The sequence below is a fragment of the Desulfocurvibacter africanus subsp. africanus DSM 2603 genome, from assembly GCF_000422545.1.
GTDB classification, from domain to species: Bacteria; Desulfobacterota; Desulfovibrionia; order Desulfovibrionales; family Desulfovibrionaceae; genus Desulfocurvibacter; species Desulfocurvibacter africanus.
The window spans coordinates 1-162260 of sequence record NZ_AULZ01000012.1; the positions used below are offsets into that span (position 1 = coordinate 1).

Below are 162260 nucleotides of genomic sequence, written 5' to 3' on the forward strand. Positions count from 1 at the left end.
CGTCGGCTGGCCGTACTCGATGCTCGAGAGCCCCGCGTCCACGGCACACCCCGCGACCTCCACCGTGGTCAGGTCCGCAGGCTCGTCGTATACGGACGAAGCCACATGGCCGTAGCCGTTTTGGATCTGCTCCAGTCGTATGGCCCGCCGGGGCGTGTAGATGCCCCGCTTGTCGCCGGCCACGCTGAAATGCGTCTCGTCCAGCATGGCCAGGGCGTCGGCCTCGGCCGTCCACCAGTCGCCTGCCGGGGCATCACCCTTGAGCGTGCCGTCGTCATTGAGCGCCACGTTCAGCCGGGCCTTCAGGCTCGGGGCGCTGCCCCGGGCCTCGCCCAGCTCGTGCTTGAGATTCGAGAGGGCCAGCGAGGCCAGGGCGTAGTCCACCCAGCCGGCCTCGCCAAACTCCGGGTTGCCCGTGTACACGTATAGCACGCCGGATCCGCGGTCCGTGCGATAGCACGGCTGCCCGACCAGCGGGCTGTCCGGAAAGCTCGCGCCCGAGAACTGCGAGCGCAGCGCGTCCAGGCTGGCGCCCAGCAGCCCGTACAGTTGGCCCATGGCGGTCTGCCCGGGAATCGGTTTTTGAAAGTCTCGGCTCATGGATTGCTCCTATTCGCTGTAGGCGGATAAGGCGATGTCGCTAGACTGAAAGCTGCGGTTCCAAAGGCCATGGTGTGGCGGGATCATCCGGCCCGTTCCAGGGAAAACCCTCCTGCGCCGGCACATCCCGCAGCGCCTGCCGATACTCTTGCCAACTTCGGCGCATGGCCTCGTTCGCATGGGGGTAGTCCGGCAAGGCGTGGCAGTCCGAGGCCATGAGCCGTCTGTTGCGTTCGACGCGCACGGCGTCGGCGTCTTGGGCCAAGCGCACGTCCGCAGGCATCTCGGGCCGGCTCAGCCTTGCCCCTGCCGGCAGCGGGCCCAGCTCAGCCATCACCCGCCCTGCATGGCTCCAGTCGTCCTCAGGCAGCCAGTAATGCTCTCCCCTCCGGTCTTCCACGATCTCCCAGACGGAGCCTGTCCAAAGAGCAACCTGACCGGCGAAAACTGCAGGTGGCTCATCAAATACGCAGAATGCAGGCAGTGACGGAGTATTCGGCCTCCGTGGATTAGGCACCAGGGGACATCTACCCTGATATTCACCAGTGAATTGATCATATCTATGTCCATACATGGCGTATTCCTATGCGTATTTAATCCATGCTGGGTATGCAATATTGCGAGGACGATTTTCATTTGCGGTTGGGACTACAAGAGCAGCATTAAAGCTAATCGTACTTACACCGCTCCCACTTGTTCCCACACCCCATGTTGAACCCTGCCTGGGGTTCTGAAAGGCACCTGATGCATAGTGGTTCTGATCTCTGGTAACAAATGCACCGAAAGAGCCTACAATATTGCGTATGGCGTCGGACTGCAGACTGCCATGTCCACGTCCGGCATCCACCCCACGGCCTCGATCCAGCGCGCGGACAAATTCCGCATTGATGAGCGGCACGCGAAACGTGGACACACCGTCGCCGACACTGAAGCAACCCTGCCCTGCATTTTGCCAATTGTACTCGGACACCGCAGAGGACTCGACCTTCGCCCATAATTCCGGGTAGTCGGTGCGCGGCAGGAGCTGGCCACTCGTAGCAATGCATAATGGCGGCGCATAACCGGGGATCACGTTGTAAAACAATGTGCCGATGGGAGCGCCGCCCGTGTCGTCGGCATCCATGTAGGATCGATGCCAGCGGCCAGGATATGCGCTGCCGTCTGCCGGCACGATCACGGTCCTTCCATCCGGATTGGCCATGCTGTCGGCATGGTACCGCCACATGGAAATCTGACCCTCGATCTCGACGATAGCCAGTTCGCTGTCGGCGATGCTCGCGTGTGGCATGGCATCGAGCGCGCCGGGCGCTCCACCCGTCAGGGCCGTGAGGCGCAGGAGGACTGCCTGGCCTTGCACGGCAGCTTCCAGCTGGGCTGGAGTGGCGGCTCCGACCTTCTCCGGGGAAGGCACGTTGTAAATGTCCTGCCCATACTCCACCACGCTGAGCCCGGAATCCACGGCGCACCCCGTGACCTCCACCGTGGTCAGATCTGCCGCCTCGTCGTAAGCAATACCCTCGGCTACATGGCCGTAGCCGTTCACGGCCTGCTCGAGGCGCACGGCCCGGCCAGGCATGTAGATGCCCCGCTTGTCTCCGGCCACGCTGAACGTGGACTCGGAGACGTAGGCCAGGGCGTCGGCCTCGGCCGTCCACCAGTCGCCTGCCGGGGCATCGCCCTTGAGCGTGCCGTCGTCGTTAAGCGCTACGTTCAAGCGGGCCTTGAGGCTCGGGGCGCTGCCCCGGGCCTCGCCCAGCTCGTGCTTGAGATTCGAGAGGGCCAGCGAGGCCAGGGCGTAGTCCACCCAGCCGGCCTCGCCGAGCTCCGGGTTGCCCGTGTACACGTAGAGCACGCCGGTGCCGCGGTCCGTGCGAAAGCACGGCTGCCCGACCAGGGGGCTGTCCGGAAAGCTCGCGCCCGAGAACTGCGAGCGCAGCGTGTCCAGGCTGGCGCCCAAGAGCCCGTACAACTGGCCCATGGGAGTCTGCCCGGGAATCGGCTTTTGGTAATCTTGACTCATGCCAGCTCCTATCCTGTCAGCTCTTCACCATCACCTGCCAGGCGTGGAGAACGAGGCATGCGCCCCGCCCTCCTGCGCCTGGCGTTGCCCAGGCCTAGTATTTGATGCAGGCCAGCAGGGCCATGTTGCGCGGCCGGGTCTCGTCGCCGCCGGTGTAGCCGGTATACGTAGTGGCGGATGCGTAGCCACTCGCATTGTCGGTATACTTGGTGCTGTTTGTTTTAACCTGCGCGCCGCCCGTATGAGTGTGGCTTTGGATTTGCTGCGCCTGGGCCGAGCCGAAGACGCGGTTAGCGTCCACGCCAGGCCGGAGGCCTGACCAGCTGCGGATGAACTCGCCGCGCAGATCGGGCAGCACGAGATGCGCGCCCGTAGTGTCGCGCGAGGTGCTGGCATGCTCCGGGTCCGTGCAGCGATAGCCCCATAGGGCCGTGGCGTTGTTCGCGTCGCCGACGTAGATCGCGGCATCCAGGGCTGTGTACGTGCTCCGCTCCACAGCCTTGCCATCACACGACAGCCAGCCGATGGGCGCATTCTTGGAGGCGAAATGGGCGATCAGGCCGGGCGGGGGCGTATTGGCTGCCGGGAGGAGCAGCGCGCTCATCTGCTGCAGAATCCAGCGCCCAAGATTCATGCCCGCGTCGTCCGGCTTGATGATGGCTGGTTCACTCTCGGCGGCCGTGCTCGTGGCGTCAAAACGGTAGATGTGCAGCGCCCCGCCTGACACTGCCACGGCCAGGTCGTCCGCGGCGATGCCGGCCCGGGGAATGGCGTCCAGGGCGCCTGCGCTGCCGCCGATCAGCGTATTGCAGCGCAGGAAGCGGGCCTGGGCCTTGCTGTCCAGGCTGGCCTGCAAGCCGTCCACGGCCGCCACGGCGTGGCCGTGCGCGGGCATGTTGCCGGGCTCCTGCCCGAACTCCACGGCCGAGAGGTCCGTGTCCACGGTGATGCCGCCCACAACCACGCTGGTCCGGTCCGCGTCGGCGTCGTACGTGGCCGACTCGACATGCCCTGTCCCGCTTACGAACTGGGTGAGCTTGAGGGCCCTGCCGGGCAGGTAGATGGCTCGCTTGTCTCCCACGACCGTGAACATGGAGCCCGAGGCCCAGGCCACGGCATCCGGCTCGCTGTTCCACCAGTCCGAGGCCGGAGCATTGCCCTTGAGCGTGCCGTCGTCGTTCAGGGCCACGTCCAGGCGGGCCTCGAGGGATGCCGCCGTGCCCCGAGCGTCCGTCAACTCGGTGCGCGTGGAAGAAAACAGGGACGAGGCGGAGCTGACGTCGATCCAGCCACCTTCGCCCTGGGCTTGACTGTCGGTGAACAGGTAGAGCCCGCCGCGGTCGGTGCGATAGCAGAGCTGACCGGCCGAAGGGCTGGCCGGGAAGGCCGTGCCCGAGAAGTGCGAACGCACGGCGTCGAGGCTGTCGCCGAGCAGCCCGTACAGCTGTCCGAATTTCGTTTCGCCGGAAACCGGCTTCCTGAATGCCTGACTCATCTAGAAACCTCCTACGCGAATGTCGACGGTGCCGGTTGTCTTGGCCCCGCTGGGGTTGAAAAGGCGCACGGTGAACCTGTCGGACTGCTTCTCCACCACGGGGTAGATGCCGGCGGTCCCGAGCACGGTGACGTTGACGTGGTATGTGCTCAGGATGATCAGGCCCAGGTCGTCGTAGAGCCGGTACGTCCTACCCGCATTGGCGTCCGTGATCTGCACGCCCGGGAGCAGGGCGACCTGGTCCGGCGCATCGACCACCGGGCTGATGGCCATGTAGGCGAAGTAGTGCTGATACGATTCGAGCACGGTCCTGTAGCGGGCCTGGCAGGCGCGTATGCCCTTGAAATCCACGCCCGAGGTCCACAGCTCCCAGTCCGACCAGGCCAGTCCGTCCTCTGAGCAGCGGTATTCCGGCACATAGGTGCTCAGACCCGTCACGGAGGTGTCCGTGTCCAGTGGATGGGTCAGGTTGGTGCGCTCCGGGTAGCTCAGGTCCGTGGCTTCGCCGTTCACGGTCAGGCAGTCCGCCCCCATGCTCCACCGGAAGTCCGCCGGCCGTCCGAGGTCGAACACCCTGCTCGTGAAGATGCCTTCGCAGATGTCTCCGCGATAGGCCGCGATGTCCTGGTCCGTGATGCCTGGATCGAACTGGCTGTCCACGAGGCTCGGAATCCAGGCCACGCGTTCCTGCATTGGCAGCCAGACCAGCCCCTCCAGGCTCGCCTGGCCCACGTAGTCCGGGATCTCGTTCCCGCCGAGCACGACGTTGACGGCCTGCTCCAGGCTGATCGTGGCCACGGATGTGGCCGCGTCCCGGCTGTAGTTGTCGCCGTTGTCCAGGGCCTTGATCAGGAAACTGTAGGTGCCCGAGCCGGGCGGCCGCCAGCGCGCGCTGTTCTCCTGCACGCCGTCCACGCAGACCTTGGCGCTCTCCCAGGTTTCGCCATAGCGGATCTCGTAGCCCCACAAGTCCATGTCCGGGATGTGCTCCCAGCGGAAGGCGATCTCCTCGCCGGCGACATAGGCCAGGAAGCCCTCCACGTCCGAGGGCGGCGCGAGCTTGCCGAGCACGGTCACCTTGGCGGTCTGGCCATCCTCGGCAGCGCTCGTGGCCGAGACGGCCACTTCGTAGGTCCGGCCGGCCTCTAAAGGCATGTCCACGCGGAAGCTGGGCAGAAGGCTCAGGCCCATGCGCGCCCAGTCCGTCACACCGGGCTCGCGCAAGAAGACTTGCCAGGCCATGGCCATGCCGCGCCAGGACAGGTCGAGGATCGAGCGGCCCGATCCGTCCGAGCCCATGGTCCAGACCTCCTTGGCGATAAGGCCCTCCACGGCCGGCAGACTGTTCACGGGATCCAGGGCTCCATCCGGCACGTTGCCCTCGTAGACCTCGGGCAGGTATTCCAGGGCCGTGATCCTGCGCCGCAGGTCGGACGAGCGGGTGATGGACAGCACGCGGAAGGCCTTGCTGACCCGTTTGCTTTCGCCGAAGGCGTACAGGTCCCCGGCCTGAGGCAGGCCGTGGGTCCAGTTGCCGGCCAGGCTGAGCACGGAAGTGCTTGTCTCCTGGGCCACGCCAGCTATGGCCACCTCCTCGCGCTTGTCGTCCTGGTTGCGCTTGAGCTGAAGCACGTAGCCCTTATCTCCAACCTTGCCGGGCAGGAGCGTGACCTCCCGGTCCAGCTCCACATAATCCGGCCCGGCCGAGAGGATGCGACCCGAAAAGCCCCATTGCGGCACGTCGTGCGACACGTCGATGACGTCGCCCGGCATGCAGGCGATGGCATCGGCGTCCGCGTCGAAGGAGACCGTCAGGCTCAGGTAGCGGTTGCGGTTCAGCAGGGCCTGGGCATGGGCCAGGGCCTGGCTGCGCGAGGTGCAGCCGAAGAGCGTCTCCGCGCGTTTCTTGATGCCCTGGCTGGAGGTGTCGAAGCCGTGCTGGTACAGCTCAACGGTCTGGCGACTGTAGCCGAACGCGGCGTCGAAGTAGGTGATCTCCACCGCATTGGCGCGCTCCTGGTAGGCCAGGAACTCCTCGCGGTAGGAGTCCGCGACCATGTTGCCCATGGTGAACAGGAAGCGCTGCATGGACATGGGTGCTGTCCACGGCCGGTCCACGATGCAGGTGAACAGCGAGCCCATCTGCACGATGGTGCCCCGTCCGAGTGTCGAGAGCATGTCCAGGGCCCGGCGCAGGCTGCTCGGCGAGTCGAAGTACAGGTTGCACTCGAGCCCCTTCTCCTCGCACCACTCAGCCCAGGACTTGAAGGCCGGGTAAAGGATACGCTCGACCGGCACGTTGCCCGCCAGCTCGCTACGCAAAAGGTCATAGCAGGCCCAGGCCGGATTGGTCGGCCGGTGCTCGGCCAGATCCTGCTCCGGATCGTACACGAGCACACTCGAGCGTTCCGCCAGGCAGGTGATGCGCGGCATGCCGCCGGAGAGCTGGTCCGTGGCCAGAGCGCGCACGGCGAGCAGGGCCGTGCCCGGGTAGCTGAAATCGTCGGTGATGGAGGTCTGCACGAACTCCAGGTAGGCGTCCGTGCCGTAGCTCTGTCCCGTGGGCGGCTGCTCGGCGAAGCGCACGCGCACCTCGTACTCGCCGGCCTCCAGGTTGTCGAACCAGAACACCTGGCGCAGGGCCGAAGGCTTGCTGCCGAGCATCTCCACGTAATCCAGCTCGATCTCGCCGGGAACGTAGATTGTCTCGCCGTAGATCCAGCGCCATATGTAGCGGGAACGGAAGATTCCGCCCACATGACACTGCTTATCCTTGGACGGGTTGTACCGCTCCCCCTCGACATGCGCCTGCCTGTCCTTGGAGCCGGCCTCCAGCTCCACCCATCTCGCTTCGTAGACCTGATACTCGCTATTATAGGAGTTGGCATAGCAGCCGCCGGACCAGTACCAGGTGGTGACCTTGCGCACGGTCAGGTTCCTGCCGTGCTTGCGCGTCCACTCGGTTTCGCCCTTACGGCGCATCTCGATGCACAGCCGGATGACCTGGCTTTCGAACTTGCCCTTCTTGCTGATCTTATACAGGCCGCCTGGGCACAGGATGCAGATGCCGAGCCCCTGGACCGTATTGCCGGGGATCTCCCGCGCGGCCCAATCCATGTCGATCTTGGCCTGCAGCGGGATGTCCGTTCTGAGGTCGTTGAAGTGCTGGATCGGGCTCTGGTTGGCAGCACCCAGGCGCGTCTCGACCTGCACGTCCCTGAACTTGCTCGCGGGCTGGCCGTTGATCTCCACGTCGCCGATGCTCTGCAGCTCGTGGTCGGCCACGGCCATGAGCACATGCAGGTACTGCTTGTCTCCGACTGTCTCCACGTACTTGGCGATGATGGGCGGCGCCACGCGTTGCCTGCCGTAGAGCACGGGCAGGGTCACGCCCTCGCTCGAGGCATTGGGGCTCGGGTCCCAGCCGTAAGTCGGGGAATTGCCTTGATTGCTATTGGGTCCGCCGAAATCCGGGGTCGTTGGCGGTATGAGCGCGTTCACGGCATAAGAGCCGGCAAGGCTGATCGCAGCACCAGCCATAGCACCGACCATTGCGCCTACCATTCCCGTACTGAGCCCTGTAGCAGCACTGACGCTACCAGCGAAAGCTGATCCAGCAACTACTCCACCGACCCCATAACTCACTACGGCTGCCACGATCGTCACCACGACCATGGCCACGATGCGCCAGGTGTTCTTGCTGTCGCCGCCGCCCATGGGCCGGGCCGTAACGACCACTGAGTCGTCCGCCAGGGGCACCAGGTCCAGGGCGCCCTCGGCCACCACCCGGCCGTTGATGCAGGCCACGATGTCGAAGCCCGCGGGCGCCAGGGGGTGCAGCTCGGCCATGTAGGCCCGCAGGGGCCTGCCCGGCTCGACCTCCACCAGCTCCGTGGAGCGCAGCGGGTCGAGCTGGTTGCGCACATAATGGATCTTCAAGCATTCCACGTGTAGTACCCCTTGATGCGTCCGGCCCAGAACTTGTCGCCGATATGCGACAGGATGGAGCCGGTCTTCTCCAGGCAGTGAATGAACAGGCCCTGGCCCACGTAGACCCCGAAGTGCTGCACGCTTCCGGGCGCGGCCGGGTCCAGGGCCATGCACACGGCGCAGCCCGGCTCCGGGCGCTCCACGCGCCGCCATTTGGCGGCCAGCTCGCGGGCCGCGGTCTCGCCGATGAGCTGCGTGGCAAAGGCCGACAGCGCATAGTCCGGCACCTCGTGGCCGAAACGCTGCATGGCCAGGCGGAACAGGCCCCAGCAGTCCAGGCCCTGGGCCGGGTCGCGGCCGCCGTCCACAAAGGGGATGCCGGCCAGGTCGCGCAGGTCAGGACGCAAGGTACACCCCCGGCGTGCCCACGCCCGGAAAGCCGCCGAAGCGCTCCGAGTTCTTCAGCGCGCGGCAGCGGCTCAGGGTCTTGTCGCAGCCGTCCGCCTCGCCCCGATAGCCGCAGCGCGCGTCCCTAAAGCGGAAGCGGCAGGCGTTCTTGCGCAGCATGGCCGTGGGAAAGCGCAGGTCGAAGGGATTGCTCGCCCCGAGCACGAAGGTGGCCCACTTGGCGTCGGTCTTGGGCTGCTTGAGTTCGAACAGGTGCTCCACCACGGGCACGCCGCTTCCCAGGTCCGCCGTGTTGAGCACGATGATGCTCACCGTGATGGGCGAGAAGCCGAAGCGCTTCACATAGGCATCGTAGTCGTGGATGTAGCGCTCCAGGGCCCGGCTCACGTTGGAAACCTTGAGTTCGATGCGCGGCACCTCGCCCTTGGAGGTGTCGCTCAGTTCGTCGATCTCGAAGGGGAAGGCGATCCACTCCACGCCGCGCCAGGTGACGTTCTCGGTGTTGCTCACCACGCGGATGGGCTCGTCCACACCCGGCACGCTGATCTCCAGCGCCAGGAGGAAGGCCTCGCTCGTGGCGAGCCTGTTCTTCTCCTCCAGCACCACGGATGAAAGAGGGATGGGCATGACCTAGACCTCCTCCATGAGACACTGCACGGAGCGGCGGCCGGGCTTGCTGATGGTTCCCGGCAGCTCGTCCCCGCTGAAGCGGCACACATGCAGCACATGCGTCCTGGGATGCTCCCACTCGAAGGCGCTGCCCTGGTTGTCCATGAAGAAGCCGGCCAGGATCTGGTATTCGATTTCCGGCAGCGAGCTCCAGCTGAGCGACCAGCGCCGCCTGGCCCGCGTGAACCTGGGCCGGGTCTGCACGTAGCCGGCCTCGAACTCCTGGCGCACCTGCGGCTTGTAGAGCCGCTCGTCCAGGCCGTAGTCGGGCGCGGTAATGGATGGAAAACGCGGCAGGGCCATATTCTATCCTCCCAGGGAGGTCCGCAGACCGCCCCTGTTGCGTTCAAAGGCGTCGAGCCACAGGGAGACCACCAATCCCTGGATGTCGTTGCTTGCCTCGGACTTGGAGACCTCGAGTTTCTCGCCGCTTTCGTTGTGGATCTCCACGCGCACGCTCTGCGGCGCGGAGTTGTCGGCCACCCGCACGCCCAGATCACCGGACGCGGTCCTGGACAGGGGCATGATGGCCTCGGGTCCGGCCTCGCCCATGAGCCCGACCCCGCGGGCAAAGGGGAAGACCGTGGGCCGGCTGACGATGCCGCCCTTGGCAAAGGCCATGACGCCCGACTGGTCGAAGGCCAGGCCATGGGCGGCATAGACCGGTTCTGCTATCGGGTAGCCGCCATAGGTTGTGCCCCCGGTCGTGCCTCCGCTTCCACTGCCCAGCCAGCCACTCAGGGCGCTGCCCAGGTAGGAGCCGACCGTCTTGGCCAGCCAGCCCGTGGCCATCTGGATGGCGATGCGCTTGAGGTCGTCGATGATCGAATCGGTCATGGACTTGAAGTTCGCCTTGCCGCCCGCTGCAACGGTCTGGATGACCTGGCCGAATTCCTCCATGGTGTTCTTGCCGAGCGCCTTGATCTCGTCCGAGACGTCCATGGCCTTTTCGCCCCACTCCTCCATTTCCTTGATGCCGACCTGGACTCTCTCCTTGGTCTTCTCCGTGGCCCAATCCCAAGCCTGGCCGCTTTTCTCCGACAACCAGCTCCTATTCATAGATGCCTGCTGGCTCTGGGCCTCCATGTCGGCCGCGGTCACGGGCCCGGACAAATCGGAGACGGAGCCAGCGGGATTGCCGAGGCGCAGACTGCTCAGAGCGGTGCCGCCCGCGGCCACGGTCTTTTTATGCGCTTCCGCCGTGCCGAGAGCGGCCGCGGACACCTGCTGCATTTCCTTGGTGGCCGTGCGCAGCTCGGCGCTCGCCTGAGTGAGCGTCCGGAGATCCTTTTCAGTGAACTTGTATTCATTCGTCGCGATGGCCATGCTTCACCGCCTGCTTGCGGCTAGGGGTTATGGCCGGCCGGGCGGGCTTTAACCCGTCCGGCCGGCGCGCTCCTCGCGCTCCTGGTACATCCGCCGCAGCGCTTCGGCCTCCAGGAGCCTGATCTTGCGCCACAGGGAGCGCGTGGGCTCGATGCCCAGCCAGTGGGCTGTCACCTCCACGGCCGGGTAGGAAAGGCCCACGGCGCCACCCGGGCCTACTCGCCACTGCGTCTGGAGCGCTGTCCACAAGGCCCAGGCCGCGCGGTTTTCGCGCGCAAGCTCGGGCGCTTTCCACTCGCACGTGGCGCATGGGGGCTGGCCTCCATGATCTGTGCGGCAGGTCTGGCAGTAGGACTGCCGCGTGGCGTCGGCCGCCCACTGCCAGACCGCTACGAGTTTTTTTCAGTGTCCGGGCTGCCGAAGGTCTCGGCCAGCACGGCCCGGTGCAGCGCGGCCACGTCCCTGTTGCTCTGTCTGGCCCTGGCCCAGGCCTCGGGGCAGGTCTGCTCCAGGGTCTCGCGCATGAGCTGCCGGCGGCCGGCGATGCGCTCATGGTCGCTCTTGTTCTCGTCCAAAAGCTCACTCTCGCGGGCCAGATAGGCGTCGGCCGCCTCAAAGGACAGGCCGCAGAATTCCACTTCGGCCCCGGACGGCAGGGTCAGCTTGGGCATGTGGACTCCTAATAGCCGGCCACGTCGTTGGTCAGCGTGACCACGACGGCGCTGTTGTTCACGGCGTCGTCGCCGAAGTAGGCCTTCCAGGGCAGCTGGATCTTCACGCCCTGCGGGCCCTCGATGGCCGGGGCCTGCTGTTCGAGCACGACCTCGGGGAACAGGAAGGACAGGCTGTGCGTGCCGCTGGTGAAAGACAGGCGCAGGCTCGTCTCGGCCATGTTCACGGCCTTGTTAAGCAGCGTCGCGTCCTCGAACAGGGCGCTCAGCGTGCCGCTGATGCTGGCCACGCCCTCGGGCAGGCTGTTGCGCGTGCCCTGGCCGCCGATGACGTAGTTGCCGGTGTCCAGGCCGAAATCCATCTCCAGGGAGAACTCGGTGCAATTGGCCAGCGCTACGCCGTTTTCCTCGATCGAGGCCTGGAAGTTCTGGAAACGGTCGAAGGCGATGGCCGCCGGGTCGAGCTGGTAAGGCGTGGCCGAAGGCGCGGACTCGGTGGCGCCGACGATGCCGATGCTGGCCACGAGTTCGGCGTCGCCGCCAACGGACATGGACAGCTTGGAGGCCTTGCAGCCCGAGCAGAAGATGTACTGGCCGATGTCCTCGAAGCGCTTCTCCAGGCCGAAGCTCGGCATGGCCTCGCCAAGCTTGAAGGTATGCGTGTAGGGGCCTGCGCCGGTGGTGGCCGGCGCGCCGAACATGGCTTTGAGCCAGTTGCCCATGGCGCGCACGTCCACGGGCACGCTCAGGTCGCCGGCCACGTCCATGTTGCCGGCAAAGGGCATGACCGGATCGCGGCGGCCGGTGATGGTCTGGGCGGCCTGCAGCGTGCGCGTGCCCTTAACGCTGCAGGTGTTGAAAGGCATGGCCTTGCCGGCCTTGACGGCCGGGGCGGTCTTGTAGCTCTGCTCGAAATCGAGGAGCAGCTTGGATTTGGAACCCTTGGCCTGCATGATGATTTCCTCCTATCAGCCTAGTGTTTTCGGTAACTTGGCGGTCACGAGCATGGTCAGCTCGAAATATCCGTCCTCGGGCGAAGTGCTCTGGGCTTCGATGGGCCCAAGCGTCTCCACGTCCACGGCGCCGCTGATGGCCGCCTGCACGCGCGGCAAAAGCTCGCTGCGCAGGCGCTTGAGGCCCCGGTACTCCGTACGGTTCGTGGTGCTCTCCACTTGGTCATCGGCCACGCCGAGCAGCACCGCGACCTGCAGTTCGTGCAGCTTGACCTCGCCCGTGACGCTCTTTTGCGGGTCGAAAGCGATGTACGGGCAGTCGAGCTTGCCGGGCTTGCTGCGCGGGTTCACGCCCACAAAGCGCGCAAGCGGCCGGCCGAAGGTGGCGCTGATCCAATCGTTCAGCTCCGTGTTGGCGGCCACGGCCGCTTCCCAGGCTGTACACAGGTCGTAGCTGTCCATGCCGTCTTTCCTCGTAAGGGCTCGTAAAGGTTGTGGCCCCATGGGCCGGCCCATGGAGCAGCCCATGGGTAGTCAGACAGGCGCAGGATAGTCGGGAGGACGAAAAGACGGGATGGCGTGGTGCAGGATATGCGCGCTATGACGGGGGCATGCGGAGCGGACTTGGCGGAAGAGGAAGGCAGAGGCCGCGGACAGCGGCCCCAGGGCTCGGGGCAGCCGCTTGACGAGCGGGATAATTCATTAGAATATTTGAAAACTTGTCTCACCCGGCCTGCGCAACGCGTGACGTTACCCTGCGTTCCCGCGCGCCTTGCGGCAATCCGCGCGAGCGGGTCAGCAGGCCAGGCAAGTGAGGCAGGTCAGGCAGGTCAGCCAAATCAGGCAGGCAGATACGGCGAAAAAGGCCTTCGCGCACAGGCTGGGCAAGATGCACGCCTGCGCGAAGCGCAGCCGTATCGGATGTCACTCGTACGCAAGGAGGCTGCGATGAAACGTTCCGAGCAGGCCCAGTCCCAGCACGACAGCATGGCCTTCACCCTGGCCGGCTACCTGGGCCGCACGCAGGGCTGCGCCCTGGTCAAGGCCGACGGCATCTGCGGCTATGAGCGGCCGGACCCGATCAAGAGCGATGGCCAAAGCCTTGTCCCGGATCTCATGGCCTGGCGTTCGAAGCCCTCCATCGCCAAATCCGTGTCCCCCAACTACATCTGCGAGGTCGAGACCGCCTGCAGCATCAGCTCCGAGCACGCAGCCGGCCAGCTCGGGGTTTTCGCCGCCGAGGCCAAGCGGGTCGGGGCGGAGTTCATCCTGCTGGTGCCCAAGGCCGTGGTGCCTGTCGCGCGCGATGTCCTCACCAAGCTCGGCATCCACAACGCCAAGATCATGTCCCTGTCGGAATAGAGCATTTTGCTTTTGAGAATGCTCTGCAAGCCCTGCGCAGGTGCAGGCGCAATTCACTTGCGCCGTCAACGCCGGAGCAGGCGTCTTCAAGCAAATTGCATTTGAAATGGGGGGTCCAGGGGAATCATTCCCCTGGTGGGAGGGTCTGGGAGGGCAAAGCCCTGCCCAGTTTCTGTCAGTTCTTGTGCAAAACGCTCAACAAGCAATCTGCCATACAAAGGCCCCGGTCGCCCGGGGCCTTTGTGTATCGATTGGTCGCAACAGCCGGCGGACCTGCCGGCAGCGTCACACCAGGGGCTGGCTAGGCGTCCTTCAGCTCCTCCACCAGGCGTTTGAGCACCTGGGCTTGGCCGGCCAGCTCCATGACGGCCTTGGCCGCCTCGCCCATGGCCTGGGCCGTCTCCGAGGAGATGGCGCTGACCTGCTCCACGGCGCGGCTGATCTCCTCGCTGGCCGTGGACTGCTGCTCCGAGGCCGTGGCGATGCCGCGCACCTGGTCCGAAGCCTTTTCCACCAGCTGCACGATCTCCCGCAGGGCCTCGCCGGATTCGCGGGCCAGCTGGGTGGCCTGCTCGATGGTCTGCACCGAGCGGTCCACGTTGTCCATGTTCTTGCGCGTGCCCTGCTGCACGCCGCGGATGGCGTTGCCGACCTCGGTGGTGGCCTGCATGGTCTTCTCGGCCAGCTTGCGCACCTCGTCGGCCACCACGGCGAAGCCGCGCCCGGCATCTCCGGCGCGGGCCGCCTCGATGGCCGCATTGAGGGCCAGCAGGTTGGTCTGGTCGGCGATGTCCGAGATGACGTTCATGATCCGGCCGATGGCCTCGGCCTGCCGTCCCAGATCCTCCATGTCCTTCTTGAGCGCCACGGACTGGTTCTGCACCTCGCCTATGCCGGCCAAAACCCGGCCCACGATGGCCGCGCCCGCCTCGGCCTTGGTGCGCGCCCTGTCCGAGACCGCGGCCGCGTCGCCGGCGTTCCTGGCCACCTCGAGCACCGAGGCGTTCATCTCCTCCATGGTCGTGGCCGTCTCGCCGATGCGCTTGGACTGCTCGTCCACGCCCTTGTCCGACTGCTCGATCTGCGCCGACAGCTCCTCCGAGGACGAAGACACGACCTCGACCACGCCCTCCAGCCTGGCCGCGGCCTGCAGCATGCCTTCGCGCTTGGCCGACTCGGCCTGGGCCTTGGCCTGCTGGGCCTCCTGCGTGGCCTTGCGGGCCTGCTCGGCCTGCGCCTCGGCCTCGCGGGTCTTGGCCTCGGCCTGGGCGAACATGCTGCGCAGGTTCTCGACCATGCGCCCGAGCGCCTGGGCCAGCATGCCGATCTCGTCGCGATTGGTGACCGTCAGGGTCTGGTCCAGCTGGCCGTCGGCCACCCTGGAGGCAAACTCGGCGGCGCGGATGATGGGTTTGGTCAGGGAGCGGGCAACGACCACGGAAAGGCCGAGCATGAGCAGGCCCACGAGCGCGGAAATCAGGATCACGGAGCTCGTGATGCTCTGCTGGGTGGTCTCGATGACGTCGCGCCGTATGCCGATGAAGAACATGCCCGCGGTCTTGCCGTTAGCGGCTATGATGGGCCAGTAGGCCGTGTCGTGGTCACTGCCCAGGATCTTGTTGCGGCCGATGAAGGGCTGCGCGCGCTGGATCACGGTCTCCAGGACCACGGGGTTGTCCATCTTCGTGCCCACGGCCCGCTTGCCGTTCACTTGGATGGTGGTGGAGGCCCGCGTGTCACCATCAAAGAGCGTACATTCCACTCCCAAGCGCTGCTTGATGGAGTCCACGAACTTCAGGGAGGCCAGGTCGATGCCGGGCGTGATCACGCCCACGATCCGGCCGTCCAGGCGCACGGGCTGGCCCGCGCGCAGGGACAATTTGACCACCCTGCCCGGCTCCATGCCCACCGAGGCCTGGCCGTTGAGCGCCTTTTGCACATTGGTCTGATTGAGGATGGAGTCCCCGGCCTTGTCCGAGTGGCCGCGCGCCAGGACCGAACCGCGGCTGTCGGCGATGGTGATGAATTCGACCCCCGAGGAGCCCATGACCTCCCGGGCGTAGCCGCGCAGGAAGGCGGCGTCGCCCTGGTCCAGGGCCCTGGCCACGTCAGGGTTCTCGGCCATGAGCTTGGCCACGGTCGACAGCATCAGCGCGTTGTCCCGGACCTCATGGTCCAGGCTGTTCATGTAGGTCCGGAGACGCTGCAGGGACTCGGCGTCGAATTCCTTGCTCACGTAATGGTTCACGCCGAACACGATACAGCTTGCCAATAGGACGATGGTGCTTAGGCAAACGCCCAGGATCTTCCAGAAAAATGATATGCGCACAGGTTCCCTCCGAATACCGCATCAGGTAGCAAGCACTCAGTACCGGTACATCCAATGCACCATACGTACTGTCCCAAACGCCCTCGAAGCACAGGCCTGCGACAGGCCAAACATTGCTCTGGAACGAGGCATCAACGCCTCGTGAATTTCGAATCACATATTGCAAATGGTGCCGCAGGCTCCTGCGGCCGGATGTTCAGCTTGCCCTTGCCGCACTGTTTCCGGCAGGAGATGCGGCAAGTACTTTGAGCGTAAATGCAATTTGTCCTGTATCACCAGCCAAAAGCTTACTCAGGCTTTGAAACTATCTATTGATTTCTTAAAAGCTGTTTATATAAGAGCACTTCCCAACAGAAAAGGCAACCTTCTGTCAAGTTGATAAAAAATAACAACAACCTGCGCTGTGGCCATAGATTTCCAGGCAGAAACACCCTTGTGGGATAAGTATTTACAGGGATCACCGCGCATGCCTTCATGGCCTGGCCGAGCAGACCGCCAGGTCATTATTTATTTGGCCTGCGCGCCAGGATGGCTTGCCGGGTCGCTCTGGCGGGGCTACCATGTTCGATTATGCGCGGCATTGCCCTGCTCATGCTCCAGATCGGGCTCCTGGCCATGTTCCTGATCGGGCCCCTGCCCTGGCCCGGGCTTTGCTATGCCCTGCCGGCCAAAGTCATCAAGGTCAGCGACGGCGACACCCTGACCGTGCTCACCGAGGATAAGCGCCAGGTACGCGTGCGGCTGTTCGGCATCGACTGCCCGGAGAAGAAGCAGGCCTACGGCAGCAGGGCCACGGAATTCACCAGAGAAATGGCCGCCCTGCAGGACGTGGACGTGCAGGAGCTGGACGTGGACCGCTACGGCCGCATCATCGGGCGCATCACCCTGGAGGACGGCCGCGTGCTCAACGCCGAGATCGTGGCCCATGGCTGGGCCTGGGTCTATCGGGCATACTGCAAGATGGCCGAATGCACGGCCTGGCTGCAGTTGGAGGCCCGCGCCAGGCAGCAGCGGATCGGGCTGTGGCAGGGCAAGGACCCCGTGCCGCCCTGGGAATGGCGCAAGGCTCGGCGCGAGGAGCGGCGCAAGAAAAAGTAAGGCCCCGGCTTCACGCCGAGGCCCTGTGATTTCCAGTCTCGCCTAGCCGCCCGCCGGCGGCTGCGCCGGCTGCTCGGGCCAGGGGCAGGCCGCATCATCCGGCCCGGCCCAGGGGAAGCCCTGCTGCTCGGGCATGTCCCGCAAGGCCTGCCGATAGTCTTGCCAGGCCTGCCGCGCGGCATCGCCCGCGTGGGGATAGTCGTTCAGGGCGTAGCGATCCGTGGCCGCCAGCCGGCGGTCGCGCTCGGCGCGGATGGCGGTGGCGAGCACATCCGTGGGCCACACCCAAGCGCCGTCCTGCCAATTCTGCCGGGCGTCTTGAGGCGCGCTTGGTACTATTAGGCCGCCGTCAGGCGCGTGCACGCCTGGCCCGAAGGCGCCGATGTAGTTGCCGCTTGCATCGATGTAATGCTTGGTCATGCGTACGCCCTCACAATCAATTTCCAGTTCGCCAGAGTTATATTCAACCGTGCGGTGGTGCTTTTGCTTAATATGGTTGGCACTCCATTTCCCACCTTCACGAAAAGATTTGTCGCTGTAGGAACTACAACCAAACCCCTGCCCGTCGAGCCATCATCATCAGGCGCCGGACCAATTATAACCTCGTCGCCTACACTGTAGCTGCCTTCCGCCACTACACACTTAATTCGGCATTGTACTACTTTAGGATCGACTGGGTTAAGAGCGGAATCCACTAGGCCATGCGCCAGAGTGATTGAGCCATTCAGCACCATTATCTGGGGTTCTGAAACGTATGCCGACTGAAATACAACCCCGCTCTTGTCCGCCTTCCCAGCCACCTCGCTGGCCAGGGCCAGCATGTCCACTGTGCCGGAGTAGACAGGCACGCTGGCCGCCTGGATGCAGGGTAGCCAGGAGACGGACTTGGGTTGGGTTTCGTCGTTGCCGAAGGCTGTGATGTAGCTGGTAGAAGTAACGCTTGGCGTCTCTGTATCGCTTGCAGGCAAGACAGTGGTTGAACCACCGACACCGACCGTACGGCTTACCCTAATAGGGTGATTATGCTGTTTAATCCCATCCGCCTGCCACGTACCCACGCCCCGCCCGTTGCTCGGATCAGCGCCGCGCACGAAATCGCGCAGCCTGGGCAGGCGGAATGTGTTCACGCCGTCGCCGTCCGAGAAGTAGCCGACCGACGTTTGCGCCGCCGCCTGGCCCTGCCATTCGGCTTCCGTAATCAGCAGTCCCGAGTTCTGCGCGTACTCCCAGAGCTGCGGCCAAGTGGTCCGGCTGACGCTCGCGCCGTCGTTGACGGCCAGCATGCCCGGCAAAGGCGTGGTGCCCGGCACCCAGATCATGGTGCCCACGGGCAGGCCGCTGCTCAAGCCCTCTCCGCCCGTCCCGCTGCTCAGCCTGGCCACCTCGGCTGCCAAGGCCAGCATGTCCACGGTGCCCGAGTTGACCGGCAGGCTGGCGGCCTGGATGCAGGGCAGCCAGTTGATGGACTTGGGGCGGGTTTCGAAGCCGCCAGAAGATCCGGTAGTAAGGCCTTGGGTTACAAGAGCGCCAGATAGTGTGGTTCCAGACCCTGCTGAACCTATGTTGAACCAAGAGGATGACAATTGATGGTTGTGTGCCTTGAACTCATCCCCCTGCCACAACCCCACCGGCCTGCCATTGCTCGGATCAGCGCCGCGCAGGTAGTCCACGAGCTTGGGCAATCTGAAGGTCGTCGAACCGTCGCCGTCCGAGAAATTGCCGACCGAGGAATGCACCGAGGCCTGGGCTTGCCACTCGGTATCCGTGACGAGCAGCCCGGAGGCTTGCGCGAACTCCCACAGCTCGGGCCAGGTAGAGCGGCCGATGACGTCGCCCGCGTTGACGGCCAGCATGCCGGGAGGCGGCGTGGTGCCCGGCACCCAGACCACCGTGCCCACGGGCAGGCCCATGGCCGCGCCCACCACGCTCCACTCGCCCCAGCCCCCATTCACGCGCCTGCGCCACCAGCCCGGATGGCCCGCGTCGTCCACGCTCCACACGAGCTGCGTGCGGCCGCTATCGGCCGGCTGGACCATGGTCTGCACAAAGCCCTGCACGCCTGCCGGCATGTCTGCGGGCAGGTGCGTGGCCTGGCCTTTCTGCACCGCATACAGGCTGTTGCGCTCGATGGCGTCCAGGTCGCCCGTATAAGCCGTGTGCCGGCCGTCGAGCCCGAAGCCCCGATAACTGTCGCTGTGCGCGGCCAGCCGGCCATCGCTGTAGGCCTTGGCCGCGATCTCGGCCTCGTCGGCCTGCGCTTCCGCGTAGCCCCGCGTGGCCAGCACCACGGCCGGGTCCACCTTGAGCGTGACCACGCTGGTGTTGCTCACCTGCACTATCAGCCGGATGTACAGGTCCTTGCCCGCGCCGTCGGCCAGCTGCGGCTTGTAGGTTTGCGGGTACTTGCCCACGGCGATCAGGTCGTTGTCCACGTCGAACAGGCCGGCCTCGCGCACCGTGAAGTTGCCCACGCTGGTCGGGATGACCAGCTCGGCCACCAGCCAGCTGGCGTTCTGCGGGTCCACGTTCAGCGCGTTGACCGGCCCGCGCCAGGCCTCGCTTTTCAGCGCTGTCTGCGTTTCCGTGGGCTCGTAGTAGCCGCCGCTCACACCCTGGCCCACGGCCATGTGCGTCAGGCTCACGCTCTGGCCCAGGGCCAGGGCGTTGGCCAGCTTGGCGTGGCCCACCTTGGTGAGGATCGTATAGAACTGCTCGGCCATGAATCGTCTCCTAGCTCAGGGGATAAATGGTTACGGTTTCCACGCACTGATATCCGGTGCCCAGGCGCAGCACGCCCGTGGACTGCACCTCCCGCGTGCTCCACGGGTAGACCGTGATAGCCTCGCCGCCGAGCATGGCCCCGGCCAGGCACAGCTGGGCCTTGCCCGTAAGGAATATCTTCAGCCCGGTCATGTGCGAGCGGGCCGCCTTGTACTCGTCCACGAGTTTTTCCAGCAGCTCGTACATGCCCTGGTCCAGGCCCTGGTTGCCGATCTCCAGCACCTCCACGCGGAAGGTGCCGGGCTCGCCGCCGTACTCGAACCAGCGCTCGATGAACGCGCGCATGCCCAGCAGCTCGAAGACCCGGCGCACGGCGAACAGCGTGCCCTTGGTGCGGTGGATCTCGGCGGCCTGCGCAATGAGCGCGCGCTGCTCCTCCTCGCCCGCGGCCAGCAGCCAGCCCTCGTGGCCGTCCAGGTGCTCCTCCCAGGCCAGCAGGGACAAGAGCGGCTCGTCCAGTTCGTCCAGCCTGGGCCGGATGAGCACCCTGGCCAGCTCGTCCTGCACGGCCAGGTACTCCTGCTGCAGGGCCCTGGTCGCGGCCTGCACGGCCGGATCGTGCCGGATGGACACGGGCACGAGGTCGAGCAGGTCCACCTCGCGCAGGCTCCTACTCATCTTCCAGGCCTCCGTAGTTGACGCCGGGCGTGCCCTCCTGGGCCACCTGCCAGCGCTCCAGGGTCCTGAAGGCCGGGCTGGCGATGTCCACGCGCTTGGCGCCCGCGGCCATGCACAGGGCGGACAGTTTGGAGGGGTTTATGTCGCGGCCGAGCCTGCCCCGCTGCCAGGAGCGGTAGTCGCTCACGGCCTGCTGCACGGCCTGCTGGATCTGCTTCACGAAGGGCGCGTTGGCCGAGTCGAGCCAGTAGGTCAGCTGCAGGTCGTAGGGCACTGCCTCGGGCGGCTGCACGACCACCTGGTCCGTGTCCGGCCGGCGCTCCTCCGGGTCGAGCATGGCCGCCACCGCGTCCAGGATCGGCTTGTCGGCAATGGGATCGGGCACCAGGCCGCCCTTGAGCAGCGGCCGCACGTTCACCACGCAGGGCTCGGGCGAATACACGGCCACGTCGATGATGTCCTGGTGCGCGCTCATGGCCCAGTAGCGGTAGGCCCCGCGCGGCCCGGCCAGGCTGTAGCCCTCGGGCGCCTGGCGGATGCGCTCGCGATAGGCCTCGTCCGTCTCCACGTCCGCGCCGCCCGTGGTCGTGGTCGTGTTGGCCACCTTGGCCACGTGGGCCAGCGGGTCCACCAGGCGGTTGACCTGGCTGGGCAGCAGGCCATTGCCCTGGCTGCCCGCCTCCAGGCAGACCGCCTCAACGTCGACCCACTCGTCTTTGGCCTTGATCTCGGAGTATCCGCTCGTGGCGAACATGAGTTGGCCGTCCGGTGTTGCGCGGGTGCCGGCCGGGATGGCCACGGGATAATCGAGCGGCGTGGTGAGCGAAAAACGCAGCGTGGTCATGGCTGGCGCGGCCGCCAGGCGCGCGGTCTGGCGCTCCGCGCCCTTGTGGTCCAGGAACGCGCCGCTTGCGTAGCGCAAGAGGTTCATCTTGCCCGTGTGGTCGATGATGACCCGCTGGCGCGTGATGACCTCGGCCACGAACTCCAGCCACAGCCGCTCCGGGTTGCCTGGATAGAGCGTGCGGCCGGTTATGGCCTGGTGCGTGGCCAGCAGCCACTCGCGCACCTTGGCCGCGTCGGTCTCGCAGAACGAGACCTCGGGCAGGCTGGCCAGGGACATGCGCTTTCCTCCTTTGGGCAGCCGCAAGCGGCCGCCACGTTGCACAGGTGCGTGGGGTGCCTGGGGTCCCGGCCCAGGTGGGCCGACCGGGTTGATCAGGCAGGCGCGAGACTACGCTGGAGGGCGGAAAGGCGGGATGGCGCGGTGCAGACTATGCGTGCAAATTGCGTGTAGGGGCGGGTAGGCACGGTCTCGGCGAGGCGCAACGGCGCCCCCGGCCCCCCCGCATTTTTTGCTCGCGGCCAGGACGGCCCGAGTCACAATCGTGCAGGACAGCACGATTGGACGTCGCCGCCTCGGGCGACGCCCGTAGAGCGAGGGCCGGGGCGGTGAAGATATTGGACCTGGTGCGATGAGTCGGATTCGCCCCGGGAACCCGCGCCCACGCGCAATGTGCAGGCGGCCGTGCCTGATGCGGCAGGGGCCTGCCGGCATGCGCGGTAGATAAATGACGGGCCGGGGGCCTGCTTGTAGACTGATCTATTCTGATGTAAGCTGGCTATATAATAGTCAATTGCTTCAGCGAACGAATTATAAGGAGACGCACATGCGCAGATGGCCTCTTCCCCTGCTCCTTTTGCTCGTCCTGACCCTGCTGGCCGCAGGCTGCGCCCAGCAGAAGATGATGCGCAACACGCCGGACGGCAAATTCGTGTACAACCGCTTCACCATCCATACCTTCCGCGACAGCAGCAAGGACCTGGTGGCCAGCTACGCGAACTACACCGACCCGGCCATCACCGTCCCGAACATCGAACACAAGACCTTCCCGCCCAACACGCACTTCCGCGTGGAGAAGTGGAATCGCGGCTTCAAGCTCATCCAGGCCGAGACCGGCGAGGTCATCTATTACGAATACAGCCCCAAGCGCACCCAGATGGATGTCCTGCCCTACATGGACCTGGTCTTCTCACCCACGCCCGTCAGCCTGGACGGCCTGACCGAGCTGGACAAGCAGGGCCTCAAGGCCGGCAAGGCCATGAAGGGCATGACCAAGCCCGGTGTCATGGCCGCCCTGGGCTACCCATCCCCGCATAGCACGCTGAGCCTCGACGCCGACAAGTGGGTCTACTGGACCAACCGCTTCGGCACGCGCGCCATCTTCTTCGAGAACGGCCTGGTCGTGTCCGTCAGCGGCCAGTAGCCCTTCGCAGACAAGCCGAGAGAGGGCCCGGCCTGCGTGTAGGGGCGGGTCTCAAACCCGCCCCTGCTTCTACCCGGACGCCCTGCCGGCCACGTCGCGCAGCACGGTATTGAACTCCTCGATCCTGATCGGCTTGGCCAGGTAGCCGTCCATGCCTGCCGCAAGGAAGCGCTTCCTGTCGCCATCCAGGGCGTAGGCTGTCAGGGCGATCACGGGGATGTCCGTTTTGCCGGCCTCGCCGGCCCGAATCCGTTGCACGGCCTGCAGGCCGTTCATGTCGGGCATGCGGATGTCCATGAGCACAAGGTCATACTCCGCCTGCCGCAGTGCCTGCAGGGCTTCAAGGCCGGTGCCGACGATGCTGGCCGTATGGCCCTGCATGCCGAGCAGCTCCCTGATGAGCACCTGGTTGATCTGATTGTCCTCGGCAACCAGGACCCGCAGGCGCCTGCCTTGCACGCCTGGTCCGCACGCGGGGGCAGCGTCGGGCAGGGTCGGCTGCTGTGGGACGCAGAACACCGCCGTGAAGCTGAACGTGCTGCCCTGGCCGGCAACGCTCTCGGCCCAGATTGTGCCCTGCATCATTTCCACCAGGCGCTTGGAAATGCACAGGCCCAGGCCCGTGCCGCCGAATTTGACATGCGCCGAGGTCAGGGCCTGGGTGAAAGACTCGAACAAATGGGGAAGCTTGTCCTGCGGAATTCCGATGCCCGTGTCGGCGATGGAGAAGATGAGCCCCAAGCCCGCAGGGCAGTAGGGGCGGGTTTCAAACCCGCCCGTGCTCAGGCCCAGATCGACCGAAACCGAGCCGCGCTCCGTGAACTTGAGGGCATTGCCCACCAGGTTGGCAAGCACCTGGCGCAGACGGCCCTGGTCGCCTGCGAGCCGGTCCGGAATCCGCGGGTCCATGCGCCAGGACACATCGAGGCCCTTGCGCCTGCCGAGCATGGCCAGCGGCTCGATGGTCGATTCCATGACCTCACGCAGGCTGAACGGCTCGTTCTTCAGCTCCGCCTTGCCTGCCTCGATCTTGGCCAGGTCCAGGATGTCGTTGATGATATCCAAAAGCGTATGGCCCGACTGCTTGGCCAGCTCAAGGTACTTGCATTGCTTTTTATCGGCGCAGGCCATGTGCGCCAGCTCGATCATGCCCAGGACGCCGTTGAGCGGAGTCCGCAGTTCGTGGGACATGTGCGCCAGGAACATGGATTTGGCCCGGCTCGCCGCCTCGGCCTCGGTTTGCGCCCGCCTGATCTCCTCCTCGGCCCGTTTGCGCGCCGTGACGTCGTGCATGATGCAGTGCGTCTGCCGGAAGCGGCCCTGCTCGTCGGTGCTGATCTTGCCGTAAAAGGCAGCAATGAAGCGGCTGCCATCCTTGCGGACCATCTCGAACTCGGCACCGGAGATCTCGCCGCATTGCTTGAATGCGGCGAAGGATTCCGCCAGGTATGCGGCGGATTCCGCCACGAACCTGCCGAACCGCTGGCCAATGACATCCTCGCGGCTGTAGCCCATGGCTTCGAGCCAGGCATGGTTGACCTCAAGGTAGCATCCGCGCGCGTCCAGGGATTGGTAGCCCAGCGGGACGCTCTCGTAGAGCAGCCGGTAGTGCTCCCTGCTGCTGCGCAGCTCCTGCTCGGTCTGCTTGAGTTCCGAAATGTCCCGACTGATGGCCAGCACGGTTTCGACTTCGCCTGTGCGGGAGAACTCCGGGACAAGACATACCTGCAGGGTCACTGGCCTGCCCTGTCCGGACGCAGCCAGCTCGAGCAGCCCCGGCTTTCCGCTGTCGAAGACAGTCTTGAGCGCACGCCTGGCCTTTGCCAGGTTTTCTACGCTGAAACCCCGCTCATGGAAGGCTTTGCCGACGATTTCCCTGGGCAGTAATCCGGTAGCCTTTGTCACGGCTTGATTTACATAGGTAAACCGGGAGTCGCGGCCGATCCGCGCGATGATGTCCGAGGTGTTCTCGACAATGGCCCGCCACTCCACCTCGCGCTTGCGAATTGCATCGTGGCGCCGCTGCTGCATGGTGAAATCGCTGGCTGCCGCCAGCACGCATTGCTGCCCCTCGACCTCCATGAGTTCGGCGGAGATGACCAAGGTCTTTATCTCGCCGGACTTGCACCTGTACCTCACCAGCCGGCTGCGCAGCGAGCCTCTTTCTTTCAGCTGTGCGGCAAGCAGGTTGCGCTGGGCCGGCTCTGCCCAGAGTTGAAACTCAAAGGCGCTCTTGCCGGTGGCTTCCTCCCTGCTGTAGCCGAGCAGCTTGCTGAAAGCCTCGTTCACGTCGAGGTAGACACCATCCTGCAGCGTCGAGATGGCCAGGATCGCCGGACTCAGGTGGAAGATCCTTCTGAACTTCTCGTCACTCTGCTCACGGGCCTTCTCCGCCCACCTGCGCTCGGTCAGGTCATAGGCCACGCCGATGAGGCCGCTGATGATGCCGCGCGCGTCGCGCCTCGGCTCGATGGTCACATCCCAGCACGTCTCCCTGCCCCTGAAGCGGATCACGACCTCCTGCCGGATAGCCCGGCCGGATTCGATCAGCTCCGAAACCAGGGCCTGCACTTCGCTGGCATCCTCGGGCTTGATGAGTTCCTGGAGTGTCTTGCCGATGATCTCCTCGGCCGTGAGCCCGAAGGGCGGATTGAAAACCCAGCTGAAACGCTGGTCCATGTCCGCGGCAAAAACCATCACCGGCGTATGGGCCAGGGCCACCTGGAAGCTCTCGTCGCTTTCGCGCAGGGCAGCCTCGGCCTTGCGGGTTTTTGTCACATCACGGGCAATGGCGACCACCCCGCTGACGGCTCCCTGCTCATCCCGGATGGGACTGGCCCTGTATTCCCTGTGCCGCACTTCGCCGCTCTCCGGGAGCAGTACGGCTTCATCGCCGTGCACCGTCTCTCCCGCCAGCGCGCGGCGCAAAGGGGACTCGGCTGGCGAAAGGAGTGCCGCCTGTGTCTTGAATATCGGCAGAGGTGAATCGGCTTCCGCCCGTTGGAGCGGGGGCAGGCCGGCCCTGGCGAGAGACAGGAAATCCCGCGCAGCCTTGTTCAGAGGCCGCGCGAAGCTTTCGTCGGGAGCGCAGAACCAGATCTCATCGCTGGCCGATTCAACCAGGCTGGCCAGAAGGTCGCGTTCCCTGCCGAGTTCACGCAGACGTTCTTTCAGCAGGGCTGCTTCCGCAAGCAGCTCCTGGCGGCTTTTCTCGATGCCCGGCATAACCTCTCCAAACCAGGGCGCGCAGCCCAGCTGCAGGTATTTTAGAGCAGATTGCCTTTAAGACGCCCGCTCCGGCGCTGACGGCACAAGTGAATTGCGCCTGCGACGAAGCTAGCGGCAAGCCATGCCGACGCACGGCTTGCAGAGCATTTTTAAAGCAAAATGCTCTAGTGTGCGAATATATGATATTATACTGCAAGTTTATCTTACGCGTGTCAACGCTATGACCGCATTGGGTCCCACCTGGATATACCGCAGCGAACAAGCCATTCATGACCTGGCAATTCCGTCTTGCAGGAACTCCACGCGGCTTTGTCCGTATTCGTCGGCATCCGTGCCCGGTGCTTCCAGCTGACCCAATAGGCTGTCCAGCTTGCCTTGATGCTGAGTGACAGTGCTGGCCCGCAAAAGACTTGGGTTGCATTGCTTCCCCCGCTGGCCATTTGCAATGCCCTGCGTGGTCCTGGCGGCGTTTGCAGCTGACCAGCTTGGCTCCCGGCCCTCCCGTCCCTCCGCTCCCCCGGCTCCTCCAGCTTCCTTTGCTGGTTGAACGCGGCAAGGTGTCAGGCCAGGCCCCGTGGTCCTGCGCCTTTCGTTCGAGCCAAGCCCTCGGTCCGCGAAAGCGGTCAGGGCCCGGTTTCAATCCAGAACGTGCCTGCCGGAGCCGACGCGTGCGCAACAGCTTGATCGCAGGCGCAGCTTGCGACTGCATAAGCAGGTTGGATGCATGTGCTGGCCCTCGCCCGGAGTTTATTATAATTGACATGATATCCGCCAGCCATGTGTTTCGACGCATATGCACGTGCAATTGTCTCAATTGACAGAGACTCTGTGCATGAGCTAATTTATTCACACGCACATACGATTTTTGCACATGCACAGCCAAAGATGAATAACCATCCTTGGGCGGCATGGTAATCAATGCCAATTGTCTACCGACATGGAGGACAATATGTTTTTTTGTTTCCAAGCAACTCTGCGCAGAGCGCATAAGTACTATAAAAATGAATTTCCGTGGCACATATTGGCTGCATGTATTCAAGTCGTCCTGCTGGCAGTCACTCTTACATGCCCTGCCCGGGCTGTCAGTCTGCCCGCCTGGTATCTGAATCCACCGCAAAGCGATGAACAGGCCTTGTATGGCGCGGGCGAGGGTTCAAACTTCCAGGAAGCGCGACATGCAGCCTTGAATGCCATTGCGGAGGAGATCTCAGTCACCATCACGTCCAAAATGGAGCGACGCGAAAACCTGTCCCAGAATAACAGCACATCGAGTTACGACAAGCAGGTCAACCAGAGACTCACCGCCGAAATACAGAAGATCCGTTTCAATAACGCAGAAGTCATTATGAATGAGGCCACGGGCGGCAAGGTCTATGTTCTCGTGTCAGTGGACAGGGCCGCCCTGGCCGAGAGCCAGAAGGCCGAGCTGGAGCGCAAGCTGGCAGCCACGGACGAGCTGTATAAAAGCAGCAAGAATGATCCGATTTACAGGAAATTCCAGAAGCTGAAGACGATAGACACCGGGAAAGCCGGCATACTGTCGCTGCTGGCGATCATGCAGGGCCTTGATGGTTCCTATGACCTGAATCCGATCCATGCAAAGCTGAAAACGTATGCGCGGGACTACCTTGCAATCAAGGACCAGCTGGTCGTTTATATCCAGCCCGACAAAACAATGCCGCAGATCAAGGATGTGCTTGAGGCCGCCTTTTCGGCTGCAGCCATAAAAGTCAGCTCGAATCCCCCGGGTAAGAATCCGAACGCCTTGGTCGTCCACTATGCGACGGAGCTGCAGAACAGGGAAGTCTACTCGTCCAAGATGACCAAGCTGGCGGTTACGGTCAAGACGCAGGCCAGCAGCGGGGATATCGTCGCCACGAGCAAAATAGAGAGCAGCGGAAGTTCCCTGGCGGATTTCGACAAGTCCGCCGCCGCGGCCCTGAACGGATTCGCCAAGCGAGTGGACGAGGTCGGCGTAATCAACATTATCGGACTCAATTGATCTCCTGAATCCCTATACCATGCTATAACAAACGAGAAGAGCAATGCGGCTGTTACTATTGATGACGCTTACTCTATGCCTCAGCTTTGCAGGATGCGCCCCGACAATCTCCAATCTCGGTGAATACCATGCCATCCAGATGTCGCAAGCCGACTTTATGCCCGCTCCCGAACAATTAAAGAGCGCAAAAACAAAGATAGTCGTATTCCCGCTTTCCGAAAGCAACATCGCCATAGCCCAAAAGTCCAACCTGGGTACCGTGACCGCAGGCGCAGTTGAGAATCAGCTCTCCGGTGGCGCGGTTGAGCTTGTCGACAGGCAGAGCGCGGAAAAGCTGCAGCAGGAAGTGATGCTCTCCGAGATCAACAACCATGGGACCTACAATGGCCCGCAAGTCGCGGATTTCGCCATCTCGGGAAATGTGGACAAGGCCACGTTTGGCTATAAATATTCCGAGGCGTATACAACGCGCGACAGCAAGGGCAACACCAGCTACCATCCAGCCCAATTCACCTACAGTGCGAATGTTTCCGGAAAAATAAAGATCATCCAGCTGCCCTCCTTGGAAGTGGTGAAGACCATCGCGTTCGCCGACTCCGTCGGCATGTCCGAGGACGCCCACGGCAGGGTGCCTACCCAGGACAGCGGCACCCCGCTTGTAGTCAAGGCGGCAACCGACGCCATCCACTCCGCCCGCATCGACCTGAAGAACTACTTTGCCAAGAAGGGCTATGTCCTCGAAAAGCGCACCAAGAAAGATGATGCCATCTACAAGATCAATCTTGGTTCCGAGGACGGCCTGATGACCGGCGATATCTGCCAGATCTACACGATCAACAGGACCGTCAATGCCATCACCCAGGAAGAGAGCACGGAAGAGCTCTTGCTGGGAGAAGGCACGGTATCCAACCAGATGGGAGCCAACTACAGCTGGCTCATTATCGATGATGCCGACCTGCAGGCGCCCATCCGGCTAGGCGATTACGTCAAGGCCAAGTACTCCAAGGGTTTTCTTGAAGGCTTCTCGCTTGACGCACTGAAATAACCAACAGGATCGAGGTAGCACATGAATCTTTGCAAGGCTTTTATCGCCCTGTTCACTTTGGCACTCATTGCCGGTTGCGCAGCAACTGAAGAGAAAGCCGCGGATGCCCCCATAGCAGGTGACGCCGGTGTCCTTGCAGGCGCGCCGCAATGGGTTTTCAATCCGGAGCGCGAGGGCCTGATCACTGAAATCGGCTCGGCCCCCAAGAGCCTGGGCGGCTTTCAGGCCCAGCGCACGGAAGCCCTCGGCAATGCCAGGGACGCCCTGGCCCGCCTGCTGAGCGTCAAGGTCCAGAACTCCCTGAAGAACTTCTCGCAGCAGACCGGCGTGGGCGATGACCAGACCATGGACAAGGTCGTCGTGAGCACCTCCAACCAGCTGGCCAAGGTCGAGCTGAACGGCGCGGGACAAAAGGAACTCTGGATCGGCAAAGACGGCACCATGTACGTCCTGGTCGCCCTGGAGTCCGACAAGGTTGCGGCTGCCATGAAAAAGCTCGCCGTGAGCAGCTTCAAGAACGAGAACGCCCTGTGGCAGCAGTTCCAGGCCCAGAAGGCCCAGGATCAGCTGAGCCTTGAAATCGAGAAAGAGTTCAACAAGCAGTAGACCGCTTGCAGGGGGCTGGACTTCCAGCCCCTTTTTCGTTGCCGGAAAGCCTCATACATTGCACGTGTTGGCGTGTCTGACTTGGCAACAGCAGTAGCTCCAGCCATTGTCAGCGGGGCCTGGAGATGTCGTAATGACACGGATCTTAACTAACGGGATGCACTACTAAGCGGAGGTCACGTATGTTGTTTGTGCAGTTCAAGAATCCAAGGACAGGGGAACTGAAGCAGGTCAAGATCGGCTGGAGCTGGACCCTTTTCTTTTTCAGTGGCTTTCTCGGCATTCCCTTGTTCATGCGCAAGCTGACCACCTGGGGTGCGCTCATGGCGGGCTTGTGGTTCCTCAATATGGTCACGAGCATCTACGAGCCTGATGCAGTGGCGATATTCACGCTTCTATTCATTGGCTTTGCTGGCTTCTTTGGCGCGAAGGGCAACGAAATGACGGCCAAGAACTATCTGGATAACGGCTGGGAGATAGTCGATCCCAGCAGCGACTTCGTGAAGATGGCCAAACTGAAGTGGAAGATGGCCAGCTGATCAGCCGTCGCACTGAAGAACTGCGGTCCACAGCCTGTTGATGACTCGGAACAAGGCACGGTTGTGAATACATAGTTGCTTCAGCCTCGGGGAGCGCGGCCTGACCATCACGCAAAAGCTTTTCACATGTTATTCCTGCGCGGCCGCGCTCTCTCCCATTCAAGGAATGGGCTTATATGCAAACAATGACCAACGTGTGAAACAGCAAACTAGATAATTAGTCCAACACACACGTAATACAAATTTATTTATTCTTGCAGCCTCTAGGTACACACCAAATAGACATACTTATCCATACAATACATTAAGCAGACTATCACAATGCAGAAATGCAAGAATAGGCCTGGAATCTGGTTCCAGGACCACATCTTCCAAAGGGGTCCATGCATGCGATTTCTGATCACTCTGGTTCTCTTGTGCGCCATGGCCTGCGTCTCTGGACTTGCCCAGGCCTTCGAGGAGGACGCCCCGGCATTTCCCAGCCTGAAGCCCATCCTGTCCCTGAGTCATTCCAAGCGGATAACCGACATCGACTTCAGCGACAGGCACATCGTCTCTGGATCCAAGGATGGCGAGGTCAAGCTGTTCGCCCGCGACGGCAGGCTCCTCTCAAGCTCCAAGATGCATTCCGATCCCGTTCTGGGCGTGGCCTTCCTGGGAGAGGATACCGTCGTCTCCGTCGACCGTTCCCGAGCCATACTCTGGAACCCGGCCCAGGAGGATCGCAGGGCGATCAGGTTCCGGGACAAGAACAAAGAGGACATCCGCATCGATGTCCTGGGCTTCTCGGACAGATTCAGTCTCCTGGCCGTGGCCAAGGCTGGCCTGCTGCAGGTCATGGATCTGAAAAACGGCTACCTCCTGCACGAATTCACGGACATAGCCATTCCGGTTTCCATCGACATTTCAGCCTCGGGCAGGTTCCTTTGCCTGGTGAGCAACGGCTACCCGCACGACTTCATCTATATCTTCGATCTGGAACGAGGCGCCTTGGCCAACAAGCTGCAGCATGATCGCACCGTGCGTCGCGCCTCCTTTTTCGACGACGGCCGCATCATCGTCCTGCAGAACCGAAGCGGCAAGCCTGATACCGATTTGCGGCTGGTGGACCTGCAGACGCAAGCCGATCTCCTTTCCTACAAGCCCGACCACGAGCAGATCCATTCCGCCATTCCGTTCTTCGGAGACCTGCTGGTCCATGCCGACGACGTATGCGAGCTGGTTTCGCTCGCGGAGCGGAAGACAACGCCCCTCTTCAAGCCCAACCTGCCCTCCACGTCAAATGCGAACAGCCTCAAACTGGACCAGGAGTCCGGCCTGCTCGCGCTGTTGACGGACAATGGCACAGCCTTCATCTACCGCCTTGAACATGGGCAGGCGAGCGCAACGCCCGCGCCAGCCACAAGCCCTGCGCAACCCAAGGCTAGCCTGCCCGAGCCCCAGACCGGCAGGCCTGCCGCCGAAGCGCCGCAAGCGTCTCCGGCCCTGATCCTGGGTGCCGATCAGCAGCAGGGTCCTGCCCCGCTTACGGTGAAGCTCGATATCCAGCTGAGCCGCTTCAGGGAGCCAGTGCGCAAGATGGCCATCGCCTTCGGTGACGGCACGTCGGAATCGCTGCCACCGGACACACGCAGCTGCAGCCATGTCTACGCAAAGCCCGGCACCTACAAGCTGCAAGTGGCGGTGCAGACCGAGGGCGGCGCAGTTGTCTCCAATGCCGTGACAATCTCGGTCAAACCGCTCACCTTTGACACGTTCTCCAAGGATATGGACAAGGAATTCCAGGAGTTCAAACAATAAAGCATCTTGCTTTTGAAAATGCTCTGCAAGCCATGCGTCGGCAAGCTGCTCCAAGCGCGGCCAAGCTGGCAGGCGGGGCAGGGCATGGCGATGGCTTGCTCCCTGTCATGGGATCATAACACCTTGACCGGACTGTGCTTCTATGACATCTGGACAATCTATATTCACCCAAGCTGTTGAATCCATAGCCGAAGGCAAGCAGAAGATCACGGGCACGAGCACGGAACAGCCTTGAGAAACGTGTCTTCAGGCCAGCACCGGGGATATCGTCGCCACAAGTAAGATCGAGAGCAGCGGAAGTTCCCTGGCGAATTTCGACAAGTCTGCCGCCGCAGTCCTGAATGGATTCGCCATCCCCCATTCCTCTATTTCCCGACAAGCGAGGGAGCGATGCGGTTGTCCTTGCTGATGATTATGGGGCTGTGTTTAAGCCTTGCAGGATGCGCCCCTACAATTTCAAACCTTGCTGAATATCGTGCAATTCCGCTATCGCAGGCTGATTACTTGCCCTCTGTTGAACAATTGAAGACCCAAAAGATAAAGATAGTCGTGTTTCCGCTCTCTGAAGGTGCTACCCACATGGCCAAACGATCCAACCTTGGCACTGTGACTGCTGAAACAATTGAGAGCAAACTGTCCGGTGGAACGGTTGAAATTGTAGACCGCCAGAGCGCTAAAAAGCTGCAACAGGAAGTCATGCTCTCCGAGATCACTAACCAGGGTACCTATAATGGCCCGGAAGTAGCAGATTTCGCCATCTCGGGAAATATAGACAAAGCCACTTTCGGCTATCAATATACGGCAGCATATACATACCGTGACAGCCAGGGCAAGACATACGATTATCCAGCCGCATACCACTTTAGTGCGATTGTTTCTGGAAAGATCAAGATCTTCCAGCTACCTTCGCTAAAAGTCGTGAAGACCATCACCTTTACCGACTCCGTCGGCATGTCCGAGGACGCACACGACAGGGTGATTACGGGGCGCACCGGCACCGCTCTTGTAATCCAGGCGGCTACTGATGCCATTCACTCTGCCCGTTTCGAGCTGAAGAACTTCTTTGCCAAAAAGGGTTATGTCCTCGAAAAGCGCGCCAAGAAGAATGATAAGGCCATATACAAGGTCAATCTGGGCACAGAGGACGGCCTGAAGACCGGCGACGTCTGCCAGATCTACACGCTCAGCAAGTCTGTTAATGCCCTTACCCGGGAAGAGAGCACAGAAGAGTTCTTGCTGGGAGAAGGTAAAGTGTCCAACCAAATGGGGGCTAATTATAGCTGGCTTGTCGTCAGGGATTCAGATCTGCAGTCACCCATCCGGCTTGGCGATTACGTCAAGGCCAAGTACTCCAAGAGTCTTTTAGAGGTCCTCGGACTCGACACTACGGATTAGGGCATTTTGCTTTGAAAATGCTCTGCAAGCCGTGCGTCGGCATGGCTTGCCGCCGCGCGTAGGCGCAGGCGCAATTCACTTGCGCCGCGGGCGCCGGAGCGGGCGTCTTAAAAGCAATCTGCTCTATTGCCCGAGGATTCCTCCCGTGTCTTGCCCTGACGGTCTCTGTCGAATCAGCCGGCCACATGGCGTGCATCCGGATTGCCGTGGAGCACGGCTCATCATCAATGCCCGCGCCATCCGCAAACCTCGCACAGCCCCAGGCGGGCCACCTTATCCCCCCTTCGATCCAGCAAGCCGATCCTTTAGTATCTGAAATATTATAACAGCTTGACCGAACTGGCCTTCCATGACATCTGCTTGCCTATATAACCCAAGTCGCTAAAACCATAGGCAAAGATCAGCGAAAGATCACTTGCGCCCCCGCTCCCCCTGAAGTGCGCTTTCCGGAGCCTTGTCGATGTCCCGTTTTTTTTTCGCTGCGGCTTGGCCGGTAAACAGATCGGACCACCGGCATTGCCGCCACGGCTTGGGAATGGCGGAGAACTGGGGGGAGCCATCCAGGGTCCTCGAAGGCTATGCACCATTCAAGCTCTCATGAGAGCTTCATGCATATCCATTGGCGCACGAACTTCAACGTTAAGGAAGTCCCGACATGTTCAGAACAATGCTTGCATTACTTATTGCCCTATTGATCCCAAGCCAATGCCTTGCCTGGGAGGAGTTGTTCATGTGCGTCAACATACGTGAACCCATGGATCGCTATGGAAATCGTCCGGCTCCAGTGCCATATCCACAGTGCAAAGTCGAAATGTGGCATTACGATGAGGACGACAAGAGGGTTTCGGATAAAATGCTTACCATGAACGAACATGGCTGCCTTACAATCAAGTGGTCCAGCATTCCCAGAAGCGCGCCCTTTACAGAGTATTGGCTGACGCCGGTTGTGGATGAGTCGAAGTATAGTCCTAATGGGTTTATTTTTTACCTTACTAAGGGGAAACCTGAGACCTTGCACGCCAGCCTTTCCGCCGACATACGCGAGCCCGAGCCGGCGCCGGTCGCCGCTGCGCAGCCCAAGGCCGCCGAGCCCAAGGCTGCGACGGCAAGCAGCGCACAGCCGAAGGCAGAATCAAAAACCGCCGCGCCCAAGGCTGCAACTAAAGGCAAGGCACAGCCGAAGGCCGCCAAGACTCAGGCTGCAAAGACCACCAGCATTCAGCCGGCCGCCGAGCCCAAGGCTGCAACGTCAAGCAGCCAACAGCCGGCAGCCGAAACCCAGGCTGCAGCGACAAGCAGCACGCAGCCGGCCGTCGAGCCACAGGTTACAACGACAAGTAGCGCAGAGCCGGCCGCCGAGCCCCAGGCCCAGGCGGAAAGCGAGGATTCGGGCATTGTGCCGACCATCAAAGAGCTGCCCGGCGTGGCCAAAAAGCTGGGCTCCTTTTTTTAAGCGTCCGGACTTCGAGCCGCGGACATGATCCGATTCATGGTGCACGTTTGTTCTCGGAGAATCGAAGGCCCGGAGGATGCATCCTCCGGGCCTCTCTTTTCATCATGTTCGTCAAGCTGGCCCGGGACGCTTCCGGCTGGCGCCTACACCGGCTCGCTCGGCCATGGGCAGGCCGCATCCTCCGGCCCGGCCCACGGAAACCCCGCCTGCTCGGGCAGGTCGCGCAGGGCCTGGATGTAGGTCATCAGCGCGCTGTAGCGGCCGATGTCGAGCGTGGCCGGCAAACCCAGCTCCTGCTCGTCGCGGTGCCGATCACGCATCCACAGCACAGCCGCCAGCCGCCTGTCCCGCTCGGCGCGGATGGCGGCGGACAGATGTTCGATGCTCGGCGCCGGCGGCTTCACGGCCACGGGCCGGCCGCCAGGGCCGGGCTGGATGCTGCAACCCTGGGACTGGGCGTCGAGCAGGGCGCGGTGCTCCTCGGTGGTGATCTCCACGGCGTCGGAGGGGATGGCATGGAGGCCAGCGACACCGAAACCAGACAGCGTCGCCGAGTAGAAGGTATTCATAGTCTCACTCCTTTAGCGACCGATAACAATATATTGTCCTCCAGACGCCTGCTGTGAACTGTTATGGAATGTTGCCTGTGACAGGGACGGGAATATTTTAAAATTCATTGCTACTGCCGCAGAAGTTGAGCTGGAATTCGCGCAACAAACAGCGACTAAGTTATTCGCTGGGAATGCGATCGGAAGAGTTATGGTGATAATCGAATTAGCGGCTATTATGGGAATTTGACCCCACTGCAGAATCAACCCGCTCGGCAACCGCTGCCAGCCGCTTGAGCCGAACGACTGCGTGAACTCCACATGATCCACCTTCCCCGCCATCTCGCCGGCCAGGGACAGCATGTCCACCGTGCCGGAGTAGACAGGCACGCTGGCCGCCTGGATGCAGGGCAGCCAGTTGACCTCGGGACTGTGGGTTTCGCCGCTGCCGGTGGGACGTGTCAAAATTCCATGTGTATCTGCAGTTGTATTCAAGGAGCCTTCCGCGTTCGAAAGGTCGTTCGTTGAAGGACCCCACGTAGGGACCTCGCTCAATATTGTCTCGCTATCACCGTTCATTGGCACATAGAGTTGTTCAGTGGCATGGGGGCGGAACAGACCCACGCCCCTGCCCCCCACCGGATCAGCGCCGCGCAGGTAGTCCACGATACGCGGCAGACGGAAGGTCGTGCTGCCGTCGCCGTCCGAGAAGTAGCCCACGGACGACTGCGCCGCGGCCTGGGCCTGCCACTCGGTTTCCGTGATGAGCAGCCCGGACGACTGCACGTAGGCCCACAGGTCCGGCCAGGTGGTACGGCTGACGCTCGCGCCGTCGTTGATGGCCAGCATGCCCGCCAAGGCCGTGGTGCCCGGAACCCAGAGCACCGTGCCCACGGGGATGCCGCTGCCCTGGCCCGAGCCGCTGCTCAGCCTGGCCACCTCGCTGGCCAAGGCGGCCATGTCCACGTACGAGGCGTTCAGGGCAGCGCCAAAGGCCTTGATGACGTAGGGGAAGGCCACGTTGCGCGGGCGGGTTTCGGTGCCGCCGGTTGCGCCTGTCGTATAAGTGTAGCTAGCACCAACACTGGCACGCCAGACACTAGAGGCACCATTGGCCAAATTTAGCGCCTCATGCATTGAAGTGTGTGTATGGCTCTGCAGTTCATCCTCCTGCGCACTGCCATGCTCCCTGCCCACATCCACCCAGCGCTCATCGTCCAAACCGCGCACGAACTCGCCGCGCAACTCGGGCAGGAGCATGTAGGCTCCGTCCGTGGCCCGCGAGCCGTCCGGGTTGGCCGTGTCCGTGAACCTGTAGCCGCAGGCGGCCGTGGGGTTCAGCTCGTCGCCGCAGTACAGGGCCTCGGTCAGCTGCGGGTACGTGTTGCACAGGAACGGCGCGCCGTTGCAGCGCAAATAGCCCGCCGGGGTCGCCCGGCCGGCCATGGGCATGATCGCGCCCACGGGCACGCCGTCGCCGCTGCCCACCACGCGCCACGCGCCCCACTCCCCGCTCAAACGCCTGCGCCACCAGCCCGGATGGTCCGCGTCGTCCACGCTCCAGATGAGCTGTGTGCGGCTCTCGCCGTCCGGCTGGACCATGCTGTGCACAAAGCCCTGCACGCCGGCCGGCATGTCTGCCGGCGCGTGCTGCACGCTCTCGCGGCTCACGGCATACAGGCTGTTGCGCGTAATCGCGTCCAGGTCGCCCGTGTACTGCTCGTGCCGACCGGAGAAAGCGAAGCCCCGGAAGGTGTCGGCGTGCTCGGCCAGGTCGGTCACGTGGGCAAAGACCAGGCTGCCGTCCATGATCGCCGTGACATTGGCGGCCGAGCTGGTGGCCACGAGCAGGTTCGTGGCCATCTCGATGTGCGTGGCCCCGCCGTCCGGGGGCAGGTAGTCGGGCTGCTCGGCATAGGCCACCTGGTAGAGGATCTCGCCCTCGTCCGGGTCATCGGCGAACACGCCGATCTCGCGCACCAGGAAGCCCTCGGCCAGCCCAGTGTTGGTCATCTGCACGCTGATCCTGTGCTGGCCGTCGCCCGTGTCCGCCACCCCCTGGATGGGCAGCGTCATCTTCTCGGACACTAGCCCGGTCAGGGCCGCCGGGTCCGTGCCCTGCGGCCACACGCCGTCGCCCACGGCCGCGCGCATGAACTGGAGCGCGATGCCACGCGTGGCGATCTTGTCCTGCAGGTTTGCGCCGGCCGTGGTCAGCACCAGCCCGTTGAAATTGGCCATAGTCCTTACTCCTCGTGCGAATATGTGGTGTTGCGCAGGGTCATGCTCATGGCCCGGCTGATGGTCTTGCGGATCGCTCCCCTACCCTTGCGTCGGCGTCAGGCTCGGCTGCTCGGGCCAGGGCGCCGTGTCCGGCCCATCCCACGGAAACCCGGCCTGCTCGGGCAGGTCGCGCAGAGCCTGGCGGTAATCGAGCCAGGCCTGGAGCAGGGCCGTGTCGGCATGCGGATAGTCTGGCAGGACAAAGCGGTCCGAGGCGGTCAGGCATCGGTCGCGCTCGGCGCGGATGGCAGCGACTGCCTGGGCTTTCACCTTAACTGAGTTGATGATGATCATGCCCCCTCCCCATATCCATCAGGATTGCTGAAATCCGCCTCCCAGGCGTCCCGGTTGGTTCGGTCTGTGGGAAGAGCCGATGTATCCACAAGAAGGTATGGTACGCTGGCCGGGACGAACCGATGCGCGTATTCCAACACGTCGCCACCAACTGGATGAATTATGCGCACGCCTCCCTGGCCATTTGGGATTATTACAACTTGCATATCAGCCTCCTACCTAAAAATGGCCAAAGCTACATTTTGAGAATCAAAGGCAATGCTGCCGGTGTAAACATACACATCGAACCCGCTGACAGTCTTATTGGCTACCTCAATCACTTGTTGCACTGTATTAGCCGTTCCATAGTTGTCTGAACCCACGACGGAATAGTCCGTGTCCGGCATATTCATTGCGAACTGCACCGTGTAATTGCCAGTCCCGTTATCAATGACACCGGCGATGTTCCCGCCAGCACGCACGACTGGAATGCCAGCTCCATTTATGCACGCCCAGGCCCGACAGGCGAACATGGGCAAGGAACTAACGTCAGGCAGCTCGTTGCGATTAATTTTCCCCGCCACCTCGCCGGCCAGCTCCAGCATGTTAACCGTGCCGGAGTCCACTGGCAGGCTGGCCGCCTGGATGCAGGGCAGCCAGTTGATGGTCTTGGGGCGGTTCTCGTCGGCGGTCGGGACGACGCGGGAAGCTCGAAAGTCAAAAGCAGCTCTATTGTTTCCTGCAGTGCCGCCCGAGAGGGAATCATTTGAGTTAAATGTGCGGGATAGAGCCCCCGACCAATTTTGCCCTTGCCCCCACAGAGCTCCTGTCATACTCCCAGTAATGTCCCTGATTGCATCTGCCTGCCACGCACCCACATCCCGCCCGTTGCTCGCATCAGCTCCGCGCAGATAATCCCGCAGCCTGGGCAGCCGGAAGCTCGTGGCGCCGTCGCCGCTCGAAAAACAGCCCACGCTCGACTGTGTCGCGGCCTGGGCCTGCCATTCGGCCTCGGTCAGCAGCAGCCCCGAGGCCTGGACGAACTTCCACAGCTCGGGCCAGCTCGTGCGGCTGACGCTCGCGCCGGTGTTCACGGCCAGCATGCCGGGCGGCGGGGTCGTGCCCGGCACCCACAGCACCGTGCCCACGGGCAGACCGCCTCCGCCCACTACGCGCCATGTGCCCCAGATCCCGGCCGCGCGCCTGCGCCACCAGCCCGGATGCTCGGGATCGTCCACGCTCCACAAAAGCTGCGTGCGCGCCGCGCCGTCCGGCTGGACCATGGTCTGCACAAAGCCCTGCACGCCTGCCGGCATGTCCGTGGGCGCGTGCTGCACAGTGTCGCGGCTGACCGCATACAGACTGTTGCGCTCGATGGCGTCCAGGTCGCCCGTGTAGGCCTCGTGCCTGCCGCTCAACGCAAAGCCCTTGAAGCTGTCGGCGTGCGCCGCCAAATCCGCCTTGGTCGCGTAGACCAGCCCCTGGTTGATGATCGCCGTGACGCTCGATGCCGAGCCCGTGACCACGTGCAGGTCCAGGCTCATCTCGATGTGCGTGGCCCCACCGTCCGGCGGCAAATAGTCCGGGTTGCTCGCGCTGCTGACCTGGTACAGGATCTCGCCCAGGTCCGGGTCGCTGGCGAACACGCCCAGCTCGCGCAGCATGAAGCCCGTGGCCAGGCTCGTGTTGTCCACGAGCAGGCTGAGCGTGTGCTGGCCTTGGCCCGTGTCGGCCAGGCCCTGGATGGGCAGGCTCTGCTTCTCGGATACGAGCGCCGTCAGGCTCGTGGGGTCCAGACCTTGCAGCCACATGCCGTCGCCCAGGGCCGCGCGCGTGAACGTAAGCGTCACGCCGCGCGTGGCGATCTTGTCCTGCAGGTCCGCGCCGGCCCTTGTCAGGACCAGCCCGCTGAAATTGGCCATTTGTCTGCCTCCTACTGCGAATGGATGGTGTAGCGCAGGCCCATGTGCACGGCCCCGCCGATGAAGGTCTTGCCCGACCTGGCCGACAGGCTCGGTACGGCCGGGCCGATGGTCTGGCGCAGGCCCATGTGCACGCCGCAGCCGATGTGCAGCGTGCCCTGGCTCACGCGCGGCACGCGGATGACCGTGAAGCGGCTGCGCAGGTTCTTGCCCAGGTTCACGGCCTGGCTGATCTTCTCGTAGGTCCGGCCTTCCGTGACCGTGGAGTGCACGAGCACGCGAAAGGTGTAGGGCAGGCCGCCATACTCGAACCACTCCTGCATCTCGACTTCGGCCAAGGGGGCCAGCAGCCGCTCCACGGCCCAGGGCGTGCCTTTGGTGCGGTGCACGGCCAGGGCGTCGCGGATGGCCTGGCGCTTCTGCGCCTCGCTCCACTTCGGGTCCCACAGGTCCGCGTGCAGCTCGGCCGCCAGATGGGCCAGCAGGGGCTCGCGCAGCTCGTCCAGGCGGGTGCGCACGTCGATGCTGCGCGCGGCCGTCGTCACGGCCTGCAGCTCCGCGTCCAAGGACTTGGCAGCGGCCTGATAGGTCGCGTCGCGCCGTAAAGGTTCAGGCAGCAGCTCGGCCAGGGAGATGTCCGCCAGGATTTTACTCATCTTCCGGGTCCCCCCAGGCCACATGCACGTGGTCCGCGCCGGGCACCACGGCCAGCTCAGAGGGCGCAAGGCTCGTGTACACCGGGCTGGTGACCTGGCAGCGCTTGGCTCCCGCGGCCTTGACCCGGTAGACGAGCTCCGAGGGGTCGATGTCGCGGCCGAGCCGGCCGCGCTGCCACAGGATGTAGTCATCCACGGCCTTATTCACGGCCGCGTGGATGGCTTCCTCGGCCAGGGCGTCCTCCTTGCGCAGCCAGTAGGTCAGCTCGATTGCGTACTGCACCTGCGAGGGCGGCAGGACCGCGACATGGTCCGTGAGCGGCCGCACCTGTTTGTTCGTGAGCACTTTGGCCACGTCAGCGCAGAAGCTCGGGCTGGGCACCTGCCCCCCGCTCAACAGGGGGTAGACCTCGACCCTTCCGTCGCTCGGGCTGAGCACGGCCACGTCCTCGATGAGCGCCGAGGCGCTCTTGGCCCAGAACACGTAGGCCCCCTCGGGCCCGGCCACGGAAAAGGACTCGGGCGCCAGGGCGATGCGCTCGCGCAAACGCTCGTCGTCCTCGACATCCGCCCCGCCGCTGCTCTCGGTCGTGTTGATAACGGCCGTGACCCGCTCGTGCGGGTCCACGAGCCTGGCGATCTGTCTGGCCACATAGCCGTTGCCGATCGCGCCCGCCTCCAGGCACTCGGCCTCCACCTCCACGCTCGTCTGGCCGATGGGGATGTCCTTGGCCTCGCGCGTGGCGAACATGAGCTGGCCGTCGGGCGTGGCTCGCGTGCCCTTGGGGATGCGCACCACGAAGGACTGCGACGTGGGCATGGAGAAGCACAGCCGGACCGTCGCCGGGCTGGCCGGCAAGCGTTCCACGAAGGGTGCGGCCTTGTGGTCCAGGGCCGCGCCGCGCGCATAGGCCAAGAGGCCCTGGCGGCCAGTGTCGTCGATGATGACCCGCTGCTGGCTGATGATCGCGGCCAGGGCCTCCAGGAACAGCCGTTCCGGCGCGCCTGGCGCCAGGCTGCGGCCGGTGATGCCCTGGTGCGTCAGCAGGATGGCGTCCCTGACCTTGGCCGCGTCGGTCTCGCAGAAGGAGACCTCGGGCAGGTTTGTGAGGTTCACGCTATGTTCTCCTTCGGACGGCTCCAGGCGGCAGCGCCTGCGGGCAGGCCCGCCAGCCGTAATGTGTGTATGATCCCGGCCCGGATGGACCGGTCAGGCAGGCGCGAGACTACGTGAGAGGGAAGAAAGGCGGGATGGCGCAATGCAGACTATGCGTGCAGATTACCTGTAGGGGCGGGTTGTAAGGGCGGGTTTGAAACCCGCCCCTACTATCCATGCGCCGCAAACAAGGATAACGTCCGTATCAATACTCGGGGCACGTCAGGGTTGGAGAGTGTTGGGGGTGGGGCTTGCTCAGCTACCAGGAGTTGCTGCGAAACAGCCTGCGGGGCGACAGTCAGGCCTTCTCTGAGGTGGTCAGGCGCTTTTCGGGGATGGCCCGGGCCTTGGCCGCGCGGCAGATGCGCAGCGACGCGGGGCTTGCCGAAGACGCCGTGCAGGAGGCCTTCCTGAAGGCCTACCTCAGCCTGCCGAGCCTGCGCTCGCTGGACGCGTTCCCTGCCTGGCTCCGCTCGATACTGACTACCTGCTGCGCGCAGATGCTGCGCTCCAGAGTGCGCGACGTTTCTCTCACGGACCTGGGAGAAGTCGAGGACCTGCCCTCGGATGAGCTGGACCCCATGGAGCATTACGCCAGGCTCCAGACCAGGGACATGGTGCTGACCACCCTGGCCTCCCTCGACGGAATCTATCGCGAGGCGGCCGTGCAGCGTTACGTCCATGGTCGGCCCTACGAGGAGATCTCGGCCGCCCTGGGCGTGCCGGTGGGAACCATCAAGCGCCGCCTGCATGAAGTCAGGGAGCAGCTCCTGCGCAAGCTTGCAGGAGAGGAGACCTCGACCATCCGGGTCGGCTACCTGCCCATCTCCGACCATCTTCTGGCCATGGTGGCGCACCAGCGCCACGACCAGGCGAACTTCGGCATCATGCTGCGCAAGTTCCTGTCCTGGACCAGCCTGGCCAAGGCACTGGTCAACGGCACGTTGGATGCGGCCATGATCATGGCCCCCTTGGCCATGGTCCTGCGCAACAGGGGCGCGCCCCTGCGCTATGTCCTGGACTGCCACCACGAAGGCAGCGCGATTACCGTGCGCAAGGCCCTGCTCGGCCGGAAAGCGGCGGGACAGGATTGGGCTCGGGTCCTGGACGGCGCGACCATCGGGCTGCCACACGCCAGATCCACCCATGGCGTGCTCCTCAAATCCGCTCTCGGCTTCGGCAAGGACGAGCCCGGAACCCCGCGCGCCAAATACCTCAGTCCGCCGTTCCTGCAGCAGCCGTTCAGGCGTGGCGAGATCGACGGTTTCTTCTGCGCAGAGCCCTGGAGCACGCTCTCCGAGTCGCGAGGCGAGGGAGCCGTGCTGGTGCGCTCGGGCACGATCGTGCCGGGGCATACCTGCTGTGTGCTCGTGGTTACCCAGGCTTTTGCCGGGCAAAGGCCGCAGCTGGTTTGCGAGTACCTCCGCCTGCTCAGGTCCGCCGGAGAGTACGTCCACGCCCGCCCCCGGGAGAGCGCGGACATCCAGTCCCGCTATACCGGCGTGGACGTGACCGCCGCAAGACATGTGCTCGAGAGCGGATTCATCTCCTACCGCGATCTTGATCCTGACCAGGCCAGGGCGGAACAGTCCATGCAGCTGGCAGTCCAGGCCGGGATTCTCGACCGGCCGTGCAGCCTGGCGGATTTCCTTGCCCCGGGTGTTGCATAGGCCCCTTTTTTTCCGCTCCGTACTCACCCGCACTGTTTTCCTTCCGCTTCAGCGAACCTTTTCCGCGCCGCCCGCATCTCTTGAATGGGAGCCATGGTCGGAGCGGATGCCGTTCCGGGCCATCCCACGGAATCATCCCGATCACCGGCAGGGAGCACCATGATCGAAGTCCGAGTCACCAGACCGAGGAGGAGGGAGTTCCTGCCCGACGTCTATCGGCCCGGAGTCATCTCCCTGTCCCGTATCCTGTGGGGCTCCTTGGGCGGCGGGCTGCTCTTGTCCCTCATTGCAATCCTGGCCGGCAGCTGCGGTATCGGCGTGCTTTACCCTCCCCTGGCCGCGACCTGCTTCATCAACGCGACATGCGCCTACCTGCGGGTGGCGCGTCCCAAGTCGGTCATCGTCGGCCATTTCATCGCCACGGTGGGCGGCCTGCTGGGCGTCCACGCGGGTGAATGGGCTCTGGGCGGCACGTCCCTGGCTGTCCCGGCCAAGCTCGGCCTGGCAGTGCTCCTGGCCTCGGCCCTCATGCAGATCCTCGATGCGGATCATCCTCCGGCAGCCGCAACGGCGGCGATCCCGGCCATCCTTCCCCTGCCCGCCCCGGATCTGCTCCTGCCCCTGCACATGGCCTGGGGCGGCGTCCTTGCGGTTGTTTTCTCGGTGGCCTGGAACCGGATCTGGTTCGAGTGCCCGGCTCCGGACGAATCCGGACGCAGAACATGGTTCAGGCTGGGCATGGACAAGCCCGATATCGCCGGGGCCGGAACATGCGTCCTGGCTTCAGTCCTCATGTGCGCCAGGCCATGGAGCGAAGGGCTGTACGCCGCCGGCCTCGCCTTCATGCTGGCCGGCCTGGCCGTCCTGTCGCTGCATCATTTCTTCAGCGTGAAGCTGGTCAGGAGCGCTGCAGCGGAACGTCCCTGCAGCGCGGGAGGATGCGCCGGGCCGGCTGCCGAGGAAACGGGTCCGGATTAGAGCCTGTCGAAGAGCGCGGGCAAAGCTTACGCCTTGCGGAGGAGAAAAAAGCCAGGACGGCATTTTTCACCAGTCTGTCAACAGATCAGGAGGATGGTATGCTCAGAGATGGTTGGGTCCCCACGATGTGCTACCAGTGCAAGGCCGAATGCGCCATCCTGGCGCGGGTGGAGGATGGCGTCCTCAAGGAGGTTCGCGGCAATCCCCGGGGCCGGGGCAAGGCGTGCGTCAAGGGCATGGCCGGAGTCTCGCTGCAGTACAATGCCGATCGCCTGACGCAGCCCCTGCGCCGGGTGGGCAGGCGCGGGGAGGGCCGCTTCGAGCCGTGCGGCTGGGATGAGGCGCTGGACGCCATCGCCGGCAAGCTCCAGGAGCTGCGCGATCGCGGCGAGGCCCACAAGCTCACGGCGAGCTTCTTCCCCCACTCGATCACCGACCCCAAGTGGCGGTTCCTGAACGCGTACGGCGGGTTCATCAATACCGCCCTGCCGCACTGCGATTCGGCCAAGATCGTGGCCTTCATCAAGGCCATGGGCGGAGTGCCGAACCATCACATCCCACCGGCCTTCTTCACCGTGCCCAAGGGCGGGATCATGATCATGGCCGGCCGCCACGCCTTCGGCTGCCTCGACGACGCCTCCGTGCCCCGGGACATCCTCGAGGCCAAGGCGCGGGGCGCCATCCTCGTGGTGCTGGATCCCCTGTTCACCGCGGATGCCGCCAAGGCGGACTGGTGGATTCCCATCAGGCCCTCGGGGGACACGGCCCTGTTCACCGGCATGACCCACCACATCGTCATGAACGGCCTGCACAACAAGTCCTTCGTCGAGAACTGGGTGCGCGAGGGCGATTTCGAGCGGCTCAAGGACTACCTCGCCGACAAGACCCCCGAGGCCATGTCGCGCATTTGCGACGTGCCGGCCAAGGACATCATCAAGCTGGCCGAGATGTGCGCCGCGGCGCCTTCCGTGGGCGTGGACAGTTTCAAGGGCATCATGCTCGGCCAGGCCATGGATTTCGGCCATGCCTGGACCAACTTCCTGGCCGTGACCGGCAACATCGACAACCCCGGCGGCCAGCCCCTGCCCGACCTGACTCCGCTCGCGCCCGTGGAGCCGGTCCCTCCCGCCCCGAACCTGCATGAGCGCGGCTGGCACCGCACCGGACCGGACAAGGACAAGTTCGCCAAGTACTCGTTCATCATGGAGCCGACCTGGTACCAGGCCCAGGCCATCAAGAACGGCGACCTGAAGGTGCTCGTCGTCGCGGAGTGCAATCCGGCCCTGACCGAGATGGGCCAGGAGGAATGGCGCAGCGCCGCGACCATGACCGACTCCAAGGGGAATTACCTCCTGGAGATGCTGGTCAGCTACGAGATCATGCTCTCTGAGACGTCCAGGTACGCGGACTATGTCCTCCCGGACAAGACCTACTTCGAGCGCTGGGAGCTCCTGTACATGCCCTGGTGGTACAACTTCGGCCAGGGCATCGGCCTGCGGCAGCCCGTGGTCGAGGCGCCCGAGGGTTGCCGCCACTCCAACGAGGTCTTCATCGAACTCGGCAAGCGGCTCTGCCCCGAGTACTTCGCCTTCAAGGACGACGTCGAGTTCTACGACAGGCAGCTGACGGGGCTCGGGCTTTCGGTCAAAAAGCTCCAGGACCTGGGCGGCTTGTGGTCTCCCGGCACCCTGGGCTTTCGCAAGTACGAGAAGGCGGGGGGATTCGGAACGCCCAGCGGGAAGGTGCACCTCTACTGGGAGGACCTGGAGGAGGTCGGCCAGGCCCTGCCACGGGTCGACCTGGCCCCCGAGTACAGGGTCGATGCCGAGCAGTACCCCTATGTCCTGCTCTCCTACCGGACCATATTCCATCAGGGCTCGGGACAGTGGACCCACAACAACCCGCAGCTGCGCGACCCTGTCGGCGGCTTCAGGGACAACCCGCTGCTCATCAACACCGCCACGGCCCGCAAGGAGGGCATCAAGGACGGCGACCTGGTCACCCTGCGCTCGCGTAGCGGGCAGGTCCGCGTGCGGGCCAAGTGCACCGAGCGCATCCGGCCGGACTGCCTGGGCCTGCACCACGGCTTCGGCTCCAGCATAGGCCGGGTGGCTGCCGGCGGCGGAGGCGTGAGCGACAATGCCCTTATCCCGGACTCCGGGACGACGCTGGATTGGCAAGACCTGGTCGGCGGCGAGTCGCATGTCTCGACCCGCGTACGCCTGGAGCATTAGAGCATTTGCTTTTGAAAATGCTCTGCAAGCCATGCGTCGGCATGGCTTGCCGCCGCGCGTAGGCGCAGGCGCAATCCACTTGCGCCGCGAGCGCCGGAGCGTGCTTCTTAAAAGCAGTCTGCTTTAGAGGAGGATCGCCATGAATCAGCTCAGCCTGGCCATAGACCTGTCACGGTGCATCGGCTGCAAGACGTGTGTGGCGGCTTGCCGCAATTACCACGGGCTCACGGACCACGCTTCGGACATGCCCGGGAAGATGCCGTACTACCTGCGTGTGGAGAGCAGGCGGGAGGGGAGCTTCCCCAACCTCAAACTGGAATCCTGGGTTGTGCCTTGCCAGCACTGCAACAACGCGCCCTGCGTCAAGGCCTGCAAGTCCGGCTCAATCAGCAAGGACGAGCAGACCGGCATCGTGCGCATCGACCAGGGCAAGTGCCAGGGCTCGGGGGACTGCCTCAAGGCCTGCCCCTACGGGGTAATCCAGTTCGATGCGGCGCGCAACAAGGCCCACAAGTGCGATATGTGCTGGGATCTTGTGCATGGCGGGCAGAAGCCAGTCTGTGCCCAGGTCTGCCTCACCGATGCCATCCGCTTCGGCGAGAAGCAGCTCCTGCGCATGGAGTTGAAGGCCGAGGGCAAGGAAATCCTCAAGCGCATGAGCGCTCAGTCCGTGCTCTATTACCGCGATTCGGTGTAGCAGTTGCTGTTGGAGGCGGCCCGCCTGGGCCGCCCTCGTCTGGTCCGATGTAGGGGCGGTTTTGTAAGGGCGGGTTTCAAACCCGCCCCTACGCGTGGTCGCCTCGTCATTTCCGGCTTCGAAAGATTCGGGCCGCGCTTACGCCGGCTCACCCGGCCCCTGCGGGCCGCATCACTCGGCCCGGCCCAGGGAAACCCAGCCTGCTGCGGCAGGTCGCGCAGGGCCTGGCGATAGGCTGCACCCTCCTTGACTGAGGCCTGTCTTCTTATTAAGGTTAATAAGCTTAATAAGCAGGAGGAAGGACTGTGCCGCAAATGCATTCCGTCCAGTTGCCAGACGATCTATCCAAGCGTCTGGCCGCCCTGGCCCAGGCCACCAAGAGGCCCAAGAGCTATTTCATGCGCGAGGCCCTGGAGCGCGCGCTCGGGGACCTGGAAGACGCCTACCTGGCCGAGACCGCCTACGAGAACTTCGTGAAGAGCGGCGAGAAGCCCATCCCGCTGGAGGTAGTGGAGCAAGACCTTGGCCTGGCGGATTAGCTTCACGCCGCAGGCGCACAAGGAGCTGAACAAACTGGGCGCACGGGAGGCCGGGCGCATCACGGAGTTTTTGCGCGAGCGGGTCGCGCCGAGCCCGCGAGCCCTGGGCGGTCCACTCAAAGGCCATTTGCGGGAATTCTGGAGATGGCGGCTGGGGGATTACCGCATCCTGGCCAGGCTCGAAGATGACGAGCTGCTCGTCCTGGTGGTGCGGGTAGGCAATCGCAACAAGATCTACGACAAGCCCTAATACTAACACCTGCGACAGCAGACTTTGCCTCCCGCTGAACCCCTTCAGCTCCGTAGACAGCCTACTTGACGGCCTTTTCAAACTCGGGGCATAGTCCGTTCTGTAGGTGTAGCGTGCCACGGTAAAACTACACGCGATCTCATGTTGGAGGTTGGTGTCCGCTTTCCGAAGACGACCCATGCCACAGACACCATGGCCAGCTCATATTCAGATGCCCAATCTGCGATGATGTTCATTATTATGGAGGCGGAGGTTCATTCCTTGTCGATGGGAATGGAAACAGATCTCCCCACTGCATAAAGAAAACTGACTACTCCTATTCATCTACGCTCCGCAAAGTTGATGATCCAGAACCCGCGGGAGGGTTCCCAAACAGCGCATGATGTCTGTCGCTTCAGGTAGTTTTACTACAAGATTTTTTTACGATCACGGCATCACACCAGGTCCTTGAATAAACTCGTTTTCTATCGCTGCCATAATACCAGCTGCAGACCCTAAAACCTGAAAGGTATCTCCATTATGATCCATGTCTCACTGACCTCGACATCCTTTCGGATGCCCATCGTCTACTACACGCTCATCTCCTTGCTGCGACAAAGGCAGGTTGAGTATCGGCTGTACCTATGGCTCTCGCGAGAGCCTTTTGCCTTGGACAAGGGGGTGGACGCGATACCGGATGAAATCGCGGAGCTTCAATCGGATATGTTCCACGTCGGGTTCGCACCAAACACCGGCTCCTACAGAAAGTTGCTCCCCCTTCTACAGATCGTCTCGGCCCCGGATGACTTGATCGTCATCGCTGACGACGATGTGATCTATAATCGGAATTGGCTGGACCGGCTGGGTAATGCCGCCGAGGCTCGTCCGCGCGACATTGTCTGTTGCCGCGCGCGGCAGCCCAGAAGGAACGCTCTGGGAGGGCTCCGGCCCTACAAGAAGTGGCCCTATGTAAACCGCGAACTTCGCGACAAGCGGCTCTTGCCCATAGGCGTGGGAGGTGTGGCCTACAGGCGCGGCTTCTTCCCAGACCTGTCCATATTTGATGGCTGCAACGAACTGGCCTTCTGCAAGGATGACCTTTTCCTCAAGTTCTGCACGCATGCACATATTGAGTCTGTCACGCGTATCGCCAACGGCGAGAGCCTCTTCTCCATTATCGAGACTGGAGAAACCTTGTTCAGCCTGAACAAGCGGTCCTACCCGCGCTTCGGCAAGTCGGACGGGCTGCTGGCAGGTCTGGTCCGCACGAAGCGCTCGGCCAGCGTACTGCGCTCCCTGGGATTGTTGACCACCGAGAACGATAAGACCAACCAGGTGCTCGCAGATCATTTTGGATTCAATCCCTACCAGTGAGCCCCGAAAATTCTATCCAAGGGCCTTAGGCTCGCCCGGCCACGGGCAAGCCGCATCGTCCGGCCCGGCCCACGGAAATCCCGCCTGCGCGGGCAGGTCGCGCAGGGCCTGGCGATAAGCTGCCCATGCGGCGCGCCCGGCCTCGGCAATAGTGTAGTCCGCCATCATGAGGTAGTCGCAGGCCGAGAGCCTGCGGTCGCGCTCGTCGCGCACGGCAACTGCCAGCCGCTCCAGGCGCATATCCTCGGGCATCTCGGGCCTGATCATCGTGGCACCCACGGGCAGCGCCCCCAGGTCCTCCATGCTGCGCCCCTCATGCTGCCAATCGTCCTCGGGCAGCCAGTAGCGCTCACCTCGATGGTCCTCGACAAGTTCCCAGCCCTGGCCTGTCCAGCAGGCCGCATGGCCGGCAGGAACCTCGGGCGGCGTCTGCTCCGTGGCCCGGGAGGGAATCAGGTAGCGCGGCTCGCCGGCTAGTTCGGTTTCCAGGGGGTCGAGGTCGGCTGGCGTGCTGCTCAGGTACTCATGCGTTTCTAAATGATAATGATATATATGCATAACCGACTCCTAGTATTTTATGCAGGCCAGCAGGGCCATGTTGCGGGGGCGAGTCTCAACTCCACCTACAGTGCTTGACGAGATTCCCTGCCAATTCGAGCTTTGATTATCTCTGTCGAGTGACCAGCCTCCTGGTCCACCTTCCCAGTGCGCATAGATCTGCGGATTGTGGTTGTGTGCTCTGAACGCATCCGCCTGTGCACTGCCAAAGACTCGCCCGATATCGGCCCCCCGTCCGTCATCCCACCCCCTGACGAACTCTCCGCGCAGATCCGGCAGTTTGAATGTCGTGCTCCCGTCTCCAGCTCCAAAAGATGTGCCGATGGCCGCGAACAAGCCGGCATAGGTTGCGCGGCCCACAGCCGCGCCGTTGCACTTGAGCCAGCCCTCGGGCGAGCTGCTGCGCGCGAAGAAGGCCACGGTCCCGGCCGGCGTAGCGGCATTGATATCTGCCTTGCGGGCTATGTCGTCATCGGCAAGCGGCGCGGCGACTTTGGCCCGGCCCGCGCTGTCGCGCAGCATATAAGCGCCGGCAGTGGCCGCGCTCGTGGCTCCCAGCACTGCCAGGGCCGTCTCGGGCCGCGCGAGCACCCAGCGGCCGGGGTTTGCCTCGGCGCTGTCCGGCGTGATGACTTCGGGCACTGCCTCGTCAGCCAGGCTGTCCTTGTCGAAGCGGTAGAAGGTGAGCACTCCGGGCGAAGTCTCCACCACGGCCAGCTCTTTGGCCTTGCACTCGCCCCAGGAGATGGCGTCCAAAGCCCCTGCCACGCCGCCGGTCAGGGCCGTGAGCCGAGCGAACCGGGCGTGGTTCTCCACGTCGCGCTTGGTGGCGATGACCAGCGTGTCTTCGAGCACAGCTCGAACCTGCACGCCGGCGGCCGAGCGCATCAGGAAGGTGAAATCGAGCTCCACCAGGTTGTTGCCGCCCTGGGCCGGGATGTAGTCGGCCTGCGCCGGGTCCTCGACGTGCGTGACCATGTACAGGATCTCGTCCGAGCTCTGGGGCAGGTCCGGGTCCCGGGCGAACACGCCGCACTCCTGCCAGTCAAAGCCCGCGGCCAGTCCGATGTTGCTCAGGACTCCGTGGACTTCGAACGAGCCGTCGCCGCGCGCCACGGGCTCGCCCACGGCCACGCGCGTCTGCTCGGCCAAAAGCGCCGTGAGCGTGGACGGGTCCGTGCCTTCGGGCCAGATCCCGGAGCCCGCGGCCAGGTTCGTGAGGTCGAGGACCGAGCCGGCGAAGGCCAGCTTGTTGTCCAGGGCCAGGCCCTGGAGGGTCTTGGTAAATGTAGCGAAATTCGGCATTGCTCTGCTCCTTTAGCTGACGTTGAACGAGTCCGTCCTGGACTCGTTCAACTCCGTAATGGTGTAGTAAAACTCCACCATTACGGACGATTGCTTCGCACCCGGTGGGCCGTCCTGGCCCTGACAGCCCGTTTTCAACGGGCTGTCAGGACAGTGTCAGGCGATAGCCCGCATGGAGGATGCCGACCATGCCGGCCTTGCCCGTGCTCTCGCGGGGCAGGCGGATGGCCTCGAAGTGGCTGCGCACGTTCTTGACCTCGTTCACGGCCTTGCGGATGTCCTGGTAGAGCGCTTCGCTTCCGACCTGTGTGTCCACGAGCACGCGAAAGGTGTACGGGGCTCCGCCGTACTCGAACCACTCCTCCATGCGCACGGCGGCAAACGGCGCCAGGGCCAGGCGCACGGCCTGGGCCGTGCCCTTGTAGCGGTGCACCTGCACCGCGTTGCGCACGGCCGTGCGTTTGCGCGCAAGGCTCCAGTCAGGGTCCCACACGTCCACGTGCAGCCTCGCGGCCAGGTGGGTCAGCACGGCCTCGTCCAGCTCGTCGATGCGCGCCCACAGGAGGCTATTGCGGCTGGAGGCGAGCACGCCGCGCAGCCTGGCGTCCAGGGCCAGGGCCGCGGCCCTGACGGCTTCGTCGCCGCTAAGAGATGGCGGCAGGAACTCCAGCAGGCCGACCTCGACAAGCTTCCTACTCATCCTCCAGGCCTCCATAGCTCACATTCTTGCTGCCGAGCCGGGCCACCTGGCTCAGGTCCAGGGCCGTGTAGGCCGGAGAGGCGACCTCCGCCCGCTTGGCCCCGGCAGCCCTGATGCGGCCGATCAGCTCGGACGGATTCAGGTCCCGGCCGAGCCTGGCCGACTGCCAGGCCACGTACTCGTCCACGGCCGCGTTCACCGCGGCCTGGATGGAGGCCAGGGCCAGCTTGTCCTCGGCATAGACCCAGTAGGTCACGTCCAGGTCGAAGGGCACGGGCGTCGGGGCCAGGACCTCCACGCTGTCCGTGAGCGGCCGGCGCTTCTCGGCCGTGAGCGCATCCTTGACAAGGTCGAGGATGTCCTGGCCCGGGATCTCGCCGCCGGCCAGCAGCAGCCGGACCTCGACCACGCCCGGAGCCGGCGAGTGCACGGACACGTCCGAGACCAGCGCGCTGGCGCTCTTGGCCCAGTACACGTAGGCCCCGGCCGGGCCGGCCGTGGAGAACGACTCGGGTGAGATGACCACGCGCTCGCGGAAGTGCTCGTCATCCTCCTCGTCGCAGCCGCCCGCGCTCTCGGTCGTGTTCGTCACGGCCGTGACGTCGAGCAGCGCGTCCATGAGACGGTTGATCTGGCCGGTCACGTAGCCGTTGCCGAGCGTGCCGGCTTCCCGGCATCGGGCCGTCACGTCCACGTGGAATTTGTTGGCCTCTATCTCGGCCGGGGCCGTGGTCTCGAAGACGAGCACATGGTCGGGCGTGGCCCGCGTGCCGGCCGGTATGGCCACGGGGTACTCCGGGGCCTGGGGCCTGGAGAAACGTAGCGTTACCTGAGCCGGGACAGCGGGCAGGCGCTGCACGTCCGAGAGCACCCCGATGTGGTCCAGGTACTCGCCGTCGGCCAGGGCCACGAGGTTGCGCTTGCCGGCCAGGTCGATGAGCACGTTCTGCTGCACGACGATCGCGGCCAGGGCCTCCAGGAACAGCCGCTCCGGCGCGCCGGGCGCCAGGCTGCGGCCCGTGAATCCCTGATGCGCGAGCAGGATTGCGTCCCTGACCTTGGCCGCGTCGGTCTCGCAAAAGGACACCGCGGGCAGGGTCTTGAGGTTCACAGCACGCCCTCCTTGACCCGGATGCGCAGCACTGGCTTAAGCCGCCCCTCGCCCGCGTCCGTGGCGTCGTTGCGCCAGTCGATGCGCGCCACGCTCACGCGCGGCTCGTAACGTTGCACGGCCTGCACCATGGACGCCGCGCAGCGGGCCTTGGCCTCGGGCGTGGGCGCGTCTAGCCAGCCCATGTCCACGCCGAAGGCGCGGTCCAGGACCACGCTGCCCTTGGGCGTGCCCAGGATGACGCGCACGTTCTGCAGAATTTCGGTCAGCCCGGTCGCCCCGATTACCAGCGGCACGGGCGTGGTCGTGACTTCGATTTCAGCGCTCATGCGTACTCCATGAATTTGGCCTGCAGCTCGACCACCATGGGCTTGCCCTTGCCGGTCGTCTGTTTCCAGGATTCCGAAAGCTCCACGAGCACGAAGGTGCCCAGGTTCACGCCGCCGATGATGAGCGGCTGCTCCTCAGCCTCGGACAGGCAATCCTCCAGAAGCTCCAGCTCCTCGGCCGGATCGGCCAGGAAGGCCGTGTCCAGGCGCATGCGCAGGCTCACCTCGGCCAGGTCCCGGCCCAGGGTCTGCAGGCGCGGCCTGCCGTCGAGCACCTCGTGCCGCGCGTGGCGCAGGCCCTGCCTGCGCTCCAGGTCGCGGAAGGTGCGCGTGCCCAGGCTGGACACTTCAAAGGCAATGGACCCGAAACTGCCTACCTGCATGGGGTTCTCCTATTTGTGCGCCGTGGCCGGCGGGACGGTCGGCGTGCCGCCGATGTCCTCCAGCTTCTGCAACTCGGCATAGATACCCTTGGCCACGCACTCGACGAAGAGTTGCAGCCCGGAATATGTGGTGTCGAACAGGTCATGGCCTTCCATTTCTCTCAGGATGGCATCCTTGATGGCCTGGGCGTTCGTCGCCATGCGCTCCTCCTTGTGCTGGGCGCTGTCGTCACACTGTCTTGGAGAGGGCTCTGCCCTCTCCATTCCCGACAGGGGCGGGTGGGGTCCGGGGAGGGCAAAGCCCTTTCCGGTTCATGGCCAGATGGCCCTAACTACATGCTCGCAAACACCACCGCGGACTTCTGCGGGTGCTTTATGCCGAGCACGGCGCAGATGCAGTTGCCGGTGACCACGCCGTCCAGCGGCGTCACGGACCCGCCCGGACTGACGAGCGAAATCTTCGGCGCGCTGACCGTGGCCTCGCCCGTGACCGTGATGTTCAGGGTCCCGCCCACGGTTCCGGTCTGGTTGCCCGTCACGCTCACGCTCTGGTCACCGCCCACCGTGGCCGTGAAGTTCTTGACCACATCGAGCTGCATGTTGCCGCCTTTGCCGGGTTCCTCGCTTTCGCTGACCGAGAGCCGCGCGTCGCCCAGGACCGAGCCCGTCAGCGTGTGCTCCTTGCGGTCGTACTCCAGGCTCGTGCCGTCACTGAACGTCACGTGCCATTTGTCCGCGCTGGCCACGGGCACGGTGTCCCGGCTGGAGTAGAAGCTGCCGAGCACGAAGCCCGTCTCCAGGCCCATGGGCAGGAACACGCACAGGACCTGCTCGCCCACGTCGGGCATGGCGTAGTCCTTGTCCGCATGGGTCTTGCGCACGAGCACGGGCAGGTCGTGCGTGATGAGGCCGTCCGCGTTGCCGGGCGTGGCCAGGCGCACCTGCGCCGTGCCCCTGGCCGCGTCCACGGACGTAACCTCGCCGACCTGCACGCTCTGGTTGAGCCTGGCCTCCAGGCTGCGGATCCTGCGTTCGATGTCCTTCAGCATGTCAGTACTCCAGTATCTTGCGGATGCTCAGGTCCGTGCGAAAGCCGCCGGATGCGTCCAGGCTGTGCACGCACTGCTCGATGAACCAGTTGGGTTTGTCGAACGACCCGAAACCCTTGAGCTTCACGACCATGCCCGCCGCCAGCCCCGGCTGGCCCATGAGCGGGATGTCGCCGCTTAAGGCGTCCTTGTTGGCCTCGCGCAGCTCGGCCCGGGCCCGCTCCTGGGCCCCGGCCAGGGACTCCACGCGGCCCTGCACGTGCAGGGTCTGGCCCACGGCCGGCGCGTCGGTCGGCGTGAATGTGTGCAGCTGGTTCTCGGCCTTGCTCACGTCCTTCCAGATGACCGCGCAGGCCCGGTACGTCCCGCTGGTCCTGTATGCCAGCGAGTAGCCGGACAGCGTGGCCACGCCGCGCTCGATGGTCATGGCCGGAGCCTGGGCCTCCTGGTCCTTGGGCGAGTAGACCACGAGCTTTCCGTCGTGGACCTTGAGCTCCAGGCTGCGCTCGCGGCACAGCCTGTCCAGGAAGGACAGGTCCGACTCGTCGCGCTGGTCCAACCGCTCGAAGGTGCAGGCCGTGGGGGCCTGCCAGTCGAGCGATATCTTGGCCTCCTTGGCGATCTGTCCGGCCACGGCCTTGAGGCTCGTGGACTTCCAGCCCCTGCTGCGCGACTCCTGGCGCAGGGCCTGGGTGAGGAAGGCGCTGGAGGCCTTGATCTCGACCACGTCCGGCGCGCCGCTGAAGCGCACCTCGTCCACCTCGAAGCTGCCCAGGCGCAGCTCGTGATTGTCCTTGGGCCCGTGCCAGTCCGTGGCGACGAGCACGGCCTCCACGCGCTCCGTGGGCTGCGGCAGCCAGTCGCCGCGCCACAGCCCCTCGTCGTCTCGCAGGCGGATGGTCAGGTCGTCGGCCATGCCGCCGGCATGGTCCGTGTAGCTGGCGCTTAGCAGGTACGCGGCCAGGTCCTTGCTGATGTCCTTGCCCTGGTAGGTAATGCGCATGACTGCCTGGCGCATCATCGCCTCCAGGGCGGCAGCGTGGCCGCGGGCGCGGCAGCCGGCAGTTCGGGGACGTTGAGAACCACGCCGGCCGAGAACACGGCCACCTCCTGCTGCTGCGGGTTGGCCGCCAGCAGCAGGTGCATGCGCGTCTCGTCATTCCACAGGCGATAGGCGATGAGATCCCAGGTGTCGCCCTGGGTCGTGGTGTATGGGTTAGGCAAAAGCACGGCTCTGTTCCTCGCGCATGATCTCGCGCATAGCCTCGCGGACCACGGTCTTTATCCCACGCGCGTCGGCCCGCAGGCCCTGGTCCACGGCCGCGCGGACCGCCTCCGGGTTCTGCGCGCCGGCCGCGATGCTGATGGTCGGGGAGTAGTTGAGCGCCACATAGCCGCCGGATTGGGGCGACAGGGCCGAAGCAGAGACAGGCAGGGCCTGGGGCGAGGCCTGGGCCATGTTGAACGACTGGTCCAGAGGCCGGTTGTTTATGCTTGTGCCGAGCTGCGACGCGGCAGGAGCAGGCTTGACCGCGCCGACTCCGGCCGAGCTCCGGGCGCCGGTCACCATTGTGATGCTTGGGGATTGCTTGAAATCCACTCCGCCCTGCCCTGCCCGCTTTGCCGGCCCGTTGCTGATGCTTGCACCCAGGTTCGCGCCGCGCGGCGCGGCAGGCACGATCGTGGTCACGCCCTGCGCATTCCCGATCGGCCTGCTTTTCATCCACGGGTCCGGGGGCGTCTTAAGGCCGCGTTGGATGGCAATCTCGATGTCTATTTTCCTGAGCGTCTTGTCGTGTTCCTCGCGGTCTTCTCGATAGAAACTGCCCGCCTTGGCCCGCGAGACCCGCCGCCTCTGCTCCATGAGCAGGGCTTCGTCGGTCTGCATCTTGGTCAGGTAGTCGGCGCCGGCATCCCGGTTCAGATAGAATTTGAGGGTTTGCCAGGAATTCAAGCGATCCTGGACTCCCAGCTTGCCTATGGGCGACTTCGTGTAATCCGACAGAAGCCCGATGAAAGTCCCGAGCCCTGCGCCCGCCAACAGCCCCTGCGGGCCGACGCGTGCTCCAAGCTCTGCGCCCTTGGTCCCGCCTTGCCAAGCGCTCGCCAGGGTCTCATCCCAGCCATGCCGCTTGGGCGGAGGGACTGTGTCGATCAAGGGCCTGCGGCGTGCGATCTCCGCCTCGGCCCTCTGCCTCCAGGGCTCCTTGTAATCGAGATCCAGTTTGTCCAGCGCCTTGCGCGTCTCCCGGATGTCCGCATCAATGAAATCCTTGTACGGAGTGCGCCCTCTCGCACGTTCGAGATTCTCCAGACGGCGCGTCAATCCTTGCCTGGTATGCATGTTTGCTTCGAATTCCTTCCGCCCATCCTCGTCGAACATGTACTTGAGGGATTCCATGGGCCGCAGCCAGCCCTGCTGCTCAAGGTTGGCCCAGGGCAGCAGCTCTGCTTCGAGCTGAACCAGGCCTCCCAGCGCCCCACCCTTGAAGGCGCCCACCGACTTGCTCAAGCCGCCGAGCTTAGCGCCGAGCTTGGCGGACTCCCGGATGCGCTTGAAGCTGTCGATCAGCTCGCTCTCGGGCAGTTCATCCAGAATCTGATCGAACAGGAGGCCGATACTGTCCCCAAGCTCCACTTTCAGAGCGGGACTGCCCTTCCCGGCTGCGCTGTCCTGCGTACTTTTATTCTCAGCCATGCTTCAGCTCCCCGCCGCTCGCCTCGCGGCGGCCATTGGACCTGGCGAAGTCGCTCGCCGGCTTGTGTGGGGCCTGGCGGCCCGGGCTGTGTGCCCAGGCCGCCAGGCGCATGCTCTCCGCTATCCTGGACTGCCGGGCCGGCCGTCGGTTGGAATCGCTTCCAGCCACTCGGCCAGCTCCCGCATGTCCAGCTCCAGGCACTCGCCTAATCCCCAGCCTGCGTAGCGGCAGAGGGCGAGGACGGCTCGCCGGAGTTCGAGCTCCGGGACAAAAAACCGTCCCCTGCGTAAGCCTCCTGCAGCTTGGCGTAGTCCGCGATCTCCAGCTCCTCGATGCTCTGCACGGGCACTCCGGCCAGCACGGCGAACAGGCAGATCTCGGTCTCCTCGTTGCCGTGCTCGCGGCCGTAGGACTCGCGGGCCAGCCTGGCCGCGGCCAGGCGGTCGCGCACCTTGCGGCTCACGCGCAGGCTGAGCTGGCTGGTCTTTTGGCCGTCCACGTCCACCGGGGTGTCCAGGGTGATGCTGCGTATGTCGCTCACGTGCGCCCCTTACATGCCCAGCTGGGTGCGGACCTCGGCGAGCTGATCCTCGCCGCCCACCTTGTGGATGTAGTTGAGCTTGTCGATCTCAAGCTCCTCCTTCCCGTTCAGTTCGACCTTCAAGTAGGTCGTCTCGAACACGTACTCGGCGTCCATGGGCTTGCCCACCTCGAGCTTGCCCAGGCCGCTCTTCTTGGGCAGGCCCTTGACGATCACGCGCAGGGGCATGGGCGTAAGGCGCCCGGAGCCGCCGTCATGGACCTGGATGGAGCCGCGCAGCTCCAGGTGCACGGCCGAAGCCTTGCCAAGGCGCAGGGCCGCGGCCGTGACCGTGCGGAACTTGATGGTCGTGGTCATGGACTTGAAGTGGCCCATGACCGGGCTTTCGTACTCGCCGGCGATGCCCGCGCCCGAGACCGTCTCGGTCATGAGCTCGGGCTCGGGGAGCTGGGCGTCCACGACGCCAAGCAGGACTTCGCCGTCCTGGTAGCAGCGGAAGCCGATGATCTTCTCGGGAATCTTGCTCATGGCTTTGGCCTCCTAGCCGAACAGGGCCTGCAGGTAGCTCGGGTCGTATTCGAGCACGAACTCGATGTCCCGGGCCGGCGCAGGCGGGTTGAGGTACACGTGGAAGCGCAGCACGCCGTCCATGATGTCGGTCACGGGGTTCTCGGCCTCCAGGAAGGTCACGCGGCCGCCGTTGATGATCTCGCGGCTGGTCAGCCCGTTCAGGTTCACGTTCTCGCTGTCCACGATGGTCTGGATGAGCCGGCGCCGGATGGGCCAGTCCACCTTCTGGAAGTAGGTCAGGATGAGCCGGTTGGCGTACCAGCCGAAGAAGCGGCGGATGGGAATCCAGGCGTCCTTGGGATCGGTCACGCTCGGGTAGGCCGCGGTGCGGTTGCCCCAGGCCTTCCAGCCGCCGTCCCAGTTGATGGCCGTGATGATGCCCTGGCCGTTCAGGTAGTTGGCCTGGTCCAGGCCCAGGTACACGTCCACGCCACCAGCCTTGGCGCCCTCGATCATGAGTCGATTGTTGCTCGGGCTGCGGTAGGGGATGTCGTCGTTGTCCGCGTCGATGGAGGCCATGAGCGCGGCCAGGTGCGTGGACAGGTGGTGCTGCACGCCGCTCACGCTGACCTTGGGCCAGCAGACTACCAGGTTCTCGGAGGTCAGGTTGTTGATCTCCTTGTTCTTGGTCGCGTCGGCGTACTTGCTCACCACGGTATCGTCGATGTCCACCAGGGCGATGGCCCGGAACAGGGAGTTGATGCCCTCGCACTTGGCGTCCATGGCAATGGCCACGCCAGCCTGCATGCTGAACCTGGGGGCCACGATCTGGCCGGGCACCAGGCGCAGGCGCGGGAAGACCTCGTGCACGAGCTCAAGGCCCGTGCGCTTGCCCGTCTCGGCGTCCACGCCGCCGATGACGTCGTTGCCCGTGACCTTGGAGGGGTCGCCGTACTCGTAGCTGACCTGCAGGCTGGCGCCCGTCGGGATGGCGGACTTAGGAGCCTCGGGGTCCACGGGGTCCTTGGGGCGTGTGATGGTGCCCAGGGCCAGGTCCACAGTGTAGTCCGGGCCCAGCACGTAGGTCGTCAGGCCGTCCTGGCTGCTGACCACGGGATTGGCCACCAGGCCGACGTGGGCCAGCTGGGCCGTGCCCGAACCGTTCAGGGTCACGGCCTCGGCCGCCACGGCGGTCTTGTGCGTGCTCGGGTCGAAGACGTTGATGCACACCAGCGGGCCCACGCCGTACAGGCCGAAGGCCACCTTGGCCACCTCGCACAGGGTGTAGGCGGACAGGTCATCGCTCCAGCCGAGCTGGTCCACGAACTCTGCGTAGGTGGAGCACAGCACGGGCTGGTTGACCGGCCTGGCCTTGCCCGCATCGAGCAGGTGCACCGGAGCGGAGCCGAAGGCCACGATGAGCCCGGCGCTCACGCTCCTGGGCGGCAAAAGGGATGTCGGGATCTCGGATGCATAGACGCCATGCTTGTAGCTCATGGGCTAGACCTCCATCCTGGCCACGGCGGCATGGGCCCGGGCCAGCTCGGATTTGGGGTTGCGCAGCATTTGCCTGGCCTCGCCGACTTTGCCGAGCGGCACGATGAGGCTGGCGAACTCGGCCGAGGCCTGGGCCAGGGCCTGGACTTGGGCGGGCAGGATTCCGCCGCTGAACACGGTGTTGCGCTGCAGGTGCAGCCGGCCCAGCCTGGCCGGGCCGATGTACATGACGGCCTCGGCAGGCGCGGGCGCGGCCCGGGTCACCGATCTGGACCTGGGCCTGGCCGCAGGCTTGCCCGAAGTCTCGGGACTAGCCTTGCTCCTGCTGGTCCTGGCCGTAGTCTTGGCCATAGAAATCCTCCTCTTGGGGTTGCTCCGGCGCAGGGGTGCGCCAGGTGGTCACGATGCTGGCCCGGCCAAAGGGGCAGGCAGCCTCCTCGTCCAGCAGGCTGTCCATGGGCAGCGTCAGCTCCCAGCCGTCGATCCGACGCGTCTCGCGCAGCACCAGGCGCACGCGCGCCAGGAGGTTGAGCACGTACGCTTGGACCTCCTGCACGTCCTGGCCGGCCTGGGCATTCGCGCCGTAAACGCCCACCTCGATGCGCACGGTCTCCAGGCTGGCCCCCTCCTCGTCCTGCCCCGCGCTCCAGCGCAGGAGAACATAGGGATAGGCCTCGGCTTCAGGGCCCGCATCGAGCGAGGGCGGCGGCAGCCAGCCCAGGTGCACCACGGGCGCGGCGCGCACGGTCTGGTTCACGGCCGGCAGGCGCACATCGGCCAGGCGCTCCTGCAGGAGCCCTTTCAGGCTGTCCATGAGCAAGGCGATCATGGCCGCGCCTCCCTTGATGCATCGGATGGCTGGGACGGCTGAGATGGACGGGACGGATACCGGCGCAGAAACTGGCGCAAACACCGGCCAAGCTGCTGGTGCAGGCGCCGAAATAGCCGGCTGGGCCAAATGGACCGGATGGGCCCAAGGAGCCCAAGGAGCATCACGGGCAGGACGCCCTGCTCCGAGATCGTGCGCAAAGCAAAGCTGTGCATGCGGTCTCCCTTGTGGCTTGGTGCGGCCCCGGATATGGGGCGGTCAGACAGACGGGAGACTAACCGGGAGGAGCAAAAGAGAGGATGGCGCGGTGCAGGATATGCGCGCTACTTCGGGGGGATAGGCGGGATAAGAGGAGGAGAAGAGGAGAAGGAAAATGAAAGAGGCGGCCCATGTAGGCCGCCTTCTTGATGGCTTGCATTCCAACCCCGGCCGCCGGGGTCGCGGCAGGCTTTCGAGCCCGCCCGCTCAATCCTTCCCTGCGCTGCGCTGATTCTGGTCCTGCCGCTGGTCCCTGTCCCAGCGGCGCTGGGCCAGGAGTTCCATGCGCAGCCGGTGGATGAGCCGCGCGTGCTGGTCCAGGGACTCCTGCTGGCGGACCACCATGCGTTCCAGGGCTTCCAGGCGCGGGGCGAACGCGGTGTCCCCTGGCGCGTCGTGTGCGTCAGGCAGGTCATGCGCGTCGGACGCATCGGGCGCCTCATGCGCGTCAGGCACATGAGGCGCGGCGGGCTCGGGGTGGGCAGGCATGCTGCTGACTCCTTGCGCGCAGGGCCGCGGGGCCCGTGCGGAGCGTGCTCCGTGCGCTGTTAGCGGTTCGCGGCATGCTCGGGTGCCGCATCGTCCGGCCGGGCTTCGTCCTTGGGCTTGTTGTCATCGCCGGCTATTCCAGCTGGCCCACCTGGCCCACCTGGCCCGCCCGACTTGGCCGGCCTGTCCGGCCTGTCCAAGTTGTCCAACCTTTCCAGCTTGGCCGGCCTGTCCGTTCTGTCCGTTCCGTCTGTTCTGTCAGGCCTGTCGGGCCTGGCCGGCGCCAGCAGCTCCTCGGGCACGCCCTGGGCCAGGAGCGCATCGCGCAGCCGCTTGGACGGCCTGGCGCCATGCTTGAGCACGAGCGTGATCCACGAGCGGTCGCAGCCGACCTTGCGGGCCAGCTTGTTGCGCGACGTCCTGTTCTCCACGAGGTAGCGCTCGATCATGAGGTGGCGCTCAAGCTCAGTCATTTCGCTTGCTTCCGGATGGTAAACATGTTTAGTTCGCGCGGCTAATGCCTTACTGTTATTGACAACATGTCTTGTCAATTTATCTTGCCGTCTATACGCTTGCGGCGCGATGTGTCAATGTGTTTTGAAATTTATGTCGCTTCTGGACGCAATGTCATACTTTTTGTCAATGTAGCAGGGTATGAAACAGACTTCCGATTTCGCCGTATTCATGCGCAGGGCCCTGGCCGAGACCGGCGCCAGGAGCGGACCGGACCTGGCGCGCTTCCTGGGCATATCGCGGCAGGCCTTCAACTCGGCCAAGCTGCGCAACAGCATCCCGGACAGCTGGCTGACCACGCTGCGCCATAAAGGCATCGACGCCGACAAGCTGCTGCGCCCGGAAGACGGGCATACCGCCGCGGCCGAGGCCGAGGGGCTGGCCAGGGCGGTCATCCACAGCGCCCAGGGCGGCTGTGCAAGCATGCTCCTGCCGCCCGGGGCCTCGCCGTTCGGCGTGGTGCACGGGTCCAGCGAGGCGGGCGGCAGGCACCAGGCCAGCTTCTGGTACTCGCCTCCGCTCATCCTGCCCTGGCTCACGGAAGGCAACGAAATCGCCTTCTCCCAGCCGCGCACCGCCCATGCCTTCGAGCGGGACTGGCTGGCCAGGCGCGGCGAGTGGACCAAGGTGGTCGCCCTGGAGGTGACCGGCGAGGACATGCTGCCGGAGATCGCGCCGGGCAACATGGTCTTCCTGGACACGAGCCAACGCCAGCCGGTCCACGGCGAGACCTACGCCATCGGCGTCGACCGCACGCTGCTCCTGCGCCGCCTGGGCATCCACCAGGGCAAGCCGATGTTCATGCCCGCACGCCAGGACGCGGCCGATCCGCTGCCCTTGGACACGGTGGTGGTCGTGGGCAAGATCCTGTTCTCCTGCCGCGGGGTCAGGTAGCGGGCCGCCCTGCTCGGCCGGGCGAGCATGCCGCCGCGCCACATTCGGCCATATTCGGCTATATTCGGAATGACTCCGCGGGATTAATGGCTGAATTGTGATCGCTTGGCGGCTGAATTTCAGCCAGCTGGTGGTTGAAATTCAGCCACTTGCCGGCCGACATCCACCACATTTCAAGGGTCTGCAAGCACTGCAGGCGGATGTTGGAGAGCCGTTCGTCAGAGGCATCCTGCTCTATAACGGCGCCCAGGGCGCACAGGTGGTCTCGTTCGGCCCCAGGCTGCTGGCTGTTCCGCTGGCACTGCTTGCCGTGGCCTGATTGAGGCCGGCCGGGTTGTGCGCCTGCAAATCCTTCGACTGCTCCTTCAACCGGGATTACGAGTGCACGGCTTCCTCCATCCAGGTCGGGATGAAGCAAAGCCAGCCGGATTGCCTAACGTTCCAGCGGCGTTAAAGGTTCTTCCCGAGTCCAGGGGGAGGCTCCCCCCCAATGCCAATCAGTGCCAATCGAAAGTGCAAATCTGCGGCGAGTTGCTGGCGATTTACTCGTGCGGAGCAAGCTCTCCGCGTGCTCCCTACATGCCACATGGGACCTCTGTCCGCTGTGCTGCCGAAGCCGATCCCCCGCCGCGATCTCCCTGACCTCGGCCAGGCTTGTGAAGAAATGGAAGTCCAGCACCTCGAAAAATAACAAGAATGATTGCGTCGCCCATGCCTTTGAGCGGGATGGCGGGCCTCCGAGCAGGTGGCCACATCGTGGGAGAGGAGGGGTTAAACGGCCAAGCCCTTGCGGAGCTTGTAGCGCGCAGGCTTTGTCAGAACGGTAGTGTCGAGACTGTCGAAGTTGTTCCTGTAGAAATCAGCGGAGATGCTCTGCAAATCCTCGCAGGCATCTTCCACCCTCTTGGCAGACTGAAGCACCAGCTTCCGGCCATCAAAGAGCATCTGCATGAATCGGTTGCTGGTGTTGCCGACAGTCATCAGCAGATCAAAGACCACTAGACCGATGTAGCTGACCCGGCTCAGTTCGTTTTCCACTTCCTGCAACTGATCCAGCGGGTTGATATGAGAAAGGGAGAAGATCAAGAAACCACAATCCGGGTTCGGAATCTTCTTCATCTCGTAGAGTTTCATGGCTTTTCCAACAATTCTCGGCTGTAGTAATCAATTAATGCGAGAGCTTTCTGAGATATATCTAATGCTTGGACTCGATTCTCAAGAATCCTTGTTCCCCCATCCAAACCGTCTGCATGGAATGTACCATGCCGATGTGCCCTATAATGAGGATAGCATGCCTCCAGGGCATCGCAAGTCTTTTGGCAAGAAAGCAGGCGTCGAGTATCGGATTGAAGTTTATACGTTAGGGGTGCCTGGGCGACTTTGTCAAACTTATCTGAAAAATCATTCCATCTCTCGTCACATGCCTTCAACACGATGGCCTTCATGAAGAGTTCAAGAGCCTTCAGGGCTGGGAAAGAAATGACGGAATAGTCTTCGACCATTATCGGCATGCCATGCATGCTGATGGCTGTACTTAGCAGCTTCTTCAGGTCACTGCCGGCAAAAGCATACGCACTGGCGCATTCCCGCACACACACTTCTTGAGCTTCTTGTGGCGTGGCCTTGGTGCCGAAAACATCGCCCAAGTAACCGAGCATTTCCGCTTCAGTGATTTTATCATCTTCAACCAAAAACGTGAGCAATTCCCACGCGAGTACAACTGGAGCTCCTTGCACCAAGAGGGTTCCATTAGCATAGAGGGTGCACATGAGCTTATCCCCCTGTCTGCCTTGCACCCTACGAGATATCTTACCATCATCCTCTCTATGGTCGATTATGGACGCTCCGCATTCCTCGACCAAATAATCTACAAGGAGAGAAAACTTGCCTGCAGTGTAGCCTTTAAGTGTGAGATTGAAATCCTTGATCTTTATACTATGGCAGCCATCAGCAATGAACTGGGCAGCTTGTTCAGCTGCCGGCATATCAGCCCCGGATGGTTGGAGCGTAACTTTGCCAGAGTTCTTGACGTGAACTATTAGCAGAACCTTTTTGCCATCTTTTAAGAAGGCATAATGAGTTGCTGTATTTTTCCGACTAATTGTAACCGCACCACCATCAGCATACTCTTTCAACTTTATAGGAATGAGCTCGCTATTGATCTGGAGATCTTTGTAATTCGCCATCAATTGCTCCGATGGAGGCTGGTTGATTCAGGAATTTGGACTGGTTATCAAACAGGCTATCAAGGAGTCAACGATTTGCACATTTGAATACATACAACCCAATCCCCCAACAACGCTCTCACCCATTTCCCGATCGCTTTTTGCCCATATCGATACATCACCCCTTTGTCCTGCACCGCAAATCAGGAAACCTCGATCATGAGAGACGTCGCTGACGTACGCCGCTGCCCCCTCACGCCGCCCTGCCCCGCAGGCACAGCCGCACGCTGTCGGCCGTGACGCGCAGCGGCGCGTCCGGATGGGCCGTGAGCTTGCCCTCATCCACGTAGTTGCGGATCTCCCGTTCGCTGATGTTCAGCACGAAGGCTGCCTCGTCCACGCGCAGCAGCAGCTTGGTGCGCAGAAGCTGATCGGCCGACACAAGCGGCAGGTTGGCGAAGCAGGACTTGGCCCGCTTGCGCGCGCTCACCGGCAGGACCAGCTGGAAGCCGCTCGGGTTCACCACTGCGCAGGCGCGGGAACAGCCAAGGCAGATGAACTGCAGTTCGCGGGCGAACCAGCGCGAGCGCTCCGGGTTCTGGCACGTAAGCCTCGTGTATGCGTCCGGCTCGATGTGCCCCTGGTAGGGCTGGTAGCCCGCCCCAAGCACCTTGAGCAGCATGTCGATGATCTGGCTCATACAAACTCTCCATTCTCTCTCGCAAGCGATCCCCAAAAGGCATCCGCCCCAACTGGCATCCGCGCTGATCACCCGCCCCGGAGGTGATTCAGTTCTCGACGCTCCCCGCCATGCCCGCTGACGGGTCAGCCGATTGGTCGGCCGGCAGGCGCGCGCAGGCGGCATCAGGCTTTTGCGCTTCGTGCGGCCTTGGGCTGCTCAGCCATGTTCGCCCGCACCCTGGCCATGATCGCCGCCACATTGCGCCGCACCTTGTCCAGGTACTCCGGCGACGGCCTGCCCATGGGCAGGGCCTGGCCGCTGCGCTGGGAGTCCTGCCGCGCTCTGGCCCTGCGCTCATCCCGCATGAGCCGCAGTTCGCGGCCAATGTCGTGCTCGGCGGGGAAGAACGGCGTCTTGAGCCTCGCGCGGCGCGCGGCGGCCGCGAAATCCACATCCGGCACATGGCCGAAGGTCACTGCCCACTCCTCCACGATGACGGCCCGCTCAGGCGCGCTCGGGGAGTTGCGCTGCAGTATCGAGAGCCGCTCCACCGTGTCCTCGATGATCTGCCAAGTTGCCATGCTGTCGGCTCCTTTCCAGGATGCGCAGCGCTGTCGCGCGCTTCTCCGCGTCCTGGGCTTGTGCGTAGGTTCCAGGTACGGGCTGCTTCGCCGCAAGCAGAGACCCGGGGCTCGCCCGGGCTTTGTTCTGCTCGCGGTCGAGCCAGGAGGTGACGAACTTCGCGATGCCGCGCCTGGTCTTGCGGTTCTTGGGATTCCCGATGAGCCAGCCCTTCATGCGCTTGAGCTCCTGGATCACATCCACGGCCGGATAGAGGCGCGCCATCTGCTCAACGAAATCGCGGCGTATCTCGTGCTCGGACCCGTCGTTCAAGGGCAGTGTGCAGACCATGGCCACAAGCCCGGTCCGCCCAGTCCGGCCAGTCAGCCCAGTCCGGGAGTCCTCCGGCCTGGGGTCCGCCGGGAGTTCCGCGCGGGAAGACGAACGAAGTGAGTCTTCCTCTTCCGTCTTTTCTTCTTCAGGAGAGGAAAGGAGAGGAAAGGGGCATTGCTGCGGGCCTGCCGAGAGCATGCCGCGCGCATGCCCTTCGCCTGCGCAGGGCCTGGGCCCGGCATCTTTCTCAGATTCTGGCTCAGATTCTGGCTCAGATTCCGGCTCAGATCCTGGCGCGTATCCCGGCGCGGCTTGCCGGACCTTTGCCCAGCGCGCATCAGCAGCTTTCCTGGCTTGGGCAGTGCGCTCTTCGGCCTTGGTCACCCACGGCTGATGCTCCTCCCAGTCGTGCAGCTTCCAGCCCTCTTCCGTCAGGTCCAGAAAGCCGGCCGTGCGCATGGCTTCCACGAACTGCCCGGGGTCGCCCTCCCAGCCGGCTTCAAGCGCGATGTCCACTTCATCCATTCCGCGCAGAACGCCGTCAGAATGGTTCATTGCCGTCTGGATCCAGAGGTCCAGCAGGCAATCCGTTGAGCCGACACCAAGCAGCATGCGCAGCTTCTTGCGCTTGCGATGGCCCAAAAAGGAGACGGCTATGCGAATATCCGTGTTCACGGCAGCTTACCCCAGCGGTTCATTCAAACAGAGCAGATTGCTTTAAAGACGCCCGCTCCGGCGTTGACGGCGCAAGTGAATTGCGCCTGCGCCTGCGCGGCGGCACGCCATGCCGACGCATGGTTTGCGGAGCATTTTCAAAAGCAAAATGCTCTAGATGGCCCTGGAACTCGAAAGGTGCGCTGCCGTTCATTCTATCCTCTCCTTCCGGCCAAGCACCACGGCCGATGGCTGACCGCATTGCCGGTAGAATCCTCTTGTGGTAGACGGGCCATGCACGCCGACTCACTGTTACGTTGAGGAGAAAAACCATGTCGCAAGGCTTCGATGCAGGGCTGCCGGATGCCGAGTTCGGCCTTACCGACGATCTTGAAATCGCCTGCGAGTACACATGCCCCGCATGCCGCACGCGCAGGGAACTAGTGCTTAAGGATCCCGGCGCCAACGGCCCATTCCCCTGCCCTTGCGGCGGCTTCGCTCTCCCCATGGAGCCTTTCTCCGCACAGGTTGCCGAGCTCACGAGAATCCTTAAAACTTACGGCAAGTAACGCCCAGCGAGACATTGCCAGGCCACCTCCCTTTTCTCCTCCGCCCTGCGCTCGTGCTCGCGGCGCTCCTGGGCTGCGCGCCGGTCCGCCCGAGAAGCCGCTTTATGCCGAACAGACGGTTGAAAAGTCCGTCCTGGACTTTTCCAAATCCGCAATACTTGAGCAAAGCTCAAGCATTGCTCACGGATGCTGCGCATCCGGCGGGCCTTCCTGGCCCGCACAGCCCTTTTTTCAACGGGCTGCTCACGTCCAGAACAGCCCTTGCTGCGCGCTCATGGATCTTGTATGGCATATCCATATTCGCATAGCGACAGAACCGACTCACGAATGACTGCGAACGGCCAATCCGTGTTCCAAATTCGGCCTGACTGAAATTATTGAGCTTGAGAAGCTCGCGGAGCCCGTTAAATTCTGACATGCAAACACTATAATCAAATATGCATACTATTTCAAGATTAATCATACGAATATGATTAAGACAAATTCGCATAAACCGGCTAAGCCTTTTAAGCATAAACAGGGGGGACCCAATGGGGCTCTATGATGAGATCAGGCGCGGCGTGGAGCGGATAGCCAAGAATCGTTACGGCAGCCCGACCGCAATGTGCCGCGAGCTTGGCATGGCCAGTCAGCAGCCAAAGATCTCCCGCCTGCTGGGCACCGGCTCCGTTCCGGCGGCGGACTTCGTTGCGGAGCTGCTGGACAAGCTTGGAGTGCGCTTGATCTGGCCGGACCAGGTCAAAGACACGGCGCAGGAAGTGGTTTTCATAGACTATGAAGTAGCGAGAACGGCTTCGGCTGCGCTCAGGGTAACGCCCAAGGCCGAGGACTACCGGGCCATCCCGCTCACCTCGGAAGACGTTGCCGCCGGGCCCGGCCTTGTGCCCGAGGACAGCATACAGGGCTGGGTGCTCCTGTGGAGACACATCCCAGCCCTGATGACCCGCAGAAACCTCGTGGCCAGCAAGATCGGCCACAACCAGCGAAGCATGACTCCCGTGCTGCACCCGGGCGATTACATCGTCATCGACAGGGATGACATCACCGTGCCCGATTCTCCGCACGGCAACGTCTTCCTGGTCCGTGATCCGCACGACGGCCTGGCCGTCAAGCGGGTGCGGGTCCAGTCCAGGGCCGGGCACACCATGCTGGTCCTGTACTCGGAAAACCCCGAGTACCCGCCGGACATCATAGACCTGACGGCTGACTACGATGGGGACTTCGGCCGCGCCATAGTCGGGCGCGTGGTCTACTCATGGAGTGATATGACAAAGAAGTGACGCGTACTGCGCTGCAATAAACAGCTTTCTCCCATCCTCCGACTCGTAGCATATGGATTCGTAAGCCAGTTCACTAAGCCCGCCCGCCGCCCTCGGCATGATCACCGTGCCTGAGGAATGCTCCAGCCGCATTCCGGGATTGTTGTCCTGCCTGTCATCCATGGCAAACCGATACTCCCTCAGGTCCATGCTGGCCAACTCTTCTCGCGACCACCCCATCAACGCGCAAAAAGTATCGTCTGATTCGGCCAGCTCCAGGCCGTTACTAGTGACATTGTAGATTGCCCTCCCAGCCCTCGGGTCGCATAGAATAGACACGTCGCTTCTCCTCCTTGAATGGGCCAACACTCCCTTACGCATAAGCTGGCGTGAATATGCACCGGCTGTTCCATATCGAGTAGGGTCTGCAAATTCGGGATGTCCGATTCGCGTTGCGAGTCGTTTTATTATATACAAATTTAGTTTTCAATTCTTGACTTTACCATTCGAATTTGAATAGAATGTGGCCACAAAGCGACGCACCCCACGCCCGAACATTCCGCGCCACGGCCGGCAAGTAGGGAGAGAGGGGCGGCGGCAATAGCCCGGTACCGCAGATAGCGCAAACCCCTCGGCCCAGTAGGGCGACCTGGACAAGGGTCTGATGATCCCCAGCAAGCCACGAACGGAGAAGTCGAAGCAAAGGGCGGGACCGGGTGGAGAAGCAGAGGTTCTTTGGCAGATCGGAGCTGATCCAGCCTCCAGGAGCGCCCCCGTTGCGCCGGCGGGTCCGCTACCCCCCCCACATTAGAGCATTTGCTTTTGAAAATGCTCTGCAAGCCATGCGTCGGCATGACTTGCCGCCCGCGTAGGCGTAGGCGCAATTCACTTGCGCCGTGAACGCCGGAGCGGGCGTCTTAAAAGCAATCTGCTCTATGAGGCCGGGCGAAGGTCCTTTCCTCGCCCGTGCCCTGGAGGCTGGATCGCCGATTTGCCCACGTGCCCGGAGCGCCCGGAGCGTAAGGAGCGGCAGGACCATACGCGGTTCATCATCGCAAGGCTCGGCTGGGCAAGGCTCGGCCGGCCGCTCCGTAAATGCCGACCAGCTGCTCGCCTCCACCCCCCGAGGCCAGCCAGGGGGCCGTAATGATGAAAGCTGGCAGGCCCGCCGCGGCAGAATCGAGTCCGCACATTCATTTCAACCGCCCCCGAGGGGTCGATAGGCTCCTCGGGGCCCCGCCAAAGCGCCGGACTGCGGCGTTTTCGGCGCAGACAACGCACGCTGCGCACAGGAGGACAGCCATGCGCAAAACAGACCCGGAATTGAACGTCGCGGCAGCCCTGTACGCCCTGGCCTTCGTGGCAGCCTTTGTTGCCGCGATCGTCCTCGCAACTTGTTGGAGGTAGCCATGCTCTACACAGGAAGCGCCCTGGAGCAGCAGGAACTGCAGGCCATGCCGCTGGCCGACGCCAACCCCAGGCCGAACCGCAGGATCAGGCGAATCCCCTGGGGGGCGATTGCCTGGGCCATGGTTCTGGCTGTCGTGACTTGGCTCATGGGCAGGAACTGGTAGGCCATGACCATCATCGTGCAGATACGCGGCCCCTACGGCGGATGGTTCGACGAGATCAACTGCCCCGACATGGCCCGGGCCGAGCGCGAGGCCGCTGACATCGTGGCCCACGGCGAACGGCCCGAGGACGTGCGCATCATCGCGGGAGAGATCAGGCAGGCCCCGGCCTGCTGCGAATGGGACCCCGAGCTGGCGGGAGTAGCGGCCTATGGGCAGGCTTCTGGACAGGCCTATGGACGAGAAGAAGCGGGAGACGAGGCCTATACGCGGGCCAAGGAAGCGGCCTGAGGCCAGCTCCGCGCGAACTCGGCCGGCGTGACCCCATTCAGGGCATCAGCAACGCCGACGACTACACCGCTCCTGGCACATCCAAAATCGGCCCGGACCGGCTGGCCAAGTGCCGGGTCGCCATCAGATGGTCGTGATCCCGCCGTCCTCGCAGCAGGACGAAGCTCTCCTCAGCCTGGACGCGGCAACTGGTGAAGGACTAACCTAGAACTGGTTTCATAATCTCCCAAAGTCACAAACTGACTAGGAATCCCTATCTCCTTTTTGTGTCTGACCGGCTCATGATATAATTTCAAGCTCTTCGGAAAACCTGATCTGCCGTTTCCTTGACTGAGTTGTTTGTATTCCATATGCATTAAGCACTCTAAGCTTATGAGCACACACAAAAATATTGAAACACGTTTTGTCGTTAAAATTCGTAGGATAAAAGGCGTTGGCTGCATTGCTCACGCCAGCGGATGGAGCTTTGAGAATATATACATATAACTTCACAGGCGATCGGGTCGCTTGCAATCGTCGATCGATACTCACCTTAGGCCCGATGCCCATTTAACTCCGTATACGCTCGCAAGATTTTCATTATGGATTTCATTAAAGGATAGTCAATAGATGGCACACTCAAACCGACGCCTAATACATTGGACACTCGTCATCGTAGAAGTGCTTCTCTTTGTTGCTGCAACAGCCTGCGCATACTTAAGCCAAAAGAACGAGTGGCCTTGGTTTATTGCCATCTCTATATTTGCGATAGCCCTATTTACCATCACAAAGGTCTTTGCAACCCTTCCCGGTGCTCGCGATCTCTTAGCCAGGGATGATATGGCATCAAAAATGGCATTATCTGCCGAGAAGTATGGAGTATGCGAGTACTTCAATATGCAGGATTCAGAGGATCAAGAATTAAGAAACAAAAAGACACAACACGATATTGAAAATGCTAGCATTCTTTGGCTCTGCGCAAACTCTGGCGCATCATTTTTAGATCCCTCGATATACCGTCACTGGTCATTTATCGAGAATAAATTGAATAATGGTGTTGAGTTCCGTGTCGTACTTTTGGATCCATATTCTAATGAGAAGCGCTTCAGAAATCAAATCAACGTTGCAGGTGAACTATTAGATTCCAAATTGAATCTAGCAAATATCATAAAATTACAAAATAAGTTTTCCTCACTTGAAATAAGATTTGTTCAAAACGGAATGAATGCTACAGTCTTTGCAACAAATGAATTTTTGTATTTTGATCCATATCACGTCGGCGTAATCGAAGATCGTATTGAAAATCGTTGCTTCTCGCTTCGCATTAAGCCGTCGAACCCAGAAAAAGGTGTGGGATTATATCGCCTTTTCAGGTCTCATTTCGAGACACTTTGGCGAGCAAGTATTACATTTGAAGAGTGGATTGCAAAATCTAAGAACTATCTTCCTCCAAACCTACCTATTCTCAAGTCAAGATAGTGGTTTCAAATGTGTCAATCTATAGCCTTCTGTAGATATGCGTCCATCTAGAGCAGTCTTAAACTTTACACATAAGTGTGCAATGTCCTGTGACTGGTGCTATGTACCATTCGGGACTCCCCCTCCAACTCTTGTAATGGTTAACCGGATCATCAGTAGAATTGCCGAACTTGGTTTCAATAGCATCACCATTGGAGGTGGAGATCCATTCCAATACCCGTTTATATCTGATGCACTTAGACACGCAAATTCATCGGGCTTATTCGTTCATGTGGATACAAACGGAAGAAATCTGCGTCAATCGGCGACCAACCTAAGTCTTATTGAAGAAGCAGTAGATTTAATTGGTCTCCCGCTGGAAGGTTCCAAATCACAAATCCATGGTCAAATGCGCAACTCTCCAAATCACTTTGATTTAGTCTGTCGGCGCGTTAAATGGCTTAGCAAATTACGAGATCGATTGAAGATCAATACAGTAGTCTCGGCACTGAATGCTAATAACATGCTTGAACTAGGCGAGCTCATGAAAATTATAGCACCAGCACGCTGGAGCCTATATCAATACTGGCCCCTCGGCCCAGCAATCCGCGCCGCAACGAAGCACTCAATTAACGATTCTGAATTCGCCGAATGCACATCTATTCTTACTGCAACCACAAAAAATTCTAATTTCACATTAGAAATCAATAATAGAGAATCACGGCGTGAAAGCTATCCTATTATTCATCATGATGGGAAGATCTTCGTCCATAGGGCCTTTCCTTTTAGTGAGTTTACTTCCCTTGGTAATATTTTTGATTCAAACGCATTGCATTTAATAAATTCTACCTGCTCTGGAGAAAGACCCCAGACCATCTCTCGTTATTCCACGAGAAAGCAAAACGCAATGATCTAGGGCCCGTTAACGCTACCTGAGCGCTTCTACAATCAGTGCCAAGGTGAGAAAGCCAAGGTATATGACATCGAGCTCTATCTCGTTGCGCTTTTTGTACAGCTCTTTGTCATATTCCCAGGGTTCCAAGCGATTGGGACTTGGAGGAACCACGGGAACAAAACCCAGATCCCGGCTCAAGGCTCTTGTTTCATTGCCCTCGTATGCTCCATCCATGAGCAAGGGGCATGAGTCAGTCGGCGGGCCGCCCAGCATTGTCAGTAGCCACCGGCCTTGCGGGGCATCGCCTGCATTGCCGGGGGACAAGCCAAAGATCAACGGCCACCGAGCAGTCGCGGCAACCATATGAATCTTGGTTGTCCATCCTCCTCTGGATTTGCCGATTGCCTGCGGTCCTGTTTTTTTAAAGCACCCGTGCCATCTGGATGCACCTTGACGCTTGTGCTGTCCAGGGATGCCGTAGTGACTTTGATTGAGATCATCTGCTCTTCCTGGAGCCGCGTAAATATTCTATCTAGAACACCGCTTTTGCTCCAACGATTCATGCGAGTATATATGGAGTGCCAGTTTCCAAAGTGCTTAGGCAATCCGCGCCACTTGCAACCCTGTTCTAGAGCATTTTGCTTTTGAAAATGCTCTGCAAGCCATGCGTCGGCATAGCTTGCAGCCGCGCAGGCGCAGGCGCAATTCACTTGCGCCGTCAACGCCGGAGCGGGCGTCTTAAAAGCAATCTGCTCTAGAACATACAAGATGGCGTTAATAACTTGCAGGTTGTCTAGAGAGACATTGCCCCGCTGCCGAGGGAAGCTATCCGCGATGCGTAGATACTGCTCTCTGGTTATTTGCATACCAACAAGCTAGCCAGAGATTAGACAATGACAAATAGAGTTAACAGGCTCCAGGCGGCCTACGCGGCGGGCGGAGGCCGCAGCTCGATTGCCATGTTGCTGCCTGCCCCCGCTGACCGCCACGCAGGCCGTCATTCCATTCCGATTCTTTCAAGGACCCTGTCCAATTCCTCCAAGGTAATTGGCTTGGCCAGGTAATCAGTCATCCCCGCAGCCAGGAAGCGCTCTCGGTCGCCCTCGAGGGCATAGGCGGTCAGGGCGATGATCGGGATGCCGGAGTCAACGCCAGCGATCTCGCCCGCGCGGATGCGCCGGGTGGCCTCCTCGCCTCCCATCTCGGGCATGCGCACGTCCATGAGCACGAGATCGAATGTCTTGAGGGAGAGCGCATCCAGAGCCGCCAGGCCGTTTTCGACAACCGTCACGCTGTGTCCGCGACTCTCCAACAGTTCCTGGGCCACGAGCTGATTGATGGGATTATCCTCGGCCAGAAGGATGCGCAGGCTCCGCGCCGCCTTGACCGCTACCTCGGCTCCAGCCTCCGCCTGCGGTTGGTCAGTGCTCACCGGCCCGAACAGGGCCGTGAATGTGAAGATCGAGCCATGCCCTGGTGTGCTCCGCACGCTTACCTCGCCGCCCATCAGCTCCACGAGCAGTTTGCTGATGGTCAGCCCAAGGCCTGTGCCGCCGTATTTGGTCTGCGTTTCGATGTTGGCCTGACTGAAACTCTCGAAAATGTCCCCTAAGCGCTCCTCTGGAATGCCGATGCCCGTGTCGCTCACGGTGAAACGCAGACAAATGCGACCTCCATCCGTCTGCCGCACGATCTCCACGTTAACCAGGATGCGTCCTTCATGGGTGAACTTCACGGCGTTGCCCACCAGATTCATGAGCACCTGCCGCAGGCGCACCTCGTCGCCCATGAGACGCTCAGGCACATCGGATTCGATGAAGTGGTGCATTGAAACACCTTTGCGGCTGGCAGCGAGGGAGAGCGTCCCGACCACATCCTCCACTACCCGCCGCAGGACCAGGGGGCGGGACTTCAGCTCCAGTTTGCCGGCCTCGACCTTTGAGAGATCGAGTATGTCGTTGATGATGTCGAGCAGATGGTGCGCTGACTTCTGGGCCAGCTCCAGATTGCCGCGGGCCGGGGATGAGGGGTCTTTCAAGAGCGCCAGCTCGATCATGCCCATGATGCCGTTCATGGGCGTTCTGATTTCGTGGCTCATGTTGGCCAGAAACTCGCTCTTGGCCTTGCTCGCCGTATCAGCCTCCTGCTTGGCCTGGCGAAGCGCTTCCTGGGCCTGCACAGCCTGCGTCACGTCTTCGGTGAAGATGATTATGCCGCCTATGACGCCCGGAGCCGTATACCAGGGACGCGTTTCCCAGCGAATCCATTGCAGCGAGCCGTCCGCCCGCTCGAAGCGCTCGGCATCGGCGCCTTCCACCGCGCCGGCCAGGCTCCTGCGGTGCACCTGTTTCCAATGCTCGGGCAGTTCGGGGAAGGTTTCGTAATGGCTGCGGCCACGCAGCCCCTGCCTGACGAGATTGAACTCGTTCAGCCACCTCTGGCTGGCCTCTATATAGCGCATCTGCGTGTCGAACATGGCGATGGCCACCGGAGCGTTTTCCACGAACAGGCGCAATTGCCCCTCGCTCCTGCGCAGGGCCTCTTCGGCTTGCCTGATGTCGCTGATATCCCGGAAAACCACGATGCCGCCGATGACGTTGCCCTGTCTGTCGCGGATGGGTCCGGCGTTGACGTGCATGGGCAGCCGCCTGCCGCTCTTGTCCTCCATGCAGTTACTGCCGCCCTCGACGACCCGGCCCTCGCGGACTGCCTTGGTAAGCGGGAGCTCCCGCGGATCCATGGGCATCTGGCAATCTGCGTCGAATATCTTCCAGCGCGAGGAGTGCAGCACCTCGGGAATGCCGATCAGCTTCGCCTGCTCACCGCCGGAAAACTCCAGGGCGTAGCGGCTGGCCATGCGGATGTGGACATCCGGGGCGTCGGCAATGACCAGGCCCTCGGGCAAGTATTCCATGATCGCCTCCAGCGTGCGACGCCCTTCCTCGGCTTCGGCCGCTCGCTTTTCGGCCTCATTCCTGGCCTGCTGGAGCTCGGCCTCGCGCTGCTGGATGCGCCTGGCGGCATTGCCGAAATGGCCCGCAAGCCTGCCGATCTCGTCACGCGCCGGACTTGGCTCCTCCAGGGCGACTCCTCGCTCAAGCCTGCCGGCGCTCTCCTCCAAGCCACGCAGCCGCCGCGTAAGCCCGCTGGTGAACAGGAACATGCCCAAGGCGCCGCCGCCCAGGCCCAGAACCAGGACAGCCAAGCTGAACGGACGCTCCCACTGGCGGATCCGCTCCAGGCGCATGCGGCGCAAGGTAAGCAGGGCCTGCTCCTCGCTACGCATGGTCTCGATTTGTCCGGTAACAGCGGCCATGGCCCGACTGCTCTTTTCCACGAGTTCCCACAGCCGCAAGTGCTCGGGGCGCTCCTCAAGCCGGGCCAGCAACCTGAGCCGCTCGGCCACAAGAGGCTTGAGTTCCGCCGCATGTCGGAGCTGAACCGGGTTATCGCTCACCAGCATGTGGATGTCGCGCAAGTGCAGGTCCATCATGCGTTTGATGTGCCGGTAGGTCTGCATGTGCTGCTGATCGCCACTCAGGGCGAAGGCTCGCAGGTCGCTCTCGGCCCGCAGAAGCGCGGTCTCTATACGGTTTATGCTGGACAGCACGTCATTCGTATGCACCACCAGCCGAAAGGCCTCGGATTCCCGGACCTGAGTTGCATGAAAGAGCCAAACGGCGAGAACCATGGCCAGGAGAGGCAGGAGGAGCACGACATAACCCTTCCTGCGCAGGGACCAGTTGGACCACCTGGGCAAGCCGAAACGGGCTCTGTGCAGTGGCGTTGCTACGAAAGAAGATTTCTTATCGGCCATAACGCTCCATGGAGAATTGAACAAACATTAAGCATAATTTTAATAAAGGCGAAGATGAAAATGAACCCTTCCATGCTGGCCGCTTACTACCACCTATAGCGCTGAGATTGAGCCGTAAGCAGCCTGATCTAAAGCAATTTGCATTTCAGACGCTCCCTTCGGCGTTGACGGCAGAATTGCATTCCGCCTACGCCTGCGGGGCGGCAAGCCATGCCGACGTATGGCTTGCAGAGCATTTTCAAAAGCAAAATGCTCTAAAACATTCCTTTCTATAGGCCATTGATCCATCGCAACTGGTGTCCACGGATTTATAACTAATTTGCAAGCCTGCTGATGCGGTGGGTATAAATAGAGTATACCTCGATCAAGCCCAGTAATATCCTTGTATTATACCAGCTTGAACAGGAGCGGCGTATCCCTTCCTGTTCTGTAATGGCTATCCCTGTATTCGCTCTCCAGCGACCTTGTCCTTTAATAATTTGACTGCAACCCTAGCTCCTGCTAGCAAAATAAAATGACTATAGGTTCTATATCACTTCAATATATCGAGAGATAATATGGAAACACGAGGGTTACTCGATAAGCTACTCAAATCCGGCCAGGATCTGATGCAAAAACAGGCTGGCGGGAAAGCCACTGCCAGAGCCGGTCAAGGCAGCCAGTTGGGCAACCTGATCTCCGGCGCTGGAGGAGGTGCATTGGCGGCCAGCACAATAGGTCTGCTGATGGGCAACAAAATGGCGCGCAAAATGGGGGGCAAGGTCATCACTTATGGCGGCTTGGCTGCCCTCGGCGTCATTGCCTACAAGGCTTTCAACAACTGGCAGCAGCAAAACAAAGCTGCAACTCCTCAAGTTCAACCACAAACGGCGGATCGCCTGCCTGCTCCGGAAGCCGAATTGCACAGCAAGGCTGTCCTTCGCGCCCTCATCGGAGCCGCCAAGGCGGATGGTCATATCGATGATCGTGAGCGTCAATTGATCCATGAGGAAGTAACCGGGCTGACCGGCGACCAGGAAGTTCAAAGCTGGTTCGACAAGGAACTGCACAAGCCGCTGGATCCCGCAGAAATCGCAAAGTCCGCCACTACCCCGGAAATCGCCGCCGAGATGTATCTGGCAAGCTTGCTGATGGTGGATGAGCAAAATTTCATGGAGCGCTCCTATCTGGATGAGCTTGCACGGCAGATGAAGCTTGAGCCATCCTTCAAGGCCGAGCTGGAAAAGCAGGCCATGGAGGCTGCTGGCTGATCCATTTTCCTGGAAAACAATACCCACTCGGATGCGGTCGCTCTGGCGAGGCTCGCGGCTCTGGTCAGCAAGGAGCCGCAGGCTCGCCGCACCGCGGAGGCCTTGCCCTCCTGGAATCAACCCGCCAGGGGGATAGCTCCCTGGGACGTTCATTCATTGGCAGTTGTTTTAAAGCGTTTTGCGCAAGAGCTGGCAAAAACTGGGCAGGGCTTTGCCCTCCCAGACCCTCCCACCAGGGAAATGATTCCCCTGGACCCCCCATTTCAAATGCAATCTGCTTTAGTGGACAATTCCTTGGAACATGTCCTTTTGCACTGGAACTTTTGCCACTTTCTTTCTTATCACCTGCTGTTCCGGATGCAAGACTACCTGTGCCGTGATTCAAAACAAACTCGGCAGCGCCTCTGCCTGTGTACTATCGCGGAAATTTCAGAGAAGATTATAGCTCCATCTAGAGCATTTTGCTTTTGAAAATGCTCTGCACGCCATGCGTGGGCATGGCGTGCCGCCCCGCAGGCGTAGGCGGAATGCAATTCCGCCGTCAACGCCGAAGGGAGCGTCTGAAATGCAAAATGCTTTAAAAGCAATCTGCTCTAGATGATGGAGGACCTTGACAAGATCTGCGGTCACTCATTTCTGTAGCGGTAGCCCCCCAAACCGCCATGACTATTTTAATCCTACCGTTTAAGTTCAGAATGATCTCCTTGGCCTGCATGACGATTTAATGCTAATGGCAACTTCTCCGCATGGTTTCTGGCAGCGCCGGCGAAGACTTTCTATGTGGAACTGAGCTGCCCACCAGGACATAACCGAGCAGGAGATCGATCATGATCAAGATAGCAGTTCCATCCCGTGGCGGGATGGTCGATGAGCACTTCGGCCACTGCGAGGCCTTCACCATCTTCAGCATCGATGACGGAAAGGCCATCACCGATGAGGAAAAGCTCACGCCTCCTCCCGGCTGCGGCTGCAAGTCGAACATCATCCCGGTGCTCGTGCAGATGGGCGTCACGATTCTCGTGGCCGGGAACATGGGCGAGGGCGCAGTCGTCCGGCTTCAGCAGAGCGGCATACAGGTCGTGCGCGGTGCTTCCGGACCTGTACGCAATGCGGTCCAGGCCTACCTCGACGGCAAGCTCCAGGATCGCCAGGAAGTCTGCCTCGAGCATGGCCACCACGGCTGCCACGGCGAATAGCGCATTGTACTAGCTAACCGGGAGAGGGCGCTGTCCTCTCCCGGATCCTCTCCCCCCAGGGCCCCTGTCCGCATAAAACTCCCCTGCCCCAATCCATTTGCTCCCAGCCTTGAGCTTGATGAGCCTGTCCACAACCCCCTCGGGCTGCGGGCCGACGAGGACGCAACACTGGCAATGCAAGTAGGGAGGAATGCACATTATGGTCGGAAGAGGAGACAAAACAAAGGAGATGATGCGAGATAAAAGCTATCCTAGAGCATTTTGCTTTTGAAAATGCTCTGCAAGCCATGCGTCGGCATGGCTTGCCGCCGCGTAGGCGTAGGCGCAATTCACTTGCGCCGTCGACGCCGGAGCGGACGTCTTAAAAGCAATCTGCTCTCGACAGTGGAGAAGAAATGCTTTTCGCATGGTTCCCTCAATGCTTACCCCCTGACCTCCAGCAACTGATCCCACCGCGTAGTGTACGCCGGCGACAGCTTCTCTCTCTTCATGCCCCACTCAGGCTCGATCCCTCCGGCCGCGTAGACTAGCGCACCCCGACCATACCTGCGGTTGGCCGCGTCGAGCACGGCCATGGCTTTGCCGCGCTTTGCCTCATCCTTGGGCTGCGGCGCAATGAGTGAGAGCTGCCGGCTGCCCTTGGGCTCAATGCCGGCCAGGAGCACGCCGGCTTTCTGGTAGGCGTGGCCCTCGCGGAACAGGCGCTCCAGGATGCCAAGGGCTGTCCGCAGCAGATCCGGCGTATAGTCCGAGGCAACGGGCAGCGTGGCCTGGGCCAGCTCCGCATGCTGACGATGCTCGGGCTTGAACGGGTTAGTGCGGATAAAGACCTGCACGATGCTGCACACCGAATCCTGGCCGCGCAGCTTCTCGGCCGCGCGTGTCGCGTAGCTGGCCACGGCCTCGCGCAGCCCCTCCAGGTTGCGCACGTAGGCCCCGAAGCTCCGCGAGCAGCAAATTGCCTTCTTTGGCGGTGGCGCCTGCTCCATGGGGATGCACGGCTGGCCGTTCAGCTCCAGGACTGTCTGCAGCCCCTGCACGGTCATGTGCTTGCGAATCCAGACGCGGTCAGCCTGCTTGAGGTCCAGGGCCGTGCGGATGCGCCTGCTTTGCAGCAGCTTGGCATACTGGGGCCCGACGCCCCACACGTCTCCCACGTCGAGACGGGCCAGCCACTCGTCCGCGTCCGGCCCGCGCAGATCGAACACGCCGCCTGTTCCGCCCTTCTTGGCCAGTTTGTTGGCGGCCTTGGCCAGCGTCTTGGTCTCGGCGATGCCAAAGGAGACCGGGATGCCGGTCCAGCGCAGCACCCGCTCACGGATCTTGCCGCAGAAGGCGGTCATGTCACCGCGCAGACCGTCCAGGCGCAGGAAGGACTCGTCGATGGAGTAGACCTCGCAGGCCGGCACCATGTCGGCCATGGTGCGCATGACCCGCGCCGACATGTCGCCGTAGAGCGCATAGTTCGAGGAAAACACGGCCACGTTGTTGGCCTTGAACAGCGCCTCGTGCTTGAAGGCCGGCGCACCCATGGGAATGCCCAGGGCTTTCGCCTCGGCCGAGCGAGCGACAACGCAGCCGTCGTTGTTGGAGAGCACGACCACGGGCCGGTTCTTGATCCGTGGGTTGAAGGCTTTTTCGCACGAGGCGTAGAACGAATTGCAATCAGCCAGGGCGTACACGGGCATGGCCAGCCTCCGGCAGGGTGCGGTGGATGACGTGCGTCACCACGCCCCAAATCTCCAGGTCCGAGTCCGGTGTGATCTCGATGGCCGCGTAGCGTGGATTGGCCGGTGCCAGCCACAGTCGGCCGGCTTGGCGCTCCAGGAGCTTGACCGTGTACTCGCCCTGCACCGAGGCGATGACGATGAGGCCTGGGCGCGGATCAATGGAGCGATCCACCACGAGCAGATCGCCCGCGCGGATGCCAGCCCCTTCCATGGAGTCTCCGGCCGCGCGCACAAAGTACGTGGCTGGCGGGTTGCGCACGAGATGTTCATTCAGGTCGAGCGTCTGCTCCACGTAGTCGTCCGCCGGCGAAGGGAATCCGGCTTGTACGCGGCACAGCATGAGCGGAAGAGGTAGATCGGTTGTCCGTTTGAAGCGTAACAGTGCGTACATACTTGACACCTCGTGCCAGAATGTACGCGGCAAGCGTGAAAAACGTCAAGCGTCGGTGTATTGACGGGCGAATTAGATCATCAGCTTCGAATTCTAAATCCACCCGGACCTTTTCGCGTCTAACGTGAGGGAAGTGAGAACCATACGCTAAGCTAATCAATATCAGCTCATTGAGTTAGTGCATGGTATTATATTACTTTTTACACTTTCTACTGTTATTCTGAGCGGCGGCTCCGGATGCGCCTCCAGCCTCCCCTCATCCACGTAATTCCTCACCTCACTCTCGCTGATATTCAGCACAAACGCGGCCTCATCGACCCGTAACAGCAGCTTGCTCTCCTCCCCCAATCCATGTGCGCGCAGCTTTTGCCTGGAGCGCCCGGCCTCGTTGCCACGGCGCCGAAAGACGGCGGTTGCCGGCCGCCTGCGCACGATGCATTCCGTGCATGGTATGATCCTGCCAACCAGACCGCCCGCCAGGGCTTGCCGCCAGCTTGCGGCAAGTCTGTTTTTGCTATAGCCACTTCTGAACCATACGCATTCATTCCACTATATTGCTTCAGGGTGAGCCATGATCTACCTGCACCTGCTCGGCTGGATGCTCGGCATTCTTGCCCTGCTCGGAATCATTCTCGGACTGCGCAAGCCTTCCGTGATCCTGTTCTGGTTGTCCCCAGGCCGTCGCACAAAGCCTCTGGCAGTGGCTTGCTGTGCTTGCCTGGGTCTGCTTGGAGTGCTGCTGGCCGTATCCAGCATGCCGCAAAAGCACCCGCACGAAGCTGTGGAGACACCCAAGGCAGCCATGCCGGCAGACACACACCTGGCGACCCCGGAACCCGCAGCGCCGGCCCCGCTTGCCCCGGCAGGCGCTCCTGCCTCGAAACCGGCTCAGGCCGCCCCAAAGCTTCCTGTCGCCAAGCCCGCCTCGACAACCCAGACAAAAACCGAACCCACTCCGCCACCCCTGACTCCGGCCCAGGAGCGAGCACAGGAAGCCATCATCTCCCAAAACAGATGTTTGACCGCATCCGGGTACATGATGGCTCAATCATATGAGCTTCTGGTTCAGGCCGAAGGCCTGCGGCAAGCCGGAAACAATGCCGCGCTTAAGGACCTGGAGTCCCGCGGAAGCGCGCGCAGGCTGCCCCCGGGCGTCGAGGTGCCTCTATGGGAGCAGGACCTGGCTCACGGCCTCGTCAAATTCCTGATACCCGGCGAAGAAATTCTTTACTGGACGAGACTCCAAGCCGTGGAATGCAACCTCTGAAGTCCGGCCAGATGGTCCGGCCGACCCGGCTTGCAGCCATGCTCGCGGGAACCCTCTTCAAGGCACTGAGGAAATATGCCTGGCGACGGGCGGCCTTACGTCCGGCCTATCTGCTCATATTCGCCCTAATCGTTATGGGCCTGCTGTTGGCTCGCGCCTTGACTCCTCAGCCGAAGCTATCGATGCTTCCCATGCCTTTGGCCAATCAGACTGCACAGCTCGACTCAAGCCCTGGAACCGTCCTGCAGGCTGCCCATGACGCGCAAGGCGCGCAAGACGCGCAGCCCGCAGGCCGAACAGTGGGGCCTGCCACAGCCGCCCAAGCCTCCGAGACTGGCGAGGCCGCCGGGATGGAGGACAGGAACGCGGAACCCCCTGTGAAGCAACAGGAGCAAGCCGCCATCGGGCCGGTGAGCGGCAACATCCAAAGCAAGATTTTTCATCTGCCTGGCTGCCGCAACTACGCATGCAAGTCCTGCACACAGGTATTTCAAAGCCGAGAAGAAGCTCTGGCGGCCGGATACCGGCCGTGCAAGCAGTGCGCGCAGTGACCGGGACCAGGCCGGGCCAGACGGGCTGACGGGCTGACGGGCCGATCATCCATCTCTTTAAAGCATTTTGCATTTCAGACGCTCCCTTCGGCGTTGACGGCGGAATTACATTCCGCCTACGCCTGCGGGGCGGCAAGCCATGCCGACGCATGGCTTGCAGAGCATTTTCAAAAGCAAAATGCTCTAAACAGATTGCTTTTAGAGCGATTTGCACAAGAGCTGGCAGAAACTGGGCAGGGCTTTGCCCTCCCAGACCCTCCCACCAGGGAAATGATTCCCCTGGACCCCCCATTTCAAATGCAAGGTGCTTTAAAATGGGGGTGCAGGGAGCGCCGCTCCCTGCCGGGAGAGAGTCTGAGAGAGGGCAGCGCCCTCTCTCAGTTCAAAAACAAAATGCCCTAATAGAGCATGTGGGCCACGGCCGCGCCGCCGATAAAAAAGCACGCAAGCGCCAGCCAGCTCGAAGTCGCGAGCTGCATGGTCCCGGAGATGCCGTGGCCGCTGGTGCAGCCGCCAGCCACACGCGCACCGAAGGCCATGATCGCTCCTCCAGCGAAAGCAGTGAGCAGCCGCGGCAAAAGCTCCGGACCGTGCGCGGCCAGCCACAGCGGCGGCACCCACTCGGGCCGGAAGTCCGTGGACAATTGGGCCGAAAGAAACGACCCCACAACCACGCCAAGCAGCAGCATAAAGCCCCAACCCACGCGCGGCGGGTTGCGCCGGTAGTATTCCCGCGCCTCGGGCTTGCCGCCCGGCACGGTCTTCTCGACCATGCCGGCGGCGGTTGCGTAGGCGCTCGATGCTCCCAGGGTGCGGTCCGAAATGACCAAAGCCAGACAGTTGAGCAGGCCGATGAGCAGGCCCACGATGTAAGGCGACCACAGACGCACGGTCCAGATAGACCTGTGCATCGGCTCGCCCGCCGGGTCGATTCCAGCGGCCCAGGCCTGCCCCACCAGGACGACGGCGGCCAACAGACAGGCCCAATATACGCGCGATTGCCTCATGCGGCCTCCTGCTTGTCGGGTTTGCCTGAAGTGCCCGGCTCGACAATAGGGCAACCGTACGATCGGCAGGCCGCCATGGAGCCCAGGTTGTCCTCCACGCGCTCGAAGCCGTGGCGCTTGAGAATGGAGGCGGCGATGACGGCCCGCTGGCCGCTGCCGCAGAAGGTCGTCACGGGCTTGTCCCTGGGAATCTCCGTCAGCCTGTTCGGCAGATCACCAAGGAAGATATGCCTGGCGCCGGGCAGCATGCCCGCTTCCACCTCTTCCTGCTTGCGCACGTCCAGCAATGTGAAGTCCTCGTCCGCCTGGATGCGCCGCACCAACTCACGCACATTGACGGCCGGAATGCTGTCGTATTGCCGCCCGGCTGTTTCCCAACCCGTCAGGCCGCCGGCGAGCCAGCCCTCCACTCGGTCATAGCCCATGCGCAGGAGCTGCGCACGCGCCGACTGCATCTCCTCCTGAGTCTCGGCCACGAGATAAATGGGCTGCCCGTAGTCCAGCAGGTAACCGGCATAGCCGGAAACGAGCTGCTCGGGAATGGCCAGGCTGCCGGGCACGAAAGCACCGGCAATTGCTTCGGGACTGCGCACGTCCACGACCTGCGCCCCGCCATTGGCCACGAGCTTCGCGAACTCTTCCGCGCCCAGGGGCTTCGGTTCCCGAATCTCGCATAAGGGCGCATCCGAGCCTTGGGCGTTGATTTCCTCCATCTTGCGGAAGTACGGCGGGTATTCGTGGCGTTCGCCTGCCTTGCGGCGCACGAATGCCTCGCGGCCCAGCTGCAGGGCCGGATTGTGCCTGCGTTCAAAGCCAAGCGTGGAGAACTCCCGTTGGGCCATCCCGCTGCCGCAGACCGAGCCCGCGCCGTGGGCCGGGTAAAGAATGACGTGATCCCCCAAGGGCAGGAGCTTGCCGAATATCGAATCGTACAGCAGCCCGGCAACCTCTTCGCGCCGGTCGGGATAGAAATCCGTGCGGCCCACGTCGCCGATGAACAAGGCGTCGCCCGTGAAGACGGCCACCGGATCCTCTCCGCTGGACATGTCGCGCAGCACCAGCGAGATGGAATCGAAAGTGTGGCCTGGCGTTTCCAGCACCGTGAGGCGCAGATCACCGATATCGAACCAATCGCCCTCGGAAACCGGAGCGCCGAAGTCGAAAGGAAAGCCCTTGCCGTGCATGATCTGGGCTCCAGTGCGGCGGGCCAGCTCTCGCGAGCCTGTGACATAGTCCTCATTGCGGTGCGTCTCGAAGATGCGCGAAATGCTCGCTCCGTGCTGCCTGGCCAAGTCGATATACGCTTGGCAGTCCCTGCGGGGATCGATGACCGCCGCCTTGCCCTTGTGGATCAGGATATATGACAGATGGGCCAGATAGTCGGAGCGTATCGTCTCAAGGATCATGGTGCTCATGGCTCCTCCTGGGTTTTGGTTCAGTCAGCCTCGCAAACCTGCAAGCGGTTTCATGGCGAGTCAGCCGGAAACAGCCCAACGATTCCAGCCGGTCCAGGGCTGCCGCTGAATCCATGAAATCGATTATCGCTGTTTCCAGGTTATCTCGAAATGCTCACCCGCGCACGTTAAAAGGTGTTTTGCTGATACTCGATCCTGGACTTTGCTCCGGCCTTCCTCAACCAACATTGACTTACAGAATTGCACACTCTAAGCTAATTTAATTCACTTCATGGAAGACGGATTCATGTCCTGGAAAAGCGCTTCAATCAGGGCCTTGCGCTTGTTGGTGCTGGGGCTCACCCTGGCCGGCCTGCTCGCGCTTGGCCTGCTCGGATGGGAGGCCCTGCGCACATGGCGCCAGGGACCCATCCTGATCGGTTTTTCCGGCCAGCTTACCGGCAGATACAGCGACCTGGGCGTGCAGGGGCGTAATGGAGCGCAACTGGCCGTGGAGCACATCAACGCGGCCGGCGGAGTCCTGGCCCGCCCCCTGGGGTTGCTGGCCCTGGACGACCTGAACACGCCCGAGGGCGCCCTGGTCGCGGACAAGGCTCTCATCGATGCCGGAGTGGTAGCCATCGTGGGGCATATGACCAGCTCACAGAGCATGGCTGCCCTGCCGCTGGTCAACCAAACCCGTACAGTGCTGTTCAGCCCCACGGCTTCGACTCCCCTGCTGGCCGGCCTCCCGGATCATTTTTTTCGCAACTCGCCGCTGAGCGACCAGGCGGCCGCATTGCTGGCCGAGCATGTCCTCGCTCTGGGGCTCGCGCGCGTCGCCGTGGTTTGCGACAAACGCAACACCGAGTACAGCCTGCCCTATGCCGAGGCTTTCACGGCGCATCTCCAGAAGCTTGGCGGGACGCTCGTCCAGCAGGTCGCACTGGATCCGGGCAGCCCGGACGCGAATGACGCAGGCCTGCGCGAACTTGCCGACCAGTCCGTCGAGGCCTTGCTCATCATCGCCTCGGCCCGCGATACCGCGAGCCTGGCCCAGCATGTCGCCACGCTGTTGCCCCGGACGCGCCTCCTGACCACCGAGTGGGCCTGCTCCGAGGCGCTGCTGCGTCATGGCGGCCAGCAGGTGGAAGACATGCTCGTCTCCGTGCCCTCCCTGATGGGCAAGACAACTCCTGCCCTGGACAGCTTCAGCGACAGCTTCTTCATACGCTTCGGCAACCGGCCGACCTTCGCGGCCGAGCGCTCCTACGCTGCGGTTTTCATCCTGGCCGAGGCGCTGCGGCACTGCCAAGGGACTCGGGATGGCCTGCCCAAGGCGCTCCTGGCCATCCGGAACTTCCACACGCTCTCCGGGCCCCTGAGCCTGGACGAGTACGGCGACGTGGTAAGCGAGGCCGTCATCATGCGCGTGCAAGACGGCCGTTTCGCACTGGTCGAATGACATATGCCATTGTCCGCCATCCTCTCCTTTCTGCGTCGGTTCCCTGCATTGCGCAAAGCCGACGAACGAGACGCCTTAAAGAAACTGAACACGTTGCACAGCAGGATCCGTAAAACGATCGCGACCATGAGCGAACGTGAGCAACTCCTCACGGAAAGGAACGCGGAACAAAAGCTCCTCCTCGACAATATCGACCTGCAGGTCTGGTTTCTGCGCGAGCCGGATCTCTATGGCGCGGTCAATCAAGCGCATGCCGAGTTCATGGGTCCGGACAAGGCCTTCCTTGAGCGCCACAGGCTCACGGACTTCCTGCCGTCGGAGGAGGCCAGGCGCTTCGCGCGCCATAACTCCACGGTCTTCAGGTTCCGCGAGCCCGTGAGCTTCAGCTCCTTCCAGCAGGATGCCCGGGGCCGCGCACGCATCCTGTCCATCCGCATGACTCCCCGGCTGAGCCCCGGCGGAGCGGTCGAATACGCCATCTGCACAGCCGAGGACATCACCAAGCGGATTGCCGCCGAACAACGCCTGCGCAGGAGTGAGGAGCGCTTCCGCGGCATGTTCGAATCCATCCGCGACGTGTACTACCGGACGGAACTCAACGGATTGATCACCCTGATCAGTCCGTCGGCGGAGGCCCTGCTCGGCTATGCGCCCGGCGAAATGACGGGGCACTTGTCCTCCGAATTTTGGGCCGACCCGCGCGAATTCGAGACCTTCCGCGAGCTGCTGCTCGCCCGGAGCGACATCCGCGACGCGACTATCCTCCTGCGCCACAAGAGCGGCCAGATTATCCCAACATCCATGAGCTGCCGCCTTGAGCTTGGGCCGGACGGCGAACCCTCCGGCACCTCGGGCGTACTGCGCGATATCTCCGAGCGCGTGAGCATCGAGGAGCGCCTGCGCGCGTCCCTCAAGGAAAAGGAAGTCATGCTCACGGAGATACACCACAGGGTGAAGAACAATCTGCAGGTCATCTCCAGTCTGCTGCAGCTGCAAAGCAGCCAGGCGGGCGACCCGAAGCTGGAGGCGCTCTTCGCCGAAAGCCAGAACCGCATTCTGTCCATGGCCTATGTGCACGAAGAGCTGTACAAGTCGGGCGATCTTGCGCACATCAATCTCAGGGATTACGTCCAGCGGCTGGCGCGCCGCCTGGTTCAGGCTCTGGCGCACACAAGACCCATCGGTCTGGAGCTGGCCCTGCAGGATATACAGGTCACTATCGACCAGGCCGTGCCCTGCGGCCTCATCCTCAACGAACTCATCTCCAACGCCCTGGAGCACGCTTTCGAGGGACGCGCCCAAGGCCGCATCATCGTGAGCATATCCCTTGACCATGGACTCGCACGACTTATGGTTTCGGATGACGGCAAGGGTGTCCCCGCGGATTTCGATCCCGCCTCGTCAACAAGCCTGGGGCTGCAGCTTGTCGTACGTCTGGCCAGGCAGCTCCGGGGGCGCGTGGAGCTTGACTCGCAAACCAAGCCTGGCGTGAGTTTCAGTGTCGAGTTCCCCCTGCAGGCAAAGCCCTGAACTCGACTTTGGCACGCCTTCGTCATCAGATTATCCGTTGACTTCCGGCCGAGACGTGGTATCCCACGCCTCGCCCTACGCCAGACTTATCCATTTACCTGCGCATCCTTTTTCATCCCAAGGATTCCCATGAAAGCTATCGCCACTAACGACAATATCCGCAATATCGCCATTATCGCCCACGTCGACCACGGCAAGACCACCCTGGTGGACGGCCTGTTCCGCCAAAGCGGCATGTACCGCGAGAACCAGTCGGTCAGTGATCGAGTCATGGACTCCATGGACCTTGAGCGCGAGAGGGGCATCACCATCGCGGCCAAGAACTGCTCCGTGCTGTGGAAGGACGTGAAGATCAACATCCTGGACACGCCGGGCCACGCCGACTTCGGCGGCGAAGTCGAGCGCGCCCTGTCCATGGTGGACGGCGCCATCCTGCTGGTGGACGCATCCGAGGGCCCGCTGCCCCAGACGCGCTTCGTGCTCAAGAAGGCCCTGGACCGCGGTCTGCCCGTCATTGTCGTGGTCAATAAGATCGACCGCAAGGACGCCCGCCCCCAGGAAGTGCTCAACGAGGTCTATGACCTGTTCATCGACCTGGATGCCCAGGAGGACCAGCTCGGATTCCCGGTCATCTACGCCATTGGCCGTGAAGGCAAAGCTTCCAGGGAACTGGAAAACATGGGCGAAAACCTGCACGTGCTCTTCGACGAAATTCTGGCCACCATGCCGGCCCCTCGCTACGATCCCGAGGCTCCCTTCCAGATGCTCGTCTCGGACCTGGGCTACTCCGATTACCTGGGCCGGCTGGCCGTGGGCAAGATCGTCAGCGGACGCGTGCACACATCCGACCAGCTCGTGCGCATCGGGCCCGACGAGGCCTTGCAGGCCCTGCGCGTGACCAAGCTGCAGTCCTATCAGGGCGTGACCTTCGCGGAGGTCGAGGAAGCCCTGGCCGGCGACATCATCGTGGTCTCCGGCCTGGAGGACGTGACGATCGGCGACACCATCTGCCACAAGGACGCGCCCAAGGCCCTGCCGCGCATCCGGGTGGACGAGCCCACGGTGTCCATGCGCTTCTCCATCAACACTTCCCCCCTGGCCGGACGCGAAGGCAAGCACGTGACCGGCAGCAAGATCCGCGAGCGCCTGATCAAGGAAACTCTGCGTAACGTGTCCATACGCGTGGAAGAGGCCGATGAGCGCGACAGCTTCATCGTCAAGGGACGCGGCGAGTTCCAGATGGCCATCCTCGTGGAAACCATGCGCCGTGAGGGCTTCGAGCTTAACGTCGGCCGCCCCGAGGTCATCTACCGCTACGAGGACGGCAAGCGGCTCGAACCCATGGAGCACCTCTACATCGACTGCGCGGAAAACTACATGGGCGTGGTCACCGAGAAGCTTTCCCAGCGCAAGGGCAAGATGCTCAACCTGGTCAACCATGGCACGGGCCGCGTGCGCATGGAGTTCACCGTGCCCGCGCGCTCGCTCATCGGCTACCGCGACGAGTTCCTGACCGACACCAAGGGTACGGGCATCATGAACTCGCTGTTCGACGGCTACGGTGAATACCGCGGCGATTTCCCGACCCGCCACTCGGGCTCCATCGTGGCCGACCGCAACGGCGTGGGAGTCGCCTACGGACTGTTCAACCTGGAGCCGCGCGGCGAGCTGTTCATCTCCCCTGGCGACCCGATCTACGAAGGCATGATCGTGGGCGAGCACAACCGGGATAATGACATCGACGTCAACCCCGCCAAGGAAAAGAAGCTCTCCAACATGCGCGCCTCGGGCCGCGACGAGAACATCATCGCCACGCCCGTGCGGCCCATGACCCTGGAGCGCGCCATCCATTTCATCCGCGAGGACGAAATGGTGGAAATCACGCCCCAGTCCATCCGCCTGCGCAAGGCCATTCTACCGGCCGCCAAGCGCCACTCGGTGCTCGGCCAGAAGAAGAAGGCCACCGAGGCCAAGTAGCCGCAGCCGCGCACAGCCAGGCTTGCGAAAATGCAGCGGCCCGCCGGCGTAAAGCCGGCGGGCCGCTTTTTCTCAGTAAAATAGAAAGGCCACCCAAAGGTGGCCTTTTTTCACTTCATCTTTGCTTTCAGCAAGGGCAAAGAGCCGACTCGTCTTTTTCAACATCCACAAATTCAAGACGCACGGTTTTGCCCAAGGCTTTAGCGGCCCTGTCAATGCACGCCAGTGTCGCTGCATTATTCTTAGGGTCCAGCAGGCGGTCCACAGAAGACCTTGAGGTCTTCATACGCCTCGCCAGCGCAGCCTTGGACACCTTTTGGGCCTTCATTTCCTGCTTAAGCTGCCAAGCCAGAACACGCTTGATGGCAGTCTCAGTAACTTCTTCATAGATTCCCTCCTCCTGGAGGAAATCATCAAAGGAGGACCCAACGCACTCTTGATTGATTTTCTTGAGTTCAGCGCTCATGGTCATTCTCCAAGCATATTTTTGCGTTTTCGTGCTAAAGTCAGAGCTTGCTTTGAAGTTGTCTGGCTTTTCTTGATTATTCCATGCAGCAAGTACATTTTACCTGCGCCTATACAGAAAAAAACCCGTGCGATTGTTCCATCCGGGAGGTCCGTCCTAACCTCATGGAGACCATCTCCCATGGGTCTGCATGTGGGCATCCCGATTGGCCAGCCGAACTCGCAAGTTCTAATATCATCACCGATCAGCTTGCGGTCGCTGGGGGGGAGAGACTTGAGCCAATCCCTTACCGGTTCATTGCCGGTCCCCGGCTGTTTAAAGAACGTCGCCTCAATCTTCTTGAGGCCATGTGCTGTAGCTATATGTACCAATTTTGGTACTCCCGTCAACTAGAGGTTCCATTCCAGGGTCGCGAGCGATGGGTTGGCAAAAGACCGCCGCTAACTACGCTCAGCCGCACAGAGTTTTTGTATTTCCTTGCCCTTTGCCAATCCTATGCCTCCTTAAGGAGGATGAGATGTCAGCAGACGAAGCTAGAAAACAATGGCATTCAATGCTGCGGCACATGCTTGAGGAGTTCCGTGCCAGCAACCCGAATGACCCTTGGACGGACATAGAACTTCTGCTCTCTATAATGGAGCGTCTTGCCGAAGAGGGGCTTGTTAAAAAGCAAAATGGCAAGTTTGTGGCAACTGAGTTAATGCCAAACGCCTGATAGCATCTGCCGGTACAAAAGGACAAGCCCATGCCCCCCAAGGGTTTTACTGAGGAGGCTGCTAGCAGCATTTTGCTTTTGAAAATGCTCTAGTAAGCGCTTACTGACCGAAAGACCTGGTTGACTTGATACTAAAAATAGTATCTTGGCCTCATGGATTGGACGGTCAAAGTTGCTAAAAAAGGCGGAGAAGGGGCTCCGGAAACTGCCCCTGCTGGTCCGCCGGAGCTTGGCCGCCTTGATGCTGGAAATTGAAAAAGAAGGGCCTGTTCGCGGGAACTGGCCAAACTACAGTAAGCTTGGGCCTGAGAAGCACCACTGTCACCTCAAGAAAGGCAATCCCACGTATGTGGCCGTCTGGGAGGTACGAGACAGGCAGGTGCGGCTTGTGGAGGTTACCTATGCTGGCACGCACGAAAAAGCTCCCTACTAGCACCATCGAACTTTGCTTCGTCGGCCCCAAGGCTCAGAGGCAGAAGGCCGTGGCCGTCCTGCGCTCTCTCGGATTTGTGGATGCTTCCGAGTCTACGGACTGGAGAAAGACTCTTGGTTTCACCGAAGCCGAGCTGCCGGGAGCCGTCCTGGTTGGGGCACGGGCCAAAGAGGGGATTACCCAGCGGGAATTGTCCGCGAAGACCGGCATCCCCCAGCGGCATATCTCCGAAATGGAGAACGCTAAGAGGCCCATTGGCAGGGAGAACGCCCGCAAGCTCGGTGAGGCGCTGAACGTCAGCTACCGCATTTTTCTTTAGAGCAGATCGCTTTTAAGACGCCCGCTCCGGCGTTGACGGCGCAAGTGAATTGCGCCTACGCCGAAGCTAGCGGCAAGCCATGCCGACGCATGGCTTGCAGAGCATTTTCAAAAGCAAAATGCTCTAGCAGTCCGTTTTTCAACGCGCTGCCAGGCTCATTTCCGCACGTCTGCTACAGTGCCGGCTCAGGTTGGATTGGGTTGTGGCGGATCGGACGCGGATTCGGTTCCCTGTTTCGGACGCGAGGCAGGGTCATTCTCCAGCGAATCAGATCCATCTTGACTGAATCTAAACTAATCATTACGATTCGTAATGATTATAGACTGATTTATCTGGAGGAATCAGCGATGGCCCAAACTGAAACCAAGGTGCTTACCGCGCATGTCCCGCTGCCTCTGGCAGAGAAGGTGGACCAGATGGCAGCCCGCCTGGAGCGTTCACGGGGCTGGATCGTGAAGCAGGCCCTGATGGCCTGGATCGACCAGGAAGAAGAGCGCAGGCGGCTGACGCTGGAGGCGTTGGCGGACGTGGATGCAGGACAGGTCATTGACCATCAGGCGGTGCAGGCCTGGGCCGACAGTCTCGATACGGACAAGCCACTGTCAGTTCCGGTGCCTCGCTGATGGAGCTGAAGTGGGCCAGCAAGGCGCTGTCCGATCTGGCGCGGCTCTATGACTTCCTGGCTCCCGTGAGCAGGGAGGCGGCGGCCCGCACCGTGCAGGCGCTGACCGTAGCGCCGTCCAGCCTCCTGAACAACCCGCGCATCGGGGAGAAGCTGGAGGAGTTCGAGCCGCGTGAGGTCCGCCGTATCCTGGTTGGCCGTTATGAGCTGCGCTACGAGATCAGGGAGTCCGTCATCTATGTGCTTCGGCTTTGGCACACCCGAGAGGATCGCTGACATGGCTTGCCGCCGACTTACTACGACTTCATACGTAATCTGCGCTCCTTCGTAGTGGACTTGGCTGAGCAGGATGCACTGGAGTTGCTGGCGCTCACGCATCCTCCAACGACGATCCACAGTGTTGATGACTATGATAGCCGCTTCGAGCAGTGCATTGCTCAGGTTGATCAGGAGGTCTTGGAGCATGTTGCCAAGATTACCGGCCTGGCTGTTGAACAACTCAGGCCTGCATTTGCCGATGCTCGCCCTCAAGCCGGAGCACAATTTGCCAGCCTGTCCGCACTTCCGGGACCGGATCGTGGCCCGGGAAAGCTCGGCCGGCCGGATGATCCATCTCCGCGCTCCGACACTCCAGTGATATCTACTTCGAGGCCTTGCCCATGGAGCTTATGCGCAAGACCTTGCCGTCGCCCTCGTCCGTGAGCACGTAGATCGAGCCGTCCGGAGCAATGGCCACGTCGCGGATGCGTCCGGGCATGGACAGGCGGTCCTCCTCCCTGGGCCGCGTGCCGTCGAAGCTCACGCGGACAAGCTCCTCGTGCGTCAGCCCGCCGATGATGGCGCTGCCCTTCCAGGCCGGGAACATGCCGCCCTGGTAGAAGGCCATGCCCGAGGGAGAGATGACCGGGGTCCAGGTGAGCGCGGCAGCCTTGAATTCCGGATGCGTCGCAGAGTCCGGGATCGTGCGTCCGTCATAGTGCTTGCCCGCGCTGACCACGGGCCAGCCGTAGTTGGCGCCCTTCTCGATCTGGTTCAGCTCGTCGCCGCCCAGGGGCCCCATCTCTCCGATCCACAGAGCGCCCGTGCCCGGCTGAAAGGCCATGGCCTCGATGTTGCGATGGCCGTACGACCAGATCTCGGCCCGCACGCCCTTGCGGCCCGTAAAGGGGTTGTCCTTGGGCACGCTGCCGTCAGGATGGATGCGGATCACCGTGCCGAGATGGTTGGAGAGATCCTGGGCCGGATCGAACTGAAACCGCTCGCCAAGCGCAAGGAACAGATACCTGCCGTCCGGAGAGAAGGCGATGCGGTTGCCGAAGTGCTTGGAGTCGTCGATGTACGGCTCCTGGACGAAGATGTCCTGGAAGCCCTCGATGCGGCTGCCGCTGAGCTTGCCGCGGCCCAGGGCGGTGGTCGATTTCCCGTCCTGGCCAGGCTTGGCGTAGGACAGGTAGACGTATGCGTTCTTCTTGAAGTCCGGGTCGAGCGCGACATCCATGAGCCCGCCCTGGCCGTCCGCCAGGACCTCGGGCACCCCTGCCAGCGGCTTGGACTTCGTGTGGTCGGCATTCAAAATGTACAGCCTGCCGCTGTTGCGCTCCGTGACCAGCAGGCGGCCGTCGGGCAGGAACTCCATGCCCCAGGGATGATCCAGCCCGCCCGCGAGCTGCTCGATTCTCACCGCGATGCCTTGCTGCGTCCGCGCCGTTTCCGCTTTCGCCAGCACCATGGCAGGAGCGGAAAGCAGCAGGAATGACAGGGCCCCGAACAAGACTGATGCCGGCTGGAGTACTCTCATGTCGGTCTCCTGGAGTTTGTGCCTTTTCCATCCCCGCTTCATCACCCATGCGTGCCTGCGCATATGGAGCAGCATGAAGGATATCCATTTTACCCTCCTCGTGTAACCCTCCCGTGGAATTAGCATCGGTCAAATGTCGAGATTTCCGGCAAGTCAGTTCCAGGGAGAGGCGCGCTACGGAAGTCTCGATCCTCCCCAAGCCGGATCGTCAGGATCCGCAAGAAAACCGAAGCGGGGCGCGCAGTGGCGGCCGGGGGAGCAAGCGCTCCCCCGGACCCCTCGCGCCTTTTTCGGCGCTAGCGCCATGCCGCCTCGGCCGGCCAGCCACACCCTCTTCTTCATCCGTCTGTCTCCAGAGTGCAGCCCGCGCGCAGCGAACATCTCTTCCCGCAGGAGCCCGCTGTTACTGAATCAATAAGCCCGCCAGGTCTTGAGACCCGGCGGGCTTTTTCATGCCTTGGCGGCAGCCGTGGTTTCCGGCCTGCCCGTTCAGCGGGCGTAGCGGGCCGTGAACGAGGCCTTGCCGATGGAGTGCTGGTGCAGCATGAAGCCCACCAGCGCGGGCATGGCCTTGGCGTCGAGCCCCAGGCTCGGCACGTCCAGGGCATGCACTGTGAACACGTAGCGGTGCGGCTTGTCGCCCTGCGGCGGGCAGGCCCCGCCGAAGCCGGGTGCCCCGAAGTCCGTCAGGGACTGGATGCTCCCGGCGGGAAGGCCGGCCCCTTCGGCGCTGCCTGCGTCCGCCGGCAGTCCGGCCGCCGTGGCCGGGATGTCGAAGACCAGCCAGTGCCACCAGCCGCTCCCGGTGGGAGCATCGGGGTCGTACACCGTTACGGCGAAGCTTTGTGTCCCGGCTGGGGGATCGCGCCATTCGAGCGCGGGCGAACGGTTGCCACCAAGGCAGCCGAAGCTGTTCAGGACCTGCGCGTCGTGCAGCATCGCCCCGTCGGCCACGTCCTGGCTGACGAGCTTGAAGGACCCGGCCAGGGCGCCTGTTGTGGGACAAAGAGTGAGGCAAAGTATGAGGCACAGCAGGACAAGGACGAAAAAGGAATTCATTTTCATGGGATACCTCCTGTTTGGTTGCAGGGGTATCGCACGTTTGGCGAGCGGGAGTCTGTCCCGATTCGGTCAATCCTTGTCCCGAGACGCCCGCGCGCGGATGATATCGCTGGGCCGCAGGCCAAACTTTTCGCGGAAGCGCTGCGTGAAGCGGGACGCGGAATCATAGCCGCAACGCTGGGCCACCTCGCCGACACAGAGATTGCTCTGCTGTAGCAGGGCCAGGGCAGCATGAAGTCGGGTTTCGCGCATGATGTCGCGCAACGAAGCCCCGGCCTTTTCCAGGCGGCGGCGCAGGGTGCGCTCACCCAAGCTCAGGGCCTGGGCTATTTCGGCCGTGTCCCAGCGCCTGGCTGCGTCCGCCAGGACAAGCGAGCTTATCCGATCCAGCAGCGGCAGTTCGCTTTGCAGCAGCAGGCCCCCGCCCTCCGCGGCGAGCAGCAGCAGGAGCTGTTCAAGCCCAACTTCCGTGAGCCGCGGCGTGCCGGGATGCGCCTTGGCGACCACGAGCAAGTGCAGGAGCGCGTCCAGGAGCAAACCGCTCGGCGTAAGCCGCATACCGCGCGGCTGACCGGTGATCGTATCCGCCGGCGAGGCCGCCGCAACGCGAGCCACGATGTCTGGGTCGAAGGAGAGGCATAGCGCGCGGTACCGCCCGCTTCTGACAGCGGGAACGTTCTCGATGGTGATGGGCCAGCGCGCGGGAAGCAACAGAAGCTGTCCCGCCTGCACGACCTCGCGCACGTCGTCCCTGTGCACGGCCTTGCTCCCTTCGAGGATGAGCACGCAGGCCGCACGCGGCAGGGCCATATTCTTGATCACATGGCGGCGGGTGCAGTGCAGGTAGCCCAGGCTGCCCAGCAGGAAGCTCCCCGCCGCCATGGGCCCAAGCACGCGGTCGATGCGCTTGTAGCCTTCAGGTGCGGGCGCGGGCGCGTCCACGGAGTCGGCGGGGATGGCTGGATCGACGCCGGGCTTGAGCGGCTTCGGGCACCCCAAGGAGATTTCGGCGTTCTTCATGATTTGTGGGCTGAGGTTTCCGGGCGTATGAGCACGCTCCCGCGCCTCCGATTAGCCCTTACAGCATTTAGCGTCGTTACAAAAGGCAGTCATTACGCACTCATCCTGCGCGCGTCGGCTGCCGCTTGTACGGCTGTCCGACCTCTTTCAGCGCGCTTGCTTTTCAACACGTTACTCGACGGCCTGCCTGATGCTCCCCGGTCTGGTTGTGTCGCTCATCCTTGGCGCTTTAGGGCATTTTGCTTTTGAAAATGCCATGCAAGCCATGCGTCGGCATGGCTTGCCGCTAGCTTCGGCGTAGGCGCAATTCACTTGCGCCGTCAACGCCGGAGCGAGCGTCTTAAAAGCAATCTGCTCTAAAAGAGCATCACGGTTCCCGTCGCTAGAAACCCGATCCTCTTATGACGGTGCGACCCAAAGCCCTCGGGGACAATCTCAAGGGCTTTTGTGTTCTCAAGGCATACTGCATCCGCCAATCAACGTCCGGCCTCGCCCACAGGGTTCTCGAAGCAGCAAAGGGCGCGCTCCCCACCGGAGCGCGCCCTTTGCCTGGAGTAGGTATGCAGGGAGGCTATTTATGCATCAGCAGAATCACTGGCGAGCACTTCTTCAGCCATGGGCACGCGATTCATGCCGTACTTGAGCATGAACGCAAGCATGGTCGCAATGGCGGCCACGATGCCGGCGATGACCGATACGTTGTAGGGCAGGTTGAAGCCGATCTGTGCATTCAGGATGAAGGTCACGACCACGGCGGTCATGAAGGTCGCCGGCAGGCTGGCGATCCAGTGCAGCTTGGCGTGGCGGGCAAGGTACACGGCCGCGGTCCACAGCATCATGGCGGACAGGCACTGGTTGGCGAAGCCGAAGTAGCGCCAGATCATCGAGAAGTTCTGGGTCGAGATGATGTAGCCGATGATGAAGAGCGGCACGGCTACGTACAGCCGCTTGGCCACCGGGCGCTGGTTCAGCTTGAGGGCGTCGGCCACGATGAGGCGTGCGCTGCGGAAGGCCGTGTCGCCGCTGGTGATGGGCAGGATGACCACGGCAATGATGGACAGTGCGCCGCCCAGGGTGCCCAGCAGGGCGCGGGAGGCCTCGGAGACCACGGCCGAGGGGCTGCCGGAAGCGATGACGGCCTGGAGCGCCTCGGGGTTGTCGTAGAAGGACATGCCCACGGTGGCCCAGACGAGAGCGATGATGCTCTCGATGATCATGGCGCCGTAGAAGACCGAGCGGCCTTCACACTCGTTCTTGCAGCAGCGGGCCATGAGCGGCGACTGGGTGCAGTGGAAGCCGCTGATGGCGCCGCAGGACAAGGTGATGAACAGGAGCGGCCAGATGGGCAGCGTCTTGGGGTGGACGTTGGCCAAGAAATCGGTGTTGGGCAGGATGGAATGGTCGCTGGCGAACAGGGCCACGGCCACGGAGATGGTCATGACCAGCAGAAGCATGCCGAACAGCGGATACAGGCGGCCGATGAGCTTGTCGATGGGCAGGATGGTGGCCAGGAAGTAGTAGCCGAAGATGGCCGCCACCAAGATGCCGGTCTGCACGCCGGTAAGCTCCGTCAGCAGCTTGGCCGGAGCGAGCACGAAGACCACGCCCACCAGGAGCAGCAAGACCATGGCGAACACGCGCATGAGATGGCGGGCCGGCATGCCCATGTACCGACCCACGACATCGGGCATGTTCTCGCCCCTGTTGCGGATGGACAGCATGCCGCTGAAGTAGTCGTGCACCGCGCCGGCGAAGATGCCGCCGATGACGATCCAAATCAGGGCAGCGGGGCCGTAGAGCGCGCCGAGAATGGGGCCGAAGATGGGCCCGATGCCGGCGATGTCCAGGACCTGGATGAAGATGAGCTTCCACTTGGCCATGGGCGTGAAATCCACGCCATCCTGCATGGTGTAGGCAGGCGTCTTCCGCTCCGAATCGATGCCGAAGATCCTCTCGATCACTTTGCCGTAAATGGCGTAGCCGATGATCAGCGAGGCTACGCACGCGAAAAATAGTGTCATGGGCGACCTCCTCTCCCCTTGATGGGACGAGCCTTGTATGTATTAGGTCGCCATGATCGCAGTTGAACGGAAAAAAGGGCAACAGATGGCGTGCGAAGCGTCATTTTTCGCGCGCCAAATGCACATGCGGCGCATGAGACGCACTGCCACACTGCTGTCACGCGTGCAACCTAGAGCATTTTGCTTTTGAAAATGCTCTGCAAGCCATGCGTCGGCATGGCTTGCCGCCCCGCAGGCGTAGGCGGAATGTAATTCCGCCGTCAACGCCGAAGGGAGCGTCTGAAATGCAAAATGCTTTAGTAGCGGGGCATCTACTGGCAGAGTTCCGGATGCATCAGGGCAGGACTGCTCCAGCCAACGGGAAAGGCGTGGAGATGAAGGAATCCGTCCGCCAGACCGCCAGCCTAATCGGACATCCCTATCCGGCCCAGCTGGGTGGGATGCGGAAAGTCGCGGTGGTTCCCTTGCCCAGGGCCGAGTCGATGCGCAGGCCGTAGTTTGGTCCGAACAGAGTGCGCAGGCGTGCATGGACATTGCACAGGCCAATGCCCTCGGAGCCGTTTCCATCATTTCCGACGAGCATCTTCTCGGCGCGGCCGGGCGGCATGCCCACACCACTGTCGGATATGCTCACGCTAAGTTCACGGCCATCGCGGCATATCTTGATGATGACCTCACCGCCCTCTTCCAGAGGTTGCAGGCCGTGCTTGACCGCGTTCTCCACGAGCGGCTGGATGGTCAAAGGAGGGACGGGCCATTGCCCAAAAGCGGGATCGGAGATGACCCGCGCTCGCAGGCGCTCGCCGAAGCGGGCCTCCTCGATGGCCAGATAGGCCGCAACCTGGGCCAGTTCATCGTCCAGGAGCACCCAAGAGCGCGCGTTGTCCAGGTTCTTGCGCATGTAGCTGGCCAGATCAAGGATGAGCTCGCGAGCCTTCTCCGGCTGCGAGCGCGTAAAGGATGCTATGGTATTGAGCGAGTTGAACAGAAAATGCGGATTGATCTGGGCCTGCAGCCTGCGGATCTCGGCCTGAGACAGAAGCTGGGCATTGATCTGGATGTCCTCCAGCTCGACCTGCGTCGAGAAGAGTCGCCCCAGCCCCCTGGCCAACGCCACGTGAAAGCGGTCCAGGCGGTGTTCGCGATCGCCATATAACTTGAGGCTGCCCACGACCTTACCGCCCTTTTCAAGGGGCACGATAATGGCCTGCGACAACGGACAGCCTTTAAGATAGCAGCCGATGCCCTGAGTCGTGTCCACGTACATGGCTTTGCCTTTCGCCACTACCGTGCGCGTTGCGCGGGTGAGCAACGGCTTACCTGCCTCGTGGTGATCCGAGCCTACCCCCACGTGAGCCAGAACGCGGCTCGCGTCCGTAAGGGCCACGGCGGCTACGGGCAGGTGGGCGAGGATGATGCGCGCGGTGGCCTCGGCGCTTTTGCGGTTCAACCCCGAGCGCAGGTGGCTCACGGTCTGATTGGCGATATCCAGGAGTTCCTTGGCGCGGAAGGAATCACGGCGATCCCCATACTCGTAGGCCGTGGAGATGGCCTTGATGAACAGCGCCGCGCCAATGGCGTTGATGAGGATCATGGGCAGGGCGATGAGTTCCACGAGAGCCAGGGCCTTGTCGAACGGCTTGGACATGACCAGCACAAGGAGCATGTGCACCGACTCGCCGGCGAGCGTGAGGAGCAAGGCCGCCCGCCAGTTGAGCCGATCCGTGAGACGTGTGGACAGCCAGCCGGCCAGGGCGCCTTCCATGAGCGTGGCCAAGGCGCAGGGAATTGCGCTGAACCCGCCGACATCGATGAGGATGCGATGCGTCGAGGCGATTAAAGCCGCGCCCGTGCCCACGATTGGTCCCCCGAAGAGTCCGGCGGTGATGACCGACATGGCGCGCAGGTTGGCGTAAGAATCGAGAACCGGGTTCGCGGCGTAGGTGCCGAGGATGCCCAGAGCGCCGAAAAGGACCGTCGATAAAACCCGGTTGGGCTGCGACAGGAATCCGAAGCCCAGGCGATGCATGGGCGTGATGAGCAGCAGGACAAAGGCGCTGGCCACGATGATGCCCACGCGCTGCAAGAGGGCAAGGAAGAGGACGTCCATGCTCATGACGAATCCCTTTCAGTTCAGTCCGAGCCGTTCCTTGAAGCTTCGCGCTCGGCTGCGGCTCACGGTGATCTCGGTGCCGATGCGATCGGCCATGATCAGGTTGTACTTGCCGTTGAACCAGGGCGAGAATTCACGGATGCGACCGAGATTGACCAGCACGGCTCGGTTGACGCGAAAAAAATTGCGTGGAGCCAAACGCTCCTCAAGCCGGTCCAAGGTTTGTGGCCCTGCGCAGGGCAAGACCGCGTCCTGCGTGTGAGCCATAACGCGGCGGGCATCGAGCCGCAGGAAAAAGACTTCCTTGGGGTTCAACAAGGCTATGCGCCCGGCGCGCTCCACGGCTATGGGGGCCGGACCCGCCTGCGGCTCCAGACCAAGGGTGGCGAGCAGCCTACGCAGATCTTCCCCAGGCCTGCCGTGTTCGCGCAGCTTATGACGCAGGCGTTCCACGGTCCTGATCAAACGCTCTTCCGAGACAGGCTTGAGCAGGTAGTCGGCGGCGTTTTCCTCGAAGGCCTTGACCGCATACTGGTCGTAAGCGGTGACAAAGACCACCAGCGGCGGTCGCTCCATGGTCGCGGCCTCGATGAGGACGTGAAAGCCGTCCTTGCCGGGCATGTGAATATCCACGAAGGCCACGTCGGGAGCGTGCGCATGGATGGACTCCATGGCCTTGGTCGCCGAGGCCACGCTATCCACGAGCTCGACGCCTTCCTGGCGCGACAGGAGCCAAGCCAGCTCGTCCCGCGCGGGCGGCTCGTCGTCTGCTATGATGCACCGCAATGTCATGGGCAAGGTGTATGGGCAGGTGCCGGATTTGTCCATAGCGCGTGCGCGGGCAGCGGACACGCCTGCCGACAATACCGCAGTCGGCCTGCGGCCTGCGGATGTCGTTCGCAGGTACTTCCATGGGCAAAGTCGTTGGGATCGACATCCACAGGCGAATTGAACTTCATCAGATGTGGAATATGGAGCCGAATTGCCTGCCGGGCTTCCCTCGAAATAACCTGTGCGCTAATTTGGAAGTCCGGCCAAGGGGGGCAGGAGCAAACACGGGGGAAAACAAAGGAGACATCATGTCCAAGACTCATGCCCTGAAACTCCCCTCGCCCAAGGGCATCGCGTCTGACTTCTCCCGTGGTTCCGTGCTCTTCGTGGGCACCGCCACGGTCGTTATCCGCTACGCCGGCTTCACCATCCTCACGGACCCGAACTTCCTCCATGCCGGCGACCACGCGCACCTGGGCTATGGCCTGACCTCCAGGCGTCTGACCAACCCGGCCCTGGAGATTGAGGAGTTGCCGCCCCTGGATCTATGCCTTCTCTCCCACTTCCATGGCGACCATTTCGATCACATTGCTGCCGAGCGCCTGGACAAGGACCTGCCCATCATCACCACACCCCACGCAACGCGGGCTTTGCGCGGCAAGGGCTTTCGCAACCTGCACAGCCTGGATACCTGGGATTCGATCGACGTGTTCAAAGGCGAATCCCGCCTGCGCGTAACCTCCATGCCCGGCAGGCACGCACCCGGGCCGCTGGCCGCCCTGCTCCCGCAGGTCATGGGCAGCATGCTTGAATTCGGAATGGAGGACGGCATGACCCTCTACAGCATGTACATCTCCGGCGACACGCTGCTCATCGACGAGCTCAAGGAGATACCGAGGCGCTACCCGGACATCTTCCTTGGGCTGTTCCACCTGGGCGGGACGAAGATCCTGGGGCTGCTCACGGTGACCATGGACGCCAAGCAGGGCGTGGAGGCCGTGCGCATCATCCACCCGCACACGGCCATCCCCATCCACTACAACGACTACACGGTCTTCAAGTCGCCCCTGGAGGACTTCCAACGCGCCGTGGAGGGGGCGAACCTGCCCGTGGAGATGGTCTATCTGGCTCACGGCGAGGCCTACGAGTTCGAGGTGCCGGCCATGCAGGCCAGGCTTCGGGCGGTGGGTGGAAGCTGACCACCCAGGGACCCACGAATTCGAGGTCCCGGCCATGCCGGCCGGGCTGCATGCAAAAACTGAGAGCTGGAGTGCACTGCGTACCTGACAGACTGTTGCCGCACCTGTAAACCGATGACATATTGGCCGTACTACAGGTCTGTGTGTCTTTATGTGCCAAGCCTGAACGTATGGGCGCAACACAGAGTCCGGGGAAATGACCGCACGGAGCACGGCCCTATAGCTCGCCTGCTGTAGCAGCGTGCAAGTCGATACCGAGAAGCCTTGCCGGAATCCAGGTCAAAACCGGACGCACTTGACTTGCGTATCCCAGGCGAGCATTGCCCTGAACAGGACAGCATGCTTGGATGATATCCTGTTCGATTTGCACTGGAAATGCGCCAGCACGTCAACACCATCATGCCTGATGCAGGCTCCAATAGAAAACCTTGATCGTCATGAATCTTCAAGGCGAAAAATTTTAATATATCCGATTATTAGCAGTAAAATTTGATTCAACCCAGCTGACTGCCCCGGATATTGATATCACTTCACATCTATAGTTTTCAGCAAAATGTACGAACAATATGGTTACATGCTTCCAGCACACACATGCGGCCTATGCGCCACACCTCAAGGGGACTGAGTTAATGCTACGCAATTTGTCGATCAAGCTCAGGCTGTTGCTCATTCTGGGCTCGATGCTTTTGTTCACTGTCGGCCTCCTGGCCTATTTCATCGATGACATACATGACGTCAGCGAAATGTGCATGACGGAATTGTCCGAGGTCATGGTCAAGGGCCAAAGGGAAAAGGTCCAGGTGGCCGTGCATTCCATGGCCATCTCGCTTGGCGCGGTGCTCTCCGGGATCGAGGACGAGGCGAGGCAGCTGGAGGCCATCAAGCGGATCACCAAGGACATCCGCTTCGAAGAAGACGATTCCGGATACTATTTTGCCTACAAGGGAACCACGGCGGTCTCGGTCCCTGCCAAGACCTCGGTTGAGGGCAAGGACCTCAAGGATGCAAAGGATGCAAACGGCGTTTATTATGTGAGCGAAATGGCCAGGGGCGCCAGGGAAGGCGGCCGCTTCGTCGAGTACATCTTCGACAAGCCCGGCAAGGGCCTGCAACCCAAGCTCGCCTACACTGAAATGATCCCCGGAACCGAGTTCATGATCGGCACGGGTGTCTATATCGACAATGTGCAGGAGACGAAATCCGCCCTCGCGCAACGCATCGCAGACTTGGTCAACTCGAACCTCCTCGTCTCGGTTTCGGCCATAGCCGCCATCTTCCTGCTCGTCCTCACGCCTCTGGCGCTGGTGGTCTCGCGGTCGATAATCAAGCCGATCATGGCCGCCAGGAATACCGCCCACAGGATATCGGACGGCGATTTCAGTGTGCGGCTTGCGGCCTCGGGCCGGGATGAGGTGACCGAGCTCGAGGCTTCCCTGAACGAGATGGCCGCGACATTGCAGAGCAACGCCAAGGAGATTCAGGACAAGACCCAGCTTGCCGAAATGATGGCCGACGATGCCCGCAAGGCGGCCGATGAGGCCATCGAGGCGAAGAGACAGGCGGATCTCGCCAGACGGCAGGGCATTGGCGAGGCCGTGGACGGGCTGACGGGCATCGTGTCCAGGCTTACGGTCGCATCCGAGGAGCTCGCCGCGCAGACTGCCGAGTCCGCCAAGAGCACGGATCTCCAGCGCGAGCGCATCGCGCAGACCGCCACCGCGACCGAGCAGATGAACGCTTCGGTGCTCGAGGTCGCCAGAAGCGCGTCCGAAGCCGCTCAGAATGCCGATCAGGCCAAGGGCCGGGCCCAGACCGGATCCGAGGTCGTGACCAGGACCATCGCGGCGATCGACAATGTCAAACGCCAGTCCGAGCGCATGAAGGCTTCCATCGACACGCTCGGCAAGCAGGCCGAGGGCATCGGCCGGATCATGAACGTGATCACCGACATCGCGGACCAGACCAACCTGCTGGCCCTCAACGCGGCCATCGAGGCGGCCCGGGCCGGGGAGGCCGGACGGGGTTTCGCCGTGGTTGCCGACGAGGTGCGCAAGCTGGCCGAGAAGACCATGACCGCGACCAAGGAAGTCGGCGCGGCCATTTCGGCCATTCAGGATGGTACCCGCAAGAACATCGAGGCCATGGAGAGTGCCGGGCAGGCAGTGCATGACAGCACCGCCCTGGCCGACGAAGCCGGCAGGGCCCTGCAGGAAATCCTCAAGCTCGTGGAATCCTCGGCCGACCAGGTGCGCAACATCGCCACCGCATCCGAGGAGCAGTCCGCCTCGAGCGAACAGATCTCGCGCTCCACGGATGAGATCAACGCCCTCTCGGACGAGGCCGCCGAGGCCATGGCCCAGGCCACAAGGGCAGTATCCGAACTCGCCAACCTGTCCAGCGACCTCATGCGCGTGATCGAATCCATGCGCGAGCAGGCCGCCGACTCGAGAGAAAGGTCATGACCACACTGGCAACGCGCACAGCAGAACACAGGGACGAGCTCCTGCAGCTCGTCACCTTCTCCATCGCCGAAGAGGAGTTCGGGGTCGAGATCCTCCTGGTGAAGGAGATCATCCGGCCCATGAGCGTCACCAAGGTGCCCAACGCACCCGTCTTCGTGGAGGGCGTAATCAACCTGCGCGGCCAGGTCATTCCGATCATCGACCTGCGCAAGCGGTTCGGCCTGGCCACTTCCAAGCTCGACAAGAACACGCGCATCATCGTCGTGGAGATGAGCCGTATGCGGGTCGGCTTCGTGGTCGATGCCGTGAGCGAGGTGCTGCGCATATCCGCCGGCACGGTCGAGCCGCCGCCGGCCATGGTTGCAGGAGTCGAATCCGAGTTCATCAAAGGCGTGGGCAAGCTGGACAGTCACCTGCTGATCCTGCTCGACCTCGAGAAGCTGTTCACGTCCATGGAGCAGCGGCAGCTGGCCCGGTTGTGACTCCTGGCTAGCCGAACCACCAGGACTGCCGCTGCAGGGCAGCCCTTTTTCGACCGGCGGGGAGGCGGAATCCCGAGCTGCCGGCCCGGCGGGCAGGGCAGAGGGATCGCGGGTATAATCCCCTGACGGTTGCCCGCGGGATACCGTTCAAGGCGTACCTGTTAGAGCAGCTTGCTTTTAAAGCATTTTGCATTTCAGACGCTCCCTTCGGCGTTGACGGCGGAATTGCATTCCGCCTACGCCTGCGGGGCGGCACGCCATGCCCACGCATGGCGTGCAGAGCATTTTCAAAAGCAAAATGCTCTAGTAATCGAACTGGGAGTTGCTTCCGTTCGGCTGCAATACCGTGGGGGCCAGGGGGATCATCCCCCGGCAAAAGAGGGCCAAGAGAGGGGCGATCCGCCCTGGCAGGCAGCGCCCTCTCTCGGTTCATGTGCACAATGCTTCAGAGATCCACGATCGTGACTTCCGCGGGATCGATGGCGCGCCTCAGGAAGATGCTGCCCACACGCGCGAACCGCTCGCGCCCGTCCGTGGCAAAGAAGTACGTCTTCGCGTCCGGCCGGTCCGGCTCCGGATGGCCCAGACCGTGACGCACGAGCAGCTCCCGCACCTCCTGGGCAGTGGTCACGGCCGAGTCGATGACCGTCACCCCCTCCCCCGCCACCTTGGCGATAGCCCCGGCCAGCATCGGAAAATGAGTGCAGCCCAGCACCAGGCTCGTAGGCGGCTGGTCTTCGAAGCGCGCGAACAAGGGATCCAGGTAGCGCTTCACGATGCCCTCCACCAGCGGCCCCTCGGTCCAGCCCTCCTCGGCCAGCGCCACGAAGAGCGAGCAGGCCGCCGCCTCGATGCGCATGTTCGGGCACAGCTCCCGGATCGCAGCCTGGTACGCCCCGCCCTGCACCGTGCTTTCCGTGGCCATGACCGCGATGCGGCCGTTGGTGTTGAGGGCGCAGCCTGCCCTGGCCCCCGGCCGCACCACGCCCACCACCGGAATGCCCGGATACGCTTCCGCCAGGTCCGGCAGCGCCGCCGCCGTGGCCGTGTTGCAGGCCACCACCAACAGCTTCACGCCCTGCGCCACCAGATGCCGCGAGCTTTGCAGCGCATAGCGCACCACCGATTCCCGGCTCTTGGTGCCGTACGGCAGCCGGGCCGTATCGCCCAAGTACCGGAAATCCTCGCCCGGCAGCAGTTCGCGCAACGCCCGCAATACCGTCAGCCCGCCCACACCGGAGTCGAACACCCCGATGGGCAGGCGGTTGTTGATCGTATTCATGGGCGTGGTCATTATGCCGGGCCCGCGGGGATGTCCAGTTGGGAGAGGAGGGAGAAGCCTTTATGCCTCGCCGCTTGAGGCACTTTCTTAGCCGAGCGGCAGAACCGTGAACACAGTTTTAAAAAATTCAAAATCAATTCAGAAGCTGCTCAAAGTAAGCTACGGCATCAAAGCCCTGCCCAGACAGGGCATACACAAAGATGAAGCAAGCAACCGACGCGACACCTAAAATTTTTTGTTTTTTGCCGGATGCACAAATTGCACAGGCAGCCAGATAAAAACCGGCAGCCACCGACACAAGCGTTATAATGTAGTTATAGTCCATGGTTACCCTCTATACTGGAGCCTTATGCAAAGCATTAAGGCGGTTATGAAGTAATTAGAGCATTTTGCTTTTGAAAATGCTCTGCAAGCCATGCGTCGGCATGGCTTGCCGCTAGCTTCGGCGTAGGCGCAATTCACTTGCGCCGTCAACGCCGGAGCGGGCGTCTTAAAAGCAATCTGCTTTAAGCTGACAATAACAAAGCAAGATGCACAATGCGCTCTGCATAGCCAGCTTGAGGCAAAATGCACAGTGGCGATATCGGGTACCGCGCGAAAATACTACGGCCTGAAGCGGCAAGCCTCGAATTCTGAATCGCCACCAACGGCGCAGGGGTTCGGTTGCCTACATGACCTTGATGCCGACGTCGTAGTACTTGCCAATCCCGGATTCGGCGCGGCGGAAGAACTTTTCGGCGCCGGGACTGTTCGTTCCCACCAAAAAGCTGCCCGTGTTCCTGAAGCCTGTGTCCTGCTTGCCGCCCTTGACCTGCAACGCAGACATTCTGCACGGAGCGTTAAACCTGCACGGAGCGTTCCACGGCGTGCAGCGCATGCCGTGAGTGAGGCTGGTGCCGCTGGACTGAATGGCTGGCAAGCCGGCCCATGGTCAGGGATGCACTTTTCCCTTGCTGAGCAGCTGCCTTCTTCACTACCCTGGCCTGGATCCGCAGCAAGGAGCCTTGACCATGATCGCGATGCACAATCTTGACATCTCGGGTCTTATTTCCAGGCCTGATCTCTCCAGGGAGGATCTCCTGGATTACATCGATACGTTCCCGGCCTTGCTCTGGCGTATCGAGATAGCCAGATCCAGAATCGAATTTCTCAACAGCCAGCACATCGCAGGTCTGGGCGACAGGACCGGCTTGTTCATGAAGAGTCCGGAATTCCGCACACTCATGGTCCTGCCCGAAGACCTCCACTTCCTGGAAGGCTTCATGGAGGCCATGAAAGAGGCCAAGGCCGCGGAATGCATCTTTCGCATCCGCGACCACGAAGGCGCGGTTCGCTGGCTCAAGCTGGTGGGATGGACTCATCCGAAGGATCTGCGCTACTACATGGGCCACCTTCTGGATGTCTCGGGCCGGGCCGAGGCCATCAAATCCATCATCGAGAAGGATGCCGAACTCCAGCTCATGATCGAGCTGGCCGACAACCCCGTCATCATCCTGGACTTCGACACGAAGCAGGTCGTGTCCCAGAACATGGCCGCCAGCCGCCTGTTCCTCTACAGCCCCGACGAATTTCGGAACCTGTTCCTCCAGGACCTCTACCATCGCGGCATGACCAACATGGTCCATCGGCTGCTCAACGAAATCATCTTTTCCAAGAAATGGGAAGGCAAGCTTCTCTTCGAGCGCAAGACGAACTCGGTCTTCACGGCCGAGACAAGCACGCGCTTCCTCATCTTCCGCGAGCGACGGCTGCTGCGTGTCTCCCTGACGAACATTACCGCATCCGAGCCACGACAGGAAAAGCGAAAGGGGCGTGGCAAAGACCAAGGCGGACACAAGGCGTTGCTTGGGCAAGACCTGCTCGCCAGGCTGGACGGTCTGAGCGATATGGACAGCATCCTGCGGGTCATGCTCGACCATCAGCTCCCGAACTTCAGCTTTGACGCCATCCTCTTCTCGGACATTCATGCCCGCAAAAACAGAGTCTATGTGTACGCTGCGGGACAACCCTTCGCGAGCATGGCCTGCGGTGAGATGTACTCGTACGAAGGAACCGTTGCTCAGGACATTGAGCGCTTCAAACTCGACTACCTGATTGTCGACGAGACCCTGGACAGCATCAAGGCCATAGACTGGGCCTTGTTCATCCCCAAGGGCATCCGCTCTTACTTTGCCAAACCCTTCTACCAGCGGGGAGTGCTCCGCTCGGTCATGATACTCTGCTCGCTGCACCCCAAGACCTTCCTCAACGAGGGCCTTTCCGAATACTCCATCCTGTTCGAGCCCTTCCAACGTGCTGTGCAGGCCTGGAGGTCTGCGCAGCGCTGCAGTCGCATGAAAGCCTGAGCCGTTCTCATCCTGCCTTCCCCCGATTGCTCGTAAGCGGCGTGATGCGCACAAGGGTTGCGATTGGTAGAACCACTTCGGCCTTACACATGGCCCTGTGGTTTGGGAAAGCCCATTTTGCGCCCATTAAAAATTTCTTCTTGCGATGCAAACTTTTATGGGCTTATTGGCTCATCCAAAGACTCTACCAGCGTTCCAGACATACTTTATGCGCTTAGCCATACAATTGGTAGAACCAATTTGGACGGAACATGGGCAAGGAAGACTTCATCCTTACGGATCTCGCAGGCAGAATTCGCAAGGGCAACTGGTTGATCGGCGACCGGCTCCCTCCCGAGCGCAGTCTTGCCTACATGCTCGGAACGAGCCGCAATACGGTCCGCGGTGTTCTGCGCACGCTCGCGGCAAAAGGTGTTCTGGACATCCGCAGGGGCAGCGGCTGCTACCTCCACTCAGTGCAAGGCCTAAGCACCATTACGGCCTGCGAGTCGCGCAACCAGGCCGAGGGCCAGCGTGAAGTCGTGGAAGCCTGCTTCACGCTCTATCCAGCCATCGCCGCGTTCTGTGCCGAACGCATCTCCGCCGCCGGCCTCACAGGCCTGGAAGAGTGCCTGTTCGCCTTGAGCAAGGCCATTTTTGCCGAGAACCCGGAAGCCGTCTGCGAGCAGATGGCGGTTTTCATGCGCAAGATCGCCGAAGGCACCGGCAACTCCGCCCTGATCCGCGCCGCAGAGAGCATCTGCCCAAGCCATCCAGTGCTGTTCGAATTCTTCTTCTCCAGCGAGGACTACGAGCGCGAGACCATCTTCGCGGGCCACGCCAAGATCCTGCAAAGCCTCAAACGCCACAAGGCGCAAGAGACCAGGCAGCGCATGGAGGAGCATATCCTGCGCATGTGCCTGCTCCTTGAGAAGCACGGACGCATCGAGTGCTCGGAAACCTTGCGTAAGGAGATCGAGGCGCGGGAGGTCTTCGCATGAGCGCCAGGCTGTCGCGCAAAGCCTTCATGCGCGGCCTGCTCTCCTGGGGCCTGTGTCAGCTCACGCCTGGCGCACAACCGGAGGAAGGACAGGTCGACGACCCTGAGCTGGCGGCACTGGCGGCCGACTTTCCGCAGGAGGCGCTGCGCGCGGAAGTGGTCCGCCTGGGCCTGGATCCAGGGACCATGGTGCGCGCTGAAATGCTCGCCGCAGTGCGCGCGGCCATGCGCGGCAACAACGTCCCCAGCGGGACGAAGGAATAGGAACCGACCCTCAAGGCCAGGAGGTGGCCATGCCGGCACGCTGATATCAACCGCTCTCTGTTGGAACGTTTTGCCTCAAACCTCAAGGAGACGCATATGAGCACACACGTGAACTACCTCGAGGCGCGCAAGCTCGAGAAGCGCTGGGCAGGCCCCTTGCCGGCGCTTGTGAACTTGCTGCTGAGTCTGATCGTCTTCTACGCCACCTGGTGGATATTCCAGGATCCCCGCGGCTGGATGCGGCTCTACACCCCCTACGTGGGCTATATGTACACCCGCTGGCTGCTCATCATCTTCATCTGGGTAGCCTACATCTTCGACTTCTGGCCTTTCAGGCGCGCATGGCTTGAGAAGGCCCATCCCCTGGTCAAGGGCACGCTGCTCACGCTCCTGTCCGTGGCGGTCATGCTCGCCCTCATCAAAGGCTTTTTCGAGGGCATGCTCGGCAATTATGCCATGGCCTACTTCAACCCCGAGCAGCTGACCAAGCTCCAGGGCGTGACTGAATTCTTCGCCGCCGAGTACGCGGCCCTGGCCTGCCTCATGTTCGCGGCAATCGCCTCCTGGCTCAGCCCGGCCTGGGTCGTGGCCATGGAGGAATCCCCCTGGCAGGATTTGCCCCAGCCGGCCAGAGGCTTCAGCATCTGGCTCATGACCTTCTTCCTGAGTGTCATAGTCTATTTCATGACCATGCATCCGCACATGGGCATCCTCTACTACCCATGGCAGTACTTCGCCTCCATCACACCGCCCTATTGGGAGCAATTCGCCAACACGGTCTCGGGCAACTTCCATATTGCCTGGATCATGTGCTGCACGGTCGTGGTCTGGCTCGTGGAGACCATCTGGGAGCGCTATCCGTTCACGGTCATAAGGAGCCCCTGGCTCAGGCGTTTTGCCCTGTTCTTCGGCATCATCGCCATCTCCCTGGCCCTGGCCGCGTTCCTCTACTTCGCACAGGAGCTTGCCTGGGGCGAGGCCATCCGCGGTCACAGGCGCGATGCCGCTCCGGACTGGCGCTGGCTGCACGTGGGCGAAACAGCCATTTTCTTCCTCATGCCAGCCCTCTTCCTTTACATGTATTGTGGCAACTGGCCGCGGAAGTACTCCGTGCCCGTGAACCTGCTCGCGCGCACCGCCATCGTCATCGTGGCCGGACTGGCCGTCTATGCGCTGTACTATCGGACCGCGCACCTCTTCCTGGGCACGCAGAAGGGCTTCTCGCACCCGCAGCAGTTCCCCATGATCCCGACCATCTGGCTCATCAACATCTGGCTCGTGAACCACTGGTTCATGGACAATTGGCCGGGCTGGACCGTGCGCATGAAGACCGCCGAGGAGATTGCCCGGGAGCGCGCCGCCCGCGCGGCCGAGCACACCTGGAGCCCGCGCATGGTGCCCGGCCTGGCCGTGGGCGCGGTCGTCGGCGTGGCGCTCTACTTCGTCGCCGTGTGGGTCCTGCCCGCCGCGTCGAAGATCGTAACGCTCATCCCGCAGTAGATCGAGGAGGGAAAGCATATGTCCGACAGCAATAATCCCATCAACCGCCGCGACTTCATCAAGGGCGCGGCCCTGGGCGTGGGCCTGGGCGCCTTTGGCGCCATGGGCGTGTACTCCTATTCACCCTGGCGCAAGGCGCACCTGGCGAAGGTCGAGCGCAAGCTGACCGACTTCGGCGTCTGCCGTGGGGTCAAGGCCACGGTCATCTCCGAGACGAGCTGGTTCGACAACGCCATGCTCATGGGCGACATCAAGGCTGCGGGCGGCCTGCTCGTGGACCAGTACACGTACAACTGGCCGCCCTTCGGCGACGGCACAGGCCTTGGCAAAGGCTCCTACGAGTCAGGCATTGCCCAGATCAAGAGCCTGCTGCCTGGCCGCCTCGAGGAAGCCTGGGAAATCACCCGCCAGAAAAGCGTCCATCCCGAGAACAGCGGCGGCTTCGCGGCGCTCATTGAGGTCGAGGACATGGACGGCAAGGTCCACAAGTACCTCCTCGACTCGGGCTGGTCCTACCAGTGGATGGACGAGTGCTTCAAGCGCGAGGGCATCGACAAGATGCTCGCCAGTGGCGAGATCGAGGCGCTCATCATCTCGCACGAGCACTTCGACCACTTCTGGGGCCTGCCCGTAACGCTCAAGTACGCACCTGGCATAAAAATCTACATCCCGGACACCTTCTACCCCTCCGGCCTGCAGTACATCGTCGACGCCGGCCACAAGGGCGAGCTCATCAAAGTCTCCAAGGGCCTGCGCCCGATCATGCCGGGCATGGCTTCCTACGTGTTCGACATCCCCATCATCTGCAAGGTTTTCGGCGAGCAGTCCCTGTACTTCAACGTGGCGGACCTTGGCCTGGTGAGCATCACCGGCTGCTGCCACCAGGGCATCATCCTCTTCGCCGACACGGCCTACAAGGAACTCAAGTACGAACGGGACCAGTTCCACGGCCTCTACGGCGGGCTGCACATCTCGCCTTTCGACGACTGGGATCCCAAGTACGACGACCTGGTCATCGGGCTCAAGAAGTGGAACATCGAGAAGGTCGGCTGCAACCACTGCACTGGCCTCGTCACGGCCAAGAAGTTCATCGATGTGGGCTACCCCGTGATCAAGGGCACGGCCCGCTTCCGCACCAAGGATGAAGCCTATCTCGGCAACGGTGACACGATCGAGTTCAGGAAAGCTTAGCTGCCCTGCGGGAGGCGGCCCAGGCCGCCTCCCGCATTGCGGGGAACCATGGACCTGCGCTGCGTTACGCCCATTACTCCCGGCCATGGCGAGCCGTGGCTGCCCGGCTTCCTGCGGGCTCTGCTCCTGCGTGCGCAGTTCAGCCGCGCCGATGCGCGCGCCCTTGGCTGGCGAGGCATCAGGCCATCACTGGCCCATGGCGAAAGCTGGACCTGCCGCGTTCAGGGCCTGCCCGGAGTCTTCGGGCTTCTGTTCGAGGGCGAGCGGGCAACCACTTCCAGCCTCAGCGGGAGCTTCTCCCTGCTCTATTTCCCCCACCCGGACGAACCGCGCGCCGAGCGCTATCCTTTGGCCGCGGCGGCCGCCACCCAGCGCCAGGACTACTGGGACCTGGTACGCGACTTTGCGGCCTTTCCCGAACCCCTGGGCCTGTTCCGCCTGGCCACGCTCACGCTCGGCGTCTCGCCAGCAGGCGATGCGCTCGGAGTGGAGCTTCAGGCCCTGAGCAGGCAATGCGTTGTCGCCCTGGACGGGGTACGTTTCCCGGGTGATCCGGCGCGCTTCGTTGTCCATCCAGGCGGCATGGAGAGCGATGTCCCGGCTTACGGGCCAGCCTTCATTTTCCTGCGCAGCCTGGCCTCGACGCTGACATACGGCCTGGGCGAGCCGCCTTCGGCCATGGCGCTGACCATCACTCCCGGTCATGTGCTCGCCTATACGGCTGCGGGCTACTGGGAAGCCCGCGCGCATGAATCTGTGCGCAGCCTCTCCTTGCGCCTGGACTACGGCGCTGCCGCTCCTGCCCCGACTGCCGGGCCAGGCGAGCCGGGCGAACCCGCCACACTGTTCGCCCAGGCCAGTACGGCCAGGCGCACTGCGCAACGCAGGAGCTGGACAAAGGGAGCGCCGCTAGGCCTTATGGGCAAGCAGCCGTGGCACTGCGCGCACATCCCCGAATGGCTGCGCGCAACCGGACGCCCTGTGGCCACGCTTCGGCCCGAGTTGCTCGTACTGACCGGCTTTCTCGGCTCCGGCAAAACGACCCTGCTGCGCCGGTTCATCGAGTACAACCTCCAGCGCAGCCGCTTCGTGGCCATCATCCAGAACGAGATCGGCGAGATCGGCCTCGACGGGAAGCTCCTGGACCATGACTTCAGCGTGGTCGAGATGGACGAGGGCTGCGTGTGCTGCTCCCTTTCCGGCCAGCTCGGCCGTGGCCTCGCGCAGGTCCTTGCGCGCTTCCGGCCCGACGTGGTCGTGCTGGAGACCAGCGGCATGGCCAACCCGAAAAACCTGCTCTCCGAACTCGACGAACTTGAAGCACTGGTCTGCCCGGGCCTCGTGTTGACGGTCGTGGATGGAGCGAACCTGGATATGCTCCTTAATAACGGCCTGGTCGCCCGTGACCAGATCGAGGTCGCCGACGTGCTCATTCTGAACAAGACCGACCTCGTCTCCCAGGCGGAGCGGGCGCGGGCACTCGACCGGATGCGGAGCCTGAATCCCGGGGCCATGCTCGTCGAGGCGACGCATGGCGACATCCCCTTCGGCCTGCTGGATGAGGCGCAACGCCAAACAAGACCTGGGCTGGCGCCGCACCTGCCTGCCAGCACCCTGCTGCCCACCTACGAGCGTGGCCAGACGCATGCCGATGCCGGCTTCGTGGCCCGCACAGTTCGCCTGGACAAACCCATTGGCATGGACCGGCTGCAAGCCTCGCTGCGCACCCTGAGTCGGGAAGCCTACAGGATCAAGGGCATCGTGGACATCGCGGGCGAAGCCACACCTCGGCTGGTGCAGTCCGTGGCAGGCACATTCTCGGTGACCCTTTTCCCCGAGCCGCCCACATCTGAGCGCTTCCTGGTCTTCATCGGCCGTGACTTTCCTCACAATGCCGAAGAGGCGTTCCGGGCAGAATTGCTCCCAGCTCACGAGGCGTGATCCGGCCTGATCTTGCGGACAGCATGTCTTGAGTTCCAGCCTCCCGTCCTCCAGCTTCTGAACCCGGGACGGATTGCCCGAAGACCTTGGTGGGGCGTCGCCCTCCCCCAAGCCCCACCCGCCAGGGCCTGCGGCCGTGTGCCCGGAGATCGCGGCAGGGCTGCGTGCATGAAAAAAGGGTCGCGACAGAAAAGCCGTGACCCTTTTGATTTTATCCTGACGTCCCAAGGGGACGTGCCCCCTGTCGTCTTTAAAGCAGATTGCTTTTAAGACGCCCGCTCCGGCGTTGACGGCGCAAGTGAATTGCGCCTACGCCGAAGCTAGCGGCAAGCCATGCCGACGCATGGCTTGCAGAGCATTTTCAAAAGCAAAATGCTCTAATATAGAGCGTTTTGCACAAGAGCTGGCAGAAACTGGGCAGGGCTTTGCCCTCCCAGACCCTCCCACCAGGGAAATGATTCCCCTGGACCCCCCATTTCAAATGCAATCTGCTCTACATGACCTTGATGCCGACGTCGTAGTACTTGCCAATCCCGTATTCGGCGCGGCGGAAGAACTTTTCGGCGCTGGGGCCGATGATCTGCAGTTCGGGATGGCGCTTCTGTGTTTCCAGGGCGATGCGCATCTCCTGGGTGCAGCCGGTGGAGAAGGTCGAATCCTTGCCTGACCACATGGGCGGCACCTTTTTGCCCATGAGCGCGAAGCTCGCCTCCACGTCCTCCACTGTCTGGAAACGCCAAACATCCAAGAGGCCGCTGCGCTGCACGCGTTCCCACATGAACATGAGGTCGTCGCCGTCCATGCCTTCCTCGAAGTGCTCGGCCGGATTGATGATGAAGGCGTTGTCCAGCTTGGAGCGCAAATGCTGGACAAAGGTGTCCACCACGCGGACAGCGGCCTTGGTCTGGCCTGGGATGGAGCCGATGACCGCGGAGTAGAACATGACGGTCCTGCCCTGCGCCTTGGCCTCGCGCATGTTCGAGATGATGCGGTCGGCCATGCCCGTGAGGTCAGCCTCGGTGAACTTGCGCACCGAGCGCGCCCTGGTCTTGCAGTGCAGGCGGAACTTGCCTTCCTTATCCCGGTGGAAGCTGGCGATATCGCGGGTGAATTCATGGCTGCACTGGATGAGGTTCTGGAAATTGCGACCGCCCTTGGCAAGCACCAGGTCGCACTCCTTCCAGGCCCGCGCGAAGGTCACGCTCGTCTTGTACAGGTTGAGCTGCTCGCGCGTGCCGTCGGAAATGATCAGGAAGCGGTGCTCGCGCAGCTGCTGCAGCAGGCCCTTCTTGGAGATGACCATATCCGGGAGCACATGCGCACCACTGATCAATTCCTTGAGCACCGGGTCGCTCGTGGTGTCCCACATGGTGGGCGTGGAGAAGAGGAAACCGGCCTTGAGGGCCAGCACCACCTGATGCCCCATGCGCAGCAGCCTTCGGATAATGATCAGGTCGAATACGAACCCGCCGCTCGTATCCGGCAGGTAAAGAACTTTCTTGGGCTCGTCGTCCTCGGTTCCGAGCAGCAGGCGCAGATGGGAGCATTCGCCGCATGGCTTCTGCAGTTCCTGCTCCACGTCGAGCTGCGAGGGCGAGGCGTCCTCCCACAGGGAATTCATGGTGGACAGGTACAAAAGCCGCTTGAGTTCCAGGAAATCCAGGTCGCCGCGCAGCTCGCGCGTGTCCGTGCACACGGCGCACTCCGGCGGGCATGAGTGAATGAGCTTGTCCGTGGAGGACTTGCGCAGGAAGTTCAAGGCTCGCTTGTTCTCCCGCTGTTTGCGCTCCTCATAAGGGTCTTCCAAGGCGAGCTGGGTCAGCGCGATGCTCGCAAGGCGCTTGACCAGGCGCGAAGGGATCATGATGCGCGAGGCCAAGTGGTGCTTGAAGCGGTGGCGGCAGTACTGGATGATGCGCTGCTCGTTGTATTTGTCCAGGCCGTGGTGGCGCACAAGTTTGATGATAAAGCGCCAGATGCGATTGTATTCGTGGATGAGCTCCTTGGGCGGAGTCTTCTGTATAAGCAGATGCAGGGTCTCATCCGAACAGGGGAAAAATGCTTGATCCTCGCCCAGAGCGACCATGAAGCGCAACTGCTCGTCCGAAGCGACCTTCTCGGGATTGAGCAGGTACTCCACATTGTTCTCAGTCTTGAAATGGTTGATCCAAGCGTCGAGCTTGGGATCCTTGCCCCAGCGCAGATCCTTGGCAATAGATATCTGTAACGGGCCGGTCATGCGGTAGGCTCCATAAATGGATTGAGCGAAGCCCTGGCCTCCCGAAGGGAAGCGGAAGATGCCTCGTATGATTTGATTAGAGCATTTTGCTTTTGAAAATGCTCTGCAAGCCATGCATCGGCATGGCTTGCCGCCGCGTAGGCGTAGGCGCAATTCACTTGCGCCGTCAACGCCGGAGCGGGCGTCTTAAAAGCAATCTGCTCTAAGTGAGAAAACCTAAAACTGGTTACCATAAAAGGTCGCAAGGCGGTAGTCGGGATTGCCGGCGCAATCGCGCCAGACACCGCCATATCCCGTCTTGGCCTCTGCCGCGCCGGACGTTACGAGCCAGCGACAATGACACCCGGAAAGCGAACTGATCCGGCTTGAGCGTAACGTCCTTCTCCTATCGCTGGTGTGGCCGACTTTAGCGCACCATTATTCGCATTGCGGCAAGATATCCTCCCCCAAAAAACAGCCTGCTGCTAGAATTACCATTTGCCGGTTATCCAAATAATCATGGAGAGAGGCATGAGGCAACCAATCGCAGTGCTCTTGTTCATTTTGACCGTGATGCCGATCTGGGCGACTCAAGCCTTGGCCGCGGACCTGGAAGTCACGCTCACGGGCATCCGCAATGACGCGGGCTCTATTCGGATAGCCGTCCTAAACCGCCTAACAGGATTTCCGGACGCCGATAACGCCGTGGCCCTGCACAAGGAGCCTGCCCGGCCCGGTTCCATGACCCTGCATTTTACCGGGCTGAAGCCTGGACGCTATGCCTTGGCCGTTTTCCATGACGAAGACGATGATGGTGAGCTGCAACGGCTGCTGGGCCTCATACCGCTTGAAGGCTACGCACTGAGCGGAAATGCCGGCCGCATGGGGCCACCGAGTTTTGGACGCATGGCCTTTGTCCTGACAGACGAAGGCGCGGCCATGACTCTGCCCATGCGCTATTGAAACGGAGCTCCGCCACTTGACGGAGAGGCAGGCAACCGTCTCCCTGCGGCGGTCACATTGACTTCCTTCCTGTGCGGGCATATCGGGAACTGACCAGTCAGTTCTGCACAAGGAAGTAACTGTGCCGCCTAGCAACAAACGCACCCTGATTATGGCCGCGGCGGAAAAGCTCTTCACCAGCCGCCGTTTCCATGAGATCACCTTGGACGATATCGCCCGTGAGGCCCATGTGGGCAAGGGAACCATCTATACCCATTTCCGCGACAAGAATGACCTGTTCTTCCAGGTGACGACTTCGGGCCTTGACGATTTGTGCGACCTTTTACGCCTCAGGGTTTCCAGCGCTGCCCCCTTTGCGCAACAGCTCCAGGAAGCCTGTGGAGAGGTTTGCTCTTTCTTTGCCAAGCGGCGCGAGCTGTTTCGCATGATCCAATCCGAAGAGGCGCGCATGGCCTTCAATCATGGGGAACTGCGCGAACGCTGGATGCACCGGCGTCTAAATCTGGTGGAAGCCATGGCCGATGTGCTGCGCAGGGGGGTGTCCACTGGGCTTGTGCGCGCCGACATCACCGCGGAATTCCAGGCCGAGCTCCTGCTCGGCATGTTGCGAGCCGTAACGCGCAGCGCTGGAAACGGCGTCGTCGATCCGCAACGTTATACGCTTATGCTCGACGTATTCATCAACGGAGCCGGACTCGGGCCCACGGGCGGCCCAGAGGCCCCTACCGGCGTCCTTGTGGAGTAGACTATGAAGAAGATGATAATCCTCGGGCTCGTGCTGGTTTGCGCGATCCTCATCGGTTGGAGGGTCCATGACAGGCTGACCGGTGAAGGTCCGGCCTCGGCCCGGGGACGCAAGCCCAATGCCGTTACCGTGGCCGTGCAGCCTGTGCGCACGACAACCATGCGCCACACGGCCGAATTCACTGGCACCCTGCTGCCCAAGGCGCAATTCGTGGTCGCTCCCAATGTGGCGGGCCGCCTGGAACGATTGCTGGTCAACATTGGCGACACGGTGCGCAAGGGCCAGCTCATCGCCGAACTGGACAACCGCGAGTACGCCGAGCAGGTGGAACAGGCGCGGGCCGAACTGGAAGTGGCCCAGGCCAATGTCATTGACTGCCTTAGCGCGCTGGATGTGGCGGAGCGCGACCTGAAGCGGTCTCGCCAACTGCGCGACAGCAACGTGGTCTCCCAGTCCGAACTGGATAAGACCGAGGCGAACTTCAATACCTGCCGGGCCAAGCACCTGGTTGCCCTGGCCCAAGTGCGCCAGAAGGAAGCCTCTCTGGAGGCGGCCAAGGTGCGCCTGGCCTACACGCGCATCCATGCTTCCTGGGAAGACAGCGACGTGGAGCGCATTGTGGGCGAGCGCTTCGCCGACGAGGGAGCCACGCTCAAGGTCGGCGATCCCATCGTCTCGGTGGTGACTCTCGATCCCCTGCTCGCCGTGATCAACGTCATCGAACGCGACTTTCCTTTGGTTAAAGTAGGCCAGACCGCCGAGATCCTGGCCGACGCCCTCCCCGGCAAGGTCTTTGCCGGCCAGGTGGCGCGACGCGCTCCCGTGCTCCAGGAATCCTCGCGTCAGGGGCGGGTCGAAGTGCTCGTGCCAAATGCCGATGGCTTGCTTGCACCGGGCATGTTCGCCCGCGTGCGCCTGAGTTTTGCAGAGCGGAGCGAGGTCACGGCCGTTCCGATATCCGCCCTGACAACGCGCGAAGGCCGGCAGGGAGTGTTCATGGCCGATCCCGAAAGCCTTCTCGCGCGCTTCGTGCCCATGTCCGTGGGCATTACGGAAGGTCAATGGGCCGAGGTCGTGGAACCGCGTATCGAAGGCCTGGTGATCACATTGGGCCAGCACCTGCTGGAGGACGGATCGGCCATCGCCCTGCCCAGCGACAAGAACGCGGGCGGCGGACAACAGAAATCCCCCGGCTCCAAGCCTAAAAAGAGCTGAGCGGGAAAAGAACATGCGCGATATAGCCAGATTCTCGGTGCGCCGGCCGGTCTTCACGGCCATGGCCACGCTCATCGTACTCATTCTGGGCGGCGTGTCCCTGAGCCGCCTGCCTATCGACCTGATGCCGGACATCACCTACCCGACCCTGAGCATCAGCACTGCCTATGAGAACGCCAGCCCCCAGGAGATCGAAACCCTGGTCACGCGGCCCGTGGAGCAGGCCCTGAGCGCCGTGCCGGGAGTGGAGGAGGTCACTTCGGTTTCTTCCGAAGGTCAGAGCAGCGTGCGCGTGACCTTCACCTGGGGCACGGACCTTGACGCCGCGGCCAACGACGTGCGCGACCGCCTGGACCGCATGCTGTCCAGCCTCCCGGAGGATGTCGATCGGCCCGTGCTGCGCAAGTTCGACCTGGCCAGCTTTCCCGTTCTTATCCTGGGCGCTTCCAGCCGCCTGGACCCCGTGCAGATGCGCCGCCTCCTGGATGACGACGTGCGCTACCGCATAGAGCGGGTGCCCGGCGTGGCGGCACTGGACATTTGGGGCGGCCTGGAGCGCGAGATCCACGTTGACCTGCTGCCCGAGCGGATCAAGGCCTTGGACATATCGTTGGACCAGATCGTCACCCGTATCAAGAATTCGAACCTGACGCTGCCCGCTGGCGTGGTCGAGAGCGGCAACCACGAGATCTCCATTCGCACGCCGGGCGAGTTCGCCAGCCTGGACGAACTGCGCGACACCGTGGTGGCCGAGCGGAGCGGCGTCACGGTGCGCCTGCGCGACGTGGCCGAGGTGCAGGACTCCTGGCAGCGCGTCACGCGCATCGTGCGCGTCAACGGCGAGCCGGGCGTGCGCCTGTCCGTAAGCAAGCAATCGGGCACCAACACCGTGGAAGTGGCCGAGCGCGTGCTCGCGGAACTTGAGCGCATCAACGAGGATATCCCTCAGGTGCGCATCGTGCCCATCGTGGACACCTCGCTCTACATCAAACGCTCCATCACCAACGTGGCCAGCTCCACCATTTACGGCGGCCTGTTCGCCGTGCTCGTGCTGCTGGCCTTCCTGCGCCATGTGCGCAGCACGCTTATCGTGGCCGCGGCCATCCCCATCTCCATCGTGGCCACCTTCATGCTCATCTACTTCGGCGGCTTCACCCTGAACCTCATGACTCTGGGCGGCCTGGCTCTCGGTGTGGGCATGCTCGTGGACAACGCCATCGTGGTCCTGGAGAACATCCACCGCCTGCACATGCAAGGCCGACCGCCCAAATCCGCGGCAGTGTACGGCGCGGGCGAAGTCGCGGCGGCCATCACAGCCAGCACTCTGACCACCCTGGTCGTGTTCCTGCCCCTGGTGTTCGTGCGCGGCATGGCCGGCGTCATGTTCAAGCAACTGGCCTACGTGGTGAGCTTTTCGCTTATCTGCTCCCTGGGCGTAGCCCTGACCCTGGTGCCCATGCTCGCTTCCACCATCATGGTTCCAGGCGTGCCGCGATCCGAGCGGCCGGGGTTGCTGCGCAAGCTGGCCAGCTTTCTCGGACGTGGATTCACGCGCATGGAGAACGAATACAAGGGCCTGCTGCACTCCTGCCTGGCGCACCGCTGGCTGACCATCGGCCTGGCCCTCGGGCTACTGGCGGGCAGCTTCGCCTTCGTCCCTCTCATAGGCGTGGAGATGATGCCGCAGACCGACGAGGGCGAGGTGCGCATCAACGTGGAAATGGAGGCCGGAACCAGGCTGTCCCTGCTCGACGAAACCTTTGCGCCCATCGAGGCCATCGTGAAGCGCGCCGTGCCCGAGGCCGAGAGCGTCATCACCTCCCTTGGCGGATCCGGCTGGCGCACCTCGGGCTCGCACCTGGGCGACATGCGCATAAGCCTCGTGCCTCAGAAGCAGCGCGAGCGCTCCAGCGAGGAGATCGCCCAGGCCTTGCGCAAGGAACTAGCGCACATTCCCGGTGCGACCATCCGCACGCGCGCGGGCCAAGGCTTGTTCATCCTGCGCATGGGCACGAGCGGTGGCGAGCAGCTCCAGGTTGAAATTCGCGGCTATGATTTGAAGATCGCCGACTCCCTGGCCGAACAGGTCAAGGCCATGGCCGAGCGCATCCCGGGCGTCACGGATACCCAGATCAGCCGTCAGAGCGGCAGTCCGGAGCGCATGATCGTGGTGGATCGCGCCAAGGCCGAGAGCCTTGGCGTGCGTGTGTCCGATGTGGCCAACGCGTTGCAGACCGCGCTTTCCGGCACCCGCGCCAGCGGGTATCGGGAGGCAGGCGACGAGTTCGACATACTTGTGCGGCTCAAGGATGCCGAATTCTCCGACCTGCGTGACATCCTGGACCTGACAGTGGCAAACGCCGCAGGCCAGGCCGTGGTCCTGCGCAACCTCGTCACCGTGCAACCCTCCTCTGGGCCCGTGAGCATCGAGCGTCAGGATCAGGAACGCATCGTGACCGTCTCCGGCAACCTGAGCGGCCGGGACATGGGTTCGGTCATCGCCGACATGCGCGCGGAGCTGGCCACGCTGCCGGTGCCACGCGGCTTCAACATCAGCTTCGGCGGCGATTTCGAGGAGCAGCAGGAGGTCTTCGGCGAACTGGCCATGGGTCTCATTCTCGCGCTGGTGCTCGTATACATGGTCATGGCCTGCCTCTACGAATCCCTGCGCGACCCCTTTGTGGTCATGTTCTCGGTGCCCCTGGCCATCGTCGGCGTGGTGCTCATGCTCTTTCTGACCCGCACGACCTTCAACGTGCAGTCATTCATCGGTTGCATCATGCTCGGCGGCATCATCGTCAACAACGCCATCCTGCTGGTTGATCAGACCAACCAGCTCCGTCGCGAAGAGGGCTTCGGCTTGCGCGAGGCCATCGAGGAAGCCGGCCGCAGAAGACTGCGGCCCATCCTCATGACTTCGCTGACGACCGTCTTCGGTTTGCTGCCCTTGGCCCTGGGCCTCGGCGAGGGCGGCGAGGCCCAGGCTCCCATGGCCCGAGCGGTCATCGGCGGCCTGACCAGCTCCACGCTCATCACCCTGGTCTTCGTGCCGGTCATGTATTCGTTAATTTCCGGTAACGAGCGGCACTCCCTGGTCGAGGACGAGTTAGAGAAAGGCGGGGCTGCAGCCGTACTTGTGCCCGAGGAAGTACGCGAGAATTAGAGCATTTTGCTTTTGAAAATGCTCTGCAAGCCAAGCGTCGGCATGGCTTGCCGCCCCGCAGGCGTAGGCGGAATGTAATTCCGCCGTCAACGCCGAAGGGAGCGCCTGAAATGCTAAATGTTTTAGGCGGCGACCCAAAGCCGCAAACAATGAGGCCGCTTCCGATAATATCGGAAGCGGCCTCGTTGTTTCAGGGTAACCCGTCGTTTAGAGCAATTTGCGTTTGAACTGAGAGAGGGCGCTGCCCTCTCTCAGACTCTCTCCCGGCAGGGAGCGGCGCTCCCTGCACCCCCATTTTTCATTTTATTTGCAAGGTGCTGTAACGACAAAGGCCGCTCCCGTTATATCGGAAGCGGCCTCGTTGTTTCAGGGTAACCCGTCGCTTGTGGGACTGATCGGCCGTTTCAAGCGTGTTTCATGGTCCTCACCAGGCTTTGCAGAGCCTGGGTCTGCTTGGAGAGGTCCACGATGGCCTGGGTTGACTGGGACATGATGGAGGACGTTTCGGTCGTGATGCGGTTAATGTCTTCCACGCTGTGGCTGATCTGCTCGCTGGCCGCGGATTGCTCCTCGGCCGAGGTGGCTATGGAACGAACCTGATCCGTGGCCGTGTCGACAAGTTGTACGATTTCGCGCAAGGCATGGCCCGACTTGTCGGCCAACGCCGTGGACTCTTCCACGGCTCCGGCTGCCTGGTCCATGTTGCGGATGTTCAGGCGCGTGCCGTCCTGGATGGACTTTATGGCCTGCCCCACTTCCTTCGTGGCGCTCATGGTCTTTTCGGCCAGCTTGCGCACTTCGTCGGCAACCACGGCGAAACCGCGGCCGGCCTCGCCTGCCCGAGCCGCCTCGATTGCCGCATTGAGGGCCAGCAGATTGGTCTGATCGGCGATATCCTCGATGACGTTCATGATCTTGCCGATGGCCTCGGCCTGCTGTCCGAGCTGTCCCAGGTCGTCCTTCAATGACAAGGCCTGGGTCCGCACGTGGGTTATGGAAGTGACCACCTGCTGCACGACCTCGGCGCCTGCCTGGGCCTTGTGCTTGGCCTGCTCCGCGCCCAGAGCCGCCTGGGAGGCGTTCTTGGCCACTTCCAGCACGCTGGCGTTCATCTGCTCCATGGCCGTGGCGGTTTCGGAGGCACGTTCGCTTTGCATATCAGCGCCGCGGGTTGCCTCGTCCACCTGGGAAGCCAACTGTTCGGAAGCCGCCGTGAGGCGCTCCACCACGGCCTCTATCTGGGTCGCCGCGTGATTCATGCCTTCGCTCTTGGCCTGCTCAGCCCTGGCCTTGGCCTGCTCAGCTTCTTCCGAGGCCTTGAGCGCGCGGTGGGATTCCTCCCAGGCCAGCTTGGTCTGCTCCTCGGCTTCGCGCATCTTGCCGATGAGCGTGTCGACCATGGAACCCAGAGCCTTGGACAGGACGCCGATCTCGTCCTTCTGGTTCAGATTCGGCTTGGCCTGCAAGTCGCCCTCGGCAATGGCCACGGCGGAGCGCATGAGCCGGCCCAAGGGATTGGTTATGCTCCAGCTGATGAGCAAGGCCAGCAGTATGCCCGCGAGCAAAAAGCCCAGCGTCACGAGAGCGATGGACATGCGCAGGCCGGTCAAGTGGGAGAAGACCTGGTCGTACTCCGCGCCAACGGCCAGGGACCATCCCGTATCCGCGACAGGCGCAAAGCCGAAAATCCGCCTGATGCCCAGGTACGGATAGTCGTCGAAGCCCACCTCGCCCTTGACCATGCGCTGCATCATGTTCGAGATAGGCTGGAGTTGCGGGTCCTTTTTGGCGTTCTCGATCATGTTGAGCTGTTCGAGCACGAACTTCCGGTTCTTGTGCGCGATGACCTCGCCCTTGGCGTTGAGGATATAGGCATAGCCGGTCTTGCCGAAGCTGAACGTGTCGGTGGTGTCGCTGAGCACGGTGCCGCTCAGCCTGCCGATGAGCACGGCGGCCACATCGCCGCGTGCATTGCGGATGGGCGCGGCGACCATGATCACCGGAGCATTGATGACCCGGCTGATGATCACGTCCGACATGTTGGCCTGTCCGGCGAAGGCTTTCTTGACGTAGTCGCGGTCGCCGAGCTTGGCGGTCTTTCCGTCCGGGTAACGCGCGGTGCCGTCCTTGCCGACGATGCCCATGCCCATGTAGCCGAGACGCTTGGTCTCGTGGTTCATGACCTCGACCTGGCGGTCCCAGTCGTCGCCGCGGATTTCGTTCCTGCCAGCCACGCCTTCCAGGGCGAGCACCTGCGCATCGATGCGGCTCTTGACCAGCTCAGCCATGTTGCTCGCCAGGAGGGGGAAACTCTCTTGGACCGTGCTCTCCATGGCGCTCTTGGAGTACTTGTAGGAGATGAATCCGACGCCGATGCTGACGACCATGATTATAAGGACGATGAACCCAGTAAGCTTGATGCCGATCCGGATGTTCCTCATCTCCGCACTCCTGTCTCTCTTTCTTGCCAAGAACCGGGAGTCGCTGTCGGCGGAAGATCAGCTCGCCGCCGATCCCGGACCTATCTTGGCAAGCGCACTAAGTACATAAGATTGCACGGATTGCCCGCCTTACTCGCCTTGCCCAAGCGCATACGGATGACAGTTGCCGGCCATGGCCAGTCAAGGAATATGGCCGGCACTCGCCAATTCAGTATCGGGTGGCCTTCGCCCGAGGCTGCTCGCCACGGCGACGTGCCTCCTTTCGCGTCACGTCTGAGAAGATGATCCTCGGTTGGTGCGTCCCGCAGTTGCCTCGGGTTGCCGGCCGAAACCCTGCTTTTCAAGGACAGTGGTTTCCCTCGCTTGCTCACAAAAAGCTGGACTGAACAAGCGCTCAAGCCACCTCACCGTTTGAGCAGGATCAAGAGCACAGGAAGCCGATACTTGCACTCCATGAACACGAGTCTCTTATCCCGTTTTGCTATATTTTTTTGATTATGCAATAAAATATAGCAAAAGAAAAGCTCGCTTTATGAGTCACTTAGATTGATCCGTGCATCAACAGCTCTCAAGGCGGAGCAGAACCGTTCTGCACCGATTCAAGGGTGCATGCCCAATCCCCTGTTCAGCTACTACGGGGGGCCGGAACGACGAGGCCGCTTCCGGATGAATCCGGAAGCGGCCTCGTGATATTTGATACGCAGGATCAGGATTGCTTGAGGGTGGCTACCAAGGCTTGCAGGTCTTGAGCCTGCTTGGCGAGCTCCACAATCGCCTGCGACGACTGCAACATGACAGTGGAGGTTTCGGAGGATATTCGATTGATATCATCGACACTGTGGTTGATCTGTTCGCTGGCCGCCGATTGCTCTTCAGCCGCGGTGGCTATGGAGCGAACCTGATCCGTGGCGGTTTCCACCAGTCGCACGATATCCTTGAGGGCCAAGCCTGATTTATCGGCCAAGGCCGTGGACTCTTCCACTGCTCCTGCCGCCTGCTCCATGCCACGGATGTTCAGGCGCGTGCCGTCCTGAATGGCCTTTATGGCCTGCCCTACTTCCTTGGTGGCGTTCATGGTCTTTTCGGCCAATTTGCGCACTTCATCGGCCACCACGGCGAACCCTCGGCCCGCCTCGCCGGCCCGGGCGGCCTCAATGGCCGCGTTGAGCGCCAGCAAGTTGGTCTGATCGGCAATGTCCTCGATGACGTTCATTATCTTGCCGATCTCCTCGGCTTGTTTACCGAGCTGGCCCATGTTCTCCTTGAGAGAAAGCGCCTGGTCGCGCACACGGCTCACGGATACCACGACCTGCTGCACCACTTCAGCGCCGACTTGCGCTTGTTTCTTTGCCTGGTCCGCGCCGTCCGCGGCCTGGGATGCGTTTTGAGCAACCTCAAGCACCGTGGCGTTCATCTGCTCCATGGCGGTCGCCGTTTCGGAGGTGCGATCACGTTGGATATCCGCACCCCGCGAGGCTTCTTCCACCTGCGATGCGAGCTCCTCCGAGGCGGCAGTCAAGCGTTCAACCACGGCCTCTATTTGCGTGGCTGCCTGATTCATGCCCTCGGTCTTGGCTTGCTCGGCCTTGGCCTTGGCCCGCTCGGCCTCCTCGGTGGCCAAATGCGCCCGGTGCGATTCCTCACGCGCCAAAGCAGTCTGTTCTTCCGCCTCACGCATTTTGCCCAACAAAGTTTCGACCATCTGACGCAGGGCCTTGGCAAGCACCCCAATCTCGTCTTTTTGCTCGATGTCCGGCTTGGCTTGCAGATTGCCCCCGGCAATGGCCGTGGCCGAACCAGCCAGCCGGCCAAGGGGCACCGTGATGCTGCGGCTGATATAGAGGGCCAGCAATCCACCAAACAGCAGAAAAGCCAGTGCGGCTATTGTGACGGACGTACGCAGTCTGGGCAGTTCGGCAAAGACTTCGTCATGCGCTGCGCCCACCGCCAAGGACCAGCCTAGCCCCGGGACAGGCGCAAAGCCGAAGGCAAGCTTCACTCCCTGGTACACGTACCCGTCGACCCCCTTTCCGCCCTTGATCATACGTTGCTGCACGATGGCGACGGGCTGGAGCTGCGCATCCTGCTTGGCTCCTTCGATCAGGTTGAGCTGATCGAGCACGTGCTGTCTGTTCCTGTGCGCGACTACTTCGCCCTTGGAATTTAGGATATAGGCATATCCGTTCTTGCCGTATGTAATGTCGTCGGTAATATCACTCAGGATCGTTGCGCTCTGCCTGGCGATAAGCACGGACGTCACCCGCCCGTCTTGTCCGCGTATGGGGGTGGCCAACATGATCACCGGCGCGTTGATGACTCGGCTGATGATCACATCGGACATGTTGGTTTCGCCGGCAAAGGCTTGCTTGACGTAGCTCCGATCGCCGAGTTTGGCAGTGCTGCCGTCCGTGTAGCGCGCCACGCCGTCATTGCCCACGATGCCCATGCCCAGGTATCCGAGACGGCGCATTTCGGAAGCCATGGCCTCCACTTGACTATCCCATTCCATGCCGCGGATGACATTGCGGCCAGCAACACCTTCCAGGGCCAGCAGTTGCGAGTCTATGCGGCTCTTGACCAGCTTGGCGCCGCTTTCTGCTATTAACGGGAGGGCCTGGTTGATGCTTTTCTCCAAGGCCCGATGGGAATAGGTGTAGGAGATGAAACCTACACCAGCACTGACAGCCATGATAATGGCGATGATGAACCCTGTCAGCTTGATTCCAATTCGTATGTTCCGCATGTCTCAACTCCTGCTCAAACGTATAGGCCAAGGCGTCACTGGACACCGATGACTACTGAGGAAGGTGCCTAAGGTAGCCTGCAGAGCGTGGTGAGCACGATTAAATGCGTGTTGCCACAACTCCAATCCACCATGTCAGACCTCCCCAAGAAGCCCCCATGCCAGTGGATCCCCCGACGCACCAGGCAGGCTTTGCTTCTTGTCGATTCACACTCCCCCGTTTTTCAGGCGTTACGTCTCCACAAGACGAATCGATTCCATGCGTATTCAGATACGAAACTCAAGAAGCGCACATACAAACTAGAGCAGATTGCTTTTAAGACGTCCGCTCCGGCGTTGACGGCGCAAGTGAATTGCGCCTACGCCTACGCGGCGGCAAGCCATGCCGACGCATGGCTTGCAGAGCATTTTCAAAAGCAAAATGCTCTAAAGGCAGGCTGCCATATCCGACCACTAGCGCTGTGCGCACAAGAGATCACTGACATGATTTGGCAACCACGGAGGCCAACTTTAAATTTATCTTTTATAATCAGTATAAGAAGTCGACAACAAACACGATCTGCACATTCTAAACGCTGCTTAAACTCAATTATAATGTTCAAATAGTAAAGTAAATCTGTTTTGCTGTTAAAAAAATCACATTCATTTAACTAACAATCAAGCCTAGATACAGGTATGTCATTCGCAGCATAACCAATGAACATTGAGCTGGCTGCTTTGGAAAGTAGTAAGAATTAAAGCGATACTCATTTTCATACCATAACGGTCTGGAACCTGCGCCAAGCCTGACAAGCCGCGCACCCGCTGAGACAGTCACTTCTTGTTTCTTTCGTTAGCCGGGACCTTGGTATATACGCACGGATCAACCCGTAGCGAGTGATCCATGAAGCATGAAGGAAAACAGCCGATCCCCTGGACAGGCTTTCTATGCGCCCTGGGCGCGACGATCATCTGGTCCGGCAATTTCATCGTGGCCCGCGGGCTCTTCGATTCAGTGCAGCCGGCCACGCTGGCCTTTCTGCGCTGGGGCACGGCCTTTGCCGCCCTGCTGCCCCTGGCCGCCATCCCGGCCTGGCGCGAGCGACGGGTCATCCGCCGCCATTTCATTTTTTTGCTGATCACGGCCCTGCTCGGCGTGACCCTGTTCAACACGCTCATCTATCTGGCCGCACGCTCCACGAGCGCCTTGAATCTGGCGCTCATTTCCACCACTTCGCCCATGTTCATGCTCCTGCTGGCTCGCATGTTCCTGGGCGAGGCCGTGACGCCCGCCCGACTCGCAGGAATGGCCGCCGCAGTATGCGGCGTAGCCCTGCTGGTCACGCGCGGTGAACTGTCCAGGCTGGCCTCGTTGCAGTTCGCGGTCGGCGATCTGCTGATGCTTTCGGCGGCCGTGCTCTTCGCGGCCTACTCCATTCTCGTGCGGCGCAAGCCACGGGAACTCGGCCAAGCCTCCTTCCTGTTGTCCACGTTCGGCCTTGGTGTGCTCTGTCTGGCACCCTGGGCGGCCTGGGAAGTCCTGCGCAGCGGTCTGCCCTCGCCTGAGCCGCATATCATCGGCGCGGTGCTCTATATCGGCCTCGGCGCTTCGCTGGCCGCCTTCTTTCTGTGGAACAAGGCCGTGGCCGCCATCGGTCCATCACGCGCGGGCATCATCTACTATTCCCTGCCGGCCTTCAGCGGACTGGAAGCCTTCCTGCTCCTGGGCGAGCCCGTGGGCTGGGCGCATCTCGCCAGCGGCCTGCTCATCCTGGGCGGCATCCTCGTGGCCACGCGCCGCTGATGCCCCCCTGATTGCCGGGCAGAGCTTCGCGGTTGCTCAGGATTCTGCTTCCCAAAGGCCTGGGTAACGGAGGATGAAGCCGACCGGGAGAACATCGAGGGATGCGGCATAGCCAAAGCGCGGAGCCTCATACCAGTACATTCCTGCATTGCGTCGCTCGTAGCGCTGCTGCAGCACATGGAGCGCGCTGTCGGCCACATCCAGCCACGCGACAGGAATGGCGGCGGACTGCCCCACCTGCAGCGCGGCTCGCCGCAATTGAAAGAGATTCGTGGCAGGAGTGAATCCGAGGTCCAGGTCGAAACAACCATCCAGGTGCGGCACAACCTCACCGTGCAGCGTCCATACGCCGGCGGGCGTGCGTTGAATAATAAGATCAACCGTGCGGGCTCCTACCCAGCCCTGAACCGTGCCCTTCGAAGTACGCCACTTTGCGTCGCACTCGACCTGATAGGCTAGGCACGCGGGCACGCCTTCGTGCCGGAAGGCCGCCGCACCAGCAAGCCGCCAGCCAGTGTCTGTCTGTTCCAGCCGGCAGGCATCGTGCCCAGGGGTATCCAGGCGACGCCAGAGTATTGTATCAATCTTCATGTCAGCCTCCTGTATTCCCGCCGACTCTCATGCCCCTGATCTTCACTATGCTCGCACCTGCAGGCACTAACGAATATGGACCCACTCGTAGCAGAGAGCCAGCCCAATAGGGACTCGCCCGGTTCGCCGGGGAACCCTGGCGCTCGACATGGTCGAGGCCGATGCGCCAGACACTGGTCGCGGGCTGTCGCTGTGGCTGTGGGCTGGAAAATCGTCTGTCCCGCCCTAGGAGTGGCGTAAATAAGCGGCGCAGCCTCCTGCGCCCAGCAGACCCGGCTGCTTACGATTGATTGCCGGTTACGTACGTGCAACGGAAATGACACATGCATTCTGGCGGCTTTTCTTGTAAGCAACGCCATCAAAACACCTTTAGATTTCCGACGGACGACAACATGGACTTTCTGCTTATCTGCCTGACTGCCCTGGCGGCTTCGGGCCTGACCCTGTTCTCCGGCTTCGGTCTGGGCACCCTGCTCATGCCGGTCTTCGCCCTGTTCTTCCCCGTGGAAGTGGCCGTGGCCCAGACAGCCCTGGTGCATCTGGCCAACAACCTCTTCAAGCTTGGGCTGTTCGGCCGCAACGCCAGCTGGCGCATGGTTTTGCTCTTCGGCGGCCCGGCCTTCCTGGCCAGCTTCCTGGGCGCGCGGACCCTGCTTTGGCTTGCGGATCTTGCGCCGCTTGCGACCTACACGGCCTTTGGCAGCCAGTTCGCTCTGCATCCCGTCAAACTCGCGGTGGCCGTGCTCATGGCCGGCTTCTCGATCCTGGAGCTCTGGCCCGCCTTTTCCAGGCTGTCCATCGACCGCAAGTATATCCCGGCCGGCGGCCTGCTGAGCGGCTTTTTCGGCGGGTTGTCGGGCAACCAAGGCGCCTTCCGCAGCGCCTTCCTGATCAAGAGCGGCCTGAGCAAGGAGGCCTTTATCGGCACCGGCGTGGTTATCGCCGTGCTGGTGGATTTCTCCAGACTCACCATCTACTCCGGCTTGCTTGGCTCTCCCGAAGTGCGCGGCAATCTGCCCCTCATCCTGGCCGCGACACTGGCCGCATTCCTCGGCGCGTTCCTTGGCAGCCGCCTGGTGCGCAAGGTGACCATCCGAGCGCTGCAAGTCACTGTGGCCATCATGCTCCTGTTTATCGCCTTACTGCTCGGTTTGGGGATCATCTAGAGCAGATTGCTTTTAAGACGCCCGCTCCGGCGTTGACGGCGCAAGTGAATTGCGCCTACGCCGAAGCTAGCGGCAAGCCATGCCGACGCATGGCTTGCAGAGCATTTTCAAAAGCAAAATGCTCTAGCACGAACAGGCATATCGCAGTCAGCGGGGGCGCATGTGATGGCATCCACAACGATCCACGAAGAGCCTGCGTGGCCATGGAACAAGCGCCATGGCCTGTACATGCTGCCCCATGTTTCATGGATTCAGCCAGGCCACTCGGGTTTGGCGGCCACAATCTGAAATAATGGACTATGACAATACGCTCGTGCGAAAAACCAGAAATCTCCTGAAGCATCGCATACTTCAGGGTCTGTACGTCTTAAAATTCAGTCAGATATCCCTTGCCCCTCCTCCAAAGCCGACCACGATTCACTCAGACCGTCCGCGCTTGCACTAGGCGATGGAGTGGTCTAAATAACTCTGAACCGAACGCAATGCCCTCGTCCGAACTCGCTCAGTTGTGCCTTCCTGCGGCATGTGCCCTCATACGGCACGGCACCGCGCGAGCGTCTACGAGGTAAATGCATGCCGCATGCAGGGCAGGCGAGCACTTAGAGCAGATTACTTTAAGACGCCCGCGCAGGCTTAGGCGCAAGTGAATTGCGCCTACGCCGAAGCTAGCGGCAAGCCATGCCGACGCATGGCTTGCAGAGCATTTTCAAAAGCAAAATGCTCTAGCGGCATTTTTTGCTCCATACGAAATCGGCCGGCCAGACATACGGATGGTGGCACCCTTCGTGCAAAGCGTGCGCGCTGGGCGAACGCAGATCAACGCGAGAAAGAGCGCCCAGATTCCGGACGGCAACGACTTCAAAGAACTACTCCGAACACGAATGCACATACACAACACATGCTTGGCATTGTTTCTTTCGCGGCCTTGCGGAGGGCAGGGGCTCAAGCACAATCTCTCCCTCAAGGACCCGCCCAAATCCTAATCGGCCTTTGTGGCTGAACGCCATGTTTGCACCAGCAGACTCACGGCCAAGCCGCCTTCCAGCGCGTATACACCATGCCCAGCCTGTCCGACTTCATCGACGGCCAGGCGATCGTAAACAAGGCTTCACGCAACCCGCACGGGAGAATGCCCGACATGAACCTGTTGCCCCATGTCTTGGACGACCGCAAAAGCGGACAGCCTCCAGCCCCCGAGATAAAGCATCCGCGACTTGACAAGGCCATATCCTTCGTCTTGCGCTTCGGGGCGATCTACACGCTCTGGATGCTGCTCTCCGGCTTTTTCGACCCGTTTCACCTGAGCCTCGGCGCAGCCTGCAGCGCCTTCGTGGTCCTCATCTCAGCCGATCTGTTTCCGCCCGAGGTGCGCCACTTCCGCCGCATCAAAGCCGTGTTGGGAATGTTGACCTATCTCGTCTGGTTCCTGGGCGAGATCGTCAAGGCCAACGTATGGGTTTTCTATCTGGTGGTGCATCCGCGCATGGGGCAGATGATCGATCCGGTCATCGTGCGTTTTAGATCAAAGCTGCGCTCCAAGCTGGCGCTCACGCTGTTCGCGAACTCCATCACGCTGACCCCCGGCACCATTACAGTAAGCGTGGACGAACGCGGATTCTTCGTGGTGCACGGTATTGACCGCAAGTCGGCCGAAGGTCTGCCCGGAGTCATGGAAGAGAAGATCGCCAGGATCTTTGGGGAGGGGTAATGGAACGTTTCCTGTTTTACTCGAGTCTTTTCGTGTTGCTGCTCATGGCGCTGTCCCTGTACCGGGCCATTGCCGGGCCCACGCCCTTGGACCGTATCCTGGGCGGCAACGCCATAGGCACCAAGACCACGGTGCTCATCATCTTCATCGGCATCATCTTCGAGCGAGTGGACATGTTCGTGGATATCGCCCTGGCCTATGCCATGCTCAACTTCATCGCGGTCATCGCAGCCTCGCGCTACTTCCACAAGAAGGGCCGGGAAGCTGATTTCTATTAGGAGAATGCCAGCATGATCATCGATATCGTGGTCATCACCTTTGTCGTGATGGGACTGGTGCTTTTCTCGGTCGGAACCCTGGGCATCCTGCGCCTGCCCGATGCGTACACGCGCATGCACGCCGCCGGCAAGCTGGACACCCTGGGCTCCATTTGCCTGCTGTTCGGGCTGGCCTTGTGGCAGGGCCGTCACTTCGACCTCGCCCACCTGATAGTGGCGGCCAAGATCCTTCTGATACTCGTATTCGTCTCCTTCGCCAGCCCCACGGCGACCCATGACATGGTCGACGCGGGCATGCGCGCGGGAATCATACCCTGGCGCAAAGGCGACAAGCGGAGGTAGCCATGATCTGGGAAATTCAATTTCTGGTGCTCGTGATGCTCATCGGCTGCGCCGTGGCCGCCATCACGATCAAGGACCTCCTGGGAGCGTCCATTGTCTTCGGCATCTACAGCTTCATGATGTGCCTGCTGTGGCTTTCCATGGGAGCCGTGGACGTGGCCTTCACCGAGGCGACCATCGGAGCGGGCATCAGTTCCGCGCTCATTTTCGCCGCCGTGTTCCGCACCACGAGGAGGACAAAGGATTGAAAGCCATATCCCTCATCGCCGTTCTCCTGGCGGGCATCGCCCTGGTCTACACCACCAGCGACTTCCCCGCCTGGGGTGATCCCGAGTCACCAGCCAGCCTGCACGTCTCGAATCTTTACATCGAGCAGAGCTACGAGAAGACGCACACACCCAACGTCGTCACTTCGGTCCTGGCCGACTTTCGCGGATTCGACACCATGTTCGAGACCATCGTGGTCTTCACCGCGGCCATGGCCTGCTTCTTCATCCTGCGCAGGTCGCGCGAGGAATGCGTCCTGGAGCACTACTACTACAGGCACATCGCCACGGGTCTCGTGGTGCGCATGCCCGGAGCCTGCGCCACACCGACTCAAGGAGCCTTCGAGCAGATCGACTCGGACTGGACGCCCCAGGACATCGTGGTCAGCACGGTCTGCCGGCTGCTTATCCCGTTCATGCAGATCTACGCCTTCTACGTGCTCGCCCATGGCCACTACAGCCCGGGCGGAGGATTCCAGGCCGGCGTGGTCATGGCAGCCAGTTACCTGCTGCTGGCCCTGTCGCACGACCTGCGTTTCGTCATCGCCCGCTTCAGCGAGCGACTCATGCACATCCTGGCCGCGGCGGGCGTGACCATCTATGTGGGCACGGGCTTTATCGCCCTGACCACGGGCGCCAACTTCCTGGATTACGGCGGGCTCGCCGGGCTCCTGCGCATGCCGCTGGCGTCCGGTCACTCCCTGGGAATCCTGCTGGTTGAAACCGGTGTGGCCCTGACCGTCTGTTCGGCCCTGATCATGATCTTCAAGCTCGTCTCCTCCCAGGGGACCATCAACGAGGGCCTGTAAGATGGATGAACTTCTGAATCAGTTAGCGGATAAATTCAATTATTGGGCTTACTTCGTGATCATGATGACCGGCATCTACGCCATGATCGCCAAGCGCAATATCATGAAGAAGCTCATCGGCTTGGGCATCTTCCAGACTTCGATCATGCTTTTCTACGTGGCCATGGGCTCCAAGAAGGGTGCGACGATTCCCATTCTGGCCAGCGGCCATGCTCCCATCTCGCCGGCCGATTACATCAACCCGCTGCCCCACGTGCTCATGCTCACGGCCATCGTCGTGTCCGTGGCCACGCTCGGAGTGGCGCTGTCGCTTTCACAGAGAATCTACCGCAAGCACGGTACTCTCGAAGAGAACGAAATCCTTGACCAGATCAGGCGGTCCTGAGCATGCACTACCAAATCCTAGTTCTCCTCCCGCTTCTCTTCGCGGCGTTCTTCGCGGCCATCAGCCCCTGGCTGGGCCGGCGCCTCGAATTCCCGGCGGCCGTGCTCGCCCTGGGCGTCTCGCTCTGGTCCGCAATCCAGGTCCTGCTGCAGACCCTTGCCCATGGCCCGGTCACCTACCTGCTGGGCGGCTGGTCTCCGCCCTGGGGCATCGCCTTCGTGGCCGACACCTTCTCCGCTGCCATGCTGTGCCTCATGTCCGGCATGGCCCTGCTCAACCTGTTGGCCAACCGCGAGCAGATCGAGCGCGAGTTTCCCGAGAAGACGCATGTCTTCTACACTTTGTACCTGCTGACCACGGCCGGGCATCTGGGCATCCTGTCCACGGGCGACATCTTCAACCTTTACGTGCTCATCGAGGTGGCGGCGCTGAGCGGCTACGCCCTGCTTTCCTGGGGCGGCGCCCGGGCGCAACTGGCCAGCCTCAACTACCTGCTCATCGGCTCCACGGGCGCCTCGTTCTACCTGTTCGGCATCGGCTATCTGTACGTGAAGACCGGCTCCCTCAACATGGCCGACGTGGCTTCGATCCTGTCCACAATGGGCGGCACGCCGGCTCTGGCCGGGGCCTTCGCCATCATCATGCTCGGCTTGTGGGTCAAGATGGCCTTGTTCCCCTTCCACGGCTGGTTGCCGGGAGCCTACAGCCAGTCCACCAACGTCTCGGCCGCGCTGCTCGCGCCCATGACCACCAAGGTCATGGCCTACGTCGTGGTGCGCATGCTCATCACGGTCTTCCCGACCGACTTCGTGGCTTCCATGCCTGAGTTGTCAACCATCGCGGTCTGGCTGGCCTCCGCGGCCATCGTGGTCGGAGCCCTTGCCGCCCTGGCCCAAAGGGACCTGCGGCGCATGCTCTGCTTCATCCTCGTGGCCGAGGTGGGCTACATGGCCGGCGGCGCCTTCATCGGCAACCGCACGGCCATGACCGGCACCATGTTGCACATCATCGCCGATGCGCTCATGACCCTGACCCTGTTCATGGCCGTGAGCAACATCGTGAGCAAGCGTGGCAGCCCCGCCTTTGGTGACTTGAAGGGATTGTTCCGCAGCATGCCCTTCACCATGGCCGCCTTTGTCCTGGGCGCCATGTCCATGATCGGCGTGCCACCCCTGTGCGGCTTCTTCAGCAAGTGGTATCTCGTCTCGGGCTCGATGCAGGCCGGACAATACGTCTTCGCCGGCGCGCTCATCCTCTCCAGCTTGATCAACGTGATCCTGTTCTTCCGCATCTTCGAGATCTGCTTCTTCGAGGGCGGGCAAGAGCACGGAAGCCACGAGCACGGCCATCACGAGGAGAGCGTTATGGACGAAGTGCACTGGACACGCCTGGTGCCCCTGGCCGCCGCGGCCCTGATCCTCATCGCCGTGGGCCTGTCCACGGGCTACATCGTCGACCGGGTCATCGCCGCGGCGCTGACCGGTTCCATCGCCTGACAGGTGGGGTAAACACTACATGCAAGCACTTAATTCCATACTGCCCTTCCTGGCGGTGCTGGCTCCGCTGACAGCCCTGCCCGGAATCCTGTCCGCCTCGCGCGCGCCCAACGCCCGTGAGGCCTGGACCTTCTTCGCGGCCCTGCTCATGCTCGGCCTGGTAGGTTCCATGGTCCCGGCTGTGCTGGCCGGCAGCGAGTACTACTTCCTGCTGGCCCCGGTCATTCCGGGCGCTCCCCTGGCCCTGCGCGTGGACGCCATGGGCATGCTCTTCGCCCTGGTGTCCTCCTCGCTGTGGGTGGTCACCTCGATCTACTCCATCGGCTATATGCGCGGCCTGAATGAACACGCTCAGACGCGCTTTTTCGCCTTCTTCGCCCTGTCGCTCTTCGCGGCCGTGGGCGTGGCCTTCTCGGCCAACCTGCTGACCATGTACCTGTTCTACGAATTGCTCTCCTTCGCCACGTACCCGCTGGTCACGCACCATCAGGACGCGGACAGCAGGGCATCGGGACGCAAGTACCTGACCTTCATCGTGGGCACGTCCATCGGCTTGGTGCTGCCGGCCATGATCCTGGTCTACAATCTCACGGGGACCCTGGACTTCCAGGCCGCCGGAGCCATCGGCAGCCTGGCCTCGCCCACCCTGCTGATCGTGCTGCTGGCCGCGCTCCTGTTCGGCTTCGCCAAAGCCGGGCTCATGCCCGTGCACTCCTGGCTGCCCGCGGCAATGGTCGCGCCCACGCCGGTCAGCTCGCTGCTGCATGCCGTGGCCGTGGTCAAGGTCGGCGTGTTCTGCATCTTCCGCGTGGTCACGGGCGTCTTCGGCCCCGAGACCCTGGCCAACCTCGGCCTGGGCGGGTTCATCACCGCCGTGGCCGCGATAACCATGACCGTGGCCTCGCTGATCGCCCTGACCCAGGACGGCCTCAAGCGCCGGCTGGCCTTCTCCACCATCGGCCAGCTCTCGTACATCGTGCTCGGCGCGGGACTGCTCAATGCCGCCGGCATGACCGGCGGCCTCTTGCATATCGCCATGCACGCCTTCGGCAAGATCACCCTGTTCTTCTGCGCCGGAGCCATCTTCGTGGCCACGGGCGAGAAGTACATCAGCAAGATGTCCGGCATCGGCAGGCGCATGCCGCTGACCATGCTGGCCTTCTTCATCGGCAGCCTGTCCATCATCGGCATCCCGCCCACGGGCGGCTTCCTGAGCAAGTGGAACCTGCTCACGGGCTGCATGGACGGCCAGCACTGGGTTTTGGCCGGCGTGCTGATATTCAGCTCGCTGCTCAACGCGGCCTACTTCCTGCCCATCGTATACCGGGCTTTCTTCTGCCCGCCCGACCAGTGCCTGCACTCCGGTCCGGTGAAGGAAGCGCCCCTGCTGTGCATAGTGCCGCCGCTGATCACCGCGGGATTGTCCGTGGCCGTGTTCTTCTACCCGGACATATTCCTGACCCTGGCCCGCATGGCCGTGGCCGCAACCCTTGGAGTATAAGCCATGCACGACAAGGTGCTGATGAAGCTCGAACATAAGCCGGAGCCCGGCTATCCCACGGCCTTCTGGGTAACCCTCGGCGTGGCCGTGGCCTATCTGGTTACGATCTTCGTGCTCACGGCGTCCTGACGGCCTGCCGGATGGAGCCGGAGATGGGAGCCCACCACTTTCAATGGAGGAATGAGTTTTGAAACGGGAACTCAAGATATTCGATAACCCGAAGAACGTCAGACGACTCCTGATGGTATTCTATACATCCTTGGTCGTGCTCCTGATTTCGGAGTTCTTCGTGCACATGCACGGTGACTTCGCCTGGGAGGAAATGCCCTTCTTCTTCGGCACCTACGGCTTCGTTTCCTGTGTAGCGCTCATCTATATCGCCAAGGTGTTGCGCATGTTCATCAAGCGCAACGAGGACCACTACGACAAGGGCTAACCCCTTGGCGCGAGGAAACCCATGGACCAAATATTCTTCTCCGGTACACTACCGCCATCGCTGATATTCATCTTAGGTGCCATGCTTGTGCCGGCTTTGAGCGGTCGGCTGAAACAAGTCTACCTGCTCATGCTGCCGCTGGCAGCCCTGCTCATGCTCATGAGCATGCCCAACGGTATGCATTGGAACACCAGTCTGCTCGGCTATGATCTCGTACTGGGCAGAATCGACGGACTTAGCCGCGCCTTCGGCTACATCTTCAGTTTGGTTTCCTTCATCGCCGTGCTCTTCGCACTGCAGGTCAAGGACGACATCCAGCATGTGGCAGGCCTCTGCTACGCGGGTGCCGCCCTGGGCGTTACCTTTGCCGGCGATCTCATCTCCCTGTACATCTTCTGGGAGATCATGGCCGTCGCCTCGACCTTCCTCATACTCGCCAGACGCACCAAGTCCGCCCACGGAGCGGCCTTCCGCTACATCATGGTGCACATAGTGGGCGGCCTGCTGCTCCTGGCCGGCGTGGTCATGAAGATCTCCCAGACAGGCACCACGGCCTTCGACTACATCGGACTGGGACTGAATGACGCGGCCTCGATACTCATTTTCCTCGGCATCGCCATCAATGCGGCCATCCCGCCGCTGCATTCGTGGCTCCAGGACGCCTATCCCGAAGCCACGGCGACAGGCGCGGTATTCCTGAGCGCCTTTACTACCAAAAGCGCCGTGTACCTCATGGCCCGAACCTATCCGGGCACGGAACTGCTCATCTGGCTGGGTGCGGCCATGGCGGCCATTCCCATCTTCTACGCCGTGCTGGAGAACGATCTGCGCCGCGTGCTGGCCTACAGCCTCATCAACCAGGTCGGCTTCATGATGGTCGGCGTGGGTATAGGCTCGGAGCTTGCCATAAACGGCACGGTAGCCCACGCCTTTTGCCATATTCTCTATAAGGCGCTCCTGTTCATGTCTATTGGAGCAGTCATGCACATGACGGGACGCAGCCGCTGCACGGACCTGGGTGGACTGTACCGGACCATGCCTCTGACTTGCTTGTTCTGCATCATCGGCGCCGCATCCATCTCCGCCTTCCCGCTGTTCAGCGGCTTTGTAAGCAAATCCATGATCATCAGCGCCACAGGGCACGGGAAGATCGTAGCCGTATGGCTGATACTGCAATTCGCCTCTGCCGGCGTCTTCCACCATGCCGGCATCAAGGTGCCTTTCTTCACCTTCTTCGGACATGACTCGGGCCTGCGGCCCAAGGAGCCACCCCTGAACATGCTCCTGGCCATGGGCATCGCCGCCTTCCTGTGCGTCTATCTGGGCGTCAATCCCGGCCCGTTGTATTCCATTCTGCCTTTCCCTGTGGAATACGTCCCATACACGGGAGCCCATGTCGTCGCCCAACTCCAGCTGCTCATGTTCGGCGCATTGGCCTTCACCCTGCTGATCCTCTCGGGCAAATACCCTGCCGAAATCCGTGCTATCAACCTTGATACGGATTGGTTCTACCGCAAGGGCGGCCGGCTGTTCTATGTAGTGGCGGACAAGGTGTTCAACGGCATCAACGCCGTCAGCGCCCGCCTGACCGCCGGCGCGGTCCGCGGCCTGGCCGCCTTGTGCGACGCTTTGCCCACGACAGCCGCGGTGATCATCACCGCTCCAGTCAACTGGCTGAGCGGTTCCGAGCGCCGCAACGGCCATGCCTGGAAGGCCTATGTGCAGGAAGCCCTGGCCACGGGCACCGTGCCCACGGGCGCGACCATCCTTGTCATCACCCTCGGCCTGGCCTGCCTGGTGGCCGTGGCCCTGGTCCTTTAGGCGTCATTCGCAAGGAGCCAACGCATGAATCCCATTCTCAATTCCAAGCGTTTCCCCGTGCTGCGCGAAGTCGATGAGCGCATTGTCGTGGCCCTCAACGAGGCGGCGATAATCAAGAAATACACCCGCAACGAGATCGTCTTCCAGAAAGGCGAGGTAGCCCAAGCCATCTATTTCCTGCTGGCTGGCAAAGCCCTGTTCCAGGCCGATGCCGGTCAGGGCATGACCGTGTACCTGGGCGCGGTCAGGCCCGGCTACATCTTCGGCTGGTCGGCGGTCATTCCCGGACATAAGCACCATCACGGCGTGGTCTGCTCCGAGGACTCCGAGATCGTTCAGGTCCCGGCCGATGATCTGCGCAAGATCCTGGAAGCTAACCCAGGTGGCGGCTACATGTTCCTGCGCAACATGTTCCAGCTCGCCAACGAGCGTCTGGAGTTGCGCACGGACCAGTTGCTCAAGCTGTTCGAGTCCAATCCGCAACTGCAGATGCTGCAACCCTGAAACCAGGGCCGACGCACTTAGAGCATTTTGCTTTTGATAATGCTCTGCAAGCCGTGCGTCGGCATGGCTTGCCGCCGCGCAGGCGCAGGCGCAGGCGCAATTCACTTGCGCCGTCAACGCCGGAGCGGGCGTCTTAAAAGCAATCTGCTCTAGACTGACGCATAACCGCCCCGAAGGTTTACCTTCAGGGCGGTTATGCGTTCTGCGTCATCATGTTTTCACTTTACTTATTGCCAGGAATGGCTAAATGTCCCCGGGCTTAGCTCCGCGACCGGATATGTATCCGGCACACCGGCCCCGTCCCGTCCAGTCCCCGCCGATCCAATGCGATCGTCACGATCAGACTAGAGGCCGCCGTCCGCGGCGCGAATGCCGAGACTGGCGTTAGCCGATATTATTCATTTTTCTTTCCAACCCAAGGACCATTCGTGAGTTTTGATTCCTTCTCCCTTGACCAACGCATCATGGCCGGCATCCTCGCCGCCGGTTACACAACCCCGACTCCCATTCAGACCCGCGCCATCCCCGCTGTCCTAGCGGGCAAGGACGTCATGGGCCTGGCCCAGACCGGCACAGGCAAAACCGCTGCCTTCGTGCTTCCTCTCCTGCAACGGCTGCTGAATGACAACGCGCCCACGCGCGGCCCCATCCGCGTGCTGGTGCTCGCCCCGACCCGCGAACTGGCCGTGCAGATACACCAATCCTTCTTCGGCCTGGGCAAGCAGACGGGCATACGCAGCGCCGTGGTCATAGGCGGCGTGGGCGCCATGCCCCAGATCAAGGCCTTGCGCCAGGCCACGGTGGCCGTGGCCTGCCCCGGACGCCTTGTGGACCTCATGAACCAGGGCGCGGTGGATCTCTCCAAGGTCTCCGCCCTCGTGCTGGACGAAGCCGACCGCATGCTGGACATGGGCTTCCTGCCCGATGTGCGCAAGGTCATGGCCAAGCTGCCGCGCCAGCGCCAGAACATGCTCTTCTCGGCCACCATGCCCGCGGAGATCCGCTCCCTGGCCGAATCCGGACTGCGCGATCCCGTCACGGTTCAGGTGTCCAACACCGCGCCCGCCGCCACGGTGAGCCATGCGCTCTATCCCGTGGCCGGCAGCCGCAAGCAGGACCTGCTGGAAAAGCTCCTGAACGACCTGGGCAAGAATTCCGCCCTGGTCTTCACGCGCACCAAGCACCGCGCCAAGGGCCTGGCCCAGAAGCTGGCCGGCAAGGGCTTCTCCGTCACGTCGCTGCAGGGCAACCTGTCCCAGGGCCGCCGTCAAGAGGCCATGGACGGATTCCGCAACGGCAAATACCGGGTCATGGTGGCCACGGACATCGCTGCCCGCGGCATCGATTGCGAGCGCGTGAGCCTGGTGGTCAATTTCGATCTGCCCGACACGGCCGAAGCCTACACGCACCGCATAGGCCGCACGGGCCGCGCCGAGCGCAACGGCGAGGCTGTGAGCCTGGTCGCGCCCGAAGACGAGTCTCAGGTCAAGTTCATCGAACGCAGCCTGAACCTGCGCATCGAACGCAAACGTCTGGACGGCTTTTCCGAAAGCACGGCTCGCGCCCCGCAGTATGACAGCCAGCCGCGCACGCAGCAGAGCCGCAGGCCCGGACCCGCTCCCCGCAAGGCCATCGACTCGGCGGCAACCAAAAGCTTGCTGCCGGTCCGTTCCGGAGCAGGCGCCAACAGCCGGGGCGATAATCCCACCTCGGCCAGGCCCAAAGCCGCCGCTTCCGCCGGCAAGCCCAGGCAGCATTCCGCAAGCGCCAATGGCGGCGCAAGCGCCAGGGATGCACAGCCCCGCAGCCGCGCTGCCGGTCAGTCCCAGCAGGCCGAAGGCCCCGATGGGGATCGCTGGATGCAGGTCTGGGGCAAGGCCCAGCCCAAGCAGCTTCTGGGGGCGACGGGCCATCGCGGCCAGGACGACCGGCGGGCCAGTGCCGGCCGCACCCCCCGTAACGAGGGACGTTCGGCGAAGTAGCTAGGTGGGCTGCCCTGCGGCGGCTGCCAAGCGTGGCTTCAGCAAAAAGAAAGATAAAGGCCCGGCAGGATTATCCTGCCGGGCTTTTTATGTGCCTGCCTTACCTCCAACCCCCTCTGGCCCCAGATATTCCACGAGCAGCATGCTCACGTCGTCGCTCGGCTTACGGCCCTGGCCGAACTCGCCGAGCCGCTCGGTCACGAGCGCAAGCGCCTGCTCGCGCGTCAGGCCCGCTGCCCCGGCAAGCACCGCGAGCAAACGCTCCTCGCCGAACAGTTCGCCGTCGGCGGCGCGGTATTCCGTAACGCCATCGGTATAGAGCAGCAGCCTGTCTCCAGGCTCAAGCGCCACCTGATCCTCGCGAAAGCCCTCGGCGTGGCCCAGGCCGACGGCCGGGCCGCTTCCATCGAGCAGGGCCGGCGTCTGCCCCGGCCTGAGCAGCAGCGGTGGAGGGTGGCCGGCGCATGACCAGGTCAGCAGACCCTGGCGCGCATCGAGCACCATATAGCAGAGCGTGAAGAACTGGCCGAAACGGCTGAAGGGAAACTCGGCCTCCAGACGGCGCATGACCTCCACGGGCCTGGGCATGATCCCCAGCCGCCCGGCCGGCGAGCCGCCCTGCATGCCACCGGCGTCCTGCAAGGCCTGGCAGGCCGAGAAGGCCACCAGGGCCGAGGGCACGCCGTGGCCGCTTACGTCGAGCATGTAGAAGGCCGTGCGGCCATCGGCGAGAGGAATGAAGTTGAACGCGTCGCCGCCCACCTGGCCGCTGGGCACGAATGTCCAAGCCATGGCTGCTCCGGGCAGCTCGGCGCCGTCGCGGGGCAAGAGCCGTTTCTGGATCTCACCCGCGGCGCGCAAGTCCTCTTCGAGGCGCTGCCGCTCGCGTTCCAGTTCCTGCTCGGCCAAGGCCTTCTCGGTCACGTCGATCTCGATGCCCTCCAGGACCTCCTCGCCGTCATCGCCCTGTGTCAGCAATACATTGCCGAGCACCCACAAGGGCGTGCCGTCCTTGCGGCGCAAGCGCAGCTCGTAATTCCTGAGAAAGCCCTGCTGCCTGATGCTGGCCAGCCACTCTCGCCTGTCCTCCGGGAATACGTATACGGATTCCATGCCGCTCTCCCGGAGCAGATCCTCAGGCGAAGCATAGCCAAGCATGTGCGCAAAAGCCGGATTGGCGGTCTTGATGCGCCCATCGAGGCTGGAGCGAAACATGCCCTGGATGGCGTTCTCGTATAGGGCGCGGTAGCTGCGCTCGGCGCGGCGCAATTCCTTGAGGGCCTGGCGCAGCTCCTTGGTTCGCTCCAGCACACGCTGCTCCAGCCGTTCGTTGGCGTAACGCAATGCGGCCTGGCTCTGGCGCAGGGACAGCTCGGCCAAGTGGCTTTGCGCGTTCACGGACGAAAGGATGAAGACCATGGAGGCCATGACCATGAGGAAGACCTGCAGCAGGAGATAGGACTCGGGCAGGCCAAGGTGGCCGAAAGGGCCCAAGCTCATGGTCGTGCCCGCCACGGCCTGAACGGAAAAGGCCAAAATGGCCAGGGTCAGTATGCGCAAGTCCAGCCGGAAGCCGGCCCACACGAGCACCGGGGCCAGTACAAAAGCAACAGGATAGTGCTCCACGATCTCCAGCTGGCGCTGACCGAACATGACCCACCCCGCGAGCAGCAGGCCCGTGAGCAGGAGCAGCGACTCGGGACGCCACGGCCGCAGTCCGGCCAAGCCTTTCTCCTGCCAGACCACAAGCAGCGGAGTCAGCAGGACCACGCCGGCAGCGTCCGAGAGAAACCACGTCCACCAGACGGGCAGGGCTTCGGCCTGGGCCACCTGCCCTCCGCGCACCAGTCCAAGCACGGACATGGACGAAGCCAGACCGGCGGTGACTACCGTGCCGCACAGCAGCAGGAGAACCATGTTCCAGGAACGCTCATGAATGCTCCCTGGGCTTTTGAAGCGCTGCAGCAGGACCACCCCAGCCACGGCCGACAAGGCATTCGCCAGGGCCGTGAGTACGTCGCTGGCCGCGAATGGCCCCGTGGTCACGGACAGGGCCAGATCGGCCAAGACGATATACGGCAAGCAGGACAGGTTCCAGAGCAGGATCGCGGCAAAGGCGAAACCCGAGGCTGGCCAGATCGGGGCGATATTGGTGGAAGCAGCGGCCAGAGACAAGCCGAGTTGGCCGAGACCGAAGTACACGGTTCCGATGAGTAAGTTGCGCAAAAATCCGTTCATGTCTGCCCACGAGGTTCGCGCCGATCCGATTCAGACCTTGTCCATGCTCTGTTCGGCGAAACCATCAGGTATCCCGCTTTTGCCGAAATAGCAAAAAAGTCGTGAATGGACAGACGCTTCTCGCATCCGTCCATTCGGCCACCTTGTTATTGCCTTTCTGCTTGCCTGAAAGCCGGGGCCTGCTAGCATGCGGGATTCAAGCCAAGGAGGAACACGCATGGAGAAGCGCTTTTGGAGGATGAAACCCGCTGAGGCCATGGCCTTTGTGCAGACTTACGGAGAAGGTCGCTGGCAGGAGAAGATCGCTGAAGACCGCCGCCATGCCGCCGAAGAATTCGCCGATATGCCCAACCCCTGGCTGGAGGGCGGCATCGACCCGGAGCGCCAGCGACTCATCTCCGAATTGGCGCCGGAAGTGGCCGAGAGCATGCGCCGTGAGGCCGAGGATATGCGCCGAAGGCTGGCGTAGCTCACCCTGCAGGCCGAAATTCCGGATTTACCGCAGGCCATGTCGCGAAAGACACGTTTCAGAGCATTTTGCTTTGAAAATGCTCTGCAAGCCATGCGTCGGCATGGCTTGCCGCTAGCTTCGGCGTAGGCGCAATTCACTTGCGCCGTCAACGCCGGAGCGGGCGTCTTAAAAGCAATCTGCTCCAGAAGCGCCGATTGAACTCTCGACCAAAGCATGCCCAAGCTGAGAGTCTCAATGGTGCGGCCGACGATACCGCAATCGTCGGCCGCACCATTGATCATGCTAGCATGCCGCATCGACAGCCAGCCATTTCGGTCCTCGCATGCTCCGTGGACAGAGCTGACCGGCTGCTTGGACTCACTGACAACGCAAGCGCCTCTGCCGGCTGAAATCGTTGTGGTCGATTATGCCTTGGCTGAGCTGGCCACACGGGCCTTGCACTTGGCATTCCAGGCGCCGGGACCAACGGCAGGCCTACAGCACCTTGCAAATAAAATGAAAAATGGGGGTGCAGGGAGCGCCGCTCCCTGCCGGGAGAGAGTCTGAGAGAGGGCAGCGCCCTCTCTCAGTTCAAACGCAAATTGCTCTAATGAATGCCGAGGAGCATGACATATCGCTCCAGTCTTGCCCAAAACATTGAAAATGGGCATCCTGCCTGCCGTCGTGAATGCCATTTAAGCCCTCACAAGGTGGTCGGTATGAAAATTCCCGCGATGCTGCTTTGCATCTTTCTAGTTTTGGCTGCGTGCTCCAACGGCACGGCCAAGGACGACCAAGACGTCCAGGCGCGGCTGCAAGCCCTGGAAAACCGTGTGGCCGAGTTGGAAAAGAAACACACGCAAGACATGGAGGCCATTCGCCAGGATCTGCGCAGCATCCTGCGCTACTTCGACATCGCCCTGGACAACATGGACCGACAAGGCACCATGAGCGAATCCCTGCGTCGCGGCTGGGAAGGTCTCAAGGAAGAGACGCAACGGCTTCTGGACAAGCTGCAGGAGGAATTAGAGGGAATGGGCAAGGACCAGGGCCAGCCGCTGCCCCAGAGCCAGAGCTGAAGCCTGCGGGCAGTCTGCACTGGACTGCATGAGGCTAACGCGCCTTATCCCGAATTGGCGGTTCTACTCGGCCATGGCCTCCATGGCCGGGAGACCAGCTTCGGCTTTCTCGTCCTCGCGGCGGCGGTGCTCCTCTTCGAACCTGTGCCCCCACTTGCATAGCTGTTCCAGGACCGGCGTGACGCTCCGACCGAAATCCGTGAGCGAGTATTCCACTCGCGGCGGCACCTCGGGATAGACTTGCCGCCGCACTAATCCGTCGGCCTCCAGCTCTCGCAACTGCTGGGTAAGCATTTTCTGGGTGATGTTGGGCATGATGCGCTTGAGTTCGCCGAAGCGCTGCGTGCCGTCCTGCCCAAGCCGCCAGAGGATGATCGGTTTCCATTTGCCGCCGATGACCAGCAGGGACAACTCGATGGAGCAATAATAGTTCTTGTCCCCGCAGGTCTTCAGTTCACATGCCATGAGTCTCCTCCAGTTTTTTCCTGCCGCCCGGCGGCCTGAGCTTCTGTTATCAACGGATTCCTGAATTATTGCGACCTATTGGTTTCCGGCAAGTAACTACTCCACTTATAAGTGCCTACTTGCTTTTTACGCCCTAACTATTCAAATCAGGTATACATGTAAAGCGCTCGCTTTCAGTCCGAGTACAACAACAGGAGCCTCGCATGGAACTCTTCGACGCCATACATACACGCCGCAGCATCCGCAAGTTCGCGCCCGGCGAGGTTACGCAGGAGCAGTTGCGCAGGCTGCTCGGGGCGGCCATGACCGCGCCCAGCGCCGGCAATGCCCAGCCCTGGCAGTTCATCGTCATCACCGATCGGGCCTTGCTCGATGCGGTGCCGACGTTCAGCCAGTATGCGGCCATGGCCCGCCAAGCGCCCATGGGCATCCTGGTCTGCGGCGACCTGAGCCTGGAGAAGTATCCCGGCTACTGGATTCAGGACTGCTCGGCCGCCACGCAAAACCTGCTGCTGGCCGCTCGCGGTCTGGGCCTGGGCACGGTCTGGACCGGCGTGCATCCGATCGAGGAGCGCGTGGCGGGCTTCCGCAAGCTGCTGAACCTGCCGGACCGCATCATGCCCTTGTCCTTCATCGTCTTGGGCCATCCGGCCCAAGAGCATCGCCCCGAAGATCGTTACAAGGCCGAGCGCGTGCACCTGAACGCCTGGCCTGCAAAGGATGACACCAGATGAAAAAGACTCTCGGCCCTATCAATGCTCTCTACCCCTCGTTAACCGTGCTTCTGGGTTCGCACGTGGACGGCAGGCCGAATTTCTCCGCCGTCGCCCATGTGGGCATCATGAACCACGGCCAGCCCCAGTACATCTCCTTTGGGGTGAACAAGGCCCATCACACAAACCGCGGCGTCATCGAGAACCGCGCCTTCAGCGTGAACATTCCTTCCCAGGATCTCGTTGTGGAGACGGACTACTGCGGGTTGGTCAGCGGCAAAAAGACGGACAAATCCAGCATGTTCGAGCTATTCTATGGGGACACGCCTGCCGCGCCCATGATAAAAGCCTGTCCGGTATGCATGGAATGCGTGCTGCACGACGTGCTGGACTACAAGACCCACAATATCTTCGTGGGCGAGATCCGGCAGGTGCACGCGGAGGAATCCGTGCTCGCGGACGGGGCTATCGACCCGGCCAGGCTGCGGCCCCTGCTTTTCGATATGGGCCTGCGCAAGTACTGGTCACTCGGCCCTGCCGTGGGTGATTGCTGGAGCATCGGCAAGCAGATGAAGAAAACCAGCCAAGGAGCATGAGCCATGAAGAAGTCACTCGGGCCGCGCATTGCGGCCTATCCCACGCCCGTCTGGGTCATCGGCAGCTACGACTCCCAGGGCAAGCCCAATGCCATGACCGCGGCCTGGGGCGGCGTATGCTGCTCCGAACCGCCCTGCATCCAGGTTTCGGTGCGGCCCTCGCGTCACACCTACACGAGCGTGCTGGCCCGCAAGGCCTTCACCGTGAGCATCCCCGACGCAGGCCACGCGGCCGAGGCCGATTATTTCGGCATCGCTTCGGGCCAGAATACGGACAAATTCGCGCGCACGGGACTGACTCCGGTGCGCAGCGAAATCGTGGACGCGCCCTATGTGGGCGAGTTTCCGCTGGTCATCGAGTGCCGGCTGCTGCACTCCATGGAGCTTGGCGCGCACGCCATATTCGTGGGCGAGATCATGGGCACGCTGGCGGATGAGGAAGCGCTCACGGACGGCAAGCTCGACATGGCCAAGCTTTCGCCGCTGCTCTATTCCGTGGATCAGCGCAGTTACTTCGGCGTGGGGCAGGTCGTAGGCAAAGCGTACAGTCTGGGACTCAAGTATCACAAGCAGGATTGATTATAGCCAACGCGAGGAGAACACATGAAGGTCGTGGCATTCAATGGCAGCGCGCGCAAGGACGGCAACACCGCTATCCTCATCCGCCGCGTGTTCGCCGCACTGGAGAAGGAAGGCATCGAGACCGAGCTCGTGCAGATGGCGGGCATGAAGGTGCGCGGCTGCATCGCCTGCTTCAAGTGTTTCGAGAACAAGGACCAGCGCTGTGCCGTCAGGAACGATGACATCAACTCCTGCATCGAGAAGATGGTCGCGGCCGACGGCATCATTCTCGGCTCGCCGACCTATTTCGCCAACGTGTCCACGGAGATCAAGGCGCTCATCGACCGCGCCGGCATGACCAGCATCGCCAACGGGGGCATGCTCAGGCGCAAGGTCGGCGCGGCCGTGGTGGCCGTTCGCCGCGCCGGAGCCACCAACGTTTACGACGCCATCAATCGCTTTTACGGCATCTCCGGCATGATCGTGCCCGGCTCCATCTACTGGAACCTCGGCATCGGCCTCGGGCCCGGACAGGTCGAGAACGACGAGGAAGGCCTGCGCACCATGGACGAACTGGGCCAGAACATGGCTTGGCTGATGAAGAAACTGCACGCGTAAGACAATCGGAGGGAGGGAGAACTCCTCTTGCACTTGTTAAGTCAAGGTGTGGGAACTTGAATGGGGTTCAAGGGGCCGGAGGTTCAAATCCTCTCATCCCGACCAGGAAATGAAGAATTACGGGCGGTTAGCTTAAATGCTGACCGCCCGTTTCTCTTTGGTGGCAACCTCAAGGGAACCTCGGGTTGCCACCAGAATTCCAGGTGTAGTGCACCCCTGAAATCAAGCCACATGTTGTAGTTTCTGCGCCCTGTACTCCGCTGGGCTCATGTACCCAAGAGCCTTATGGGGTCGCCCCGAGTTGTACCACTCGATCCACTGCCTTACGGCCCGTCTAGAGCAGATTGCTTTTAAGACGCCCGCTCCGGCGTTGACGGCGCAAGTGAATTGCGCCTACGCCTGCGCGGCGGCAAGCCATGCCGACGCATGGCTTGCAGAGCATTTTCAAAAGCAAAATGCTCTAGCCTCCTCGAAGCTCTTGAAGCTGCGTTGCCAGACGCATTCTTCCTTGAGGCTGCGAAAGAAGCGCTCGATGAGCCCATTCTGCTGGGGCGTATAGGGCGTGATGTATTTCCTGCCGCAGCCGGTAGTCCCGGCAGGCCTGCCGCTCGCTCACGTCGAAGGTCACCCGCAAGAACTCCACCAGCTCCCGGCGCTGACCAGGCCTCAGAGCTTTTTTGCGATCACCTCCTGGAGCATGGCCTTGTCCAGGCTCAGGTCCGCGACCATCTGCTTGAGCTTACGGTTTTCCTCCTCAAGCTGCCTGAGCCGCCTAAGCTCCGCGGTACCCAGTCCGCCGTACTTCTTTTTCCAGCGGTAGAAGGTCTGCTCGGTGATGCCCATCTTGCGGGTGACCTCGGCCACGGGCGTTCCGTGCTCGGCCTGCTTGAGGGCAAAGGCGATCTGCTCCTCGGTGAACTTGCTCTTTTTCACGGCGAAATCCTCCTTGGCGAATCACAGTGGTTTCGCCGGTGGACTCACCTAACAACTGGACCAGTTTCTTGGGAAGGGGGCACATCTCCTCGGCCAGCGCCGGATCGCGGCGTATTGACCATCCGCATACGACAAGTCCTACAGTCCTCAGAATGGCAAACGACACATGCGGCGGAGCCGATCTTTCGGCACTCCTGACAAGTTGCCCCTGTACGTGTTTTCCCGGACAGACGGAAAGTGATGAATGGATTAAGAGGGTTGCAAAGCTATCCATGCACGCAGGGATAAGGGGCTGCGAACCGACCTTCAGCGCATCCCGAAGAATTAGTCATGCCGCAACATGCTCCGTTGATTGTCCTTGTTCCATCGGCGGGCTGTTTCGCTGTGCGTCCTGTTGTTCCTTGCCTTGGCGTGAGCATGCAACGCAGGCCGGAGGCTGCCTGCGTTTGCAAACAGGGCTTTTCCAGACTGGCCAGGGTAGTTTTAACGGCATATACAGCGCACATTTTGTATTCGAAATTGTAGATAGATAAATCGAAGAAAGTATCTGGAGCAGAAAAATGTTTTTTCTCAGAGAGGTTGCTGGGTTGTTGCACAAGTCGAAGTTTTCTTCGATGTCTCGCGTTCTCCTGTTGTATTTTGCCGTGGTTTCTCTTGGATTCGTCCTTATGCTGCCGCAGTATGGCGTTGCCGCTACCGTGAATTACGCTGCTTATTATAGGGATGTGATAGGCAATCCATCTTTTCTTGACGGTCCTATAAGTATTGGCGGAACAAATAACCTCGCATCACATAGCGAAAACATCTATTCATATGGCAATATCGTGAACATCAATGGAGGGACAGTCGATTTCGGAATATACGGTGGGTATCATAATGGAGTTGCAACCAGTGGCAACATTTCATCAAATGATAATGCTGTAACAATTGGGGCTGCCTTCGCGGGCAGCAATAGTATTGATATATATGGTGGATATGCCAGGAGTGCAAACCCTTGGTCAATGACGGCTTCTGATAATACTGTGACCATCAACGGGGGGACAGCGCGTTACGTCTATGGCGGTTTTGCTTCTCTCGGCGGCATGGTCGGTCCAGCTTCTGCCACAGCCTCTGGTAATGTCATCAACCTCAACGGCGGCTCCATATCCAGTATTATGGGCGGATATGCTACTGCCCTTGTGCTACCGGGAACACATACGGCCTCCGGAAATGCAATCAATATCAACGGTGGCACTGTCTTCAATGAGGTTTTCGGCGGGTATGTCGGAGCACCCAATGGTTTTGGACTGGCCACAAACAATAGTGTGACTATCAGCGGTTCGCCGAATTTGACAGCCGCATCTCTCTGCGGGGGCTATCTGTCTATGACTACCAGTGGTGACGCTTTCAGCGGCAATACCCTGAATATAAAAACCTCTGGTCTAACGGTAAACAATATTAGTAACTTTCAATATCTTAACTTTTACCTTCCTTCCTCCTTGTCTGCGGGGGATACGGTGCTGACAGTGACCGGCACTGCAGATCTGACAGGCAGCTCGGGGCGGTCTTCCACCGTCAATGTGGGAATTGACGGCAGCTCTTCGCCCCTGCAGATAGGCGACACCATAACGCTCATTGACGCCGGAACTTTGGTCACGAATAGCGGCCTCAACTCCAGGGCGAGCGGCACGGGCATGCAGGGCGTGACCCTGATATACAACTTTGACCTCACAACCGAAAACAACAAGCTGTTAGCCACGGTATCCGCCGAAACGGCGCCCACAGTGAACGAACAGACCAAGGCGCTTTCAGAAGGTTTTGTTTCTGGCCTGGGCATTGTAATGCAAGGTGCGGACGTGGCCGCCGGGCAGGGCATGGATTCTGCCGTTTCTGCGGCCAAGGCCGGGGTTGCGGGCAGCGGCGGTGCCCCCGTCGGGTTTGGCGCGCTTTCCGGCGGTTCCGTGCGGTACAATACCGGCTCGCATGTGGATATGCACAGTGCCTCCCTGATGGCCGGTCTGGCCTGGGGAGCCAATATTTCGCTTGGCCGCCTGACATTCGGGCCGTTTTTTGAATACGGCAACGGCTCGTACAATACCTACAATTCGTTCAGCTATGCAGCTTCGGTCGAAGGAGACGGTAACACCCGCTACCTTGGCGGCGGTATTCTTGGCCGTATGGATTTAGTCAATACCGGCCCCGGCCATATCTATGTTGAAGCCTCGGGCCGGGCGGGCGGCCTGCATAATGAATACGAATCTTCCGACCTGCGCGATGCCGCCGGGCGCAGCGCGGAATACGATTCGTCATCCACGTATTACGGTTTGCATTTGGGAACCGGCTATGTCTGGAACATAACGGAGAATGCTTCGCTTGACCTCTACGGCAAATACTTCTGGACGCGGCAGGAGGGCGACTCCGTCACGCTGTCTACCGGCGACCCCATCGACTTTAAGGATGTGGACTCCAACCGTCTGCGTTTCGGCTCGCGCTTCAGCTACACGGTGAATGAGTATATCATCCCCTACATAGGCGCGGCCTATGAGCATGAGTTTGACGGCAACGCCCGCGCCAGCACCAACGGGTATGACATAAAGGCCCCGTCCCTGAGCGGCGATACCGGCACCGGTGAGCTGGGGCTTGCGTACACGCCGTTGGCATCGTTGCCCTTGTCCTTTGACCTCGGCGTACAGGGCTATGTGGGCAAACGCGAGGGCGTGACCGGCAGTTTGCAGATCAAATATGAATTCTAGAGCAAGGATGTTCTGCGGTCCGGATGATGCCTTGCACTCTTGGATGTGGCAGGCCGTTATCAGTTGAAGAAAGCATACCTGTTTGATTTTAACCGACAGGTTGCAGGTTTGGGATAATTGAACCAGCCTCTTCAGCATGACTCCCGGGCATTATGGGCCGCGTGGCATAGAGCCGCGGCCTGAGGGATGAATGCACATGCACGATTCCGGCAGCATGCTGTGCTTTTCGGAATGCGCCAGAAATCGGGAGGAATCACCCGGTTTTCTGGCGCATCGATATTTGTAAAGCCCCCTTAATCCATCCAAACCAATCTGTCTTTTCGGAATATATTTGAGGGGGTTGAGATGTCACCCCGTCGTGTATATAGTCCGCCTGTCGCATGAAGCGCGCGCCCTACCCCACCCCGCACGGACCAATGATGAACAGAAACGCACCGCGCTCTTTCTTCCCGCCCCGGATGGTCCTGACATTCCACTCCGTTCCGCTGCTTAAGGCATTGCTGCTTGTAGCTGTTTTTCTCCTGCTGCCGTACGGCCAGGCGACGGCGGCCGATCGCATGCGGGCCGAAAACGGTGTGCTGGACCTGCGGAGTTTTGATCCGGCGACCATGGGCCCCGCCCAGCTGGACGGTGCGTGGGAATTCTACTGGAACCGTCTGCTGACGCCGCAGGACTTCGCCGAAAGCACCGCTCCTTCGCCATCGGGCCTGATTTCGCTGCCCGGCACATGGAAGGGAATGCTCGTAAATGGAGAAAAGCTGGGTGGCACGGGGCAGGCCACCCTGCGGCTGCGCCTGCGCCTCTGGCCGGAGGCGAACACGCTGACATTGCAGCTCTTCGACATCCCCATGGCCTACCGTTTGTGGGCCAACGGTCAGCTCGTGGCGACAAACGGCGTTGTGGGCACGGATGCAGACAGCGAGACGCCTCTGCGATCGCTGGTGCTGGCCAGCATCACCCCCAAAGGGGAAAATCTGGAACTCGTTCTCCAGATCTCCAACCACCATTTCCGCGCCGGTGGCGTACCTGAGGGGCTACAGCTTGCCCCGCCCGGTCCTCTGGAAGCCGAACGCGACAGAACCTGGACCTTTTCCTACTTCTTCGCAGGCTGCCTGATGGTCACACTGCTATACCACCTCTTCTTGTTTTATCTGGACAGGATGCAGGTTTCTGCGGGGTACTTCAGCGGCCTCTGTCTGTGCATATTGTGCTTCTGCATGACCTCCAATACGTCCTTCTGGGCCATACGCAGGTTCCTTCCGTCCCTGCCGCCCCATTGGTCAGAATACGTCTCTCTCTTCTTCTATATGGCCTGCGCTCCCATGCTCTTCCGGTTCTACTACTCGCTCTATCCGAAGGTCTTCCACCCTGCCATCCGTTATCTGGTTGATCTTCGGCTTATGGTATTCCTTCTGTTGCTGCCGATCGCGCCAGACCACCGTATTTCCGAGTATATCGCTTTCAGCATTTTTATCGGGCTGGGCTGCGCCATCTATTACGTCCTGCGTCTGTTCGCCTGCGCCCGGCGCGGAATGAACGGCGCCGGGCTGCTGCTGCTCGGCAGCGGGGTATCCCTGCTCGCCAGCATGAACGACGGTCTTTCCCACACCAAGCATATCAACACGCCCTACCTGATCGAATTTGGCATGCTCTTTCTGGTTGTTACCCAGTCGTTGGCACTGGCCAAACGCTTCAGCCATGCATTTATGTCTGTGGGAAAACTCTCCGAAGAGCTGGAGCACAAAAACCAGTCACTCATGGCCGAAATGGAAGAGCGCAACCGGCTAGAACAAGAAGTGATCAACATCAGCGAGGAAGAACGCAGGCGCATCAGCCACGAACTGCACGACGGCTTGTGCCAGAAACTCACCGGAGCCCGGCTGCGCGCATCTATCCTGAACAAGAGGCTTGCCGGAACGGATGAAGCCACGACCATGGCCAGCCTTGCAGCTCTCTTGGATGCCTCTACCGACGACGCGTACCGCACCTCGCGCGGACTCTGGCCCGTAGAACACGACCCCGCAATGCCCGGCCCCTCGCTGGACGATCTGGCCCGACGTATTGCCAAGGATACGGGCATAGACGTACGGCTCGAAATGCGCCGCCACTGCGGGCAATGCACCAATCCCAACATGCGCACGCTGTACCGCATTGCGCAGGAGGCGCTGACCAACGCGGCCAAACACGCACAGGCACGCACCATCCGCTTGAAGCTGTGCTGCTCCGTCCTGAATGGCGTCACCCTGACCGTTCACGACGACGGCATTGGCCGCACAGCCTCCGCACGGCAGGGCTCCCGGACGGGAGGGCTCGGCCTTGGCATCATGGCCCACCGTGCCGGTGTCATCCATGCCAAGTTGACTATAGAGGACGCACCGCTGGGTGGTACCATCGTCACCTGCGCAGCCCCGTGCGACAAGCATGCTTCCCCCACCTCCACAAGGAGAACACCCCCCGATGCATCCCGCTGATCCAGCCCATACTCTCGCCAATCTCCGTTTCCTGCTCATCGACGATCATCCTGCCGTACGTCAGGGGCTGAATCTGCTGTTGGAGTCCAACGGTTACTCCCCCGGCATTGAGGCCGGAACCCGCGCCGATGCCAAGGAATGCCTGGAACAGGCCGCCTTCGACCTCGCGCTGCTGGACCTTTCGCTGGCCGACGGCAGCGGCCTAGACCTGCTCGCCGATCTGGCCGAACACGGTGTCCGCACTCTGATCTATTCCATGCACGAAGATCCCGGCACCATAGATCGTGCGCTGCGTTGCGGTGCGAACGGCTATGTCACCAAGCGCGAGGACCCCGGCGTGCTGCTGGAAGGCATAGAGGGCGTGCTGCGCGGTGAACGCTTTGTGAGCGACCGCGCCGGATTGAGTCTGGATGAAACGGCTGGTGCTCAGGCCACGGACCCGCTCTTTCTGCTCAGCGATCAGGAACGGGCCATTTTCTCGGCCATGGCGCGTGGTGTGAGCAATATGGAAGTTGCCGAAAGCCTTGGTATCAGCCCGAGGACGGTGGAGACATATCTTACGCGGATGGTCAACAAGCTGGGGTTAGCAAACGTGCGGGCCCTGCGCAAATTCGCCATCAACGGACGAGGGTAGGAGTCATTCAGGACGCTTCATCCCCGAACAGAGAAGCTTCGCATGATGAAATCGTGCTTCGGTCCATTCTCCTATGCTATACCCTGAGCACATACACGACCTCATCCCGCACGAGATAGCGGATGACATTCCGTCCGAAAACGAATTCCCGAACGCGCTCCAAGTCTTGCGGTGGATGTTCGAAGTGAGGAAAGTCGGCGAAGCGGTTGATGGTTGATTTGAGGTAGTCGGCCATGAAGTCACGCAAGAGCTGGCTGGCGTTCTATCCATGGCTTTTGGCCGCGAATTCGAATTGCTTCTTGATTTGGGAGTCAACCCGTGCGCGTATGGTTTCCTGCATGACAAATCTCCTCTGTAGCTACAATATGCCACAGAGGGGGCTGTAAAGAGGGGAGCGATCCTCATGAGAGTCGGGAATGGCCGGGAATTGAGCTGAATATCCCTGGTCGGCAAATGTCGGCAGTTGCCCGTTTCTACCCTTCTCATATTTCATATATAACAGAAATACCAAGGAAAAATTCCACATAGGGTTGCATGGCATTCAAGAGGTCAGGAGTTCAATTCTCCTCAGCTCCACCAGTAAACGCAAGAAACGCGGGCACTTAGAGCATTTTGCTTTTGAAAATGCTCTGCAAGCCATGCGTCGACATGGCTTGCCGCCGCGTAGGCGTAGGCGCAATTCACTTGCGCCGTCAACGCAGGAGCGGGCGTCTTAAAAGCAATCTGCTCTAGCTGAAGGCTAGGCTGCCCGCTTTTTGTTTTTCCCGGCCGCTTTGCCCTTTGTGTTCCCCATGTGTTCCCTCACCTAGCTCACCCCTGCATAACCCTTGGATATCCTGCACCCCATGCACGGCATGCACATGTAAGGAAAGGAGATAGTTGGGTCAGGATAGCCATATTATTTTAAGTAGTTATGTCAAAAATGTACGCAATTGTGGACGAGAATGGGGTTCAAGGGGCCGGAGGTTCAAATCCTCTCATCCCGACCAGGGCAAATTCAAGAAAGGCCGGTCGGCGGAATGCCGGTCGGCCTTTCGGCTGTTCAGGCTCCGGCGGCCCGCTCATGCCGGCTTATCCTCAATCTCGATGCCGTTCTCCACGCACCATTCCAGCAGGGCCTCGCGCGTGCGGGCGTTCTCGAAGTCGTACCAGGCCTGGAGCATGCCCTTGTCCTCCAGGAAGGCCTTGAAGCGCCGATAGGCTCCCCGGGAGGAGAACATGCCCTCGATGCGGTCCCACTCCTCGGGGCAATGCCGTCTGACGAACTGGAACACCAGCGGCTTGCCCAGATCGAGGTCGTGCTTGTGGGGGATGAAGACATAGTCCGGGTTCTCGTCGACATCCTCGGGCAGTCCGGGCAACTCGTCAGAATCGAGGCCCTTCGATTCGAAGAAGGTCTCGCCCGTGCGCCGGTTGACCACTGCGACGCTCTCCTCGGGCTGCCCGGCGTTGGCGAAAAGGAACGCGTCCTCAATGATGTCGAAGGTGATCATGGCTCCTTCCTTGTTGAGCTTGCAAGGTGGGTACTCAAAAATGGCCATGAACGCAGGCACGCTGTTTTCGGTCGTCCTGCTTTGCCCGATGTTGCCCTTCCCGCTTCCCCCTACCCGAGCCTCTCCGTTAGCACCTGCGTCAGAAACTGCGCATACACCCGCCACGACTCGCGGCCATAGCCGCCGGCCATAACCCAGGCCTGGGGCACGCCCCGTCCCACCAGAAAGCGGTACACGAGCAGGTCGCGCTCGCGCATTTGCTCAAGTGAAAGGCGCAAGGGGGCGCTGCTGGGCAGCTCGTCCAGCTCGAAAGGGTCCGCGCCGCCCACCACCAAGGCCAAGTCCGGCCGTTGTCCGGCGGAAAGCTGCTCCAGAAGAGACAGACCATGCTCCAGGGCTGGCAAATAATACGCTTCGCCGCCCTGTGGTATGGGGATGTCCACGTCGCTGGGGAAGAACTGGCGCTTGAGGTTGCCCGCGCTGTCCAGGGGTGTGCAGTCCAGGGGCCAGCCTTGGGCCATATGAATTGACAGGCACAGGATACTTTTGTCGCCCAGGGTGATCTCGGCCGTGCCGTCGCCCTTGTGCGCGTCCGTGTCGATGACCCACACGAGCCTGGCGCGGCCCTGGGCCTGCAAACGCCGCGCGGCCACCACCACATCGTTGAGCGGGCAGAAGCCCCGCCCCCTGGAGCGCATGGCGTGGTGCATGCCGCCGCCCAGGAAATGACAGAAGCCGTGTTCAAGCGCCAACTCCGCGCAGGCAGCCGTGCCCGCGACATGCCCAAGCGCCGTCGTGGCCAGTTCGCGCAGAGGCCGAACAGCCTTGGCGGGATCGTAACGGTTGTAGCGTCCTTGCTCGTCCAGCAGCTCATACGATTCCATCAAGGCGGCTTCGGGCGCATCCGAAAGGAACGCTCGCACATAGGCGGCATCGTGAGCGCGCAGGAGATCTTCGGCGGTGATTTCCGGCAAGGGTTCGGAATAGTGCCAGGCAGCAACGCGCGCCCCGACAGTAGAGTGCCCACATAGAGCCTGGAAGGTCCTGTCGGCGCGGTCGTCCCGGACCGGAATGCCTATACCGTAATCCGTATAGCGCATGGCGAAGCGCGAATGGTGGATGATCATGCAGGCCACTCCTTGGTCCGATCATTGTTGAGCAGCTTCACGCTTGCCCCGCATGGCTCCTGACAATTCCGCAAGCCCCCGAAAGAGCGGTAAAAGCACAAATTTACAGGATTACGTTGTCTTTTTCCGCAATCATTATATGCTTACATGGAATCGGTTTTGTGCGGAACCGGCCCATGTATACCTGCCCCCTGGCGTAATGAAAAGATAAGACCCCTCACGGCCAGCCAATGTATCGACCTACCACGAGCCTTATCCGGCCCTCTTTGCAGGCCATGCTGCTGTCCCTTCTCCTGCTCGCCGGCTGCGGCAAGCAGCCCCATGTGGACGAGACTCCACGGCTGGAGCTTGCCGGCAGCCATGAGACCTTTCCGCTTGCCGCAGCCTTGACGCCATTCAGCGCCGGTCTGCGCAGTTGGGGCGAGCTGGAAGAACCGCTGCGCCTGAGCCTTGATTATCTCGATTGCATGCCGCAGCACGAGATCGCCGCCACATCCGGTGACACGGGCATTACCTGGCGCCAGTTGCGCGCCTCGGCGGCGGAGCTTCTGGGTCTGCTTTCCCTGCTGGACCACACCCCCACGCTGCTGGCCGAGCGTTTCGAATGGCTGGCGGTGCGCCCGCGCACGCTGCTCACGGGCTACTACGAGCCCTGGATCGAGGTTTCGACCGAGCAGAGCGAGGAATACCCCTATCCCCTTTACGGCAAGCCCGAGGATCTCAAGACAGTGGATCTCGGCATTTTCAGCGATAAGCTCAAAGGCGAGCGCATCACCTACAGAGTCGAAGACGGCGAAGTGCTGCCTTATTACGGGCGCAAGGAGATCGATTTCGAGGGGGTGCTCCAGGATCAGGGAACGGCGGTGGCTTGGGCCAAGGACCTGGTGGACATCTTCGTGCTCCAGATCCAGGGCTCCGGCAGGCTCGTGTACCCCGACGGAGCGGTGCGCCATATCCTCTACGCCGGCCAGAACGGCCACAAGTACGTATCCCTGGGCAGGGTGCTCGTTGATAGGGGTCACCTGCAGAAGGAAGGCATGAGCATGCAGCGCATACGCGAGTTCCTGAAGGCAAATAGGGAACTCATGCCCGAGCTGCTGTCCTGCAATCCGAGCTATGTATTCTTCAAGGTCGACGACAGCGGGCCCTATGGAGCCATGGGCAGGATCATCACGCCCATGGCCAGCGTTGCCGTGGACCGCAAGCTTGTGCCTCTGGGAGCCGTGCTGTTCATGGATACGACTCTGCCGCAGCCTGACGGTGCCGAGGCGCGCTTCCAGTCTCTGGTGCTGGCGCAGGATACTGGTGGAGCCATCAAGGGCACACGTTTCGACCTGTTTTGCGGCTCGGGCGAACAGGCTGAATTCCTGGCAGGCCATCTTCAGAACGAAGCCCGCATGTACGTGCTCGTGAGCAAGGCCGCCCTGCGCTCCTGGGAATACCGCGCAGCCGTGTCCCGTTAGAGCATTTTGCTTTTGAAAATGCTCTGCAAGCCATGCGTCGGCATGGCTTGCCGCCGCGCAGGCGTAGGCGCAATTCACTTGCGCCGTCAACGCCGAAGCGGGCGTCTTAAAAGCAATCCGCTCTAGAGTGTTACCGCCTTCACAACCGCTTGCGGGCACGGGACAAGTCTGCTAGCACTCGGACCGAACTGAACACTGCTGCAGGCTCATGCTTTCTCCTGCTCGGGGAATTGCTGTGCATGTGCATGCCGGCGGCGTGTTCCATCGACACCGATGCGGAGGATTGCGCCATGAGAAAACTGCTCACGCTCGCCTGCTCGCTTGCTGCCCTGCT

At 61.8% G+C, this 162260-nt stretch carries 152 protein-coding genes and 4 pseudogenes; 75 read left to right on the forward strand and 81 right to left on the reverse strand.

Features of this window, described 5'->3' with window-relative positions:
• The 13 genes and pseudogenes from H585_RS21150 to H585_RS0109145 form a co-directional block, all read right to left on the reverse strand.
• On the reverse strand, positions 1–600 hold a 600-nt coding region (locus H585_RS21150; RefSeq protein ID WP_034627603.1), incomplete at its 3' end, for a hypothetical protein.
• Between the two features lie 40 nt (positions 601–640).
• Complete coding sequence (locus H585_RS21155) at positions 641–934, reverse strand: tail fiber assembly protein (RefSeq protein ID WP_034627605.1); 294 nt, start codon at positions 932–934, stop codon at positions 641–643.
• Between the two features lie 249 nt (positions 935–1183).
• Positions 1184–2620: a hypothetical protein gene (locus H585_RS21160; protein ID WP_034627607.1), complete on the reverse strand. Its 1437-nt coding sequence runs from the start codon at positions 2618–2620 to the stop codon at positions 1184–1186.
• Positions 2621–2714: 94 nt separating this feature from the next.
• Positions 2715–4115, reverse strand: a complete 1401-nt coding sequence (locus tag H585_RS22100; protein ID WP_051183044.1) for a phage tail protein — start codon at positions 4113–4115, stop codon at positions 2715–2717.
• On the reverse strand, positions 4116–8054 hold the full coding sequence (locus H585_RS0109105) for a host specificity factor TipJ family phage tail protein (protein WP_027367596.1): 3939 nt from the start codon (positions 8052–8054) through the stop codon (positions 4116–4118).
• A complete protein-coding gene (locus H585_RS0109110) occupies positions 8051–8452 on the reverse strand; it encodes an NlpC/P60 family protein (RefSeq protein WP_027367597.1) in 402 nt (133 codons plus the stop codon). Before H585_RS0109110 ends, H585_RS0109105 begins: the two co-directional genes overlap by 4 nt.
• A complete protein-coding gene (locus H585_RS22105) occupies positions 8442–9080 on the reverse strand; it encodes a DUF1833 family protein (RefSeq protein WP_051183046.1) in 639 nt (212 codons plus the stop codon). The genes H585_RS0109110 and H585_RS22105 overlap by 11 nt, the downstream gene beginning before the upstream one ends.
• Before the next feature lie 3 nt (positions 9081–9083).
• Positions 9084–9425, reverse strand: coding sequence for a hypothetical protein (locus tag H585_RS21175; RefSeq protein WP_034627611.1), 342 nt, complete (start codon positions 9423–9425; stop codon positions 9084–9086).
• Between the two features lie 3 nt (positions 9426–9428).
• Positions 9429–10448, reverse strand: a complete 1020-nt coding sequence (locus H585_RS0109125; protein ID WP_027367598.1) for a phage tail tape measure C-terminal domain-containing protein — start codon at positions 10446–10448, stop codon at positions 9429–9431.
• Between the two features lie 48 nt (positions 10449–10496).
• A pseudogene (locus H585_RS22490) lies at positions 10497–10712 on the reverse strand (DUF1799 domain-containing protein); the annotation flags it as partial.
• 125 nt (positions 10713–10837) lie between these two features.
• Positions 10838–11119 (reverse strand): hypothetical protein, encoded by a 282-nt coding sequence (locus tag H585_RS0109135; RefSeq protein ID WP_027367599.1) that lies wholly within the window; start codon positions 11117–11119, stop codon positions 10838–10840.
• Between the two features lie 8 nt (positions 11120–11127).
• The gene (locus H585_RS0109140; RefSeq protein WP_034627614.1) at positions 11128–12072 is read right to left on the reverse strand and encodes a phage tail tube protein; all 945 of its coding nucleotides are present in this window, start codon (positions 12070–12072) and stop codon (positions 11128–11130) included.
• 15 nt (positions 12073–12087) lie between these two features.
• Positions 12088–12534: a hypothetical protein gene (locus tag H585_RS0109145; RefSeq protein ID WP_027367601.1), complete on the reverse strand. Its 447-nt coding sequence runs from the start codon at positions 12532–12534 to the stop codon at positions 12088–12090.
• A 486-nt stretch (positions 12535–13020) separates the two neighbouring features.
• Here H585_RS0109145 and H585_RS0109150 point away from each other — a divergent pair, with 486 nt between their 5' ends.
• Positions 13021–13434: a hypothetical protein gene (locus H585_RS0109150; RefSeq protein ID WP_027367602.1), complete on the forward strand. Its 414-nt coding sequence runs from the start codon at positions 13021–13023 to the stop codon at positions 13432–13434.
• Positions 13435–13735: 301 nt separating this feature from the next.
• Here the strand turns inward: H585_RS0109150 and H585_RS0109155 are convergent, their stop codons facing one another.
• Positions 13736–15763: a methyl-accepting chemotaxis protein gene (locus H585_RS0109155; RefSeq protein ID WP_027367603.1), complete on the reverse strand. Its 2028-nt coding sequence runs from the start codon at positions 15761–15763 to the stop codon at positions 13736–13738.
• Positions 15764–16333: 570 nt separating this feature from the next.
• Between H585_RS0109155 and H585_RS21185 the strand changes: the two genes are divergently transcribed.
• Positions 16334–16861, forward strand: a complete 528-nt coding sequence (locus H585_RS21185; protein ID WP_244432512.1) for a thermonuclease family protein — start codon at positions 16334–16336, stop codon at positions 16859–16861.
• 42 nt (positions 16862–16903) lie between these two features.
• On the opposite strand, the gene H585_RS21190 is transcribed toward H585_RS21185, so the two are convergent.
• Genes H585_RS21190 through H585_RS0109180 form a run of 4 tightly spaced genes read right to left on the reverse strand, consistent with a single transcriptional unit; the run spans position 16904 to position 21383 of the window.
• Positions 16904–17281, reverse strand: coding sequence for a tail fiber assembly protein (locus H585_RS21190; protein ID WP_034627619.1), 378 nt, complete (start codon positions 17279–17281; stop codon positions 16904–16906).
• Positions 17278–19581 carry a phage tail protein gene (locus tag H585_RS23545; protein ID WP_051183048.1) on the reverse strand — a complete coding sequence of 768 codons (2304 nt, stop codon included), beginning with the start codon at positions 19579–19581 and terminating at the stop codon, positions 17278–17280. The genes H585_RS21190 and H585_RS23545 overlap by 4 nt, the downstream gene beginning before the upstream one ends.
• 10 nt (positions 19582–19591) lie before the next feature.
• On the reverse strand, positions 19592–20260 hold the full coding sequence (locus tag H585_RS21200) for a phage tail protein I (protein WP_051183050.1): 669 nt from the start codon (positions 20258–20260) through the stop codon (positions 19592–19594).
• Positions 20253–21383, reverse strand: a complete 1131-nt coding sequence (locus H585_RS0109180; RefSeq protein ID WP_027367604.1) for a baseplate assembly protein — start codon at positions 21381–21383, stop codon at positions 20253–20255. Before H585_RS0109180 ends, H585_RS21200 begins: the two co-directional genes overlap by 8 nt.
• A gap of 547 nt (positions 21384–21930) precedes the next feature.
• Here H585_RS0109180 and H585_RS0109185 point away from each other — a divergent pair.
• Complete coding sequence (locus H585_RS0109185) at positions 21931–22527, forward strand: hypothetical protein (protein ID WP_027367605.1); 597 nt, start codon at positions 21931–21933, stop codon at positions 22525–22527.
• Between the two features lie 69 nt (positions 22528–22596).
• Here H585_RS0109185 and H585_RS22115 read toward each other — a convergent pair whose 3' ends face one another.
• Positions 22597–25752, reverse strand: coding sequence for a PAS domain S-box protein (locus H585_RS22115; protein WP_051183051.1), 3156 nt, complete (start codon positions 25750–25752; stop codon positions 22597–22599).
• 940 nt (positions 25753–26692) lie between these two features.
• Here H585_RS22115 and H585_RS0109195 point away from each other — a divergent pair.
• From H585_RS0109195 to H585_RS22120, 7 genes are all read left to right on the forward strand, one after another.
• Complete coding sequence (locus H585_RS0109195) at positions 26693–27757, forward strand: LPP20 family lipoprotein (RefSeq protein WP_081678632.1); 1065 nt, start codon at positions 26693–26695, stop codon at positions 27755–27757.
• 43 nt (positions 27758–27800) lie between these two features.
• The gene (locus tag H585_RS0109200) at positions 27801–28802 is read left to right on the forward strand and encodes a hypothetical protein (protein WP_138708174.1); all 1002 of its coding nucleotides are present in this window, start codon (positions 27801–27803) and stop codon (positions 28800–28802) included.
• 21 nt (positions 28803–28823) lie between these two features.
• Positions 28824–29408, forward strand: coding sequence for an LPP20 family lipoprotein (locus H585_RS0109205; protein ID WP_027367608.1), 585 nt, complete (start codon positions 28824–28826; stop codon positions 29406–29408).
• A 182-nt stretch (positions 29409–29590) separates the two neighbouring features.
• Positions 29591–29947 (forward strand): hypothetical protein, encoded by a 357-nt coding sequence (locus tag H585_RS21210; protein ID WP_034627626.1) that lies wholly within the window; start codon positions 29591–29593, stop codon positions 29945–29947.
• Positions 29948–30334: 387 nt separating this feature from the next.
• Positions 30335–31747, forward strand: coding sequence for a PKD domain-containing protein (locus tag H585_RS0109215; protein ID WP_138708175.1), 1413 nt, complete (start codon positions 30335–30337; stop codon positions 31745–31747).
• Between the two features lie 390 nt (positions 31748–32137).
• Entirely contained in the window at positions 32138–33142 is a 1005-nt protein-coding gene (locus H585_RS0109225; RefSeq protein ID WP_027367610.1) for a hypothetical protein, read from the forward strand.
• A gap of 655 nt (positions 33143–33797) precedes the next feature.
• Positions 33798–34595, forward strand: a complete 798-nt coding sequence (locus H585_RS22120) for a hypothetical protein (protein ID WP_027367611.1) — start codon at positions 33798–33800, stop codon at positions 34593–34595.
• Positions 34596–34738: 143 nt separating this feature from the next.
• Here H585_RS22120 and H585_RS21220 read toward each other — a convergent pair whose 3' ends face one another.
• The 6 genes from H585_RS21220 to H585_RS0109265 form a co-directional block, all read right to left on the reverse strand.
• A complete protein-coding gene (locus H585_RS21220) occupies positions 34739–35164 on the reverse strand; it encodes a tail fiber assembly protein (protein ID WP_051183053.1) in 426 nt (141 codons plus the stop codon).
• 12 nt (positions 35165–35176) lie between these two features.
• Positions 35177–37384, reverse strand: a complete 2208-nt coding sequence (locus tag H585_RS22125) for a gp53-like domain-containing protein (protein WP_051183055.1) — start codon at positions 37382–37384, stop codon at positions 35177–35179.
• 81 nt (positions 37385–37465) lie between these two features.
• Positions 37466–37720 (reverse strand): tail fiber assembly protein, encoded by a 255-nt coding sequence (locus H585_RS21230; RefSeq protein ID WP_034627629.1) that lies wholly within the window; start codon positions 37718–37720, stop codon positions 37466–37468.
• 215 nt (positions 37721–37935) lie between these two features.
• Positions 37936–39621 carry a phage tail-collar fiber domain-containing protein gene (locus H585_RS22130; RefSeq protein WP_051183057.1) on the reverse strand — a complete coding sequence of 562 codons (1686 nt, stop codon included), beginning with the start codon at positions 39619–39621 and terminating at the stop codon, positions 37936–37938.
• An 11-nt stretch (positions 39622–39632) separates the two neighbouring features.
• Positions 39633–40277 (reverse strand): phage tail protein I, encoded by a 645-nt coding sequence (locus tag H585_RS22135; RefSeq protein ID WP_051183059.1) that lies wholly within the window; start codon positions 40275–40277, stop codon positions 39633–39635.
• Complete coding sequence (locus H585_RS0109265; RefSeq protein ID WP_027367613.1) at positions 40270–41394, reverse strand: baseplate assembly protein; 1125 nt, start codon at positions 41392–41394, stop codon at positions 40270–40272. The genes H585_RS22135 and H585_RS0109265 overlap by 8 nt, the downstream gene beginning before the upstream one ends.
• Positions 41395–41684: 290 nt before the next feature.
• On the opposite strand from H585_RS0109265, the gene H585_RS21250 reads away from it, so the two are divergent.
• From H585_RS21250 to H585_RS0109285, 4 genes are all read left to right on the forward strand, one after another.
• A complete protein-coding gene (locus H585_RS21250; RefSeq protein ID WP_051183061.1) occupies positions 41685–43103 on the forward strand; it encodes a sigma-70 family RNA polymerase sigma factor in 1419 nt (472 codons plus the stop codon).
• Between the two features lie 159 nt (positions 43104–43262).
• The gene (locus tag H585_RS0109275) at positions 43263–44081 is read left to right on the forward strand and encodes an HPP family protein (protein WP_027367614.1); all 819 of its coding nucleotides are present in this window, start codon (positions 43263–43265) and stop codon (positions 44079–44081) included.
• 98 nt (positions 44082–44179) lie between these two features.
• Positions 44180–46315 (forward strand): molybdopterin-containing oxidoreductase family protein, encoded by a 2136-nt coding sequence (locus H585_RS0109280; protein WP_027367615.1) that lies wholly within the window; start codon positions 44180–44182, stop codon positions 46313–46315.
• 139 nt (positions 46316–46454) lie between these two features.
• On the forward strand, positions 46455–47012 hold the full coding sequence (locus H585_RS0109285) for a 4Fe-4S dicluster domain-containing protein (RefSeq protein WP_027367616.1): 558 nt from the start codon (positions 46455–46457) through the stop codon (positions 47010–47012).
• Here H585_RS0109285 and H585_RS23825 read toward each other — a convergent pair.
• Positions 46994–47332 (reverse strand): phage tail assembly chaperone, encoded by a 339-nt coding sequence (locus tag H585_RS23825; protein WP_081678634.1) that lies wholly within the window; start codon positions 47330–47332, stop codon positions 46994–46996. The genes H585_RS0109285 and H585_RS23825 overlap by 19 nt on opposite strands.
• Between H585_RS23825 and relB the strand changes: the two genes are divergently transcribed.
• From relB to H585_RS0109305, 3 genes are all read left to right on the forward strand, one after another.
• Positions 47327–47551, forward strand: a complete 225-nt coding sequence (gene relB, locus H585_RS0109290) for a type II toxin-antitoxin system RelB family antitoxin (protein WP_027367617.1) — start codon at positions 47327–47329, stop codon at positions 47549–47551. The genes H585_RS23825 and relB overlap by 6 nt on opposite strands.
• A complete protein-coding gene (locus tag H585_RS0109295; RefSeq protein WP_027367618.1) occupies positions 47535–47801 on the forward strand; it encodes a type II toxin-antitoxin system RelE family toxin in 267 nt (88 codons plus the stop codon). The genes relB and H585_RS0109295 overlap by 17 nt, the downstream gene beginning before the upstream one ends.
• 519 nt (positions 47802–48320) lie before the next feature.
• Positions 48321–49154, forward strand: a complete 834-nt coding sequence (locus tag H585_RS0109305) for a glycosyltransferase (RefSeq protein ID WP_138708176.1) — start codon at positions 48321–48323, stop codon at positions 49152–49154.
• Positions 49155–49166: 12 nt separating this feature from the next.
• Here H585_RS0109305 and H585_RS23675 read toward each other — a convergent pair whose 3' ends face one another.
• The 19 genes from H585_RS23675 to H585_RS0109400 form a co-directional block, all read right to left on the reverse strand.
• Positions 49167–49712 carry a tail fiber assembly protein gene (locus tag H585_RS23675; protein WP_051183063.1) on the reverse strand — a complete coding sequence of 182 codons (546 nt, stop codon included), beginning with the start codon at positions 49710–49712 and terminating at the stop codon, positions 49167–49169.
• 9 nt (positions 49713–49721) lie between these two features.
• Entirely contained in the window at positions 49722–51017 is a 1296-nt protein-coding gene (locus H585_RS23680; protein WP_051183064.1) for a phage tail protein, read from the reverse strand.
• A gap of 145 nt (positions 51018–51162) precedes the next feature.
• Positions 51163–51717 carry a phage tail protein I gene (locus H585_RS21265; protein ID WP_051183066.1) on the reverse strand — a complete coding sequence of 185 codons (555 nt, stop codon included), beginning with the start codon at positions 51715–51717 and terminating at the stop codon, positions 51163–51165.
• Entirely contained in the window at positions 51710–52828 is a 1119-nt protein-coding gene (locus H585_RS0109325) for a baseplate assembly protein (protein WP_027367620.1), read from the reverse strand. Before H585_RS0109325 ends, H585_RS21265 begins: the two co-directional genes overlap by 8 nt.
• The gene (locus tag H585_RS0109330; protein WP_014261452.1) at positions 52825–53157 is read right to left on the reverse strand and encodes a GPW/gp25 family protein; all 333 of its coding nucleotides are present in this window, start codon (positions 53155–53157) and stop codon (positions 52825–52827) included. The genes H585_RS0109325 and H585_RS0109330 overlap by 4 nt, the downstream gene beginning before the upstream one ends.
• Positions 53154–53540, reverse strand: a complete 387-nt coding sequence (locus H585_RS0109335; RefSeq protein ID WP_027367622.1) for a phage tail protein — start codon at positions 53538–53540, stop codon at positions 53154–53156. Before H585_RS0109335 ends, H585_RS0109330 begins: the two co-directional genes overlap by 4 nt.
• A 9-nt stretch (positions 53541–53549) precedes the next feature.
• Positions 53550–53741 carry a hypothetical protein gene (locus H585_RS0109340; protein WP_027367623.1) on the reverse strand — a complete coding sequence of 64 codons (192 nt, stop codon included), beginning with the start codon at positions 53739–53741 and terminating at the stop codon, positions 53550–53552.
• A 131-nt stretch (positions 53742–53872) separates the two neighbouring features.
• Positions 53873–54589 carry a phage baseplate assembly protein V gene (locus H585_RS22150; RefSeq protein ID WP_051183068.1) on the reverse strand — a complete coding sequence of 239 codons (717 nt, stop codon included), beginning with the start codon at positions 54587–54589 and terminating at the stop codon, positions 53873–53875.
• A gap of 1 nt (position 54590) precedes the next feature.
• On the reverse strand, positions 54591–55607 hold the full coding sequence (locus H585_RS0109350; protein ID WP_027367624.1) for a phage late control D family protein: 1017 nt from the start codon (positions 55605–55607) through the stop codon (positions 54591–54593).
• Positions 55607–55819 (reverse strand): tail protein X, encoded by a 213-nt coding sequence (locus H585_RS0109355; protein ID WP_244432513.1) that lies wholly within the window; start codon positions 55817–55819, stop codon positions 55607–55609. Before H585_RS0109355 ends, H585_RS0109350 begins: the two co-directional genes overlap by 1 nt.
• Positions 55806–57287, reverse strand: a complete 1482-nt coding sequence (locus H585_RS0109360; protein ID WP_027367626.1) for a GAT domain-containing protein — start codon at positions 57285–57287, stop codon at positions 55806–55808. The genes H585_RS0109355 and H585_RS0109360 overlap by 14 nt, the downstream gene beginning before the upstream one ends.
• Positions 57280–57456, reverse strand: a complete 177-nt coding sequence (locus H585_RS23250; RefSeq protein WP_154658849.1) for a hypothetical protein — start codon at positions 57454–57456, stop codon at positions 57280–57282. Before H585_RS23250 ends, H585_RS0109360 begins: the two co-directional genes overlap by 8 nt.
• Positions 57457–57493: 37 nt before the next feature.
• Positions 57494–57829 carry a phage tail assembly protein gene (locus H585_RS21275; RefSeq protein WP_051183070.1) on the reverse strand — a complete coding sequence of 112 codons (336 nt, stop codon included), beginning with the start codon at positions 57827–57829 and terminating at the stop codon, positions 57494–57496.
• Positions 57830–57838: 9 nt separating this feature from the next.
• Positions 57839–58357, reverse strand: a complete 519-nt coding sequence (locus tag H585_RS0109375) for a phage major tail tube protein (RefSeq protein ID WP_014261460.1) — start codon at positions 58355–58357, stop codon at positions 57839–57841.
• Between the two features lie 12 nt (positions 58358–58369).
• On the reverse strand, positions 58370–59836 hold the full coding sequence (locus tag H585_RS0109380; protein ID WP_027367627.1) for a phage tail sheath family protein: 1467 nt from the start codon (positions 59834–59836) through the stop codon (positions 58370–58372).
• Between the two features lie 3 nt (positions 59837–59839).
• On the reverse strand, positions 59840–60187 hold the full coding sequence (locus H585_RS21280; protein WP_034627635.1) for a hypothetical protein: 348 nt from the start codon (positions 60185–60187) through the stop codon (positions 59840–59842).
• Positions 60147–60665 (reverse strand): hypothetical protein, encoded by a 519-nt coding sequence (locus H585_RS0109390; RefSeq protein WP_027367629.1) that lies wholly within the window; start codon positions 60663–60665, stop codon positions 60147–60149. Before H585_RS0109390 ends, H585_RS21280 begins: the two co-directional genes overlap by 41 nt.
• A 465-nt stretch (positions 60666–61130) precedes the next feature.
• On the reverse strand, positions 61131–61412 hold the full coding sequence (locus tag H585_RS0109395; RefSeq protein ID WP_027367630.1) for a hypothetical protein: 282 nt from the start codon (positions 61410–61412) through the stop codon (positions 61131–61133).
• Positions 61413–61471: 59 nt separating this feature from the next.
• Positions 61472–61885 (reverse strand): hypothetical protein, encoded by a 414-nt coding sequence (locus H585_RS0109400; RefSeq protein WP_027367631.1) that lies wholly within the window; start codon positions 61883–61885, stop codon positions 61472–61474.
• 181 nt (positions 61886–62066) lie between these two features.
• Between H585_RS0109400 and H585_RS0109405 the strand changes: the two genes are divergently transcribed.
• The 3 genes from H585_RS0109405 to H585_RS22895 all read left to right on the forward strand — a co-directional run bounded on the left by H585_RS0109405 (position 62067) and on the right by H585_RS22895 (position 63273).
• Positions 62067–62819, forward strand: a complete 753-nt coding sequence (locus H585_RS0109405) for a S24 family peptidase (RefSeq protein WP_027367632.1) — start codon at positions 62067–62069, stop codon at positions 62817–62819.
• A gap of 97 nt (positions 62820–62916) precedes the next feature.
• On the forward strand, positions 62917–63138 hold the full coding sequence (locus tag H585_RS0109410; RefSeq protein ID WP_027367633.1) for a hypothetical protein: 222 nt from the start codon (positions 62917–62919) through the stop codon (positions 63136–63138).
• A gap of 15 nt (positions 63139–63153) precedes the next feature.
• Entirely contained in the window at positions 63154–63273 is a 120-nt protein-coding gene (locus tag H585_RS22895; protein WP_244432514.1) for a DUF1540 domain-containing protein, read from the forward strand.
• Between the two features lie 317 nt (positions 63274–63590).
• On the opposite strand, the gene H585_RS0109415 is transcribed toward H585_RS22895, so the two are convergent.
• From H585_RS0109415 to H585_RS23255, 6 genes are all read right to left on the reverse strand, one after another.
• Positions 63591–63953 (reverse strand): type II toxin-antitoxin system RnlB family antitoxin, encoded by a 363-nt coding sequence (locus H585_RS0109415; RefSeq protein ID WP_027367634.1) that lies wholly within the window; start codon positions 63951–63953, stop codon positions 63591–63593.
• Positions 63950–65005 (reverse strand): RNase LS family HEPN domain-containing protein, encoded by a 1056-nt coding sequence (locus H585_RS0109420; RefSeq protein ID WP_027367635.1) that lies wholly within the window; start codon positions 65003–65005, stop codon positions 63950–63952. The genes H585_RS0109415 and H585_RS0109420 overlap by 4 nt, the downstream gene beginning before the upstream one ends.
• A 232-nt stretch (positions 65006–65237) precedes the next feature.
• A complete protein-coding gene (locus tag H585_RS0109425) occupies positions 65238–65684 on the reverse strand; it encodes a MerR family transcriptional regulator (RefSeq protein ID WP_027367636.1) in 447 nt (148 codons plus the stop codon).
• 164 nt (positions 65685–65848) lie between these two features.
• Positions 65849–66247 carry a hypothetical protein gene (locus H585_RS0109430; RefSeq protein WP_034627638.1) on the reverse strand — a complete coding sequence of 133 codons (399 nt, stop codon included), beginning with the start codon at positions 66245–66247 and terminating at the stop codon, positions 65849–65851.
• Complete coding sequence (locus tag H585_RS22155; protein WP_027367638.1) at positions 66171–67235, reverse strand: hypothetical protein; 1065 nt, start codon at positions 67233–67235, stop codon at positions 66171–66173. The genes H585_RS0109430 and H585_RS22155 overlap by 77 nt, the downstream gene beginning before the upstream one ends.
• 19 nt (positions 67236–67254) lie before the next feature.
• Positions 67255–67428: a hypothetical protein gene (locus H585_RS23255; RefSeq protein ID WP_154658850.1), complete on the reverse strand. Its 174-nt coding sequence runs from the start codon at positions 67426–67428 to the stop codon at positions 67255–67257.
• Between the two features lie 118 nt (positions 67429–67546).
• On the opposite strand from H585_RS23255, the gene H585_RS0109440 reads away from it, so the two are divergent.
• The 6 genes from H585_RS0109440 (at position 67547) to H585_RS22505 (ending at position 73257) form a co-directional block, all read left to right on the forward strand.
• The gene (locus H585_RS0109440) at positions 67547–67783 is read left to right on the forward strand and encodes a hypothetical protein (RefSeq protein WP_027367639.1); all 237 of its coding nucleotides are present in this window, start codon (positions 67547–67549) and stop codon (positions 67781–67783) included.
• Between the two features lie 530 nt (positions 67784–68313).
• Positions 68314–69063 (forward strand): S24 family peptidase, encoded by a 750-nt coding sequence (locus tag H585_RS0109445; RefSeq protein WP_014261475.1) that lies wholly within the window; start codon positions 68314–68316, stop codon positions 69061–69063.
• Between the two features lie 1388 nt (positions 69064–70451).
• On the forward strand, positions 70452–70616 hold the full coding sequence (locus tag H585_RS23470) for a hypothetical protein (protein WP_014261477.1): 165 nt from the start codon (positions 70452–70454) through the stop codon (positions 70614–70616).
• Between the two features lie 3 nt (positions 70617–70619).
• Positions 70620–70904, forward strand: a complete 285-nt coding sequence (locus H585_RS0109470) for a hypothetical protein (protein ID WP_027367641.1) — start codon at positions 70620–70622, stop codon at positions 70902–70904.
• A gap of 609 nt (positions 70905–71513) precedes the next feature.
• The gene (locus H585_RS23045; protein ID WP_138708177.1) at positions 71514–72362 is read left to right on the forward strand and encodes a hypothetical protein; all 849 of its coding nucleotides are present in this window, start codon (positions 71514–71516) and stop codon (positions 72360–72362) included.
• A 37-nt stretch (positions 72363–72399) separates the two neighbouring features.
• Positions 72400–73257 carry a radical SAM protein gene (locus tag H585_RS22505; RefSeq protein WP_081678637.1) on the forward strand — a complete coding sequence of 286 codons (858 nt, stop codon included), beginning with the start codon at positions 72400–72402 and terminating at the stop codon, positions 73255–73257.
• A gap of 12 nt (positions 73258–73269) precedes the next feature.
• Here H585_RS22505 and H585_RS22900 read toward each other — a convergent pair.
• The 3 genes and pseudogenes from H585_RS22900 to H585_RS0109480 all read right to left on the reverse strand — a co-directional run.
• A pseudogene (locus H585_RS22900) lies at positions 73270–73868 on the reverse strand (IS5 family transposase); the annotation flags it as partial.
• A gap of 126 nt (positions 73869–73994) precedes the next feature.
• Positions 73995–74102, reverse strand: a pseudogene (locus tag H585_RS23685) (IS5-like element ISCARN85 family transposase); the annotation flags it as partial.
• 131 nt (positions 74103–74233) lie between these two features.
• Entirely contained in the window at positions 74234–77053 is a 2820-nt protein-coding gene (locus H585_RS0109480) for an ATP-binding protein (RefSeq protein ID WP_027367643.1), read from the reverse strand.
• A 557-nt stretch (positions 77054–77610) separates the two neighbouring features.
• Here H585_RS0109480 and H585_RS0109485 point away from each other — a divergent pair.
• Both H585_RS0109485 and H585_RS0109490 read left to right on the forward strand, forming a co-directional pair.
• The gene (locus H585_RS0109485; protein ID WP_027367644.1) at positions 77611–78303 is read left to right on the forward strand and encodes a tellurite resistance TerB family protein; all 693 of its coding nucleotides are present in this window, start codon (positions 77611–77613) and stop codon (positions 78301–78303) included.
• 827 nt (positions 78304–79130) lie between these two features.
• Positions 79131–79499 (forward strand): NifB/NifX family molybdenum-iron cluster-binding protein, encoded by a 369-nt coding sequence (locus H585_RS0109490; protein ID WP_027367645.1) that lies wholly within the window; start codon positions 79131–79133, stop codon positions 79497–79499.
• 422 nt (positions 79500–79921) lie between these two features.
• Here the strand turns inward: H585_RS0109490 and H585_RS0109495 are convergent, their stop codons facing one another.
• Both H585_RS0109495 and H585_RS0109500 read right to left on the reverse strand, forming a co-directional pair.
• Positions 79922–81187, reverse strand: coding sequence for a Y-family DNA polymerase (locus H585_RS0109495; RefSeq protein ID WP_027367646.1), 1266 nt, complete (start codon positions 81185–81187; stop codon positions 79922–79924).
• Positions 81165–81620, reverse strand: coding sequence for a LexA family protein (locus H585_RS0109500; RefSeq protein ID WP_027367647.1), 456 nt, complete (start codon positions 81618–81620; stop codon positions 81165–81167). The genes H585_RS0109495 and H585_RS0109500 overlap by 23 nt, the downstream gene beginning before the upstream one ends.
• Before the next feature lie 571 nt (positions 81621–82191).
• On the opposite strand from H585_RS0109500, the gene H585_RS0109505 reads away from it, so the two are divergent.
• Together H585_RS0109505 and H585_RS0109510 are read left to right on the forward strand one after the other, a co-directional pair.
• Positions 82192–82887, forward strand: a complete 696-nt coding sequence (locus H585_RS0109505; protein ID WP_027367648.1) for a hypothetical protein — start codon at positions 82192–82194, stop codon at positions 82885–82887.
• A complete protein-coding gene (locus tag H585_RS0109510) occupies positions 82875–83438 on the forward strand; it encodes a sunset domain-containing protein (RefSeq protein WP_027367649.1) in 564 nt (187 codons plus the stop codon). Before H585_RS0109505 ends, H585_RS0109510 begins: the two co-directional genes overlap by 13 nt.
• Positions 83439–83836: 398 nt before the next feature.
• Here H585_RS0109510 and H585_RS0109515 read toward each other — a convergent pair whose 3' ends face one another.
• Entirely contained in the window at positions 83837–84445 is a 609-nt protein-coding gene (locus H585_RS0109515) for a YeeE/YedE thiosulfate transporter family protein (protein WP_014261484.1), read from the reverse strand.
• On the reverse strand, positions 84442–85860 hold the full coding sequence (locus tag H585_RS0109520; protein ID WP_027367651.1) for an MBL fold metallo-hydrolase: 1419 nt from the start codon (positions 85858–85860) through the stop codon (positions 84442–84444). Before H585_RS0109520 ends, H585_RS0109515 begins: the two co-directional genes overlap by 4 nt.
• A 286-nt stretch (positions 85861–86146) precedes the next feature.
• On the opposite strand from H585_RS0109520, the gene H585_RS0109525 reads away from it, so the two are divergent.
• From H585_RS0109525 to typA, 3 genes are all read left to right on the forward strand, one after another.
• On the forward strand, positions 86147–87304 hold the full coding sequence (locus H585_RS0109525) for an ABC transporter substrate-binding protein (protein WP_027367652.1): 1158 nt from the start codon (positions 86147–86149) through the stop codon (positions 87302–87304).
• A 126-nt stretch (positions 87305–87430) separates the two neighbouring features.
• Complete coding sequence (locus H585_RS0109530) at positions 87431–88834, forward strand: sensor histidine kinase (protein ID WP_244432515.1); 1404 nt, start codon at positions 87431–87433, stop codon at positions 88832–88834.
• Positions 88835–88963: 129 nt separating this feature from the next.
• The gene (gene typA / locus H585_RS0109535; protein WP_027367654.1) at positions 88964–90811 is read left to right on the forward strand and encodes a translational GTPase TypA; all 1848 of its coding nucleotides are present in this window, start codon (positions 88964–88966) and stop codon (positions 90809–90811) included.
• Between the two features lie 127 nt (positions 90812–90938).
• Here typA and H585_RS0109540 read toward each other — a convergent pair whose 3' ends face one another.
• Both H585_RS0109540 and H585_RS23935 read right to left on the reverse strand, forming a co-directional pair.
• Positions 90939–91277 (reverse strand): helix-turn-helix domain-containing protein, encoded by a 339-nt coding sequence (locus H585_RS0109540; protein WP_051183072.1) that lies wholly within the window; start codon positions 91275–91277, stop codon positions 90939–90941.
• Between the two features lie 2 nt (positions 91278–91279).
• A complete protein-coding gene (locus H585_RS23935; protein WP_420834583.1) occupies positions 91280–91666 on the reverse strand; it encodes a type II toxin-antitoxin system RelE/ParE family toxin in 387 nt (128 codons plus the stop codon).
• Between the two features lie 128 nt (positions 91667–91794).
• On the opposite strand from H585_RS23935, the gene H585_RS0109545 reads away from it, so the two are divergent.
• The 4 genes from H585_RS0109545 (at position 91795) to H585_RS0109560 (ending at position 93642) form a co-directional block, all read left to right on the forward strand.
• Entirely contained in the window at positions 91795–91992 is a 198-nt protein-coding gene (locus tag H585_RS0109545; RefSeq protein WP_027367656.1) for a hypothetical protein, read from the forward strand.
• Positions 91993–92393: 401 nt separating this feature from the next.
• Positions 92394–92744, forward strand: a complete 351-nt coding sequence (locus H585_RS0109550) for a helix-turn-helix domain-containing protein (protein WP_027367657.1) — start codon at positions 92394–92396, stop codon at positions 92742–92744.
• A gap of 347 nt (positions 92745–93091) precedes the next feature.
• The gene (locus tag H585_RS0109555; protein WP_027367658.1) at positions 93092–93367 is read left to right on the forward strand and encodes a CopG family ribbon-helix-helix protein; all 276 of its coding nucleotides are present in this window, start codon (positions 93092–93094) and stop codon (positions 93365–93367) included.
• Positions 93367–93642, forward strand: coding sequence for a type II toxin-antitoxin system RelE/ParE family toxin (locus tag H585_RS0109560; protein ID WP_027367659.1), 276 nt, complete (start codon positions 93367–93369; stop codon positions 93640–93642). The genes H585_RS0109555 and H585_RS0109560 overlap by 1 nt, the downstream gene beginning before the upstream one ends.
• 364 nt (positions 93643–94006) lie before the next feature.
• Here H585_RS0109560 and H585_RS0109570 read toward each other — a convergent pair whose 3' ends face one another.
• The 6 genes from H585_RS0109570 to H585_RS0109605 all read right to left on the reverse strand — a co-directional run bounded on the left by H585_RS0109570 (position 94007) and on the right by H585_RS0109605 (position 102208).
• Positions 94007–95164: a PQQ-dependent sugar dehydrogenase gene (locus H585_RS0109570; protein WP_051183073.1), complete on the reverse strand. Its 1158-nt coding sequence runs from the start codon at positions 95162–95164 to the stop codon at positions 94007–94009.
• 489 nt (positions 95165–95653) lie between these two features.
• Positions 95654–96229 carry a YbhB/YbcL family Raf kinase inhibitor-like protein gene (locus tag H585_RS21300; protein ID WP_034627647.1) on the reverse strand — a complete coding sequence of 192 codons (576 nt, stop codon included), beginning with the start codon at positions 96227–96229 and terminating at the stop codon, positions 95654–95656.
• Positions 96230–96295: 66 nt separating this feature from the next.
• Positions 96296–97246, reverse strand: a complete 951-nt coding sequence (locus tag H585_RS21305; RefSeq protein ID WP_034627648.1) for a helix-turn-helix transcriptional regulator — start codon at positions 97244–97246, stop codon at positions 96296–96298.
• Positions 97247–97821: 575 nt separating this feature from the next.
• Entirely contained in the window at positions 97822–99267 is a 1446-nt protein-coding gene (locus tag H585_RS0109595) for a carbon starvation CstA family protein (RefSeq protein ID WP_027367662.1), read from the reverse strand.
• Between the two features lie 418 nt (positions 99268–99685).
• Positions 99686–101383 carry a LytS/YhcK type 5TM receptor domain-containing protein gene (locus H585_RS0109600; RefSeq protein ID WP_027367663.1) on the reverse strand — a complete coding sequence of 566 codons (1698 nt, stop codon included), beginning with the start codon at positions 101381–101383 and terminating at the stop codon, positions 99686–99688.
• Between the two features lie 12 nt (positions 101384–101395).
• A complete protein-coding gene (locus H585_RS0109605) occupies positions 101396–102208 on the reverse strand; it encodes a LytR/AlgR family response regulator transcription factor (RefSeq protein ID WP_081678638.1) in 813 nt (270 codons plus the stop codon).
• A 251-nt stretch (positions 102209–102459) separates the two neighbouring features.
• Here H585_RS0109605 and H585_RS0109610 point away from each other — a divergent pair, with 251 nt between their 5' ends.
• The 3 genes from H585_RS0109610 (at position 102460) to H585_RS0109620 (ending at position 106294) form a co-directional block, all read left to right on the forward strand.
• Positions 102460–103350 carry an MBL fold metallo-hydrolase gene (locus H585_RS0109610; RefSeq protein WP_027367665.1) on the forward strand — a complete coding sequence of 297 codons (891 nt, stop codon included), beginning with the start codon at positions 102460–102462 and terminating at the stop codon, positions 103348–103350.
• A gap of 629 nt (positions 103351–103979) precedes the next feature.
• The gene (locus H585_RS0109615; RefSeq protein ID WP_027367666.1) at positions 103980–105812 is read left to right on the forward strand and encodes a methyl-accepting chemotaxis protein; all 1833 of its coding nucleotides are present in this window, start codon (positions 103980–103982) and stop codon (positions 105810–105812) included.
• Positions 105809–106294 (forward strand): chemotaxis protein CheW, encoded by a 486-nt coding sequence (locus H585_RS0109620; protein ID WP_051183076.1) that lies wholly within the window; start codon positions 105809–105811, stop codon positions 106292–106294. Before H585_RS0109615 ends, H585_RS0109620 begins: the two co-directional genes overlap by 4 nt.
• Before the next feature lie 445 nt (positions 106295–106739).
• Here the strand turns inward: H585_RS0109620 and murI are convergent, their stop codons facing one another.
• From murI to H585_RS23260, 3 genes are all read right to left on the reverse strand, one after another.
• The gene (gene murI / locus H585_RS0109625) at positions 106740–107588 is read right to left on the reverse strand and encodes a glutamate racemase (RefSeq protein ID WP_014261505.1); all 849 of its coding nucleotides are present in this window, start codon (positions 107586–107588) and stop codon (positions 106740–106742) included.
• 121 nt (positions 107589–107709) lie between these two features.
• Positions 107710–107901, reverse strand: a complete 192-nt coding sequence (locus H585_RS0109630; RefSeq protein WP_027367668.1) for a hypothetical protein — start codon at positions 107899–107901, stop codon at positions 107710–107712.
• A gap of 342 nt (positions 107902–108243) precedes the next feature.
• Positions 108244–108402, reverse strand: a complete 159-nt coding sequence (locus H585_RS23260; protein ID WP_154658851.1) for a hypothetical protein — start codon at positions 108400–108402, stop codon at positions 108244–108246.
• A gap of 184 nt (positions 108403–108586) precedes the next feature.
• On the opposite strand from H585_RS23260, the gene H585_RS0109640 reads away from it, so the two are divergent.
• From H585_RS0109640 to H585_RS0109665, 6 genes are all read left to right on the forward strand, one after another.
• Entirely contained in the window at positions 108587–109921 is a 1335-nt protein-coding gene (locus tag H585_RS0109640; protein ID WP_034627652.1) for a hypothetical protein, read from the forward strand.
• Positions 109922–110172: 251 nt separating this feature from the next.
• Entirely contained in the window at positions 110173–110901 is a 729-nt protein-coding gene (locus H585_RS22160; RefSeq protein ID WP_051183078.1) for a FadR/GntR family transcriptional regulator, read from the forward strand.
• On the forward strand, positions 110898–111164 hold the full coding sequence (locus tag H585_RS0109650; protein ID WP_027367670.1) for a hypothetical protein: 267 nt from the start codon (positions 110898–110900) through the stop codon (positions 111162–111164). The genes H585_RS22160 and H585_RS0109650 overlap by 4 nt, the downstream gene beginning before the upstream one ends.
• Positions 111165–111260: 96 nt before the next feature.
• Positions 111261–112664 (forward strand): hypothetical protein, encoded by a 1404-nt coding sequence (locus tag H585_RS0109655; protein ID WP_027367671.1) that lies wholly within the window; start codon positions 111261–111263, stop codon positions 112662–112664.
• Positions 112665–112682: 18 nt separating this feature from the next.
• Complete coding sequence (locus H585_RS0109660) at positions 112683–113855, forward strand: twin-arginine translocation signal domain-containing protein (RefSeq protein WP_027367672.1); 1173 nt, start codon at positions 112683–112685, stop codon at positions 113853–113855.
• A gap of 48 nt (positions 113856–113903) precedes the next feature.
• Positions 113904–115796 carry a CobW family GTP-binding protein gene (locus tag H585_RS0109665; protein WP_027367673.1) on the forward strand — a complete coding sequence of 631 codons (1893 nt, stop codon included), beginning with the start codon at positions 113904–113906 and terminating at the stop codon, positions 115794–115796.
• Positions 115797–116289: 493 nt separating this feature from the next.
• Here the strand turns inward: H585_RS0109665 and H585_RS0109670 are convergent, their stop codons facing one another.
• Entirely contained in the window at positions 116290–118035 is a 1746-nt protein-coding gene (locus H585_RS0109670; RefSeq protein ID WP_014261507.1) for an ARMT1-like domain-containing protein, read from the reverse strand.
• 510 nt (positions 118036–118545) lie between these two features.
• On the opposite strand from H585_RS0109670, the gene H585_RS0109675 reads away from it, so the two are divergent.
• The 4 genes from H585_RS0109675 (at position 118546) to H585_RS0109690 (ending at position 124100) form a co-directional block, all read left to right on the forward strand.
• On the forward strand, positions 118546–118977 hold the full coding sequence (locus H585_RS0109675) for a DUF2141 domain-containing protein (protein ID WP_034627654.1): 432 nt from the start codon (positions 118546–118548) through the stop codon (positions 118975–118977).
• Positions 118978–119098: 121 nt separating this feature from the next.
• Positions 119099–119722, forward strand: a complete 624-nt coding sequence (locus H585_RS0109680) for a TetR/AcrR family transcriptional regulator (protein WP_027367675.1) — start codon at positions 119099–119101, stop codon at positions 119720–119722.
• Between the two features lie 3 nt (positions 119723–119725).
• Positions 119726–120937 (forward strand): efflux RND transporter periplasmic adaptor subunit, encoded by a 1212-nt coding sequence (locus tag H585_RS0109685; RefSeq protein WP_027367676.1) that lies wholly within the window; start codon positions 119726–119728, stop codon positions 120935–120937.
• A gap of 13 nt (positions 120938–120950) precedes the next feature.
• Positions 120951–124100 (forward strand): efflux RND transporter permease subunit, encoded by a 3150-nt coding sequence (locus H585_RS0109690; protein ID WP_027367677.1) that lies wholly within the window; start codon positions 120951–120953, stop codon positions 124098–124100.
• A 404-nt stretch (positions 124101–124504) separates the two neighbouring features.
• Here H585_RS0109690 and H585_RS0109695 read toward each other — a convergent pair whose 3' ends face one another.
• Together H585_RS0109695 and H585_RS0109700 are read right to left on the reverse strand one after the other, a co-directional pair.
• On the reverse strand, positions 124505–126541 hold the full coding sequence (locus H585_RS0109695; RefSeq protein WP_027367678.1) for a methyl-accepting chemotaxis protein: 2037 nt from the start codon (positions 126539–126541) through the stop codon (positions 124505–124507).
• A 706-nt stretch (positions 126542–127247) separates the two neighbouring features.
• The gene (locus tag H585_RS0109700; RefSeq protein ID WP_027367679.1) at positions 127248–129284 is read right to left on the reverse strand and encodes a methyl-accepting chemotaxis protein; all 2037 of its coding nucleotides are present in this window, start codon (positions 129282–129284) and stop codon (positions 127248–127250) included.
• 883 nt (positions 129285–130167) lie between these two features.
• On the opposite strand from H585_RS0109700, the gene H585_RS0109705 reads away from it, so the two are divergent.
• Positions 130168–131067 (forward strand): DMT family transporter, encoded by a 900-nt coding sequence (locus tag H585_RS0109705; RefSeq protein WP_034627657.1) that lies wholly within the window; start codon positions 130168–130170, stop codon positions 131065–131067.
• Between the two features lie 36 nt (positions 131068–131103).
• Here H585_RS0109705 and H585_RS0109710 read toward each other — a convergent pair whose 3' ends face one another.
• Entirely contained in the window at positions 131104–131658 is a 555-nt protein-coding gene (locus H585_RS0109710) for a putative glycolipid-binding domain-containing protein (protein ID WP_027367681.1), read from the reverse strand.
• 392 nt (positions 131659–132050) lie between these two features.
• Between H585_RS0109710 and H585_RS0109715 the strand changes: the two genes are divergently transcribed.
• From H585_RS0109715 to H585_RS0109780, 14 genes are all read left to right on the forward strand, one after another.
• Positions 132051–132824, forward strand: coding sequence for a sulfite exporter TauE/SafE family protein (locus H585_RS0109715; protein WP_027367682.1), 774 nt, complete (start codon positions 132051–132053; stop codon positions 132822–132824).
• Between the two features lie 1009 nt (positions 132825–133833).
• The gene (locus H585_RS0109720) at positions 133834–134532 is read left to right on the forward strand and encodes a Na+/H+ antiporter subunit E (RefSeq protein ID WP_244432516.1); all 699 of its coding nucleotides are present in this window, start codon (positions 133834–133836) and stop codon (positions 134530–134532) included.
• The gene (locus tag H585_RS0109725) at positions 134532–134810 is read left to right on the forward strand and encodes an MrpF/PhaF family protein (protein ID WP_014261518.1); all 279 of its coding nucleotides are present in this window, start codon (positions 134532–134534) and stop codon (positions 134808–134810) included. Before H585_RS0109720 ends, H585_RS0109725 begins: the two co-directional genes overlap by 1 nt.
• 12 nt (positions 134811–134822) lie before the next feature.
• A complete protein-coding gene (gene mnhG / locus H585_RS0109730) occupies positions 134823–135152 on the forward strand; it encodes a monovalent cation/H(+) antiporter subunit G (RefSeq protein WP_027367684.1) in 330 nt (109 codons plus the stop codon).
• A gap of 2 nt (positions 135153–135154) precedes the next feature.
• Positions 135155–135400, forward strand: coding sequence for a Na(+)/H(+) antiporter subunit B (locus H585_RS0109735; protein WP_005987793.1), 246 nt, complete (start codon positions 135155–135157; stop codon positions 135398–135400).
• A complete protein-coding gene (gene mbhE, locus H585_RS0109740) occupies positions 135397–136227 on the forward strand; it encodes a hydrogen gas-evolving membrane-bound hydrogenase subunit E (RefSeq protein ID WP_027367685.1) in 831 nt (276 codons plus the stop codon). The genes H585_RS0109735 and mbhE overlap by 4 nt, the downstream gene beginning before the upstream one ends.
• A 1-nt stretch (position 136228) precedes the next feature.
• Entirely contained in the window at positions 136229–136612 is a 384-nt protein-coding gene (locus H585_RS0109745; RefSeq protein ID WP_014261521.1) for a cation:proton antiporter subunit C, read from the forward strand.
• A gap of 2 nt (positions 136613–136614) precedes the next feature.
• Positions 136615–138108 (forward strand): complex I subunit 5 family protein, encoded by a 1494-nt coding sequence (locus H585_RS0109750; RefSeq protein WP_027367686.1) that lies wholly within the window; start codon positions 136615–136617, stop codon positions 138106–138108.
• A 19-nt stretch (positions 138109–138127) separates the two neighbouring features.
• Positions 138128–139609 (forward strand): monovalent cation/H+ antiporter subunit D family protein, encoded by a 1482-nt coding sequence (locus H585_RS0109755; RefSeq protein ID WP_027367687.1) that lies wholly within the window; start codon positions 138128–138130, stop codon positions 139607–139609.
• Between the two features lie 3 nt (positions 139610–139612).
• Positions 139613–139738, forward strand: coding sequence for a hypothetical protein (locus H585_RS23830; protein ID WP_014261524.1), 126 nt, complete (start codon positions 139613–139615; stop codon positions 139736–139738).
• A 58-nt stretch (positions 139739–139796) separates the two neighbouring features.
• Positions 139797–140045: a hypothetical protein gene (locus H585_RS0109765; protein ID WP_027367688.1), complete on the forward strand. Its 249-nt coding sequence runs from the start codon at positions 139797–139799 to the stop codon at positions 140043–140045.
• A 21-nt stretch (positions 140046–140066) separates the two neighbouring features.
• On the forward strand, positions 140067–141866 hold the full coding sequence (locus H585_RS0109770) for a Na(+)/H(+) antiporter subunit D (RefSeq protein ID WP_027367689.1): 1800 nt from the start codon (positions 140067–140069) through the stop codon (positions 141864–141866).
• A gap of 24 nt (positions 141867–141890) precedes the next feature.
• Complete coding sequence (locus H585_RS0109775; RefSeq protein ID WP_027367690.1) at positions 141891–142370, forward strand: Crp/Fnr family transcriptional regulator; 480 nt, start codon at positions 141891–141893, stop codon at positions 142368–142370.
• 428 nt (positions 142371–142798) lie between these two features.
• On the forward strand, positions 142799–144352 hold the full coding sequence (locus tag H585_RS0109780) for a DEAD/DEAH box helicase (protein ID WP_027367691.1): 1554 nt from the start codon (positions 142799–142801) through the stop codon (positions 144350–144352).
• An 87-nt stretch (positions 144353–144439) separates the two neighbouring features.
• Here the strand turns inward: H585_RS0109780 and H585_RS0109785 are convergent, their stop codons facing one another.
• Entirely contained in the window at positions 144440–146590 is a 2151-nt protein-coding gene (locus tag H585_RS0109785; RefSeq protein ID WP_027367692.1) for a SpoIIE family protein phosphatase, read from the reverse strand.
• A 217-nt stretch (positions 146591–146807) separates the two neighbouring features.
• On the opposite strand from H585_RS0109785, the gene H585_RS0109790 reads away from it, so the two are divergent.
• Both H585_RS0109790 and H585_RS0109795 read left to right on the forward strand, forming a co-directional pair.
• The gene (locus tag H585_RS0109790) at positions 146808–147059 is read left to right on the forward strand and encodes a hypothetical protein (RefSeq protein ID WP_005987781.1); all 252 of its coding nucleotides are present in this window, start codon (positions 146808–146810) and stop codon (positions 147057–147059) included.
• A gap of 701 nt (positions 147060–147760) precedes the next feature.
• The gene (locus H585_RS0109795) at positions 147761–148120 is read left to right on the forward strand and encodes a hypothetical protein (RefSeq protein WP_027367693.1); all 360 of its coding nucleotides are present in this window, start codon (positions 147761–147763) and stop codon (positions 148118–148120) included.
• 63 nt (positions 148121–148183) lie between these two features.
• On the opposite strand, the gene H585_RS0109800 is transcribed toward H585_RS0109795, so the two are convergent.
• The gene (locus H585_RS0109800) at positions 148184–148585 is read right to left on the reverse strand and encodes a winged helix-turn-helix transcriptional regulator (RefSeq protein WP_027367694.1); all 402 of its coding nucleotides are present in this window, start codon (positions 148583–148585) and stop codon (positions 148184–148186) included.
• Between the two features lie 203 nt (positions 148586–148788).
• Here H585_RS0109800 and H585_RS0109805 point away from each other — a divergent pair, with 203 nt between their 5' ends.
• The 4 genes from H585_RS0109805 to H585_RS0109820 are packed head-to-tail and all read left to right on the forward strand — an operon-like array spanning position 148789 to position 151073.
• Positions 148789–149319, forward strand: a complete 531-nt coding sequence (locus H585_RS0109805; protein ID WP_014261534.1) for a nitroreductase family protein — start codon at positions 148789–148791, stop codon at positions 149317–149319.
• On the forward strand, positions 149316–149894 hold the full coding sequence (locus H585_RS0109810; RefSeq protein ID WP_027367695.1) for a flavin reductase family protein: 579 nt from the start codon (positions 149316–149318) through the stop codon (positions 149892–149894). The genes H585_RS0109805 and H585_RS0109810 overlap by 4 nt, the downstream gene beginning before the upstream one ends.
• A gap of 3 nt (positions 149895–149897) precedes the next feature.
• Complete coding sequence (locus tag H585_RS0109815; RefSeq protein WP_027367696.1) at positions 149898–150473, forward strand: flavin reductase family protein; 576 nt, start codon at positions 149898–149900, stop codon at positions 150471–150473.
• 24 nt (positions 150474–150497) lie between these two features.
• Complete coding sequence (locus H585_RS0109820; protein ID WP_027367697.1) at positions 150498–151073, forward strand: flavodoxin family protein; 576 nt, start codon at positions 150498–150500, stop codon at positions 151071–151073.
• 222 nt (positions 151074–151295) lie between these two features.
• Here the strand turns inward: H585_RS0109820 and H585_RS23940 are convergent, their stop codons facing one another.
• The 3 genes and pseudogenes from H585_RS23940 to H585_RS0109825 all read right to left on the reverse strand — a co-directional run.
• The gene (locus H585_RS23940) at positions 151296–151418 is read right to left on the reverse strand and encodes an integrase core domain-containing protein (RefSeq protein WP_081678644.1); all 123 of its coding nucleotides are present in this window, start codon (positions 151416–151418) and stop codon (positions 151296–151298) included.
• A gap of 99 nt (positions 151419–151517) precedes the next feature.
• Positions 151518–151640, reverse strand: a complete 123-nt coding sequence (locus H585_RS23945; RefSeq protein ID WP_138708178.1) for an integrase core domain-containing protein — start codon at positions 151638–151640, stop codon at positions 151518–151520.
• Positions 151641–151665: 25 nt separating this feature from the next.
• Positions 151666–152006: pseudogene (locus H585_RS0109825) on the reverse strand (transposase); the annotation flags it as partial.
• 560 nt (positions 152007–152566) lie between these two features.
• Here H585_RS0109825 and H585_RS0109830 point away from each other — a divergent pair.
• The 3 genes from H585_RS0109830 (at position 152567) to H585_RS0109840 (ending at position 157843) form a co-directional block, all read left to right on the forward strand.
• Positions 152567–154738: an autotransporter domain-containing protein gene (locus H585_RS0109830; RefSeq protein ID WP_034627665.1), complete on the forward strand. Its 2172-nt coding sequence runs from the start codon at positions 152567–152569 to the stop codon at positions 154736–154738.
• A 416-nt stretch (positions 154739–155154) separates the two neighbouring features.
• Positions 155155–157209 carry a sensor histidine kinase gene (locus H585_RS0109835; protein ID WP_244432517.1) on the forward strand — a complete coding sequence of 685 codons (2055 nt, stop codon included), beginning with the start codon at positions 155155–155157 and terminating at the stop codon, positions 157207–157209.
• Complete coding sequence (locus tag H585_RS0109840) at positions 157196–157843, forward strand: response regulator transcription factor (RefSeq protein ID WP_027367701.1); 648 nt, start codon at positions 157196–157198, stop codon at positions 157841–157843. Before H585_RS0109835 ends, H585_RS0109840 begins: the two co-directional genes overlap by 14 nt.
• 76 nt (positions 157844–157919) lie before the next feature.
• On the opposite strand, the gene H585_RS23265 is transcribed toward H585_RS0109840, so the two are convergent.
• The 3 genes from H585_RS23265 to H585_RS0109855 all read right to left on the reverse strand — a co-directional run bounded on the left by H585_RS23265 (position 157920) and on the right by H585_RS0109855 (position 160463).
• Positions 157920–158090, reverse strand: coding sequence for a hypothetical protein (locus H585_RS23265; RefSeq protein ID WP_154658852.1), 171 nt, complete (start codon positions 158088–158090; stop codon positions 157920–157922).
• Between the two features lie 814 nt (positions 158091–158904).
• The gene (locus tag H585_RS0109850) at positions 158905–159336 is read right to left on the reverse strand and encodes a UPF0158 family protein (protein ID WP_034627734.1); all 432 of its coding nucleotides are present in this window, start codon (positions 159334–159336) and stop codon (positions 158905–158907) included.
• Positions 159337–159446: 110 nt separating this feature from the next.
• Positions 159447–160463, reverse strand: a complete 1017-nt coding sequence (locus H585_RS0109855; protein WP_027367703.1) for a histone deacetylase family protein — start codon at positions 160461–160463, stop codon at positions 159447–159449.
• Between the two features lie 275 nt (positions 160464–160738).
• On the opposite strand from H585_RS0109855, the gene mltA reads away from it, so the two are divergent.
• Positions 160739–161926, forward strand: a complete 1188-nt coding sequence (gene mltA / locus H585_RS0109860; protein ID WP_244432518.1) for a murein transglycosylase A — start codon at positions 160739–160741, stop codon at positions 161924–161926.
• The last annotated feature ends 334 nt before the right edge of the window (positions 161927–162260 follow it).

Coding starts and splice junctions, on each gene's coding strand:
- H585_RS23255 (WP_154658850.1), bottom strand. CDS start 67,428: ATGAACGGCAGCGCACCTTTCGAGTTCCAGGGCCATCTAGAGCATTTT.
- H585_RS0109700 (WP_027367679.1), bottom strand. CDS start 129,284: ATGCGGAACATACGAATTGGAATCAAGCTGACAGGGTTCATCATCGCC.
- H585_RS0109140 (WP_034627614.1), bottom strand. CDS start 12,072: ATGCAGGCCAAGGGTTCCAAATCCAAGCTGCTCCTCGATTTCGAGCAG.
- H585_RS22130 (WP_051183057.1), bottom strand. CDS start 39,621: ATGGCCAATTTCAGCGGGCTGGTCCTGACAAGGGCCGGCGCGGACCTG.
- H585_RS0109195 (WP_081678632.1), top strand. CDS start 26,693: ATGGAGGACAATATGTTTTTTTGTTTCCAAGCAACTCTGCGCAGAGCG.
- H585_RS0109530 (WP_244432515.1), top strand. CDS start 87,431: ATGAGCGAACGTGAGCAACTCCTCACGGAAAGGAACGCGGAACAAAAG.
- H585_RS0109630 (WP_027367668.1), bottom strand. CDS start 107,901: ATGGACTATAACTACATTATAACGCTTGTGTCGGTGGCTGCCGGTTTT.
- H585_RS0109600 (WP_027367663.1), bottom strand. CDS start 101,383: ATGAGCATGGACGTCCTCTTCCTTGCCCTCTTGCAGCGCGTGGGCATC.
- H585_RS0109545 (WP_027367656.1), top strand. CDS start 91,795: ATGTCAGCAGACGAAGCTAGAAAACAATGGCATTCAATGCTGCGGCAC.
- murI (WP_014261505.1), bottom strand. CDS start 107,588: ATGACCACGCCCATGAATACGATCAACAACCGCCTGCCCATCGGGGTG.
- H585_RS0109150 (WP_027367602.1), top strand. CDS start 13,021: ATGAAACGTTCCGAGCAGGCCCAGTCCCAGCACGACAGCATGGCCTTC.
- H585_RS0109555 (WP_027367658.1), top strand. CDS start 93,092: ATGGCCCAAACTGAAACCAAGGTGCTTACCGCGCATGTCCCGCTGCCT.
- H585_RS0109790 (WP_005987781.1), top strand. CDS start 146,808: ATGGAGAAGCGCTTTTGGAGGATGAAACCCGCTGAGGCCATGGCCTTT.
- H585_RS22125 (WP_051183055.1), bottom strand. CDS start 37,384: ATGGCCAATTTCAACGGGCTGGTGCTGACCACGGCCGGCGCAAACCTG.
- H585_RS21175 (WP_034627611.1), bottom strand. CDS start 9,425: ATGGCCCTGCCGCGTTTTCCATCCATTACCGCGCCCGACTACGGCCTG.
- H585_RS0109620 (WP_051183076.1), top strand. CDS start 105,809: ATGACCACACTGGCAACGCGCACAGCAGAACACAGGGACGAGCTCCTG.
- H585_RS21265 (WP_051183066.1), bottom strand. CDS start 51,717: ATGAGTAGGAAGCTTGTCGAGGTCGGCCTGCTGGAGTTCCTGCCGCCA.
- H585_RS0109595 (WP_027367662.1), bottom strand. CDS start 99,267: ATGACACTATTTTTCGCGTGCGTAGCCTCGCTGATCATCGGCTACGCC.
- H585_RS0109685 (WP_027367676.1), top strand. CDS start 119,726: ATGAAGAAGATGATAATCCTCGGGCTCGTGCTGGTTTGCGCGATCCTC.
- H585_RS0109145 (WP_027367601.1), bottom strand. CDS start 12,534: ATGGACAGCTACGACCTGTGTACAGCCTGGGAAGCGGCCGTGGCCGCC.
- H585_RS0109610 (WP_027367665.1), top strand. CDS start 102,460: ATGTCCAAGACTCATGCCCTGAAACTCCCCTCGCCCAAGGGCATCGCG.
- H585_RS0109375 (WP_014261460.1), bottom strand. CDS start 58,357: ATGAGCAAGATTCCCGAGAAGATCATCGGCTTCCGCTGCTACCAGGAC.
- H585_RS0109400 (WP_027367631.1), bottom strand. CDS start 61,885: ATGACTGAGCTTGAGCGCCACCTCATGATCGAGCGCTACCTCGTGGAG.
- H585_RS21160 (WP_034627607.1), bottom strand. CDS start 2,620: ATGAGTCAAGATTACCAAAAGCCGATTCCCGGGCAGACTCCCATGGGC.
- H585_RS21230 (WP_034627629.1), bottom strand. CDS start 37,720: ATGATCATCATCAACTCAGTTAAGGTGAAAGCCCAGGCAGTCGCTGCC.
- H585_RS21305 (WP_034627648.1), bottom strand. CDS start 97,246: ATGAAGAACGCCGAAATCTCCTTGGGGTGCCCGAAGCCGCTCAAGCCC.
- H585_RS0109710 (WP_027367681.1), bottom strand. CDS start 131,658: ATGAAGATTGATACAATACTCTGGCGTCGCCTGGATACCCCTGGGCAC.
- H585_RS21155 (WP_034627605.1), bottom strand. CDS start 934: ATGGCTGAGCTGGGCCCGCTGCCGGCAGGGGCAAGGCTGAGCCGGCCC.
- H585_RS0109570 (WP_051183073.1), bottom strand. CDS start 95,164: ATGAGAGTACTCCAGCCGGCATCAGTCTTGTTCGGGGCCCTGTCATTC.
- H585_RS0109650 (WP_027367670.1), top strand. CDS start 110,898: ATGAGCGCCAGGCTGTCGCGCAAAGCCTTCATGCGCGGCCTGCTCTCC.
- H585_RS0109420 (WP_027367635.1), bottom strand. CDS start 65,005: ATGGCGAATTACAAAGATCTCCAGATCAATAGCGAGCTCATTCCTATA.
- H585_RS23045 (WP_138708177.1), top strand. CDS start 71,514: ATGGCACACTCAAACCGACGCCTAATACATTGGACACTCGTCATCGTA.
- H585_RS0109360 (WP_027367626.1), bottom strand. CDS start 57,287: ATGGCTGAGAATAAAAGTACGCAGGACAGCGCAGCCGGGAAGGGCAGT.
- H585_RS0109675 (WP_034627654.1), top strand. CDS start 118,546: ATGAGGCAACCAATCGCAGTGCTCTTGTTCATTTTGACCGTGATGCCG.
- H585_RS22160 (WP_051183078.1), top strand. CDS start 110,173: ATGGGCAAGGAAGACTTCATCCTTACGGATCTCGCAGGCAGAATTCGC.
- H585_RS0109805 (WP_014261534.1), top strand. CDS start 148,789: ATGGAACTCTTCGACGCCATACATACACGCCGCAGCATCCGCAAGTTC.
- H585_RS0109750 (WP_027367686.1), top strand. CDS start 136,615: ATGCACTACCAAATCCTAGTTCTCCTCCCGCTTCTCTTCGCGGCGTTC.
- H585_RS0109440 (WP_027367639.1), top strand. CDS start 67,547: ATGTCGCAAGGCTTCGATGCAGGGCTGCCGGATGCCGAGTTCGGCCTT.
- H585_RS0109505 (WP_027367648.1), top strand. CDS start 82,192: ATGATCTACCTGCACCTGCTCGGCTGGATGCTCGGCATTCTTGCCCTG.
- H585_RS0109775 (WP_027367690.1), top strand. CDS start 141,891: ATGAATCCCATTCTCAATTCCAAGCGTTTCCCCGTGCTGCGCGAAGTC.
- H585_RS0109705 (WP_034627657.1), top strand. CDS start 130,168: ATGAAGCATGAAGGAAAACAGCCGATCCCCTGGACAGGCTTTCTATGC.
- H585_RS0109470 (WP_027367641.1), top strand. CDS start 70,620: ATGACCATCATCGTGCAGATACGCGGCCCCTACGGCGGATGGTTCGAC.
- H585_RS0109500 (WP_027367647.1), bottom strand. CDS start 81,620: ATGTACGCACTGTTACGCTTCAAACGGACAACCGATCTACCTCTTCCG.
- H585_RS0109340 (WP_027367623.1), bottom strand. CDS start 53,741: ATGGCGACGAACGCCCAGGCCATCAAGGATGCCATCCTGAGAGAAATG.
- H585_RS0109770 (WP_027367689.1), top strand. CDS start 140,067: ATGGACCAAATATTCTTCTCCGGTACACTACCGCCATCGCTGATATTC.
- H585_RS0109380 (WP_027367627.1), bottom strand. CDS start 59,836: ATGAGCTACAAGCATGGCGTCTATGCATCCGAGATCCCGACATCCCTT.
- mnhG (WP_027367684.1), top strand. CDS start 134,823: ATGATCATCGATATCGTGGTCATCACCTTTGTCGTGATGGGACTGGTG.
- H585_RS0109655 (WP_027367671.1), top strand. CDS start 111,261: ATGAGCACACACGTGAACTACCTCGAGGCGCGCAAGCTCGAGAAGCGC.
- H585_RS0109525 (WP_027367652.1), top strand. CDS start 86,147: ATGTCCTGGAAAAGCGCTTCAATCAGGGCCTTGCGCTTGTTGGTGCTG.
- H585_RS0109425 (WP_027367636.1), bottom strand. CDS start 65,684: ATGAGCCAGATCATCGACATGCTGCTCAAGGTGCTTGGGGCGGGCTAC.
- H585_RS0109690 (WP_027367677.1), top strand. CDS start 120,951: ATGCGCGATATAGCCAGATTCTCGGTGCGCCGGCCGGTCTTCACGGCC.
- H585_RS0109305 (WP_138708176.1), top strand. CDS start 48,321: ATGATCCATGTCTCACTGACCTCGACATCCTTTCGGATGCCCATCGTC.
- H585_RS0109745 (WP_014261521.1), top strand. CDS start 136,229: ATGGATGAACTTCTGAATCAGTTAGCGGATAAATTCAATTATTGGGCT.
- H585_RS0109735 (WP_005987793.1), top strand. CDS start 135,155: ATGATCTGGGAAATTCAATTTCTGGTGCTCGTGATGCTCATCGGCTGC.
- H585_RS0109835 (WP_244432517.1), top strand. CDS start 155,155: ATGATGAACAGAAACGCACCGCGCTCTTTCTTCCCGCCCCGGATGGTC.
- H585_RS0109660 (WP_027367672.1), top strand. CDS start 112,683: ATGTCCGACAGCAATAATCCCATCAACCGCCGCGACTTCATCAAGGGC.
- H585_RS0109540 (WP_051183072.1), bottom strand. CDS start 91,277: ATGAGCGCTGAACTCAAGAAAATCAATCAAGAGTGCGTTGGGTCCTCC.
- H585_RS0109180 (WP_027367604.1), bottom strand. CDS start 21,383: ATGTCCCTGGCCAGCCTGCCCGAGGTCTCGTTCTGCGAGACCGACGCG.
- H585_RS0109615 (WP_027367666.1), top strand. CDS start 103,980: ATGCTACGCAATTTGTCGATCAAGCTCAGGCTGTTGCTCATTCTGGGC.
- H585_RS21220 (WP_051183053.1), bottom strand. CDS start 35,164: ATGAATACCTTCTACTCGGCGACGCTGTCTGGTTTCGGTGTCGCTGGC.
- H585_RS21300 (WP_034627647.1), bottom strand. CDS start 96,229: ATGAAAATGAATTCCTTTTTCGTCCTTGTCCTGCTGTGCCTCATACTT.
- H585_RS23675 (WP_051183063.1), bottom strand. CDS start 49,712: ATGCATATATATCATTATCATTTAGAAACGCATGAGTACCTGAGCAGC.
- H585_RS0109280 (WP_027367615.1), top strand. CDS start 44,180: ATGCTCAGAGATGGTTGGGTCCCCACGATGTGCTACCAGTGCAAGGCC.
- H585_RS0109605 (WP_081678638.1), bottom strand. CDS start 102,208: ATGGACAAATCCGGCACCTGCCCATACACCTTGCCCATGACATTGCGG.
- H585_RS0109850 (WP_034627734.1), bottom strand. CDS start 159,336: ATGATCACCTTCGACATCATTGAGGACGCGTTCCTTTTCGCCAACGCC.
- H585_RS21210 (WP_034627626.1), top strand. CDS start 29,591: ATGTTGTTTGTGCAGTTCAAGAATCCAAGGACAGGGGAACTGAAGCAG.
- H585_RS0109335 (WP_027367622.1), bottom strand. CDS start 53,540: ATGCAGGTAGGCAGTTTCGGGTCCATTGCCTTTGAAGTGTCCAGCCTG.
- H585_RS0109185 (WP_027367605.1), top strand. CDS start 21,931: ATGCGCAGATGGCCTCTTCCCCTGCTCCTTTTGCTCGTCCTGACCCTG.
- H585_RS23680 (WP_051183064.1), bottom strand. CDS start 51,017: ATGCCGAATTTCGCTACATTTACCAAGACCCTCCAGGGCCTGGCCCTG.
- H585_RS0109640 (WP_034627652.1), top strand. CDS start 108,587: ATGATCGCGATGCACAATCTTGACATCTCGGGTCTTATTTCCAGGCCT.
- H585_RS0109755 (WP_027367687.1), top strand. CDS start 138,128: ATGCAAGCACTTAATTCCATACTGCCCTTCCTGGCGGTGCTGGCTCCG.
- typA (WP_027367654.1), top strand. CDS start 88,964: ATGAAAGCTATCGCCACTAACGACAATATCCGCAATATCGCCATTATC.
- H585_RS0109485 (WP_027367644.1), top strand. CDS start 77,611: ATGGAAACACGAGGGTTACTCGATAAGCTACTCAAATCCGGCCAGGAT.
- H585_RS0109285 (WP_027367616.1), top strand. CDS start 46,455: ATGAATCAGCTCAGCCTGGCCATAGACCTGTCACGGTGCATCGGCTGC.
- H585_RS0109695 (WP_027367678.1), bottom strand. CDS start 126,541: ATGAGGAACATCCGGATCGGCATCAAGCTTACTGGGTTCATCGTCCTT.
- H585_RS22100 (WP_051183044.1), bottom strand. CDS start 4,115: ATGAGTCAGGCATTCAGGAAGCCGGTTTCCGGCGAAACGAAATTCGGA.
- H585_RS23825 (WP_081678634.1), bottom strand. CDS start 47,332: ATGCATTTGCGGCACAGTCCTTCCTCCTGCTTATTAAGCTTATTAACC.
- H585_RS21200 (WP_051183050.1), bottom strand. CDS start 20,260: ATGAGTAGGAGCCTGCGCGAGGTGGACCTGCTCGACCTCGTGCCCGTG.
- H585_RS0109390 (WP_027367629.1), bottom strand. CDS start 60,665: ATGATCGCCTTGCTCATGGACAGCCTGAAAGGGCTCCTGCAGGAGCGC.
- H585_RS0109800 (WP_027367694.1), bottom strand. CDS start 148,585: ATGGCATGTGAACTGAAGACCTGCGGGGACAAGAACTATTATTGCTCC.
- H585_RS0109215 (WP_138708175.1), top strand. CDS start 30,335: ATGCGATTTCTGATCACTCTGGTTCTCTTGTGCGCCATGGCCTGCGTC.
- H585_RS0109815 (WP_027367696.1), top strand. CDS start 149,898: ATGAAGAAGTCACTCGGGCCGCGCATTGCGGCCTATCCCACGCCCGTC.
- H585_RS0109430 (WP_034627638.1), bottom strand. CDS start 66,247: ATGGCAACTTGGCAGATCATCGAGGACACGGTGGAGCGGCTCTCGATA.
- H585_RS21280 (WP_034627635.1), bottom strand. CDS start 60,187: ATGGCCAAGACTACGGCCAGGACCAGCAGGAGCAAGGCTAGTCCCGAG.
- H585_RS0109135 (WP_027367599.1), bottom strand. CDS start 11,119: ATGCCCAAGCTGACCCTGCCGTCCGGGGCCGAAGTGGAATTCTGCGGC.
- H585_RS0109855 (WP_027367703.1), bottom strand. CDS start 160,463: ATGATCATCCACCATTCGCGCTTCGCCATGCGCTATACGGATTACGGT.
- H585_RS22115 (WP_051183051.1), bottom strand. CDS start 25,752: ATGCCGGGCATCGAGAAAAGCCGCCAGGAGCTGCTTGCGGAAGCAGCC.
- H585_RS0109405 (WP_027367632.1), top strand. CDS start 62,067: ATGAAACAGACTTCCGATTTCGCCGTATTCATGCGCAGGGCCCTGGCC.
- H585_RS0109725 (WP_014261518.1), top strand. CDS start 134,532: ATGGAACGTTTCCTGTTTTACTCGAGTCTTTTCGTGTTGCTGCTCATG.
- H585_RS22105 (WP_051183046.1), bottom strand. CDS start 9,080: ATGCCCATCCCTCTTTCATCCGTGGTGCTGGAGGAGAAGAACAGGCTC.
- relB (WP_027367617.1), top strand. CDS start 47,327: ATGCATTCCGTCCAGTTGCCAGACGATCTATCCAAGCGTCTGGCCGCC.
- H585_RS22135 (WP_051183059.1), bottom strand. CDS start 40,277: ATGAGTAAAATCCTGGCGGACATCTCCCTGGCCGAGCTGCTGCCTGAA.
- H585_RS0109820 (WP_027367697.1), top strand. CDS start 150,498: ATGAAGGTCGTGGCATTCAATGGCAGCGCGCGCAAGGACGGCAACACC.
- H585_RS23830 (WP_014261524.1), top strand. CDS start 139,613: ATGCACGACAAGGTGCTGATGAAGCTCGAACATAAGCCGGAGCCCGGC.
- H585_RS0109810 (WP_027367695.1), top strand. CDS start 149,316: ATGAAAAAGACTCTCGGCCCTATCAATGCTCTCTACCCCTCGTTAACC.
- H585_RS0109125 (WP_027367598.1), bottom strand. CDS start 10,448: ATGGCCATCGCGACGAATGAATACAAGTTCACTGAAAAGGATCTCCGG.
- H585_RS0109445 (WP_014261475.1), top strand. CDS start 68,314: ATGGGGCTCTATGATGAGATCAGGCGCGGCGTGGAGCGGATAGCCAAG.
- mltA (WP_244432518.1), top strand. CDS start 160,739: ATGCTGCTGTCCCTTCTCCTGCTCGCCGGCTGCGGCAAGCAGCCCCAT.
- H585_RS0109350 (WP_027367624.1), bottom strand. CDS start 55,607: ATGCGCCAGGCAGTCATGCGCATTACCTACCAGGGCAAGGACATCAGC.
- H585_RS22150 (WP_051183068.1), bottom strand. CDS start 54,589: ATGCTGAAGGACATCGAACGCAGGATCCGCAGCCTGGAGGCCAGGCTC.
- H585_RS0109205 (WP_027367608.1), top strand. CDS start 28,824: ATGAATCTTTGCAAGGCTTTTATCGCCCTGTTCACTTTGGCACTCATT.
- H585_RS0109840 (WP_027367701.1), top strand. CDS start 157,196: ATGCATCCCGCTGATCCAGCCCATACTCTCGCCAATCTCCGTTTCCTG.
- H585_RS0109490 (WP_027367645.1), top strand. CDS start 79,131: ATGATCAAGATAGCAGTTCCATCCCGTGGCGGGATGGTCGATGAGCAC.
- H585_RS0109415 (WP_027367634.1), bottom strand. CDS start 63,953: ATGAAACTCTACGAGATGAAGAAGATTCCGAACCCGGATTGTGGTTTC.
- H585_RS0109520 (WP_027367651.1), bottom strand. CDS start 85,860: ATGAGCACCATGATCCTTGAGACGATACGCTCCGACTATCTGGCCCAT.
- H585_RS0109550 (WP_027367657.1), top strand. CDS start 92,394: ATGCTGGCACGCACGAAAAAGCTCCCTACTAGCACCATCGAACTTTGC.
- H585_RS0109225 (WP_027367610.1), top strand. CDS start 32,138: ATGCGGTTGTCCTTGCTGATGATTATGGGGCTGTGTTTAAGCCTTGCA.
- H585_RS0109275 (WP_027367614.1), top strand. CDS start 43,263: ATGATCGAAGTCCGAGTCACCAGACCGAGGAGGAGGGAGTTCCTGCCC.
- H585_RS0109795 (WP_027367693.1), top strand. CDS start 147,761: ATGAAAATTCCCGCGATGCTGCTTTGCATCTTTCTAGTTTTGGCTGCG.
- H585_RS21185 (WP_244432512.1), top strand. CDS start 16,334: ATGCGCGGCATTGCCCTGCTCATGCTCCAGATCGGGCTCCTGGCCATG.
- H585_RS23470 (WP_014261477.1), top strand. CDS start 70,452: ATGCTCTACACAGGAAGCGCCCTGGAGCAGCAGGAACTGCAGGCCATG.
- H585_RS0109200 (WP_138708174.1), top strand. CDS start 27,801: ATGCGGCTGTTACTATTGATGACGCTTACTCTATGCCTCAGCTTTGCA.
- H585_RS0109670 (WP_014261507.1), bottom strand. CDS start 118,035: ATGACCGGCCCGTTACAGATATCTATTGCCAAGGATCTGCGCTGGGGC.
- H585_RS0109830 (WP_034627665.1), top strand. CDS start 152,567: ATGTTTTTTCTCAGAGAGGTTGCTGGGTTGTTGCACAAGTCGAAGTTT.
- H585_RS23260 (WP_154658851.1), bottom strand. CDS start 108,402: ATGTCTGCGTTGCAGGTCAAGGGCGGCAAGCAGGACACAGGCTTCAGG.
- H585_RS0109560 (WP_027367659.1), top strand. CDS start 93,367: ATGGAGCTGAAGTGGGCCAGCAAGGCGCTGTCCGATCTGGCGCGGCTC.
- H585_RS0109510 (WP_027367649.1), top strand. CDS start 82,875: ATGCAACCTCTGAAGTCCGGCCAGATGGTCCGGCCGACCCGGCTTGCA.
- H585_RS22505 (WP_081678637.1), top strand. CDS start 72,400: ATGCGTCCATCTAGAGCAGTCTTAAACTTTACACATAAGTGTGCAATG.
- H585_RS21190 (WP_034627619.1), bottom strand. CDS start 17,281: ATGACCAAGCATTACATCGATGCAAGCGGCAACTACATCGGCGCCTTC.
- H585_RS23545 (WP_051183048.1), bottom strand. CDS start 19,581: ATGGCCGAGCAGTTCTATACGATCCTCACCAAGGTGGGCCACGCCAAG.
- H585_RS0109785 (WP_027367692.1), bottom strand. CDS start 146,590: ATGAACGGATTTTTGCGCAACTTACTCATCGGAACCGTGTACTTCGGT.
- H585_RS0109395 (WP_027367630.1), bottom strand. CDS start 61,412: ATGCCTGCCCACCCCGAGCCCGCCGCGCCTCATGTGCCTGACGCGCAT.
- H585_RS0109495 (WP_027367646.1), bottom strand. CDS start 81,187: ATGCCCGTGTACGCCCTGGCTGATTGCAATTCGTTCTACGCCTCGTGC.
- H585_RS0109715 (WP_027367682.1), top strand. CDS start 132,051: ATGGACTTTCTGCTTATCTGCCTGACTGCCCTGGCGGCTTCGGGCCTG.
- H585_RS0109665 (WP_027367673.1), top strand. CDS start 113,904: ATGGACCTGCGCTGCGTTACGCCCATTACTCCCGGCCATGGCGAGCCG.
- H585_RS0109480 (WP_027367643.1), bottom strand. CDS start 77,053: ATGGCCGATAAGAAATCTTCTTTCGTAGCAACGCCACTGCACAGAGCC.
- H585_RS0109330 (WP_014261452.1), bottom strand. CDS start 53,157: ATGAGCGCTGAAATCGAAGTCACGACCACGCCCGTGCCGCTGGTAATC.
- H585_RS22120 (WP_027367611.1), top strand. CDS start 33,798: ATGTTCAGAACAATGCTTGCATTACTTATTGCCCTATTGATCCCAAGC.
- H585_RS0109515 (WP_014261484.1), bottom strand. CDS start 84,445: ATGAGGCAATCGCGCGTATATTGGGCCTGTCTGTTGGCCGCCGTCGTC.